Below are 224450 nucleotides of genomic sequence, written 5' to 3'. Positions count from 1 at the left end.
TGGTGGAGACGGACTACCGCGAGCGCAGGCTGTCCGCACGGAACGCCAACCTCGAGCTGAGCCGCGTCGTCCGCACGTTCGTGAACGAGTACAGCGGGCTCGAGGCCCCGGTCCTGGCGCTCGACGACCTCGTCGCGCGGGGCGTGCACCCCGCGCTCATCGATGCGATGGGCCGGCACTACTACCCGAGCATCTTCCGTCAGGGACCCGCGATCGATCCGGTCGCCGGTGCCGAAGCGGCGCGGACGGTGGTGCGCACATGGCATTAGCGAACTTCTGGATGATCATCGTCGCGATCGCGGTCGTGCTGGTCGCCCTCGGCATCGGGCTCGCGCTCGGTCTGCGCCGCAGCGGTCGCGGCGGTGCGGGCGAACGGGCGCGGGTCGCGCGCGCGGAGCGCCTGCGCACGCTCCCGGCGTTCCGCCACGCGCTGACGCGCCGTGTGCTCGCGCTGACCGGCATCCTCGTGCTCGGCACCGTGACGACGGTCGCCGCCGGCGTGGTCGCCGCCCGGCCGATGTCGTCGCAGACCATCCAGCCGGTCAACACCAGCCGCGACATCATGCTGTGCCTCGACGTCTCGGGCTCGATGACCGAGGTCGACGTCGAGGTGATCAGCGTCTTCGAGGACCTGCTGGAGGACTTCGAGGGCGAGCGCATCGGCCTGACGATCTTCAACAGCTCGCCCGTGCAGATCTTCCCGCTGACCGACGACTACGACTTCATCCGCGAGCATCTGGCCAGCATCAAGGAGAGCTTCGACTACGTCGACGAGATCCCGGAGCACTGGGTCGGCACGCTCAACGGCGAGGGCGCCTCGCTGATCGGCGACGGGCTCGCGGCCTGCACGCTGGGCTTCGATCGCCCCGACGACGAGCGGTCGCGCTCCGTGATCTTCGCGACCGACAACGAGATCAACGGTGCCTCGATCGTCACGCTGGAGGAGGCCGCCGGCTTTGCGAAGGCGAAGGGCGTGCGCGTGTTCGCGCTGAACCCGGTGCAGGGCAAGGATGCCGCCGTCAGCGCCGAGCTCACCGCCGCGGCCGAGACGACCGGCGGCGCGGCGTACGGCCTGCGCGACACGACGACCGTGTCGGACATCGTCACCGAGGTGCAGGAGCAGGAGGCGACCGAGCTGCGCGGCGAGGCGCAGGTCGTCTGGACCGACACCCCGAACCTGTGGATCGTCGTGCTGGCCGTCGCGCTCCTCTCGTTCGCCGTCGTGCTGTGGAGGGTGAGACTGTGATCTTCCAGCCCGTCCTCCATCCGCTGCTGCTCGTGCTGCTGTTCGCGCCGGTCGTCGCTCTCGCCGTCTGGCTGATCGTGCGCGGTCCTTCGACGGGCCGAGAGACCCAGGGGGCGGGATCCGGCACCGCGCGCGCGAAGTCCGGCGCGCGCGTTCTGTGGGGGCTTCGGCTGCTGCTGATCCTGGCCTGCTTCGTGATGCTGCTGCGGCCCGGCATCCCCGGCGGCGCGACGCAGACTCTCGCGACCGACACCGACATCGTGCTCGTCGTCGACACCACCGCGAGCATCGTGGCCGAGGACTGGGACGACGGCCAGCCGCGACTCGACGGCGTCCGCGAAGACGTGCGGGCGATCGTCGAGGAATACCCGGGTGCGCGCTTCGCGCTCATCACCTCCGATGCGGCGGCGGAGCTGCGGATGCCGTTGACCACCGACACCACGGCCCTGATCGGGTCGCTGGACGTGCTGCGACCCGAGGTGACCAGCCAGTCGCGCGGCAGCTCGATCGGCATCGCCGCTCCTCTGCTGTCCGAGACCCTGGCGGCGGCCGCGGAGTCGTCGCCCGACCGGGCGCGGATGGTCTTCTACTTCGGCGACGGCGAACAGACCGTCGGCACGCCGCCCGAACCCTTCACGACGAGCGCCAAGTACACGGATGCCGGTGCCGTCTTCGGCTACGGGACGACCGAGGGCGGGCCCATGCGCATCACCGGCGGCGGCCTCGGCGCCGACGAGGGGTACATCGAGTACGAGGGCGGGAACGCGCTGTCGGTGATCGATGAGGCGAACCTCGAGACCGTCGCGGAACAGCTCGGTGTCGAGTACGAGCACCGGACGGCGGATGCCGCGCCCACGCTGCCGGCCGCTCCGTCGACCACCACGAGCTACGCGGAGTCCGGCGAGGTCGGCAACGTCACCGAGCTGTACTGGATCGCCGCCCTCGTGATCGTCGCGCTCCTCGGCGTCGAGCTGCTGCGCGCGACGATGCTGATTGCCCGGCTGCGCCAGCTCAAGGCACCGCGTTCATCGGTCGTCGAGCGAGGTGCGAAGCGACGAGACGAAACGCGCTCGACGACCGAAGGAGGTGCCTCGTGACTCCGCAGGACGAAGCCGCTGCGGCCCGACTTCGGTCGAATCGTCGTCGGCGCAGCATCCGTCGCTGGGTGGCGATCGGCACGCTCCCGCTCACGCTCGCCGCACTGCTCTTCGTGGGCAAGCTGCTGAGCATGTACGCCTTCGCCCACCAGGCGGTGACGGCCTACGTCGTCGACGACTACGCGGGTTCTGAGGCGGCGGCGCGCAACCAGGAGTTCCTGAACTGGTTCGAGCCGTACAAGGCGCCGTTCAACGTCGGCACGGCGCTCGGTGCGGCCGAGCAGCTTCCCGAGGCGAGGGCGAAGCTCGAGGAGGCGCTGGACCTCGCAACCGGCCTGGAGGTGTGCGGCGTGCGCATCAACCTCGCCCTGGTCGTCGAGCGGATGGGCGATGCGGCCCGCGCGGACGGTGACGGTGCGACGGCGGCGCAGCTGTACGGCGAGGCGCTCACGATCACGATCGAGACCCCCGAGGAATGCAACAGCGAAGAGGCGCAGGAGCAGTCCTCCGACCCCGAACGCGACATGTCCGACACACTCGAGGGCACGGAGGGGCGGCTCAAGCAGAAGCAGCAGGAACAGGAGCAGGAGCCGCAACCGCAGGAGCCGCAGACCGAGGAGGAGCCGCAGCCCTCCGACGAGAAGATCCGCGATCTGCAGGACAAGCTCGAGCAGGGAACCCAGGAGCGCGACCAGCAGCAGGGCGATGACCCCGGCGGCTCGGGAACGGACAAGCCATGGTGATGGACCACGAGAAGCAGCGCGCACGTTACCTCGCCGGCGCCGAAGGTGCGCCTCCCGTGCCACCGCCCGGCGGGTACCGCGGCGCGCGCCGCCAGCAGGGACCCATCGCGGGCCCCGTGCCCCCGGTGCCCGTCCCCGGCGCGACAGCGACGCTCGAGGCCGAGAAGAAGCCGGCAAACGCGCTCGGCTGGATCGCTCTCTCCGCCGCCATCCTGTTCGCGTTGATCCTGCTCGGCACCCTGCTCGCCGGCGGCACCGACATCCTCTACGGCGTGACCATGCTCGCGCTGCAGCTCATCGTCGTCGCGGTGATCATCGCGGCCCTGTTCTCCGCGCGGGGACGGATGCTGGGCGCGATCGCGCTCGTCGTGACGATCCTGTTCAACGTGGCGACCGTCGGCGGAATGAGCGCGCTGCAGACGTCGGCATCCGGCAACTACGAGGGCGTGAAGACCGACGAGCAGAAGCACGCGGAGGCGTACCCGGCGATCAAGGGCACCGACCCGCAGCAGACGCTGAGCCAGCAGTCCCTCGAAGAGGTGCGCGCTCAGTCCGATGAGCTGTTCGCCGACATCCGCGAGAGGCTGACCGCCGAGTTCGGGTTCACCTGGGTCCAGGTCGGCGAGGAGGACCTGCGCCCGGAGCGCAACGGCTACGGCGGCGAGTCGATGCTCGTCGAGTACACCTCGACCGGATGGGCGACGAACGAACCGATCCGGGACTACGCGCAGAAGCTCGACGTGATGGCCGCGATCGACGACGTCGTGATCGAACACGGGCTGTGGGATCTGTACGCGTTCAACGACCCGTCGATCTCGGGCATGGACCCGTCGGTGATCGCGAAGCTCTACGGCAGCGACGACCCGCGCACGCAGGACACGTGGGAGTACTACACCGAGAACTACCCCGACCCGCTGCGGTTCTACGCGAACATCTACGACCTCTCGCATGACGAGGACGGCGGATTCCTGACGGCTCGTGAGGCGCAGAGCGCGCGCACCGGCGAGCCGCTGGAAGGTCTGCAGCTCTTCGTGATCGCCAGCGGTGTGCTCAGCGAGGCCGACCGCGCGGAGTTCGAGAAGAAGCTCGAGGAGTACCCCGGCTTCGGCTAGGCATTCCACCCTTCCGAATCGCGCAAGTGGTCGCTTCGGAGGTCAGATCACGACCATTCACGCGATTCGAACGGTCGTCGCTCAGTCGGCGAGGCGGAGCAGCATCCGGGCGAGCACGAAGCGCGCATGACCTCTGGATGTGCGCGGGTCGTAGCCGAGCGTCTCGGTGAGGGCGGCGAGCCGATCCTGCACGCTCGAGTGGTGCCGGCCCAGGCGGACGGCCGCGGCGCGCACGCTCTGCTCGTCGATGACGGCGTCGAGCAGTTCGAGACTGCGGCCGTCCAGGCCGGCGAGCGCGGCGGCATCCGGATGCAGGGCGCCGGCGTCGGCCGTCTCGGCGACGAGCAGCAGCGCGCCGAGGTCGGCGGCGGCGAGCACGGGCTCGGCGGGGGTGGTCAGCCGCACGGCGATGAGGGCGGCTGACCAGGACTCGGGCAGCTGCCCTTCCGTCCCGGTCGTGCCGACGCCGCGGCGGAGTTCGGTCGCGTCGTCCCAGGCGTCCTGCACCGCGAAGTCCTGCGGCAGGATGGTCGCCCGCGTGAGTCCATGCCGCGTGGCCACGACGGCCGACGGATGCTGCGCCCGAGGTGCCGGATCGGGTAGCGAGGCGACGACGCGGAAGAGTCCGGGGGTCAGCCGCAGGCGCGACAGGGCACCTGCTCGCTCATCGACTCCCGCGTAGGAGCTGATGGCGAGCTCGACCGCGCTCTCGGGTCCCGCGGATCGGCGCGCCCGGATGATGCCGAGCGCGAGAGCGAGTCGCTCGAGGATCATCGCGTCGTTCGTGTGCGCCTCGCCCTCGCGCTCGATCCACGCGACGGCATCCGGTCCGCTGTGGCGCAGCATCCAGCCGTCTCGGGGATCCAGCGGATCGATGCGCACTCCGTCGGCACGTACGCGCATGATCTGCCGACCGTCGCGCTGTCCGACGGTCGCCCCGCTCAGTACGGCGGCGCCACGGAGCATGCTCTCGACGCCGACGGATCTCTCGACGAGGGCATCGAAGTAGGTGACGACTTTGAGCGTCTCGCTGGCATCCGGGTCGAGGGCGGTGAGACGCCCCAGCAGATCTTGCATGTCGGGCTCCATCGCGCGGGAGTTCCACCCTACGGGGTCGTGTGCGCGACCCCGTAGGGAGACGTCAGGCGAGCAGGCGATTCACCCAGCTGTCGCGGGCGGCGAGCATGGCCTGTGCGACGGCCGCGTGCGGCGCGAACATGTCGAACCCGTGGAATCCTCCGGCCCACACGTGCAGTTCGGCCTGGACTCCGGCCTCCCACAGGCGCGTGGCGTAGGCGACGTCCTCGTCGCGGAACACCTCGGCGCTGCCGCAGTCGATGAAGGCAGGAGGCAGCCCCGTGAGGTCTGTCGCGCGCGCGGGAGCCGCGTAGATCGAGACGTCGGCGCCGCCCTTGCGGTCGCCGAGCAGCGCGGTCCAGCCGGTGATGTTGGAGCCGCGGTCCCAGACGCCGATCCCGTCGATCTGGTGGGTCGAGACGGTCTCGTCACGGTCGTCGAGCATGGGGTAGATGAGCAGCTGGCCGATGAGCGCCGGTCCACGGCGGTCGCGGGCCAACAGTGCGGTGCCGGCAGCCAGCCCGCCGCCGGCGCTGGCTCCTCCGATGAGCAGCCGGGAGAGGTCGATGCCGAGCTCTCCCGCATTCTCCGCGGTCCACAGGAGCCCCGCGTAGCAGTCCTCGACCGGGAACGGATCGGGGAACTCCGGAGCGAGCCGGTACTCGACGGTCACGATCACGCCGTTGAAGCGCTCCGCCCAATCGAGGAAGCCGACGACGCCGAGCCAGCGGTTGCCGATGATCATGCCGCCGCCGTGGGTGTGGAAGAAGCCGGGCCCCGTTCCTGTGCGCCCCTCTTTCTCGATGACCGAGACGACGATCTCGTCGCCTTCGTGGCCGGCGATCGTCACATCGCGGCGGGTGAAGCCGCGCTCATCGAGGACGGCGAAGATCTCGTCCTCTCCGCTGACCGGTGACTGCCGCATCAGGGGGATCATCTCCGAGGTCAGCGTCGACGGCATCTGGTCGGCGACCAGGGCGAGGGCGGCTTCGAGCTCGGGGTCGAAGGGCGGGCGGGCGAGTGTGTCGGTCATCAGAACTCCCTTGTTCTCGCCGTCTGCGTGGCGGCGTCCCGCCAGCATCCTTCACGTCTTCCCCGAGGGTAACCCGCCACCCGCACCCGATCTGCGGGCGCGCGGCCGCCAGGTGGCGGGCGGAGGTCTCGATCATCGTTCCGGTCGCAGTTCGTGTCGCAGCGCCCCGCTCCGGTCGCAGTTCCTGCCGCCCCGGCGCGGATCGGACGGCATCGAGTGCGACCGGAACGCGGGGGGGATGCCGGCGCGCCGGGTCAGCCGGCGAACGACAGGGCCGCGGCGAGCGCGAAGCCGAGCACGGTGGCGAGGCCGGTCGACTCCTTGGCCTTCGACTGGGCCTCGGGGACCATCGAGTCGACGAGCATCACCAGCAGGGCTCCGGCGGCGAATCCGCTCGCGGCCGTGCGGAACACGTCGCCGGTGACGGTGGCCAGTGCGAAGCCCGCGACCGTGGCGAGCGCGCAGATGACGGCCACCCCCGCCCACAGCAGCAGCACGCGGCCCTTCGCCATTCCGCCCTGGAGCAGGTCGGCGGCCGAGCCGATCGACTCCGGCAGGTTCGAGACGAGGATGGCGACGACGAGGGCGATGCTGACGGGTTCGCCGGAGGCGAGACCGATACCGAGGACGAGCTGCTCGGGGATGCCGTCGAGGAGTGCACCGACGGCGAGCTGCCCTCCGCCGGCCTCACCCTTCTTCTTCGCCGCCCTGGCATCGAGGATGCGCGCGGCGATGTAGTACGCGAGGGCGCCGGCGGCGACTCCGGCCACGAGTGGCACGGCCCCACCGCGGTTCAGTCCCTCTTCCCAGAGCTCGAAGGCGATCGAGGCCATCAGCGCGCCGGCGCCGAAGCCGAGGACGATGCCGAGCCAACGCGGCGGCCACTTCCGCAGCATCGCGAGGACCGCGCCGATGAACAGGGGCGATGCCGCGACCACGCCCCACAGCACTGCTTCGCCCATGTCGACCTCCGTGGACACTCTCCCACGGTGAGCGCGGGTTGAGGAGGACGCCGCTCCTGCCCAGTGAGCGGTTTCGGACGATTTTCCCCAGCCGTCGGCTGGGTGAGTCGACGCTCGAACGACGCAGACCTCCGGACGAGTTACCTGGAGCCATGATCAGGAGGCGTCGTCAACAAAACATTGACGCTCGGCATGCGCGACCGTTACGCTGACCGCATCCGGATCGCGCCGAGCGCCCGGAAGCACGGAGTGGACGACGCCGACATGATCCACGCTGTCGATCATCCGATCCGCTACCGCGAGCAGGAGTATCAGGGAGAGGAGCGCATTCTGATCATCGGAGCCGATCGCGTCGGGCGGCTCCTCGAAATCGTCCTGGTGCCGGCTCAGAACCCGTCGCTCATCATTCACGCGGATCGACTCCGACCCAGTCGATACCACTATCTCTGAGGGAGGACCCGTGACCAGGACAGCCGTCCGAGACGATCGCGATCAGGACGTGGAGGCGTTCATCGACAGCATCCGTCCTGAGACGATGCGCGACGCATCCCGGCTGCGCGACATCGCCGCGGCCCGCGCAGCACGTGACGCCGCCGACCGACAGCTCACGGCTGCTGTCGCGGCATCGAGAGCAGCGGGGGACTCCTGGACGATGATCGGTCTCGCGCTGCGCACCTCGAAGCAGAACGCGTTCCGCAAGTACGGCGCAGCAAAATGACGACCGAATCGAGTGGAACCGCGCCGAGAGAAGCGTTAATCGGAACATCTGATGAGTGACAGACCGGGCGAGGTCCTGCGCCTTCCCGCGTTCGCGCTCTTCTGGTCGTCGTCCACCCTCGGGGCTTTCACCGGAGCCGTCAGCGCCGTCGCGTTCCAGGTGCTCATCGTCACGACGCTGGACGCCTCCGCCTTCGAGATCGGGCTGCTCAACGCGGCCAACGTGGTGCCGTACCTGCTCTTCGGCCTGATCGTCGGGGCGCTGATGGACCGGTGGCGCCGCAAGCCCGCCATGGTGCTCGCGAGCGTCGGCCGCGCGCTCGTCCTCGGGGCGATCCCGGTGCTGTGGGTCACCGGCACCCTGACCGTCTGGACGTTCGGGGCCCTGTTCCTGATCTTCGGCGCTCTGACGCTGATCGCCGACTCCGCCGCCCAGCCGATGCTCCCCCGGCTCGTGCCCCGGAACCGGCTCGTCGCCGCGAACGCCAGGCTCGGACAAGCGGGCACCGTGGCGCAGACGACGGGTCCGGCGCTCGGCGGTCTTCTCGTGGGCTGGCTCAGCGCTCCGATCTCTATCCTCATCGACGCGGTCGGCTACCTGGTGAGCGCCGTGCTGCTCAGCCGCATCAAGGTCGACGAGGCGAAGGCGGAGCGACGGACGGATGGGCGCCACCTCGGTCACGACATCGTCGAGGGTGTGCGGTGGACGTACTCGCATCGCACCCTCGCCCCGATGGCCGCCTCGATCAACTTCTGGTTCCTCGGCAACAGCATCGCGCTGACGGCCTTCGCCCCGTATGCGCTGCGAGAGCTCGACCTCGGCGCTCTGGTGTTCGGACTCGTGCTCGCGATGGGCGGCGTCGGCGGCTTCCTCGGAGCACTGCTCGCCTCGGCGGCCGGTCGACGCTTCGGAGTCGGCGGAGCGGTGCTCGCCGGGCGCACTCTGTCGGCGGTGGCGTGGCTCGCGGTGCTCGTCCTCCCGGCATCCGACAACATCGCGATCATCGCGATCCCGCTCGGCATCGGCCAGTTCCTGTTCGGACTCGGCATGGGCCTCGAAGACCCCAACGAGATGGGCTACCGGCAAGCGGTCGCCCCGGATCAGATGCAGGGGCGGTTGAACGCCTCGATCCGCACCGTCAATCGAGTGATGTTCCTGATCGGCGCGCTGGTGGCCGGCGGGCTCGCCACCGCCTTCGGGTTCCGCGTCACGATCGGCGTGAGCGTGGTCGTGTTCGTCGTGGCGGCGCTCATCGTCCTGCTCTCACCGCTGCGCACGGCGCGGCACGAAGACCTCTGATCAGTCCCCGTAGTCGACGTCGGGCGTGACGAATGTCGCCGTGTATTGCTCAGTGCAGGGTGTGAGGACGTAGACCTTTCCCCAGCCTTCGGCCATGAACAGCGGATCGTCCTGGACGAATCGCGTGCGCCGATCCTCGGCCTCGATCACCACCCATCCGTCACCGTTCGTCCACCAGCGGGCCTCGCCGACCACCGGCAGGACGTCTCCGGAGAGGCATCGTCGGTCCCCGTCGGCGTCCCGCTCCTCGGTACCGAGCCATACTCCGCGGACATCTGCGGTGCCGTCCGCGTTCAGAGTGAAGGCTGCGGCGATCTCCCCACCATCAAGGTCGTGGTAATCGGCGGGGAACTGGAGCTGCGAAGTCATCTCGTCGCGCGTCGCGCCCGCGACGTTGAACGCCTGCACGCTCACCATCATCATGACAGCGAGCCCGCACGCGCCGCCGTAGATCCACCAGGCCCGCGCACGGAGATGCGGCCGGTCACGGATCACCATCAGCACGGCGACCAGGCCGAACAGGATCGCGATCAGCAGCACGAGGATCCACGCGAACCACGAATCAGCCCCCGGAGGGCCGAGGAAGTCAGCGAGCCTCTGCACGCGGTCACGCTATTGGCCTCGACCGCGAACCCCCTGTGAGCCACTGTCGTCATGCGGCACAGGGCGACACGCCGCCCGCGGATAGACTGGAAAGCATGTCCAAGGTCCTCCAGTCCCTGCCCGTCGGCGAGCGCGTCGGCATCGCCTTCTCCGGAGGACTCGACACCTCCGTCGCCGTCGCATGGATGCGCGACAAGGGCGCCGTTCCCTTCACGTACACCGGCGACCTCGGCCAGTACGACGAAGACGACATCGCGTCGATCCCGGGACGCGCGCTCGAGTACGGCGCCGAGGCCTCGCGCCTGATCGACTGCAAGACTGCCCTGGTCGAAGAGGGCCTCGTCGCTCTCTCCTGCGGAGCATTCCACATCCGCTCCGGCGGCCGGACGTACTTCAACACAACGCCCCTCGGCCGTGCGGTCACCGGCACACTGCTGGTGCGCGCGATGAAGGAAGACGGCGTCGACATCTGGGGCGACGGCTCCACCTACAAGGGCAACGACATCGAGCGGTTCTACCGCTACGGCCTGCTCGCCAACCCGCGTCTGCGCATCTACAAGCCGTGGCTCGACGCCGACTTCGTGACCGAGCTCGGTGGACGCAAGGAGATGAGCGACTGGCTCGTCGCGCATGAGTTCCCGTACCGTGACTCCGCCGAGAAGGCGTACTCGACGGATGCGAACATCTGGGGCGCCACCCACGAGGCCAAGACGCTCGAGCACCTCGACGTGTCGCTCGAGACCGTCGATCCGATCATGGGCGTCAAGTTCTGGGATCCTTCCGTCGAGATCGAGACCGAAGACGTCACCGTCACCTTCGAGGCCGGCCGCCCCGTCGCCATCAACGGCGTCGAGTTCAGCGACCCGGTCGCCCTCGTCATGGAGGCCAACACGATCGGCGGACGCCACGGCCTCGGCATGAGCGACCAGATCGAGAACCGCATCATCGAGGCGAAGTCGCGCGGCATCTACGAGGCCCCGGCCATGGCGCTGCTCTTCATCGCCTACGAGCGTCTCGTCAACGGCATCCTGAACGAGGATACGCTCGCGACCTACCACGAGCAGGGCCGCCGCCTCGGCCGCCTGATGTACGAGGGACGCTGGCTCGAGCCGCAGTCGCTCATGCTGCGCGAGTCGATCCAGCGCTGGGTCGGCCTCACCATCTCGGGCTCGGTCACGATCCGCCTGCGTCGCGGCGACGACTGGACCATTCTCGACACCGTCTCCCCGAACCTGTCGTACGGTCCGGAGAAGCTCTCGATGGAGCGCGTCGGCGACGCTGCCTTCGGCCCGGTCGATCGCATCGGCCAGCTGACCATGCGCAACCTCGACATCGCGGACTCGCGCTCGCGTCTCGAGCAGTACGCGGGCCTCGGCCTCATCGGCGGCGCCACCGGCGAGCTCGTCGGACGCGTGACGGCGGGCGAATCGGGAGAGATCACCGGTGCGGTCGAAGACGTCGACGAGAACCTCGCGGATGCCGTGGACGTCGCTTCCGAGGGTGCGGCGTTCGACTCCGGAACCGACTGAACCGATTTCCAGAAGGGGGCGGATGCTGCGGCATCCGCCCCCTTCGTCGTGTCTGCCTGTCGGATGCTGTGAGTCCTCCGAATTATCTTGCACACTCTTGTGCACTATAAGTACCATGGAGGCATGACCACCCGTGCACCCCGCCGCGATGCCGTCGAGAACCGCGCCGGCATCCTCGACGCCGCCCGCATCACCCTGTCGAGCGACCCGCATGCCTCCGTCGACGTCATCGCGCGCAGCGCAGGGCTCTCCCGCCGCACCCTGTACGGCCACTTCGACGACCGCGACGCTCTCATCCGCGAGCTCATCTCCAGCGGGGCGCAGCGCTTCAACGCCATCGCCGCCTCGGTCGACGACCCCGACAGCCGCATCGCCCTCGCCCGTCTCGCCGCACGGCTCTGGCAGGAGGCCGCGCACGTGCAGGTCGCCGCCGCGCTCGCCCTCGACGAGGCGCACGTCGAGCACACGGCCGCGGCCCTCGCACCACTCCGCCGCACCGTCGCCGAGCTCGCCCGTCGCGGCCAGGACGACGGCAGCTTCCGCACCGACCTCGCCGCCCCCACGCTCGCCCGCCTCATCGAGGAGATGGCCCGCACGGTCGTCTCCAGGACGGATGCCGCGAGCACCGGCGCCGCGAACCTCGCGGTGCGCACCGTGTTGAGCATCGCCGGGCTGTCGTGGCGCGAAGCCGACGAGCTGCTCGCCGCGCACCCCGACATCGTCGCCGCAGACGCCGACCAGGAGGCGCACGCATGAGGATCACCCTGTACGACGTGAGCAAGGGCCGTGGCGGCGAGGCGCTGCCGCGGACGAGCCTCGAGTTCCACACCGGCGCCGTGCGCTTCGCCCTCGCCGAGACCGAGCAGCGACCGACCGTGCTCGGCCTCATCGCCAGCGGCAGGATGCGACCCGACACCGGTCGCGTCACCCTCGACGGCGCCGAGAACACCAAAGACCTCCGGCGTCGCGTGGCCCTGGTCGACGCTCCCTCGGTCAGCGACCCGCACGCCGACATCGCACTCGCGGGCGTCGTCGGGGAAGAGCTCATGTTCGCCGGAGTCGGCGCGACACCCATTCACGCACGCCGCTGGCTCGCGGGGCTGGGGTTCGCCGAACTGGCATCCGTCCCGATCGGGAGCGTCGATCCGGCCGCCCGCGTGAGGATCCTGTGCGAGCTCGCGGTGCTGCGCGACGGCGTCGAGGGCATCGTGCTCGTCGCACCCGACCGGCACGGCGGCAGCCCCGACGGCTGGTGGCGCATCGCCGGAGAGTTCGCCGATCGCGGCTACGCCATGCTCGTGGTCGTCGGAGGCTCCGCAGCCGTCGCCCTCGAGCGGATGCAGGAGTTCGACGCGATCAACGCCTCGGGCCCGGTCGAGCCGCTCGTGCTCGAGGAGCCCGCCGACGCCACTTCGGGGGCCGACACGCGCACCGCCACCGACACCGACACCGAGAACGGAGACGCGCGATGAAGGTCCCCTCGATGATCGCGGCCGAGCTGCGACGTCTGACCGCCAGCAAGATGGGCATCATCGCGCTCGTCGCGCTGATCTGCGTGCCGATCCTGTACGGCGGCCTCTACCTGTGGGCGAATCAGGATCCCTACGCGAAGTTCCCCGAGGTGCCGGTGGCGCTCGTGGTCGACGACGAGGGCGCCCCGGCGACCGCCCCTTCGACGGGCTCAGGGGCCGAGGGCTCAGACACCGTGAACTACGGCGAGGACGTCGCCGAGAACCTCATCGAGGGGAACGCCTTCGACTGGCGGCGGATGACGGCCGATGAGGCCGCCGACGCCCTCCGCGAAGGCACCGTCGACTTCACCGTGACGATTCCCGCCGACTTCTCCTCGGCCCTCACCTCGGCGGCGGGCGACGATCCCCACCAGGCGCGCATCGACCTCGAGACCAACGACGCGAACAACTATCTCGCCTCGTCGATGGGCACGCAGGCGGTGGAGAAGATCCGCAGCTCCGTGGCCGAGATGGTCGGCAGCGAGGCGGCGGAACGGCTCCTCACGGGCTTGAGCGATGTGCGCGACAGCCTGGTCACCGCCGCCGACGGCGCCTCGCAGCTGACCGACGGCGCGAACACCGCGGCATCCGGCAGCTCCACCCTCGCCGACGGCACGGCGCAGCTCGCCGACGGCACGGCACAGCTGGCCGCCGGCGCGCAGACCCTCGCCGACGGAGCGCAGCAGGTGAGCGCGGGCAACCGTCAGCTCGCCGATGTCGCCGACCGTGCGGGTGCCGCCGTGCAGCAGGCCGCCGACGCGTTGCCGCAGGTGCGCACCGACATCGCGACCAGACTCGCCGAACAGGGACTGACCCCCGACGAGATCGACCAGGTCCTCGCGGCCCTCGACCCTCTGGCGACCCGTCTGCAGGACGGCAACACCCGCGTGCAGACCGCCGTCGGTCAGGTCGATCAGCTCGCCGCGGGCGCGGCATCCCTCGCCACCGGCGCGTCCGACCTCGCGACCGGGGCGGGCACGGTCGCCTCCGGTGCAGCATCCGCGAACACGGGGGCCGCACAGCTCCGCGACGGACTGGGCACTCTCGCCGCCGGCGCTGCCGAACTGCGCGACGGCCTCTCCGACGGTGTCGGGCAGATCCCGGCATCCACCCCCGAGCTCCGGTCCCTGCAGGCCGACACGATCGCCGACCCGGTGAAGGTGTCGAGCGACAAGGTCGCCTCCGCTGAAGACTACGGCGCAGGACTGGCGCCCTTCTTCGCCGCCCTCTCGGCCTGGATCGGCATCTACGCACTGTTCCTGATCGTCAAGCCGATCTCGCGTCGTGCGGTGACGGCACTGCACTCTCCGGTGCGCATCACGCTCGCGGGCTGGCTCACACCCGCGATGCTCGGAGCCGTGCAGATGGTCGGCCTGATGGGGATCCTCGCGATCACGCTGGGCTTCACGTTCGACAATCCGCTCGGCACGCTGGGGATCATGGTGTTCGCCTCCGCGACGTTCGCGGCGATCATCCTCGCGCTCAACGTGTGGCTGGGGTCGGTCGGACAGTTCCTCGGCCTCGTGCTGATGGTGCTGCAGCTGGTCACCGCGGGCGGCACTTTCCCCTGGCAGACGCTGCCCGCTCCTCTCGCGGCGCTGCATCATGTGCTGCCGCTGGGATACGTCGTCGACGCGATGCGTCAGCTCATGTACGGGGGTGACCTCGCGCGCGCCGGATGGGATGTGGCGGTCCTCGCTCTCTGGCTGGTCGGCGCGCTGGCGTTCGCGATGATCGGCGTGACGCGGATGACGCATCGACGCACACTCCGCGACCTGCAGCCCAGTCTGATCGGGTGACCGGATCCTCCGCGGGGATATGATGCGAGGGCGCGGCCCTGAAACGCGCACCGGGGCTCGGTGGGACTGAGTCCCACCTGCTACCCGAAAGAGCGCTCAACGATGACGACTGATTCGCCGGAGATTGCCGTCCCCTCACGCCCCTCGCTGGGGGTGCGGATCGGGCGCATCGCGTTCCTCGTCGTCGCCGGGATCATCGTTATCGCGGTCGCCGCGGCCTTCTTCGTGACGTGGACGATCCAGCGCTCCTTCCCGCAGACCGAAGGCACGGTCGCGCTGAAGGGACTCACCTCCGAGGTCACGGTGCAGCGTGATGCGAGCGGCATCCCGACGATCACCGCCGACTCGACCGACGACCTGTTCTACGCCGAGGGCTTCGTGCACGCCCAGGACCGGTTCTTCGAGATGGACTTCCGCCGGCACGTCACCGCCGGTCGTGTTGCCGAGATGTTCGGCGAATCACAGGCGGGCACCGACGCGTTCCTCCGCACCCTCGGCTGGCGCAAGGTCGCCGAGGCCGAGGTCGCGGAGATGGATGAGAAGACGCTCGGCTACTACGAGGCGTACGCTGACGGCGTGAACGCCTACCTGGCGTCGCGCTCCGGCGCCGAGCTCTCGCTCGAGTATGCCGTTCTCGGCATACAGAATCCCGACTACGCCCCCGAACCCTGGGAGCCCGCCGACTCGGTCGCCTGGCTGAAGGCGATGGCCTGGGACCTGCGAGGCAACGTCGAGGACGAGACCGAGCGCGCCCTCCTCGCCGCCGAGCTGGATGCCGGAGCATCGGATGCCGGTGACGACACGAGCGCGATGCTCGAGAAGCTCTACCCCGACTATCCGTTCGACGAGAACCCGGTGATCGTCCCGAAGATCTCGACGGTGCCCGCGATCGAGACCGGCGTCGACCCGGCCGCGTACACGTCGCCCGAGACCGACGATGACGTTCAGCAGGCGGTCACGACCGTGGAATGGGAAGAGACCGCGAGCGTGATCGAGGCCGCGAGCGTGCTCGTGGGCGACGTCGGGGAGGGCATCGGCTCGAACTCGTGGGTCGTGTCGGGCGAACTCACCGAGAGCGGGATGCCGCTGCTCGCCAACGATCCGCACCTCGGAGCTTCTCTCCCCTCGGTCTGGTACCAGGTGCAGCTGAAGTGCTCGACCGTGAACGACGCCTGCCCGTTCGACGTGGGCGGCTTCTCGTTCTCCGGGCTTCCCGGGATCGTCATCGGGCACAACCAGAAGGTCGCCTGGGGGTTCACGAACCTCACCACCGATGTCACCGACCTCTACGTGGAGAAGATCGAGGGCGACGAGTACTGGCGCGACGGCGTGCTCGTGCCGCTCGAGGAGAGCACCGAGACCATCAAGGTCGCGGGCGGCGACGACATCGAGCTGACCATCCGCTCGACCGTGCACGGCCCGATCATCTCCGGGCTCACCGACGACTTCACGGCCCTCGCCGAGGACCCCCTTCCGGCTCTGGAGGCCGGCGGCGACGACGACCAGGTCGGAGCCTCCGGCGGCACGCTTCCCGAGCCGAAGGAAGACCCCGAGTACGCGGTCAGCCTGCGCTGGACCGCTCTCGACCCGGGCACCACGGCGACGGCGATCTTCGCCCTCTCCACCGCGCAGGACTTCGACGACTTCCGCTATGCCGCGTCGCTCTTCGACGTGCCGGCGCAGAACCTCATCTACGCGGACACCGACGGCAACATCGGGTACCAGACCCCCGGCCGCCTGCCCATCCGCGGCGCAGGAGACGGATGGATGCCGCAGCCGGGGTGGAACAGCAGCTACGACTGGACGGGCTTCATCCCGTTCGAGGAGCTGCCGGTGTCGTACAACCCGACGTCGGGCTACATCGTCACCGCGAACAACGCGATCGTCACCGACGACTACGACTACTTCCTCTCGCGCGACTGGGACTACGGCTACCGCGCCGCACGCATCGCGCACCTCATCGAGCGGCGGGCGGCCGCGGCGCCGCTGACGGCGGAGGACATGCGCGCCATCCAGATGGACAGCGAGATGTGGATCGGCAAGCAGCTCACGACCGCGATGGAAGACGTCGAGGTGTCGGGTGCCGGCCCGCGCGAGGCGGTGGAGCTGCTCCGCTCGTGGGACGCGCAGAACACGGCATCCTCCGCGGCGGACGCATACGCGAACGTGCTGTGGTCGAATCTCGTGCAGAACATCTTCGGCGAGCGCGAGCAGCCGCTGCCCATCGACGGTCAGAGCCGGCTCTTCACGGTCGTCGCGACCATGCTGGAGAACCCGTCCGATCCGCTGTGGCAGAATCCGCAGCTCGACGTCGACGGCATGGAGGAGATGCTCGCGCTCTCGGCGGAGGACGCCTACGACGAACTCGCGGCAATCCAGGGCACGACGATCAGCCGCTGGAACTGGGGCGACCTGCATGCCATCACCCTCACCAGCGACACCCTCGGCTCGTCCGGCATCGCCCCGATCGAAGCCCTCTTCAACCGCGGCCCGTTCCCGGTCAGCGGCGGCGCCTCGGTCGTGAACGCGACGGGGTGGGAGCTCGGCACCTCGTACGCGACCACCACGGTGCCGTCGATGCGCATGGTGATCGATCTGTCGGACCTCGACGCGTCGACGTGGATCCACCTCACCGGCGCATCGGGTCACGCCTTCGACGAGCACTACATCGACCAGACGGCCGACTGGGCCGCCGGCATCCAGCGCCCGTGGGCGTTCTCCGCGAAGGCGGTGGATGCTGCGGCGGTCGACGTCCTGGTGCTGACACCCGCCGGCTGAGCATCCGCCCAGCACCGTCGACTAACGTTGTCGGGTGCCGACCAGCTACCTCGCCCCCGCGGGCACCCCCGTCACCCTGCTCGAGTTCGAGCACGCCGGGGCGACCCTCATCGCCGAGAGCTTCGGAGAGGGCGACCACACCTTCCTGCTGCTGCACGGCATCGGCATGGGGCGCAGCGTCTACCTCGACGTGGTGCAGCGACTGAAGGGCCGGGTCATCGCGCTCGACCTGCCCGGGTTCGGCGAGGCTCCCGAGCCCACCCGCAACCTCACGATGGAACGGCACGCCGACCTCGTCGCCGCCTACCTGCGTCACGTGGACTCGGGACCCGTCGTGGTCATCGGTCACTCCATGGGGAGCCAGATCGCGGCAGAGCTGGCGGCACGGCATCCGTCGCTCGTCGAGGGGGCGATCCTCGCCGGCCCGACGGTCGACAAGGCCGCGCGCAACGTCGCCTCGCAGGCGCGCTACCTGCTCATCGACCTGCTCGGCGAGCGGCCGCTCGTGATCTGGCGCGGGGCGCGGGAGTACCTCCGCGGTGGACCGCACCTGATCCGCAAGATCCGCGCGACCATCGTGCACGAGCCGGAGGATGCCTTCGTGCGCATCCACTGCCCCGTGCTCGTGCTGCGTGGCGAGGACGACCCGCTCGCGACACCGGCCTGGTGCCAGACCATCATCGACGCCATCCCCGGCGCCGAGCTGAAGATCATCCCCGACCACGGTCACGGCACCCTGATCAGCGACTCGGAGCCCGCCGCGCGCCTGATCCAGGCCTTCGCCGACGGGCTCTGACACTCGTCCGCGCCACGAGCGCGACCGGCTACGCCGCCCCGCGCTCCGAGGGCACCCGGCGTCGCATGCGGCTGTCGCCGATCTCGACACCGCGGTAGACCATGTCCATGGCGCCGATGCTCTCCCCGGGCGGCACGATCGCGTCGATGCGGTCGAGCACCTCATCCGACAGGACCACGTCGGCACCCGCGAGAGTGTCTTCGAGTTGCTCCATGGTGCGCGGGCCCGCGATCGCCGAGGTCACACCCGGATGCGCGACGACGAAGGCCATCGCGAGGTGGGTGAGCGGGATGCCGATCTCGTCGGAGAGGGCCACGAGCTGCTCGACGGCGGCCAGCCGGCGCTCGTCGCGGAAGTGACGCATGCCCGTGCGCTCTGCACGGAAGTTGTCGTTCGCCTGCCCGGCACGGTACCGACCGGTGAGGGTGCCGCCTGCCAGCGGGCTGTAGACGAGGGTGCCCATGCCGTACCGCTGGGCCACGGGCAGGATCTCGCGCTCGATCTCTCGGTCGAGGATCGAGTAGTTCGGCTGCTCCGTGCGGAAGCGCTCGAAGCCGCGGCGCTCGGCCACCCACTGCGCCTCGACGATCTCGGAGCCGCGCATCGACGATGAGCCGATCGCTCTCACCTTCCCCTGCCGCACGAGGTCGGTGAGCGCCGAGAGGGTCTCTTCGATGTCGGTCTCCGGGTCGGGGCGATGCAGCTGATAGAGGTCGATGTGGTCGGTCTGCAACCGGCGCAGCGATCGCTCGACAGCCTGCACGATCCACCGGCGGGATGCGCCGCGGTGGTTGACGTCGTCATCCACGGGACCCCAGAACTTCGTGGCGAGCACGACGTCGTCGCGACGGCCTTTGAGCGCCTCCCCGACGACCTCCTCCGAGTCGCCGTAGCGATCGGCCGTGTCGATGAAGTTCACGCCTCCGTCGAGGGCGCGATGGATGATGCGGATGCCTTCCGATCGATCCGGGTTGCCGAGCGAGCCGAGCATCATCGCGCCGAGCGCGTACGGAGTCACCTTGATCCCCGTCCGACCGAGAGTGCGGTACTGCATGAGTCCTCCTTGCCGGCATCCACCGGGATATCGTGTGAAGATGTAAGCGGAACACCGTCCCGTTAAATCCGAATATACGGAACAGTGTCCCGTTTAGCAAGCGAGCAAGGAGATACCGGATGCCACGTGCCGATGCCCAGCGCAACATCGACGCTCTGCTGGCGGCGGCGAAGGACGAGTTCGCCGAGCACGGCGTCGATGTGGGCGTGCGCTCCATCGCTGCGCGTGCCGGCGTCGGAACCGCGACGCTCTACCGGCACTTCCCTCTGCGCTCCGACCTGATCGCGGGCGTCTTCCGGCGCGAGATCGACGACGTGACGGCTCAGGCCACCCGGCTGGCCGAGAGCCACGAGCCGTTCGAAGCGCTCGCGCTCTGGGCCCAGCGCTATACCGAATTCGTGGCGACGAAGCATGGGCTCGGGTCCGCCCTCCGCTCGGGCGAGCCCGCCTACAGCGGTTTGCGCGACTACTTCGAGAGCAACGCCGGACCCGCACTCGGCGAGCTGCTCGACGCCGCCGCGAAAGCCGGCGCCATCAGGGGCGGAATCGATCCGATCGAGCTCATCGGCGCGATCGCGAACCTCAGCGTGCCGCCCCCCGGCAGCGCCGACACGTCGCGCGCGAGCCGCATGGTGGGGCTGCTGCTCGACGGGCTGCGGTACGGAGCGACGCCGGCGGCGTAGAGCTCGCGCTACCCCGCTCCGGGAGGGGTCTGCTTCGACTCGGCCAGCTCGTCGACGATGAGGCTGCGCTCATCGGTCGTGCCGTTGCGATAGGCCTGTCGGCCGACCATGTGCGCCGACAGCGGCGCCGTCGCGAACTGCATCAGCACGATCGGGGCCACGAGCACGAGCCCGATCAGGATGCCGCCGATCGAGCGCTGCGACAGCGCGATGGCGACGCAGATCAACAGCAGCCCGAGCACCTGCGGCTTGGTCGCCGCGTGCAGGCGGGACGGCACATCGCGGAAGTGCAGAAGGCCGACCGCGGCAGACAGGCACAGCAGGGCGCCGAGCAGGATGAGGACGAGCACCGCCACATCGATGACGGCGTCGGGGATCAGGAGACCGAGCACGTTCATTGCGTCGTGTTGTCCCTTCTCGCGACGAAGCGGGCGACGGCGATCGAGCCGAACACCCCGATCGCGGCGATGATCAGCAGCACCGGGATGTTGCGGGTGTGCCCGTTGATCGCCATCTCTGCGCCGAGGACGCACATCACCTCGGTGAGCAGCACGTCGGAGGCGACGGCACGGTCGAGGATCGACGGTCCGCGGATGATCCGGATCACGGTGAGGATCGCCGCGACACCGAACACGATCATGATCGCCATCAGGAGGATGTTCATCGTGCACCGCCCTTCGCGCGTCCGCCGGTGCCGCCGACGAGCCCGGCTCTCTCGTCGGCCTTGAGTGCACGGTACTGCGCCGGGTCTCCCAGCGCACGCACGATCCGACGTTCCCAGAGGAGCACGCCGGCGCGCTGCATCTCGACGTCTGCCGCATCACGCACGCCGATCACGTGCAGGTACAGGATGCGACGATCACGGTCGGCCTCGACGATGAGCGAGCCGGGGATGAGCGACGACGTGACGGCGACGTGCGTCATCACGAGGTCGTCGGCGTAGCGCAGGGGCACCGCGATGATCGCGGCGCCGGGCTGGCGGCGGAAGTCGAACACCTGTCGCGTGACCGAGAGGGCACCGCGCAGCACCGCGAACAGGAACTGCACCACGAACAGGGCCGTGTACCAGAGGTTGATCCGCCCGGACAGCGCGACCGTCGGCAGGCGGAACACGCGCGTGACGAACACCGCGACGATGAGTCCGGTGAGGAACGACAGCACGGTGAACTGCGCCCACAGCAGCATCCACAGCACGACGAGCCACGCCAGGAACGGCAGCTGCACGCGGATGTCGCGCCAGAGGTGACGTCGGGTGTCACGCGCCATCAGCCCACCTCGTCTTCCAGCTGCACGAGGCTCACGGGCTGGAGCAGCCCCGCGCCGATGCGGTCGCAGAGCGCGTACAGAGGACCGGCGAAGATCGTCAGCGCGAGTGTGACCGCGACCATCCCTCCGGTGGCGACCGTCATGATCTTCGGGATGCGGCGCGTCTTCTGCTGCTCGTCGGCGGCGGGCGCGCTGCCGAGGTACGAGATGCGGCTCTCGGTCTCGGTGGAGTCCTCCTCCTCGCGCCAGAACGCCAGGTTCCAGGCGCGCATCAGCGCGTACAGCGTCAGCAGCGAGGTGACGATGCCGCCGATGATCAGCACGATCATGAGGGGGGTGCCGACGGATGCCGCTGCCTCGAACAGCGCGAATTTGCCGATGAACCCCGAGAAGGGTGGCAGTCCACCGAGGTTGATGGCCGGCACGAAGTAGAGCACGGCGATCACCGGCGCGACCTTGAGCAGGCCCTTCACCCGCAGGATGGACGTACTGCCGGCTCGACGCTCGACGAGTCCGACGGCGAGGAACAGGGTCGTCTGCACGACGATGTGGTGGACGATGTAGTACACCGTCGCGCCGATCGCGGCGGGTGTGGCGATCGCCAGACCGAAGATCATGTACCCGACGTGGCTCACGAGGGTGAACGACAGGATGCGTTTCAGCTCGGCTTGCGCGACGGCGCCGAGCACGCCGATGATCATGGTCGCGAGGGCGATGATCAGCAGCAGGGTGTCGATGCTGTTCGACGCGAAGAGCTGCGTCTCGGTGCGGATCAGCGCGTAGACGCCGACCTTGGTCAGCAATCCGGCGAACACCGCCGTGACCGGGGCCGGGGCGGTCGGGTACGAGTCCGGCAGCCAGAACGACACCGGGAAGATGGCCGCCTTGATGCCGAAGGCGATCACGAGCATGAGGTGCAGCACGAGCTGCGTCTCCTGCGGGAGCTCCGACATCCGCTCGGCGATCTGGGCCATGTTCACGGTGCCGAGTGCGCCGTAGATCATGGCGATCGAGGCGAGGAACAGGATCGACGACACCAGCGAGACGACGATGTAGACCGCGCCGGTGCGGATGCGGGACTCGGTGCTGCCCAGCGTGATCAGCACGTACGACGCCACGAGCAGGATCTCGAAGCCGACGTAGAGGTTGAACAGGTCGCCCGCGATGAACGCGTTGAAGATGCCCGCCGCGAGGATCAGGTACGAGGGGTTGAAGATCGAGATCGGCGTCTCGTCGGCGCCGTCGGCGACGCCCTGGCCGATCGAGAAGAGGAGGACGGCGAGCAACACGATGCTCGACACCAGCACGAGCAGCGCCGACAGCCGATCGACGTACAGCACGATGCCGAAAGGCACCGGCCAGCCGCCGACCGAGACGGCGAGCGGCGCACCGGCATCCACCACCACCAGCAGGATCGCGGCGATCACCGACACGATCGCGAGAGTGGCGACCGTGACGAACACCTGCAGGCGGGCGTTGCGGCCGAAGACGAGAGTGACGGCCGCACCGAGCAGCGGCAGGGCGACGAGGAGCGGGACGAGGGCGGTCATGGCCGGTCCTCCTCGTTCTCGGGGCGGTCGGCGGGGCGGTCGGCGGGGCGCACGTCTGCTGCGTCGAACGGCGCATCGTCGTGGATCGCCGGGTGGTCGCGCATGTGCAGCACCGTGATCGGAGCGGTCTGCACGCCCACGAAGTCGGTCGTCGCCTCCTCTTCGAGGTTCGCGTCGTCCTCCAGCACGTCCTCGTCGGCGTCGGTGCGCTCGCGGAGCGCGATGTCGGCCGCGTCGTCCTCGACGGTGTCGGCCTGGCCCAGCTGCCAGGAGCGGTAGATCAGGGCGAGGAGAAACGCCGAGACAGCGAACGTGATCACGATGGCCGTGAGGGTCAGCGCCTGCGGGAGCGGATCGCTGACCTCACCCTCGGCGCCGTAGAACGGCGCGTTGCCCGGCACGCCCATCACGATCAGCAGCAGCAGATTCGTCGCGTTGCCCAGCAGCAGGAAGCCGATCAGCACGCGGGTCAGGCTGCGCTCGAGCATCGCGTACACACCGCACGCGAAGAGCACCGCCATCACGACGATCAGGGTGAGCGAGACGTCCATCAGCTGCGCACCCCGCTCTGCGTCGGGCTCTCCTGGGGGCGGAGCGCGGACTGGCGGTCGACCTCGGCGCCGAGGCTGCGCAGCACGTCGAGGACGAGCCCGATCACGACGAGGTAGACGCCGATGTCGAAGATGGTCGAGGTGACGAACTCCATGTGTCCGATGCCGGGGATCTCCCACTCCCAGAACGAGCTCGTGAGAGGCGCGAGGCCGAAGAAGAGCGGGATGACGGCGGTGCCGACCGCGAGGATCAGGCCGGTGCCCAGCAGGCGACCGGCATCCGTCGGGGCGGCGGCGCCGAGCTCCCACCGTCCGCCGGCGATGTACCGCATGACCAGCGCCATGCCGGCGACCAGCCCGCCCGCGAACCCACCGCCGGGGAGGTTGTGCCCGGCGAACAGCAGGAAGATCGACACGACGATGATCGTGTGGAACAGGATGCGGACGATCACCTCGAGCAGGATCGACCGGTTCTCCGGTTTCATCTTCTGACCGCCGACGAGCCACGCCCGCGGGCTGTCCTGGTTCTCGGAGGTCTGGAAGCGGATGCCCTCGGTGGTCTCCACGAGGGGACGGCTGCGGGCGGCCTTGCGCGTCGCGCGGGGCAGCACCTTGGTCGCGGCGAGCAGATCGGCGCGATGCGTGACGAATACGAGGGACGCGACCCCGGTCGCCGCGAGCACCAGCACCGACAGCTCGCCCATCGTGTCCCACCCGCGGAGGTCGACGAGCGCGACGTTGACGACGTTCTTGCCGTGCCCGAGCTCGTATGCGAGCTTCGGGAAGGCGGCGGAGATCGGATCGGCGACGCGTGACTGGGTCGCGACGACGGCGACGAAGGCCATGGTCACACCGACGCCGATCGCGAGCAGCGCGCGCGGGATCCGGCCGACGGAGGCATTGTGCTCGCCCATCCGCGCGGGGAGTCGGCGCAGCACGAGGGCGAACGTCACCATGGTGACGGTCTCGACGAGGATCTGCGTGAGGGCCAGATCGGGGGCGCCGCTCGTCGCGAACAGCGCGACCATGCCGAGCCCGGTGACCGAGACCAGCACCACGCCCGTGTACCGCTTCTGCGCGCGGACGGCGAAGACGCCGGCGACGGCCATGATCGGCGCGACGGCGATCTGCGCGGGTGTGTGCCACGCCGAGAGGTTGTAGCGGTCCACGTCGCTCGCGATCAGCGCGGTCACCTCGGCGGCGACGAAGACCACGAAGATCGTCCCGACGTAGACCGGCAGCGAACCGCGCTGGGTGAGCGTCGTGCTGAGCACCGACAGACGGTCGATGCCGCGCATGACGAGGTAGTACGCGTCCGCGGCCGTGAACGGCAGCATCCGCGCCTTGGCGTCCCAGCCGGTGCGGCGCGAGAGCCAGAAGACGCCGAAACCGAGCAGGATCGACAGGATCGAGATGCCGAGGGCCGGTTCGAGCCCGTGCCAGAGCGCCAGGTGCCCCGGCCCCTCGACGGCCTCGCCCGCGGCGTCGAGTCCCGGCGTCGCGGTGACCGCATACCCCTGCAGGGCGTGATCGAGGGCGGGAGCGCCGATGCCGGCGGCGAGCGTGAGTCCGGCGAGGATGATCGGCGCCGACAGGAAGCCGACGGGAGGGTCGGGCCAGGCGGTGTCGGGCAGGCGCTGTCCCTGCTCGTCACGCTTGGTCCAGAACGCACCCCAGAGGAAGCGGATGCCATATGCCGCGGTGAGCATGGAACCGACGCTGACGCCGATGATCGCGACCAGACCCCACGGCGACCCGTACTGCGCGTCTTCGAGCAGAGCGGTGAGCGTGGACTCCTTGGCGACGAAGCCGAGAGTCGGGGCGATGCCGGCCATGGACGCCACCGAGATGAACGCCGCTGTCGCCATGACGGGTGCCTGTCGCCCGACACCCGAGAGCTCGGTGATGTCACGTGTGGAGAGCTGGCGGTCGATCACGCCCACGATCAGGAAGAGAGCCGACTTGAAGAGCGCATGACCGATGACCAGCGCGAGGCCGGCGAGAGCAGTGGCCTGCGTGCCGTATCCGACGACGATCGCGAAGAAGCCGAGCTGGCTCACGGTGCCGAAGGCGAGGATGCGTTTCAGGTCGGTCTCGCGCAGCGCCTGGATGCCACCCAAAAGCATGGTGATGATGCCGAGGGTGATCACGATCGGCCGCCATGGTCCGCTGAACGCGAAGATCGGGGCGAAGCGGGCGATGAGGTAGATACCCGCCTTCACCATCGCCGCGGCGTGCAGGTAGGCGCTCACCGGAGTCGGAGCAGCCATCGCGCCCGGCAGCCAGAAGTGGAACGGGAACAGCGCCGACTTGCTGATCGCGCCGATCAGCAGCATGACGATGGCCGCGTCGACCATCGGTCCCGTCGGAACGATCTCCAGGATCTCGCGGATGCTCGACGTGCCGGCGTCCACCACGAGCAGCACCACGCCGACGAACATCACGAGACCGCCGAGCGTCGTCACGAGCAGCGCCTGCAGGGCGGCACGTCGGCTGGCCGCGCGGCGCCGGTAGTGGCCGATGAGGAGGTACGAGAGGATGCTCGTCACCTCCCAGAACATCACGAGCATCACCAGGTCGTCGGTGAGGACGAGGCCGTACATGGCACCGGCGAAGCCGAGCAGCACGCCGGCGAACGAGCCGATCCCGTTCGTGTCGTCGAGGAAGTACCAGCGGCAGTAGAACAGCACGAGTGCCCCGACGCCGGTGACGATCAGCGTGAGCACCCACCCGAGCACGTCCATGTTCATGGACAGGTTCAGGCCGAGCTGAGGGATCCACGGGACCGAGACGAACGGGGGCGAACCGCTCAGGACCTCGGGAGTGCGCACCAGCGCGTGGATGAATGCCGCGGCCGGAATGAGCGCCGCGATGATGAACGCCTGCGAACCCAGCCAGCGCACCAGCACGGGCATGAGCAGAGACCCGAGGAGGAACACGGCGAGGAGCGTCAGCATATACGCGGCTCCCTCGGGGCTCGTCGGCCAAGTGGCTCAGGCGGGCGGGTGTCCGTCCAGTTTACCGGCGTTAGGGAACCGTGAGGACCGCGGCTTCTGCGAGCGTGCGAGAGTGGTCGCATGCGGCGGGTGTGGGTGCGGGAGTCGACCGGGTGGATCGGTGCGCTCGGTGTCAGCATCCTGATCGCGGGTCAGGTCGCGGCATCCGCTCGTTCGGAGCTGCTGTTCCGCGACGGGGATTCGCTGGTCGTGGCGATGTTCGCTCGCTCCGTGCTCGCCGGGGGGCTGCAGGACTGGGCGATGTCGAGCGTCCTGTTCCTCCCGGAGTCGACGGTCTTCGCCGGTCTCGACGCGGTGCTGCCGCTCGACGTGAACGCTCTCCTCGCCGTCAGCGCCGTGGTGAATCTGCTCGCGCTCTACGGCGCCCTGCGCCTCGTGGCCGGTCGGCGTCGCGACAGCGGGGCTCCGGTCGCGTGGTCGCTGATCGTGCTCGTGGTGTTCGGAATCCTCGCCGCGACCGAGACCTCGGCCTCCCGCGATGCTCTCGAGCTCGCTTCGCTGCAGCTGACGACGACGTACTACGCGGCGACCGTGGTCGGTGTGGTGATCTCGATCGGGCTGGTGCGGCGCGTGCTCGACCGCGGACGCGGAGGGATCGGACTGTTCGTCGCGCTCGGCGTGGTCGCGGCCATCTCGACGCTGACGAATCCGCTCTTCGCGGTCTGGGCGACCGTGCCGCTCATCGTGATCATCGTCATCGGAATGGTCGGATCGACGGCGAAGGCGAGGTCGGCGGCGCTGCTCGCAGTGCTCGTCGGCGGCACGGCGCTGGGCCTGCTCGCTCGCATGCCGTTCGCGGCATGGATCGCCAACACCGGCGCGGGTTACGCGCAGCCGGAGCAGTGGAACCAGTCCGTCGGCTACTACGGGGGTCTTCTCGCCGACCGCCTCTCGACCCCGCTCGGCGTCATCGGCGCCGTGCTGACCCTCGCGCTCCTGGCGTGGGCTGTCGTCCGGACAGCGCGAGCAGACGACGACGGCTCACGCCTCGTCGCGACGATCGCGTGGCTGGCGCCCGTCCTCGTCGTGATCGGCGCGATCGCTCTCGGCACCCACGCGGCTCGCTACCTGCAGCCGCTGGCCTTCGCGCCGGTGCTCGCCGTGGTGGCGTCGCCCCGAGCATTCCGGATGCCGTCGGCAGTGTCGCGCGTCGTGCTCTCGGTCGCGGCGGTGCTCGTGCTCATCAGCGGCGCCGTGAGCATCCCGCGCCTGGCCGCTGCCGCCGAAGCGCCCGATCCCGATCTCGTCTGCGTGACGGACTGGGTGAACGCATCCGACCGCACCGGCGCCGGACAGTTCTGGACGGTGCGGCTGCCGAAGCTGCATCTCGCCGATCCTTCGCAGCTCGTGCAGGTCGACCATCAGCTCAACGGCTACGCGTGGCTGGTCAACCGCCACGACTTCGACATCGGCGAGGTGTCGTTCCTCGTGGAGGACGCGCAGACCGTGCAGTGGCAGCTGCCGGTGCCCGCCGTGCCCGAGGATGTCGTCGAGTGCGGCCGATACCGCATCCTCGATTTCGGCGACACGACGCTGCCGCTCGGCCCGCAGCGAAGCTGAGTCCTCAGCGCGCGGGCGGGGCCGTCGTCGTCCCGGCGCGGAACCGACACGTCAGGTGCTGCGTGATGCCCGGTTCGCCGCGCAGCATCCGCGCCACCTGCTCTCCCGCAGCGCGCCCCTTGTCGACCGCCGGCTGCACGCTCGTGGTCAGAGTCAGGTGCGACAGCCCGTCGACGGCTATCCCGTCGAATCCGGCCACGGAGAGGTCTTCGGGCACGCGGAGACCCAGCTCCTCGGCGGCACGGATGACGCCGACGGCCAGCAGGTCGCTCTGGGCGATCACGGCGGTCGGTCGCGCCGCGGCGTCGGCGAGCAGCATCCGGCCGACGAGCACGCCCTCGTCGATCAGGCTCCCCGAGGCCGAGATCGCCGGGGCATCGGGGTAGACCTCGCGGAAGCCCGCGAGCCGATCGATCGTGACGTCGACCGTCGCCTTCGCGAGCCGTTCCCCCGTGACGACGCCGCGCTCACGGTCGCTGTCGAGCGGGAGCGTGACCAGGGCGACGTCGCGGTGTCCGAGGCCGTGCAGGTGCCGAGCGACATCGGCCGATGCCTCGGCGTTGTCGAGCATGATGCGCGGAATCCCCTCGCCCGCGTCGCCTTCGATCACGACGACGGGGAGGCCGCGGCTGCGGACCACCTCGAGGGACGCGCGGGTGCGTCCGGAGCATCCGATCAGCACGAAGGCGTCGACGGGCGCGCTGGCGAGGGCGGATCCGTCTTCGCCCGGCTCATCGCGCATGAGCAGGATGCCGGCGCTGAGCTCTGCGAGGCCATCGGTGAGTCCATCCATCATGGCCGTGGTCACCGGGTCGAGGAACGCCGCCCGCAGGTGGCCTTCGAGCACGACCGCGACGATGCCGCTGCGTCCTCGGCGCAGCGACGCGGCCCGCGGGTCCGGTCCCGCGTAGCCGAGCTCTGCGGCGGCGGCGAGCACGCGCTCCCGTGTCGCGGCGGCGACCTTGGCCTTGCCGCTGAAAACGACCGAGGCCGTGGACGTGGCCACGCCGGCCTCGCGCGCGACGTCGGCGATGGTCGCCCGGCGCGGCGTCTCGTTACTGCTCATACTCCGAGGATAACCCGGTTCCGTGCGCAGGAGTCGAATCGATTCGATAGGCTGTCCCGCATGGACACCGCTCTGACCCGTTCGCAGTTCGTGCGCTGGCGCGCCGCGATCTTCGCCATCTTCTTCGCCAGCGGCCTCTCGATCGCGACGTGGGCGTCGCGCGTGCCCGCGATCAAGGAGGCGCTCGGGCTCGACAACGCCCAGGTGGGATCGATCCTGCTCGGCATGGGCGTGGCATCCATCATCGGCATCTCGACAGGACCCGCGGTGATGGTGCGAACCGGAGCCCGGCGCGGCATGCTGCTCGCGATGCTCATGTTCGCGGCGGGCATCGCTCTCGTCGGACTCGGTGCCGACGTCTTCGGATCCGTCGGGGTCGTCCTGGCCGGCATGGCGCTCTTCGGCTTCGGCAACGGATGCCTCGACGTGATGATGAATGTCGAGGCGACGGCGATCGAGCAGCGAATGGGAAAGACGATCCTTCCCGTGTTCCACGCCCTGTTCAGCTTCGGCACGGTGATCGGGGCGGGCATCGGCGCACTGGCCGCCGGCCTCTCGGTCAACGTCGCGACGCATGCCGGTGTCGTCAGCGCCCTGATCGTCGTGATCGCCGTCGTCTGCTTCTTCCAGGTGCCGGTCAGGGCGGCCGCTCTCGACCCGGAAGGCAGCGAGAAGCCGCCGCTCCGCCAGCGCCTGCACACCGCCCTCGAGGCGTGGCGCGAACCGCGCACCTACCTGCTGGGCGTCGTCATGCTCGGGATGGCCTTCGCGGAGGGAGGCGCCAACGACTGGATCGCGCTGGGCACCGAGCAGGGGCACGGACTCTCCGACGGCACCGGCGCCGTCTCCCTCGCCGTCTTCTCGATCGGAATGACCCTCGTGCGGCTCTTCGGCGGCCCGATCGTCGACCGCGTCGGCCGTGTGATCGTGCTGCGCGTCCTCGCCGTGACGGCGGCGGGCGGCATCCTGCTGTTCATCCTCGCCCCGAACCTTCCCTTGGTCCTGGTGGGCGCTGCGCTCTGGGGAATCGGTGCTTCGCTCGGCTTCCCGTTGGGCATGTCCGCCGCAGCCGACGACCCGGCGAAGGCCGCGGCCCGGGTCAGCGCTGCGGCCACGATCGGCTACATCGCCTTCCTCGGCGGCCCGCCTGTGCTGGGCATCATCAGCGAGCACATCGGGCTGCTCAACACCCTGTTCATCCTGGTGGTCCTCGTGGGGCTGTCCGGACTGTTCTCGGGAGCGGCCAGGCCGCTGCGCGAAGACGAGAAGACCGCGGCGACGAAGTAGGCTCGACGGGTGCGCCTCGTCATCGCCCGCTGCTCGGTCGACTACACCGGTCGGCTCAACGCCCATCTTCCGCTTGCCACGCGTCTTCTCGTGCACAAGGGAGACGGGAGTCTGCTCGTGCACTCCGACGGCGGCAGCTACAAGCCGTTGAACTGGATGAGCCCGCCGTGCTCGCTGTCCAGCGAAGAGCCCGGCGAAGAGGAGGCGAGTGCCGGCGTCGTCGAGGTCTGGCGGGTCACGCACAAGAAGACTGGCGACGCTCTGCGGGTACAGATCTACGAGATCATCCACGACACCTCACACGAACTGGGCATCGACCCCGGCCTGCAGAAGGACGGCGTGGAGGCCGACCTGCAGCGTCTGCTCGCCGAGCAGGTCGAGCGCATCTCAGAGGGCGCGACTCTCGTGCGCCGCGAGTACCCGACGGCGATCGGCCCGGTCGACCTGCTGGTGCGGGATGCCGACGGCGCCGCCATCGCGGTCGAGATCAAGCGCCGCGGCGACATCGACGGCGTCGAGCAGCTCACCCGCTACCTCGAGCTGCTCGGGCGCGATCCGCACCTCTCCCCCGTGCAGGGCGTCTTCGCCGCGCAGGAGATCAAGCCGCAGGCCCGCGTGCTCGCCGAGGACCGCGGCATCCGCTGCCTGGTGCTCGACTACGACGACATGAAGGGCATCGAGTCCGGCATCCCCCGGCTGTTCTGAGCGCTCAGCGGGACGTGATGAGCCGCGGCTGCGGGCCTTCCAGTCGGGCGACGGCGATCTTCACTTCCGTCAGCTCGTGCTCGACGCCGGTCACTCGATCTTCGAGGCGATCGAACCGCGCGTCGACCTTGTCGAACCGCGCGTCGATCCTGCGGACGAACCAGCCGCACAAGCCGGCGACCGCGGCGATGACGGAAACTGCAGACGCGACCGTCGTGATGACCTCAGCTGACACGAACATGCCCCCATTCTCGCCCGCGGATCCCCCGCTGTCACGACTCTAGAGCCGCGATATTCTCGTCGGCACGAGCCGTGGAGAACTCCATCCGCTGCACACCTGTGCAGGAGGCGCTGACGTCCGCCCACCGCCCCATAGGCTGGAGGCATGCCCTCTTCTTCTCCCTACTCGTGCGTGCTCTGGGACGTCGACGGCACCATCGTCGACGCCTCCGTCGGCATCCTGCGCCGCCTGAACGTCGCCCTCACCCACTTCGGCCGCCCGGCGCCGACGCGCGAGGAGCTGATCCACTGGATCGGACCGCCGATGTTCGAGTCCTTCCAGGACCAGGCCGGCATGACTCCCGCCGAGTCCGCTGACGCGGTGACCTTCTACCGGACGCTCGGCAAAGCCGACGGCTACACGACCGACGCCGCCACCTATCCTGGCGTCGTCGAGCTGATCAACGACCTCCACGCCGCGGGCGTCCCGCAGGCGACGGCGAGCTCCAAGCCCGAGAACCAGGTCGACGCGCTGGTCGACCACTTCGGCCTGCGCCCGTCGTTCCTCACGACCGTGGGCGCCACGCCCGACGAGTCGACGCTCGCGTCCAAGACCGACATCGTCGCCGAGGCCCTGCGGCGTCTGACGGAACTCGGCGCCGACACGTCGCGGCCCGTGCTCATCGGCGACCGGCACCACGACGTCGAGGGCGGCAATGCCAACGGCGTGCCGGTGGTCTTCGTCGAGTGGGGCTTCAGCGACCACCACGAAGGCGACGAGGCGGCGTTCCGCGCAGCATCCGTCGACGAGCTCCGGTCGCTGCTCCTCGCCTGACCGCACCGGAAGAACCGCGCGACGGCGGCAGGAAACCCGCAAAAAGCACAGAACTCCCCGCCGGATGTCGCGCGAGGCGAATCCGGGCGGGGAGTTCTCTGAACCGTCCGCTCTTAGAGCGGACGGATGTTCTCTGCCTGCAGGCCCTTGGGACCCTGCGCGACGTCGAACTCGACTCGCTGGTTCTCATCGAGAGACCGGTAGCCGGATGATTCGATGGCGGAGTAGTGCGCGAAAACGTCGGCGCCGCCGTCGTCGGGGGAGATGAAGCCGAAGCCCTTCTCCGAGTTGAACCACTTGACCGTGCCCTGAGTGCTCATGTACTGCCTGTTCGTTCTACTGATGAAGAAGCCGACGCAGGTATGCCCCGACATCGCTAACGGTAGTGGAGGCGGCCCCGAGGGGAATAGCACGGGCAAGAAGGTAATCCAAATGTTGCACGAGCGGCATCCGCTCGTCACATCGCCGCGGGCATCGGGCACGATGAACGCGCCCGGAAAATGGTGTGGCCCTCACCGCGGGGGGAGCGATGAGGGCCGAAGACGACCGGAGGGTGCGTCAGAAACAGCCTAGCTCTTTTTCCAGGTCCTTGTCCCCCTTTTGGGGGACAAAACCGAAAATCGGTGGGCGGATGGCGATAGCGGCCCCCTCGAATAGTCCATTGGGGACTGAACTACTCGAGGGGGCCCAATCGCGTGCACGGATCGCCTTGCCTCTGGGGAAGGCTGCCCGTCATCTGGGGAGAGACGGAGACGATCGATCCCCTTGTGCACGCACCTTCACCATAGGGGAGGATGCGCGATCTCCGCCACGGACCCGAGCGGCTACGCTGAGCCGGTGACGATGCTGAACAAGGACATGACGCTGTGCATCTCGCTGTCGGCGCGGCCCAGCAACAACGGGACTCGTTTCCACAACTTCCTCTACGAGACGCTCGAGCTCAACTGGATCTACAAGGCCTTCGCCCCGACCGACCTCGCTCAGGCGATCGCCGGTGTGCGCGGGCTCGGCATCCGCGGCTGTGCGATCTCGATGCCCTATAAAGAGGACGTCATCGCCCTCGTCGATCGGATGGATCCGTCGGCGACCGCGATCGACTCGGTGAACACCATCGTGAACGACGACGGCGTGCTCACCGCGTACAACACCGACTACTCGGCCATCGCGCAGCTCATCGAGCGCAATGGTCTCGACACCGCCTCGTCCGTGCTCCTGCGCGGGTCGGGCGGCATGGCGAAGGCGACCGCGGCCGCGTTCCGCGACGCCGGGTTCACGACCGTCACGATCGTCGCCCGCAACGAGGCGAACGGGCGCGCACTCGCGGACCTCTACGGATTCGAATGGCTTGCGGATGCCGGTGACGCCACGGCCGACGTGCTCGTCAACATCACCCCGATCGGCATGGCGGGTGGAACAGAGGAGCATGCGCTTTCATTCTCGGCTGAGGCGATCGCCGCGGCATCCGTCGTCTTCGACGTCGTGGCGCTCCCGTCCGAGACGCCGTTCGTGGCCGCCGGTCGGGCGGCGGGGAAGACCGTGATCACCGGGGCCGAGGTCGCGACGCTGCAGGCGCTCGAGCAGTTCGTGCTCTACACCGGCATCCGTCCGTCCGCCGAGCAGGTGCGGGCCGCCGAGGAGTTCATGCGCGCTGCGCCGTGAACGAGCAGTGAGAACGCGGAAGTGCGTGATCGGGAGAGCGATACCTGGGTAGCCTAGGCGCATGAGCGCGCCTCGCATCGCCCCACGGTCCATCGCCCGGCGGACGACCGCTGCCATCGCCGCCACGGCGATCGCGGCCCTGGTCCTGGCTGCGTGCACCGGGGGCGGCGGCGAGGACGGCACGACGACCGACGGGAGCCAGGGCTTCCCCGACGACGGCTGCACGCACATCACCATAGCGACGTCGTCCGAGAAGGTGAACATGCTCGACGAGCTGGCCGCCGCGTTCAAGGACTCTCCGGAGCACGACGGGCTCGACACCTGCGCGACGGTCCGCCCGACGAACGTGTCGTCCGGCAACGCGGCGCGCTACCTGACGGCGGGCGACGACTGGCCGAGCGACGACCGCTCCCTCTGGCCGACGCTCTGGTCACCGGCATCCACGGTCTGGACCGACCGCGTCGCCGCGGCCGCATCGCCCAGCCTCGTCGGCGAACCGGCGTCGTTCACGCGTACCCCCGTCGTGTTCGGGATGCCGGAACCGATGGCCAAGGCGCTCGGCTACCCCGAGAAGCCGATCAGCATCACCGATCTCGAGGGCCTCTGCCAGGATCCCGCCGGGTGGGGCAGCGTCGGCAAGGACATCTGGGGCGCCTTCAAGATCTCGAAGACGAACCCGAACACGTCGACCACCGGCCTCTCGACGATCCTGATGCAGTCCTACGAGGCATCCGGCAAGGCGGATGCGCTCACCTCGGCCGACGTGGATGCCGCTGCCGACTTCTCGCGCGTGTTCGAGGAGTGCGTGATCCACTACGGCGACACCACCGGCAACGTGCTCGCGACCCTCTACGACGAGACGCAGAACGGCGCGAACGGCTCGGCGTACGTCTCGGCGGTCGCGCTCGAGGAGACGTCGCTGCTCAACTACAACCAGGGCAACCCCGACTCGCACACGGTGCAGCCGGGAGAGACTCTGACGCCCCCGAAGACCAAGCTCGTCGCGGTCTACCCGGCGGGCGGCTCGATGTGGTCGGACAACCCGGTCACCGTGCTCGGTGCGGACTGGGTGACGGCCGAGCAGCGCACCGCCGGCGAGGCGTTCGCCGAGTTCCTGCAGACCACGCCCGCGCAGAAGATCCTGCCGGAGTACGGCTTCCGTCCGCTCGACGAGTCGGTGCCGCTCGGCGACCTGTTCACCGCGAAGTTCGGCGTCGACCCCGCGCAGCCGGCCGTCACGCTGCCGAAGCCCGAGGTCGATGTCATCTCCACCGCGATCGACCAGTGGACCCAGGTGCGCAAGCCCTCGTCGGTGCTCGAGCTGATCGACATCTCCGGCTCCATGGACGACCCGATCGGCGACGGCCGCTCCCGACTCGACGGCGCGATCGAGGGTGCGCAGACGACCCTCGGCCACTTCCGCTCCTCCGACGAGGTCGGCGTCTGGGCGTTCACCACCGGCATCTCGTCCGATGAGGGCGAAGGAATCCAGGTGCTGCGCGACGTCACGGCGCTCGGAGCCGACGGCGAGAAGCTCGACTCCTCGCTGGATGACCTGCGATACGCGCAGCGCAACGGCACGCCTCTCTACGACGCGGTGCTCACGGCGTACGAGGCGATGAGCGAGCGGGCGGAACCCGGCCGCATCAACGCGATCGTCGTGCTGTCGGACGGAGAGGACACCGACTCCACCACCTCGCTCGACTCGCTGATCGCGAAGATCGGCAAGAGCTCGAAAGAGGGCGGCGACGACGCGCCGGTGCGCATCTTCACGATCGCATACGGCGAGGGCGCCGACCCGACGGCGCTGCAGCGCATCGCGGATGCCACCGGCGGCCAGATGTTCGACGCCTCGGATGCCGAGCGCATCGACCTCGTCTTCGCCTCCGTGATCAACAACTTCTGAGGTGGGAATGTACATCGCCGCGGCATCCGACAACCCGTGGGTCAACGATGCCGTGGCGGGGCTCGACTCGGGAAACATCTACATCGACCCGAGCGTGTCGGGAGCGTCCTCCCTGCAGGCGGAGCTCGCCGGCGCCGTCCCCGGCGACGGATCGATCGCGATCGTCGTGCTGCCGGCTCAGGCCGACGACAACAACGAGTACGCCAATCAGGTTCTCACCGAGATCGCACGATCGTCCGACCAGAAGACCATCGTGCTCGCGGTGGGCGATGACGTGCAGGCGACCTCGACCGTGATCGACGCCGACGAAGCACTGCGCATCGCCAACGAGAGCGAGACCGCGGCCGGCGGCAACACGCCGGACGCGCTCGTCGCGACCGTGCAGCAGATCGTCGAGGAGACCCCGACGTCTCCCGGTGGCGGCACGGGCGGCGGCGCGGATCTGCTGCTTCCCGTGGTGATCGGCGGCGTGGTGATCGTGGCGGGCATCGGCACCGCGATCGGCCTGATCACGCGGCGGCGGCGGAAGAAGCCTGCGGCGAGCGCGGACCCCGTGCCGGCCGGCATCCGTCTGCGCGTGAATCGGCTGCGCGAGCTGCGTGCGGACTACGCGGCGCTCCCGGGCAATCCGGTCGCGGCGGAGACGGCCGTCGGCATCGACGCGCTCGCCTCGCACGTCGAGCAGCTGTTCGTGCGCCTCGACGCGAAGGCCGGCGAGGATCAGAGCGTGCTGGCCGAGGCGGAGTACTCCGACAAGCTCGCTCGCCTGGTGGCGGCGCTCGACCGCGACTACCTTCTCGATCTGCTCACGCGCCCGGACCTCTGGGATGCGCCCGACGAGCGCGTCGGAGAGGTGCGCGAGGCGCTCTCGGCAGTCACGACGCAGATCGTCGACAACATCAAGCAGGTCAACGCCCGCAAGGGACTCCTCTTCCAGGTGTCGCTCGACTCGCTCATCGGGCGGTCGGAGCTGCGCGACTGGGAACGGCAGTTCAAGAAGAGCGCGGGAGAGTAGCCGGGTTCAGCCGGCGCGGGCTTCGGCCAGGTACGCGAGCCGGTGCAGCGTCTCCGCGTTGCGCCAGCGCAGCATCGGCGCCGTCAAGAAGCGTGGGACGAGGGTCGCCGGGCCCTCCACGGGCTCCTCGTCGATGCGCACCAGGCACCCCGAGCTGAGTCTCCGCGCGCGGATCGTGACCGTGGCCTCGCCGACCGGCCAGCCTCGTGCGCGCATCACGGCGCGGTGCGGCGGGTCCCACTCCTTCATCTGCGTCGTGTCGTCGAGCAGGGCGGGCCAGACGCCGAAGGAGTGGTGAAGCTCGGCGGCGGGGCTCGGCCAGGAGTCGTCTACGTCCCGCATGCGAGATGCTCCGACCACCCACGTGGGGTAGAGCCAGCCGTTCCCGAGCACGCGGAAGACGTCGTCGGGGGTGCAGTCCATCGTGCGAGTGTTGGTCGCCATCCTGTCTCCGTTCCGTGATCATCGTGCGCGGCTGGCACGCGGTGCGCGAGGCGGTTGACAATCCGGGATGTTGACCCTGGGAACCGATGTGTCAACCCGCTGTGCGATCACGCTGTCGGCGGGCAGTGTGGCGAAGGTACGACGATGCGGAGGACACGATGAAGGCACTGACCTGGCAGAAGAAGCGCACGGTGACGGTCGAGGAGGTCCCCGACCCCGTGATCGAGCAGCCCGAGGACGCGATCATCCGTGTGACATCTTCGGCGATCTGCGGCTCCGACCTGCATCTGTACGAGCTTCTCGGCCCCTTCCTCGATCGGGGCGACATCCTCGGTCACGAGCCGATGGGCGTCGTCGTCGAGGTCGGTTCGGCCGTGACGAAGCTCACGGTCGGCGACCGCGTGGTCATCCCCTTCAACATCTCCTGCGGCGAGTGCTTCATGTGCCGCCGAGGACTGCAGTCGCAGTGCGAGACCACACAGGTGCGCGAGTACGGCAGCGGAGCCTCGCTCTTCGGATACACCAAGCTCTACGGTCAGGTGCCGGGTGGTCAGGCGGAGTACCTGCGGGTGCCGCTGGCCGACTACAACCACATCCCGGTGGGAGCGGACCTGCCCGACGAGCGGTACCTCTTCCTCAGCGACATCCTGCCCACCGCCTGGCAGGGCGTGGAGTACGCGCAGGTTCCCGAGGGCGGCACGCTCGCGGTGATGGGTCTCGGACCGGTCGGTCAGTTCGTCTCACGGATCGGACGCCACCGCGGATACCGCGTGCTCGCGGTCGACCCGGTGCCGGAGCGGCGTGCGATGGCGGAACGACACGGCATCGAGACCTTCGACCTGACCGACACGATCGTCGACGAGCTGCGCGACCTCACCGAGGGTCGCGGGGCGGACTCGGTCGTGGATGCCGTCGGCCTCGAAGCGCACGGCAACGGCGGGGTCGCCTTCATGCAGCGGGCCGTCGGCCTGCTGCCGGACGCGGCTGCACGGCAGGTGATGGACAAGGCCGGCATCGACCGGCTCGCCGCGGTCTATGCCTCGATCGACGCCGTGCGCCGCGGTGGAACCGTCTCGCTCAGCGGCGTCTACGCCGGTGACGCCGACATCATGCCGATGAAGACCCTGTTCGACAAGCAGATCAGCATGCGCATGGGGCAGTGCAACGTGAAGAACTGGGTCGACGACCTGCTGCCTCTGGTGGAGGACGTCTCCGACCCGCTCGGCGTCATGGATCTGACGACGCATCACGCGCCGCTCGAGGATGCGCCAGGTCTCTACAGCACGTTCCAGAAGAAGGAGGACGGCTGCATCAAGGTCGTGCTCCACCCGTCGACCGTGTAGCAGTCGAGAGCCACAGACATGCGGGGGCGGAGAGCCGCGCCACGGAGGGTGTGACGGGCTCCTCTCCGCCCCCGCAGCAGTTCAGTCGCCGGAGTGGCGGGTGCCGATGCCGGGTTCGTCATTGTGCGCGGACCCGTATGACTCGGCTTCGTCCTTCGCCTCGTCCTGCGTGGACTCGTCGACGCCCACGGCGCCGACCGCGCCCGAGTCGGCGCCGCCCCCGCCCGCAGGAGTGTCGCCGACGTACAGCAGCTCACCGGAGCCCTCGCCCTCGCGGGCCTTGAGGTGCTCGGTGATGACCGCCTGCGCGTCGGACTCTGCAGGCGAGGCGACGTCGGCCGGTCGGGGCTCTTCGGCGCCGGTCATTCGGCTGTCCTCAGGTCGCTCGGAGCGTCGCCGCTGTGCCCGGTGCCTTCGCCCTCCGGGGCGAGATCGCCCTGACCGTCATCCCCGAGCTCGGCCTCGAGGAGTTCCTCTCCCTGGGTCTCGGGCTGCTCGACATCCGTGGGGAAGGTGCCGTCTGTCGGGTCCATGCTGTTGATGAGTCCTTCGGGATTCGACATGGTGCTCTCCTCTTGTTGGTGGCTCCAGCATCGATCGGATGCCGCGCGCACGCAGGTCCGTTGACACGGGGCGGCGGCGGGGGTAGCCCGCCGCTACCCGAGCCCGGGGCCGCTTTGCAGGTTGAGACCACACGTGCAGGTCAGATCGGGCCGTTTCGACCTGCAATCGTTGATCTCGCCTGCAGATGGTGGCGCGCGGCGATGTCCCGGGCGGCGGTCAGTCCCGCGGCGCCGCCGTTGACGCGCGCACGAGGAGCTGGGAGCCGAGCGTCACGACGTCGCCTACGTCATGCCGGCATATCGGGATGCTGCCGGGAAAGTGATTGCTGGCGCTTCTTCGTACTTCTACTCTGTGAGTGTTCCCATATGAGTACGTTAATGCCTCGTATGAATACATACCGATACTGAAATAGCGAGGGGGTGCAGACATGGCGTTCACCGTGAACCGAGTACCGACCGACATCAAGGTCAGTTGGGGAGTCATCTGATTTTCGACATAACCCGACGTCAGGTCACGGCAACCATACGTCGCTGCCGTGGCCTGGCCCGACCGGGAAGAGAGACATGAGACCACAGATCCGACGGTCGCTTCCCATTTACTGGGTGCACAATTCGATGGTGCGCATAGGCGCTCAACAAGGAATCACCAGGGAGCTCGAGGATCCTAAGGGCGAGCTGCGCGTGCTACTTCCGCTTCTCGACGGCACTCGATCGCTGGAGTCTGTGATCGCCCGAGCTGGCGAACTGATGCCGAGGCTTCGCGCGGAGCAGATTCGAGAGGGCTTAGCGCTCCTTGACGAGAGTGGCCTCATCGAAGACGCATCTCTTTATGATGAATTGCCCGAGCGACTCCACGCGAATCAGGCCTTCTTCACGGCCGCTGCAGCGACGAGCGATTCGAAGGGGAACCGAGCGCAGGGTGTGCTGCAAGAGTCGCACGTCCTGCTCCTCGGGCTCGGCGGCGGCGGGAGCGCGTGCCTCCCGCAACTTCTTGCCCTCGGTCTGGGACGGCTCACCATCGTCGACTACGACGTCGTCGAGACAAGCAACCTCAATCGCCAGACGCTTTTCCGGACGTCCGACCTGGGTCGAAAGAAGCTCGACGTGGCACGTGAGTACGCCAAGGCATTCGCCCCCTCGACCGAGGTTTCGGCCTACGACCTTCGAATCGAAGGAGTCGAGCAGGTGCAGCACCTCGCGGAGGGGACTGCGGGGATCCTCTGCACAATCGACGAACCACCCTTTGTAGCTCAAAGGCGCGTCAACGCTGCGGCGATCGCATTGAAACTGCCCGCGACCTTCCTCCTCTCCCAGCACACGCGAGGCAGAGTGTTTTCGGTCAAGACCGAAGAATCCGGTTGCATGGATTGCCTGCAGATTCATGACGAGTTGAACACTGTCGACTTCCTACCGCAGTACCGCGCACTCATGTCACCGGAACGTCCGGGCACGACCGCCGCGATCGCCCCGCATATACAACGTCTGGCGTCATACGGAGTGGACGAGATCCTGCGTTTGACGACTCGCTACGCCGCCCCGATCGCTCTCGGGAAACAGGTCGAGATCGACTACCTGACCGGCGAGCTAGGAACTCTGATGGCGTGGGACAGGCATGAAGGCTGCCCCACATGCGGGACAGCCGATCCCCGGTTCGAGTATGTCTTCGAAGTCGCGCCTCTCTGACTTCGTGAGACGCACATCATCGGTGGAGGGGTACGGATTCACGTGACGACAGACGGCAGCACGACAAACGACGGAGGAGCCGACAGCCCGCCTTCCTTGTGGCAAGTGCGCGACTACAAGGTGTGGTTCTCGGGCGACACATTCTCACAGCTCGGCCTGTTCGTGGGGGTGTTCGCCTTCACCCTCCTCGCCTTCCACGTGACGGGAGACCCAGCCGTCGCCGGTCTCATCGGCAGCGTCAGTGCACTCGCGCAGGCGTTGTCGATTCTGCCGGGCGGCCTGTTGCTCGATCGGGTGGACCGCCGCGCGTTGATGATCGGATCAGGAGCGGTCGCATTCATCGTTTACGGGGCCCTGGCCCTCGCTGCTTGGGGCGGCCTACTCGACGCGATCTCTCTCCTCGTGTTCGCCGTGGTGGGAGGCATTTTCGGCGGGCTGTTCGCGAACGTCACGGATGTGGTGCTTCCCCGCATCGTGGGCAAGCAGCTTCTGCCGGACGCCTCCGCGGCGAATCAGGCCCGCGACGCCGCGATCCAACTCGGCGCATCGCCGTTCTCGGGCCTCCTCTTCGGAGTCCATCCCTCACTGCCATTCATGGTGACCGCCATCGCACGACTGGGAGAGGCGGGCGCAGGCATCGCTCTCCGCACGGATCTGCGTCCGGGAGCGGACGGGACGGCTTCGTCAGATGAGGCCGATGTCACGGCCGGCTTACGGTGGCTCCGCCGATGGGCCCCGCCCCGCGTGCTCATCCTTATCGTGCTGGGTGTCAACTTCGCGCTGGCGAGCTGCGGCACCGCAATCGTCTTGAGCCAGCAGCAGCTGTCCACCGAACCGTGGAAGATCGGCGCCATCCAGACCTTCCAGGGTGTGGGGATACTTCTCGGCGCGATCGCACTCATGCGTGTCTCGCGATTCATGACCGGCGGAACGATCATTCGGGTATCGATCTGTGTGGTCGGCGCCGCATTCTTCGGGGCGATCTTCACCCAAGACGTCTGGCTCATAGCGCTCTTGGCGTTGGTCGCCTCTCTTCCGCTCATTCCTCTGAACGCCATGCAGGGTTCGTACCTCGCCCTCCTGATCCCCGATGCACTCCGCGGCAGGGTTCTGTCCATTCAGACGTTCCTCGGTTCCATCGCCGCCGCCATCGCGCCCGGTGTGGCCGGTCTGCTGTTGAAGTACGGCGGCTACGTCGCGGCGATAGCGGTCCCCGTCGGACTCCTCGGGATCATCATCATCGTCGCGCTCTTCTCACGTTCCGTCGCCGGCATTCCGCGCAAGAGCGACCTCGAGGGCGTCGATCCGCTGCGGCTGTGAGATTTCGTCAGGCGCGCGGTGCCGCCGTCGAGGCCCGCACGATGAGCTGGGAGCCGAGCGTCACGACGTCGCTCATCACCGCGCCGGAGATCGCCTGGAGCAGCAGATCGACCGCAAGGGCACCGCAGCGCTCGATCGGCATCTGCACGGTGGTGAGACCCGGCGTCACGGCACCGGCGAGATCGATGTCGTCGATGCCCACGATGCTGATGTCATCGGGGCAGCGGCGGCCGAGTTCCGACATGCCGGCCTCGAGGCCGAGTGCGACGAGGTCGTTGTAGGCGACGACCGCCGTGGCGGTGCTGGCCGCGGCGAGCGCGGCGGCGGCACGGCCTCCTTGAATCGACGCGGCATGGTGGCTGAGGCGGGTGAGACGGATGCCGTGGCGCTCGCAGGCGCGCGAGATGGTGTCGAACCGGCGGGCGTCGGCCCACGATCCACGCGGCCCGGAGGCATACGCGACGTGTTCATGGCCGAGGGCGACGAGGTGCTCGATGGCCTGGGTGGGACCGTGCTCGGTGTCCATCACGACACAGGGTGCCCCGTCGATCTGGCGGTTGACCACCACATACGGCGTGCCTCCGACCGATGCGAGCACCTCGTCGTCGGGGAGGCGGGGAGAGCACAGCAGCATCCCGTCGAGCTTGCGCGCCTGCTCGATCTGCTCGCGCTCGCGGCGCAGATCTTCGTCGGCGTCGAACAGCACGATGCGGTGACGGCCGTGCCAGGCCTGACCCTGGATGGCTTTGAGGAGCATCGCGTACACGGGGTTCGCGATGTCGGGCACGATGACGCCGAGGGTGCGCGTGGCCACGCTGTTCTGCGGGTTCGTGTAGCCGAGATCGACGGCGGCCTGCAGCACGCGCTCGAGCGTTCCGCCGGCCAGACGCTCCGGCTCGCCGAAGGCGCGCGACGCGGTCGCGATGGACACGCCTGCCCGTCGTGCCACGTCGGTCAATGTCGCTGCCACGTTCGCCTTCCGCTTCGTCGTCACTCTATGATCGTGCATCCCGAGTGTGAAACGGGTTGACAAGTTTGTACAACTGATACACACTTCTTACATGACGATCATCGCCGATCACCCCCGGCCCGAGCGCGCGGGCATCCTGCACCTCGGTCTGGGCAGCTTCCATCGGGCGCACCAGGCGGTCTACACCGCCTCCGCGTTCGCGGCATCCGGCGGCGACTGGGGCATCATCGGCGTCGCGTCCCGTTCCCGCACCATCGTCGACGCGATGCACGCGCAGGATCTCCTCTACTCCGTCGCGACGATCTCGCCCGACAGCACCTCGCTCACCGTTCCCGGCGTGCACACCGACGCCTTCGTCGGCGCCGAGCACCCCGAGCGTGTCGTGGCCCAGATCGCCGATTCCGGCATCCGCATCGTCACGCTCACGGTGACCGAGAACGGCTACAGCTACTCGGCCGCCACGCAGCACCTCGACCTCGACGACGCCACCGTGCGGGCCGACCTCGGCGGAGGCGCTCCGCGCTCCACGATCGGCCAGCTCGCCCGAGGCCTGCAGGCGCGTGCAGCGGCCGGCGCCGCGCCCCTCTCGGTGCTCAGCTGCGACAATCTCTCCGCCAACGGCGCACACACCGAGAAGCTCGTCCGCGAATTCCTGCAGGCGCTGCCGCACGCCGAAGGCGCCGACGCGCTCACCTTCCTCGACCAGGCCGTCACGTTCCCCTCGAGCATGGTCGACCGCATCGTGCCCGCGACGACGCCCGAGCTGCGCGACCGCGTGAGCACGCTCCTCGGCGCGCGCGACGAGATCCCCGTCCCCGCCGAGCCCTTCACCATGTGGGCCATCGAAGACCGGTTCGCCGGAGGTCGCCCGGCATGGGAGGCGGGCGGCGCGGTGTTCACGAGCGAGGTCGGCCGCTACGAGCAGATGAAAGTGCGCCTGCTGAACGGCACGCACTCGCTCATCGCCTACCTCGGCGCGCTCCGCGGCGTCGCGACCATCCCCGACGCCATCGATCTCGACGACGTCGCGAGCGCAGCACTCTCGGTGCTCCGCGGCGAGTACGAGCCGTCGATCGAGGTGCCCTCCGGCGTCGACATCCGCGAGTACGAGACCCAGCTGTTCGAGCGCTGGGGCAACAGCGCTCTCGGCCACCGCACCAGCCAGGTCGGCACCGACGGCTCGGTCAAGCTGCGCCAGCGCATCCCCGAGCCGGCCATGCTGGCGCTGAGCCGCGGCGAGATGCCGCACCTGATCGCCCTCACCGTCGCCGGATACCTCTCCTGCATCGCCCCGCTCGCCGGCTTCGACCCCGGGCCGCATGCGGCGGCGATGACGGATGCCGCCCGCGAGCGCCTCACCGCCCTCGCCGTGACCGCGCGCAACGGTCGCGAGCTCGCCCGGCGCGTGATCACCGAGCTGCAGCTCTTCGGCGACGGCCTCGCCGGGCACGATGCGTTCATCGCCCGGGTCGGCGATCTGATCGATACCATCCAGCGTCAGGGAGTCAGCTCGGCCATCGCCGATGCCGTCGCCGCATCGCAGACCACGAACTCATCACTCACCAGCGCGAAGGAGATGCAGCCATGAAGGCTCTCGCCATCCACGGCAAGGAAGACATCCGCTGGGAGGACCGCGAGGTTCCGGTCCCCGGCGACGGCGAGGTCCGCCTGCGCGTCAACTACGTCGGCATCTGCGGCTCCGACCTGCATTACTACTTCCACGGCGCCAACGGCGAGTACACGATCCGTCAGCCCCTGACCCCGGGTCATGAACTGTCGGGCGTCGTGGACCTCGACCCCTCGGGTCGCCTGGCACCCGGCACCCCCGTCACCGTGCACCCCGCGCGCTACGGCCCCGTCGTGCCCGGCCTCGAGGACCTGCCGCACCTGCGTCCCGGCGGCGACTACTTCGGCAGCGCCGCCGCGGACCCGCACCGTCAGGGCGGAGCATCCGAGTACCTGATCGTCGAAGAGCCCATGATCCGGGTGCTGCCCGCGTCGCTGCCCCTCGAACGCGCTGCCCTCGCCGAGCCGCTGGCCGTGGCGATCCACGCCGTGAGTCTTGCCGGCGACATCACGGGCAAGCGCGTCCTCGTGATCGGCGCCGGCCCCATCGGGCTGCTCGTCGCCGCCGCGGCCGTGCACGCCGGCGCGGCCGTCGTCGGCGCGAGCGATGTACGCACCGAACCCCTCGATCGCGCCCAGTCCCTCGGCGCGACCGAGGTCTTCCTCGTCGGCCGCGACACGATCGACGACGAGTCCTACGACGTCGTGTTCGAGTGCTCCGGCGTAGGCGTCTCGCTCACCCAGGCCGTGCGTGCCTCCCGCCGTGCCGGCACGATCGTGCAGGTCGGGATGCTGCCGAACTCCGAGATCGGCGTGAACCTCGCCCCGATGCTCGCGAAGGAGCTCACGATCCGCGGCGCCTTCCGGTTCTCCACCGAGATCGACGACGCGGTCCGCCTGCTGGCCGAGTCCGACGCCCTCGGATCCGTCATCTCCCATGTCATCCCGGCATCCGACGCCGTCCGGGCGTTCGAGGTCGCCCGCGACTCGTCCGCCTCCGCCAAGGTCCTTCTGGCTCTCTAGCGACACCCGCTGCCCCGCGCCCCTCGCGCACATCACTACAAAGGAGTATTCCGATGAGCAGTTCCTCTCTTCCCGGCGTGGACGCCCCGGCGCCCCCGCCCGTCGCCAAGCGCTCGATGGGCGACCTCGTCCGCGCCGCCGTCTCCGGCTGGCTCGGCACCGCCCTGGAATTCATGGACTTCCAGCTCTACTCGCTGGCCGCGGCCCTGGTCTTCAGCCAGCTGTTCTTCGCCGGCGAAGATCCCGGCATGGCGGTCGTGCTCGCGATGGCCACCTACGGAGTGGGCTACGTCGCCCGCCCCGTCGGCGCCTTCGTCTTCGCCCGTATCGGCGACAAGGTCGGCCGCCGCAAGGTGCTGTTCTACACGATCCTGCTCATGGGCGCTGCGACCACGCTGATCGGCTTCCTGCCGACGTACGCGCAGGTCGGCATCCTGGCTCCGATCCTCCTCGTGATCCTGCGTCTCGCCCAGGGCTTCGGCGCGGGCGCCGAGATCTCGGGAGCCGGTGTGATGCTCTCCGAGTACGCTCCCTCGAACCGTCGTGGTGTCATCGCCTCGCTGGTCGCGCTCGGCACCAACTGCGGCACGCTCTTCGCATCGGCGATCTGGGCGATCCTGCTCGCGGTCATGCTCGAGAGCGATGTCATCGAGTGGGGATGGCGCATCCCGTTCATCGGCAGCGCCGTGATCATGTTCTTCGCCCTGTGGGTGCGGCTCAACCTCAAGGAGAGCCCGGTCTTCGAGGAACGCACCGACGTCGTCGACGGCAAGGCGCTCTCCCGCGACGAGGTCGTGAGGCTCGCCACCGAGACCAACGACATCCGCACGTTGGAGTCGTTCGAGCGCAAGCCCATCAAAGCCGTCATCGTGTCGTTCTTCCTGCGCTTCGGCCAGGCGGGCAACTCGGGCATGGTGCAGACGTACCTCATCTCGTTCATCACCATCACTCTCGCGATGTCGAAGGAGGTCGGCCCCGAGGTCGTCATCGTCTCGTCGCTGATCGGGTTCCTCACGATCCCGCTGATGGGCCTCCTCGGTGACAGGTTCGGCCGCCGCCGCATGTACATCATCATGACCTCGCTGTCGCTCCTGCTGATCGTGCCGACGCTGCTGATGATCAACACGGCGGAACTCGTCTGGGTCTTCGTCGGCTACGCCCTCATCCACAACATCTCGGTCCTCGGCCTCGCGTCGATGGAGAACATCTCCATCCCCGAGATCTTCGGCGCTCGCAACCGCTACACGCTCACCGCCATGGTGCGCGAGATCGCGGCCATCATCGCCACCGGCATCGGTCCGATCATCGTCGCGGCCTGGGTCTCGGCGACGACCGGAAGCATCGTGCCCGTCATGGTCCTGATGGGCGTGTTCACGGCATCCGCCCTCGTCGCCGCCATCTGGGCTCCCGAGTGGACGGGGCGCGATCTCACCGATCCGCGCGCCGCGATGTGACCACCCGTACCTTTTCTGACCCGGGGGTGCGGCCGCCCGAACGGCCGCACCCCCCTTTCTCATTGAGGAACCGCCATGACCATCGAGCTCGTCGACGTCAACATCACCAGCCCCGGCCGCAACTTCGTGACGCTGAAGATCACGACCTCCGACGGCATCGTAGGTCTCGGTGACGCCACCCTGAACGGCCGCGAGCTCGCGGTCGCCGCCTACCTCTCCGAGCACGTCTCGTCGATGCTGATCGGCCGCGACGAAGATCGCATCGAAGACACCTGGCAGTACCTGTACCGCGGACCCTACTGGCGTCGCGGGCCGGTCACGATGGCCGCGATCGCCGCCGTCGACATGGCGCTGTGGGACATCAAGGCCAAGAAGGCCGGGATGCCGCTGTACCAGCTGCTCGGCGGCGCCAGCCGTGAGGGCGTGCGGGTCTACGCCCACGCCTCCGGCACCGACTACGCCGCACTGAAGAACGCGATCACCGGCTACGAGGAGCTCGGCTACACGGCCGTGCGCGTGCAGACCGGTGTGCCCGGGCTCGGGCAGATCTACGGCGTCTCGTCGACCGGCCCCGGTGTGCGCTACGACTACGAGCCGGCCAAGCGCTCCGGCGCCCGCCCCAGCGAAGAGACGTGGGACACCCGCAACTACCTCAACCACATGCCCGGGATCTTCGCGCAGATCCGTGAGGACTTCGGCACCGACCTGCGCATCCTCCACGACGGACACCACCGCATGTCGCCGATCGAGGCCGCCCGCTTCGCGAATGAGATCGAGCCCTACGATCTGTTCTGGCTCGAGGACTGCACCCCGGGCGAAGACCAGACCGCTCTGCGTCTGGTGCGCCAGCACTCCACGACCCCGCTCGCGATCGGCGAGGTGTTCAACTCGGTGTTCGACTACCAGACCCTGATCACCGAGCGCCTGATCGACTATGTGCGCTCGGCCGTCACGCACACCGGCGGCATCACAGCGATGAAGAAGCTGCTCGACTTCGCCGCGATCTACGGCATCAAGTCCGGCATCCACGGCCCGACCGACATCTCGCCGGTCGGCATGGCCGCGGCCCTGCACCTGGATCTCGCGATCCACAACTTCGGCATCCAGGAGTACATGCCGCACAACGAGCAGACGCTCGAGGTCTTCCAGACGTCGTTCACGTTCGACAAGGGCTTCCTGCACCCGGGCGAGAACCCCGGCCTGGGGGTCGATCTCGACGAGGATGCCGCGGCTGGACACGAATACACCAAGGCGTACCTGCCGGTGAACCGTCTGCTCGACGGGACCGTCCATGACTGGTGAGATCGGCCGGGTCGCCCTGCCGCAGCGCACGGTCGACTCGCGACTCATCGTGGTGGCCCGCGCGCAGCGCGCCGAGGACTACGACGCCGTGCTCGACGTGCTGATCGATGCCGGCATCCGCAGCCTCGAGCTCACCCTGACGACGCCGGGGACGTTCGACCGGATGCCGCACCTGCTCGCACAGTACGGCGATGTCGTCGACCTCGGAGTGGGCACGGTCACGAATGCAGCAGATCTCGCTCGCGCCGTCGAAGCCGGCGCGAGCTACCTGGTCACGCCGATCACCTCGGCGGCCTTCGTGCGGCAGGCGACAGATGCCGGCGCGGCGATCGTCCCGGGCGGATTGACGCCCACCGAGCTGTTCGCCTCCTGGTCGGCCGGGGCATCCGCCGTGAAGATCTTCCCGGCGGGGCAGGTCGGTCCCGCGTACCTGAAGGACCTGCGCGGCCCGTTCCCGGACCTGGTCGCGGTGCCCTCGGGCGGGGTCGACCTCGATGGCGCGTCGGCATGGCTCACCGCCGACGCGGTCGCCGTGAGCGTCGGCGGGCCGTTGCTCGGCGATGCGTTCGCGGGTGGCGACCTGGTGGCGCTGCGCGACCGGGCCCAGGCGTTCGTCGAGGTGTGCGCGCGGTGAGCGAGGGCTCGGTCGTCACGTTCGGCGAGACCATGGCACTGGTGCGCACGACCGACATCGGCTCGCTGCGGCACGCCCACGGGATGGCCCTCGGCATCGGCGGCGCGGAGACGAATGTCGCGATCGGCCTCGCGCGTCTCGGGGTCGCCGTGTCATGGCTCGGCCGCGTCGGGGACGATTCGCTCGGCGAGCGGGTGGCGCGGGAGATCCGCGCGGAGGGAGTGGGCGTGCGGGCCGTGGTCGATGCGGATGCCGCGACCGGGCTCATGATCAAGGAGCGGCCGTCGGTGGCTTCTACCGCCGTGCACTACTACCGCGCGGGGTCCGCCGGGTCGCGGGTCTCGGCGTCCGATCTTCCCGTCGGTTGGATCGAAGAGGCGTCGCTGCTGCACGTCACGGGCATCACGCCGTTGCTCTCGGCATCGGCTCGCGCTGCCGTGCTCGCCGCGGTCGATCGCGCGCGGGCCGCCGGGGTGCGGGTCAGCTTCGACATCAACTACCGGTCGGCGCTGGCTTCGGCGACCGTGGCGGGTCCGGTGCTGCGTGAGATCGCGGAGCAGGCCGACATCGTGTTCGGCGGCGCCGACGAGTTCGCGATCCTGTATCCGGATGCCGGTCCGGCGGAAGCGGCGGCCGCGCTGCAGGATGCCGGCGTCGAGACCGTCGTCCTGAAACAAGGCCCTGACGGAGCATCCGTCTTCGTCGCTGATGCGGTGATCGAGTCCTCCGGCTTCGTGATCGATGCGATCGACACAGTCGGCGCGGGCGACGCGTTCGTTGCGGGGTATCTCAGCGCACTGCTGGAGGGTCTCGACATCGACGCGAGCCTGCACCGCGCCCATGCCTGCGGGGCGATGGCGTGTCTCGTCCCAGGGGACTGGGAGGCGGCGCCGACGCGACGCGAGCTCGCTCGGTTCCTCGCCGGTGATGCGGATCCGGTCCGGCGCTGACGGCTGACGGCTGACGGCGATCCACCGGCGGGGAGCGAGAGGGCACCGATATGCTGGGCCTGCGCCGAACCGTCCGGTGCGGATCCCTGCGGGTGGTCCTCTGCAGAAGGATCACGATGACCGACGACGCCGCTGCCCGTACGCGTGTCTCCCGCCGCACGCTCCTCGGCGCCGCCGCCTGGTCTGTTCCCGTCGTGGCGGTGGCCGTCGCGACGCCGCTGCACGCCGCCAGTCAGCTCGCGATCGATGCGTCCGGGGTCGTCCTGGAATTCACCGACACCGACATCGCCAACGGGGCAGGAGGCAGCTCGACCTTCCGACTGAGCGGTCAGGTCGCACTTCCTGCCGCGCCGGCATCCGCGGTCCCGATGTCGGCGACGATCACCTGGCAGGGCACCGGCGCGAACGCCGGCAGCACGGGGCTCTATCTGTACTCGAACGCCACGCCGACAACCGCCGGACGCATCGACGGTTGGACGCTCGTGCAAGGCGCGGCCGATGACTCGCTCCACGACACCTACATCTTCCAGACGACTCTGGCTGGAGGAGTCGCGCAGGCCACGACCGTCTCGCGGTACGACGACGACCCCTCCCAGGGGTTCATGTACGGGGCCGAGACGGCGGTCGGCGGGCTCTTCTACGATGGCATCATCACCATCCGCTTCTCTGCGCCGGGGTACACCGACGCCGTCCTCACCGTGCCGTTCGACCAGCCGCAGCCCGGCTGATCGCGGACCACTGCGTCATCATCGCCATGGCTTCGCACTCAGGACAGACGCCGGAGCCACGGGTCTCTGCTCCACGGCTCCTCGCGCACGCCGCGCTCAACGCGCGACCGATCGCCCTGGTCTACCGGCTTCTTGCGCTCGCGGCCATCGTGACCGGGATCGTCCGATATTCCGACATTCTGACCGGGCAGCCGGACGGGACGACCCTGCTGTTCTACACGATGCTGAGCAACCTCATCTGTCTGACGTGGATGCTGCTCCTCATCATCCGCACGGTTCGAGATCTTCGGCGGCGAGGCCCCTCGGGAACGTCGACGCCCAATGCTCGATGGAGCGGGGCCGTGATGATGGCGATCACGGTGACCATGCTCATCTATCTGGTCGTGCTGGTTCCCACGAGGATCCAGGATGGCGACAGCGACATCTTCTCCCTCACCGACACGCTCATCCACGTCGTCACGCCGTGCCTGCTGATCGTCGACTGGCTCTTCTTCGTCCCCAAGGGAGCGTTCCGTCGATTCGATCCGCTGCTCTGGACGCTCCTGCCCTACACGTACCTGCTGTTCGCCTTCATCTTCGGCGCTGCGGGCGGTGAGTTCACGCCGGGGCAGAGGTATCCGTACCCGTTCATGGACGTCGAGACCCTGGGGCTGCAGGGCGTCGCGCTGTGGATCGTCGCCTTGACGATCGCGCTCATCGCCGTCGGCTACGTCTATCTGCTCGTCGACCGCGTGCTCGCGTCGATCGCCGGCCGTTCCGTCGGCGATCCGTCGGCGCGAACACCCCGTCGCTGACCACGTCCACCGGCGAACTGCCAGCGGCTCGCGCGTAGGCTCGACCGATGCCCGAGAACCCGAACGATGCGACCGATGCGTTCGTCCGCGTCCGCGGCGCCCACGAGAACAACCTTCGAAGCGTCGACGTGGACGTGCCGCGCGATCGGATCGTCGCTTTCACCGGGGTGTCCGGATCGGGCAAGTCCTCGCTCGCGTTCGGCACGATCTTCACCGAAGCCCAGCGCCGGTACCTCGAATCGGTCGCCCCGTACGCACGGCGCCTCATCCAGCAGGGTCATGACCCGCACGTCGACTCGATCACCGGACTGCCCCCGGCCGTCGCCCTGCAGCAGCGGCGCGGTGCTCCGAGCTCCCGCTCCAGCGTCGGCACGGTCACCACGCTGTCGAATTCGCTGCGGATGCTGTTCTCGCGCGCCGGCACCTTCCCCGAGGGCTTCACGACACGACTCGACTCCGACGCGTTCTCGCCCAACACCGTGGCCGGCGCCTGCCCGGAATGCCACGGCATCGGCATCTCGCACACCGTCACCGAGGACTCGCTCGTACCCGACCCATCGCTCAGCATCCGCGAAGGAGCGATCGCCGCATGGCCGGGTGCGTGGCAGGCCAAGAACCTGCGCGACATCACCATCGTGCTCGGCTACGACGTCGACCGCCCGTGGCGCGAGCTCGATCAGGCCGACCGCGACTGGATCCTCTTCACCGACGAGCAGCCGGTCGTGCAGATCACCCCGCAGCGCGATCGCGTCGCGAAGCCCTACAACGGCATGTTCTGGAGCGCCAAGAAGTACGTGTTCCACACGCTCGCCGACTCGAAGAGCCAGATGATGCGCGAGAAGGTGCTGCAGTTCGTCCGCTCAGGGCCGTGCCCGCTCTGCCACGGCACCGGCCTTCGACGCGAAGCCCTCGCCGTCACCTTCGCCGGTCGCACGATCGCCGAGCTGAACGCCCTGCCGCTGACAGAGCTCGCCGACGTCATCCGTCCGACGACCCTGCTCACCGACGCCGCACCTGCGGTGCCGACGACGCTCTCCGGCGAGCGCACCGACGTGGCCGTCGCGCTCACCACCGATCTGCTGGCGCGCATCACCGTGCTCACCGACCTCGGCCTCGGCTACCTCGGGCTCGGCCGCGTGACCACCACCCTCTCCCCCGGCGAAATGCAGCGCCTTCGGCTCGCGACGCAGTTGCGGTCGGGGCTCTTCGGCGTGGTCTACGTCTTGGACGAGCCCTCGGCCGGCCTGCATCCCGCCGACGCCGAGCCGCTGCTCGACGTGCTCGAACAGCTCAAGCGCTCCGGCAACTCGGTGTTCGTGGTCGAGCACAACATGGACGTCGTGCGGCACGCCGACTGGATCGTCGACGTCGGCCCGGGTGCGGGCGAAGGCGGGGGCGAAGTCCTCTACAGCGGAGCGGTCGACGGACTCGCCTCGGTCGCGGCATCCGTCACCCGCCCGTTCCTGTTCCCCGATGAGGGCGCTGCCACGGAGAGACCGGAACGCCGAGACAGCTCGACCTGGCTCGAGGTCGAGGGCATCTCGCTGCACAACCTCGCCGATGTCGATGCGGCGATCCCGCTCGGAACCTTCGTCGCCGTCACCGGCGTCTCGGGGTCGGGCAAGTCGACGCTGGTCAGCCGGGTGCTGCGCGACGTCGTGCGCTCGCATCTGCAGTCGGGCGCCGCCGTGGCCGACGACACCGACGATGACGGGGACGCGACCGGCGAGGCCGGCCTTGCCGAGGCGACCCTTCCGGATGCCGGCGTCGACACGCTCACCGTGCGACGGACGAAAGGCCTGGAGCACATCGACCGTCTCGTGCGCGTCGACCAGAAGCCGATCGGTCGTACGCCCCGGTCGAACCTGGCCACCTACACCGGCCTGTTCGACGCCGTGCGCGCGACGTTCGCGAAGACCGATCTCGCTCGCGAGCGCGGGTACTCCGCCGGGCGCTTCTCGTTCAACGTCGCGGGTGGTCGCTGCGAGACCTGCCTCGGCGAGGGATTCGTGTCGGTGGAGCTGCTGTTCCTGCCCGGCAGCTACGGCCGATGCCCCACCTGCGACGGCGCGCGGTACAACGTCGAGACGCTCGACGTCACCTATGAGGGCAAGACGATCGCCGAGGTGCTCGCGCTGACGGTCGAGCAGGCATCCGACTTCCTCGCCGGCATCCCCGCGGCGGCACGCAGCCTGCAGGCGCTGCTCGACGTGGGGCTGGGCTATCTCCGGCTCGGACAGCCCGCGACCGAGCTGTCGGGTGGCGAGGCGCAGCGCATCAAGCTGGCGACCGAGCTGCAGCGGGCGCGCCGTGGTCACACGCTCTACCTCCTCGACGAGCCGACGACGGGGCTGCATCCGGCCGACGTTCGCCGGCTGCTCGCGCAGCTGCACGCGCTCGTCGAGGCAGGCGACACCGTCGTCGTCGTGGAGCACGAGATGGATGTCGTCGCGTCCGCCGACTGGGTGATCGACCTCGGGCCCTCGGGCGGAGATGCCGGCGGAAGAGTCATCGCCGCGGGAACGCCGGAGCACGTCGCCGGTGACCCGGCCAGCCGCACGGCGCCGTACCTGGCCGCACGGCTCTCGCTCTGAGAATCCTCAGGTCGTCGGGCTCAGTGCCGTCGGACCCGCAGCAGCGCGACATCTCCCTCGTTCGCGACGAGCTCGGACACGGCCGCGGGCCCGACCACCGTTCCGGGCGGCAACGCCTCCGATCCGGCCCGCACCTCGCCGCCGAGCACGACGACGGCATCGGCATCCACCTTCACGGTTCCGGCGAAGCGACGGATCTGCCAGCGCATGCCCCCGCTCGATCGGCGGGCCATGAAGTTCACGACCGAGATCCGTCCGCCCTGGGTGTCGGCGAGGACTCGACTCTCGCCGCGGAAGGCGATGCCGGCATACTGCGACACCGGACGGCCGACCCCGTCGATCTCGAGGGTCACACCCTCGGGGCTGAGCGGGATGAGCACCCGATCCGCGCCGAGGAACGGCGAGAACGGCATCCGTCCCTCGATCTCGGCGAGGCTGATGCGCCAGGCGGGTCTCGCCGCCAGCACCCGCGTGACCCCGAGGCCGTTCGCCCATGGTTCGGGTTCGACATCGGCCGGTCGGACGATCTCGAGGTCAGCGCGGGTGCGGTGCAGCATGTTCTTCTCAGCGGATCGCGGTGGGACCGGTCTCGCCGGTGCGGACGCGGATGACCTGGAGCACGTCGGTGACCCAGATCTTGCCGTCGCCGATCGCGCCGGTGCGCGCGGCTTCCTGGATGGCGTCGAGCGCCGTCTCGAGCTCCTCGTCGTTGACCACGGTCTCGATGTAGATCTTCGGAAGGAAGTCGACCTTGATCCGCTGCGAGCGGTAGACCTCGACCTTGCCGGTCTGGGCGCCGTGTCCCTTCGCGTCGAGGATCGTCATGCCCGCGATGCCGACTTCGGCGAGCGCGATCTTTACGGGTTCGAGGGCACTGGGCTGCACGACGGCGGTGATGAGCTTCATGATGCTGTCCTTTCTCGGTGCGCGGCGCTCAGGAGCGCACGTCGTCCAGGTCGTAGGCGGTCTCGGCGTGGAGGGTGGTGTCGAGGCCGGTGACCTCGGTGCCGTCGGCGACGCGCAGGCCGACCGTGACCTTCAGCAGCCACGAGATGAGCGCGGTCACGACGAAGGTGTAGAAGAACACCGCGACGATCGCGAGAGCCTGGGTGCCGAGCAGCCCCCAGTCCCCGCCGAAGAAGATGCCCGTGGCGCCCGCGGGCGAGGCGGGATCGGCGAGGAACCCGATCGCGAGGGTGCCGAAGATGCCGGGGAACATGTGGATCGCGACGGCGTCGAGCGCGTCGTCGTAACCCAGCTTCTCTTTGAGGCTCAGTGCCGCGAAAGCGACGACGCCGGCGAGGAGGCCGATGATGATCGCGCCGACCGGTGACACCGAGTTGGCCGCGGGCGTGATGCCGACGAGCCCGCCGAGCACACCCGAGATCGCGCCCAGCGAGGTCGCCGCCTTGCGGACGATCCGCTCGACGATCAGCCAGCCGAGCAGTCCGGCGCACGCGGCGATGAGGGTGTTCGTGACGGCCACGCCGGCGCTGTCGTTGATGCCTCCGGAGGATCCGCCGTTGAAGCCGTACCAGCCGACGAGCAGGAGCCCGCCGCCGACGATCGCGATCGGCAGGTTGCCGGGGCGGCCGACGTGGGGGAAGTCCCGGCGCTTGCCGAGGAAGAAGGCGAGCACGAGCGCCGCGACGCCCGCGTTCATGTGCACGGCGGTTCCACCGGCGAAGTCGATCGCGTGCAGCTGGTTGGCGATCCAGCCGCCGACGGTCGAGCCGTCGGCCGAGTCGAACGCGAACACCCAGTGCGCGACCGGGAAGTAGACGAGCGTGGCCCAGAGGCCGCTGAAGATCAGCCAGGTCGAGAACTTCATGCGGCCCTCGACCGCTCCGCCGATGATGCCGACCGTGAGCCCGGCGAAGATCAGCTGGAACACGGCGATGAGGATCGCGGGCACGGTGCCCTCCGGCGTCTCCGCGCCGAGGAGCGACTGGATGCCGAACAGGCCGGTCGGGTCGCCGATGATGCCGGCACCGCCGACGGAGTTCCCGAGGGTCAGACCGTAGCCGTAGAGCACCCAGAGCACGGCTGTGACGGCGAAGCCGCCGAACACGATCATCATCGTGTTGAGGATGTTCTTCGTGCGCGACAGTCCGCCGTAGTACAGGGCGAGTCCGGGCAGCATGAGGGTGACGGCGACCGTGGCGGTCAGCATCCATCCCGTGTTCACCTGCGAGGTGATATCCATGTCGATCTCCTTTCGGGTAGGGGGTCTAGCGGGTGAGAAGGTGGGTCAGCACGTCGGCGAGCGCGTCGACGCCGGCCGTGATGTCTTCGGGTCCTGCCGTCTCGGCAGGGGTGTGCGATGCTCCGGTCGGGTTGCGGACGAAGAGCATCCCGGTGGGGATGACGGCCGCCAGCACACCGGCGTCGTGCCCGGCCCCGGTGTCGAGCACCGGCGCGTGGGGAAGGACCGACTGCATGCGGTCGCGCAGCGCGGGATCGAACGACACGGTCGGCGAGAACGACTGCTCGGTGACGGTGACGACGCAGCCCTCGGCATCCGCTGCGCGCTCGGTGCCGGCGGTGACCTCGCTGACGATGCGCCGCACCGCCTCCTCCGAGTGGTGCCGCACGTCCATCCAGAGATCGACGGACGAGGCGATCACGTTGGTGCCGCCCGGCGTCACCTTCACCCGACCGACGGTCCCGCGCGCGTCGTCCACGACGAGGGTGTGCACGCGCAGGCTGCGGATCGTCTCGGCCGCCACGACCACCGGGTCCTGTCGGTCTGCCATCCTCGTGGCCCCGGCGTGATCGCCACGACCCTCGATCCGCACATGCCAGCGGCCGTGAGCGATGATCGCTCCCGCCAGGGCGACGGGCTGATCCAGGTCGATGAGCCCTCTGCCCTGCTCGACGTGCAGCTCGACGAACGCCGCGATGCCGGCGAGACGATCGGCGTCGGCACCGATGATCGACGGGTCGAACCCCGCGTCGGATGCCGCATCGGCGAAGGACCGCCCGCTCTCATCGGTCAGCGCGCGCACCCGGTCGGGATCGACGGCGCCGGCGAGAAGGCGGGAACCCAGGCAGGCGATGCCGAACCGCGACCCCTCCTCCTCGGGGAACACGGCGACGGCCAGCGGCCGCACCGGCTCGATGCCGCGGTCGCGCAGCACATCGACCGCGGCAAGCGCACTCGCGACTCCGAGCGGGCCGTCGAAGTTGCCGCCGCCGGGGACCGAGTCGAGGTGCGAACCGGTCACGATCGCGCCGCGCCGGTCACCGGCATCCGGCACGTCCCACCAGGCCCAGAGGATGCCGTTGCCGTCGGTCTCGACGTTCAGGCCGCGAGCCGTCGCGTGGGATTCGAACCATCTGCGCAGCTCGAGCTCGGCCGGTGAGAAGACCGGGCGCGAATAGCCCCCGCGATCGTGATCGACGCCGATGCCCTCGATCTCGGCCAGCAGTGCGTTCGCGTCGGCGTGTGTCGACATCTCACACCCCCGCGAAGCGCTGGCCGGCGGCGCGGAAGCGCTCGCCCGCGTGCTGGGATCCGGCGACGAGGTCGAGCACGAGCTCGCCGAGCAGCGGGGCGAACTTGGCGCCCTGACCGGAGCACGGCGACAGGATCGTGATCCCGTCGACGCGGTCGATGATCATGTCGTCGCGCGGGACGTTGGTGAACAGGCAGGTGGTCTCGGCGTACGGGGTCGCGAAGAGTCCCGGCGAGAAGTGCTCGACAAAGCCGATGACGCGCTTGCGGTTGGCCGGATCGATCCGCCCGTCCTGATCGCGTGCGGACGGGATCACGCGTCCGCCGTTGTACTCGGCGACCTTCTGCCCGCGGAACTGCGCATCGCGGCCGCCCGGAAGACTGTAGGTCTGGATGTCGCGCCCCTTGTAGATGAAGGTCGGCCACGAGGTCTCCTCGCCGACCGGCGTCTCGCCGCAGTCGCGCACGTCGCGGTAGAGGAAGTGGAACGCGTTCTCCTGGCGCACCTCGAACTGGGGCAGCGCATCGACGAAATCCGTGGGCAGATCGAGCTCTCCGAGCAGTGCGGGCAGCCAGCCGCCCGCGGCGACGATCACCTGCTCGGCGTGCACCGTGTCACCCGTCGAGGAGGTGACGACATACCCCGAAGACGCGCGCCGCACCGACGCGGCCTCCCAGCGCGTGCGCACCCGGGCGCCGGCGACGCGAGCGAGATCGATCATCGCCTCGACCGACGCCTCGGCGTCGATCACGCCGGCTCCCGGGTGCCAGAGCACCTCGCTGTCGAAGTTCAGCTGCGACCAGCGCGCCTTCGCATCTCCCGCTGTCAGGAGTTCATGCTCGACGCCCTGGCTCTCGAGCACCCCGGCGAGTCGGCGTGGATCGCGCACGACGCCGCAGTCGAGCGAGCCGCTGGGGACCACGAGCCGCTCTCCGGTCGCCGCCTCCAGCTCATCCCAGCCGCGCTTGGCCTGCACGACGAGGTCGACGAAGAACGGGTCGAGGTAGGCGTAGCGGAAGATGCGCGCCGACCCGTGGGAGCTGCCCAGAGCGGATGCCGGTTCGTCGCGTTCGAGCACGATCACGTCTTCACCCGATTGCGCCAGTCGCCACGCGGCCGCCGCACCGCTCAGCCCGGCGCCGATCACCGCGAACGTCGCGGACTCGTGCACGGCCTGTCCGTCCGTCATGCTCATGGCTCAGGCCAGGTCCGGGGTGTTCCAGAGGTTCAGCTTCGTGCCGATGCCCAGCTCGACCGCGTTCTCGTAGACGGTCTTCGCCCAGGCGACGTCTTCCACGCCCATGCCGCCGACGCTGAACAGCACCGGCTGCTCGTCGAACTCGCGGCCGGGCACGGTTCCCTCGAAGACGTCGCCGATGTTCACGACCCGCGACTCGTCGAGCTCGCCCGCCTCGATCAGGTCCTGCCAGTAGAGGCCGATCATGCCGAACGCCGTCTCGTGCGACGGTGCCGGGTACTCCTCGGCCCACGCCTCGTAGATCTTCTTCGCGTCGGCGATCAGTCGCGCCTTGCCCGAGAGCGTGTACTCCTTGTCCATGCGCAGGTTCGCCGGCAGGCTCAGGAAAGCGCCGGGCTTGATCCAGTCGCCGTCGATGTAGGGGTAGTTCTCCGACCCGACGAGGCCGGTCACGGCCTCCGAGACGATGTCGGAGTCGCGCACGGCGGCTTCGACCGTCTCGGCGATCTCGATCGTCGTGAACTGGGGGTAGTGCTCGCGCACGTAGTCGGCGAAGGCCTCCGACGTCGAGCGACGACGGCCGTTGATGCGGATCGTGTCGAGCGAGGGGCGGGCAGCGGTCATGGCGTGCAGGGCGCTCTTGTTCATCGCGCCGGGGCCGATGATGCCCAGGGACTTCGCGTTCACCGGGGCGAGCTTCTTCGCCGCCGCACCCGGGACGGCGGCCGTTCGATACGCGCTCTCGAGGTTGCCCGACATGATCGCGAACGGGGCGCCGGTCTCCTTGTCGTTCAGCACGATGAGGTGGATGGAGCGGGGCAGACCCTGCTCGCGGTTGTCGATGTTCGACCCGTACCACTTGACCCCTGCGGTGTCGAAGCGCCCGCCGAGGTAACCGGGCATCGCCATGAAGCGGCGGTCGGCGGCATCCAGCGGCATAGTCGGGAACGGCGAGGATGCCGGGAAGCCGACTTGTGCGCCGTGCGAGTTCGCGGAGTTGCCGGCCATCCGGTAGTCGCCCTTGGCGACGAGGATCAGCACCTCCTCCATGACCTCCATGCAGCGCTCCATGTCTTTCACGCCGGCGGCGATGACCTCGGGCTCGCTCAGGTAGAGCATGTCGATCCGGGTGCTGGTGGCGGTGTCTGAAGTCATGGTCGGGTCCTCCGTGTCGAGTGCGTCCAGTCCAGTTGAACGGTGCAAGCAATCCCAGGTCAAATACGATTTCTGGCGCTGATTGATAGCGTTTCGCTCGCAATGCGCCCGTAACGGAGCGGTAATACGAAGGCCGTATCGTGACCGCATGGAACTCCGTCAGCTGCGCTATTTCCTGGCGGTGGCGGACGAGCTGCACTTCGGTCGTGCGGCCCAGAAGCTCCACATGTCGCAGCCGCCGCTGAGCGTGCAGGTCGGTCGGCTCGAGCGCGAAGTCGGCACGCCGCTGTTCGAACGCAGCACGCGCCGGGTCGCTCTCACACCCGCCGGCCGCCACCTGCAGGAGCGCGCGCGGAGGATCGTCGACGAAGTGGATGCCGTGCGCGCCGAGATGCGCGACTACGTCGACGGGCTCGCCGGACACCTGACGGCCGGCTTCGTCAGCTCCGCGAACTACACGGTGCTGCCGGAGGTCGTGCAGCTGTTCCGTGCGCGGCGGCCGAACGTGAATCTCACGCTCGTGCCGCTCACGTCGGGCGAACAGTTCGATCGCCTGCGCGACGGCACGATCGACATCGGGCTCGTGCGCGACGAGATCCCGCGGGCCGGCCGATCATCGCCGGTGCTGACCACCGAGGTCGTCTTCGAGGAGCGGCTGGTCGCGTGCCTGCCGGTCGCGCACCCGCTCGCCGGACGCGACGAGGTGACGGCCGCGGAGATCATCCAGGTGCCGATGATCGCCTACCCCCGCTCGCTCATGCCGGGTTACGTCGACCGGGTGACCGAAGTGCTCGGCGGCGCCGGCGTGCCTCGCGTCATCGAAGAGGTCGTGCACCAGGAGACGGCCCTGGGCTTCGTCGCCGCGGGCCTCGGCACGAGCATCCTTCCGGAGTCCGTACGGCAGCTGGTGCCGCCGTCGATCGCGGTCGTGCCCCTCGCGGGGTCGCCGGTCACGCGACTCCTGGCGGCCTATCCGGTGAAGGAAGACGAGAGCGCGGTCGTGGCGGCGTTCATCGCGTGCCTGCAGGATGCCGCGGGAGCCCTCGCGTCGCCCGAGCGTGCTGCTCCGCTGAGCGCGTGACGGGTCACCCGCCTCCGTTCACCCGCAGGAAAGACACCTGGTAGACGCCGGGGTCGAGAGACTGCATGGTCGACCTCTGGTGCGCCGAGGACTTGTCACTCAGCCATCCGGAAAGCCCGAAGGCGTGCCCCGGGGTGCCACCGTCCGGGACGGCGGTCTCCGCCCACGCGGCGATGTCCTCCACGGGAACGGGCAGGAGCGCTCGCGGGCCACCGGCAACCGCTCTTCGTCGCGAACCTATCCGAGCGCGATCAGCGTCCGCAGCAGGGCGGGACTCAGCGGGCGGTCGCTGTAGACCCGACGCGGCATCCCGGATGTCAGGACGTCGTCGGCGGGTGCGTCGCCTTCCCACCGGAGAGACAGACCCGCGCGTTCGAGCGTGCGCCAGGACGCCACGTTGCGAGTGAGAGCGCGCGCCGAGACAGGCAGGTCCGGCTGCGCGACAAGGGCCGCGCTGATCGCCGCCTTGCTGAGTTCCCGCGCGAATCCTCGTCCCCAGGCAGCCGGTGTCAGTCGGAATCCGAGGTTCCACGCCGGCACCTCGGGATCGCGCACCGCCACCCCGCCCAGTCCGACGGTCGCACCGGCGGGGAGTTCGTCGATGGGAGACCGCAGCCGCACAGCCCACCAGCCGAGCCCGAGCCGCCGCCACGACGCGGCGTAGCCCTCCAGGAGACGGCGCGTCTCGTCGATGTCGGCATCGACTCCGGCCGGCAGGTGCTCCCACGTCGCCGGATCCGACTGGATCCGGAACAGCGCCTTGACGAGCGCGGGCGTGGGGTCGTCGAGCGGCGTGAGGATCAGACGCTCGGTCAGCGTCTCGTCGTGCATGGCGATCAGAAGCCTTCCGGTTCCCGCGGCGTGTAGGCGCTTTCCAGCTGTGCGAGCTCGGTCGATTCCAGGCGGATGCCGGCTGAGGCGACGGCATCCTCGATGTGCTCCGCCTTCGTGGCGCCGACGATCGGGGCGGTGACGGCGGACTGCTGGGCGACCCAGGCGAGGGCGATCTGGGCACGGGACACGCCCCGCTCCGCGGCCACTCGGGCGACGGCCTCGACGATCGCGCGGTTCGACTCCTCTTCGCGGTGGTACAGCGTCGCGCCGAACTCGTCTGTCGCGGTGCGGGCCGTCGTCTCGTCCCAATCGCGGGTGAGGCGGCCGCGCGCGAGCGGCGACCACGGGAGCACGCCGACGCCCGAGTCGAGGCAGTACGGATGCATCTCGCGCTCCTCCTCGCGCTGGAGCAGGTTGTACTGGTCCTGCATCGACACGAACGGCGTCCATCCGTTCTGCACGGCGACGTGCTGCGCCTTCGCGAACTGCCAGGCCCACATCGACGAGGCCCCGATGTACCGGGCCTTGCCCGAGCGCACGATGTCGTGGAGGGCTTCCATCGTCTCCTCGATCGGAGTCTCCGGGTCCCACCGGTGGATCTGGTAGAGGTCGACGAAGTCGGTGCCGAGGCGGCGCAGGCTGGCATCGATGCCGGAGAGGATGTGCCCACGGCTGAGCCCGCCCTGGTTCGCGCCCGGCCCCATGCGGCCGTGCACCTTCGTGGCGATCACGACCTGGTCGCGCTGGGCGAAGTCCGCGAGCGCGCGGCCGACGAACTCCTCGCTCGTGCCGTCGGAGTAGACGTCGGCCGTGTCGAATGTGGTGATGCCGGCCTCGAGCGCCTGGCGGATGAGAGGACGACTCGTCTCCTCATCGAGGGACCAGCGGTGAGTGCCACGGTCGGGGGCGCCGAAGCTCATGCAACCGAGTACCACCGGCGAGATCTTGAGGCCGCTGTTCCCCAGTCGTACGTTGTCGGTCGTCTCCAGCATCCGTCTTCTCCCTCGATCGTCGGCGCGCGCTGCGCATCTCGACCCAGCCTTGCACGTTCTCAGAGGATGGTCGTCAGGACCCCGCCGTCGGCGCGGAGGGCGGCACCGTTGGTCGCCGACGAGAGCGGGCTGGCGAGGAAAGCGACGAGGTGGGCGATCTCCTCCGGCCGGATGAAGCGCTGCAGGAGCGAGGTGCCCCGTACCAGCGACCCCTTGAGCTGGTCCACGTCGAGGTCTTGCAGCGCGGCGATGTTCTCGACCGCGGCTGCGACGCCGTCGGAGTACGTCGGGCCGCCGAGCACGGTGTTCACGGTGACCCCCGTTCCGCGCGTCAGCTTGGCGAGCCCGTTGGCGACGGCGAGGGCGGCCGCCTTCGTCGCGCCGTAGTGGATCATGTCGGCAGGCACGTCGACGGCCGATTCCGTGCCGAGGAAGATGATGCGCCCCTGGTTCCTCTCGAGCATCCCGGGCAGCAGTCGGCGCGAGAGACGCACGGCGGCCATGACGTTGAGGTCGAAGTACCGGGACCATTCGTCGTCGTCGACCTGCGCGAAGGGTGCGACATCGAAGACGCCCGCGTTGTTCACCAGGACGTCGACCTCGCCGAGGGACTCGAGGAGATCATCGACCTGCGCCGGATCCGAGAGATCTGCCGCGATGCCGGAGACGTCGGTGTCGGGCGCGTCCGCGAGGATGCGATCGACCGCGACGGTGACGCGGTCATCGGTGCGTCCGTTGATGACGACGGATGCTCCTTCTGCCGCGCATGCGGCCGCGACGGCATGACCGATCCCCTGCGTCGAGCCGCTGATGAAGACCTTCTTGCCTGCGAGATCGAGATTCATGGTGTCGTCCGTTCTCATCTGTAAATTACTTGTTCAGGAAAGTAAAGACTAGGTCGCTTCACTTTCCTGAGCAAGTCATGGCCTAAGGTGGGGATCATGACCGGCACAGGATCACCGGACGCACTGAAGCCCGAAGAGCTCGAGACGTGGTCGGCCGTGGCGACCCTTCTCGAATGGCTGCCGGCCGCCCTCGACGGGCAGCTGCAGCGCGATTCGGGTATCAGTCACTTCGAATACGGCATCCTCTTCGCTCTGTCCGAAGCCGATGACCGCACGCTGCGGATGAGCGAGCTCGCGGGCTACGCGAACAGCACCCTCTCCCGCCTGTCCCGTGCCGTCGCACGACTCGAGACCAAGGCGTGGGTGCGGCGCGCTCCAGACCCGACCGACGGACGGATCACGCTCGCGACACTCACCGATGAGGGATCGGATGCCGCGCGCGCGGCAGCGCCCGGGCACGTCGCACTCGTGCGGCGACTCGTCTTCGACACGCTCACGCCGACGCAGACCACGCAGTTGCGCACCGCGAGCCGACGCATCACCGGTGCGATCCGCGAGCAGAGCGGGTGGATGCCGGGCGCCTGACGCGCGGCTCCGCCGACTACTCGATCTGGCCGATCGGCTCGCGCTTCTCCGCCTGGAACTGATCCTCGGCACGGCCCCGCGCCCAGTAGGCCGAGATCGACAGGGACTCGCGGGGCACCTCGCGCTGCTTCAGCACGGCCCGCACGGACTTGATCGTGCCCCGCTCACCGTGCGCGAAGACCTGCGGGTGCCCGTCGGCCCAGGGCAGGTCGCCGAGTGCCGCGAGGAGCTCGTCGTCGGACTGCGTCCACGTCACCGTCAGCCCCGACGGCGGCTCCGGCAGCACCCGATCGGCGGCGTCGGCCACCGAGAGCAGCACGTGACCCTGCGTCGCGGCATCCATGCTCTCGATCGCCGACGAGATGGCGGGAAGCGCGGTGTGGTCGCCGATCAACAGGTGCCACAGCGCGGCAGGATCCGGGCGGTAGCCGCCGCCGGCCCCGCTGACGACGAGCGTGTCCCCCGGCTGCGCCGCACGGGCCCAGGGGCCCGCCACACCCTCGTCGCCGTGCACGACGAAGTCGATGACGAGGCGTCGTGCCACCGGATCGGATGAGCGGATCGTGTACGTGCGCCGGGTCGGCAGCTTCTCCGGGCTCTCCTCGCGCAGCAGCGCCAGGTCGTACGGCGGTGTCAGCCCGTGACGCGGATCGGCGAACAGGATCTTCACGTACTTGTCGGTCGAGTCGTTGTCGCGGAACGCGTCGTACCCGTCACCACCGGCCGTGATGCGGATCAGGTCGGGACTCACCTGCTCGACCTGCTGCACCGTGAGGACGGCCTGTTCGGGTGCTCTGCGCGGCTGCTCTTGTGTCATCAGGTCTCAAGTCTCCGGATTCGGGGCGGGCGGTCCGGTTCCAGTCTGCCCGGGCCTGAGGGGTGCGGGGCCGGTCGCGCTAGACCGCGCCGTGCTCCTCGGGCTCGATCAGGAGCTCGTAGAGGTCGCCGCGGTAGATGGATCGCGTGATCTCGGCCACGCGTCCGTCGGCGAGGCTGCCTCGCGCGACGACTCGCAGACAGGGCTGATCCACGGTGATCCCGAGGAGTTCGGCCTCACGGGGAGTGGGCAGCACCGCGGCCACCCGCGACGACGCACGGGTCAGGTGCACGTCGTAGCGGCGACGGAGGATCTCGTAGAGGGAACCGGTCAGGTCGTTGCCGAGCAGATTGGGGAAGAGCTCGGCGGGCAGCTGCGAACTGTCGATGCTGAGCGGGGTGTCGTCTCCGAAGCGCAGACGCTCGACGGTGTAGACGGATGCCGAACCGGCCATGCCGAAGTCCGTCGCGACCTCGGGTGCCGCGGGCGCGATGCCGGCCGAGAGCACCTCGGCGCGGGCGGTGCGACCGGCCGCGCGCATCGAGTCGGTGAACGAGGCGAGGGTCATCCGCTTGGTCAGCGACGGCTCGGCGACGAACGTGCCCTTGCCGCGGATGCCGACGATGCGCTTGGCGTTGATGAGCGCTTCGAGCGCGCGGCGGACGGTCATCGACGACACGTTGAAGCGCGCTGCGAGCTGCTGCTCGGTGGGCAGCTGATCGCCCGCGCGCATCTCGGCGATCTCCGCCGACAACTCCTTCAGCACCACCTCGTACTTCGCGGCCACGTTCCCCTCCTTCCGCGCGAATCGTCAAGTTCATGACTATCACGCATCCGCCCTCAGGCCGCCCGAAACGATGATTGCGGTTCTTCGACGGACGGTGTAACTTCCTTGTAACCCTAGGGTGCTACACATACCCTATGGTAATCAAGACCCATCCCGAATGCACCTGTTCCAACGGAGGATTCTCATGAGCGCTGCAACACCCGCCCGCTCGCGTGCACCACGGCTCGCCGTCCGCGTCGGCGCCGGACTCACCGGACTCACCATCGCCGCTGCGGGCATGACCGCGTGCGCCCCGTCCGGCTCGACCGGCGACGCAGGCAGCGGCACGACCATCAACGTCCTCGCCGAGGACATCTCCTACACCGACAACTGGAAAGAGCTCCTTCCCGAGTTCGAGAAGCAGACCGGCATCAAGGTCAACATCGAGACCGTGCCGTACAGCGACCAGGCGGCGAAGATCCTGCTCAACTTCAGCCAGAAGTCGAGCGACTACGACGTCGTCTTCACCGACAACACCTACGGCACCGGATACTTCGAGTCCGGCTACGTCGACGATCTCGCGAAGTTCGAGAAGGACGGATCCGACTTCGTCGCGTTCGACGACTTCTACCAGCCGTACATCGCGCCCATGCAGAAGGACGGCGCGACGTTCGGTCTCCCGGTCTACGGCGAGAGCACGTGGCTGATGTACCGCACCGACCTGTTCGAGCAATACGGCATCGACGGCCCGCCCACCACGATGGACGAGCTCGAAGCGGCAGCGAAGACCATCAGCGAGGGCTCAGGCGGCGAGGTCGCCGGCATCACGCTGCGTGGAGCCCCCGGCATCCAGAGCGTCTACCCCTGGGCCGGCTTCCTCCGCGCCTTCGGCGGCGACTTCTACGACGGCGACGAACTGGCCGTCGACTCCGACGAGGCGGTCGAGGCCACGCAGTTCTGGTCCGACCTGCTCACCGAGTACGGCCCCTCGGGCGTCGGCAACTTCGACTGGGAGCAGAACCGCATCGCGTTCACCCAGGGCACCGCGGCCATGACGATCGATGCCACCGCCAACGGCCCCTTCAACGAGGACACCGCTGCCAGCGTCATCGCCGGCAAGGTCGGCTACGCCCCGATCCCGTACGCGATCTCCGACCCGCCCGAGAGCGGCAACACCGACAACTCGCTCAACGTGCACGCGCTGTACCTCAGCTCCTTCTCGAAGAAGAAGGAGGCCGCCTACAAATTCATGGCCTGGGCGACCGGCCAGGACGTGCAGAGCAACGCGGTCGAGAACACCGAAGCGGTCGGCGTGACGCTCGACGCGGTCCTCGAGAGCCCGGAGTACAACGAGAAGTACGGTCCCTTCAAGGAGGCGCTGCTCGCGCAGCTCGCCACCGGCAACGTCGACTACCTGCCCGCAGGCACCGACGCGAATGCGATCATCACCGAAGTCGGACAGGCGCTGTCCCGCACGCTCGCCGGCGAGGCCAGTGCGAAGGACGCGCTGACCGCAGCCCAGGAAGCACTCAAGACGCAACTCGGCTGACCCACCGAACGCCGGAACGGAAGAACAAGACGATGACCCAGCTCACGACGCCACCACGTCCCGATGCCGAAGGCGCCGTCAAGGACCCTCCGTTCCGGCGTTCCCCCCGCCGCCGCCCGCTGCGACCCGGCCTCGCGAGAGCGAGCCTGGCCCTCCCCGCCGTGATCGTGATCGTGCCCCTGCTCGTGATCATCATCCTGCAGGGCGCGAACCTCGTCACCCATGCCGAGAACCTGCTCCGCCCCGGCAGCGAGGACATGTTCGTCGGCTGGGACAACTTCACCCGCGCGCTCGCCGACCCGACGCTCCTCGGCTCCATCCGCGTGACCCTCGTCTACGTCGTCGCGGGCGTCGGCATCGAGCTCGTGCTGGGCGTCTCCATCGCCCTCGCACTGCAGGGCCGCATCCCCGGCAAAGGCGTGCTGCGTGCGCTGATCCTCATCCCGATGGTTCTGACCCCGGTGGTCGCCGGCCTCATGTGGCGGCTGCTGATGGATCCGACATCCGGATTCATCAACTGGTTCCTCGACACGGTGGGGATCGGCGGACACGCGTTCCTCGCCGACCCGGCGACGGCCCTGGGCGCCGTCATCCTCGTGGAGGTCTGGCAGAACACCCCGTTCGTGGTGATCATCGTGCTCGCCGGGCTCGAATCGCTCGACCCCTCCCCCTTCGAGGCCGCCCAGCTCGACGGCGCCGGCGGATTCCGGATGCTGCGGAACGTCACGCTCCCGATGCTCGCGCCCGTGCTGTCGATCGTGGTGCTGCTGCGGGTGATCGACGCGGTGAAGACCTTCGCGATCGTCAACACCATGACGAAGGGCGGGCCGGGAACGTCGACGCTCGCCATCAGCAACTACGTCTACCGGCTCGGCTTCGAGACCTTCGACATCGGATACGCGACCACGGTCGGCGCGCTCGTCTCGCTCGTGGTGCTCATCATCCTGTTCCCCACCGCCACGCGGCTCATGGGCCTGCGCATCTGGAAGGCCCGCCGATGAGATCTCGACGCAGCATCCTGCACTCCCTCCGCGTCATCGCGGTCTACGTCTTCGTCCTGTGGTGCATCCTGCCGGTCGCCTGGCTGGTGAGCACCTCACTCAAGAGCGACGTCGATGCGTTCAGCCGCGAGCCGGTGTGGTTCTTCGTGCCCCAGTTCGGCAGCTACGTCAGCGCCTGGGTCGACGGCGGCATGGGGCAGGCGATGCTCGTGAGCGCGGCCGTCGCGATCATCAGCAGCGTGATCGGCATCGTCGTCGGGCTCCCCCTCGCCTACCTCACCACCCAGGTCTGGCCGCCGGAGTCGGCGTGGTCCGCCCGCGTGACGCTCGCCATCCTGTTGCTCACGACCGTCCCGCCCGTGCTCACCCTGACGCCGTTCTACCGCGCGTTCTTCGGAGTCGGGCTGACCGGCAACCCTGTCGGGCTCACGGTCGTGCACACCTTCTATGCGATCCTGCTCGCGGTGCTCATCTTCCGCTCGTTCCTCGTCGCCTTCCCGCGTGAGATCCGCGAGGCGGCCATGATCGACGGCCTCGGTGAATGGCGCACGCTCTTCCAGTGCGTGCTTCCCAACGTCTGGGGTGCGGCCTTCGCGACGTTCGTGCTCGCGCTCATCCAGTCGTGGAACGAGTTCCTCTACGCGCTGGTGCTCACCAGCGGCGACAGCCAGACGGTCCCCGTGACCATCGCCGGCTTCCTCAGCTTCTTCGGCACGAACTGGGCGCGTCTCACCGCCGCCGGCGTGATCGGCGCGCTGCCCATCGTGATCTTCGCGATCCTCGTCCGCAAGCACATGGCGCGCGGCCTGTCCTTCGGAGGTGTCAAGTGACCGGCACGCTCGCCGTCGACGTCGGCCAGTCCGGATGCCGCCTGCGCCTCGACGACGGAGACGTCATCGAGGCTCCGCTGGGCGTCGTCGCGCTCACCGGCGACGAGCACGTGACCGCACTCGCGCAGACCGTGATCGACCTGGTGCCGCCCGGCACCCGGCCGGAGCTCGTCGGCGTCGGACTCTCCGGATTCGTGGAGGACTCCCCCGCGCCGGCACGACTGGCCGAGAGACTGCGCGTGCACCTCGGCGCCCGCACGACCGTGGTCGCAGCGGATGCCGTCACGGCCTTCCTCGGCACGGTCGGGGCGCGGGCCGGGACCGTGGTGATCTGCGGCACCGGGGTCGCGGCGCTCGGCGTGAGCGACGCGGGAGGGCTTCGACGCATCGACGCCCGCGGATACCTGCTGGGCGACTTCGGCGGCGGCGCCTGGATCGGCCAGCGCGGACTCCAGGCCGCGCTCGACGCTCTCGAGGGTCGAGGTCCTGCGACCACGCTCGCCGACGCATCCCTGCGGCTCGGCTCGCCGGCCGACATCTACCACGGCGCGATGGGCTCGACCCCGGCGCCGCAGTACATCGCCGCGTTCGCGCCCGACGTGATCGGCGCCGCCGATGAAGGGGATGCCGCGGCCCTCGGCATCCTCGCCGATGCGGCGGATCAACTCGCGCGGACGATCGGCGCCGCGCGTCTCGGACCCGGTCCCATCGGGCTCACCGGCGGTCTGACCCGGTCGTCGTCGTTCGTGTCGGCGGTCCGCACCGCCCTCGATCGGCGGGACGTCGAGGTGGACGAGTTCGTGGTCCAGCCCGACGCCGGCCTCGACGGCGCCCGCATCGTCGCGGAAGACACCCGCATCCGCTCGGCATTCGCCGGTCTCATCGCAGTGAAGGAGTAAGAATGCTCGACCTCGAGACGCTTCGGGGACGCCTGATCGTGTCCTGTCAGGCGCCGGACGGATCGCCGCTGCGTGATCCCGGCATCATCGCGGCCATCGCCGAAGCCGCCGTGCTCGCGGGCGCCGCGGCCGTGCGCATCAACAGCGCCGAGCACGTGGCGGCCGTGCGCAGACGAGTGGACGTGCCGATCATCGGGCTGGAGAAGGTCGTCACCGACGGGCAGCAGTGGATCACGCCCACCGCCGACCTCGCCAAGGCGCTCGTCGACGCCGGTGCCGACATCGTCGCCCTCGACGCCACTCTGCGGACGCGGTCGGGCACCCCCGACGTCGACGCGCTGCTCCCGGCCGTGCGCGACCTCGGTGTTCCCGTCATGGCCGACATCGACGGCTTCGACGCCGGCCGGCACGCCGGGGAGCTCGGCGCCGAGCTCGTGGGCACGACGCTGTCGGGCTACACGAGCGCGCCGCAGAACCGCAGCGGCGATCCCGACATCGCGCTGGTGGGCCGGCTCGCCGCGCTGCCGACGCCGGTGATCGCGGAGGGGCGCATCAAGTCGCCCGATGAGCTGCGCGCGGCGTTCGAGGCGGGCGCGTTCGCGGTCGTCGTGGGAACATCCATCACCGAGCCGATGGCGCTGACCAGGCGCTATCTCGCAGCAGTACCGACGCTCACGAAGGGAGCATCAGCATGAGTGGCACGTCCACGCGCATCGCCGTCGTCGGCGCAGGTCGAATGGGACAGGTGCACTGTCGCATCGTCGCCGAGAACCCGCGGGCCGAGCTCGCCGCCGTCGTCGACCCGTTCGAGGAGAGCGGTCGCCGCGTCGCCGCGCAGTTCGGCGCACCCTGGTATCCGACACTCGCTGCGGCTCGCGACGCCGTCGACCTCGACGGCGTGATCATCGCGGTTCCCGACCGGCTGCATGTCGGCGTGACCGTCGAGGCACTGGAAGCGGGCCTGCACGTGCTCGTCGAGAAGCCGCTCGCCGACACGCTCGAGGGTGCACGGACCATTGCGGATGCCGCGGCGAGCGCGACCGGTTCGAAGGTGCTCGTCGGGCACGTGCTGCGGCACGATCCGCGCTTCCGCTCGGCGGCGAAGATCGTCGCCGCCGGGCAGGTCGGCGACCCGGTGCACTTCCGCGCGTCGAGGATCGTGCCTCGGAGCGTCGGCTTCGCGAACAACGGCGCCTCGCCGATCTACATGTATCAGGGCATCCACGACATCGACCTGGTGCAGTGGATCTCGGGCAGCCCGATCGTGCGCGTCTCCGCCACCACGGCCGCCAAAGTGCTCCCCGCCGCCGGCAAGGAGGGCGTCGACGTGGCGCTGATCCTCGCCGAGCTGGAGAACGGATCGGTCGGCACGATCGAGATCTCCTGGGTCCTCCCCGGATCCACCCCGAGCGGTCTCGCGTCGCAGTTCGAGCTCTACGGCACCGAGGGCAACGTCAAGGTCGATGTCACAGCCGAGGGCATCTCGCTCGACACGCTCGACGAGTTCCGCCTGCCGAACACGATGCTCGACCCAGAGCTCGACGGCCGGCTCGAGGGCGTCGTGCCTCAGCAGTTCGACTGGTTCCTGCAGATGATCGAGTTCGACCAGCCGAGCCGCATCGGCATCGACGAGGCCGTGTCGGCCGCGCGGGTGCTCGACGCGATCGACGAGTCGCTCCGCACGCGCACCTGGGCCGAAGTGCAGCGCTGACGCTCTCTTCGAACGGAGGAAGGCCGGGCCCCTCGCGTCCGGCCTTCCTCGTCTCAGCTCCCGCGCAGATCTCGGATCGCCTGCACGACGAGATCGTGATCGTCTTCGGACGCGAGACCGGAGACGGTCGCCACGGCCACGACGCCGACGCCCGCCACGCGCACCGGCACCGCTCCCCCGGCGACGGCGTACTCCGCAGGATCCAGCCATCCCGGCTCGAACATGTCGCGCCCACCGGCGGCGACACGGGCCTCGAGCAGGGCGGTGCTCGTCTCGAAGCGGAACACGGTCGCGGCCTTCCGCCGCGCCCAGTCGTCGTTGTCGGCCGTCGCGCCCGGCAGGGAGGCGTGGAACAGGATGCCGGATGCCGTGCGCACGTCGATCGCGACCGGGAAGGCTTCGGCGAGCGCCCGTTCCGCGATGGAGCTGCCGAGACGCCAGGCGTCAGCGCGATCGAAGCGCGTCAGTTCCAGGTCGCGGTGCTCGGCTTCGAGCCGGTCCAGCCATGCGTCGTTGCTCATCGGTCTGTGTCCTGTCGTCGTGTTCTTCGGATGCAGCAGGTCTACAAGACGTCCGCGACTGCGGCGAACGTCCGGTCGGGGTCTTCGATCTGCATGTCGTGATGGATGCCGTCGATACGGCGGATGTCCCATCCCTCGCGCTCGAGCGCCGCGGCCGTCGCGTCGGACAGCACGGCGGGCGACTCATCGGAGAGGACGATGGTCGACGGCACGTCGGGCGGGGTGATCGCGATCGGGTGGAACGCCACCTCGCGGAAGATGCCGACGGCCATCTTCGCGTCGAACTGCTGCTGGGCGTGCTTCATGAGTTCGCGGATGCTCGGGTCCAGGGCCGCACGCTGGGGCGCGCTGCGTCGTGCCTGCAGCAGGCCCATGACGCCGAGCGAGAGCGGCGCGACGGCCCAGAAGGCTCGACCTGCGAAGCCCGACGTCGGGAGCGAGAGCTCGAAGCCCGGGTCGAGGTAGATCGCCCGATCTGGCTGCAGGCGTCCGACGGCGCGGACCAGCACCGCTCCCCCGAGCGAGTGGCCGACGACGCTGTGGAGTCCGGTCGGGAGCGCCTCGACGACATCATCCGCGAGTTCGCCGAGCGTGTACGAGGGTGCGCGGTCGCTCTCGCCGTGACCGCGGAGGTCGAGAGTGGTCACCGTATAGCGGCCCGTCGCCAGCATCCGGTCGATGAGCGGCTGCCATGTCGAGCCCGCACCGCCGAGCCCGTGGATCAGCCCGACGTGGAGCTCACCCGAGCCGGAGGTGGTGGAGTGGAGGCGCATGTCGCCATTCTCCACGGTCCGAGCCTTCCGTCGTGGTGCAGCATCACAACCAGCCGTGATCGCGCGCAGCCCGTGCGGCGTCGTGCCGGGTCTCGGTGCCGGTCTTCTGCATGGCACTGGAGAGGTAGTTGCGCACCGTTCCCGGCGCGAGGTGCAGGCGCCGGGCGATCTCCTTGACGGCGTAGCCCTCTCGGGTCTCCCGCAGTGCATCGGCCTCGCGCTCGGTCAGCGGGGAGTCGTCGAGCACCGACGCCTCGAGCACGTCATGGGCGATCCAGCGCCCCCCGGAGTGCAGTCGGCCGATGACCTCGGCGATGTCTTCGGGGTCGGCGCCTTTGCTCATGAAACCCCGCACCCCGAGCCGGAGCGCGCGTCGCAGTACGCCCGCGCGGGCGTGCCGCGTCAGCATCAGCACACGTTGCGCCGGGCGCTCCGACATGATCGCCGCGACCGCTTCGAGGCCGTCCATCTCGGGCATCTCCAGGTCGATGACCAGCACGTCCGGCCGGTGCTCCAGCGTCACGGCCACGGCCTCGCGACCATTCTCGGCCTGCGCCACGACGTCGATGTTCCCGTCGAGCGGGAGCAGTGCCGCGAGCGCTGCGCGCAGCAGCTGCTCATCGTCCGCCAGGACGATTGTGATCGGATCGCCGATCGTCATCTCTCGACCCTCCTCACGCTGTCGGGCTGCGCTGTCTCCGAGCGATCGGCGGGGATCCGCGCTGCGACGACGAAGCTGTCGGATCTGCGCTCGATCCGCATCGTGCCGCCCTCGCCCTCGACGCGCTCTCGCAGGCGTGCCAGACCGCGCAGCGGCGAGTCGCCATCCGCGGCCAGCCCGTCGTTGACCACTTCCACGGCATCCGAGGAAGCGGTGATCACGACCGTCGTCGGATGTGCATGGCGGAGCAGGTTGGTCATGGCCTCGCGCAGCACCTGAGCCAGGAGAGGGTTCGCGGTGCCGCCGGTCCCCTGATCGAGCTGCACGTGCACGGCGATGCCCGCGGCCTCGCCGAGCCGTTTCGCATTCTCGAGCTCCGCCGCGAGGCTCATCTCATGGCGCGCGTACGCCAGCTCCCGCGACTCGGTGATGGTCGCGTCAGCGAGGCGGCGGATCTCGCGCAGCTCGCCCTCGGCGCGCTCGGGGTCGGTGTGCACGATTCGTCCGGCCAGTGCGGCCTTGAGCTTGATCACATGCAGCGTGTGGCCTTGGATGTCGTGCAGGTCGCTGGCGAAGCGCCCCCGCTCACGCGCGACGGCGAGGTCGGCTTCGGCCTCCTTCGCTCTCTCGAGCCGCCGCGCGACCTGCCATGCCTGTTCGCTGACCAGGATGACCCCGGTGATGAAGAGCGTGCCGACGGCCGGGATCACCAGATATCCCGCGACAAGGTCCCAGGCGAGGGGATGGAAGACGAAGGCGGTCGCGCCGATCGCCGCGACGCCCGTCGCGAAGGCCGCGATCCAGAGCTTCCAGCGAGGCAGCCGGACGATGAGCAGTGCGCCGATGAGCGAAAGCGGGACGAAGCTGATCGGGCTGGACGCGGTGATGCCGCCGATGACCCATGCCGCCGTCGTGAACATGAGCGCGAAGATCGCCCGGCGAGGATACCCGTCGAGACTCCACTCGCGCAGCACGCCGAGCGTGAGCAGGTAGCCGACGGCCATGGTGACGCCCTCCCACCACGACCGGGCGGTGAGCGCGACGCCGAGCACGCTCAGTGGCGCGATCGCTGCGACAGCAGTGATCATCGCCACTCGGCGCATGCGGGTGTCGGTCGGTTCGGCTTCCTGCGTCGTGTCGGTGATGGTCAGACCTTCGTCTCCGCTTCGGTCCGTTTGATCGCGCGACCCACCAGGGGTTTCGCGATCAGCGCTGCGACGAGGAGACCGAGCGCCACATACTGTAAAGCCCCGTTGCGGAGGAAGATTCCCGAGATGCTCTCGGGAAGGGTGATGAAGAGCCCGAAGTCGAAGTAGTACAGGCCGATGTAGGCGAGGAAGACCGTCGCAGACAGGACGATGATCGCATTGAGCGCCAGGTCGAAGATTTTCATGATCTTCCTACGTTCGTCGCGATCGTCCGATCCGGGTAGTGACGTGGTGTCACTGCTTTCCGTGACACCCCGCCACTGACCGGGGATCGCCGGATCGGATGCACTGGAGGCATGTCATCTCCGCACCCTGCCATCGACCTCACCGCGCGCGTTCCGCTCTGGCGGCGCCCCTTCCAGGTCATCCGCGCGAACAGGCCCGCCTACCTCATCATCAACGCGGCCGCGTACGGTCTCGCCATCATCGGATTCGTGATCGGGATCCTCTTCCCCGACCTCAATGCGGCCCGCGTCACCGCCCTCGAAGATGACGGAACCGGCGAACTGGTGCGCTGGCTGGTCACGATCCCGCCGCTGTTCGCACTCATGATCCTCGGGGTCAACCTCTTCCGACTCAGCCTGCTGACGATCGTGCTGCCCTCGCTTGTCGTGCCCTTCGCCGGACTCGCCTTCTTCGGCTACTGGGCCGTCGAGACCGGCATCACTCTCGCCCCGGCCACCCCGGAGCGATGGGTGGGTCTGATCCCCCACTCGCTGACCTTCATCATCGAGCTCCAGGCCTACGTGCTCCTGCTGCTCGGCGCCTTCATCCTGGGCAGGAACTGGCTCTTCCCCCGACGTGTCGGCGCGAAGAATCGGCGTCAGGGATATGTGCGCGGCCTGAAGCAACTCGGCCTGCTGGCCCTGCCCGCTCTCGTACTGCTCATCGTCGGAGCGCTCTGGGAGGCGTACTCGCTGCGCTACTTCATCCATCCGCTCTCGCAGTGGCTGCTGTGACGCTCCGGTGGGGCCCTGATTATCGGCCCGATCCGCGGAGGGGACTCGAGTCCCTCCGGCGCACTCCACCCGCCGCCACGTTCCCGAGATCAGCGAACGCAGGAGCATCGGGCGGCGCGCGGAGCCTCCGCGCCGGTGGGGCCCTGATTATCGAGGGGCCCACCTCGCACACGCGAATGAATGACAGAAGGCCGAACCCTCCGGGCCCGGCCTTCTGTCATTCGTACTGTGCGCGAGGGGGGACTCGAACCCCCACATCCTTGCGAATACTGGCACCTGAAGCCAGCGCGTCTACCATTCCGCCACTCGCGCGAGTGTCTCGTTCCGAAGAACTCAACTTCCCGAGGATATCACGCGATTTTCGCCGCGCGGCACACGCAAAACCACCGCTCGGCGGCGTTCCCCCAGGTCACCTGGCTACGATGTCCCTACCGGTCGGCATGCCAGAGGAGCCCAGTGGGACTACTTGACAGCTTTGAGAAGGGTCTCGAGCGCGCAGTCAACAGCGCGTTCGCGAAGACCTTCCGCAGCGGCATCCAGCCCGTGGAGATCGCTTCGGCGGTCCGTCGTGAAGCCGATACGAAAGCGGCGGTCGTCAGCCGCGACCGCATCATCGCGCCCAACAGCTTCGTCGTGCGTCTCAGCACCGACGACGCGGATCGGATGCGGAGCCTCGGCAACGCTCTCACCGACGAACTGCACTCCCTGCTGACCAAGCACGCGAAGTCGCAGGGCTACAGCTTCTCCGGCCCCCTCTCCATCACCCTCGAGGCCGACGAGAAGATCGCCACCGGAACCGTGCGCGTCGACTCCGGCACCGTCGAGGGTCGCGTCAGCTGGCAGGCCGTCGTCGACGTCGACGGACGCCGTCACACTCTCTCCCGCGCCCGCTCCGTGATCGGCCGCGGCTCTGACGCCGACATCACGATCGCGGATGCCGGATCCAGCCGCAAGCACGTCGAGATCCTGTGGGACGGCGAGCGCGCCATGATGCGCGACCTCGGCTCCACCAACGGCACGAAGGTCAACGGGCAGAAGCTCCGCGAAGCCGCTCTCCCCTCCGACACCACGATCACCATCGGCCGCACCGACCTGGTCTTCCGCATCGTGCCGGTGTCGGCCCCGCCGGCGCGCCCGGCGCGCCCGACCGACGACTCCACCCGCGCGTTCGGGGGCTTCGGATGAGCGAACTGATCCTCCTCCTGCTGCGCATCGGGTTCCTCCTGGTGATGTGGTTCTTCGTGTTCGGCGTCGTCTATTCGCTCCGCGCCGACCTGTTCGGCGTGAAGGTGCGCAAGCTCCCGGCTGAGGCCACGGCCGGCGCAGCCGCCGCGCCGGCCGCTCCCGCGAAGCCCGCCGCCGCGTCGCGTCCGGCATCCGCCAAGCCGTCGACCGGGCCCGCGACGATCGCGACGGCGAAGCGCCTCGTGATCACCTCCGGGCCGAAGACAGGCCTCGAACTGCCCCTCGGCGCCGACTCGATGACGATCGGCCGCTCCAGCGAGTCGGCGCTCGTGATCCGCGACGACTACACGTCGAGCCACCACGCCCGCCTCATGCTGCGCGGCGACGCCTGGGCGATCCAGGACCTCGACTCCACGAACGGCACCTTCGTCGCTGGCCAGCGCGTCACCGGCGGCCCCGTCAACCTCTCGCTCGGCACCCCCATCAAGGTGGGCGCCACGACCTTCGAGCTGCGAGCCTGACCCCGGCATGGTCTTCGAAGGCTCGAGCGTCGCGATCTCCCACACCGGGAAGGTCCGCTCCAACAACCAGGACTCCGGGTACTCCGGAGCCAACCTGTTCGTCGTCGCCGACGGCATGGGCGGCCACGCCGGCGGCGACGTCGCCTCGAGCATCGCGATCCATCGCCTCGAACCCCTCGACCAGGCCTACGCCTCGACCGAAGACGCGCAGGCATCGCTGCAGGCGGCCGTCACGACGGCGGCGGGCGACCTCATCCGCGCCGCGAAGGACCGCCCGGAACTCGCCGGCCTCGGCACCACCGTCAGCGCGATCATCATGGTCGACGAATACGCGGTCATCGGCCACATCGGCGACTCGCGCATCTACCTGTACCGCGACGACGCGCTGACCCAGATCACCGCCGACCACACGTTCGTGCAGCGGCTGGTGGACTCCGGCCGCATCACTCCCGAAGAGGCGCGTTACCACCCGCGCCGCTCCGTGCTCATGCGGGTGCTCAGCGACATGGACTCCGATCCCGAGCTCGACATGTTCGTCATGCACACGCAGCCCGGCGACCGCTGGCTGCTCTGCTCCGACGGCCTGTCCGGCGTGGTCGACGAGCCGCAGATCCTCAAGGCCATGCAGCTCGGCATCGCCCCCGGCCGCACCGCCGACAACCTGCTCAAGCGCGCCCTGGACGGCGGAGCACCCGACAACGTCACGATCGTGCTGGTCGACGTGGGTGGACAGCATCCGATCCACTCCGGCACCGCCACGGTCGTCGGCTCGGCCGCCAACCCGTCCGGCGTCTACGTGCCGCCTGCACGCGCGACGCGCGGCAACTGGCTGCACCCGGTGCGCCAGGCGGCCAACGAGCCCAGTCACTTCGAACCAGCCCCCGAGTACCTCGAGGAGCTCATCGAAGAGGATCGCCGCCGCGCCAAGCGGCGCCGCCTCGGCTGGATCGCCGGTGTGCTCGTCGTCCTCGTCATGCTGGGTGTCGCCGCGTTCGCCGCCTACAGCTGGACACAGACCCGCTACTTCATCGGCGCCGATGACGACAGCGTCGTGATCTTCCAGGGCGTGCAGCAGAACATCGGCCCGATCACGCTGTCGACGCCCCTCGAAGACACCGACATCCTGCTCGCGAACCTGCCGCCGTACCAGCGGGCGTCGGTCGAGCGCACGATCACCGCGCGCTCCCTCGCCGACGCGATGGCCATCGTCGACCGCCTGCGCGCGGGCGCCGACGCGAACGCCATCGAGCAGACGCCTCTTCCCACGCCGATGCCCACGCCGACCGAGACCCCGGCCGGAGGTGAGGGATGAGCACCGACGTCGCCGCCGACACCAGCGTCATCAAGGCGCTGAAGCGCATCCGGATGCCGCAGACGCAGCGCAACCGCGAGTTCTGGCTGCTGCTCTTCGCGCTGGCGATCAGCGGCGCGTCTCTCACGCTCGTGCAGCTCGGCGCGCTCGGCGTCATCGACCCGGTCGTGCTCGCGATCGGCGGCGGGCTCGCCGTGCTGGCCTTCGCCCTGCACTTCGTGCTGCGGGTCGTGGCGGCCGACGCCGACCCGTTCGTCGTGCCGATCGCGACGCTGCTCACGGGCCTCGGCATCGCGATGATCTACCGCATCGACATCGCCAAGGCGAACACCGGCTGGGACGCGTACTCCACCAAGCAACTCGCCTGGACCGCCATCTCGTTGGCCGGCGCCATCACCATCGTCATCCTGCTGCGCAACTACCGGATCCTGTTCCGGTACACCTACATCTTCGGACTCGCCGGCATCCTGCTCCTGCTGCTGCCGTTCGTGCCCGGCCTCCGCATCGACGACGCGAACGCGGCCGTCTGGGTCTCGCTCGGCGGTGCCTTCGCATTCCAGCCCGGCGAGATCGCCAAGATCTGCCTCGCGATCTTCTTCGCCGGCTACCTCGTGCGCACCCGCGAGAGCCTCACCTCCGTCGGAAAACGGGTGCTCGGGATCACCTGGCCGCGCATGCGCGAGCTCGGACCCGTGATCGTCGTCTGGGTCATCTCGCTCGGCATCATCATCTTCCAGCGCGACCTCGGCACCGGAACCCTCATCTTCGGCATGTTCGTCGCGATGCTCTACGTGGCGACAGGCAAGACCAGCTGGGTGCTCATCGGCCTGACCCTCGTGGTGGCAGGCGTCGCCCTGGCCACACAGATCCTCAGCTACGTGCAGGGTCGTTTCACCAACTGGCTCTTCCTCTTCGACTCTTCGAAGGTCGACCCCGACGTCGCCGGCTATCAGCCCATGCAGGGCCTGTTCGGCCTCGCCCGCGGCGGCCTCATCGGCACCGGCTGGGGTCAGGGCCGCCCCGAGATCACGCCCCTCGCGCACAGCGACTACATCATCACGAGCCTCGGCGAAGAACTCGGCCTGATCGGCCTGTTCGCGATCCTCTGCCTCTACATGGTGTTCGTCAGCCGCGGCATGCGCATCGGCCTCGCCGGCCAGGACGACTTCGGCAAGCTCCTCGCGACCGGGTTGTCGTTCACGATCGCCCTGCAGGTGTTCATCATGGTCGGCGGCGTCACGCGCATCATCCCGCTCACCGGCCTGACGACGCCGTTCCTCGCGGCCGGCGGCTCATCGCTCGTCGCCAACTGGCTCATCGTCGCGCTCCTGCTGCGCATCTCCGACGGCGTGCGCCGCCAGCCGAGGGTGGTGATCGGCTGACATGACCAAAGAACTCCGCCGCCTCAGCATCGTGATGCTGTTCATGTTCATCGCCCTGTTCGCCGCGAGCAGCTGGATCCAGGTCGTCGAGGCCGACAGCCTCGCCCAGAACAGTCACAACAAGCGCACGCGCCTGGACAGCTACCAGATCCAGCGCGGGTCGATCATCGTCGACGGCGCGGCGATCGCGACCTCGATCCCGAGCGACGACCAGTACCAGTTCCAGCGCGTCTACGCGGATGCCCCGATGTGGGAGCCGGTGACCGGCTACTTCAACCCGGCACTCGGTTCGGCCACCGGCATCGAGAAGGCGATGAACACCGACCTGTCCGGTACCGGGTCCAACGCCTTCCTCGCCGAGATCGAGCGAATCCTCTCCGGCCAGCCGCAGCGCGGTTTCAGCGTGGAGCTGTCGCTGAACACCGCCGCCCAGACCGCGGCGTACGAGGCCCTCCAGGGTCTCAAGGGCGCCGTCGTCGCGATCGACCCGAAGACCGGACGCATCCTGGCGATGGTCTCGACCCCCGGCTTCGACACGAACCTGCTCGCCTCGCACGATGCGGATGCCGCGAACGCGACCTACGACCAGCTCGTGGACGACCCGACCAAGCCTCTCTCCAACCGCGCCATCGCGGGCGATCTGAACCCCCCGGGCTCGACGTTCAAGCTGGTCGTCGCCGCGGCCGCCTTCGCGAGCGGCGACTGGACGCCGGACTCGACTCTCCCGAACCCGGCCCGGTACACGCTCCCCGGCTCGTCCAATCAGGTCTCCAACGCCTGGGGCGGCACCTGCGGCGGCGGCGACACCGTGACCGTCGCCGAAGCGATCCGTCTGAGCTGCAACATTCCGATGGCCGAGCTGGCCGTCGAGGTCGGCGACGACGCGATCCGTCAGATGGCGGAGAAGTTCGGATTCAACAGCAGCTTCTCGACTCCCCTCGAGTCGACGGCCTCGAGCTACCCGCGAGCACTCGACGACGCGCAGACGGCCCTCACCGGATTCGGTCAGGGACAGGTCACCGCGACACCGCTGCAGATCGCCATGGTGGCCGCCGGCATCGCCAACGACGGGGTCGTCATGAACCCGCAGATGGTCGACGCGGTGATCGGGAACGACCTCTCGGTCATCCGATCCTTCGAGGAGAGCGAGTTCGGCCGTGCGATGGAAGCGGAGACGGCCGATCAGATCACCGCAGCCATGGTCGCGAGCGTCTCAACGGGGGCAGCGCAGGGTGCAAGAATAGACGGGATCGACGTGGCGGGTAAGACCGGGACGGCAGAGAACGGAAACAGGCCGCATACGTTGTGGTTCACCGGTTTCGCACCGGCGGACGACCCCGCGGTCGCAGTAGCGGTCGTCGTCGAAGACGGCGGCGGACAGGGACAGTCAGGCAGCGGCGACACCATCGCCGCTCCGATTGCGAAGAAGGTCATTGAGGCGGTGCTAGGCAGATGAGGCCGACGCAGGGTGTGTCGTTCGGTGGTCGCTACGAGCTGCTGTCGCGTATCGCGATCGGCGGCATGGGCGAGGTGTGGGAAGCGACGGATCACGTCATCGGACGTACCGTCGCGATCAAGATCCTCAAGGACGAGTACATGGGGGACCCCGGGTTCCTCGAGCGATTCCGCGCAGAGGCGCGGCACGCGGCGCTCGTCAACCATGAAGGCATCGCCAGTGTCTTCGACTACGGCGAGGAGAACGGCAGCGCCTATCTCGTCATGGAGCTCGTGCCCGGTGAGGCCCTGTCGACCGTGCTCGAGCGCGACGGCGCGCTGAGCGCCGACAAGACGCTCGACATCGTCGCCCAGACGGCATCCGCTCTGCAGGCGGCCCACGCGGCCGGACTCGTGCACCGTGACATCAAGCCGGGCAACCTGCTGATCACGCCCGACGGTCGCGTCAAGATCACCGACTTCGGCATCGCGCGCATCGCCGACCAGGTACCGCTGACGGCGACCGGTCAGGTCATGGGAACCGTCCAGTACCTGTCGCCCGAGCAGGCCTCCGGTCACCCGGCGTCCCCCGCGACCGACACGTACTCGCTCGGCATCGTCGCGTACGAGTGCCTGGCGGGCAAGCGCCCGTTCACGGGCGAGTCGCAGGTCGCCATCGCGATGGCCCAGATCAACGAGCAGCCTCCGCCGCTGCCGCCGACCGTGCCGATCCCGGTGCAGAACCTCGTCATGGCGATGATCGCCAAGAAGCCGTCGGATCGGCCGTCGTCCTCGGCGACCGTCGCCCGTGCGGCTCAGGCCCTGCGCCGTGGCGACCTGAACTCGGCTGCCATCGCCGTGCCCGCGATCGCCACCGGCGGCATCGCCGGGAACGACGACGCGACCCGGATGCTGTCGGCAGCCGGAGACGAAGGCGCCACCCGCATCCTCCCCACCACCGCGCAGCTCCCCACCGAGGAAGCGGCGGAGGAGAAGGAGAAGAAGAAGCGCAGCCCGTGGACGTGGCCGCTCATCGCCCTGATCGCGCTGCTCGTGATCGTGCTCGGCGGCACCATCTGGGCGCTGTCGCAGCAGGGCGGCGGCGACGACGACCCCTCGGCCTCGCCGAGCACGTCCTCCACGCCGACCAAGACACCCACGCCCACGCCCACGCCGACAGAGACGCGCGTCGATGTGACGGCGCTGAAACTCAACGGCATGGACTGCGCCACGGCGACCTCGACCCTCACGAATGCCGGCTTCGCGAGTGACATCACCTGCGCCGACGGCGACCCGGCCCCGACCGACGCCGAGGTCGGCAAGGTGTACAGCGTCGCCCCCTCCGGCAACGTGCTCACCACGACGCCGATCGCGCTCACGGTCTACGCCGCACGCACCGCTCTGCCCACGCCGACCGACGCCCCCACCATCACGGGTGACCCGGTCGCCGGCGGCACCGTGACGATCGCCTGGGGCACCGGCTTCACGTGCCCGAGCGGTTCCACGCTCTCGGGTTACGTCGTGTCGCTGCAGAACGGCACGTTCGTGTCGGGCGGACCCAACTTCCAGCCGACGCAGCGCAACGCGCAGGTGAAGGTGGCGGATGCCGCGGGCCAGCAGCTCATCGTGACCTACCAGGGCATGTGCTCGGGTGGCGACCAGCGCACCTCCAACCCCTCACCCCCGCTCTCGGTGACGATCACGGCCCCTGGTGGCGACGACGGCGAGGGTGACGGCGAAGGCGGAACCGCCGGGTAGCCTAGATCCAGCTCAGTCAACGTCGTTCCAAGGGGGGTCATCCGTGTCTACAGAGCCGCGCGTTCTCGCGGGTCGATACCGCGTCGACGAGCTCATCGGGCACGGCGGCATGGCGAAGGTGTACCGCGGATTCGATCTGACGCTCGGACGCGCGGTCGCGATCAAGATCCTCGACCCCGACCTCGCTCGAGACACGGCCTTCCGCACGCGATTCCGGCTCGAGGCGCAGGCGGCGTCGCGCATGGCGCACCCGTCGATCGTGCGCGTCTTCGACGCCGGTGACCCCTCGTCGAACGACCCGTCGTCAGACGACCCGCCCTACATCGTGATGGAGCTCATCAGCGGCACCCTGCTGAAGGACATCATCGCGAAGGGCCCGGTGCCCGTCGAAGACGCGGTCCGCTACGTCGACGGCATCCTCGAAGCCCTGGACTACTCGCACCGCGCGGGTGTGGTGCACCGCGACATCAAGCCGGGCAACGTGATGGTCACCGACAAGGGCCAGGTCAAGGTGATGGACTTCGGCATCGCCCGAGCCGTCTCCGACTCGTCGTCCACGGTCGCCGAGACGACGCAGATCATCGGCACTGCCGCGTACTTCTCCCCGGAGCAGGCCAAGGGCGAGCCGGTCGATGCCCGCGCCGACCTCTATTCCACGGGCGTCGTGCTGTACGAGCTGCTCACGGGGCGCCAGCCGTTCCGGGGCGAGTCCCCCGTGGCCGTCGCGTACCAGCACGTCAGCGAGACCCCCGTTCCCCCGACCGAGGTCAACGAAGACGCCCCGGGCGCCCTCGACCCGATCGTGCTGCGGGCCCTCGCCAAGGATCCGTACCAGCGGTATCCGGATGCCGCGCACTTCCGTGCCGCCCTCGACTCCGCCCTCACCGGCGCCGCTCCCACCCGCAAGCAGGTCGGAGCACTGACGAGCGAGCTCTACGGTCCGAGCCCGCGCCAGGCACAGGAGACCGCGCGCTCGTTGCGCCAGCTCAGCACCGACACGACGATGGCCCGCACCCAGTCCGGTCCTCCGGTCGCGTGGATCTGGGCCGGAGTCGCGCTGCTGGCCGTGCTGCTGGCATCCGTCCTCTTCTGGGTCGTCACGATCAGCATGCGTCCGCCCGAGGTGCCGAGCTCCTCGCGCGTCGTCCCCGACCTCGTGAACGTCTCGTCCGAGCGCGCGCAAGACGATCTCGCGAAACTCGACCTCACATCGACCATCGTGATCGAGGCGAGCTCCGACATCGCCGAGGGGAACGTCATCCGCACGGATCCGGCGGCGGGCGTCGCCATCGAGGAAGGTGCGGCTGTCACGCTCTACGTCTCCTCCGGTGAGGATGTCGTGGTCGTCCCGCCGTTGGAGGGCATGGCCCTCGCCGATGCGAAGAAAGCCCTGCTCGACGTGGGGCTCGAACTCGGCACGGTGATCCAGCGGAACGACAAGGCGATCAAGGCCGACACGGTGATGACCGCGAGCGAGAAGGCCGACGCCGAGGTTCCGCCCGGCACGGTGATCGATCTGGTCGTCGCCAGCGGCAAGGTGACGCTCACCGACCTCACCGGCTGGACGGTGGATGCGGCCACAGCCAACCTCACCGAGCTCGGCCTCGTCGCCTCACCCGTCGAGGCGGCGGACTGCCCGGCCACGGAGCCGGCAACCGTGCACTCGATGTCGGTTGCGCCGGGCGACGTGCCGATCGGCTCCACGGTCGAGCTCCGGTTCTGCACCGGGTCGTAACGCGTCGGCTTCGGCTGGCTTCAGCGGGACAGCGGGTGCAGGCGCTCGGAGAGTGCCACGGCATCCGCATCTCCGCAGAGTTCGAGCCAGTTCGCGAGCAGCCGGTAGCCGCCTTCGGTGAGCACGCTCTCGGGGTGGAACTGCACCCCGAGGATGGGCAGTTCCCGGTGCGCGAGCCCCATCACGGTGCCTGTCTCCGTCCACGCCGTCACGATCACGTCGGCCGGAAGAGCGGATGCCGCGAGCGCCAGCGAATGGTACCGACCCGCCTCGAACGGCGAGGCGATGCCGGCAAAGAGTGCGGAGCCGTCGTGCGTCACGGACGACACCATCCCGTGCATGAGTTCGCGCGCCTCGGTCACGGGCGTTCCGAAAGCCTCTCCGATCGCCTGGTGGCCGAGGCACACGCCGAGGAGCGGCATCCGCATCCGCGTGGCGATACGCACGGCGTCGAGCGACGCACCGGCGTCGGACGGGGCACCGGGTCCGGGGGAGAGCAGCACGGCGTCGAAGTCGGGGAAGAGCTGTTCGAGGGCCGCGGCATCCGTCGCATCCGACTCGATCATCGTGGTCTCGGCGCCCAGCTCGTGGAGGTAGCCGACCAGGGTGTGCACGAAGCTGTCGTGGTTGTCGACGACGAGCACGCGCGTCATTCGACGTCGACCTCGCCCGGCGTGATGATGGGGCTGACCCAGGGGAACACGTACCAGAACAGCCCGTAGAGCACGGCCGCGATCACGGCGACCAGGATGATCACGCGCACCCACCACGGACCGGGCAGCAGACGCCAGAGTGCGGAGTACATCAGTCTTCTCCCTCGGAGACGGCCATGGTCAGATCGACGGCGCGGCCGGGGGCGGCGGCGGATCGGTGAGGGCGGTCGGAGGGCCCTCGGCCCGGGGCTGGAAGCTCTCGAACACGCCGTAGGCGACGATGCGCTCGGCGAGAGAGTATAGCGGCGAGCAGGCGGTGAGGGTGACGTACTGCTCACCGGTCTGCTGGTCGGGCATCTGCGGAACATCGGCGAGGACGTCGGTCTGCGTCGGCGTCACGTACTCGAGCGTTCGGAAGCGGTAGGTGTACCACCCGTCCACCGTCTCGACGACGATCGCGTCGCCGATCTGGAGCTTGTCGAGCTGATTGAACGGCTTGCCCCAGGTCGTGCGGTGCCCGGCCATGGAGAAGTTGCCGACCTCGCCGGGCATCTTGGAATCCTTGTAGACGCCGATGCCCTTCTGGTCGAGGGTGCGGGACCGGCTCGTGCCGCCGTAGATCCCGAAGTTGTACTCGCTGCCGAACCGGGGGATGTGCATCTGGGCGAACCACTCCCCGTCGGCGGGCGCCGCCGGAATCGGCGCCTCGTAGACGGTGGTGCCTTCGTCGGTCTCGACCAGCGGCGGCAGCTCGGGCGCCTCGCCCTGCGCGAGCTGCTCCGACCTGGCCGCACCTTCGTCGTTCTTCTGCGCGCTGATGATGATGTCGCCGATCCACATCTGCCAGGCGACGAACAGGAGCACGATGACGCCGGCGGTGAGGAGCAGCTCGCCGAGGACGCTCGCGAAGGTCGCACGGGAGCGCGGACGCTCGCGTCGCGGGCGTCGCCCCCCAGGCACGACGGATGCACTCATGGCGTGATCTTATCGCTCGGTCCTGTACGACGGACGAAGGTCTGGGTGCGGGATAGGCGTCATGGGTAGAATGTCCGCATGGCACGTGAGCGTAAGACCGAAGAACCCGCCGTCGAGCGCGCCGAAGGCGACTCCGCTCCCAACGCCGTGTGGTTCAAGCCGGTGATGATCGGCTTCATGCTGCTCGGTCTCGCGTGGATCCTCGTGTTCTACATCTCCGGCATGCAGTTCCCGATCCCGGGTCTGAGCAACTGGAACCTGGCCATCGGCCTCGGCATCGCCCTCATCGGCTTCCTCATGACCACCCGCTGGCGCTGATCCGCCTCTCACGCTTCACGAAGGGCCCCTCGCACCGCGAGGGGCCCTTCGTCTTTCCTACCCTCTTGCCCGACTCGGCTTGACTCAGGTTGGTGCATCACGAAGTCGGATGCAGAGGTCGCGGGCGGACTCCCGGAGTGAGCATCGGGAGGGGCCCGCGCAGCGGGAGGGACCCCGCTCTGCGAACGAAGGGAGTCCGCCCGCGAGCGGACCCCCATAAACCCCTACCAAGAGTTATCCACAGCCTTGTGCACAGCCTGGGGAGAATTACACCGGTGTTATTCACAGGGGTTAACAACCCTGTTAACAACTCAGCTGAGGATGATGAGCGGCGGCACGAAGGCGACGACCACGCCGAGCAGCACCACCAGCACGGCGAGCAGCACGATCTGCCAGACGCGTTGCTCTCGGCGCTTCGTGCGGGTGAGGATCAGTGCCACGAGGGCTCCGACGATCGCTCCGCCGAGGTGCGCCTGCCACGCGATGTTGCCGATGAAGAAGCCGAGGGCGAAGTTGATACCGAGGATGACCAGCAGCCCGGTGACGTTGGCACCGATGTGTCGTCCGATGATCAACAGGGCCGCCATGAGCCCGAAGATGGCTCCCGACGCGCCGACGGTCGCACTTCCCGGAGCGAGAACGGCGACCATCACCGATCCGCCGAATCCGCTGATCAGGTAGAGCGCGAGGAACCGCGCGCGGCCGAGCATGGGTTCAAGGCTCTGCCCCAGCATCCACAGGGCGAGCATGTTGAGGGCGAGATGGAAGAACCCACCGTGCACGAAGAGCACGCTGAGCAGCCGCCACGGCTCGAACGGGAATGGGAACAGGTTCGGATAGAGGTAGGGAGCGCGGAAGAACAGCGCCTGCGTGATGACATCCCCGACACCCGGGATGAGCTGCACCAGGCCGATGAACGAGGTCACCGCCAACAGGACGTACGTGACGATGGGCCTGCCGCTGCGGACGGCCGTCATCGTTCCGCCGGCGCTGCGTCCGCCCCAGCGGCGCTGCGCGCGCTTCTGCGCGGGAGTGCGATTCTTCTGCTGCTCCTTCATGCACTCCGGGCAGATCACGCCGACCGGTGCCTGCGTCTGGCACTCGGGGCAGATCGTGCGGAGGCAGCGCTGGCAGAGCACGAAGCTCTGCCGATCCGGATGCCGGTAGCAGAAGTTGTCGCGGTTGTCCGCGAACTCAGGCGTCGTCATCCGGATCGGCCGAAGGTTTCGTCAGGCCGCGACGATGTCGATCGACTGCAGCACGACCGGCTCGATGGGGCGGTCGCCGGCAGCGGTCGGAACGGCGGCGATGGCGTCGACGACGGCCTTCGAGGCGTCGTCAGCGACCTCGCCGAAGATCGTGTGCTTGCCCTGCAGCCACGGCGTCGGGTCGGTGGTGATGAAGAACTGCGAGCCGTTGGTGCCCTCGGGCTTGCCGGTGATGGCGTTGCGGCGGAGGCCGGCGTTCGCCATCGCGAGGATGTAGGGCTCGTTGAAGTTGAGCTCCATGTTGATCTCGTCGTCGAAGTTGTATCCGGGGCCGCCGACGCCCTGACCGAGCGGGTCGCCGCCCTGGATCATGAAGTTCGGGATGATGCGGTGGAAGACGACGTCCTTGTAGAGGGCGCCTTCGCCCGGCTTGCCGGTGGCGGGGTGTGTCCACTCCTGGGTGCCGTCGGCCAGGCCGACGAAGTTCTTGACCGTCTTCGGAGCGTGATCGCCGAAGAGGTTGATGACGATGTCACCGTGGTTGGTGTGCAGGGTTGCGACGTGGGAAGCGTGAGCCATGAGTCCATTGTCTCAGAGCTTCCGGTGAGTTCGCCCGTCGTGGCATCCGTCGTGAAGCGGTACGTACGGTACCGCGCGGCTTCCGAGTTTGCAAGGGTGCGCAATTTCCCGACTCCCACCCAGCCTCGTCTGGCAAGATGGGGAACCCGCACTGCAATGGACAGGAGAACATCGTGAGCCTCAGCCGCAAGCGGAAGAAGCAACTGCGTCGTCTGCAGAAGGACGCCACCCAGCTCTGGGAGTCCCAGCAGGATGTCGTCGGTCATGCCGCCGACATCGCCCGTGAGGCGAGCCGTCAGCTCGGCGGTCTCGGACGCGAGCAGGTGCTGCCTGTCGTGCAGGACACCTACAACCGTCGTGTCGCCCCGGTCGTCGACCAGGGCGTGAAGATCGGCAGGCATGTCGTCGACGACAAGGTCGTTCCCATCGTCGGCGGCGTGGTCGGAAGCGCCCTCACCGCCTGGGACTACGCGAACGCCAAGCGTCACGGCGTCGCGCCGCCCGCACCCCGCGGTGCGTTCGGCAAGAAGAAGAAGACCGTCGGCCTCGGATCGGTCGTCGCGATCATCCTCGGTGCCGCCGCCGCAGTGGGTGTGCTCTACGCCGCATGGCAGGCTCTGCGTGCGGACGACGAGCTCTGGGTCGCGGATGACCCGCTCTCCGCTCCCGACGCGTGACCTCGTCTGATCTCCCCTCCGACCCTTCGGGTGTCGGAGGGGATCAGCATGCCCGGGTGCGGAATGCGGCCGCCGCGCGCGGCCTGAGCATCGACATCCGGGAGCGCCCCGCGGCGAACAGCCTGTTCGAGGCGGCCGCGCTGCTCGGCATCGATCCGTCGGGCATCGTCAAGACCCTCGTCGTGAAGCGATCCGACGACACGTACCTCTTCGCGCTGGTGCCCGGCGGCCGCTCGATCTCGTGGCCGAAGCTCCGCGCGCTCGTCGGCGTCAACAAGCTGCGCCTGCCCGAGCCCGAACTGGCGCTCGCGGCAACCGGGTACGAACGGGGCACGATCGTGCCGATCGGCAGCACCACCGACTGGCCGATCTATGCCGACGAGACGATCGTCGGTCAGCGCATCGCCATGGGCGCCGGCGCGCACGGCTTCAGTCTCTTCGTCGAGGCCGACGACCTGATCGCGGCCTACGGCGCGACCGTCGCCGACATCTCGGTGCCCGAGCAGCCGCGCGACTGATCCGTCAGAGGATGCCGGCCATCCGCAGCGCGATGTCGACGAGCTTGACCCGCTGCAGTTCGGCGACGGCCTTGAGCGTGAACCATTCGGCCATGTCGGTCGAACCGTCGGTCTCGAACCGGAGCTTCCCGCCGGTGACCTCGGCCCGATAGACGATGCGGAGGGTGTGCAACGGCTCGGCCGCTTTGTGCACGCGGCGGCTCGCCGGGATCACCCTTGAGTGGATGCCGAGGAGCTCGCCGACCTTGACCGAATAGCCGGTCTCCTCGCGCAGCTCGCGGCGCACGGCATCCTCGGGCGCCTCGCCGGGCTCGAGCCCACCACCGGGCATCGTCCATGCGACACGGCGGCCCTCGGTCCAGCGCGCGAGCAGCAGCCGGTCGTCGTCATCGGTGACGACCGCGTATGCCGCGACACGCAGGTCCATGTTCCTCACCCTATCCGGCTGGTCGGACACGCCCCGACCGTGAGTCGGCTCACCGAGACTCGGTCGGTCGACGACGGCTCTGGACGCGTCCCTCCCGCGTGAGGATCATGGACTCATGACTCTGGATGTGAGCGACGGCCCCCGCGTCGAGCATCGCGAGGCCGTGCCGACACTCGGCATCCGCCTCGTCACACCCTTCCGCGGCATGCTCGGTACCCGGGATCGCCTGCTCGACGAGCTGTTCACCTGGCTGGAGGGTCATGACCTGCAGGCCGAGGGACCCTTCTTCCTGCGGCTGCACGTCGTCGACATGGCCGCCGACATGGACATCGAGGTCGGCGTGATGGGGGTGACGGCCGACGGAGACGAACGGGTGCGACCCGGCACGGTGCCGGCCGGAGACTACGCGCTCCTCGCGTACCGCGGCAGCTCCCTCCAGGCGAATCGGATGCTGCAGGCCTGGGTCGGAGAGACGGAGCGCCGTTTCGACACGGATCCGCCCTCGGGCGCGTGGGTGGGACGCTTCGAGATCCTGCGCACGGACCCTCGACTCGAGCGTCGGAAGACGGTGTGGACGGTCGAGCTGGCCTTCCTGCTCGAGGGGTGAGGATCGGTCAGGAATCGAGAAGGCCGCGACGCCCGGCATCCGTACGCTGAAGACACGACCCAACCCCACGAAAAGGAGCCGATCATGGCTGATGACGACACGACCTTCAGTGCCGAAGAGCGCGAGGCGATGAAGGCGGCTGCAGCCGACAAGCGCAAGGCGAAGTCCCGCGCGAAGAAGACCCCCGAAGAGGTGCGCGCCGAAGGCGAAGCCGACCTCAAGGAGGCCATCGCGAAGCTGTCGGACGCCTCCGACAAGAAGCTCGCGGCGGGCCTGCACGAGCTGGTCTCCGAGGTCGCGCCCGACCTCGTACCGCGCACGTATTACGGCATGCCGGCCTGGGGCAAGGACGGCAAGGTGCTGTGCTTCTTCCAGCCGGCGAGCAAGTTCAAGGTGCGTTACGGCACGTTCGGCTTCGAGCCGATCTCGAACCTCGACGACGGCACGATGTGGCCGACGGCGTACGCGCTTCTCGAGTTGACATCCGCGAACAAGAAGGCGCTCACGGCGCGGATTCGTCTCGCGATCAGCTGACGCGGACGCGGGTGCGCGACGGCGTGGCCGCGCACCCGCCGCTCAGCCGTTGATGACCTGCGGCACAGCGACCGACTTCAGGCCTTCGACGCCGAACTCGAGGCCGTAGCCCGAGGACTTGTGCCCCCCGAAAGGGATCATCGGGTGCACACCGCCATGCGAATTGATCCACACGGTCCCGGCCTGGATGCGAGCCGCCACCGCGCGGGCCTGTTCGCGATCGCCCCAGACGGACGCGCCGAGACCCACGTCGAGACCGTTGGCGCTGGCAACGGCATCCTCCACGTCGGCGTAGCGGATGATCGGCAGCGCCGGCCCGAACTGCTCCTCGTCGACGAGGGCGACACCGTCAGCGACATCGGCGACCAGCGTCACGGGATAGAAGAGCTCCCCGAGCTCGGTCGCAGGCGTGCCCCCGGTGACGATGCGCCCGCCGTGGCGCGCAGCATCCTCGACCAGATCGCGGACGATCTCGAACTGGGCATGATTCTGCAGCGGACCGAGCACGTTCTGCTCGTCGAGGCCATTGCCCATCGGGGTCTGGCGCACGACGTCGGCCAGCGCCTCGACGACGTCGTCGTAGACCGAGTCGTGCACGTAGAGCCGCTTGAGCGCCGCACACGTCTGCCCGGTGTTGATGAACGCCCCCCAGAAGAGGTCCTGCGCGATGGCCGTGGCGTCGGCGCCGGGCAGCACGATCCCGGCATCGTTCCCGCCGAGCTCGAGCGTGAGACGGGCGAGGTTCTTCGCGGAGCTCTCGACGATGCTGCGGCCGGTCGCGGTGGATCCCGTGAACATCACCTTGCCGATGTCGGGGTGCGAGGCGATCCGCGCACCGACTTCGCGGTCGCCGGCGACTCCGATCAAGACGTCGCGGGGCAGCACCTGGTTCATGACCTCGATCATCGCGAGCACGCTGAGAGTCGTGTACCCGCTCGGCTTCACGACCACCGTGTTCCCCATGCGCAGCGCGGGGGCGATCTGCCAGATGCCGATCATGAGCGGCCAGTTCCACGGCCCGATCGCACCGACCACGCCGATCGCACGGTAGTGCAGTTCGGCGTGGATCTCGCCGTCGTCCACCACGGTCTCCGTCTCGAGCGGCGTCGCGGCGGCGGTGCGCAGCCACGCCGAGCAGGCCCCCACCTCGAAGCGGGCGTTCGGTCCGTTGAGCGGCTTGCCCTGCTCGCGGGAGAGCAGACGAGCGAGCGGCTCGGCGTTCGCGTCGATCGCATCGGCGACCCGGTTCAGCAGCGTGCTGCGCTCCGCGTGCCCGAGCGCATCCCACGCGGGCTGAGCAGCCTTGGCGCGGGCCACCGCGGCATCGAGCTCCTCGACCGTGTGCACGGGTGCGCGACCGATGGGCTCGCGGGTTGCCGCGTCGAGCACTTCGCGGCCCTGTCCCGCGGGCGCGCCGACGCGCTCCAGCAGAGCGGCCTCATCCAGAACCGGGGCGGTATTCGACATCACTGTCTCCTCACGATGGGTGCACGACTCGATTCGTCGCGCAGTTCGAGTCTGCGGTCGGGGTGGCCGGGGGATTTGACTGCCCGTGCGGCGAGCTTGCCGGTCCGTGATCGAACCGCGTCGCCGGCGCGAGGGGTCAGTGCCCTCCGCCGCGGTACGGGCCGCGGGCCGCCAGGCGGTCGAGATGCGCACTCACGGCGAAGTGCGGGTCGACGGGGGACTCGCTCGGTCGTGTGGCGAGCGCGGCGGCCCATTCCCCGAGGAGGGGAGCGAACTTGAAGCCGTGGCCGGAGAGGCCCGTGACGGTGACGATCCGTTCGCTCTCGCTCACGTCGACGATCGGCGAGCGGTCGGGCGTGTAGGCGCAGTGATGCACGCTGGACCGCACCGGCTCGGGGTTCAGCGCGGGGAAGAACTCCTTGGCCTGCTGCCCGATCTTCACGAGCTCGTGCCGCGTGTAGGCGTGCGGCACCTCGTCGACGTCGCGCAGGACCGGCCATGTCGGGTTGCTGCTCGCCTTGATCGAATAGCCATCGAGGCTCGGCACCCCGAAGAAGTGCACCGGCCCGACGTCGCGCAGGAACGCGGGGAAGCGCTCCGGCAGGAAGTCCGCGATGTCGGTCGGCATGAACCAGGTCAGCCCCAGCACCTGCAGCCGCAGCAGATCGCGCAGCCGGTCATCGAGACGGGTGGACCACGAGCCCGCGGCCAGGATCACCGTGTCGGCCCTGATCGCCTCGGTCGGGGTGCGCACCACGACGCCGCCCGGATCCTCCTCGATCGCGAGCACTCGGGTGTTGAAGCGCAGCCGGGCACCGGTGGCCTCGGCGAGATCGAGCGCCGCCATCAGCGAGACCTCGGGACGGATGCCGCCACCGTGGTGGTCGAGCACCCCGACATCGCCGTCATGCACGTTGTGCTGCGGGTGCGCGCGCCGCAGTTCCTCTGTGTCGAAGAAGGTGTGCGGCAGGTCGAACTCCCGCACCGTGTCGAGTGTCGTGCGCATCTCCACGCGGTCGGGCTGGGCGATCGACAGCGCACCCACCTCGAGGTAGAGCTCGCGACCGGACTGCCGCTCGAGCTCGCGCCAGAGCTGCCGCGACTCCTGGAGCATCGGCACGTACCGCCCGCCCTCGTGATATGCCGTGCGGAAGACGCGGGATTCGCCGGCGTACGAACCGCGGTCGTGGACCTTGCCATACTGCTCCACGCCGATGACCTCGACGTCGTCGCGCTGCGACAGCCGCCACGCCGCGAGCGCGCCGACCGACCCCAGACCGATGATGACGATGCGCTTTCTGACCGGTGCGCTCATGACGACTCCTGACGAGAGGACGATGGTGGAACGGCGGCGATCACGCGAGCGCCGGAGTGTCCCAGAGGAGAAGTTCCGTGCCGATGCCCTCGGCCACCGCCCGACGATAGACCACCGTGCCCCAGGCGACGTCCTCGACCGGCATCCCTCCGACGGAGTAGAGGAAGATCTCGTCGTCGCTCCTGCGCCCCTCGGCCTCGCCGCTCATGATCGCGGGGAGGTTCTCCAGCACCTCGGCACCCACGTCACCCGAGCGGATGCGGTCGAGCAGGTACATGCCGTGAAGACCGATGTGCTCGTGCGCGGGGTGGGGGACCTCTTCGCTCCAGGCCTCGTACAGGCCGCGGAAGTCGGCGACGTGCCGCGCTCCGTGCAGCAGGTCCTCATCGATCATGATGTCGGCGGGCAGGCTGACGACGGCTCCGGGCTTGACCCAGCGCTTCTCGATCCGCACGTAGTTCGCCGAACCGGCGGGTGTCGTCGGTGCGATCGTGACCAGGTCGCTGTCGCGGACCGCCTCCTCGACGCTGTCGACGACCGTGACCGACGTGAACTGCGGGTGGTCGCGACGAACCCACTCGACGAAGGAGTCGATGCTCGATCGGCTGCGCCCCGCCACCTTCAGGGTGTCGAGTTCCGGGCGCACGGCGACGAAGGCCTCGAGCGTGGTCCTGTTCATGACGCCCGGCGCGACGATGCCGACACTGCGGGCGTGGGGGTCCGCGAGATGGCGGGCGCCGACTCCGGGCACTGCGCCGGTGCGATAGGCACTCAGCAGGTTGGCCGACATGTGGGCGAGGGGCGCGCCGGTGTCCTTGTCGCTCAGGGTGAGCATCAGGATCGAGCGGGGCAGGCCGTGCTCGCGGTTCGCCATGTTCGACCCGTACCACTTGCATCCGGCCGTCTGGAAGCTGCCGCCGAGGTAGGCCGGCATGGCCATCATCCGGCGGTGCGGCCCGTCCACAGGCATGCCGTCGTGATCCGATCGCGCAGGGAATGTGACCATCGAGCCGTGGGAGTTCCCCTCCGGGCCACCCATCCGGTAGTCGCCGGCGTGGACGAGACCCAGGGTCTCCTCCATCACGTCGACGCACCGGCCCATGTCGGTGACTCCGGCCGCGATCGTGTCGGGCTCGGACAGATAGCGGAAGGACAGTCCGGTGTCGGGGGCGCTCACGGGGATTCCTCTCCCCGCTCGCCGAGGAGCGGATTGTCCGGCAGCTCGGTGCCGTGGCCGATCTGACGATAGACCTCAGGGCGGACTCGTCGCAGCCACAGCGCCCAGAAGACGGCGAGAGCCGAGGGCACCAGGATCACGGCCGGAAGGATGAAGGTCGTCGGCGTGGATTCGGCCTGACCGAGCAGCACGTCCCAGTTCAGGAGGATCAGCACCCACACGATCGCCAGCGACACGAGAGCGATGATCGGGGCGATCAGCCTGCTGCCCGCACCCACCTCTCGCTGATCGCGTCGGAAGAACCCGATCACGGCGATGGAGACGAGCACCAGGAGGAGGACGAGTCCGAAAGCACCCAGATTGGTGAGCCAGGTGAAGAGCGTGATCACGGGATACGGGCCGTTCTCGGGGTTCCAGCCCTGCTCGCCGATCGCGAAGCCGACGATGACGACGACCGCGATGGCGGACTGCAGCAGCGATCCCGCCCAGGGGGCGCCGCTCTTGATCCGCACCGTGCCGAGCACCCGGGGCAGCACGCCCTCGCGTCCGAGCGAGAACGCATACCGGGCGACCGCGTTGTGGAAGCTGACGAGGGCGGCGAAGAGGCTCGTGATGAACAGGATCGACATCACATCCACCCAGATGACGCCGAGGTGCTCCGCGACGAAGTTGAAGAACAGCGGGGGACCGGCCTCCTCCGGCGCGATGCCGGCGGGGTCGGTGATCTTGCTCGGACCGACGGCGAGCGCCAATGCCCACGACGAGATGGCGTAGAAGATGCCGGACACGCATACCGCGAGGAACGTCGCCCGCGGGATGGTGCGCTTCGGATCCTTCGACTCCTCGCCGTAGATCGCCGCCGACTCGAAGCCCATGAAAGCCGCGATGCCGAAGGCGAGGACAGCGCCGACGCCGGGCACGAAAAGCGCCGACGGGGTGATGGGCGCTGCCGTGAACCCCTCGGCAGGACTGCCGAAGGCGACCAGGTCGAAGACGATCACCGCGACGAACTCGAGAGCGACGAGCACTCCCAGCACCTTCGCCGAGAGGTCGACCCGATGCACCCCGAGCACGCCGACGAGCACGATCGTGAGGAGCACCCACACCCACCACGGGCTCGCCCAGCCGGTCTTGGACTCGATGAACGAGCTGATCTGGAACCCGAGCATCCCGTAGATGCCGATCTGCATGGCGTTGTACGAGAGGAATGCCAGCACGGACGCGCCGACGCCGGTCGGACGGCCGATGCCCTGCGCGACGTAGGCGTAGAACGCGCCGGCGTTGGTGACGAAGCGACTCATGGCCGCGTAGCCGATCGCGAACACGGCGAGCGCGAGCGCCAGCACGATGTAGCCGAAGGGGATGCCGTCGACATGGGTGACGGCGTAGGCGCTCGTCACTCCGCCGGCGAGGACGGTGAGGGGCGCCGAGGCCGCGATGATCATGAACGCGACCGCGAAGACGCCGAGGCGCCGGTGCTCGGCGGTTCGCGTCGTCGACGTTGTGGGGGTGGACGTCACCATGGCGCATCTCCTTCGGTGCTCGGGTATGTCCTCATACTCGCCAGCCGCACGCCGCGTCGATTGACGGCGAGGGCAGAACACTTGTCTACGCGGGCACAGGGGGCTGATGCTAAAATGCAGCATCGTATATGATCGGCCACAGTGGGGTGAGCCTTGATGCAGAGTCTGTCGTTCCTCGATTACCGCCATGCGGTGTCCCGTGCCGTCGTCGCGCTCGACGTGACCGCGCCCGAGCAGGATCGCTTCCGTGGCGCGATCGATGCGACCGCGGCCGGCGACATCCACGTCTTCGCGATCGACGCCGACGGACACGGCGTGCACCGCACCCCCTCACTCATCTCCCGAGCCCCGCAGCAGTACTTCAAGTTCTCTCGGATCGAGCGCGGAAGCGGCCTCATCGTGCAGGACGGCCGCGAGACCGCGCTCGGCAGCGGCGACATGGCGCTGTACGACACCGACCGTCCGTACTCTCTGCTCTTCGACGACGCGGTGCAGATGTCGGTCGTGATGTTCCCGAAGGTGCTGCTCGACATCCCGTCGGAGGACACGAGCCGGATCACCGCCACCCGTCTGAACGCCGGCGGGGCGCTGGGCGCGATGGTGGGGCCCTACCTGGGCTCGCTCGCCGAGGGCGCGCACCACCTCGACAGTCGCATCGCCCGACGGATGCTGCGGACCGCGGTCGACATGCTCAGCACCGTGCTGGAGGCGAACCTCGCCGCGACGGACGGGCCGGTGAGCGCGCACTCGGCGACGCTGACGCACATCCTCACGTACATCGACGTGCACCTGTCCGACAGCGAACTCTCGCCCTCTCAGATCGCCGCGGCGCACTACATCTCGGTGCGGCATCTTCATGCGATGTTCAGTGAACAGGGCTCGACCGTCTCGACCGTGATCCGCCGGCGTCGACTGCAGCGCTGCTATGACGCGCTCATCGACCCGTATCAGGCGCACCGCTCGATCGCCGAGATCGCGATCGCCGCCGGCTTCGTCGATGCCGCGCATTTCAGCAGGGTCTTCCGTGCACAGTACGGGGTGCCTCCACGCGCCGTGCGCGCGAGTTGATCGCGCTCCAGCCGTTGACATCCGCGAACAGGAAGGCGCTCACGGAGCGGATTCGTCTCGCGATCAGCTGATCGGGGACGGTCGCACTGGAAGGCCGGAGACAGCGACGACCGCCCGCAGTAGCGTGGACGCCGTGAGCACCCTGCCCTTCTCCTCGTCCGTGTACGAAGCCCGCCTCGAGCGGGCAGCCGCCCTTGCCGCTGATGCCGGCCTCGACGCGATAATCGTCGGTCCCGGCGCAGATCTGCAGTATCTGGTCGGGGTCGAGGGCGACACGATCGAGCGCCTCACCGCGCTGATGATCGGTCCGGGCTTCGCCCCCACGGTCGTGGTTCCGCGCATGGAGCTCGCGAAGGTGCGGTCGACCGCAGTGGGCGAACTCGGTCTCGCCGTGGCCGACTGGGTCGACGGAGAGAACCCGTACGACCTCGTCGCCGCGGCCGTCGGTTCGGTCGGCCGCGTCGGCGTCTCCGATGCGCTGCCGGCGCTGCACGTCATCCCGATCGCCGCTCGTCTCGGCGTGACCCTCGAGCTCGCCACCCCCGTGCTGCGCGAAGGACGCATGATCAAGGACGTCGCCGAGATCGCCGAACTCAGACGGGCGGGCGACGCGATCGACCGCGTACATCGCCGCGTGCCGGAGTGGCTGCGGGCCGGACGCACCGAGCGCGAGGTCGCCGCCGACATCGCCGACGCCATCGTCGCCGAGGGTCACCGAACCGTCGAGTTCGTGATCGTCGGTTCGGGCCCGAACGGCGCGGACCCGCACCATGAGGTCTCGGACCGCGTGATCGAAGACGGTGACATCGTCGTCGTCGACATCGGGGGCGCGGTGCCGAGCGGGTACAACTCGGACAGCACCCGCACCTATGCCGTCGGCGACCCCGACCCGCGCGCGGCCGAGCGGATCGCCGTGCTCGTGCGGGCGCAGCAGGCCGCCGTCGATGCGGTGCGCCCCGGCGCGACGGCATCCGACGTGGATGCCGCTGCCCGCGAGGTGCTGACCGCGGCCGACATGGGCGACGCGTTCCTGCATCGCACGGGTCACGGCATCGGCGTCTCGGTGCACGAGGAGCCGTACATCGCACCGGGGAACGACCTGGTGCTGCGCGAGGGCATGGCCTTCAGCATCGAACCCGGCATCTACTTCGCCGGCAGCTGGGGTGCGCGCATCGAGGACATCGTGGTCGTCACCGCCGACGGCGGCGAACGGCTGAACGTGGCCCCGCACGAGCTGACGGCCGTCCGCACCGACTGACGGCTCCCCACGCGGAAGAAACCGCCCTCCCGGAATGACCGGGAGGGCGGTTTCGTGGGGCCTGCGGGGGTCAGGCCTCCTGGCGCCGGCGGCGGATCACCAGGATGCTGCCGGCTGCGAGCAGCACGAGCACCAGGGCGAGGAGCGAGAGGGGGATCGCCCCGCCCGTTCCTGCGAGACCGTCGCCGTTCCCGGCTGCCGCGGTCACCTGCAGCGCACCCTGTGCGCTGAGACCGGAGTCCGCGCCCACGGCGATCAGGGTGTGCGCGCCGACCGGAGCGGAAGCGGGCACGGTCACGACGATCCGGAATGCTCCGGTCCCGTCAGCGGTGACCTGTCCGAGGCGGATCGGGTCGGAGTGCAGCGTCACGGTGACCGTCTCGCCTGCCGCGAAGCCGCGGCCGGTGATCTCCAGGCTGCCGCCCTGCACCACGCTCTTCTGTCCGAGCACGACCTCCGCGTCCAGCACCGGGGTGCCGCGCACGTCGAGCGTGAGCGGCTCGGAGTCGGAGCCGTTGTAGGCCTCCGGGTCCGACGGCACGAAGCGGGCGATGAAGGTGTGCTCGCCCGACGTGGCGATCAGCACGTCTGCGCTGGCCGTCCCGCCGGTGACCGTGGCCGAACCGACCACCGTGTCACCCTCGAGGAAGTCGACCTTGCCGGCCGCGCCCGCGGGCTTCACGGTCGCGATCAGGGCCACGGATTCGCCGGCCACCGGGTCGTCCGACCCCGCGACCAGCGCGACCGTGGTGTCCTTCGGCGTGGTGGTGTCGGCCGACACGCGGATGGATGCGCGTGCCTCGGTGTTCGAGACATCGCCGAGAGCGACGACCGGGTGGTCGCCGTCCAGCGCATCTTCGGGCACTCCGAGCTCGCCGCTGATCGCGCCGGCATCCGTGGCCTGCACGACGACCGGCTCCTCGTCGTCGATGCGGATCGAGACGTTCTCACCCGGAGCGAAGCCGGTTCCCGTGAACGCGACCGTGTCACCCGGCTGCGCCTCGGCCGGGACCACGATCTCGGGCTCGTACGCGGGCACGGGCTCCTCGACCGCGATCTGCACCGCGGCTTCGGCGGACTTCACGCCGTCGTCCGCCGTGATCGTCACCGTGAAGGTGCCGGCCGTGGCGTACGTGTGGCTCGAGGCCACGGCGCCGTCGGTGACGTCGACCTCGACGACGGGTGACCCGTCGCCCCAGTTGACGACCGCGGTGGTGTCATCCGTGCCGCCGGTGACCGTCGCGAGCGTCGCATCGAACGACTCTCCGGCGATCTGGCCGGGCACGGTGCCGGCTTCGACGACGAGCGGCGCGGTGGCCGCCCGGTCGCCGTCCGAGGCGAACGCGAACAGGTGCACGCGTCCGTCGTTCAGTTCGCCCGGCTCCGTCGGCATCGTCAGCGACTCGACCACCTTCGGGGCGCCGTCGGCGTCCACGTCGAGCGCGATCGGTGCGGTGGCGTAGATGGCCGTGTTCTTGGCACCACCCGACTCCGCGCCGGTGCCGGAGAGGCGACCCTCCGAGACGGTGAGCACGGTGTTGCTCTTGTAGGGGCTGCCCGATGCGCCGACCCAGTCGCCGAGGCTGATCGTCACCGTCTGCGTGCTGCCGTCGGTGAAGTGCAGCACGGCATCCGAGTCGCGGTTGCTCTCGGTCGCGGTTCCGATGAACGCGAGCTGCGTCGCGCCGGCGCCGAGCGAGAGCTTGACCGTCTGGCCCTCACCGGTGATGTTGTCGGGAGCACCCGCCGCCACCGCCGGAAGGTCGTACGTCAGCTCCGTGCCGGGGATCGTCAGGGTCTGACCCTGCACGAATCCGTCGGCCGCCAGCTTGTCGCGGTAGTAGCCGTGGCCCTGCGAGTCGCAGTTGGCCGCGGTCAGACCGAGGTCGCCGATGCAGACGTTGTTGAAGGCTCCGAGGAAGGTCTCGTCGCGGTAGACCACGACCGACGCGGTGGCCTGGGCCACGGCTCCGGCGGAGTCGCGCACCGTGACGACGGCCGAGTAAGTACCCGGAGCGGTGAAGGTGTGCGGGGCGCTCACCTTCCAGCCGCCGAGGTCGTCGCGCACGAGTGCCGCGTCCGCCACCTCGGTGCCGTCGCCGTAGTCGACCGTGACGGTGTAGCCGGCGGCATCCGTCTCGGTCCCGACGATCGTCGCCAGCTGGCCGGTGAACTCGGTGTCGACCGCGACGCGCTGGGCGGGGCCTGCGGCGATCGAGAGCCCGTCAGCCGCCGAGGCGGAGGCGAACAGCTCGACCTCGGACAGGGCGAGGGTCGCACTCGCACCCTGCAGCGTGAGCTTGACGCTGGTGTAGCCGTCGGCGCTCTTCGCGGTGAAGGGGCGGGTCTGCGTGTCCCAGGTGAACGACTCGGCCTCGCGGCTGTCGATCTCGTTCCACGTCGTGCCGTCCATGGAGCCTTCGAGCTTCCAGCTCGACGGGGCATCGGCCTTGGCCGCGCTCGTCAGCGTGTACTGCCCGATCGAGACCGGTCCGGACTGCGAGGTCCACACGAGCTCGGCGGAGTCGCCGGCGAACGTGACCTTCGAGTTCATGTTGTCGTCGACGAGGGATCCGACCGGCGTGCCGTCGGTCGCCGTGAGGGTGCCGCGGCCGGGCTTCGTGGCATCCACCAGCGTGGTGGGCACCTCGAGCTGCTCGCCGAGGTCCTTCGCGCCCCAGGCCGACGGGGTCTCGCTCATCGTGAAGTCGAGCGTGCCTCCCTCGCGCACCAGGTCGCCGTCGAACGTCGTCTCGGTGATCGCCTCGCCGTTGACGCTGACGCCGGCCACGTAGTCCGCGCCCTCGGATGCACCGGGAGCGTTGATCACGAGATCCTTGTCGCCGATCGAGAGCGTCGCGCTGTCGAAGAGCGGCGTGCCGATCGTGTAGTCGCCGGAGCCGACCTCGAGCGGGTAGAACCCGAGTGCCGAGAAGACGTACCAGGCCGAGAACTCGCCGTTGTCCTCATCGCCCGGGTAGCCCTGGCCGATGTCGGACCCCACGAAGAGACGGTCCTGGATGTCGCGGATCAGCTCCTGCGCCCCGGACGGGTCACCGGCCTCGGCGAGCACGTACGGGATGTGGTGCGCGATCTGGTTCGACATGCCGAGCATGCCGAGTCGCACGTCGCGGGCCTCGCGCGCCTCGTGGATGCCGGAGTAGTCGGCCTTCTCGCGGACGGTGAGGAACTCGTGCATCTCGTCGACGAGTCCCTGGCGGCCGCCGTACAGCGCCGCCAGCCCGTCGACGTCGTGCGGGGCGTGGAACCCGAAGGTCCAGGCGCTCGCCTCGGTGAAGGCGCCGCCCCAGGCCTTGCGATCGAAGTCCGCACCCGAGGTCCACGAGCCGTCGGCGTTGCGCGACGTGAACGTGCCCGCCTCGGGGTTGTACATCTCGACGTAGTGCTCGGCACGCGCCTCGAAGTAGGTCGCCTCCTCCTTCAGCTGCTCGACGCGCTCGGCCGGAGTGTTCGGGTCCTCGGAGAGGGCCTTCGCCATCTCGGCGATGCCGAAGTCGTTGATGTAGCCCTCCAGGCCCCATGATGCGCTCTCGTGCGTCGTCGCCTCGGTGTACCCGAGGAAGATCGACTGCCCGAGACCCTTGCGGCCGACGGCGTTGGATGCCGGGAGCACGGTGGCGTTCTTGACCGCCGCGTCGTAGGCCTCGAGTGCGGTGTCGGTGCTGAGCGAGCCGGCGAGGTAGGCCTCGGCGAACGCCACGTCGGAGCTCGTGCCCGTCATCAGGTCGGCGTAGCCGGGGGAGGACCAGCGGGCGATCCATCCACCGTCGCGGTACTGCTGCACGAATCCGTCGACGAGCTCTTCGGTCACGTCGGGGTACAGCAGCGAGTAGAGCGGCCAGGCCGTGCGGTACGTGTCCCAGAAGCCGTTGTTGACGTAGACCTTGCCGTCGACGATCGCCGCGTTGGTCTGCGTGTCGGTCGGTTGTCCCGTGGTCGGCGAGACCGGGCTCGCGTACTGGTAGACCGGGTCGGATGCCGTGCCCGTGTTCTCGAACTGCGAGTTCGGGTACAGGTTCAGCCGGTAGAGGCTCGAGTACAGGGTGACGAGCTGCGTGTCGCTCGCTCCCTTGACGTCGTGCACGACGCCGAGGCGCTCGTTCCACGCATCGCGGACGGCGGCGTGCGCCTGGTCGAACGAGACGCCGTCGAGCTCGAGGCCGTGGTTCGCCTTCGCCTGGTCCTGCGAGATGAACGACGACGACAGACGCAGCTCGACCGTGCGGTCGGTGGTCGTGTCGAAGGCGGCGAAGCGGGCGGTGCCGTTGCGGTCGCCGCGGGTGGTCGCGCCGGCGTTCGCGGGCTGGCGATCGAACGTGCCGTACACGTACATGCGGGTGCGTCCGGGATAGCCGGAGCCCCCGTCGACCCAGCCGGAGACGGTGTCGCCGGAGATCGTCAGCTTCGAAGAGTTCACCAGCTGGTCGATCAGCACCGAGCTCGCGTCGCCGGTGAACTCGAAGCGGTAGATCGCTCCGTGATCGGTGGCGGTGACCTCGGTGTTGATGCCGTTGTCGAACTCGACGCCGTAGATGTCGGGCCGCGCGGTCTCGTTCTCGTGGCGGAACGTGAGCTTGCGGTCGTTGAGCGACGACGTCGGGTCGGCGTTCGCGGCGGGGATCACGGCGATCTGGTTGCGGTCGCCCATCCAGATGCTCGGCTGGTGCGAGAACCCGATGCCGTTGAGGGCGGGGAGGTTCTGCGCGTTGTTCGCGCGCTGGTACTGGTAGAGCGTGCCGACGTTGTCGGCGTTCGTCATCGGCGTGATGAAGTTGAAGCCGTTCGGCCAGGCGGTCGCGGGCAGGTTGTTGCCGCGCGAGAACCCACCTGTCGAGTTCGTGCCGCGTCGGGTGTCGACATAGGAGACGAGACCGTCGGAGGTGTCGCGCTCTTCCGCCGTGCCGATCGCGACGTCGTCGAGCCAGCCGCTGAACGCGGTGGCGCCGGTCGGCACCTCGACGCCCTTGACGTCGGTGCCGGGGTGGTCGTAGCGGAACAGGATGTCGTCGACCGTGCGGCCCGCGAACTGGCCGAGGTCGACCGTCACCTTGTTCCACTGATTGGGCCACAGCACGTTCGCCTGTCCCTGCTGCCGCGCGTTCGCGCCGTAGCCGTAGGAGTCGACCGCGCCGCTGGTGGAAAGCGTCGTTCCGTCGTCGAACGTCAGGTCGACCGCGACGAAGGTGGCGGCGTAGGTCTGCTCGCCGTCGAGCACGGGGAAGACGAGGTACGAGAGCTCGCTGTCGTCCTCGACCGCGAGTTCGACGTCGTCGTAGAGCACGCTCGTCGACGACGCGGGGCCCGCGTCGAGATGGCGGCCGGTGTACTGCAGCGCCTTGGTGCCGGAGAAGCCGACGCCCGTCTTCGCGGTGTCGGAGCTGGTCGGGCCGTTCCCGATCTGCAGCATGAGGTCGGCAGGCTCGGCCGTGGCGCCGTCGACGGCGATCGGCTCCCAGCCGGCGAGCTGCACGATGTTCTTGCTCGGCGTCTTCGTGGCCAGCACGTCGAGCCGGTAGTAGAGGAACGACGCGCTGGGCGTCGCGAGCGTGAACGAGCGGGTCTCGCCGCGGCCGGTGAAGAACTCGCCCGAGCGCTCGTCGACGGTGATCCAGTCGGTGCCGTTGTTCGACCCCTGGACGCGGAAGTCCTTCGGGTCGCGGTCGGGCTCGTCATTGCCCGAGGTGAGCGTGTAGCTCGCCATCGGCTGCGCGGCCGCCAGCTGGTACTGCACCCAGGCCTTGTTGGTGAACGCGAGCCATTTCGACGCGGCGTTGCCATCCGCGACGAAGGCGGCGCCTTCGCCCGGGGCGTTCTGAGCGGATGCCGTCACCGCGGTGACTCCACCGAGCACGCTGCCGGGCACGAAGCGACTACCGGTGACGTTGACCGCTTCACCGGTGCCGGTCAGCACGGGCGCGGCATCCGCGGATTCGAACGACGATGCGAACGTCGCCGGCGCTGCGGCGGACGCCTGCATCGGCGTCAGCATCGCGGCGGTCACGGCGAGCGCGATACCGGCGGCGACCGCTGATCGGCGGGCGGGTCGTGCGGGCGTGGGGCTGGGGACCCTCATGGTTGCTCCTCGAAACTTCACTGCTCTGTGTCGTCCGTCCGCCGCTCATCGCCCTCGCGAGGCGGCTTAACGTTTATGACACCGCTGTCATATGATGAGGACGCTATCACAGCGCCGGTGATGTCCGGAAGATGCATCTCACATCCATGGCCCGCCATAATGAGCTATCCGCCGCCCCGGCGGCAGGGGGACGCATGACCACACCAGACGATCAGGCCGTCGTGCCTCGTCCGACACTCGCGCAGGTCGCGGCCCGCGCCGGCGTCAGCCTGAAGACGGCCTCGCGCGCGCTCGGCGGAGAGTCCTACGTCAGCGAGAAGACCCTCGCCAGCGTGCTCGCCGCCGCCGCCGAGCTCGACTACCAGCGCAACGCCGCCGCCAGCCTGCTCGCGAGCGGACGCCTCGCCGACTCCATCGGACTGATCACCGGGGACTTCACGAACCCGTTCTACTCCGCGCTGGCGCACGCGATCGAAGACGAGATCCGTCCGCACGGGATGCACCTCTCCGTCGCGAACTCCCGCGAATCGGCCGAGCAGGAGCAGCGGGTCGCGCACGACCTCGCCGATCGGCAGACCAAGGCCGTCATCACCGTCTCGGCGACACCCGACCACGCCGGCTATGCGCAGCTGCAGTCGCGCGGCATCCCCGTCGTCTTCGTCGACCGCCCCGCCGAGAACGTCGAAGCCGACTCGGTCGTGTTCGATAACCGCGAGGGCGGGCGCCTGGCCGCGCGGCACCTGATCGAGGCCGGACATCGTCGCATCGCCTTCATCGGAGACTACGCATGGCTGCCGACGTACCGTGAGCGTCTGGCCGGCATGGGCGACGTGCTCGACAGCACGGATGCCGACTGGCGCGACCTGCTGCGCACCGACGCGCACGACGTCACCTCGTCACGTGCGTGCATGCGCGACCTGCTCGCCCTCTCGGATCCGCCGACGGCCGTCGTCGCGGGGAACAACCGCATCCTCCTGGGCGTCATGGAGGAGATCGCGGAGGGCCCCGGGCCCGCACCGGCGGTGATCGGCTTCGACGAGCCCGAATGGGCGCAGGTGCTGGGCATCAGCGTCGTCACCGGCGACGTCGAGGCGCTCGGACGGCAGGCGGCGCGGCTCGCGGTTTCTCGGCTGAGCGACCGCACCCGCGGTTTCGAGAACGTGGTGCTGCCCATGCGGCTCATCGCCCGGCGATCCACGGCGGGCCGCGGCTAGAGTCGGACCATGGTCGAAGTGGTCGGTGAATCAGGTCCTGCGGTTCTCCTGCTCCCCGGCGGCGCGGAGGCGGTCGACGGCTTCTTCCCCGGTCTGGTCGAAGGCCTGCTCGCCGATCCCGGCTGCCGCGTGCTGCTCTACGACCGCCCGGGCAACGGTCCGTCCGACGAGCCCGACGGATTGCGCGTCGCCGCAGACTCCCTGCACGACGCGATTCTCGAGGCCGGGATCGGACCGGTCATCGCGGTGGGGCAGAGCCTGGGTGGTGCGGCCGCGCTGCTGCTGGCCGCGCAGCACCCTGACGACGTCGCCGGCCTCGTGCTGCTCGACCCGACGCCGATCAACGACCCGGACCTCGCTGCGAAGGTCGCGCGCAACGCGAGGCTCAGCGTGAAGCTGTTCGACGCGCCGGTGATCGGGAGCCTCCTCCGTGGCATGCTGCGCCGCAGCGCGAGGAAGTCGGCCGCCCGTCACGGAATGGATGCCGAGACCCGCGAGGCCATGCTCACCATCACCGACCTCGACGCGGCGAAGCTCGGCAGGGCCGTGGTGGGCATCGAAGACATCTCGCGCGATCTCGATCTGACCGGCATCCGGCACGTTCCCGCTGTCGTGGTCACCGCCGATCGCAAGCCCGGCGACAGCATCCGGCGCGCCCACGAGAACCTCGCGACCGCCCTCGGTGCGACGCTCGTGAGCTGGCCGCGGGCCGAGCACGCGGTGCACCTCACGCATCCCGTCGAGGTGCTCGAGGAATGCCGGAAACTCGCGCGGACCGTAGCCTCCGACTGAACGGCCCCGTTTCTCGCCGCCCCTTCCGGAGGACTTGTGCACTTCGGAAGGACGGATGCCGCGCAGACATCCTTCTGAAGCGCACATGCCCTTCCGGACCGCGCACCGCGTCACACGAGAGCGGCGGCCTGCCGCACCTCCTGCTCGCGCAGCGCGCGCTCGACCGCATCGACATCGCGCACCGCACCACGGTCCGCCGAGGTTGCCATCGCCGCATACGCCCGCAGCGCCGGCGTGACGGGCCGCACCCGATCCTTCGCCCGGTAGCCGCCTTCTTCGAGCAGCACCGCACGGCGCCGTTCGAGCTCGGACTCGTCGACGCGGAGAACCATCGAGCGCGACGGGATGTCGATGTCGATGATGTCGCCGTCCTGCACGAGCGCGATCACCCCGCCCGCGGCCGCCTCGGGTGAGACGTGGCCGATGGACAGACCGGACGTGCCACCGGAGAAGCGCCCGTCGGTGATCAGCGCGCACACCTTGCCCAGGCCGCGTCCCTTGAGGAACGAGGTCGGGTGCAGCATCTCCTGCATTCCGGGTCCGCCCTTCGGACCCTCGTACCGGATCACGACCACGTCGCCCGGCTGCACCTTCTTGCCGAGGATCTTCGCGACCGCTTCCTCCTGTGACTCGCAGACGACGGCGGGGCCGGAGAACACCAGGATCGAGGGGTCGACGCCGGCCGTCTTGACGACCGCTCCGTCGACCGCGAGGTTGCCGCGCAGCACCGCGAGACCGCCGTCGACCGAGTAGGCATGCTCGACGTCGCGGATGCAGCCGGTCGCGGCATCCTCATCGAGAGCGGCCCAGCGCTCCGACTGCGAGAACGCGCTCGACGACCGCACGCCGCCGGGCGCCGCGTACCAGAGCTCGCGCGCGGCATCCGTCGCCTTCCCGCCGCGGATGTCCCAGTCGTCGAGCCAGCTCGCGAACGACGTCGAGTGGATGGTCGAGACGTTCTCGTCGAGCAGTCCGCCGCGGCGCAGCTCGCCGAGCACGGCGGGGATGCCGCCAGCGCGGTGCACGTCCTCCATGTAGTACATGCGGCCGTAGGCCGGGTTCGGCGCGATCTTCGCCAGGCACGGCACCCGACGCGAGACGGCGTCGATCTCGTCGAGACCGAAATCGATGCCGGCTTCGTGCGCGGCGGCGAGCAGGTGCAGGATCGTGTTGGTCGAACCGCCCATCGCGATGTCGAGGGCCATGGCGTTCTCGAAGGCGGCGAAGCTCGCGACCTCGCGGGGGAGCACCGAGGAGTCGTCCTCGTCGTAGAAGCGATGGGTGATCTCGACCGCCACCTCGCCGGCGCGCTCGTACAGTGCGCGGCGGGCGGTGTGCGTCGCGAGGACCGAGCCGTTGCCGGGGAGCGCGAGGCCGAGCGCCTCGACGAGGCAGTTCATCGAGTTCGCGGTGAACATGCCGGAGCACGAGCCGCAGGTCGGGCAGGCGTTCTCCTCGATGCGCTTCATGTCGGCATCCGACACCGTGTCGTTCGCCGCTTCGGAGATCGCATCGACCAGGTCGAGCGTGCGCACGGAGCCGTCGACCAGCGTCGCCCGCCCCGCCTCCATCGGACCGCCCGAGACGAACACGGTCGGGATGTTCAGGCGCAGCGCCGCCATCAGCATGCCCGGCGTGATCTTGTCGCAGTTCGAGATGCAGACGAGGGCGTCCGCCTGATGCGCGTTGACCATGTACTCGACCGAGTCGGCGATCAGGTCCCGCGACGGCAGCGAGTACAGCATCCCGCCGTGGCCCATCGCGATGCCGTCGTCGACCGCGATCGTGTTGAACTCGCGGGGGATGCCGCCGGCGGCGGAGATCGCATCGGAGACGATGCGTCCGACGGGCTGCAGGTGCGTGTGGCCGGGGACGAACTCGGTGAAGCTGTTCGCGACGGCGATCATCGGCTTGCCGAAGTCGGCGGCGTCGACACCGGCGGCGCGGAAGAGGGCACGGGCGCCGGCGGCGTTGCGGCCATGCGTGACGGTGCGGGAGCGAAGAGGGGTGGGCATGATTCCACTCTCGCCGGGGCGGACGGATGCCGGAAGACGGCGCTGACACTAGTAGTGGGAGCACTAGGTTTGTTCCATGGCGAGCGACGAGGAGCAGCGCAAGGAGCTCGGTGCCTTCCTGCGCGCCCGGCGCGAGCAGCTCGACCGCGGTGCGTACGGTCTCCCTCCCGCAGGCCGCGGTCGCACCGTCGGCCTTCGGCGCGAGGAGATCTCGTACCTCTCCGGCGTCAGCGTCACCTGGTACACCTGGCTCGAGCAAGGGCGAGACATCAACCCGTCGCGACAGGTGCTCGATGCCGTCGCGACGGCACTCCATCTCAGCGTGGCCGAGCACGACTATGCGCTGCGCCTGGCCGGATTCTCGCCCACCCGCCCCGGTTCGGGCGAGGCGGTCGAGACGGCTCCCGCGCACGTGCAGCGCTTCCTCGACGCGCTCGAGGAGCACCCGGCCTACGCGCTCGCACCCGACTGGGGCGTGGCTGGATGGAACAGCGCGTACGAGGCGCTCTACCCGAACGTCGCCACCACCCCGCCCGAGCAGCGCAACCTCCTGTGGCTGATCTTCACCGACCCGGCGGTGCGCGAGCTGCTCGACGATTGGGACGACACCAGCCGCCGCTTCCTCGCCGAGTTCCGTGCTGAGGCCGGGCCACGACTCGGCGACCCCCGCTACCGCGACCTGGTCGGGCGTCTCATGGAGGCGAGCCCGGAGTTCCGGGAGCGCTGGGAGAGCCACGACGTGCGCGGGTTCGAATCCCGGGAGCGCGTGTTCCAGCATCCGACGCTCGGGCGGCTCGTGTTCGAGCACCACCAGCTGCGCCCGTCGGATCAGACCGAGATCCAGCTCGTCGTGTACACCCCGTCGGATGCCGCGGCCCGTGCGAGGTTCTTCCGCCGCCGCGACTGACGACGCGTCATCCGTCAAGCCTCTGTGCAGGTGAGATATCGGCGGGCAGACTGCTGGGCATGACGGAGCACACACCGGACGGCCACCACATCGTCGTCGACGGCCGGCGCTGGCGCGCGACCGATCCGTCGATCCCCGAGGCCTTCCGGCAGGAGCTCGTGGACGAGCTGATGGCTGCGCGACGGGCGGTGAAGTCGGATGAGGACGACGCCCGGCGACGGGTGCATGACGCGAAGACCGCCCTCGGCGAGCGCGGAGAACCGTGGTGGGAGGAACCGACGGATGCCGCGTTCGAGGAGCGCGCGGCAGCCGCCATCCGAGCCCTCGTACGCAAACGCAGCGAGTCGTCGATCTGTCCGAGCGACGTGGCGCGAGCGATCGGCGGCGGCTCCTGGCGATCGCGCATGGACGATGTCCGACGTGTGGCCGCCGAGCTCGCCGGCCGCGACGAGATCGTCGTGACCCAGAAGGGCCAGACCGTGCGGATCGAAGAAGCGCGAGGACCGGTGCGGATCAGCCGCGGTCCATCACTCTGAAAAGAATGTGGAGCCTAGGAGATTCGAACTCCTGACATCCTGCTTGCAAAGCAGGCGCTCTACCAACTGAGCTAAGGCCCCGTGAGGGTGTTTCTTGAATTGAAAGTGTGGGGCTACCAGGACTTGAACCTGGGACCTCTTCATTATCAGTGAAGCGCTCTAACCACCTGAGCTATAGCCCCGTCAACCTCCAAGACTTTACCGGAGAAAGGCGGAAAATCCGAATCGAGCGCGAGGCCCTCGCCGGGGCCTCGCGCTCGAGTGGGGTCAGTTGCCGGGGCGGATGGTCACGCTTCCCGCCGACAGCGTCACGTCGATCGTGCGGCGGTCACCACCGGACTGGTCGACCTTCGCGTCGAGCGAGCCGGCGCTGATGTCCTGCGTGATGGCATAGGACTCGTCGGGCACCGTGAGATCGACCGATCCGGCGCTCACGTCGATCATCGTCTGGCTCGGCGCGGTGCCGGTCAGCTCGACATCGAGGTTGCCCGCCGAGACGCCGAGCACCGCGGTGCTCACGTTGTCGAGCAGCACGTCGGCGCGACCGGCGCTCATGTCGATGTCGAGGCTCTCGGCCGATCCCTCGACATCGAGTGCACCGGCGGCCACGTCAATGCTGAGTTCACCGAAGTCTCCGACGACGTCGAGGTTTCCGGCATCCAGGGTCAGGTCGCCGTCGATCTCGCCGCGGAGGCTCTCCGGAAGGGTGAGCACCGCGATCTCCTCGTCACCGAACCAGTTGCCGAACCACCAGCCCCAGCGGGACTCGGGGCTGCGCACGATCAGCTCGTCGCCGTCGCGCTCGAACGTCCAGGAGGGTCGCCCGTTCGTGAGCGAGAACTCCGCCTCTTCCACCTCGCCGAATTCGATGCGCATGCTGCTGCCGTCGACGTCGAGGTCGACGCCGTCGATCCCGTCCACCCCCACGGTCTGCACCGAGTCGGGAAGGCTCGAGCTCAGCAGGTCACCGGTGGCCGCGGCAGCGGCGGTGCCGCCGGTGCCGAGCAGCGCGATGCCGCCGACCACGGCGGTGACGACCATGATCGCGGTGGTGCCGGAGGAGCGCGTGGGTGCGGCGTCGGGGCGGGGCGCCTCGACGGGTTCCGTGACCCATTCGTCGGATGCCGGGGGCGTCGGTCCCTGCGGAGCCGATGCCTGCGGAGCCGATGCCTGCGGAGCCGAGGCGGGCGGGGGAGTGAGCGGGGTGTGCCCGCCCGTGGGTTCGTTCTGTTCGTTCGTCATCGTGCCACTCCTGTCGGGCCGGCCGGAGGCACGGGGCCACCGGTGTTCTCGATGTGGGCGAGGGCGGCGAGCACGCGACGGTTTCCCGATTCGCCCTGCTCGAAGCCCAGCTTCTGGAAGATGGAGGTGATGTGCTTCTCGACACTCGCCTCCGAGAGGAAGAGGAGCCCGGCGATCGCCTGGTTCGACTTGCCTTCGGCGATCAGCGCCAGCACGGTGCGCTCGCGCTCGGTGAGACGCAGCATCCGGTCATCGCGGTTCCGTCGGGTGAGCAGCTGCGCCACGACCTCGGGGTCGAGCACGGTCGCCCCCTCGGAGATGCGCTGCACCGAGGCGAGGAACTCGGCCACATCGGCGACCCGGTCCTTGAGCAGGTAGCCGAGCGGGCCGCCCTGCGCGGCGATCAGATCAGACGCGTACCGCTCCTCCACGTACTGCGAGAGCACGAGGATCGCGAGCGACGGATGCGTGGACCGCAGTCCCAGCGCCGCGCGGATCCCCTCGTCGGTGAAGGTCGGGGGGAGCCGCACGTCGAGGATGCAGAGCTCCGGATCGGTGGTCTCCACCGCTTCGCCGAGGCCGCTCGTGTCAGGAAGCGCCGCGACGACCTCGTGACCGGCGTCTTCGAGAAGACGGACGAGACCTTCGCGCAGCAGGACCGAGTCCTCGCAGATCAGGATGCGCATGGCACGTTCACCTCCAGCGAGGTCGGTCCGCCGACCGGGCTGTCGAGGCGGAAGGTTCCGCCGGCCGCGAGGATGCGGTTCGCGATGCCGTCGAGTCCGCCGCCGGGCTGCACCTGCGCGCCACCCATGCCGTTGTCCTCGACGCGGGCCCAGAGGGTGCCGCCGTCTCGCAGCCTCACGATCACGCGCGCCTCACTCGCTCGGGAGTGCTTCGCGGCGTTGGTGAGGGATTCGGCGATCGCGAAGTACACCGCGGCCTCGGCCTCTCGGCTGCACCGTCCGTCCATGCGCACGTCGAGGTGCACGGGGATGTGCGATCGTCCGGCGAGCGCGGAGAGCGCCGCATCCAGACCGCGGTCGTCGAGCACGGAGGCGTGTATGCCGCGGGCGAGCTGCCGGAGCTCGGTGATGGCTGCCTTCGTCGAGGTGTGCGCCTCCGCGATCAGCTCCTTCGCGGCATCCGGATCGTTGTCGATCTTCTGCTGGGCAAGCCCGAGGGTCATGCCGACCGAGACCAGCCGCGGCTGGACGCCGTCGTGCAGATCCCGCTCGATGCGGGTGCGCTCGACATCCGCCGCCCGCACCGCGCCTTCACGCTGTGCCGTCGTGGTGCGGACGCGCTCGGTGAGCTCCGCCTCGCGGCTGCGGATCACGATCGCCAGGGCGAGCGTGCGGTGCAGCAGTGCGAGACCGAAGATGCCGACGATGGATGCCGCGATGCCGAGGATGCCGACGAGCGGCGCCCATTCCACGGGGATGCCGCCACCGCCGAAGGGTCCCATGACCGACTCGGCCTCGGTGAGAGGTGCGAAGGCGATGAAGATCGACCAGATGAGGCTCCAGAAGAGCCGGAGGACGATGAAACCGAGGATCGCCGCAATCGCGAAGTTCGCGACAGCGCGCCACATGCGGCCGTCGATCGCCTGCCGGCCGAGCGAGCGCAGCCATCCGCCGAAACCGGGACGGTCCCGCTGGCGCAGTCGGAGCGGCGCGATCGGCGTGCGGTACAGCGCGCTGACCCGGGCGACCTCGAACCAGCCGACGCCGAAGAGCGCGTAGACCAGGCCGACGAGCAGGATGACACCGACGCCCGCGGCGAAGAGAAGGCCGAGCCCGGTGCCGAGGAGGCCGCCGAGCGTGGTGAAGATGATGCCGCCGAGGACACCGACTCCTGCCAGATGCAGGACGGTGAGGAAGATGCGCAGCGGCGGCTTCACGGCCGCAGCCTGCGGCGGGGGCGCAGTGTGTGTCGTCATGGTTCCAAGGTACGGACGGTTCGTCCCGCGGAACACCGAGTCACCCGGACTCCTGGCTTCGGGTTTTCCGTAGTTCCCGCAGACGCAGAAGGGGCGGATGCCGCAGCATCCGCCCCTTCGAAACGCGAAGTCAGTTCGACATGAAGCCGACGAGCAGGCCGCCGGTCACCTTCACGGCGAGGTTGTAGATACCGGCGATCACGGCACCGAGCACCGTGAAGACGATGAGGTTCAGGATCGCGACGACGGCAGCGAAGGCCATCACCTGCGGCAGGCCCACGAGCTCGGAGAGCGGGATCGCCCCGTCGGTGAAGCTGCGCACGAACTCATCGGCCGTCGCCATGATGCCCGTCGCCTGCAGCACCAGGAAGATCAGGAAGAACGACACCATCGTCACGACCGCGAGCGCGACCGCTCCGAGGAACGACAGCTTCACGGCCGACCAGAAGTCGACGTAGACCAGACGCAGGCGGACCTGCTTGCCGCCCGTCTTGCGTGTGGACTTCTTCGCCAGCTTGTCGGCTACTGTGCTCATTCGTCCGTGCTTTCCTCAGGTGTCGGTGTCGTCTCGGGGGCCGCGGTCTCGGAGTCCGCCTCCGCCTCGTCATCTGCGAGGCCTCGCTCGCCGTTGCGGGCGATGGCGAGGATCCGGTCGGCATCCGTCGTCCGTGCGAACACCACTCCCATGGTGTCTCGGCCCTTGGCGGGCACCTCGGCCACGGCAGAGCGTACCACCTTGCCGCTGGACAGAACCACCAAGACCTCGTCGTCCTCCGAGACGATCAGACCGCCCGCGAGGGTGCCCCGATCGTCGTTCAGTTTGGCGACCTTGATGCCCGTTCCGCCGCGTCCCTGCACGCGATACTCCTCGACGGCGGTGCGCTTGGCGTACCCGCCGTCGGTGACCACGAAGACGAACTTCCCGGGTGCGGCGAAGGATGCCGAGAGCAGGCTGTCGTCATCGAGCTTGAACTTCATGCCCCGCACACCCGCGGTCGCGCGACCCATCGGACGCAGCGCCTCATCGGTCGCCTCGAACCGCACCGACATGCCGCGGCGGCTGATCAGGAGGATGTCGTCCGACGCGTCGACGAGCAGCGCGCTGACCAGCTCGTCCTCATCGTTCAGGCGGATCGCGATGACGCCGCCCTGACGGTTGGTGTCGTAGGCCTCGAGACGGGTCTTCTTCACCAGCCCCTCGCGCGTCGCGAGAACCAGGTACTCGGCGACGTTGTAGTCGCGGATGTCGAGCACCTGAGCGATGCTCTCGTCGGGCTGCAGGGCGAGCAGGTTCGCGACGTGCGTGCCCTTCGCGTCGCGGCCGGCTTCCGGCACCTCGTAGGTCTTCGCGCGGTAGACGCGGCCCTTGTCGGTGAAGAAGAGCAGCCAGTGGTGCGTCGTCGTGACGAAGAAGTGCTCGACGATGTCGTCGGCCCGCAGCTGTGCACCCTTGATGCCCTTGCCGCCGCGGTGCTGCGAACGGTAGTTGTCGCTGCGCGTGCGCTTGATGTAGCCCTCGCGCGTGACGGTGACGACCATCTCCTCTTCGGCGATGAGGTCTTCCATCGACACGTCGCCGTCGAAGCCGTGCAGGATGTGCGTGCGGCGCTCGTCGCCGAAGCGGTCGACGATGCCCGTGAGCTCTTCGCGGATGATGGTGCGCTGCCGACCCTCGTCGGCGAGGATCGCCTTGTAGTCCGTGATCAGCGCCTCGAGCTCCTCGGCCTGCTCGATGATCTTCTGACGCTCGAGTGCGGCGAGACGACGGAGCTGCATCTGCAGGATCGCGTCGGCCTGGATGTCGTCGATGTCGAGGAGCTTCTGCAGTCCCTCGTTCGCCTCTTGTGTCGTCTGCGACCGGCGGATCAGCGCGATGACCTCGTCGAGCGCGTCGAGCGCCTTCAGGTAAGCGCGCAGGATGTGCATCCGCTTCTCGGCCTCGTTGAGGCGGTACTGCGTGCGGCGCACGATCACTTCGATCTGGTGGGCGATCCAGTGGGTGACGAAACCGTCGATCGCCAGCGTGCGCGGCACGCCGTCGACGATCGCGAGCATGTTCGCGCCGAAGTTCTCCTGCAGCTGCGTGTGCTTGTACAGGTTGTTGAGCACGACCTTCGCGACGGCGTCGCGCTTGAGCACGACGACGAGACGCTGACCGGTGCGGTCGGATGACTCGTCGCGGATGTCGGCGATGCCGGTGATCTTGCCGTCGCGGGCGAGATCACCGATCTTGACCGCGACGTTGTCGGGGTTGACCTGGTACGGCAGCTCGGTGATCACGAGGCAGGTGCGGCCCTGGATCTCTTCGACGTTGACGACCGCGCGCATCGTGATCGAGCCGCGACCCGTGCGGTACGCCTCGTGGATGCCCTTGGTGCCGAGGATCTGCGCGCCGGTCGGGAAGTCCGGGCCCGGGACGCGCTGGATCAGACCGTCGAGCAGCTCTTCGCGGCTGATCCCGGGGTTGTCGAGCGCCCAGAGCGCGGCATCCGACACCTCGCGCAGGTTGTGCGGCGGGATGTTGGTGGCCATGCCGACCGCGATGCCGACGGAGCCGTTGACGAGCAGGTTCGGGAACCGGGCCGGGAGAACCGTCGGCTCCTGGGTCTGACCGTCGTAGTTGTCCTGGAAGTCGACCGTGTCTTCCTCGATGTCGCGCACCATCTCGAGCGCGAGCGGAGCCATCTTGGTCTCGGTGTACCGGGGAGCCGCGGCACCCATGTTGCCGGGGGAGCCGAAGTTGCCCTGGCCGAGAGCCAGCGGATACCGCAGTGCCCACGGCTGCACCAGACGGACGAGGGCGTCGTAGATCGCCGTGTCACCGTGCGGGTGGTACTGACCCATGACCTCGCCGACCACGCGGGCGCACTTCGAGAACGACTTGTCGGGGCGGAACCCGCCGTCGTACATGCCGTAGATGACACGGCGGTGCACGGGCTTGAGACCGTCGCGGACATCGGGGAGGGCGCGGCCGACGATGACGGCCATGGCGTAGTCGAGATAGCTGCGCTGCATCTCGGACTGCAGGTCGACCTGGTCGATCTTGCCGTGATCGTGCTCGGGGACGGGGCGTTCTTCGTCAGTCATGTGTGTGTCTTCTCTTCAGGCTGCGGGCTTGTGGGTCGGACTCCGGGATGCCGCTTCGCTCGCAGAGCGGGTTCCCTCCCGCTTCGCGGGCCCCTCCCGATGCTCGCTCCGCGGCATCCCTGCGTCCTTGCGTCATGCGTACGGTGCAGCTCCGATTTCGCGTGTAGGTAAGTAAGTGGTCAGATGTCGAGGAAGCGGACGTCCTTGGCGTTGCGCTGGATGAAGCTGCGTCGCGACTCGACGTCTTCACCCATCAGCACGCTGAAGATCTCGTCGGCGGCCGCGGCATCCTCGATCGTCACCTGCCGGAGCGTTCGGGTGGTGTGATCCATCGTGGTCTCCCACAGCTCCTTGGCGTTCATCTCGCCGAGACCCTTGTACCGCTGGATGCCGGCATCCTTCGGGATGCGCTTGCCGTTGTCGAGGCCGTGCTTGAGCAGGGCGTCGCGCTCGGCGTCGCTGAACACGTATTCGTGCGCGGAGTTCGACCACTTGAGCCGGTACAGCGGCGGCATCGCCAGGTAGACGAAGCCCGCCTCGATGAGTCCGCGCATGTAGCGGAACAGCAGCGTGAGCAGCAGCGTCGTGATGTGCTGGCCGTCGACGTCGGCATCCGCCATCAGCACGATCTTGTGATAGCGCGCCTTCTCGATGTCGAAGTCCTCGCCGATGCCCGTGCCGAAGGCCTGGATCATCGCCTGGACCTCGCGGTTGCCGAGCGCCTTGTCGAGGCGCGCGCGCTCGACGTTGAGGATCTTGCCGCGCAGCGCCAGGATCGCCTGGGTGTGCGGATCGCGACCCTGCACCGCGGAACCGCCGGCCGAGTCACCCTCCACGAGGAAGATCTCGCTGATCGACGGGTCCTTGCTCGTGCAGTCCTTGAGCTTGTCGGGCATCGCCGCCGACTCGAACACGCTCTTGCGTCGAGCGGTCTCGCGGGCCTTGCGGGCGGCCAGACGAGCGGTCGCCGCGTCGAGCGCCTTGCGGATGATGTTCCGCGCCTGCGTCGGGTTGCGATCGAACCAGTCGCCGAGCTGATCGCCGACGACCTTCTGCACGAAGGCCTTGGCCTCGGTGTTGCCCAGCTTGGTCTTCGTCTGACCCTCGAACTGGGGCTCACCGAGCTTGATCGAGATGACCGCGGTCAGACCCTCGCGCACATCGTCACCGGAGAGGTTGTCGTCCTTCTCCTTGAGGATGTTGTTGGCGCGGGCGTACTTGTTGACCAGGGTGGTCAGCGCGGCGCGGAATCCCTCTTCGTGCGTACCGCCCTCGTGCGTGTTGATCGTGTTCGCGTAGGTGAAGACGTTCTCGGTGTAGGAGGTGGTCCACTGCATCGCGACCTCGAGCGAGATCTTGCGGACGGTGTCCTCGGACTCGAACGCGATGACCTCGTCGTTGACGACCTCGGCGTGACGCACCTTGTTGAGGTACTCGACGTAGTCGACGAGACCGCGCTCGTAGAGGAAGACGTCGCCGGGCTGCTTGGTGGTCGTGACGCCTTCTTCCTCCACCTCGTAGGCGGAGGACTCGCGCTCGTCGCGCAGCTCGATGCGCAGACCCTTGTTGAGGAAGGCCATCTGCTGGAAGCGCGTGCGCAGGGTGTCGTAGTCGAAGTCGGTCGTCTCGGTGAAGATCCCGGCGTCGGGCCAGAACGTGATGCTGGTTCCGGTGTCGTCGGTCGCCTCGCCCTTCTCGAGCTTCTGCTGCGGGATGCCGCCGTCGGCGAAGGAATGACGCCAGACGAAGCCCTTCTGCTTGACCTCGACGTCGAACTTCGTCGACAGCGCGTTCACGACGGAGGAGCCGACGCCGTGCAGGCCACCGGACACCGCGTAGGCGCCGCCGCCGAACTTGCCACCGGCGTGCAGGATCGTGAGCACGACCTCGACCGTCGACTTGTTGGGGTCGGAGGAGTGCGGATCGACCGGGATGCCACGACCGTTGTCGACGACGCGCACGCCGCCGTCGGCGAGCATGGTCACGAGGATCGTGTCGGCGTGGCCGGCCAGCGCCTCATCGACGGAGTTGTCGACGATCTCGTAGACCAGGTGGTGGAGTCCGCGCGGACCCGTGGATCCGATGTACATGCCGGGCCGCTTGCGGACGGCCTCGAGGCCTTCGAGGATCTGGATCGAGTCGGCACCGTACTCGCCGGGCTGCTTCACCTTCGGGGAGATGGACGTGCTCGTCTTCTCGGACGCGTCGGCGGGGTCGGAGGGTCCCCCGTTGGTCGATTCCGTCTCATCTGCGGGGGATTCAGGCGTCATCAGAGGGCATTCTCCACATCGATATCACGAACTCCCATTCTAGCGGGATTTCGTCACGATATGCGTCTCAGAGGCCGCGTGTGGCCCTCTGAGCGTTTCTACCCCCTCGCATGGTGCCCTACCCGTAGGTATCGCGCGGACCCCGTCCTGGAACGGCTCTGGGACCCCATTTCCAAGAGGGAACGTCCGGTCCGATGAAGCGGAGGTTCTCGACAGCGGCATCCGGATACCGACGCCCGATCTCCGTCAGGATGGTCGCCCGCATGAACTGGAGGTTCTTCGCCCAGGCCGTCGAATCGCACTTGACCGTGAGCAGACCGCGCTCGAGAGAGACCGGTTCGGAGTGCTTCGCGGTGTCGGCGCCGGCGAGATCGGCCCACTGCCGCACGAGGTCTTCGCGCGCCAGGGTGATCTGCCAGCCGGAGTCCTTGCTGAGTCGATCCAGCACCGCACCGAGCGCGCCGGGATCCCGACCGGGGGTGAACGGCGCGTTGTCATCGTCGACGATGCGGCGCTTGCGCTTCCAGGAACTGGAGCTCGGCTTGAGACCGCGCAGCCGGAGGTAGGTGGCGACGGTCTCGGGGACCTCGGCGGCCGCGGGTGCCGGGTTGACGTCAGTCATCTTCTTCCCCTCCGCTGATGTCCTGAGCCTGTCGAAGGGCCCGCTCGTCACTGATCGTGCCGGCGTCGATCCGCACCACATGTGCGTGCAGCACCTCGGGGATATCCTCCTCCACCGCCGCGGTGACCACCACCTGCTCGTAGCCCGAGGTCAGCGACGCCAGGCGCTGCCGGCGGTCGGCATCGAGCTCGGCGAAGACGTCGTCGAGGATGAGCACCGGATCGCCGGCGGGCGACTCGCTGCGCAGCAGCTCGGCCGAGGCGAGGCGGAGCGCCAGAGCGACCGACCAGGATTCCCCGTGCGAGGCATAGCCCTTCACCGGGAGATCGCGCACTCGCAGCACGAGGTCGTCGCGATGCGGACCGGTCAACGTCAGGCCCCGGTCGAGCTCGTTCGAGCGCTTCGCCGCGAGCGACGCCCGGAACAGATCGGCGATGATGCGCGTCTCACTGACCTTGTCGTAGGGGGCGCCGGCATCGGCATCCGTCGGCTCCGCACCGTCGTCCTCCGGATCGGCGCCGCTCACCGACAGAGCCCAGTCGAGCTGCGGACGGTGATCCTCGCCCGCGATCGCCGCGTACGCATCGGCCACCGGCTGCTGCAGATCGGCGGCCAGGCGCTGCCGGGCGGTGATGATCTCGGAACCCAGCGCGACGAGCTTGTCATCCCACACGTCGAGAGTGCTGAGACCCTCGCCCCGGATGCCGCGCGCCCGCGCCGACTTCAACAGGGCGTTCCGCTGCTTGAGCACACGGTCGTAGTCCGCGAGCACCGCCGCCATGCGCGGGGTGCGCTGGATGAGCAGCTGATCCGCGAAACGTCGACGGGACGACGGATCACCGCGCACGATCTGCAGATCCTCCGGGGCGAACAGCACCACATGCGCATATCGCGGGAGCTCGTTCGCCTTCGACGGCGACCCGTTGATGCGCGCCTTGTTCGACCCCTGCCGATTCAGCTGCACCTCGACGAGCACCTTGCGCTCACCATGCGAGAGGCGGGCCCGGATGATCGCGAACTCCTGGCCATCGCGCACCATGGGCGCATCCGACGACACCCGATGCGACCCGAGCGTCGCCAGGAAGACCACCGCCTCCGCGAGATTCGTCTTTCCCTGCCCGTTCCGGCCGACGAGGACGTTGGGGCCGCTGTGCAGAGCGAGTTCGGCGGTCGCGTAATTGCGGAAATCGACCAGACTCAGGTGCTCCACAATCACGGGATCAGCCTATCTTCGGGGTCGGACAGTCTTGTTGTCTTGGTGTTGTTGGATGTCCGTGGGTCGGCGGTCGGGTCGTTCCCTTCGTCCGCAGAGCGGGTTCCCTCCCGCTGCGCGGGCCCCTCCCGATGCTCACTCCCGGGAACGACCCGACCGCCTGAGGTTTCGCGCATCGCGAGGTTTCGCGCGGGGGATACGAGGGGTAAGGGGGAGTCAGCGGCTCGCTTCGCTCGCCGACTGCGTGCGATGGCCGCGGGGACCCGGTCGTTCAGCGAGTGAAGCGAGACGAAACGCTGAGCGAGACGAGACGTCGCTGCGACGGCGGCCTGATCTCGTCAGGGTGCCGGATAGGTCAGCGGAGGAGGAGGTTGGGCTGCAGCAGGTACTTGAACGAGTCGAGACCGGCCTGGTCCACCGAGGTCTGGCTCGTGATCAGCACGGGGCTCAGCTTGTTGGCGTTGTCGCTCGACGTGAAGGTGACTCGGACGAACTCGCTCTTGACCGCGCCCAGGGCCTCGATCAGGTACTGCGGGTTGAGACCCAGCGTGACCTCGTCACCACCGGAGAGGATCGCATCGACCGACTCCGACGCGCGAGCGTGCTCGCTGCCCGAGGCATCCATGGTGACGCTGTCGCTCGAGAACGTGAAACGCAGCGGGGCGGCGCGATCGAGCACGAGCGACACACGGCGGACGGCCTCGACGAGGTCGGCGGTGTTGACCACCGCGTAGTGGTCGGTCTGCTCGGGGAAGAGCCGGCGGACCGGCGGGAAGTTGCCCTTGATGAGCAGCGAGGTCACGGTCTTGTTGCCGGCGGTGAAGGCGATGATCTCGCGCTCGCCCTCTCCGGAGAAGGCGATCTGGATCGTGCCGGCGTGACCGAACGTCTTGCCGACCTCGACCAGGGTGCGCGCCGGGACGAGTGCCGTGGCCTCGACCTCTGCGCCGTCCCAGGGCACGTCGCGGATCGAGACCCGGTAGCGGTCGGTGGCGACGAGGCTGAGGTTCTGGCCGGAGACGGCGAGCTGCACACCGGTGAGCACAGGAGTGACGTCGTCGCGGGATGCCGCGAATCCGACCTGTGCGATCGCGGTGCCGAAGTCGTCGGCCGGGACGACGCCGGAGGATCCGGAGACCTCGGGGATCGACGGGTATTCCTCGACGGGCATGGCGGCGAGCGTGAAGCGAGCGGAGCCGCAGGTGACCGTGATCCCGCCGTCTTCCTCGACGGCGATCTCGATCGGAGCGTTCGGCAGGCGGCTGGCGATGTCGGACAACAGGCGGCCGTGGACCAGGATCGTGCCCGGTGTCTCGACGGTGGCCTCGATGGTCGTGCGAGCGGATGCCTCGTAGTCGAAAGCCGAGAGGGTCAGACCGGAACCGTCCGCCTCGATCAGGACTCCGGCGAGGATCGGCTGCGGGTTCCGCTGCGGGAGCAGCTTGACGACGAAGGACACAGCCTCGCTGAAGACATCGCGGTTGACCTGAAACCTCACGGGTTCTCCCTCGTCATCGATCTGTGACATGTCGTCGTCAGTCCTGCCAGTGCAGGGCTTCCCATGCTAGCCCCACAGTCCGGCGTATCCCTACGACCAGAGGTTTTGTCGTTCGACCCGGCTTCTCCCCATCGTCTGGTGATCGGATCGCCCTCTTGAAGTGTTAACTCCTTAACAGTGTTAACAGCTGTGGATTCTGTGGATAACTCGGTGGAAAGCAGACGCGAGTAGGGAACTACACGGCTGTCACTTGTGGAATCCCTGAGGAATCCGCGGGTGTACGGCATCCGACCCCCCTCGACGACTCCGATAGTTATCCACAGGTTTCGCGACTCAGCCCACATTCGTCCCGGTGGATCCGACAACCATCCACAAGTTATCCACATGTGCATAGAAGCATTTATCGGATGCGGTCTGGGCGTGTCAAGAACGAGAAAAGGGGACGCGGCACCCGAAACGGATGCGGCGTCCCCTCTCTCAGAAGGCGTGCGCTCAGCGGCGGCCGAGCTGCGTGGTGATCTCGGTCACCTGGTTGTAGATCGAACGACGCTCCTTCATGAGCTCGCTGATCTTCTTATAGGCGTACATGACGGTGGTGTGGTCGCGGTTGCCGAACAGCTGTCCGATCTTCGGCAGTGAGAGGCTCGTCCGCTCGCGGCACAGGTACATGGCGATCTGCCGGGCAGTCGCGATCTGCTGCGAACGGCTCGACCCGTAGAGGTCGTCGACGGTGAGCTTGAAGTATCCAGCCGTCGCCGTGATGATGTCGGTCGGCGAGATGATGTTGTCCTCGGCCGTGTCGATGATGTCGCGGAGCACGGTCTGTGCGAGGGAGATGTCGAGCGACGAGCGGTTCAGGCTCGCGAACGCCGAGACGCGGATGAGGGCGCCCTCGAGCTCACGGATGTTCGACGACACCACGGTCGCGATGTACTCGAGCACCTCGTCGGGGATGTGGAGGGCCTCGCTCTGCGCCTTCTTGCGGAGGATCGCGATGCGGGTCTCCAGGTCGGGCGCCTGTACGTCGGTGATGAGACCCCACTCGAAGCGGCTGCGCATCCGATCCTCGAAGCCGGTCAGGTGCTTCGGAGCCACGTCGCTCGTGATCACGACCTGCTTGTTGTGATCGTGCAGCGTGTTGAAGGTGTGGAAGAAGGCTTCCTGCGTCTCGGCGCGACCCTGCAGGAACTGGATGTCGTCGATGAGAAGGATGTCGACATCGCGGTAGCGCGCCTGGAATGCCGCTCCGCGGTTGTTCGCGATCGAGTTGATGAAGTCGTTCGTGAACTCCTCGCTCGAGACGTATCGGACCTTGACGCCGGCATAGAGCGACTGGGCGTAGTCGCCGATCGCGTGGAGGAGGTGCGTCTTGCCGAGCCCCGAGTCGCCGTAGATGAAGAGCGGGTTGTAGGCCTTGGCCGGAGCCTCGGCGACCGCGACCGCCGCTGCGTGGGCGAAGCGGTTGGACTGGCCGATGACGAAGTTGTCGAAGGTGTACTTCGGGTTGAGGCGCGATTCGTGTCGCAGCTGCGTGGGCTGCTCCATGGGGGATTCGACCCGCACAGGCTCGTGCCGACCGAAATCGGCGACCGCGATCGGTGCCGTCGGCTGCTCGGCGAGTTCGTGGTTCACGACGACGCGGTAGGAGGTGACCTCCTCGCCGATGTGCGAGAGGGCCTCCATGATCGGCAGGCGCAGACGCTTGTTGATCTGCGCGGCCGTGAGGTCGTTCGGTACTTCGAGGTAGAGCGTCGCCGCCATCACTCCGGCCGGGACGGCGAGACTGAGGAAGCCCTGCAGCTGCGGCGTGACCCGGTCGTCGTCCACCAGGAGCTCCTGCACCGTGGTCCAGATCGGAACGTCGGGCTGGGCTGGTGAGGACATGACGCTCCGGACGGGGATTCGATGAGGGCTCCGACGTGCCGTGCCCCTGTGGATAACTTCGGTTGCCACGGTAGTCACCACGGCTGGGAACGGCAACCTGCCCCGGGAAATCCGCGCGCGTGTCGTGCACCCCGGGCGCGCCCTGGTTGTGGATAATGGCTGTGCGGTTCGTGCCGGGTGTCCGTGGCCTGAGCGCGCAGATTTGCTCTGCGCGCCGCCAAGACGTACCCTTACTTGGTTGACTTATGCCATTTTTTGGCAGTTCCCCATGTCTCCGGTCGCAGTGAACCCGGTGGCAGTATTCCCGGAGTGATTCCATGACGAAGCGTACTTTCCAGCCCAACAACCGTCGTCGCGCCAAGAAGCACGGCTTCCGCGCTCGCATGCGCACGCGCGCCGGCCGCGGCATCCTCGCTGCCCGCCGCGCGAAGGGCCGCACCGAGCTCTCCGCGTAGTCCGCTGTGCTCGCCCGCCCGTATCGGCTGACCCGCGGGAGCGACTATCGAATGGTCGTTCGCCGCGGATCACGTTGTGGCGGGTCGCGCGTCATCACCTCGATGATGCCGACGGGCGAGAGCAGAGCCGCACGGTTCGGATTCATCATCAGCAAGCAGGTGGGCACCGCCGTGGTGCGCAACACCGTGCGCCGGCGTCTGAAAGCCGTGTGCGCGGAGGCGCTCCCGCGCGTCCCCGAGGGCACGGATGTCGTCATCCGTGCCCTTCCTGCATCCGCGACGGCGTCGTTCGCCGAACTCAGCGCGGATGTGAACCGCTGTCTCGGCCGGCTCGCGTCGGTGCCGACGGCGAGTGCGTCATGACGGCGCTGCCGGCGTCGTCGGTCGGGTCGGCTCGGATGGAGTCGCGTGACCTGCTGCGCAGCATCCCGCTGATCCCGCGCAATCTGGTGCTCGGATTCCTGACGGCGTACCGCAAGACGATCTCCCCTCTCTATGGAGATGTCTGTGCGTATTACCCCAGCTGTTCCGCTTACGCTGTAGGTGCGGTGCAGCAGCACGGTGCCGTGCGGGGGACGCTGTCCTCCGTGTGGCGCATCCTCCGCTGCAATCCCTGGACTCGCGGTGGCGTCGATGACGTCCATCCGCATGAACACTTCCGCTACGACCTGACTGCTCACGGTTTCGTCGTCCCTTCCCGAAAGGACTGAACGGTGGGTCTAGACCTTCTGCTCGCCAGCACGACACCCAGCCCCGCGGCTTCCGGGGGTGGCTTCGACCTGATCGGCACCATTCTCTGGCCGCTCAAGTGGGTCGTCGAGATGATCCTCGTGGCCTGGCACTGGCTGTTCACCGCGGTGGGTCTGCCCGCGGCATCCGGCCTCACCTGGGTCCTGTCCATCATCGGCCTCGTCATCGTCGTGCGTGCTGCTCTGATCCCGCTGTTCGTCAAGCAGATCAAGAGCCAGCGAAAGATGATGGAAATCGCTCCTGAGCTGCGGAAAGTCCAGGAGAAGTACAAGGGCAAGAAAGACCAGCTCTCTCGCGAGGCGATGAGCCGCGAGACCATGGGTCTCTACAAGAAGCACGGCACGACGCCGATGTCGAGCTGTCTTCCGCTGCTGGTGCAGATGCCGATCTTCTTCTCTCTGTTCAGCGTGCTGAGCGATGTGAAGAAGCACGCTGAGGCCGGCATCGGCGGTGTGGGCTTCATGAGCGCAGACCTCACCAAGGAGTTCTACGACGCCAAGCTCTTCGGCGTCGCCTCGCTGCACGAGACCCTGGGCAACGCGGTCGACGCGCAGAACACCACCGCGATCGTCATCCTGGTCACGCTCGTCGTCCTCATGATCGGCTCGCAGTTCTTCACTCAGCTGCAGATCATCTCGAAGAACCTGTCGCCCGAGGCCAAGACCGGCCAGGCGTACCAGATGCAGAAGATCATGCTCTACGTGCTGCCGCTGGGCTTCATCTTCTCGGGTGTCTTCTTCCCGCTCGGCGTCGTCGTGTACTGGTTCATCTCGAACCTGTGGACCATGGGACAGCAGTTCCTCGTCATCCGCGAGATGCCCACACCGGGATCCGAGGCCGCGAAGGCGCGGGAAGAACGACTGGCCAAGAAGGGCAAGGCGATCGACTCGTCCGGCAAGGTCGTTCCGATGGCTGCCTATGAGGCCGAGCAGCAGCGCATGCTCGAAGAGGTCGAGAAGGCAAAGGCTCAGACGCCGAAGCGGCAGCAGCCTGTCGGCAAGAAGCGTGCGAAGAAGAAGGGGAGCGGTTCATGAGTGAGGTCGTGACCGAGGCCACCGAACCGACGGTGGCGCAGCTGGAGAACGAAGGCGACATCGCTGCCGATTACCTTGAGGAGCTGCTCGACATCGCCGACATCGATGGGGACCTGAACCTCGATGTTCGTCAGGGTCGGGCCTACGTCTCGGTCGAGGCGGAGGGTGATGGCCTCGCTGTGCTCTCTGCTCCCGACACCGTGCAGGCCCTTCAGGAGCTGACGCGCCTGGCTGTCCAGAACCAGACCGGTTCTTTCTCGCGCCTGATCCTCGACATCGGCGGATCGCGCGACACGCGCCGCCGTCAGCTCGAGACTCTGGTGGATGCTGCGGCGGCGAAGCTCGACGAGGGATCGTCGCAGGCGTCGCTTCCCTCGATGTCGAGCTACGAGCGCAAGCTGGTGCACGACATCGCGGCCGATCGCGGGCTGGTCTCCGAGTCGTACGGTGAGGGTGCGGACCGGCACACGGTTCTTCGTCGCCGTTGATGTTTCACGTGAAACATCTCGTCCTCGGGATCGTGGCCGCATGACCATGGACGGCAGCGAATCAGAGCTCGAGATCGAGCCGGAGGTCGCTGCGGAGCTGTTCGGCGATCGGATCGAGGTCGCTCGCGCGTTCACGGCTGCGCTCGCCCGCGAGGGGGAGGAGCGGGGGCTCATCGGTCCGCTGGAGCTCCCCCGTCTCTGGACCCGGCACATCCTGAACAGCGTCATCGCGGCGCCGCTCTTCCATGGATCGGTTGCGGACATCGGCTCCGGCGCAGGACTTCCCGGCCTGGTGCTGGCGATCGCCCGTCCGGACGTGCAGTGGACGCTGATCGAGCCGATGGAGCGACGGGTGACCTGGCTCAACGAGCAGGTCGCGGCTCTGTCGCTCACCAACGTCGATGTCCTCCGGGCACGGGCGGAGGACGTGCGTCCCGCGGAAGGCTTCGATGTCGTGACCGCGCGAGCAGTCAGTGCGCTGCGGACCCTCATCCCGTTGACCGCCCCGCTGGTGCGGAACGGTGGAGAGCTCACACTGCTCAAAGGAATGAACGCCGGCAACGAGATCGATGCTGCGCAGAAGCAGATCAAGAAGTTCCGGCTGTCGGACGTGCGCGTCGAGGTCCTGGGTGAGGGAGTCCTGCCGGAGACGACCCGGGCCGTGCGGGCGGTTGTGCGGTAAGCAGCCGGGGGGTCTGCCTTTCCGATGTTTCACGTGAAACATGCTGGTGCGTCGAGGTCGTGAGGTTTCCCGTTGGCTGGGTGGGATTGCTTCCCTTCATTCGCAGAGCGGGCGCCCTCCCCGCAAGCGGGGGCCCCTCCCGATGCTCATTCAGGGAACAATCCCATCCCGCGGCTTGTGGCGCGACGCTGCGCGCGCGAGGCGAGGAGACATGGAGGTCCGTGTCAGCAGGAGTGTCCACGATAGATCGGGTTCTTGCGGTAGAGCACGAGGGGATCTGTGCCCGATGGTTTGCGCGTGGGCATGGCTCTCTCGCTGAGGGGGACCGTGAGTGCGAGTTTACGTGCGCGCTTGGGGTGTAATGGGGGGATGCGGGTGGAGAGAGTCGTTCCCAATCTGACGGTCGAGGATGTCCGGAGCGCGGTGCAGACGCATCGGGATGTACTGGGATGGTCGGTGGTCATGGACCACGGGTGGATCGTGACGCTGGCCGACGACGAAGGACGACAGCTGAGCATCATGGATCGGGATGCGTCTGCCGCGGTGAACCCCGACGTCTCGATCTTCGTCGACGACGTGCACGAAGCGCTGCGTCGCGCCATAGACGCGGGTGCCGAGATCGTGCACCCTCTCACCGAGGAACACTGGGGCGTCACACGCTTCTTCTATCGGGATGCCGGCGGCAGCGTGATCAACGTCGGCACGCATGCCTGACCCGGATCGCTGCTCGACGCACCTCCAGGCGATCGGCTCGGATACCCCAGGTAGTGGAACCATGTGAGGGCGTCCGCATTGACGTGCGATCGCGGTCTGCGTCGGGCGAGACACGCCCATGAGTGGCTTCGGACGCATGGCGAGGCGTCGACGGTCTCGTAGAGGGGGAGTCGTGGGCATCGACGTTGTGTCATAAGCCCCGGGGCGGGGGGAGGGTCCCCTGCGCCAAGGTCCTTCGGCGGGTAGACCTACCCCAGATGTTTCACGTGAAACATCTGTCTCATCAGCTGCCGGCTACGACCTCCGGTCCCGTCCCTCCCGCCAGCTCATGGACGCTCGTCCGGGTGATGGGTCAGACATGTCGGACCGACGGGGTGCCGAATCACTCGCGTGGTGCGATGGCACGGAGACGCCGGCTCACCTGGGCAGGATCTGCTTCACCGAGCTCTGAGGCGCCCGGATCGGGTGTTTCACGTGAAACATCCGCGTGTCCATCGCCGGGGATCCTGGCATCGCAGTCGACGGGTCAGTTCGTTGGCTCGACCACAGCGCGGCTTCGACGACGAGTGTGGGGCCGACAAGCTCGACCTGATACCGGGCACCTGGAGAATCAGCCGACGACATCCTCCGCTTCTGACGCTGGAACCAGGCGACCGCGACAGCGCGGGAGCCCTCTGCCGGTCTCTCGCTGCTCGACCTGTCGGGTCGGTGTTCGACGAGCGATGGCTGAGTCGAGCAATGGAGGTAATGCCGACTCAGAGAGCGAGCTCGACTTCCGGGGCAGCAGTAGTCGCACCGCCGGGGGGGGGGGCAGCGGCGCGGTCTCTGGAAACTGACCGTGTCGCACCGAAGTCGGTTCCGAGCTTGTCTGCCGCTCTTCTGTTTCACCTGAAACATCCGAGGCGCCTCCCCACCACCTCACCGCGAGCCCCCGCGTCACCGAACCGCCTCCCGCGAGACGAACGTTTCACGTGAAACACACACCCGATCAGATGCCAGCAGGAAGCCCGCACGCGACCGAGCCGAACCGGCAGAACCAACGCGGCGGACCTCACGCACTTCGCCGGACGCTGCGGGACGGACGAGACCCGGAACGAGTGACACACGTCACGGCTACGAGGGGACGCGATCACCCGTGGAGCCCCAGCCAACGATCGTGCGCGAAGACCGGGCGATATCCGTCCGAACCGCTCCACCAGCGGAGTGAAACACGCGCCCAACCCCCGCCAGAGCGTCGTAGTCACGGCCGCCTTTCGCACCAGGCCCAATGGACGGCGTCGCGCTTGGCATCCACCGCGCCCGACATCGCTGCGCCACGCGCGCACCACGACGTTTCACGTGAAACACCCGCGCTCCCCCAGTCCCACAATTCAGGCGCAGTCGTCGAGCGAAGCGAGACGCTGCCCTTCGTCGTGTCGAAACAGGACCATGGACGGCGACATCGGAGCCGAACACCGTGGGGAGGGGATTGTTCCCTGAATGAGCATCGGGAGGGGCCCCCGCTTGCGGGGAGGGCGCCCGCTCTGCGAATGAAGGGAAGCAATCCCCTCCCCACCCCCACACGACCCCTATCAAGACCCGCGCAACCACACCCGTAACCCCAACCCGGAACTCAACGTCCGCCTCAGCGATTAGAGTGGAACGCGGCCCCGAAAGGAGTGGATGTTTCACGTGAAACAATCCGAAAAGGCATCATCGAACGAATCGTTCGGGATGGATACACCGCTCGCGCGGGAGCTCGCCGACCTCTCCGCTCGACGTCGTGCGCTGGAAGCCACGAAGGTCGAGTTCACGGGGGAGACCCGCGTCCTGACGGTGTCGAACCAGAAGGGTGGCGTGGGGAAGACCACGACCGCCGTGAATGTCGCTTCCGCTCTCGCTGGTCTCGGCGCCAAGGTGCTTGTCATAGACCTCGATCCTCAGGGCAACGCCTCCACCGCCCTCGGTGTTCCGCACAGCGCGGAGGTCCCGAGCGTCTACGACGTGCTCATCGAGGAGTTCCCGCTCGCCGATATCGTGCAGCAGAGCCCCGAGGACCCGAATCTCTTCTGCGCGCCGAGCACGATCCACCTCGCCGGTGCCGAGATCGAGCTCGTCGCGCAGGTCGCACGCGAGCATCGACTGCGTCGCGCCCTCGAGGAGTACCTCGTCGACAGCCCGATGGACTTCGTCATCATCGACTGCCCGCCGTCGCTCGGTCTGCTGACGATCAACGCCTTCACCGCGGCATCCGAGGTCTTCATCCCGATCCAGTGCGAGTACTACGCGCTCGAGGGTCTGAGCCAGCTGCTCGGCAGCATCCAGATGATCCAGAAGCACCTGAACCCCTCGCTGCACCTCTCGACGATCCTGCTGACGATGTTCGACGGCCGCACCCGTCTCGCGCAGCAGGTGGCCGATGAGGTGCGCACGCACTTCCCGGATCAGGTGCTGGAGACGGTGATCCCGCGTTCGGTCCGTGTGTCCGAGGCCCCGAGCTTCGGCCAGACCGTGATCGCCTACGATGGGCAGTCCGCCGGCGCGATCGCGTATCGCGAGGCCGCTGTCGAGATCGCGTCGCGTACCGTGACGCAGAGCAAGGAGAAATGATGGCGAAGCGCACTGGACTGGGTCGGGGCATCGGCGCCCTGATCCCCACGGCGGATCAGTCGGAGCGTCCTGTCGACGTGTTCTTCCCGGGAGCGAATCTCCGGCCGAGCGACGATCAGGCCAGCACGGTCGCGCGTGAGCAGGAGGAGCTGGCGGCCGTTCCCGGCATCCATCTGGTGCAGGTCGACCCGAACAGCATCGTGCCGAACCCGCGTCAGCCGCGCACGCACTTCAACCCCGAGGATCTCGCCGAGCTGGTGCACAGCGTCCGCGAGTTCGGTGTGCTGCAGCCGGTGGTCGTCCGCAAGAACAGCGAGGGTGAGTACGAGCTGATCATGGGGGAGCGACGTACGCGCGCCGCCCGTGAGGCCGGGCTCGAGACGATCCCCGTGATCGTGCGCGAGACCGCCGACGAGGATCTCCTCCGCGACGCGCTTCTCGAGAACCTGCACCGCTCGGAGCTCAACCCTCTCGAGGAAGCATCCGCCTACCAGCAGCTGCTCGAGGACTTCGGCATCACTCAGGAAGAGCTCGCGACGAGAATCGGGCGGTCGCGTCCGCAGATCAGCAATACGATCCGCCTGCTGAAGCTCCCCGTGCCCGTGCAGCAGAGGGTCGCGGCGGGGGTGCTCACGGCCGGTCATGCCCGGGCCATCCTGAGCCTCGAGACGCCGGAGGCGATGCAGCGACTGGCCGACAAGGTCGTGAATGAGGATCTCTCGGTGCGTGCCACGGAAGAGGTCGCGAAGTCGCAGCCGACCGCTGCCGGGAAGTCCGCGAAGCCGACTCCCGGGGCGCGCCGCGCCTACCTCGACGAGGTCGCCGGCAAGCTCGGCGACCGATTGAACACGCGAGTGAAGATCGCTCTGGGTGCACGGAAAGGCCAGGTCACGATCGATTTCGCGTCGATCCAGGATCTGAACCGCATCCTCGAAGAAATCGGCGAAGAAGGATACGGAAAGCGCTGATCCGCGCGTCAGCACACCGACGGGCCTAGACTCACGTCACCAGATGTCGAGGAGGGGCACAATGTCGCGCACACAACCCGGATCAGCCATTCGAGGCCGCGTCATCGCGGTCAGCATCGCCGCCGCTCTCGGCGGCTTCCTGTTCGGCTTCGATACGGCCGTGATCAACGGCGCGGTCGATGCTCTGGCCGGCAGCCAATCGGGCTTCGACCTCGGGGTCGGACTCAAGGGCTTCGCCGTGTCGTCGGCACTGATCGGCTGCGCGGTGGGTGCGTGGTTCGCCGGGCCGCTGGCGAATCGCTTCGGCCGTATTCCGGTCATGGTCGTCGCGGCCGTGCTCTTCCTGCTGTCGTCGCTCGGCTCCGGCTTCTCGTTCGGCGTCGTCGATCTGATCATCTGGCGGGTCATCGGCGGCCTCGGTGTCGGTGCGGCATCCGTCATCGCCCCGGCGTACATCGCCGAGGTCTCGCCGGCCAACATCCGCGGGCGTCTGGGCTCGCTCCAGCAGCTGGCCATCGTCACCGGTATCTTCATCGCCCTGCTCTCCGATGCGATGCTCGCCAACGTCGCCGGGGGAGCGGCTGAGCCGCTCTGGGGGCTCGACGCCTGGCGCTGGATGTTCATCGCCGGTGCGGTCCCTTCGATCGTCTACGGCGCCATCTCGCTGAGACTGCCGGAATCTCCGCGATACCTGGTGGCGAAGGGCGAGATCGAGAAGGCATCCGAGGTGCTGACGACGGTCACGGGTGCGGTCGATGTGAAGGCGAAGATCGAAGAGATCACCGGCACGCTCAACACGGAGCGCACCGAATCGCTGCGTGATCTGCGCGGCAACCGGCTCGGACTGAAGCCGATCGTGTGGGTCGGCATCCTGCTCTCGGTGTTCCAGCAGTTCGTCGGCATCAACGTGATCTTCTACTACTCCACGACGCTGTGGCAGTCCGTCGGATTCGGGGAGTCGGAAGCCCTGCTGATCACGGTGATCACCTCGGTGACGAACATCGTCGTCACGATCATCGCGATCCTGCTCGTCGACCGCGTCGGTCGACGGATCATGCTCCTGGTGGGATCTGTCGGCATGACCCTGACGCTCGGACTGATGGCGCTCGCGTTCTCGTTCGGCACGTTGGACGCCCAGGGAGCCGTCACGCTGCCCGATCCGTGGTCCACAGTCGCGCTGATCTGCGCCAACGGCTTCGTGGTGTTCTTCGGAGCGACCTGGGGGCCGCTGGTCTGGGTTCTTCTGGGGGAGATGTTCCCGAACTCCATCCGCGCCGGCGCCCTCGCGGTGGCCGCCGCAGCGCAGTGGGTGGCGAACTTCTTCATCTCGACGACGTTCCCCGCGTTCTCGGCGATCGGCCTGCCCTTCGCCTACGGGTTCTATGCGTTCTTCGCCCTGCTGTCGTTCTTCTTCGTGTACTTCAAGGTCGCGGAGACCAAGGGCAAAGAGCTCGAGGAGATGCGCGAAGACACGAAGGTCGAGCGCCGGCGGCGTCCCAGTCGGACGTAGGCTGGAAGCATGTCCGAGTCCGTTCAGCGCCGCGCCAGCCTCGAAGTGCTGCGTGCCGAGGCGGCCGACGAACTCGCCGTGCTGATCCAGGAGCGTCTCCTCGGCGGGGAAGACCCGTGGGAATTCATGGAGGAGCTGCCGAGCGTCGACGAGCTCGTCGTGTACCTGCTGCGGGCCGACAACATCAACGCCAACGACGGGGTGCGCCCGAATGCCGCGCGTCACTACCGGGTGCTGCGGCAGATCGCGCTGGAGTATCCCGAGCTGACCCCGGCGGTCTGGGGGCTGCTCGACGAGAAGCAGCGCCATCGCCGCTGGGACCCGACGGTCGCCGACGCTCCTTCCTGACATGCCACGGATGCTGGTGTCGTACGACCCGCGCTGGCCGCAGCAGTTCGAGGAGATCGCGGCGGAGATCCGCACACACGGCAGCCCGGAGTGGCTGATCGAGCACATCGGATCGACGGCGGTTCCCGGCATGCGTGCCAAGCCGATCATCGACGTGGCCGTCCGCGTCGAGGGCATCGACGACTTCGATGCCCACCGATCGGGCCTGGAAGCGCTCGGCTGGCGCCGCGGCAGCAGCGTGCAGAGCCACCCGGTGATGGTGTTCGAGCAGGACGGCATCCGCACGCGCATCGCGCACTTCTTCCCCGCATCGGACTGGGAGACCGTGAACCAGCGCATCCTGCGTGACTGGCTGCGTGCCCACCCCGAGGATGCCGACCGCTACACCCACGCGAAGTGCGATGCCGTGGCCGTCGCCGCCCGCGGCACCTCGACCTACAACGCCGCCAAGACGCCCGTCATCCAGGACCTCGTCGACCGCGCCCGCGCCGCCCGAGGCCTTCCGCCCGTCCCCGTCTCCGACAAGGCCTGAGGCGCCCCCGCCGTAACACCCGCTGTGTCCCGCACCCCGTATCACTGCTCCCGTCCGCGAAGCGCAGGGCGCAGGGATGTTCCCCGAACGAGCATCGGGAGGGGCCCGCGCAGCGGGAGGGAGCCCGCTCTGCGAGAGAGGGGAACATCCCGGAGCCCGGACCCCACGCGTTTCGTCTCGTTCTGCTCGCTCAACGACCGTTGCTGGACACAGAAAAGGCCGCCACTTCCGAAGAAGTGACGGCCCCTGCTGGGTCTCAGAGGATCAGCCGATGAATGCGGCGAGGTCCTTCTCGAGCGCGAACTTGGGCTTGGCGCCGATGATGGTCGTCTTGACCTCACCGCCGTCGAACACCTTCATCGCCGGGATCGACGTGATCTGGTACTTCATCGCGAGTTCGGGGTTCTCGTCGACGTTGAGCTTGAGGATGGTGATCTTGTCGGGGTTGTCGGCCTGGATCTCGTCCAGAACCGGCGCGACCATACGACAGGGACCGCACCACTCGGCCCAGAAGTCCACCAGCACGGGACCGTCGGCCTGCAGAACGTCCTGTTCCCAGGTCGCCTGGCTCGTAGCCTTTGCACTCATCAGAGTTCTCCTTGATTCGAGGTTCGTCCGTTACAACAGCGGACGAGGTGAAACTGTTCCCGCGTGCCTACGCGGTGAGGATCTCGGCGGCCTCCGCAGCGGGGACCTCCACGGAGGCGTCCTCAAAATCCGCGAGGAAGTGCTCCGCGTCGAGGGCGGCGACCGTGCCTGTGCCGGCAGCCGTGATGGCCTGACGGTAGGTCGGGTCGATGACGTCGCCGGCGGCGAAGACACCGGGGACCGACGTGACCGAGGAACGGCCGTCGACCCAGATCGTGCCCTCGGCGGTCAGCTTCAGCTTGTCGTGCACGAGGTGCGTGCGCGGGTCGTTGCCGATCGCGATGAACAGGCCGTCCAGCGGCAGGTCGCTCAGCGTGCCGTCGACGGTGTTGCGCAGCTGCACGCCGCTGACGGAGTCGCCACCGAGCACCTCGGCGACCTCGCTGTTCCACACGAACTCGATCTTCTCGTTCGCGAAGGCGCGCTCCTGCATGATCTTCGACGCGCGGAGGGTGTCCTTGCGGTGGATGACGTAGACCTTGTCGGCGAAGCGGGTGAGGAACGTGGCCTCTTCCATGGCGGAGTCGCCGCCGCCGACGACCGCGATCGTCTTCTGGCGGAAGAAGAACCCGTCGCAGGTGGCGCACCAGGAGACGCCGTAGCCCGAGAGGCGCTCTTCGCCGTCGATGTGGAGCTTGCGGTAGGCGGAGCCGGTCGCGTAGATCAGCGTCTGCGTCTCGTGCACCGCGCCGCTGCCGAGCGTGACCGTCTTGACCGGACCGTCGAGCTGCAGGTCGGTGACGTCGTCGTAGAGCACCTCGGTGCCGAACTTCTCTGCCTGCTCCTGGAACTTCGCCATGAGCTCGGGTCCCTGGATGCCCTCGGGGAAGCCCGGGTAGTTCTCGACCTCGGTGGTGTTCATCAGCTCGCCGCCGACCTCGACCGAGCTCGCGATGAGCAGCGGCTTGAGGTTCGCGCGGGCAGCGTAGATGGCGGCCGTGAAGCCGGCAGGGCCGGAACCGATGATGATGACCTGACGCATGTGCTCTCCGTCTGAGAAATGGGATCCGTCGAAAGACGGCCCGAGTACTTCAACCCATGGTAACCGCGCGGCATTCCCTGCGCTGAGTGCCTGGCGGGAGTCAGCGACCTGGCAGGAATCGGCGCACCAGGGTGCCGGCGACCTTCAGCTCCGGCGCTCGCAGGAGAGCGAGGATCCCGAGGTACACGACGACCACGACGAGCCCGATGATCGCGGTGCCGATGGCGCCTTGGATCTTGTCCGAGGCGGTCCAGCCTGCGCTCCCCCCGAAGGCGAGGAATATGCCCCAGCCGGCGAGGCCCGCAGGGATCGCGGCGACCGCAAAGCGGAGGATCGTCACGACCCAGGATCGGATGCCGAGACCGCCGATCTTGCGGTGCAGAAGCCAGGTGGCGACGATCGCCTGGATGGTGCTCGCCAGCGACTGGCCGAGAGCGACTGCGGCCGCCAGGGCGGTGATCGGGATCACGTCGGCTTCGAGCAGACCCCACGCGATCAGGGCGGTGGCGACGATGAGACCGCACTGGAAGATCGTGAACCAGAAGGGTGTGCGGGTGTCGTCGTAGGCGTAGAACGTGCGCTGCACGATGAAGAGGATCGTGAGGGGGATGAGGCTCACCAGGTAGCAGAGAAGCACCAGCGCGGCCGCTTCGGCGTCGTCCGGCGAGCTCGTGAAAACGCGGGAGGCCGGTATCGCGGCGGCCGCGACGGCCGCGACGGCGGCGACGATGAAGAAGAGCAGGGTGCGGATGCTGCGAGAGATGTCCGCGCGGACCTCGGCGTCGCGACCGGCCGCGGCGTGCTCGCTGATCTGGGTGAAGTAGGGGGTGCCGATCGACAGGACGATCACCGAGTACGGCAGCATGAAGATCAGCCAGGCATTGGCCGTCACCGTCGCGGAGGCCCCGGATCCTGAGGCCTCGCTCACGATGTTGCCCTGGAGCACGCCGGCGGCGAGGCTCGCGAACGCCATCAGGAAGGTCCAGCCGGCGAGCTTGCCCACGGCTCCGAGCCCGACGCCCCGCCAGTGGAAGTCCGGCTTGAGGGCGAGGCCGGTGCGCCGCCAGAAGACGAGCAGCACGACGGCCTGCAGGGCGATGCCGAGCGTCGCCGTGGCGCCGAGCGTCGTGATCATCAACGGCGTCCACTCGGCGGCCTTGGTGGGGACCGGGGCGAAAAGCGCGCCGATGAGGACGAAGCCGACGATCGACACGATGTTGTTGATGACCGGTGCCCAGGTGAACGGACCGAAGATGCGACGGGCGTTCAGGGCCTCGCCGAGCAGCGCGTAGAGGCCGTAGAAGAGGATCTGGGGCAGGCACCAGTAGGCGAGAGCCGTCGCGAGCGCCTGGGCGTCGAGCGGAGCCCGACCCGCCACGAGCACCACCAGCCACGGAGCGGCGATGGTCGCGACGAGCGTGGTGGCGACCAGCACGACGGTGCCGAGTGTGAACAGCTTCGAGATGAAGGCGTTGCCGCCATCGGCATCCGCTGTCGCTTTCACGATCTGCGGAACGATCACGGCGGTGAGTACGCCGACGGAGATCAGGGAGAAGACGCTGTTCGGCAGCGTGTTCGCGAACGTGAAGGCGTCCGCCGCCTCCGAACCCACGGCGCCGAGCACCCCCACGAGCACGATGCTGCGCAGGAGCCCGGTGACGCGCGAGACGAGGGTGCCGGCACCGATGACGGCGCTGGCGCGCCCGAGACTACTCACCCCGGCCGTCCTTCGGCTCGGCGGCTTCGAGTGCGGCGGCATCGGCTGCGGCCTCCTCGGCGGCTTCGCGGCGCTTGCGCAGCACGGTGCGGACCACGCCGAGGCCGATCAGCAGCACGGTGAGTCCGCCGAAGATGCCGAGGCCGATCGTCTCCCACTCCGCGCGCACGGCGACCCGGATGATCTGGTCGCTCTGGATCTGCACGCCCGTGGGGCTCAGGAGACCGAGCCGCAGGTCGACCTCGCCGCTGCCGACGCGGGCTGAGACGGGCACCTTCACACGGGTGGTGCTGTTCGCCTGCACGACCGTCTCGATCAGAGGCTTCACTTCGAGCCGGGGATCCGTCGGCGACGCCGTGAGCTGCACGGTCACCGGCCAGGGCAGGTCGTTGCGCACGCCGATCGGCAGGTCGGCGTTGGCCGAGAGCAACTGGATGGTGCTCGACTGCGGGATGCTGACGGCACCGAGCGTCGCCGTGGTGACCGCGCGGTGAGCGGTGACGCTTGCCGAGAAGGCGTCCGCCGGGGTGCTGACGGCGAGCGTGCGCAGGATCCGGATGCGCTCCGGGCCGAGCAGCACCTGCGGGTCGGCGAGGATCGTCGAGAAGGCCCCCAGGGACTGCTCGTCCAGGAGGAGGTTCGTGACGTCGGCGGCACCGGTTCCCGTCTCGACGGAGATCGTGGCGGCGACCGGTGCGGTGTCGCGCAGGGTGCCGAAGTCGAAGCCGATCGAATCGGCGGCGGAGATCGCCTCACGCAGCGCATCGGGGGTGCGGGTCTCGTCGCGGTCGAGCCCGATCAGCAGCGGTGCACCGGGGGCGCGACCCTCGGCGAGGAAGAGCCGGGCGGCCGCCTCGGCGAGCAGCCGCTGACGGGCGGCGGGGTCGGCTTCCGCCGCAGCGTCCGAGAGTGAGGCCGACGTCGCGGCATCCGTCACGAGAATGTCGTGTCCCTCGGCCGTCGCGTGCGCTGCGCTCTGCCCGCCGACCGTGGCGGAGGAGACGATCGTCGTCGTGCTGTCTCCGAGGTACCCCGCGAAGGCGGTGAGATCGTCGAGCGTGACATCCGGGCGCGGCCACAGGATGCGCGGCAGGGCACCGTCGACGTCGGTGAGCTCCGCGTCGTCGGGAAGAGCGGGGGTCTCGGTCGGCGTCGGCGTCGGCTCGGCCGTCCCGTCGGCGGCATCCGTCGGGGACGGGGTGACACGCTCCACCGGGAAGTTCGCCGGGTTGAGGAAAGGCGCGAATGTGACCGGCTGCAGCAGTTCCGGGAGCTTCGCCTGTGCTTGCACCCCGGCATCGGCATCGCCGAACTGCAGCGCGAACCGGGCGTTGGGGAGCTGGTCCAGCCGGCTGATCCAGTCCATCGCCTGTTCCGGCGCGGCGGAGCCGAGAGCTCGGATCGCGGCGAGGATCGACGGGTCGATCGCGAGGACGGCGGTGGTTCCTGCGACGCCGTCGAGTTGCGCGGTCAGGGCGCCCTCCGGTGCGGTGAGCGCCGCGATCTCGTCCGACGTGAGCAATGCGCCGTCCGCAGGCGTGGCGGTGATCGGAACGATCACGCCGACGAGTGACGAAGAGGCCGCCGACACGATGAGGACGCTCGTCGCCGTCGTGTCCTGTTCGACCGCGTCATCCGCGGCCGGTCCGCCGGTGGTCGCGCCGGTCAGCTCTGCCCGCAGCGGGTAGATCCCCGGCGCGAGCTCGCCGAGCGTGTCCTCCGGCACGAAGATCGTCGTGGTCGCCGATTCGCCGGCCGCGATGGCCTCGGTGCTCTCGCTCCCGATCGTCGTGAAGTCTCCTGCGGCGTCTTCGTCGTCGAGCCAGGACGTGAGGCCGGCGTCGTCGGCCAACGGCGTGCGGCCGATCTCGACGTGGACGCGACCGTCGGTCAGTTCCGAGTCGGTGCGGTTGCGCACCGTGAGGACGGCCGAGGTCGAAGACCCGGGCGCGACCGTGCCGCGTAGACCGGCGGAGACGTGCAGCTCGACGCTCTGCTCGTCGTCTGCGGGCGGCGTCTCGGCAGCTGTGGCGGCGCCGGGTGCGACGAATCCCCCGATGGTCAGCGCGATCGCGAAGACGGCGGTCCTGCGCGCGAGCCGCTGCAGGCGCGCACGGAAGCCGGTTTCGGGGGTGGTCACGGTCATGAAGGTCTTCCTCGAACGCCCCGGGACAGAGGCTGCTCGTGAGTACTGACCTTGTGATTCTAGGAGGCTCGAGGAAGGAGAACCCTGAAGACGCGTAGAGTGACGGCCGTGTCCGACACCCCCGTACCCGTCCCCGACCCGCTCGGCAGCGCCGCCCTCGCCGCCGACCTCGATGAGGCGGACCTCCGTTCCGAGCCTCTGCGGCGCCTGTGGGGCGAGGAGGCCGACGACGCTCTCGCCCGCGGAATGCGCGAGCCGATCCTGCGCGCGATCGCGGGCGACTCCGGTGTGCTCGCGACCCTGGGCCGCCTCCTCGTGCTCGGGATGTCGCAGCCGCGGGTGGCCGTCGCTGACGCGCTGCCGCGCCTGGGCGTGGACGGACTCGTCGCGCTCGGCCTGGCGCGCGCGGATGCGGAGACCGTGACGCCGACCGCCCTGCTGCGTCCGCAGTCGTTCGTCGATGCCGACGGGGTCGGGGAGTGGTGGATCGCCAGCGACCTCGACGAGGTCGCTCTGGACGGCGCCCTGCCGGCCGACCATGTTCTCGGAGTCGGTGGCGCATCCCGCACGCTCGCCGAGACGATCGTGCCGCTCGAGGTGGATCGTGCGCTGGACCTGGGCACCGGATGCGGCATCCAGGCGCTCCTCGTCGCACGGCGGGCCGGCACCGTGATCGCGACCGACATCTCCGCCAGAGCCCTCGCCTTCGCCGAGCTCAACGCCCGCCTGAACGGTGTGAGCAACATCGAGTTCCGTCACGGCAGCATGTTCGAACCGGTCGAGGGCGAGGCGTTCGACCTGATCGTCTCCAACCCGCCGTTCGTGATCACGCCTCGCGTCGGCGACGTGCCCGCCTACGAGTACCGTGACGGCGGCCTGGTCGGCGACGCGCTGGTGGAGCAGTTCGTGCGGACCGCCCCGGCCTTCCTCACGGTCGGCGGCATCGCGCAGCTGCTGGGCAACTGGGAGTCGCGCGACGGTGTCACGGGGCTCGCACGCCTGGACGCCTGGGTGCCCGGAGACCTCGACCTCTGGGTCATCGAGCGCGAGCAGCTGACGCCCCTCGGCTACGCAGAGCTGTGGATCCGCGACGGCGGCACGACACCGCGCGATCCCGAGTTCACGCCGCTGCTCACGGCCTGGCTCGATGACTTCGCCGCGCGTCGCGTCACCTCCATCGGCTTCGGCTACGTGTTGATCCGGCGCCCTTCGACGATCCCGGAGGCGGTGCACGCCCCGATCCGGCGCCGAGAGGCCGTGCGGCAGCCGGTCGCGAACGTCGGCGCTGCGCTCGCCACGGGCCTGGCCGCACATGATCTGCTGGCCGGCGGCGTGCCCGCGACCCTCGTGACGGCATCAGATGTCACCGAGGCGCGGCACCTGCTGCCGGGTGACGACGACCCGAGCGTGATCGAGCTGCGCCAGGGCGGCGGTCTCGCCCGCACGGTGAACGTCGATCCCGCGCTCGCCGCGTTCGTCGGGGCCTGCGACGGAGAGCTGACCGTCGGACAGATCGTGGCCGCATTGGCCGACCTCTTCGACGTGCCTCTCGCCGATCTCTGGGCCGACCTCGAGCCGCGCATCCGCGCGCTCGTGTTCGACGGCCTCCTGGCGCCGGGGGAATAGGCGCAGCATCCATGCGTTGGAATAGATCATGAAGGCTTTCGGATTCCTCTCCTTCGGGCACTACGCAGATGTGCCCGGCTCGGCGACCCGCACGGCGGGCGACATGCTGAAGCAGACGATCGAGATCGCCGAGGGCGCAGACGAGATCGGCGTCAACGGCGCCTCCGTCCGCGTGCACCACTGGGCACGGCAGGCCGCGTCGCCGATGCCGCTGCTCTCGGCCATGGCGGCACGCACGAAGCGCATCGAGGTCGGCACCGGCGTGATCGACATGCGCTACGAGAACCCGCTGCAGTTCGCCGAGGAGGCGGCCGCGCTCGACCTCATCGCCGACGGGCGGATCGCGCTCGGCGTGAGCCGAGGCTCACCCGAGACGGCACTGCGCGGTTACGAGACCTTCGGCTACGTCGATGAGGAGGACCCCGAGCGCGGCAGCGTGCTGGCTCGGGAGAAGTTCGACATCTTCCTGCGCGCGATCGACGGCGAGAGGATCGCCGCCGGTGATCCTCGGATGGTCGGTGAGGGACGCTACCTCGCGATCGAGCCGCAGTCGCCGACGCTCCGCGACCACATCTGGTGGGGTTCGGGCTCGCGGTCGACGGCCGAGGAGACCGGCCGCAAGGGTTTGAACATGATGAGCTCGACTCTCGTCACCGAGGCGACCGGCCAGCCGTTCCATGAGTTGCAGCGCGAGCAGATCGACCTGTTCCGCGCCGCGTACAAGGAGGCCGGCCACACCGGTGCCCCGCGCATCTCGGTCAGCCGGAGCGTCTTCCCGCTCATCTCCGACATGGATCGGGCCTACTTCGGCCTGCGCAGCGAGGAGAACGGCGACCAGATCGGCGTCATCGACGGATTCCGGTCCACGTTCGGCAAGACCTACGCCGCAGAGCCCGACGTGCTCATCGAGCAGCTGAAGCGCGACGAGGCCGTGATGTCGGCTGACACCCTGCTGCTGACCATCCCGAACCAGCTCGGGCCGGCGTACAACCTCCACGTGCTCGAGTCGTTCGCGACCCACGTCGCACCCGCGCTCGGCTGGAAGCCCAACACCGAGGGACCCGTCCAGGGCGATCCGGTCTAGGTCGTTGCGAGAGCGGATGCCGCGGCATCCGCTCTCTCCCGCCCCTTCACGGCATTCCGGTATACCGGTACTCTGGCGGCATGCGTGCGCATCGGAGTGGAATCCTCGCGGGGGCGATCGTTCTCGTGGCAGTGCTCGTCGGCGCCATCCCGGCGGCCGCGGCGACGACCAGTTCGTGGGCGACCTGGCAGCCGCTCGCCGGCGGGGCCGGGGCATACACGACGACGGTGCAGATCGCCGCGCAGCCGGCGATCACCGCGACCATGACCAGCGACTCCCGCGGCGGCGGTCCCGCCGTGATCTCGGGCGCATCGACCTGGCTCTCGGAAGGCACCCCGATCGGTGCCAAGTACGGGTCCAGCCGCGACCAGCCGTACCTGAACCTGCGTCCGAAGGCAGACAACGCGGCCAGTCCCTCGACGACGACCTACTCGTTCGACGCCCCCACGCCCTCATCGGGGTGGGCCTTCGCGCTCGGCGACATCGACGCCGACTCCGTGCGCATCCAGGCCATCGGCCCCGACGGACAGGCGCTCGACGCGACCGAGCTCGGCTTCCAGAGCGGCTTCAACTACTGCGCTCCGGGCGTCGTCGGCAAGCCCTCGTGCACCGGGATGGCGACCGATGTGCCGGTCTGGGACCCCGCCACGCTCACTCTCACCGGAAACGCCGCAGCCGCCGACACGAGCGGCGCCACCGCCTGGTTCGAGCCCGCAGCGCCGATCAGCTCGCTCACCTTCTTCTTCACCCGCCGGGCGGGCTTCCCCGTCTACCAGACATGGTTCGCGTCTCAGGCCCGTGACATCACCGGCTCGGTCGTCGACATCGTGGACGGGCCTCTGACCGGGGTGGCGCTCACCCTCACCGACGCGAACGGCACGGTCGTCGGCACCACGACGACCGCCGCGGACGGCACCTACTCGTTCCCGGGCTTCGTCGCGACCGACGGCTACACCGTGCGAGTCGCACCTCCGGCCGGCAAGATCTCGACCGGCGCCACGACCCTGGCCGTCGATCTGACCACGACGGATGCCGTCGCCGACTTCACCGTGCGCGACATCGTGCCGGTCGCCGTCTCCGGACAGGTGACGGATGCCGACGGCGACCCGGTGCCCGGCGTGACCGTGACGATCGACGGGCAGAGCACGACGACCGATGCCGCCGGCGAGTACCTGTTCGACTCCGTCCCGGTCGGCCCGCATACGGCGACGATCACCACCCCGGACGGCTACACCCTCGTGAGCAGCCCGCCCCCCTTCACGATCCCGCCACTCAGCGAAGACCCGATCGAGAACGTCGACTTCCAGCTCGCGGAGAATCCGTCGCTGAGCGGAGCGGTCACCTCGAACGGCTCGGGCATCGCCGGCGTCACCGTCACGGCCGTCGGCCCGGGCGGCACGGTCACCGCTGTGACGAACGGGAGCGGCGCCTACTCCTTCCCGCGTCTTCCGGCCGGCGACTACGACATCACCATGACGACTCCCGGCGGCTACGTCGCGTTGACTCCGGTCACGCGGACCGAGCAGATCGCCGGCGTCGACGTCGCGAACGTGGACTTCGATCTCGCGCGCCTCGGCGCCCTCGACGGCACGGTGCGCACCGACGGCGGCGCCCCCGTCCCCGGAGTGGTCATCCAGGTCACCGGTCCGGGCGTGCCTGCGCAGCTCACCACGGATGCCGACGGCTCGTTCGGCCTCGGCGGGCTGCCCCCGGCGACCTACACGCTCACGGTCGTGCCGCCCACCGGCAGCACGGTCGTGGGAGCCGCGACCAGGACCGTCGTGATCACCGCAGCCGGCGAGGCCGTGGTCGAGCAGGACTTCACGCTCGCTGCGATCGTCGTCCCGCCGGATCCTGATCCCGATCCCGACCCGCCGGTGACCGGTGGCAACAACAACGGCACACTGCCGGGCACGGGTCTCGGCCCGGAGACCTTCGCGTGGGCCGCGGGCGGTGCAGCCGTGCTGATCGTCGGGGCCGTGCTGTTCATCGTGTCGCGCCGCAGGTCGACGCGGGACTGATCCGGAGGGAAGAGGCGGATGCCGCGGCATCCGCCTGTCCTCAGCTGCCCTTCGGCGGTCCGAACAGCTCCTCGCCGTGCTCATGGAGGAGCCGGTAGGCGTCGGCGAACGTCTCCGGCTCGGGCTCGCCCGGCTTGCCGTAGCGCGCGATGAGCAGACCGAGCAGGCCGCGAGCCGGCGGGGTCAGCGGCTTGGTGTGATCCGCCTCATTCGGCTGCGGAGCGGTCTCCTCCGGGTTGGGCGGCGTGTAGGCCGGCGTCGTGACGGGCCAGTCGGCCGGATGCCGGGGCTTGTCGAGGTTCACGACGTTCAGCAGCGTGTTGGCCGACTGATCGCGGTCGTTCAGCGGCTTGAGCCCGTGCAGCCGTGAGAGCGTGGCCGTCACCGAGCCGTGATGCATCTCGTCGTGGATGATCGAGCCGCGCTTCGTGTAGGCCGACACGGCGATCGCCGGCACCCGGCATCCGAGCCGATCGAACGTGAAGCCCATCTCCCCGGCCTTCGTGTCGGGTGTCGGCTTCGTCGCCGTGGGCGGCGGAACGTGGTCGTAGCATCCGCCGTGCTCGTCGAACGTGATCAGCAGCAGCGTGTTCACGGCGTTGGAGCCCTGCGGGGACGCGCTGGTGCGCACCGCCTCGTAGATGTCGTGGATCAGCCGATCGCCGGCACGCACGTCGGACACCGCGCTGTCGAAGATCTCCTCGCCGTCGTCGGTGCTCTCGCGCACCGCGCCGAACGGCGGATGGAAGTCGTTGTGGTCGTAGACCATCCGCGGCTCGATGAACGCGTAGGCGGGCAGCTTCCCCGCCTTCGCCTCGGCGTAGAAGTCCTCCATGGTGCCGAAGTGCTCGGTGCGCCAGTACTTCTCGAGCACGGCGGCGTGCAGCATGCCCGTGAACGACACGAGTTGGAGCTTGTCGAGATAGATCTTCCAGGTCAGCTTCTTGTCTTCGAGGCGGTTGAAGACGGTCGGCGCCGCCGGGGCGTCGAGCCACTTCTTGTAGCCATCCCCACCCTGGTTCGTCACGAAGCCGTGCGAGGTCGAGGCGTGGAAGAACGAGCGGTTGCAGAACGTCTGCGACGGCACGCCCGCGTACCAGTGGTCGAACACCGCGAACTCGGCGGCGAGGGTCGACAGCACGGGCAGCATCTCGGGCGAGAACGAGCCCATGATGTGCGCGGCCTCTTCGGGCTTCGGCTCGGCCCCGCGGCGGAGGCGCCGGACGTTGATGATGTAATCCTCGAGGAACCCCGACATCGTCGCTTTCTCGCCCTTGGTGGGAGCGTTGAACGGCGCGGTCATCTCGTCGACGAAGAGGTCGGCGTTCGTCTTCGGATCGATGGTGCCGAAGATCTGCGTGTTGACGTGCGGGTACTCCTCGCCCGGATCCGGGTCGGGGAGGCTCATGATCCGGTCGGTGTCGCCCTGGTGGATGTGGGCCTCGACGACGGTTCCGTCCGAAGCCGTGTTGCTGTGCGAGCCGAAGGCCAGACCCTCGAACGTCTCGCCCGTGGGAAGAGTGTCCTTCGAGTAGAGGTAGCCGAGCAGATTGTCGAAGGAGCGGTTCTCGCCCATCACCACGACGAGGTGATCGAATCCGGGCTCGCTGCGGGGCGTGAGCGCCGCGAACGGATCGGGGTCGGATGCGAAGCCGTCGCGGTGGCCGGCAGCGACCGTCGCGCCGATGGCGGCTCCGCCCGCTCCGCCGACGACGGCACCCGCCAGTGCGGCCCCGCCCATCTTGAGGAAACCTCGGCGGGAGGGATCGGGCACGGGGCGAGCGGCGTCTTCGGTCACGAGGCCGATCTTACGACCGAGTCGGGCCGGCGGGACAGAACGCGACGAGGTCGTCGCAAGGCAGGAACTTCGCAGAACGACGCGATCCTCACAGGATTACGCGGCGGATGCTGCGAAGTTCGTGCTGTACTGCGAAGTTTCGCGAGGGCCCCGAGAGGTTCGGGAGTAAGGTCCCATCTCATGGCGAACAAGCGGACCACTTCGGCCGACAGCGCGTGGGCGCAGGCGGGCATCGATCTGCACCTCGATCTCCGCGGCTCCGGGTTGCGGGCCGGGCTCGGCGAGGCGCTGCGCGAGGCCGTGCGCAGCGGACGCCTGGCGCCGGGAACGCGGCTGCCCTCGTCGCGCACCCTCGCCGAGGACCTCGGCATCGCACGGAGCACGGTGACAGAGTGCTACTCCGCCCTCGTCGAGGAGGGGTGGCTGGTCGCCCGGCATGGCTCCGGCACGCACGTCGCACACCGCGCCGAGGCCGCGCGCGCGCCGGAGCGATCCGCCGCTCCACCCCGGCGGAGCCCGCACGAGCTCGAGCCCGGTGCCGCCGACTACGCCGAGTTCCCGCGCGCGGTCTGGCTCTCCGCCGCTCGGCGCGCACTCACGGCCGCCCCGCACAGCGCCTTCGGCTACGGCGATCCTCTCGGGCGGATGGAGCTGCGCACCGCGCTCGCCGACTATCTGTCGCGGGTGCGCGGCGTCTACGCCGATCCGGCGCGGATCGTCATCACCTCGGGGTTCCACCACGGCCTCGGCATCCTCGCCCGTGCACTGCGCGGTCAGGGGGTCGGCACCATCGCGGTCGAAGCCTACGGGCTCGACATCTACCGCGACGTGCTGAGCGACGACGGGATGAGCATCCCCGCGCTGGAGATCGACGAGGGCGGAGCGCAGGTCGACGCCCTGTCCGCCCTCGAGCCCGGTAGTGCGGCCCTGCTCACTCCTGCGCACCAGTTCCCGCTCGGGTTCGCCCTGTCGGCGGAGCGACGGCACGCGCTGCTGGACTGGGCGCGGCGCACCGGCGGCGTCGTGCTCGAAGACGACTACGACGGCGAGTTCCGCTACGACCGCAGACCCGTCGGCGCCCTGCAGGGGCTCGATCCGGACCACGTCGTCTACTTCGGCACCGCCAGCAAGTCGGTCGCTCCGGCGCTCCGGCTCGCGTGGGTCGTGGTGCCCGAGCACCTGCTGCCCGCCGTCGAGCGAGCCAAGGGACGGGTCGACACGGTGAGTGTGCTCGACCAGCTGATCTTCACCGACTTCGTGACTTCGGGGGCGTTCGACCGGCACGTGCGCGGCCGCCGTCACAGCTATCGGGCCAGGCGTGAACAGCTCGTGTCCGCGCTCGACGCGCAGGCGCCCGAAGTCCGTGTCGTGGGGATGCCCGCCGGTCTCCAGGCCGTGCTGCAGCTGCCCGAGGGCACCGAGGCATCGATCCTGGAGGCGGCGGCACGGCGCGGGCTGGTGGTCAGCGGCCTCTCCGAGTTCCGGCATCCGGATGCGGCGGGTTCGCCGTGGGGGAGCGGGCTGGTGGCCAACTTCTCCTCGGTCTCCGACAGCGCCTGGCCCGCCGCGCTGCAGTCCCTGGTGGCGGCCGTGTCCTGACGAAGTGGTCCGAGATCGTAGGGTCAGAGTGGTACTCGATACGAGTCCTCTTCCTTCGTAGTGTCGATTGCAGCGGCGCCACCCCGGCCCGCGATCCCTGACATCGCTGAAGGAGCCCGAAGTGTCCTCACCACGCTCGACCGCTCGCGGAACGGGCCGTCGCGCGCTTCCGCTCGGGCTCTCCCTGGCGGGAACAGCCGTCGCCTTCATGAGCCTGTACCTGGGCGCCGGCGCACTGACCCCGCTGTTGGTCGACTACAAGGACCGGTTCACCTTCGCGCCGGAGATGCTCAACGTCGCCTTCGCCGTCTATGCCGCCGGGTTCCTCGTCGCGGTGCTGGTGTTCGGCTCGCTGTCGGACTTCATCGGCCGACGCCCCGTCCTCATCGGCGGCCTGATCGTGCAGCTGGGCTCGAACCTGCTGTTCCTCACGGCCGGAGACGTCGGCGCGGTGATCGCCGGGCGCATCGTGCAGGGCATCGCGAGCGGCGCGGCCACCGCGGCGTTCACGGCGGCGATGGTGGAGCTGGCGCCGGGCGGCGACAAGCGCCTGGGCGCGATCCTCGGCAGCATCAGCCTCACCGGGGGACTGGCGCTGGGATCGGTGCTCGCCGGACTGGCGATCGAGCTCACCCCGGGTGCGAACACCGTCATCTTCGTGATCCTGATCGTGCTGACGCTGCTGGGCATCGTCGTCGCGATCCTGTCGCCCGAGACCGGACGGCGCCGGCCGGGAGCGCTGCGGTCGCTGATCCCTCGCGTCGCCGTGCCCGCGGCCGCCCGGGCCGAGTTCCTCGCCGCCGCCCCCGTCGTCGCGGCCGTGTGGATGCTCGCCGGTCTCTCGGGAGGGCTCGCGCCCAACATGGTGCGCAGCGTCTTCGGGATCGACAGTCCCTTCCTCGGCGGATTCGCGGGGTTCGTCGCTCCGGCGGTGTCCACCGTCATCGGAATCGTGTTCGCGAAGATCGCGTCCCGTCACGCGATGGTCATCGGCATCTACGCGTCGATCCTCGGTGCGGCCGCCATCATCGGAGGCGTCTTCGCGGGCAGCCTCGTGCTGATGATTCTCGGTCAGGCGATCGCGGGCGTCGGCTTCGGGTCGTCCTTCACCGCGGCGCTTCAGCTGCTCATCCCGCTCGTCGACCCCCAGCAGCGGGCCGGGATCGTCGCAGCCGTGTACATCGTCTCGTACACCGCGTTCGGGCTGCCGATCGTCATCGAGGGGCAGATCGCCGGACCGCTCGGCGAGATCCCTGCGGTCGTCTGCTACACCGCCCTCACGATCCTCTTCGCCCTCATCAGCCTCGTCGCCCAGGCGCGCATCGCGCGTCGAGGGTGAGCCGGGTCACCCTCACCTCCAACGAAAGGCACCATCATGTCCAAGATCTTCCTCGCCGGAGCATCCGGAGTCATCGGCCAGCGGCTGATCCCCCTCCTCGTCGACGCGGGCCACACGGTCGCCGGGATGACGCGTTCCGCCGCCAAGGCCGACCGGCTCGCCGAACTCGGCGCCGTGCCCGTGGTCGTGGACGTCTTCGACCGCGACGCGCTGATCACGGCGGTCGTCGCATTCGGCCCGGACATCATCCTCAACGAGCTCACCGACCTGCCCGACGACGTCAGCAGGATCGCGGAGTTCGGCGACCTCAACGCCCGCATCCGCACCGAGGGCAACCAGAACATCATCGACGCCGCCCGTGCCGCCGGGAACCCGAAGATCCTCGCCCAGACGGTCGCGTGGGAGCTCCCCGACGGGCCCGACGCCCTCGCCGTGAAGCAGCTGGAGACCTCGGTGCTGGCCGAAGGCGGAGTCGTGCTGAGCTACGGCCAGTTCTACGGACCCGGAACCTACAACCCGGATGCCGTTCCGGCCGAGCCGCGGGTGCAGATCGACCGGGCCGCGCAGCGCACCGTCGAGCTGCTGGGGTCGTCATCGGGAATCGTGACGATCACCGACTGACCACCCGGGGCGGGGCCGATGTCGTCGGCCCCGCCTATCCTTTTCCCACGACCCAGGATCGGGAGTTCCATGTTCGACGCCGACGTCATTCCGCCCGCACCAGCGAGCGCCGCGGGTGTGCCCGCGCGCCGCAGGGGAGCGGAGGAGTGGCTCGTCGCGATCGACCTCGACGGCACGACCATCGATGAGACCGGCCGAGCGAGCGTCGCGGTCAAGAGGCAGTTGCGCCGCGTCGAGAGCGCGGGGCATCATCTGCTCGTCGCGACCGGACGGTCGGCGGCCACCACTCTCTCGGTCCTCGATCACATCGAAGCCTGGCCGGAGTACGTCGTGTGCTCGAACGGCGCAATGGTGCTGCAGCGGGATGCCGGTGCGGCGAGCGGCTATCGCCGGCTGCGCATCGCGGGCTTCGACGCCGCGCCCGTGCTGCACGCCCTTCGGCAGCACCTCCCCGAGGCGCTCATCGCGGTGGAAGACGAGAGGGGCGCGTATCGGTTCACGCATCCGTTCCCCTCGGCGACGACCGTGCCCGAGATCGAGCAGCAGATCGTGCCGTTCGACGCGCTCACCGCGGGCAGGGCGGTGCGGGTGGTGGCGATCGCTCCGGATGCCGATATCGACGAGTTCCGACGGATCGCCGCTGGGATGGAGCTGCGCGGAGTCACGTACTCGCTCGGCTGGACGGCCTGGCTCGACCTCGCCGCGGAGGGTGTCACGAAGGCATCCGCGGCGGAAGAGCTGCGTGGCCTGCTCGGCTTCGGCCGCGACCGGGTCATGGCCGTCGGCGACGGCTTCAACGACATCGAGCTGCTCGACTGGGCCGGTGCGCACGGGCGAGGGATCGCGATGGGGCATGCACCCGACGAACTCCGCGCCGTGGCATCCGAGATCACCGGATCGCTGGCAGAAGACGGACTCGCACAGGCGCTCGCGACCATCTGAGAGAGAAGGCGCCGCCGGAGCCGAGGCCCCCGACGACGCCTTCCTCGCAGACGCGGCGAACCTACTCGGCGTGCTGCCGGCGACGTCGCAGTGCGACGAGACCGAGACCCAGCGCGAGCAGCACCACCGCGGCGATCACGTACGGGGTGCTGTCGGCTCCGGTGTTCGCGAGGTCACCCGTCGCCGCGCCGCCGATACCGGGCGTCACCGCCCCACCGCCCGCCGCTGCCGCCGTGACGGTGAGCGAGGCGGTGACCTCGGTGCCGTCCGGGAGGATCACGGCGAGAGTGTGCACTCCAGCCGGGGTGGCCGCGGGAATCGTGACGGAGCGCGAGAACGCACCGCCCGCACCGACCGTGATGGTTCCGAGATCGACCGGGTCGGAGCGCAGTTCGAGGCGCAGCTCGGCATCCGCCGCGAAGCCCGTGCCCGACACCGTGACGGTGCCGCCGGCCTTGACGGATGCCGCGCCCAGCTCGATCTCGCCCGGAACCTGGGGCTCCGTGACCGGAGGCGTGACCCCGGCCTCGGTCACCCACTTCTCGCCGGCATCCGACTTCGTGATCGTGAACGTGTCGTAGACCGCGCCGACCGGAAGGTCGGTCGTCGCATCCGGCTGCTTCTCGGCCAGGTAGGAGCGGTAGACGAGCTGGCCGTTCGAGACATCGATCACCTGGTAGGTGGTGACGCCCTGACCGCGCAGCACCTGGGTGGCGCCGTTGTTCGTCCAGACGTTCTTCTCGGCGGTCTCGAGCTCGTAGTGCTTCGCACCGGAGTTCGAGACCACGTACACCGGACCGGTCGTGAGACCGGGCGTCTCGGTCGCGTCGGTGTTCACGTAGCCGCGGGCATAGGTGTGGTCGTGGCCCATGAGCACCAGGTCGATGTCGTTTCGCTGGAAGATCGGAACCCAGTCGGCGCGCAGCTTCGGCTCGTCACGACCCTCGGATGCAGAGAACACCGGCTGGTGGAACGTGACGACGTTCCACTTCGACGGACTGTTCTGCAGCAGCAGGTCGAGCCAGGCGCCCTGGAAGCGGATCCACAGCTCCTCGCCCTTGTTGATGGGGCAGTCGGCACCCGTGCAGGACGGGAGAGCCGGCGGTGTGAGGAAGGTCGCATCGCGCGTCGCGTTGAGCGTGATGAATCGCACGTCCTGGTAGTCCGTGTAGTACGCGGTCTCGGCGGCGAACGCGCTCCAGTGGTCGAACAGCGAGCGGTACTGGGCTGCGACCTCCGTGTCGCCCTTCGCGAGATCGGCGAGCTCGCCGATCGAGTCCATCGACGGGTTGTTGTGCGGGTACTCGAACGCGGCCTTCCACGCCGTGAGCAGCTTGTCGCCGGAGTACTCGTGGTTGCCCGGGGCGGCCATCACGTTGGTGTGCGTGGCGGAGTCCTCCATGCCCTTGAACCAGTTGAGCCACTCGTTCTCGTTGCTGGAGGTGTTGATCAGGTCGCCCGCGTGCACGGAGCCGATCGAGCGGGGTGCATTCGCCTCCGCCTGCTTCACGACGCTCGGCCACGTCGTGTCGAGGCCGATCTGCGCGTCGCCGTAGTAGACGAACTGGAAGTCCGTCGCATTCGGGTCGGCGGTCGTGAACTCGAACCAGTCGCTCCAGCTGCCCGGGAGACCCACGCGGTAGCGGTAGCCGGTGGCAGCGGTGAGGCCCGTCACCGTGGCGGAGAAGTGGTGGTTCGGGTTGCCGTTCACCACACCCGCGTCATAGGCGTCGATCGTGCGGGTCTCGCCACCGGCGGCCGGCGCGATCTCGACCTGACCGATCGTGTGCGAGGCGTCGCCCGCGAGCCACGAGAACGACTGCGAGATCTCGGGCTGCTCGGTCGGCGTCATGATGACGCGCGTCGGCGGTGCGACGACGGGGGCGCCGGGGTCGGATGCCTCGACCAGAGTCAGCGACGACATGTCGAAGTAGATGTCGGAGCTCGTCTCGCGGTCCTGGAACAGTGCCACGGCGATGGTGTTGGTGCCGTCCTGGAGCACGTCGCCCTCGGCGGTGATGGTGCTGGTCAGCGGGTCGCCGTTCGAGTCGCCGGCATACTCGACATTCGTGGTGTCGGTGATGCGGCCGTCGACGAAGCGGGCGACCTCTTCGCCGTTGATCCACACGACGATCGCGTCGTCGTAGGTGATCGAGCTCGACAGCGACGCGACCTGCTCGGCGACGCCCGCCTCCAGCTCGAACGTGCTGCGGAAGAAGTAAGTCGGGACCGTCGGGGCCTTCGACCCGTCGAGGTAGTGGTTCAGGAGCGTCTTCGGCGTGACGGGACCGACGGCGCCGAGCTTGCCGTTCTTGGCGCCGAAGGATCCGGTCGCCGTCTTCCACGCGCTGTCGTCGTACGCGGGCAGCGTCCAGTCGCGGAGCGCTGCGGGCTGGGGAGAGGGGTCGGAACCGTCATCGAGGTAGTGCCAGGTGGTGTCGCCGGTGATCAGCGATCCCGTCGGCACCTCGGGTGCGGCATCCGGTGCGGCATTCGTCGCAGCGAACGCCGAAGGGGCGACGACGGCGCCGCCGAGCAGGGCGAGGAGCGCGACGGACGTCAGTCCGCGACGCCGCCACCGCACCGCAGGGGTGGGGGAGGTCATGTCTGTCCTTTGTGGGGTGGGGTTTCGTGCTCAGCCGCACGAGGCCCCTTCAGACCATCGAAGCCGGATGACGTCGGGCTGACGCGGGAGCGACGAGAAGATGAACAGAGCGGATGCGTGGACATCGAGCGGTAGGACGCCGAAGCGGACGCGACCTCGCTACCGTGGGCTCATGACCTCCGCTCACGACTCTTCAATCGATGCCCGCGTCCGTGCCGTCGTCCTCGATTACGGCCGCCGTCAGACCCGGCTGTTCGTCAGGTTCGCGCTGATCGAGGGAGCGGTCCTCGCCGTGCTCGTCGCGGTGATCTACGGTTTCGAACTGATCGATCCCGAAGTGGGCATCTGGTACCTCGTCGCTGTCGCCGTCGTCGGCGGATTCCTGCTCAGCACGCTCCTGTTACGGCTGATCCAGGCGCGCACGAGGGCCATCGCTCAGGCGAAGGGCGAGAACCCGCTGTTCTGAACCGGAGCCTGGGATCCTGCGGTCACTTCCCGGGGCGATCTCTGAACATCAGGCTGAGTTGTCGGAACGCGCGAACCGCGGCGGCAGGGTCTTCGTCGAGCACGTCGATGTCGTTGAAAGCCGTGCGAAATCCGATCGGCATGAGGGCGTCCGCTTCCTCGCTCACGAAACCCATGGTCCACTGCGGGAAATATCGAGACTCGTGCTCGTCATCGACGAGCACGCGGAAGCCGCCATGCCGGGGGTCTGCTCCGATGCGATCGACGAGCTCCCGTACCGTCGCCTCGTCGCCTTCGAGGTACTGCACGAAACGACCCTGCCGGTAGAGGAGCACTCCGGTGACGTCCCGGGCCTCATTGGCGGATCGGCTCTGGGTGAGAAGGCGCGTGAGGTCGTCGCCGTCGAACGGCGCGGTCGCCGCGCTGGTGTACACGGTCGAATAGACGACGCGATGCCCCGCAGCAGGCGCAGTGTCAGACATATGTAGAGACTATGACCGCGGCGCGCTCAGTCCTGGTCGAGCGCGGCGAGCTCGTCGTCGGTCAGGGCCAGGTCGGCGGCCGCGGCGGAGTCGCGGATCGACTGCGGTCGCTTGGCCCCCGGGATGGGGATGACGACCGGCGACTGAGCCAGCTCCCAGGCCAGCGCCACCTGTTGCGCGCTCACGCCGCGAGACTCGGCCACCTGCTGGAAAGCCGGATGCTGTTCGGCCAGCTCCTTGGCATCCGACAGCCCACCCAGCGGACTCCACGGGAGGAACGCCAGACCCAGCTCGGTGCAGGCGTCGATCTCGGGCCGGCTGCTGCGGAACTTCGGGCTGAACTGGTTCTGTACGCTCACGAGACTGTCGCCCAGCGCCTCGTGCGCCGCCCGGATCTGTCCGGGGTCGACGTTCGACAGCCCGATCATCCGCACCTTGCCGCTCGCGGCGATCTCGGTCAGCGCGCCGATGGTCTCGGCATAGTCGACCTTCGGGTCGGGTCGGTGGTGCTGCCACAGCGAGATCTGGTCGACGCCGAGTCGGGAAAGGCTCGCGTCGACCGCGCGGTGAAGATGCTCCGGGCTCCCGTCCATGGCCCAACCGCCGCCGTCGGTGCGGAACGCACCGCCCTTGGTCGCGAGGTACACACGGTCGCGCACGCCGAGCTCGTCGAGGATCGAGGCGATGAGCTTCTCGTTCTCGCCCTGCGCGTCGGCACCGAGTTCTTCACCCGGCCCGTAGGCGTCGGCAGTGTCGAACAGGGTGACGCCGGCATCGAGCGCAGCGCGCACCGTGTCGCGCAGCTGCTCCCGGGGCTGGCGGCCGGTCTGGTCGAAGGTCATGAGGCCGAGACCGATCGCCCCGACGTCGACGCGGCCCGTGGTGTCGTTGCCGATTGTGCGTGTGTGCATGAGGCGATCGTAGGGGCGGCACATCGCTGAGCCGATGGGGTGGACACGACGGCGGGTGCGCGCGAAGATGGGCGATCGCCCCGGCAGTGGTCATCGGTGCCCGTATCTCACTAGGGTGAGCACCGACAGGCACACCGACACGATCCGGGGGATCATCTTGACCAGCCGCAACGCATACAGCTCCAAGGGTCGAGTTCTGCTCTGGGCCATCATCACCGGCATCGCCGCCGCCCTCGGCTACCTCGTGGCCGAACTGTTCTCTCAGCACGATCTCTCGTTCGCCCCGTGGGGAATGATCGGCATCTTCGCCGTTCTCACCCTGTTCACGTACCTCATCAACGTCCGGAACGTCCCGAAGGACTGACAGGGGTCAGCTGAGCGGCGTGACCGCGCTCCTCAGGGCGCCGACTTCCGTCAGAATCGCGCGCGCGGCCCGTTCGCCCGACGCAAGGGCACCCTGGATCGAGGCGGTATCCCGGTGGTCACCGGCGACGTACAGACGATCGGCGTGGCGCGGCGATCGTGCCGCGCCCAGCGGTGCCGGCTGAGCGGGGAGTGCGTCGCGGATGTCGTCGCGCCGGATCAGCTCCCATGCGTCGATGTCGGCACCCCAGATCTCGCTCAGGTGGCGGCGGACTTCCGGCTCGGCGGCGGTATCGCCATCGCGCGGCAGCAGGCAGGTCGCGCCGATGAGGTGGTGTCCGGCCGGGGCGTAGGAGGGCACCGTGTGGGTCATGACGACGGTGTTCACGACGGGGCCTCGGCCTCGGCCGCGCCCGTCGACGGTGAGGAGCGCGGACGTGGTGGGTGGTTCGGCGGCGGCGAACCACCATGTCTGCAGACCGTTCGTCGCCGGGGCGGGCAGCTCGGTGAGATCGGCGACGGCATCCGGTCCGACCGCGACGACCACCCGCGCTGCGCGGACGGAATCGCCGCCGGCCACGTCCACCTGCATGCCGTCACCGCTCGCCGACACGCGCCCCACACGGGCGCCGAGACGGATGTCGGCGCCGGCACTGCGGGCGTGTGCGGCGAGCTGCGCGGGGACCGCGGCGATCCCCTGCGCGGGCAGGCCGGGGCGCCCGAACGCGAAGAATCCGACGAGCAGCTGCGCGAACGCGTTCGACGTCTCGCCCCCTCGCTCTGCCAGGACCCCGGCGAGGAACGGCTCGAGCACGGCCGTGCGGAGCGGGCCGCGCAGCCCCGCGGCATCCCATCCCTCTCGCAGGGAGACATCGTTCTGCGCGAGACGTGAGAGCGGACGCAGCAACGCCGGCGCGGCCCAGCGCGCCAGGGCGACGGCATCCCGCCCGTTCACGAGGCCGCTGCGCAGCGTCGTGACGATCGACAGCGGATGCCGCAGCGGATGCCGAAGCTCGGCCACTCCGTCCGCCGTGCGGACCCGCACACCCACCGGGAAGCTCCCCAGCGCGAGGGCTCCGAGATCGACGCTGCGGCGGAGCGCCGGGTAGGCCGGATTGAGCACCTGGAAGCCACGATCCAGTCGGAACCCGTCGACGATGTCGGTGCGCTGGCGTCCCCCGACGGCGTCGGCGGCTTCGAGGACGATGACGTCGAGCCCGTGTGCGGCGAGCAGCCCGGCGCAGCGGAGCCCCGCGAGCCCGGCGCCGATCACGATCACGTCATGCATGCGTCACGCCCTCCTGCTCAGACCGATCGTTCGAGCGGGTGGTTCGCCAGCTTTCCGACCACACCGCCGTCGACGAGTCGCCGCGCCGAGGTGTGCGGCTTGCGCGCGGCCTGATCGGTGACGCCGTCGCCGAACTCGCGCGCGAGCTGCAGGCGCGGGTACTCGGCGAGCACCTCATCGAGGAAGGATGCCGGGAGAGCGTCGGCGCGCGCGCCGGAGATGTCGAGCGCCGTGGCGGTCTCGAGCAGGTAGCCCTCGACATCCATCGCCGGATCGACGGACGGCCAGTTGTGGCGGATGACGACCTCCAGTGCACGCGTGCTGCGATCCGCCTCCCATCCGGCGCCCGTGGTCAGGGCGACCGCGACGTGTCCGCCTGCCTCTTCGTACGACAGGTTCACGTTGTCGTACTCGGGCACGATGCCGATGTCGTGCAGCAGAGCCGACACGTACAACAGCTCGTGATCGATGTCGCCGCGATCCTCGACGGCGGCGAAGGCCTCGGCCCACAGCCACGACCGGATCACATGGTTCTGCATCGACTGGGAGTGGTAGCGCTCTGCCAGAGCCCGGGCCGCGCGGGCGGCGGGCGTGGCGGGCGGTGTGAAATCGCTCAGGTGCATGATGCTCGTCAGAATACGCCCGCACCCGCCCCGGTACGCTGGAACCCATGCTCAACATGGCCGACGGCCTCCTCCGTCTCGGTGCGCTCGCCGAGAATCCGGTCGTCCGCACCCTCGCGACGTCGTTCGCCGAGGCGGGGTTCGACCTCGCCGTGGTCGGCGGTCCGGTGCGCGATGCCCTGCTCGGGCGCGAGACGCACGACCTCGACTTCACGACGAACGCGTCGCCCGACGACATCCTCCGCATCGTGAAGCCGATCTCGACCGCGCAGTGGGATATCGGTCGCGCGTTCGGCACGATCGGTGCCCGCGTGCAGGGCGAGCAGGTCGAGATCACGACGTACCGCGCCGACAGCTACGACGGCGTGACGCGCAAGCCGACCGTCGAGTTCGGCGACTCGATCGAGGGCGACCTCGTGCGCCGCGACTTCACCGTCAACGCGATGGCGCTGCAGGTGCCGTCGGTCAAACTCGTCGATCCGACCGGCGGAGTGGAAGACCTCGTCGCCGGCGTCCTGCGCACGCCCGCCGACCCGAAGATCTCGTTCGGCGACGACCCGCTCCGGATGCTGCGCGCCGCGCGCTTCAGCGCCCAGCTCGGGTTCCGCGTCGACGACGACACGTTCGACGCGATCGAGCAGCTGCGCGCGACGATCGAGATCGTCAGCCCGGAGCGCATCCAGTCCGAGCTCGTGCGCCTGATGCAGTCCGACGACCCGGTGCGCGGCATCCGCGTACTGGTCGAGACGAACCTCATCGAGGAGTTCCTTCCCGAGGTCAGCGCCCTGCGCCTCGAGGTCGACGAGCACCATCACCACAAGGACGTCTACGAGCACTCGCTCACCGTGCTGACCCAGGCGATCGCGCTCGAGCATTCTCGGCATCCGGGCGCCGCTCCCGACGTGCCTCTGCGCATCGCCGCGCTGCTGCATGACATCGGCAAGCCCCGCACCCGCAAGCTCGAAGACGGCGGGGTGGTCACGTTCCACCACCACGACATCGTCGGCTCGCGCATGGCGCGCAAGCGGCTGCAGGCGCTGCGCTTCGACACCGACACGACGGAGGCCGTCGCCACCCTCATCGAACTCCACCTGCGTTTCTTCGGCTACGCCGAGGGGGCGTGGACGGATGCCGCGGTGCGCCGTTATGTGCGCGACGCGGGCGACCTGCTCGAGCGGCTGCACATCCTCACCCGCGCCGACGTCACGACGCGCAACAAGCGCAAGGCGCAGCGGCTCGCGGGCGCGTACGACGACATCGAGTCGCGCATCGCGGCATTGCGCGAGCAGGAGGAGCTCGACTCGATTCGCCCCGAGGTCGACGGCAACCGCATCCAGGAGGTGCTGGGCATCAAGCCCGGCCGCGAAGTGGGCGAGGCCTACCGCTTCCTGCTCGATCTGCGGCTCGATGAGGGAGTGCTCGGGGCCGAGGTCGCCGAGCAGCGGCTGCGCGAATGGTGGGCGGCGCGGGGCTGACGCGCAGCGCGGTCAGCGCAGCTCGGGCACCACGATCTCGACGAGGTCGCCGACGAGCTCGAAGTCCTTCGTGTTGAATGTGACGAGTTTCGCGCCCAGGGCATTCGCGTGGCCGGCCAGCATGATGTCGGTGCTCCGAGCGTGGGATGCGCGCCGCGTCGCCGCACGGGCGGCAAGGCGAGCGTATGACTCGGCAGCGGTCTGATCGAAGGGCAACCACGGCGTCGGGAACATCGCGTTCACCCGCGCAAGATCTGCCAGCCTCCGACGTCGCGCTCGGGGGTCGATTGCTCCTTCGACGCCGAAGCGCAACTCCGCGTAGGTGAGTGCACTCAGGACGACGTCTTCCGACGGCAGCCGCACGTCCTTGATCTGGATGAGCACGTTCGTGTCAAGCAGGAGCATTGCGCTTCCAGGGGTCCTGGATCCGGTAGTCGAAGATCGGGTTCTCGCGCTCCGCGCGCAGCTCTTCCACCCACTCCGCCGCCGCCTGCTTCTCTTCCTCGGACGCCGGATTGGCGTCGACCCACGCCATGATCTCTTCCGCCGGAACGGACCAGCGCCTCGGCGGCGGCAGCCGTCGTGCGAGGTTCTGCTCGATACCGCTCTCGTCGTTCTCCTCGACCAGCTTGATCAGCGCTTCGCGCGCCTCGGCCTCCATGGAGCGGGAGTTGCGTCGCGCGCGCTCCTTGAGCGCGGCCACCACCTCGTCGCTCAGGTTACGGATCGTCACCGTAGCCATGCCGCACCTCCTCGACAGCATAATGCTAGCAATCCGCGACAGTCGGAAGAAGGGTCTCAGTCGACCCGGCGGAATCGTATTCCGGTACGTTCGAACGCCGTCGCCGATCGACGCGAGGGCCCGACGAGGACGACATCTCGCGCGAGCTCGGCAAGGGGCAGATCGCTCGCCGAGTCGGTGTAGAAGCGTCCGATGCGTCCCGTCGGATGCGCGGCCCGAAAGGCGAAGGCCTTCCGCCGCCCGACGTTGTGCGTCCGGAACCTCGGCCCGGCGGGCGAGAAGACGAACTCGGACGCATGCACCTCCGCGCCGTGCACGCCGATCGCCGCCAGGAACCGCTGCGCGAGGAACCTCTCGGTCGCCGTCGTCACCAGGCATGCCCCGGCGTCGCTCGCCGCACGGGCTGCGTCCACGATCTCGGGGGTGGTGTTGTCGCGTCGTGCCGCAAGTCGCCGGGCGGTCCGTTCAGCCAGCCGCCGGTAGCCTTCCTCCGACATCCCGGCCAGCGCGAGGTGCACGACCGCGCGATTGCACCGCGGCCGCAGTTCCCCTTCGGGGGTCGCGAGTGCCGCGACCGCGGAGAGAACCCCGATCGGGAACACCAGCCAGGGTCGTGCGCGCAACCGCGTGAAGACCAGCGTCGCCATCGTGTCGGCGCGGCTGAGCACCCCGTCGAGGTCGAAGACCGTGATCACTCGTCGTCCACGGTCCGCTCGATGAGCAGCGAGACCCGATCGGAGCGGTACACGTCGACCGCGTACTCGAGGCATTCGCCGGAGTCGATGAACGTGCGGCGGGTGAGCTGCAGCCCTCCGGCCGCCTGGCGGGCTCCGAGGTGCGCGCTCATCTCGCTGTCGAGCACGACGACCTCGAGCTCGGCCGAGGTGCGCGCGAGTCGCAGCTCGAACCGGCGACGGATCTCCTCCCACAGCGAGCCGGTGAGGTCGCCGTCCAGCAGGCCGGGGACGAGGTCGGCGCGGTAGTACGTCGTCTCGACGGCGAGAGGCTCGTCGTCGGAGCGCCGCAGGCGCTGCAGCGCGTAGACCGGGTGCCCGGGGGAGACGCCGAGACCGGCGGCGACCTCGACGTCGGCGGGGCGCTCCTCGGCCCAGAACAGCTCGGCTCCCGGGTTGCGCCCCGCGCGGACGACCTCCTGGGAGAACGATCCCAGGCGCAGCTGCACGCGCGGGGCGGAGACGAAAGTGCCGCGGGTCGCATCGCGGTGCACGCGACCGTCGTGCTCGAGCACGCCGAGGGCACGGCGCAGAGTCATGCGGCTGACACCGAGTTCCACGCAGAGATCGCGCTCGGGTGGCAGGGGAGCGCCCGGCGCGAACTCGCCCGACTCGATGCGGGAGCGCAGGGCGGTCGCGATGCGCAGATACGCGGGCTCGCCGGCCCTCGCCGAGGGGGAGGGGTCCGCGTCCGTGCTCACGCCTGACACGCTACCCGCTGGCCGTCACCCTTCGCGTCGGCGGACCAGCTCCGACACGACGACGCCGGTGCGGAAGGCGGTCGTCTCCACGGGTTCGAACCGCTCCGGCTGGTACGGCCGGTCGCCGAACAGCGGGATGCCGTCGCCGAACAGCAGCGGCTGCCGCTTGAGGACGAGCCGGTCGATCTCCTCGGCGAGCGTCGCGGCGAGTGCCCCGCCGCCGCAGAGCCAGATCGCTCCGCCGTCCTCCTGCTTGAGCCGCCGCACGACGGATCGCGGATCCTCGGCCGTCACCTCGAGGTTCTCGCCCTCGGCCGTATGCGTGCGGCTGAACACGATCTGCCGGAGGTGGCGATAGGGGCTGGGGGCGCCGCCGATCGCGTAGGTGTTCCAGCCCATCAGCACGGTGTCGAACTCCGTGCGCTCCTGCCGGATGCCGAGTGCTGTGGCGGCATCCGTCGGGATGGTGTCGGCGAAGCGGTCGTTGATCGCGTCCATGTGGTCGCCCTCGATGAGGAACGCGTCGAATTCGCCCTGCGGGCCGGCGATGTAGCCGTCGAGACTGACGGCGACGTAGTACACGAGTTCACGCATGATCTCTCCATTCACAACAGATGTCGTACTTCAAACTACAACGTATGTAGTGATTTGGCAATCGGGAGGCGGAGGTTGACAGCATCCGATGAGAGCACTAGCTTCTTGGTATAGACCAAGATGGTCTATACCAATCCGTCCAACGAAGGTCGACTCATGGAACCCACCGCACCCCCCGCACCTGCCTCGGGTCAGAGCACGCCCCGCATGAAGCGTGAACTGGGCCTCTACGCCTCCTTCGCCGTCGCTTTCGGCTTCGTCTCGATCGCGACCGGCATCTTCACGACCTACGGTGCCGTTCTGAACAGCAGCGGACCGCGGGGAATCTGGGCCTGGCCGATCGCGGTCGTCGGCCAGACGATGGTCGCCCTCATCTTCGGGGCCCTCGCCGCACGCATCCCGATCAGCGGCTACGCCTACCAGTGGGTCTCGCGCCTCGCGAATCCGATCCTCGGCTGGCTCACCGGCTGGGTGTCGTTCGCCTTCCTCGTGATCGTCGTCGTGGCGGTCGACTACACGATCGCGGCCACGATCCTCCCCGAGCTCTTCGGCTACAGTCCGACACCCGCCAACTGCTGGGTCATCACCGCGGTCGTCATGCTGCTGCAGGCGATCCTCGTGGCCCTCAGCACCAAGGTGACCAATCGGGTCAACGAGGTCGCGGTCACCGTGCAGATCATCGGCATGATCGGCATCACCGTGCTCCTGTTCGCGGTGGGCGCCGCCCTCGGACGCCTGGACTTCAGCCAGCTCTTCGCGACGGCGCCGGTCGCCGAGGCGGCCTACTGGGACTTCGGCGGCCTCACGGATGCCGGTCCCTTCCCGCTCGCCTTCCTGCTCGGGGCGTTCACGATCGTCGGCTTCGAGTCGGCCGCCAACCTCGCCGAGGAGACCAAGAACCCCGAACGCGTCATCCCGCGCGCGATGGTGCAGGCCGTCATCGCGCTCGGAGTGCTCGGGATGCTGTTCCTCATCGCCGTCACGGCGCTCGCCGGAGACACCGCCGAACTCGCGAAGTCCGCGACCCCCGTCGCGACCGTGATCACCGCGGTGCTCGGCCCCGTCGTCGGCAAGGCGCTGCTCGTGCTGGTCGTGGTCTCGATCTTCTCGTGCGGGCTCGTCATCACCCTCAGCGGCACCCGGCTGATCTGGGCGATGTCGCGCGACGAGCGCTTCCCCGCCTGGCAGCTGCTGAGCCGCGTGCACCGCAGCCGGCACACGCCGATCGCGGCGACCGTCGGCTACCTCGTGATCACGCAGGCGATCCTCGCGATCTTCAGCGGAACCGACGACGCCCTCTTCATCCTGTTCTCGGCGGCGACACTGCTGCCGGCGATCATCTACGCAGGAACCGTGCTGCTGTACATCGTCAAGCGGAAGTCGCTCCCCGCGAGCCGCGGCTTCCGTCTCGGCCGCTGGGAGATCCCGGTCCTGATCCTGGCGAGCATCTGGCTGGTCTACGAACTGCTGATCTTCCGCGACGCGTCGTTCGAGCAGCCGCGGCTGTACATCGGCATCATGCTCGTCGTCGGCATCGCCTATCTCGTCTACCTGCTCGCGACCCGCGGGCGGAAGGGCCTGACGATGCCGGACATGGCCGATGTCGACCGCACCTTCGACGAAGACAGCGTTCCTGAAGACAGCGCCACCCCGACCGCGTAAGACTGCTCTTGAACACCGAAGGAAGACCCACCATGTCGTCGCACTCTCCGTCCCGCCCTGTCGCCATCATCGGCGGAGGCATCGTGGGATCGGCCCTGCTCTACACGCTCGCTCATCGGGGGGTGGATGCCGTGCTCCTCGAGTCCGAGCCGGCCTTGGCGCTCGCGGCGAGCGGTACCAACTCCGGCATCCTGCACACCGGCTTCGACTCGACGCCGGGAGAGCTCGAGACGGAGCTGATCCTGCGCGCCGCCCGCATCCGACCGGCGATCCTCGACGCGCTCGGCGTGCCGGTCATCCCCACCGGCGCCGAGCTCGTGCCGCGCACCGCCGAAGACCACGAGACCGTGCGCGCACTCGCCGCGAACGCGGCAGCGAACGGGGTGCAGGTCGAGGTGCGCGAATCCGACGGCGCCCTGCTCGTTCAGGGGGAGTCGGTCAGCGACCCGGTCGCGTTCGCGCTCGCGCTCGCCGCATCGGCCGTCGCGGCGGGAGCGCGGATCGAGCTCGATGCCCGGGTCACCGCCATCTCCGCGATCGACGATGGCCTGGCACTCGCGACCGCGGACGGCCGGCGCTTCGAGGTCGCGGCCGCCATCAACGCCGCGGGCCTGTACGCCGACGAGGTCGCCCGCCTCGTGGGTGACGAGTCCTTCGAGATCTACCCGCGCAAAGGCGAGTTCTTCGTGTTCGAGCTGCCCGAGGGTCAGACGCTCGACCGCATCATCCTGCCCGTGCCGACGAAGCGCACGAAGGGGGTGCTCGTCTTCCCGACCCTCGACGGCAAGGTCGTCGCCGGGCCCACGGCTGTCGACCTCGACGACAAGGAGGACTGGTCGGTGCGCCCCGAAGCGCACGACGAGATCCTCGCCAAGGCCGTGCAGCAGTTCCCGGCCCTCGAGGGTCTCGAGCCGATCGCGAGCTACGCGGGCCTGCGTCCGGCCGGCCGCGGCAGCAACTACGTGATCGGCCGGTCGGCGAAGAGCGACCGGCTGATCAACGTCGCCGCGATCCGCTCGACCGGCCTCACGGCCTCGCTCGGCATCGCCGACCATGTCGCCGACATCCTGCCCGAACTCGGCATCGAGGTGGGTGAGCTTCATCCGCCGACGGTCGCCGGGCCACCGGCATCCGAAGGTCCCTGGTGGCTGCGCACCGCGCGCCACCGTCACCCCACCACCCCCTGAACCCGTGGGGCGGAGGGATCGAGCCTCCGCCCCGCGCCCCACCGAAGGAATCCCATGACCACCGTTCTGGCGATCGATCAGGGCACGTCCGGCACCAAGGCCGTCGTCGTCGATGAGGCCGGCGAGGTGCTGGCCCTCAGCGAGGTGTCGGTGCGCCCGACCTATCTGCCCGGCGGCGGCGTCGAGCACGATCCGCAGGCGGTGCTCGACTCCGTGCTGCGCGCCGGACGGATCGCCGCCAACCAGGCGAGGACCGACATCGACATCGTGACTCTGGCGAACCAGGGCGAGACCGTGCTCGCGTGGGATCCCGACACCGGCCTGCCGCTGTCGAACATGATCGTGTGGCAGGACCGGCGGTCGGAGTCCGTGTGCGCGGAGCTGCGGGACCACGCCGACGACATCGCCGCGCGCACCGGCCTCGTGCTCGATCCGTACTTCAGCGCTCCGAAGCAGGCCTGGCTGCGCAGGAACGTCACCCGCGAAGGCGTCGTGACCACCTCCGACACCTGGCTGCTGCATCAGCTGACCGGCGAGTTCGTGACGGATGCCTCGACCGCCAGCCGATCGCTCGTGCTCGACCTCGACACCGCGACGTGGGATGCCGGCCTGCTCGACCTCTTCGGACTCGGCGACGAGCGGATGCCGACGATCCTCGCGTGCGACGACATCGCAGGGTCCACCACCGCGTTCGGCGGTACGGCATCCGTCGGCGGCCTGATCGTGGATCAGCAGGCCGCGCTCGTCGCGCAGAACTGCCTGCAGCCGGGTGAGGCGAAGTGCACCTTCGGCACCGGCGCGTTCCTGCTCGCGAACACCGGGCACACGGCGGTGCGGTCGTCGGCGAGCCTGTCGTCGTCGGTCGCCTGGCAGCAGGGCGGCCAGAACACCTACTGCCTCGACGGGCAGGTGTACACCGCGGCGTCCGCCGTGCAGTGGCTCGAGAGGCTGACGTTCATCGACACCGCCGCCGATCTCGACCGGGTCGCTGCCGACGACTCCCACGGGGTGCTCTGCGTGCCCGCGCTCGCCGGGCTCGCGGCTCCCTGGTGGCGACCGGATGCCACCGCCACCTTCACCGGCATGACGCTGTCGACCGGCAGCGAGCATCTCGTGCGCGCGGTGCTGGAGGGCATCGCGGCCCAGGTCGCCGAGCTCGCCCGCGCCATGGCATCCGACCTCGGTCAGCCGCTGCAGCGACTGCGCGTCGACGGCGGCCTCACCCAGAGCCGGGTGCTCATGCAGGCCGTGGCCGACCTGATGCGCATCCCGGTCGACGTGTATCCGTCACAGCACGCGACCCCGCTCGGCGCTGCCGCGCTCGCCCGCTGCGCCATGAACCCGGAGCTCGCCCTCGAGGACGCGATCGTCGCCTGGTCGCCCTCGCAGACGTTCGAGCCGCAGTGGTCGGATGCCCGTGCGGCGGAGTTCTCCGACCGCTGGCGCTCGGTCGCCGATTCCCTCGCCTGACCCTCTTCCCGCCTCGACCTTCCCGTCTCGACCCCCGCAACCAGGAGTGAAACCGTGGCCCTCGATCCCGTCGCCTACCAGCCGTACACCGACCCCGACGACTTCATCCGCGAGGTGACCGACCTCATCTGGGTCGACCGTTCGATCAGCTTCATCCGCGAGAACTACGAGCCCGACTCGATCGTGCACGGCGGCTTCGGCACCGCGACGACCCGCGACGAGGTGCTCGAGGGCACCCTGATGCGCATCGCCGAGGCGCCCGACCGGGTCAGCCAGACCGAGGACATCGTGTGGGAGGCGCGGGGCGACGACGCGTTCCTCAGCTCGCACCTCGTGGTCGTCGGCGACCTGCTGTCACCGCGGGTGAGCCGCACGATCGCCAACTGCCTGTACCGCTGCGGTCGCATGGTCGAGGAGTGGGTCGTACGCGACACCCTCGCCGAGGCGCTGCAGGACGGACTCGACCCTGACGAGGTCGCGCGTGAGTGCCTGTTCCGCGGGTACGTGGCGAGCTGGGCGGATGCCGCGCCCGCCGATCCGATCTCCGCCGGCGACTCGGGTGTCCGCCCCGACGAGCACCGCGCCGAGGTAGAGACGGTGCTCGAGATGATCCGGACCGTGTGGAACGACCGCGACCTGCACGCGGTCGAGACGTTCTTCCACCGGGACCTCACCCTGCTCACCGTGGGGAACCGGCACGTCATCCGTCCCGAGGGGTACCGCCGCGCCCTGCTCTCGCTGCTGGAGTCGTTCCCGGCCGGGCAGTTCGAGGTGCGCGACGTGCAGGCGCACCACGACGTGCGCTACGCCGGCACGCGCGTCGCCGTCACGTGGAAGTTCGTCGGCGACTACACGGGCGTGCCAAACTACGGCCCGCTCACCGGCACGCCGATCGACCTGCTCGGCATCTCGCAGTTCACGCTGCACGAGGGGCGCATCGTGAAGGAGGTGCGGCTCTGGGACGACATCGCGCTGCGCACCCAAATCGCGAGCACGAGGGGCGACGAGCCGGTGGGGCCGTCCAACATCTACTGACCCGAACGGGTCGGCCTCCGCTCGAGGCCGATGGTCAACCCCCTCCCTCGGCGGGAGCCAAGAGCATACGTTCGCCGGATGACAAGCGATCCGAAGAACCAGAATGAGGGCGCAGATGCGGTCGAAGCCGCCGACGCACCAGCCGGCGGCACTCCCGACGACGTCCAGAAGCTTCTCGACGAGGAGACGACGGACGAGAACGGGAAGCCCCTCGAGAACCCGTCGGGAGGCTGACGACCATGAACGCGAATGACTCTGCACGGCAGCCCGACGAGGCCGCCTCGGATGAATCCGCCTCGAGCGGAGGGGCCGAGTCCCCGGAAGAGGGCGCCGCAGCCGAGGAGGCGGCGGAGGACGCCGTCGTCGACGGCGAGACGCAGGACTGAGCCGATCGACACGACGCCGTACGACGGCCGCCCGAGATCAAGGGTCGGCCATGGTACGGCGTCGTGCATGATCCGTCGAGGGGTGAACGGATATCCGTGCAGGCGCGCACGCTGAGCCGACATCCCCACAGCCGACGGAGGCTCCCCATGTACTTCCACGTTCAAGAATTCATCAACGAGATCGCGCAGGACGAGCCGGATCCCGCCGCAGCGAATGCCCTGCAGGAAGGTCTCGGCGGACAGTTCGGCGAGATGCGCACGATGATGCAGTACCTGTTCCAGAGCATCAACTTCCGCGGCCCGGACGGCAAGCCGTACAAGGATCTCATCCAGGGCATCGGCACCGAGGAGATCAGCCACGTCGAGCTGATCGGCACGACCATCTCGCGACTGCTCGACGGATCGCCGCAGTATCAGGGCAAGCCGACCGATCCCGTGGACAAGCCCGGAGCGGGCGGCGCGACCCCTCTGAGCATCGCCGTCGACACGAGCAACATCCACCACTACCTCGTGGGCGCGCAGGGTGCTCTGCCGGTCGACGCGGTCGGAAACCCCTGGTCGGGCAGCTACGTCTACAACTCGGGCAACCTCGTGCTCGACCTGCTCTACAACCTCATGCTCGAGTCGACCGGGCGCCTGCAGAAATGCCGGCTCTACGAGATGACCGACAACAAGATGGCCCGCAGCACGATCTCGTACCTCATCGTGCGGGACCAGGCGCATGAGAACGCCTATGCCAAGGCGCTCGAGACCCTCGGTGTGAACTGGCGCACATCGCTGCCGATCCCGAAGACGAACGCCGAGAGCTTCCCCGAAGTGAAGAAGCTCCTCGATCTGGGTCTGCAGAGCAAGCAGTACTCGTTCGATCTCACCGCGCAGTCCGAGGCGGGCAAGATCTTCCAGGGTGCATCGCCCTCGAACGACGGCACGGAGCTCGACGCCAGCGAGCAGGCGCCGGTCGGCGCTCCGATGACGATCTCGCCCGAGCGTCTGGAGGAGTTCTCTCCCGGCGCGGATGACGAGCTCCGCGCACTCATCGAGGCGACGGCGGCCATGGAGATGGCCGACATCGACGCCACCTTCGGCCGCCTCTGAGCATCGGGGGCGTGCGCGATGCGCGCGCACGCCTCCTGAGCCCTCTCTCCGCTTCAGACGCGCAACGCGGGGAGCAGCACGAAGTCGACCAGTTCCTCGACCGCCGCGGCCTCGAGCGATCGCTGACGCAGCACGACGCTGCCGAAGGCCGCCGTCGGCACGATGCCCGCGATGAGAGCGACCGGCACGTCGGCCGGCACGGTGCCGCGCTCGATCCAGCGCTCGATCACCGCGACCAGTGCGGCCACCGGAGGCTCGCCGATCGTGCGGTAGGCGACGTCCTGCAGCTCCTGATCGCGCCCGATCTCGCTCAGCAGGCTCGCGAGCACTCGTCCCGAACGCTCGTCCGCGCGGGCGAAGTGCATCGCGGCGGCGACCAGATCCCCCCGCAGCGATCCGGTGTCCGCAGTCTCGGTCGTGATGTGCAGGGCTCGCACCGCGGCGACGACGAGATCGACCTTCGAGCTCCACCGCCGGTAGATCGCCGACTTGCCGCACTGCGCCCGGCTCGCGACACCGGCGATCGTGGTTCCCGCGTACCCGCTCTCGACCAGCAGGTCCTGCGTGGCGGCGAGGATGCCGCGCTCCACCTCCGGATCGCGGGGGCGACCCGATGCCCTCGACTCTTCGCCACTGTCCATGAGCACCCATTGTACATTCCGGGAACGCCTGGTACCGTATCCGAATAACGGGACTGACGGGAACCGTAATCTCCGTCGGACCGCACCATCCGACCAAGGAGCACGCCATGACCGCCTCACCCACCGCCGAGCAGGTCGCCTCGCGACCGCGGCTCCGCACCGCTGTCATCCTCATCGCCGCCGTGATCGTCGCCGTCGCCGTGAACGCGGCTGTCGCGGCCGTCGCGATCGCCGCGGGCGCGCCGTCGACCTACGGTCCGCTCACCTTCCCGGCCTACGCGCTCTTCACGACCCTGGGCGTGGCCGCCGGCTGGGCCGGGTGGGTGCTCGTGCACCGGCGCGCCCGTGACCCGCGTCGCACGCTCTCGGTTCTCGTGCCGGTGCTCACAGTGCTCTCGTTCGTGCCCGACGTGCTGCTCCTCGTCTTCGGATTCATCCCGGGCACGACCACGCCCGCCGTGATCGCCCTGATGCTGATGCACCTCGTCGTCGTCGCCGTGGCCGTGCCGGCCTACGCGCTCGCGATGCGGACGACGCGTCAGACGGCGGCACGCGTCGTCTGAGCCGCGCGCACATCCCCGGGAGGTACGTTGGAGGCGCTGTGCACGGCCGTGCGCAGACTCAGACGAAGGGGAACCCGGACATGCGCACATTGGTGATCGGCGCGACAGGCAGCATCGGCGGCGTGGTCGCGACCACTCTCGAGAGCCGTGGTCACGAGGTCATCCGAGCCTCGCGGAACTCCGAACCCTCCGTCGACGTCACCGATCCGGCATCCGTCCGCGAGCTCTTCGCCGGACTCGACGACGTCGACGCCGTGGTGGTCGCGGTCGGCTCCGTCGGCTTCAAGGCGCTCACCGAACTCACCCGCGACGACTATCTCGCCGCGTTCATGAAGAAGACGCTCGCGCAGATCGACGTCCTCTCCCAGGCGCTCCCGCATGTGCGCGACGGCGGTTCGATCACGCTGACGAGCGGGGTGCTGGCGCGCGAGCCGATCGCGACCGGCGCGGCCGCCGCGATGGCGAACGGCGCCCTCGAGTCGTTCGTGCTCACCGCCGCCGCCGAGGCGCCGCGCGGCATCCGCATCAACGCGGTCTCGCCCGACGTCCTCGCGAACTCGCCCGGCTACCACGCCGCCTTCCCGGGGCACCGCCCGGTGACCGATGACGAGGTGGGCACCGCCTACGTCCGCGCCGTCGAAGGCATGATCAACGGCCGCGTCCTCGCCGTCTGAGCAGGGCATGCCGGGGCTAGGCTCTCGGCATGCGTGACCCCCGGCATTTCGAAGGGCTGGCCGACGAGTACGCGGCAGCTCGGCCGCCCTACCCGCCCGCACTGTGGGATGCCATCCGCGAGCTCGGCGTTCTGCAGCCGGGGCGCCGCGCCGTCGACCTGGGCGCCGGCACGGGGCAGGCGACGGGTCCGCTCCTGGCGGCGGGGCTGTCGGTGACCGCGGTCGAACCGGGTCCTCGGCTCGCCGCACAGCTCCGGATGCGGCATCCCGAGGCCACCGTGCTCATCAGCCGCGCCGAGGACGTGGAGCTCCCGCCGGAGTCGTTCGACCTCGCCGTCGTCGCCACCGCCATCCACTGGATGGACCTCGGGATCCTCCTCCCGAAGCTGCACCGGGCTCTCGCCGCCGACGGGCACCTGCTCGTCTGGCGGAACATCTTCGGTGATACCGCCGCTCCGGTGACGCCGTTCCGCGAGCAGGTGGTCAGGATCGTGCGCGACCGTCAGGCGCCCGACGACGCGGGCACCGACACCGAGGATGCCGCGGCGACCGCGGCATCGCTGACGGCATCCGGTCTCTTCACGGTCGCCGACATCTCCCGGTTCCGGTGGGACATCGAGCTCGACGCCGACCAGGTGCGCCGGCTGTTCGCCACCTTCAGCAACTGGTCCGCCGAAGAGGTCGACCGGGCGGCTTCTGCCGCCCGCGACCTGGGCGGGCGCGTGGTCGAGCACTACTCCTCGTGGCTCATCGTGCTCCGGCCGACGGATGCCGCCACGCCTTCGCCCCGCAGCTGAGGGCGCACGTCATGGAGGGATGCCGCGCCGACGCAGGGGACGGCGACGAGGTCGCCTTCCCGCAGGTCTGACGGCAGCAGGGCGACGGGGTGCGGCCACGACGCGTCACCGACATCACCGGGGATGAGCTCGATGCGCGTGCTCCGGCTGCACGAGGCGCGTCCGATGAGCCGGCACTCGCCCCACAGTGCGGTGACGCCGTCGAACGTGCAGTCGGTCAGCGCGATCCGCTTGTCCTCCTGGGTGTCCACGCGCAGCGTGATCCGGAACACCAGCACCGTGACGTCCGTCCCGCCGGTGAGTCCGCGTTCGCGCGGCCGCCCCGGGCGGGGAAGATCCCCCGAGAGCACGGCCGGGGTGCCGCTGTTCTCGGCGAGCCGGATCAGAGAGACGCCGGCGACGATCACGTCGGAGACGGTCGGGTGCGTGTGGACGGGCCACGCGTCGACGGCGATGGGGGAGGGGATGCTCAAACGCATCGTGGGCAGGATGTCCGTGAGGGTCATGTCTCTGTCCTATGCCCGCCTCGGAGAGAGCGGAACGCCTCCACACGGAACCCATGCAGCCGTGCTCCGAGCGTCCGGACGGTCCACCGCGGGTAGGCTCGGCTTCGTGATCACTTCGCCGCAGACCCCGTCGGGGAGCTGACCGTGGAGATCATCGATGCCGTCGGCGTGGTGGGCGAGATCATCGCCTGGGTCGGGCTCATCGTCGGCCTCCCGCTGCTCGGGATCGGCCTGCTGACCCGGAGCGTGCAAGGTCCGCACACCCGCATTCCGATCGCCGTGCTCGACGACCTCGAGGACCGGCCGATGGCGCTGTGGTCGGCGGGCGGACGCACCTGCTCGCGATCGCTCACGTCGTCGGAGGCCCGCCACCTCGCCGAACTCCCCGAGCCGATCGGCTACGTCTCGGACCGTGACCCGGAGCGGATGCGCGTCGAGGCGCGATCGCCCGTCGAGCGTGCCTGCCTGACGATCTCGTTCGTCATGCTCGGCGCCGCCGTGCTCGGCTTCGTCGCGTCGTTCCTGCCCGTCTTCTGGGGCTAGACCCGGCCGGAGATCGCTGCCGAGTCCGGTGGCAGCACCAGCGTTCCGGCATCCGCCGTCACCGGTGCGGTCGACAGCAGCACTGCGGCATCCGCCCCGACCGCGAACTCCGCCGGCGTCGCCGACAGGTTGACGAGCACCGACAGCTCACCGCGGTCGATCCGGTAGACGCGGTGCTCCGGCGATCCGTCGGTCTCCTGCACGCTCACGCGTGTGCGCAGCGAGTCGGGATCGGTCAGCTCCGGTCGGGCCCGCCGCAGCGCCGCGAGATCGCGGTAGAGCGAGAGGAGTCGCGCGTGCGTCGCATCCTCGAGTTCGGTCCAGTCGAGGTGCGAGCGCTCGAACGTCGCCGGGTCCTGCGGATCGGGCACGGTGTCGGTGTCCCAGTCCATCCGCGCGAACTCGGCCTTGCGTCCCTCGGAGACGGCGCGTCCGAGCTCGGCCTCCGGGTGCGCGGTGAAGAACTGCCACGGGGTCGATGCACCCCACTCCTCGCCCATGAACAGCATGGGAGTGCCGGGTGCGGTCAGAGTGAGCACGGCGGCGACGGCGAGGCGGTCGGGCGAGAGGGAGGCCGACAGCCGGTCGCCCGCGGCCCGGTTGCCGATCTGGTCGTGATCCTGCGCGAACGTCACCAGGCGCCAGGTCGGCACCTCGGGCGGGATCGGCGAGCCGTGCGGGCGATCGCGGAACGACGAGAACGTGCCGTCGTGGAAGAAGCCGCCCTCCGAGACCTTGGCGACGGCATCCTCCGCGGCGAAGTCGGCGTAGTACCCGACCGTCTCTCCGGTGAGGGCGACGTGCACGGCGTGGTGCCAGTCGTCGGACCACTGCGCGGTGAGTCCGTAGCCCCCGGCCTCGCGCGGGAGGATCAGCGTCGGATCGTTCAGATCCGACTCGGCGATGAGGCTGAGCGGGAGACCGCGCTGCGCCGAGAGCGCATCCGTCCGCTCCGAGAGCTCGCGCAGGATGTGCACGGGCTGCTCGTCGTGCAGGGCGTGCACGGCATCGAGCCGGAGCCCGTCGACATGGAAGTCCCGCATCCACATCAGCGCGTTCTCGATGATGAACGCGCGCACGGCGGGCTCGTCGAGATCGATCGAGTCGCCCCAGGTGTTGCGGCTGCCCTCGCGCAGGTACGGACCGAACTCCGGCAGGTAGTTGCCGCTCGGGCCGAGGTGGTTGTAGACGACGTCCTGCACCACCGCGAACCCGTGCGCATGCGCCGCGTCGACGAACCGCTGATAGGCGTGCGGGCCGCCGTAGCCCTCGTGCACGGCGTACCAGAGCACGCCGTCGTAGCCCCAGTTCCACGCGCCGTTGAAGGCGTTGACCGGCAGCAGCTCGACGTGCGCGACGCCGAGCTCGACGAGGTGGTCGAGGCGTTTGATCGCCGCGTCGAGAGTGCCCTCGGGGGTGAACGTGCCGAGGTGCAGCTCGTAGATCAGTCCACCCGCGAGCTGCCGACCGGTCCACGATCCGTCGCTCCACGTGAAGGCCTCCGCATCGAACGCCGCAGACGGCCCGTGCACCCCGTCGGGCTGCCGTCGGGAACGCGGGTCGGGGCGCAGCTGCTCGGAGTCGTCGATCAGGAAGCCGTAGCGGTCGCCGTCGGCGAGGTCGATGTCGGTGTGCCAGCGCCCTGCGGTGCCGGCATCCAACTCCCGCTCCTCGAGGGTCGCGCCCTGCTCGTCGAGCCGCCGCACCCGCATCCGCCGCGCGCGCGGCGCCCAGACCTCGATCACCGTGCGACTCCGATCATCGTGCGACTCCGCTCATCGGGCGTCCTCGATCAACGCCACCGGATACGTCTCCAGGAGTTCCGCGAGACGTACCGGGCCGGGCTCGATCCGCCGGCCCGTGAGCACGTCGGTTCCCGGCACGTCGGGGCGCATCACGACCGTGTCGCCCCACCCGCCCCGTCGCGCCAGCCCGACGGGCAGGCGTGTCGTCACGACCGTCACGCCTCCGCGGTGGGCGGCGACCGCGTGCTCCGCGGCCTCGCCCTCGACGACCGCCGCGCGGTGTACGCGGAACAGCTCGGGATTGTCGCGGCGAAGACGCAGGGCGCGCGACGTCACGAGCAGCTTCGCCCGCGCCGAGTCGTCGACGGGAGGAAGGATGCCGCGGGCGACATCGGCATCGAGCTCTGTCAGCAGGCGCGCTCGCGCGGCGAAGTCGACCGGGCGTCGGTTGTCGGGGTCGACGAGCGACAGGTCCCACAGCTCCGTGCCCTGGTAGACGTCGGGCACGCCGGGTCCGGTCAGCTGCAGCAGCTTCGCCGACAGCGAGTTGGACCGTCCGGGCTCCACGATCTCGGCGACGAAGCGGTCGAGGATCGGGCGCGCATCGCCGTCGATCGACCGCGCGATGGCCGCGAGACCTTCCTCGAAGTCGGCATCCGGATGCTGCCACGCAGTCGCCTCCGACGCTTCCCGGGCGGCCTTCGTGGCGTAGGCCAGCAACCGCTCCGACGACAGCGGCCAGGCTCCGACCGCGGCCTGCCACAGCATCGCGTCGAGGGGGCCGTGCCCCGTGGTGGCGACGGCGCGGAGCTCGTCGAGCACCTCGCTCCAGCGATCGGGGATCTCGGAGAGCACGGTCAGTCGTGCGCGCACGTCTTCCGAGCGCTTCGTGTCGTGCGTCGACAGCGTCGTCATGGAATGCGGCCAGGTGGCGAGCCGCACCTCCTGGGCCTCGTGGAACCCGTCCACGGACAGCGCTGCGATCGACGGATCCGCACCGACCTCGGTGAGTGTGCCGAGGCGGGTGTATCGGTAGAACGCGGTGTCCTCCACGCCCTTCGCCATGACCGCGCCGCTGGTCTGCTGGAAGCGCTGCGCGACCTCGAGCGCCGGATCCGCGAGCAGCGGCTCCAGCTCGTCGAACGCCGTCGCGAGATCGGGGCGCCGACGCCGGGCGTCGGCGAACGCGTGCTGCAGGTGGGCGATGCCCTCCGGCAGGTACGAGCGGTAGACGGGGAAGCAGGTCAGCAGCTCGGCGAGGGCATCGTCGGCGTGCACGACTCCGTGCGGCAGCGTGCGGACGAGTCGCCGCACCTCCGACGCGAGCAGCTCGTCGGCGATCATCCGCTTCGTGGAGTGGATGAGGTCGGGCCAGGATGCCGCCTCGGGCAGCCCGGTCTCCGCGCGGAGACGCGCGTCGAGGCGGTCGAGCGCCTCGACGCCGTCGGGGTCGACGAGCACCCGGTCGATCTCGGCGAGGGCGTCGTAGCCCGTGGTGCCGTCGGTGCGCCACCACGACGGCAGCGGCTCGCCCGGTTCGAGGATCTTCTCGACGAGCGTGTACGCCCCGCCCGTGGCATCCGCCAACTGCTCCAGATACCCGGCAGGGTCGGCCAGGCCGTCGGGGTGATCCACGCGGATGCCGTCGGCGAGGCCGTCGCGCACCCAGCGGACGATCTCGCGGTGCGACTCCGCGAACACGTCGGGCAGTTCGACCCGGATGCCGGCCAGCTCGACGACCGCGAAGAACCGTCGGTAGTTGAGTTCGGTGTTCTGGTCCTCCCAGAACCGCAGCTCGTAGTGCTGCGCGGCCAGCAGTGCCGGCAGATCGTCGGCGAGCTCGCCCGACCCGGGAGCCAGCGGGAGCACGTGGTCGAAGTACGAGAGCGTGCCGTCGGGCGCGTCGTCGGCGGGCTCGGTGTCGATCACGATCTCGTCCCGGGAGATCACCTCGTCGGGCGCCGAACCCAGGATCGGGATGAGCAGCCTCCCGCCTCCGGCCGGCCAGTCGATGTCGAACGCGACCGCATGCCGCGATTCGCGTCCGAGACGCAGCACGTCCCACCACCACGGGTTCAGCCGCGGCTTCGCGACGCCGACGTGATTGGGCACGATGTCGACGAGGATGCCGAGACCCGCGTCTCGTGCGGATGCGGCGAAGCGCTCGAGCCCCGCCTCCCCGCCACGGGTCGGGTCGACCCGCGAGTGATCGATCACGTCGTAGCCGTGGTTCGAGCCCGGCGTGGCCGCGAGGAGCGGAGAGAGGTACGCCCAGTCCGCGCCGAGGTCGGCGAGGTATCCGGTGAGCCCCGCCGCCTCGTCGAGGGGGAGGCTCTCGCTGATCTGGAGTCGGTAGGTCGAGATGGGCCGCCGCGTCATGTGGTCGCCTGTTCTGCTCTCGGCGCCGGAGCCACCCCGTCGGCCTGGTCGTTCTGCATCCGGAGCGACGCATCGACCGAATCGTCGGTCGAGGGCTCCGGTCCGTCGACCTCCTGCAGCACGAGCAGAGCCTTCGCCTCGATGGTCAGCCGCGAGCCCGCCGCATGGTCGGAGCCGTCGGCCAGCTCGCCCGCCGTGTCGACCGCGACGTGCCAGTGCTCGCCGTGCCGCGCATCCGGCAGCACCACGTCGACATGGTCGTCACCGCTGTTGAAGTACACGATGAAGTTCACATCGGTGACCGCTCGCCCGCGGATGTCCTTCTCGCGGATGCCCTGACCGTTGAGGAACATGCCCACCAGTCGTCCGAAACCGGAGTCCCAGTCGGCCGGCTTCATCGGGCTGCCGTCGGGGCGGAGCCACACGACGTCGGCGATGCGCTCATCGTCGACATCGACCGGACGGCCGTCGAAGAACCGGCTCCTGCGGAAGGTCGGATGCCGACGGCGCAGGCGCGCGACGGCCGACGTGAACTCGATCAGCGGCTGGTCGGCCGCGTCCCAGTCGATCCAGGTGAGCTCGTTGTCCTGCGCATAGCCGTTGTTGTTGCCGGCCTGGGTGCGCCCCAGCTCATCGCCGTGCGAGATCATCGGCACACCCTGCGAGAGCAGCAGGGTGGCGAGGAAGTTGCGCTGCTGACGCGCGCGACGTCGGTTCACGGCCTCGTCGTCGGTCGGCCCCTCCACACCCATGTTGTCGGAGCGGTTGTGCGATTCGCCGTCGTTGTTGTCCTCGCCGTTCGCCTCGTTGTGCTTCTCGTTGTAGGAGACGAGGTCGCGCAGGGTGAATCCGTCATGCGCGGTGACGAAGTTGATCGAGGCGACCGGGCGACGCCCTGAGTGCTCGTACAGGTCGGCCGATCCGGTGAGGCGGGCGGCGAACTCGCCGAGCGCCTGCGGCTCGCCGCGCCAGAAGTCACGGACCGTGTCGCGGTACTTGCCGTTCCACTCCGTCCACTGCGGCGGGAAGTTGCCGACCTGGTAGCCGCCGGGCCCGACGTCCCACGGCTCGGCGATGAGCTTCACCTGCGACACGATCGGGTCCTGCTGCACGAGCTCGAAGAAGGTCGACAGCCGGTCCACGTCGTAGAACTCGCGGGCGAGGGTCGAGGCGAGGTCGAAGCGGAAGCCGTCGACGTGCATCTCGGTCACCCAGTAGCGCAGCGAGTCCATCAGCAGCTGCAGCGCGTGCGGGCTTCCCGCGTTCAGGCTGTTGCCCGTGCCGGTGTAGTCCGTGTAGTAGCGCTTGTCCTCTTCGAGGCGGTAGTACGCCTCGTTGTCGATGCCGCGCATGGAGATCGTGGGCCCCATGTGGTTGCCCTCGGCCGTGTGGTTGTAGACCACGTCGAGGATGACCTCGATGCCGGCCGCGTGCAGCGCCCGGACCATGGCCCGGAACTCCTGCACCTGCTGCCCGTGCTCACCGCTCGAGGAGTAGTCGTTGTGCGGAGCGAAGAAGCCGAGCGTGTTGTAGCCCCAGTAGTTCGAGAGATCCTTCTCCTCGAGCACGGAGTCATCGACGAACTGGTGCACGGGCATCAGCTCGAGCGCCGTCACGCCGAGGCGGCCGAGGTGCTCGATGATCGCGGGGTGCGCGATGCCGGCGTAGGTGCCGCGCAGCTCTTCCGGGATCTCGGGGTGCCGCTCGGTCAAGCCCTTCACGTGCGCCTCGTAGATCACGGTCTGCGCGTACGGCGTCTTCGGCAGCCGGTCGCCGGCCCACTCGAAGAACGGGTTGATGACGACGCCCTTGACCATGGATGCCGCGGAGTCGTCGTCGTTGCGGGAATCGGGGTCGCCGAAGTCGTAGCCGAACGGCGCCTGTCCCCATTCGATGCGACCGGAGACCGCCTTGGCGTAGGGGTCGAGCAGCAGCTTGTTCGGGTTGAAGCGCTTGCCTTCGGCGGGGTCGAACGGACCGTGCACGCGATACCCGTACAGCTGCCCCGGCTGTACGACGGGGAGGTACCCGTGCCAGACGAAGGCATCCACCTCGGTGAGCGCGACCCGCTGCTCGCCGCCCTCGTCGTCGAACAGGCAGAGCTCCACCTTTTCGGCGCCCTCGCTGAAGAGGGCGAAGTTGGTTCCCTGTCCGTCGAAGGTCGCTCCGAGCGGGTATGCCGATCCTGGCCAGATCTCAAGACTCATGGAGCGAGCTTAGGCCGCGGCGAGGGGGTGGCCCGTTCGGCGACGATCTGCACGGCGCGCTCGAACTCGAGGACCTGGGCGATCTCCTCGGCCTGCGCGTAGGGGTGACCCAGGTAGCAGACGAAGACCGGGGCGACGACCTCGACGTAGCCGATGGGTCCGTTGCGGCTGATGACATAGCGATCGAAGTCGATCAGATGGTGGGTCAGCTCGGGGGCGGCGGACGGTGCATCGACCTCGTGGGCGACGTGTGTCTCGGAGCCAGTGGGGACGGGGGTGCGTACAGACATGAGACCTCCTGACTCTGGTGATGGTGCTCACGCTAGGAGCCGGCGGAGATTCTGGGAACAGCATTGCCAGGACGAGATTTTCACGCTATATCTTTGACCGATATACCGGTGTCGTCCGCGGCATCCGGCTCCTACACTGGGGAGAACGCACCATCTTCGAAGATCGGAGACATGTGTCTGCACCGTGGCAGGTTTCACGCGATTCGCTTCCGAAGACATCGCGACTGCTCATCGAGCGCGCGCATGAGGAGATGCTGGCCGGGAACCTCGACGACCGGCGGCTGCAGGAAGTGCGTCCGCTGGTCCGCGAGTCATGGGAGCGGTCGTGGCGCGGGAGGGTCGGGCCCGAGGGCGTCCCGCCGCTCGACCTGCTCAGCGACGAGCTCGACGAGTATCGGCGCGCGCACCCGCTGGCGTCGGCGATGGACATGATCCGCGCCCTGCTGCTGCCCGACACCGACGAGGACTCCGGCGTCATCATCGCGGTCGGCGACAAGGCCGGCCGCCTGCTGTGGATCGAGGGCGACCGGCAGCTGCGGTCGCTCACCGACGACATGGGCTTCGTGGCGGGGGCGAACTGGTCGGAGGATGCCGTCGGCACGAGCGCCCCGGGAACCGCGCTCACCCTCGGGCATTCCGTGCAGATCCGCGGCGCCGAGCACTACAACCGCCTCGTGCACCCGTGGTCGTGCACGGCCGCCCCCGTGCACGATCCGGAGACGCGGCGCGTGCTCGGGGTCATCGACATCACCGGCGGGCCGGAGGTGGTGACGACCCAGGCGCGACTGCTCGTCGATGCGACCGCACGGGCCGTCGAATCGGAGCTGATGGTGTCGCGGCTGCGGGAGCGCAGCGAGGCACCGCGCCCCCGGCCGACACCGACGAAGGCCCGACCTCTGAAGACCGCACGGGCGACCCTGCATGTGCTGGGCAGAGACCGCGCGCGACTGGAGACCGAATCCGCGCACGACGAGTCGATGATCGAGCTCAGCGCGCGGCACGCCGCCATCCTGCTCATGCTCGCCGTGCATCGCCAGGGCCTCTCCGCCGAACGGCTCTGCGAACTGGTCTACGGGCCGGGCGTGTCTCCCGACACCCTGCGGCCCGAGATGGTGCGCCTGCGCAAGGTGTTGGAACGGACCGCCCCGGATCTCGTGCCGGAGTCCCGTCCGTACCGGCTGCCGGTGGCGCTCGAGACCGATGCGCACGACGTGCTCTCGCTGCTCGACCGCGGGGCGCACCGCGTGGCTCTGACGGCGTACCGCGGTCCGGTGCTGCCGGAATCGACCTCGCCCGGCGTCGAGGAGTTCCGCGAGTCGGTGCGCGGCGCGATCCGCGAGGTCATGCTCTCCGAGGCGAGCCTCGACGTGCTGCTCGCCTACGCCGAGATCCCCGAAGGACAGGGCGATGCCGAGGCGCTGCGACTCGCGCTCGAGATGCTCCCCGCGCGGTCGCCGAAGCGCGCCGCCCTGGTCGCGCGGATCGAGCGACTCGACCGCAGCTGACGTCGCAGATTCGAACGCGGCTCACTCCTCGTCGAGCACTTGGCGGAGCTTCGCGGCGAAGGCCTCGGGCTGGCCGACATAGCCGAACTCGCCGCCCATGAAGCCGCCGTGGTGACTGGGGAAGACCGTCGCCTCCTGGCCGAGCTGCTCCGCGAGGGCGATCGCGGTGCGACCGGTGTAGACCCGCAGCGACTCCTCGCCGACGGCGACGGCGACCCGGGTGGGAGAGGCCTTCAGCGCTTCGAGGTCCGGCTCGTAGAGGCAGACCGCCCACGACCGGTCGGACAGCAGCGGGTCGTCCCTCGTGCCGTCGTCGTCGGTCGGCATCCCGAACGCCGCGGGGTCGGGCGCCGGCTGGGCGAAGTACTCGTCCGTCACCTCCCCCTCCCACGCGGTCATGCCGATGAAGGCCGCCATCCCGGCGCCCCAGCCCTTGTCCTGGTAAACCTGCGTGTAGGCCGCGCGGGCGCGCTGCACGGCTTCGGCATCGGGCAGCACGCTGTCGATCGGCGGCTCGTGGGCGACCACGGTGACCACGTCGTGCGGATGCGCGGTGACCAGCGCGAGCGCCGTCACCGCTCCACCGCTGCTGCCGAACAGATCCACCGGCCCGGCGCCGAGCGCCTCGATGAGGGCGTGGAGGTCTTCCGCCTGCGTCTGCGGCTCGTTCGTCACTCCGCCGTCTTTGCGGATGCTGCGGCCCAGGCCCCGCGGGTCGTAGGTGATCACGGTCCGATCCTCGAACAGCCGCACCTGGTCGCGGAACCCGCTGGCATCCATCGGCTGGCCGATCATGAGCAGCGGAGGACGACCGTCCGCCGTCGGCAGCGGCCCGTGGACGTCGTAGACGAGGTCGACATCCGGCAGTTCGAGCGTGTGCTGGGGCATGGACGGCCTCCTCCATCGCGGGCGATATGCCTGGATGCTATGCCGGGCGGCAGCGATGCACCAGACCCCGATCGATCCTCTGCAACCCCTCGCAACGTTGCGCACCCGGGTGCAACGTCGCCCGACGTACGTTCAGGGAAAGCCGCAGAGCACCGACGCCGCGGCCCGTCGAAGGAGTCACGATGACCATCGTCGAAGAAGACGTGTCCACTGCCTACGCGGCCCCTGGCCAGCCCGGCGCCCTTGCGAACTACCGCGCCCGTTACGGCCACTACATCGGCGGCGAGTTCGTCGACCCGGTCAAGGGCCAGTACTTCGAGAACGTCAGCCCGGTCAACGGCAAGCCGTTCACCGAGGTCGGCCGCGGCACGAGTGAAGACATCGACCGCGCGGTCGACGTCGCCTGGAAGGCGTTCGCGAGCTGGGGCAAGACGAGTCCGGCGGAGCGCTCCGTCATCCTCAACAGGATCGCCGATCGCATCGAGCAGAACCTCGAGATCATCGCCGTCGCCGAGACGTGGGAGAACGGCAAGCCGGTGCGCGAGACCCTCGCCGCCGACATCCCGCTCGCGGTCGATCACTTCCGCTACTTCGCCGGAGTCCTCCGGGCACAGGAGGGCGGCATCAGCCAGCTCGACGAGAACACCGTCGCCTACCACTTCCACGAGCCCCTCGGTGTGGTCGGCCAGATCATCCCGTGGAACTTCCCGATCCTCATGGCGGTGTGGAAGCTCGCACCCGCGCTCGCCGCGGGCAACTGCGTCGTCATCAAGCCGGCCGAGCAGACCCCGGCATCGCTGCTGTTCCTGTTCGACATCATCGGCGACCTGCTGCCGGCCGGAGTCGTGAACATCGTCAACGGCTTCGGCATCGAGGCGGGCGCTCCGCTCGCGCAGCACAAGCGCATCCGCAAGGTCGCCTTCACGGGTGAGACCACCACCGGACGCCTGATCATGCAGTACGCGTCGCAGAACCTCATCCCGGTGACGCTCGAGCTCGGAGGCAAGAGCCCCAACGTGTTCTTCGAGGACGTCGCCCGCGACACCGCCGACCCGTTCTACGACAAGGCTCTCGAGGGCTTCACGATGTTCGCGCTGAACCAGGGCGAGGTCTGCACCTGCCCGTCGCGCGCGCTGATCCAGCGCTCCATCTACGACGGCTTCCTCGCCGACGGCCTGGAGCGCGTCAAGAAGGTCGTGCAGGGCAACCCGCTCGATCCCGCCACGATGATCGGCGCGCAGGCGTCGAACGACCAGCTGGAGAAGATCCTCAGCTACATCGACATCGGAAAGCAGGGCGGCGCGAAGCTGCTCGTCGGTGGCGAACGTGTTGATCTCGGCGGAGACCTCAGCGAGGGCTACTACGTCGAGCCGACCGTGTTCGAGGGCACGAACGACATGCGCATCTTCCAGGAGGAGATCTTCGGACCCGTGCTGTCGGTCACCTCGTTCGACGGCTTCGACGACGCGATCTCGATCGCGAACGACACCCTCTACGGCTTGGGCGCCGGGGTCTGGAGCCGCAGCGGCGACACCGCGTACCGCGCCGGTCGCGCGATCGAGGCGGGTCGCGTCTGGACGAACACGTACCACCAGTACCCGGCTCACGCCGCGTTCGGCGGATACAAGCAGTCGGGTGTCGGTCGCGAGAACCACAAGATGATGCTCGACCACTACCAGCAGACGAAGAACCTCCTCGTGTCGTACGCGGAAGGACCGATGGGCTTCTTCTGAGTTCGATCGGTCGTCGAGCGAGCGGGGCGTTTCTTCTCGCCTCGCTCGCTCGGCGGACAGCAGCGAAAGGCAGGACATGGTCACCATCGGCACCTACCAGCGGGTGGACGTGACGGATGCCGCGGCATCCCTCGTCCGTGATCTCACGGTGCAGCACGGCCCGCTCATGTTCCACCAATCCGGCGGATGCTGTGACGGTTCGTCACCCATGTGCTATCCGATCGGCATGTTCATCACGGGCCCGGGCGACGTGCTGCTCGGCAACCTCGATGTGGGGCTCGAGCAGCCGGTCGAGATCTACATGTCCGAGTCGCAGTTCGAGTACTGGAAGTACACGCACCTGACCGTCGACGTCGTCCCGGGCCGTGGTGCCGGTTTCAGCGTCGAGGGCCCGACCGGCATGCGGTTCCTCATCCGGTCGCGGATGCTGAACGACGCGGAGCTGGAGTACTTCGGGCTCAGCCGCGCGGAGTGAGCTCAGCGACGACAGCCGCCCGCAGCCACACGGCGTAGCGCTCGGGCGTCCAGCCGGACTGGGCGACGAGCTGCTGGTAGCTCTCGGGTGAGATCAGGAACGAGATCGCGTCGGCGGCGGCACCCGGGTCGGGCAGATCGCGCGCGATGCCGCGTCGGAGCGCTTCGTCGACGAGGCGGTGCAGATCGGCGCGGCGCCGCTCGAGGATCCCGCGGAGTGCCTCGGCCACGACGGGATCCGAGAGGGCGGCCCCGAGCAGCACCGTCCAGAGCGCATGTCCCCGGGCGTTCGCGGTGGTGATCTGCGTGAGCACGGCATCGAGGAACGCGGCATCCGGCAGGTCGAGCACCCCGGCCGCGACCTCGGTGTCGGTGAGGGTCTCCGCGGCCTCCGACCCGGAGAACGTGACCTCGAACGCCGCGATCAGGAGCTCGGCCTTCGATGCCGTCGTCTTCACGGTCTCCGCCGAGACGCCGGCCTCGCGGGCGATGGCCGCGATCGTGGTCGCCTGATAGCCCTGCGACGCGAACAGGTGGGCGGATGCCGTGATGATCCTGGCCCTGGTCTCCTGCGCCTGACGCGCCCTCAGTTCGGATCGGTAGGCGCGCGGGACGGATTCAGGCATTGACTTTCCTCAGAGGGTGATGAATACTTCAACGGTACATTCAATCTTTGGGGAAAGAAACCGCCATGTCCAGTTATCTCATCACCTGTACGCCGGCCCACGGTCACGTCATGCCGCTGCTGCAGATCGCCCGCCACCTCCTGTCCCGCGGCCACGAGGTGAGCTTTCTCACCAGCATCCGCTACGCCGACCGCGTCGTCGCCACCGGTGCGCGCTTCATCCCGCTGCCGGAGGAGGCCGACGTCGACCTCGACGACGCGGACGGGGCGTTCCCCGAGCGTGTCGGACTGACCGGTCCGGCGGCCCTGCGTTTCGACATGAGCAACCTGTTCGTTCGACCCGGCGCCGCTCAGCTCGCCGCCGTGCGCGCGGAGCTCGCGGAACGGCGGATCGACGCCGTGCTGACCGAGCCGCTGTTCGTGGGAGGCGCACTGCTGCAGCTGCTCCCGGAGCACGAGCGTCCGCCCGTCGTCGTGCTGGGCATCTTCCCGCTCGGCGCGCGGAGCAAGGATGCGGCGCCGTTCGGTCTCGGAGTGACGCCGATGCCCGGTCCGATCGGTCGACTGCGCAACGCGATGCTGCGCACTGTCGCGGAACGGGCCATCTTCGGTGGCATCCAGCGCGAGGCAGACGAGATGGCGCGTCGGGAGACGGGCCGCGACCTCGGCGGCTTCGTGCTCGACTGGGCCGGCCGTGCCGACGCCTACGTGCAGTTCACGGTCCCGGAGTTCGAGTACCCGCGGTCCGATCTTCCGGAGACCGTGCACTTCGCCGGGCCGCTCCCCGCGCCGGCCTCCACGGTCGCGCTGCCCGACTGGTGGGCCGACCTCGACGGCACGCGGCCCGTGATCCACGTGACCCAGGGCACCATCGCCAACTCCGACTTCGGTCAGCTCGTGGAGCCGACGATCACCGCGCTCGCCGCCTCCGGCAGCCTTGTCGTCGTGTCGACCGGCGGCCGGCCGGTCGACACCCTGCCCGCCGATCTGCCGCCGAACGTGCGGGTCGCCGAGTACCTGCCGTACGACCGGCTGCTGCCGCTCGTCGACGTGCTCGTGACCAACGGCGGATACGGCGGCGTGCAGCAGGCGCTGGCCCACGGCGTGCCGATCGTCGTCGCCGGGCAGACCGAGGACAAGGTCGAGGTCGCGGCCCGGATCGGATGGTCGGGTGTCGGCATCAACCTGCGCGCCACGACCGTCGCTCCGACGCAGGTGGGGCGGGCCGTCGAGCGCGTGCTGGCCGACTCCGCGTATCGCACCCACGCCGAGCGGATCGGCGCGGCGATGCGGGAGTCAGACGCCTGGAGCGCCCTCGACGGCGTGCTCGACGAGCTCGCGTCGCGCTGGGCGCTGTCCTGACTCGAAACCGCATCGATGAGGCGGCTCGGGAGGAAGCGCATTCCGGTGCATGGACGCAACCGCTTGCAACGTGCTCCGGTATACCATTCACGTATGCGCCGAGCAGCGTCAGTCCCCAGCTGACCGCGGGCGCGGACGGCGCAAGCCGTCCTGCGGAGGGAGAGTCGATCTTCTTTCGATCCCGAGGGGGGATGGGGTGGGAGTTCGGTCCCCAGCCGACACCCACCCCCACACTCTCTCCGCCTCTGCGCGCGGATCCGTGAGCGGCCTCGACGGCACGCAGGCTCAGTTCAGCCGGCTCCAGATCCAGAACACGACGAAGCCGATCACGACCAGGATCGGCAGCCATGTCGCCCTCCGCCGCAGGCGGCGTCCCTGCGGTGCCACACCCGGCGGGGGAGTGAGCAGCCCGACGGGTGGAGCGAACGGCAGCTGCGCGCTCATCGCCGGAGCGACGGATGCCGTGCCCACGGCATCCGCGTTCTCGGCGAGCAGGCGCTCGTCACGCCACCGCGCCCACTGATCGAACTTGGTCAGCAGCGCGCCCACCGCGCCGAAGAGCCATGCCCAGGTCGCAGGATCCAGCGTCGACACCTTGCGCTGCGTGTACAGGAACAGCCAGTCGTCGACGATCTCGACGTCGAGCTGGGCGGCGTTGTCGATGAACCGCGCCATGATGTCGGGGGTGAAGAGATACAGCGCGTCGCGCTCGTAGCCGGTCGGGCAGTACAGGGTGAAGTACTGGTCGAAGTCGCCCTCGAGGGAGAGGCGCTGCTCCTTCTCGAACGACGCCGGCAGGTTCGAGCCGAAGCCGTTGTTGCCTTTCGCGTCGAGCACGATGTTCGGCAGCGGCACGTCGAGCTTCACGGCCACGTAGCCCCAGCGATAGGTCGTCGAGCTCTTCCCGGACTGCACCGTGTACTGGTAGTTGCCGAACTCCACGAAACGCGGCCGGGTGCCGCGGATCAGATCGGTCGACTGGCGTGCGCGGCCCAGGCTGAAGATCATGCCGGGGAGCGGCGGATCGGCGACCTTCGCCTCGTAGGACATGCCGTTCGCCTGGGCGAAGAGGTTGAGCCGGTAGCGGACCGCCTGCGCGTTGCGCACCCCGAGCCAGATCATCATCACCACCGCGACCACGACCAGCCCGATCAGCACCAGCGGGATGACGGCGATGCCCGGAGAGCCGCTCGCCGACGCCAGACTGAGGATGATCGTCACGAAGAACGGGACCATGATGAGCCCGGCGACGATCACGACGACGATGCCGATGATCGTCGAGGCCGCGACGGTGGTCGCCTGCCGTGCGCGCAACTCGGCCGCGAATGCCCGCACCGCCGCCGCGTCGACGGGGTCGGTCAGCGGCCGGGCGTCGAAGGTGATCGGCGCGGGCCCGGGCGCCGTCATCGGTTCACCAGATCGGCGTCCCAGGTCAGGTCGGTGCCCTCCGGGATCTGCAGGGCCTCGAGACGGTCGTCGGCGCAGATGTCGCGGATGAGGGCTTCCGGTCCCGCCACGATCGTCGAGTCGAAGTCGATCTCCGACACCATCACCCAGGAGCGATCCTCCGGCCAGAGGATGCTGGGGCTCAGAGCCGCCGGCGGGAAGCCGTGCTCCTCCGCGGGCCGGTCCCGCCACGGCACGTGCAGCACCCATTCGGGGTCGGCGAAGACCCGTGGCGCCGCGGAGAACAGCACATGGTCGCGGTCGGGCAGCGAGAGACGCGGACCCTCGGAGATCTCCCGCGAGAGGATACCCTCCTGCCAGGTGGGCTTGCGGAAGACGTTGTTGAACGGATCGTGCGTGCTGCGGTCGAGCATCGCCTGATGGTTCGGATCGTCGGTGGCGGTGAGGAACGCCCGGGACGGCGTCTGGCCGAAGAAGCCGAGCAGGCCACCGTACCCCTCCCAGACAGCCGCGAATCCGGCCTCGGGGGTGCTCGTGTGGGCGACGAGATGCGCGGCGATCGCCGAGAGCAGCCGCGCGCCGAGCTCGCCCTCGATCGGCGCGGTGAACTCGCGACCATCGGGCGAGATGCGGGTGCGCCAGTCGCCGTCAGCAGGAGTGCGGACGATCCGGTTCCACTGCGCGAACGGATGCATCGTGGTGCCGAAGGCCGCGGCGGTCTCGGCCCAGGTCGTGGGGGCGTCGACGAACTGCGCGAGGAGGCGCTGCTGCTCCGCCTCCGGCATCCGCTCCCACTCGGCCGGCGTCGGCACGGGCCGGTCGGGCAGCGATCGGACGATGGCCGGATGGAAGATCCGGGCGTAGGCGGGGAAGCCGTGCGGAACGACCCCGTGCATCGTCGAGGGGGTGCCGTCGAGGCGCTCGCCGAGCCACGCGCCGGAACTCGTGTCTGCGATCCACTGCATGCGACCACGCTACCGGCGATACGGTATGAGGCGTGCGGAAGAGAGTCCAGGGTCTCGGGGGAGACGTCTCATGGTGAATCAGGTTCAGGTCGGTCCCGGCGAGCGCGTCTTCCGCCGGCATCCGCTGCGCGTCTTCGTCGGCGCTCTCGTCCTCGCCGCCGCCTTGTCGGCGGCGGCGCTGTTCATCCTGCCCCAGTTCCTGCCACGGACCATGAACATCTCGACCCGCGGGAGCGTCGTGCTCGTCGTGGCGATCGGGCTGACCATCGCGGTGTTCGTCGGGGCGTTCTGGTTCCGGAACATCCGGGTGGTGGTCCGTCCGGACGATGTGGAGATCGGACGAGCGGGTGCCAGGGAGACGTTCCCTCGCGCGACGACGGCGTTCCGGTCGAGGATCACCGAGCACCGCACCAACGGACTGCCCAGCGGCACCACTCGAGCGCTGGTCGTGTACAGCGGCGACCGCGAGGTCACGATCGAGCTGCCCGGGTTCACGCGGACGACGTTCAACGAGCTGATGGCGCAGCTGAACCCGATCGCACCGCCGCCGGTCGCCGACCCCGTGGAGGCTGCACGAGCACGGGCGCACCTGCCGTCGTCGTTCACCGTCGACGCCACCGGTGAGCGCCGGTTCGCCTCGCGCCTCACGATCGCCGCGGTCGTGCTCTTCGCGGTGACCCTGGCCTTCGGCCTCCTGGCGGCCGTGCCGGGGTTCCTCGACAGCGAGCTCTCCGCTCTCGTGCTGATCGTCCCCATGACCGCGATCGCCGGGATCGGCCTCCTGATCGGCGCCGTGCAGCGGTGGCGCCTCGTGCGCACGATCCCGGCGCAGGTGACGGTGAGCACGCACGGCATCCGTCTCGACGACGTCGACCAGCCGTACGCGCAGCTCACCCGCATCTGGATGACGCCGCCCGCCTACCCGGTCCGCCGGATCCGCTTCGAGCGCGCGGGCGGGAAGCGCACCACGCACCTCCTCGCGTCGACACGCGTCACGATCACCCCCGACTACACCGATCTCCTGCTCGCCGTGCGCGCGCAGACCGCGCACTTCCCCGGACTGCTCTCGCTCGATCTCGAGTGACCGCGGAACCGGCTGTCGCCGGCACGATCAGCCGCGGTCGACCGGGAGGCGGGCCTCGGGACCGACGCCGTTCGACTCGACGTGCATGGATGCGAGGAGTGCGAGCTTCTCCGCGGCATCCGTCCCGGCATCCGGATGGTAGATCACGAGCATCTGCCCCTCGGTCCCGCCGATCGCGAGCTTCTCGCGGTTGAGGCGCAGCTCGCCGACCTGCGGGTGATCGAACGTCATCTCGACGCCCTTGCGCTCGGCGATGTCGTGGCGGGCCCAGAGGCGTGCGAAATGCTCGCTGGCGAGCGAGAGCTCTCCGACGAGCTCCCGGACGCGGGGATCGTCGGTGTCGGCGCCGATCGACTGCCGGAAACCGGCGACGAGCCCCTGCGCCGCGAGCTCCCAGTGCGGGAAGAGATCGCGCTCGTCCGGGTCGAGGAACACGTCGCGCAGGCGATTGCCGCCGACGGCCCACCGCGGGGAGATCGCGGCGGCGAGGCCGTTCGCGGCGAGCACGTCGAAGTACCGGCCCTCGACGAATGCCGGGAACGGGACGGATGCCACGAGCTTGGAGACCCCGATCGGCACCGTCTCCCTGCGCGGGCGCGGCGCGCGGCGGGGTCGTTCGGTCGCCAGGCCGAGCAGGTGCGCTGTCGCCCGTTCGTCGAGTTGCAGCACGCGGGCGATCGACGTCAGCACCTGGGTCGACGGATGCCGGTCGCGACCCTGCTCGAGCCGGAGGTAGTAGTCGGCGCTGATCCCGGAGAGCATCGCGACCTCCTCGCGGCGCAGTCCTGCGACCCTGCGCACACCCAACACGGGGATGCCCACCTGGTCGGGGCTGACGAGCTCGCGCCGGGCGCGCAGGTACTCGCCCAGCAGGTTGGCGTCCGCGGTCATGCCCTCACGATACGCCGGGACCGATCGCGCTTCCTGGTCCTGTCGCCCCCAGGAACGCCGGGGCGCTGGCTGGCACGACGGCGGCCGCGCAGACTCGTTCACGACGGAGCGCACCCGCCCGTCGGAAGGAACGACACCCATGTCTCACAATCGCGTCCTCGTCACCGGAGGCTCCGGCTTCATCGCCGGTCACATCATCGTGCAGCTCCTCGCCGAGGGGCACCTGGTGCGCACCACCATCCGCTCGCTCGATCGCGAAGGGGCGGTGCGCGACGTGCTGCGCGATGCCGGCATGGTCGGCGGCGAGAACCTGGAGTTCGTCGCGGCGGATCTCACGAGCGATGCCGGATGGACGGATGCCGTCGCCGACGTCGACCACGTGCTCCATGTCGCGTCGCCCGTGCAGCCCGGACACGTCGACAACGAGGACGACCTGATCATCCCGGCCCGCGAGGGCGCTCTGCGGGTGCTGCGCGCGGCACGCGACGGCGGCGTGAAGCGGGTCGTGCTCACCTCGGCCTTCCACGCTGTGAGCTGGGGACACCCGCACGACGACCACGTGTTCACGGAGGAGGACTGGACGGTGCTCGACGGCCCGGGAGTCGATGCGTACGGCAAGAGCAAGACCCTCGCGGAGCGCGCCGCATGGGAGTTCGTCGCCGACGAGGGGCAGGGGCTCGAGCTCGTCACGATGCTGCCGGTCGCGGTCATGGGACCCGTCATGGGGAGCGCCGTCTCGGGGTCGAACCACATCGTCCAGTCGATGCTCGGCGGAGCGATGCCGGGACTGCCCCGCATCTTCATCCCGATCGTCGATGTGCGCGACGTCGCCGCCGCGCACATCCTCGCGATGACGGATCCGGATGCCGCCGGACAGCGCTTCCTGCTGTCGAGCGGGCCGGTGATCGAGCTCGGTGAGATCGCGCGGACCATCCGCACCGCCGTCGGGTCGGCGGCGAGCCGTGTGCCGACGCGCACGATTCCGGATGCCGAGGTGCGGGCCGCGGCGGAGTCGAACCCGGCGCTCCGCGCGACCGCGGCCGACCTCGGGTACCGCAAGCAGCTGTCGAGCGAGAAGGCCCGCCATGTGCTGGGGTGGTCGTCCCGCGACCCGCACGAGGCGATCGCGGCGGCGGCGCAGAGCATGGTCGCCAAGGGGCTCATCACGGAGTGACGGCGGCATCCCCCATAATCGAGGGGTGACTGCCACGACGACGATCCCCTCCCTCGACGGCCGCCGATTCCGGATGGTGTCGTCCACGACGTCGGCGGTGCACCCCGATTCACCGAGCGTGTTCGAGTACTTCGAGCGCGACGGCGCGATCTGGGGCGGATACGAGGGCGACACGGTCACGTTCGGCAAGTTCGTCGGCACCCGTACCGGCGACACGATCTGGGTGTCGTTCGTCCATGTCCTCGTGGCCGACGGAACCGTCGTGACCGGAGACGGCGAGAGCGAGCTGGAACTCACCGACGACGGCCGCATCCGCCTGGTCGAGCACTACGAGATGCACGGCCTCCCGCAGCTCAGCGTGTGCGAGGAGATCGCGGACTGAGGTCAGCGCGGCGGCAGCGTATCGCGACCCGGCGATGCCGGCGTCCAGCGCGTCATGCCGAGCGGAACCTCCAGGCTGCGCTCGGGCAGATCCGCGGGGAGCAGGTACGGCCGGCGGATCACCTCGTCGAGCACCACGACGCTGACGACCGTCCGCACCTCGGGCAGCTGGGCGATCACGCCGGTCGAGAACTCGTGCACGCCGCTCACGTCGACCGCGCGGATCAGCAGCATCGCGTCGTGCTCGCCGGTGGTGATCGCGCACCACTCGACGTCGGGCATCTCGAGCACGCGCTCGCGGAACGACGCCCAGGCCTGCGGCAGCACCGTCACGAAGACGAGTGCGCCGATCGAGAGACCGGCCTTGGCCTGATCGACCCTCGCGCTGAACCCCGTGATGACGCCGTCGTGCACGAGCGACTCGACACGCGTGTACGCATTCGCCCTCGAGATGCCCACCTTGTCGGCGAGAGCGGCGATCGAGACACGACCGTTATCGCGGAGCACATCGAGGATTCTGTACGCGATGTCGTCCAGAGGGGCAGCAGTTCGTCCAGTATGCCGCGACTGTTCCGCTTCCTTGCTGGACATATTGCTCCTGACATCCGAGGTTCTGGACAGAGCGTGCCGGTGTGACGCACTGTCGCTGGACACATCGTCGCATATGATGCGAATCTGATCACCGGTCGTCCACTTCGGATCCGGCCGTACCCGAATGTACTCCTCGCCTCTGGAGGCTCTCATGTCGTCACGTCGCAGCACGTCAGTCATCGCGATCGGAGCGGTCGCGCTCCTCGCGCTCGCCGGTTGCTCCGGAGGCAACTCCGCCAACAACGGCGACCAGTCCTCGGGCTCGGACTCGCTGGTCATCGACACCGCGTTCTCGATCGAGACGACCGACCCGGGTCACACCTACGACCCGACCGGAAACATGATCGCGAAGGCCCTGTACGAGACGCTCGTCGACTTCGAGGGCTCCGACGTCTCGACTCCGGTCCCGGGCCTCGCGTCCTGGGAGCAGAACGAGGCCGCGACCGAGTTCACCTTCACGCTTGAGGGCGACCGCGTCTTTTCCGACGGCACGCCGATCGAGGCGAAGGACGTCGTCTTCACCCTGCAGCGCATCCAGGGCATGACCGAGGCCAAGCCGAACTTCCTCCTCGGCGGCCTCACGATCACCGAGGTCGACGACAAGACGATCTCGTTCGTCTCCGAGACCCCGCTGCTGCAGCTGCCGGCGATCCTCGCGAACCCGGCGCTCGGCATCGTCAACTCCGACGTCGTGATCGAGAACGGCGGCACCACCGACGGCACCGACACCGCGCAGGGGTTCCTCGACGGCGAGTCCGCAGGCTCCGGCCCGTTCGTGCTCGACACCCTCGACCTCAGCTCGCAGGTCGTGTTGACGAAGAACGACGAGTACAACGGCGACGAGGAGTCGGCCTACTCGCGCGTCGTCGTGCGCAACGTCTCGGAGAGCGCCACGCAGCTCGCCAACCTCAAGGGCGGCGACTCCATGGTCTCGATGGACCTCAACGGCGACCAGGTCGCCGGTCTCGGCGACGACCTCAAGGTCGAGTCGGTCCCGTCCGGCCAGACGATCTTCCTGCTGCTCAACCAGTCGGATGCCGTCGCCGGCGAGCTCGCGAACGTGAAGATCGCCGAGGCGATCCGCTACTCCCTCGACTACGACGCGCTGCTCGAGCTCGCGGGAGCCGGCGCGGTCCAGGCGACCGGCGTCATCCCGCCCGGATTCGAGGGCGCCCTCGACACCGGTGTGGAGCAGGATCTCGAGAAGGCCAAGGCCGCTCTCGCCGAGGCCGGCTACACGGGTCAGACCCTGAAGCTGCAGTTCCCGAACGACTACCCGGTCGGCGGCGTGGAGTTCACCCCGCTCGCCGAGCGCATCCAGGCGCAGCTCGAGGAGGCCGGCATCACGGTCGAACTCGCCCCGGCGCCGTTCGCCACCGAGCTCGACGCCTACGTCAACGGCACCGAGGGCTTCGGCCTGTGGTTCTGGGGCCCGGACTACGCGGACTCCGCGAACTTCCTGCCCTTCGCCCCCGGTCTGAAGGTCGGCCTCCGCGCCGGCTGGGCCGCCGAGGCCAACCCGGAGATCGCCGGGATCGCCGCGGGTGCTGCCAGCGCGACCGACGAGGCCGTGCGCGCCGACGCCTTCACCTCGTTCGCCGAGGCGATGCAGGCCGAGGGTCCGTTCGTCCCGCTGATCGTGCCGGGTCGCAACATCGCGACCGCGGGTGACGTCGACGGCGCCGTGTACAACTCCGTGTGGGAGATGGACATCGCCGAGATCACGCCGGCCGGCTGAGCGGCCTCCCTATGACGACGGTGGCGGTGCAGAGGCAGGCGCAGCGGCGCAGATCGCCTCTGTTCGGGTACCTGCTGCGGCGGGCCGGCACCTCCCTGCTCCTGTTGGTGGGCGTGACGATCGTCACGTTCGCGCTCACCAACCTGGTGCCGGGTGACCCGGTCTCGGCGGCGCTCGGTGAGGGCGCCTCGCAGAACCCCGAGACCCGCGAGGCGTTCATCCGCGCGCAGGGTCTCGACCAGCCGCTGTTCGTCCAGTACTTCATCTACATGGGGAACCTGCTCCGCGGGAACCTCGGCACGTCGCTGGTGACCGGTCGCGCGGTCACCAGCGACCTCGCCACCGCCGTGCCTGCGACGATCGAGATCGCGATCGGCGCGATCATCCTGAGCCTCGTGGTCAGCATCGTGCTCGGCACGCTCGCCGCCTACCGTCGTGGACTCGTCACCGACCAGGCGATCCGCGTGGTGACGCTCGTCGGCCTGAGCGTGCCGACCTTCTGGCTGGCGCTCGTCAGCTTCTACGTCTTCTTCCTCGAGCTGCGCATCGCGCCCGGCTCCGGTCGCATCTCGCCCTCGATCACGCCGCCGCCGCGCATCACGGGTCTCTACACCGTCGACTACCTGCTCAACGGCGACGGCGTCGGCTTCTTCGACGCTCTCGCCCATCTCGCCCTGCCGGTCATGGTGCTGTCGCTCGTGACGATCGGCCTGCTGACGCGGTTCATCCGCACCTCGGTGCTCGAGGTGCTGGGCAGCGACTACGTGCGCGCCGCCCGCGCCAAGGGGCTGCCGGCGATGCGCGTCATCCTCGACTACGTGCTGCGCGGTGCGTCGCTGCCGATCCTCACGATCGTCGGCGTCGCCTTCGGCTCGCTGCTCTCCGGCACGGTGCTCGTGGAGTCCGTGTTCGCCTGGCCGGGCCTCGGCACGTACGCCTACAACTCGGCCGCCAACCTCGACCTGCCGGGCATCATGGGCGTCGGTCTCGTGGTCGGCGTCATCTACCTCCTCATCAACTTCGTCGTCGATCTGCTCTACGGCGTCCTCGACCCGAGAGTGAGGATCGCATGAGCCGCATCGCCGCCGCCACGCCGGCCGGCCGGTTCCGCTTCCGCTGGCCGCGCGCCTGGCGCACGCCGCTCGGCATCATCGGCACGGTCATCGCCGGCGCCTGGATCATCGTCGCCTTCACGGCGCAGTGGTGGGTGCCCTTCGGACCGAACGCGCAGGTGCTCCCGCGGCTCCAGCCGCCCGGGGTCGACACCCTGCTCGGCACCGACGGCAACGGCCGCGACATCTTCTCCCGCCTGATGACCGGCGCGACGGTGAGTCTTCCGCTCGCGCTCATGCTCGTGATCGCCGCCATGATCATCGGCACCGTGATCGGCGCGCTCGCCGGCTACTTCGGCGGATGGCTCGACGAGACGCTCATGCGCATCACCGACCTGTTCATGGCCTTCCCGACCGTGATCCTCGCGATGGTCGTCGCGGCATCGCTCGGCCCGTCGCTCTTCAACGCCGTGATCGCGGCGATCGTGGTGTCGTGGCCGCAGTACTCGCGTGTCACCCGCAGCATCGTTCTCAGCCTGCGCGGGCAGAACTACGTGATCGCCGGGCGGCTTCTCGGCCACTCGCCGCTGCGCACGCTGTTCGTCGACATCCTCCCGAACATCGCCGGACCCGTGCTCGTGCTGGCGACGCTCGACATCGGCGCGGCGATCCTGCTGCTCTCCGGACTCTCCTTCCTCGGTCTCGGCGCCCAGCCGCCGACGGCCGAGTGGGGCTCGATGATCTCGGGGGCGATGCAGAACTTCGACGCCTGGTGGCTCGGCGTCTTCCCGGGCCTCGCGATCCTGACCGTCGTGCTGGCGTTCAACTTCCTCGGTGACGCGATGCGCGACGTGCTCGACCCGACCGCAGAGGTCGTGCACGAGAAGAAGGCCGAGAACGACGCGTCGGCGACGGGGGTGCTCGCGTGAGCGCCCGTACCGTCGCGACGCGGGATGCGACGCTCAGCATCCGCGATCTGACGATCGACATCGGCCGCCCGCTCGTGCGGGGCGTCTCGCTCGAGCTGCTCCCCGGACGCATCCACGGCCTCGCGGGCGAGTCCGGATCGGGCAAGACGCTGACCTCGCTCGCCGTGCTCGGCCTCCTGCCCCGGCAGGCGCGCACCGGCGGATCGATCACGCTCGCGGGGGAGGAGCTCATCGGCCTCGGCCGTCGGGCGCTGAACCGTGTGCGCGGCAAGCGCATCGCGATGGTGTTCCAGGACCCGTCCGCGTCGCTGCATCCGCAGCTGCCGGTCGGCCGCCAGCTCACCGACCACATGCGCGTGCACCTCGGCCTCAGGGGTGCAGCCGCCCGTGCTCGCGCCGTCGAGCTTCTCGAGACGGTCCAGGTGCCGAATCCGGCGGAGGCCCTCACGCGCTACCCGCACCAGTTCTCCGGTGGACAGCGCCAGCGCATCGCGATCGCCTGCGCCCTGGCCTGCGACCCCGAGGTACTGCTGGCCGACGAGCCGACCACGGCCCTCGACGTCACCGTGCAGGCCGGCATCCTGCAATTGCTGCGTGACCTCGCGATCGAGCGGAACCTCGCCGTGCTGCTCGTCACGCACGACCTCGGCGTCATGAGCGCGATCGCCGATGAGGTCGCCATCATGAAGGACGGCCGCGTCGTCGAGCTCGCCGACCGCGAGACGCTGTTCCGCTCGCCGCAGCATGAATACACGAGGACGCTGCTCGCAGCGCTTCCCGGTTCGCGGATCGCCGAGATCGCCGAGATCGCCGACGAGGAGGATGCAGATGAGTGACGTCGCCGTCCTCGACGCGCAGGACGTGGTCGTGCGCTACCCGGGAAACCCTCCCGTGATCGCCGTGAACGGGGTGTCGCTCCAGGTCGCACCCGGAGAGACCGTGGCGCTCGTCGGCGAGTCCGGCAGCGGCAAGTCCAGTCTTGCCAGGGCCGTCGTCGGCATCGAGAAGACCGCGGCCGGCACGGTGCTCTTCCGCGACGCACCCGTGTCGCCCCTCGGCATCCGTCGTCGCGCGAAGGCGCTCACCGGCATCCAGATGGTCTTTCAGGATCCGTCGACGTCGCTGAACCCCCGGCGCCGGATCGGCGACCAGATCGCCGACGGCATCGCCACCGCTCGCGCCCGCGGCGCCGAGGGATCGACCGTCGCGGAGTGGCTCGAGCGGGTCGGGCTGCCCGCGCAGTCCGCCGCGCGCTTCCCGCACCAGTTCTCCGGAGGGCAGAAGCAGCGCATCGCGATCGCGCGCGCCCTCGCCGCCCGACCGTCGCTGCTGGTCGCCGACGAGCCGATCTCCGCGCTCGACGCGTCGACGCAGACCAGCGTCGCCGCCCTCATGCGCGACCTCGTCGCCGAGTCGGGAGCCGGGATGCTGTTCATCTCGCACGACCTCGCCGTGGTGCGGCGCATCGCCGACCGCACGTTCGTCATGTTCGCCGGCCGCGTGCTGGAGTCCGGCCCGACGGATCAGGTCTGGTCGGCGCCCCAGCATCCGTACACGCGCGCACTGCTCGCCGCGATCCCCGAGCCCGACGGCGCCGGGCGCATCCCGGTCGCACCGACGGTCGCGGACCGCGAGGTGTGGGCCGAGATCCCGGCTGTCCTGAACTAGCTCGGACGCGTAGGGACCGTGGACCCGCTCACGCCGAGCGGAACACCTCGACGCTGCCGGACTGCGGCCGCAACGCGAGGACGACGGCGAGGATGCCGAGGCCGAGGGTTCCGGCGAGGGAGGCGAGCGCACTCAGCATCACGAACAGGTCGGCGAACGCCTGGATGCTCTCAGGTCGAACGGTCGCGACGATGATCTGCGGGATGATCCAGGTCACGGCACAGAGGCCCAGAACCCACATCGGTGCCCACCGCCACGGTGCGGGAACGGTGCGCCCGCGAGCGATCTGCGACGCCGCGATGAGGGCCGATGCGGCGGGGACGAGCAGCGTCACGTAACGGTAGATCTCCCACGACCCGCTTCCCGATGAGGGATCGGTGTCGAGAACCGGCGTGAGGGCGAGCGCGAGGAGAAGCCAGAGCGCGAACACGGTCAGCGCTCCGGCTCCGAGCGGCTTGCGGTCGACGACGCTCGCGTCGCGCGAAAGCCCGAAGGAGAACAGCAGTATCGACGTGGCGAAGATCACGTCGGCGACCGTTCGCAAGACCACCGACCCGGCGGTCCCGATCAGACTGCTCTGCAGCATCCCCGCAACGCCGCAGCAGACGAGACCCGCCCCGGCGATGATCCACGCGTCGTCGCGTCGAACTGCTCATCCTGCCAGCCTAATCAGCGGCGAAGGACCGCCCGTTGGTCGGGCGTCGCAGCGCCTCCTTCCGGCGGTTGTGACGCTTGACGAGTACAAGCGCGACGACGGCCCCGAGGAGCAGGGGGCCGAGGAGCCAGAGAATCTGCAGGTGATCCTCCGCCGGCTCCAGGATCGCGCGAACGACGGCGCTGACGACGAAGACGGCGAGGATCGAGGTAGCCGAGGTGAGTCGGTTCTCCGCATTCCAGAAGCGATCGGGGTCGGGTTCCGCCGAGCGGGGGCGCTTCGGGCGGCGACGCCACTGCCGCCAGACCCGCACCCCGAACACGACGGCGACGGCGAGGCCGACCCCCGAGACGGCGATGCCGAGGACCGGTCCGGAGGAGAAGGTGGTCATCCATGCGCCGAGGAGCGCCAGTCCGATGCCCGCGGTCAGCAGAGCGGAGTTCGCCTCGTTCGTGTTCCCCTCGGTCATGACCACAACCTAGGGCAGATGCGATGCGATGCGACACGTTGCCTGAACTGTCGGGGCAGGCCCGAGACATATCAAAGACCTCGCGGGCGATGCGCATCCCAACGGCTAGAAAAGTCTGCCCGAATGTCTGTCCGCTGAAGAGGGGACAGACAGCGCTATTGGTTCGCACCTAGCCTCAATGCGGGGAGCTGACGCCTCGTTCTCCTCAAACGAAAGTCAGAACATGCTCTATGTAGTCGTAGGCGTAACTCTCCTCGTTGTGGGTGCAATCGTGGGGAGAATGGGCCGAAGGATCGGCACGGCTCTCGCTGCGATCCTTGTGCTTGCGTGGTGCGGCCTGCTTGCGTGGCTCGGTCTGACAGGGAGTCTTGACGGGCCTACGGTGCAGTCGCTGGCCGCCTGTCTCGTGATCGGCTTGCTCGCCTTTCTCTTCGGCGCAGGCATCGCCAGTCGATTCTCACCTCAGCGAAAAGCTCGCCAGGAGCAGTGACCCTTAGGAAACCGAGGCGAGGAAACACGACGGGCCGGGGCATCAGCCCCGGCCCGTCGTTCTCAGCTCTGGATCAGAGCGGTGCGATGATGTCCTGCTCGACGTCCCACTCGGTGATCTCCTGGACGCTCTCGATCTTCTGACCCTCGAGCTCGGTCGAGCCGGTGGCGGCGAGCACGACGTAGTCCGAGGTGAGCTCGAAGACCATGTCGACGGACGTGCCGCCCTCTTCGGTGACGCCGGTGAGCAGGAACACGTCCTGGCCGAGGCGCGTGCCCGTGCCGGTGACCGTGTACTCGCCGGAGAGCGTGCCGGCCACACCCATCGGGTCGGACGCGTCGACGGCCTTCGCGGCCGTGCTGAGCGCGACGACCGTCGGGTCGGTGGAGGCCGTGTCAGCGGCCTGCCACTCGCCGGTCGCGGACTTCACCCAGGCGTCCTCGCCGATGACGACGACGGATCCGAAGGTCGTGTCCGTCGCGACGGCAGCCTCTGCCGGGTTGTAGCGGCTGGTGGATTCCATGCCGAGCGTGGTCATCTTCGCCGCGAAGCCGGCCGAGTCGGCCATGGCTTCCGTGACGCACTCCGAGAGCGCGGCGCCGTCGATGGTCGCGCCGTCCTTCAGCTCGGGGCAGTCGGACTCAGGAGCAGCGTTCTCCTCCTGAGCGGCACCGCTGGGCTTCTCGTCGGCAGGCTTGTCGGATCCTCCGGCGCACCCGGTGAGTAGGACGGAGGCGGCGAGAATCACGCCGACCCCCCATTTGTTGACGCGCATGGCGTCCCCCCTTCAGTCGTATGCCCCGACGACGGTCATCGGGGCACGCCCTCCAGCATGCCAAATGTTCGGCGGGTCCTCCGACATCCGCGCGTGGGCACGGCTCCCCATCGTGATCCGCGGATGCGAGAACGGCCGCCCACTGGGTAAGCTGAGGCAACCCTTACTTCGACGAACAGGTTTCGCCATGCCCTTCACACGTTCGAAGGCGCTCACCGCCTTCCTCGCCCTCGCGGTCGCCGCCGCGGCCCTGTCCGCCTGCGCGCCGGCCGCCGAGAACCCCGACGGCGCTGCCCCTGCCGCCGACGACGGCGCCTTCCCCGTCACCGTCGAGCACGCCTACGGCGACACGGAGATCCCCGAGCAGCCGCAGCGCGTCGTCACCGTCGGCTACACCGAGCAGGACACCCTCTGGGCCCTGGGCATCAAGCCGGTGGGCGTGACCGAGTGGTACGGCGGATACGACTTCGCGTCGTGGCCGTGGGCCGACGAGGCACGCGGCGATTCCGAGCCCGAGGTGCTCGGCACGAGCGACGGCCTGGACTTCGAGGCCATCGCCCTGCTCGACCCCGACCTGATCATCGGCACCAACGCCGGCATGACGGAGGAGGACTACGACCGCCTCTCCGACATCGCGCCCACCATCGCGCACTCCGGCGACTACTCGATGTACTTCGAGCCGTGGGACGTGCAGACCCTGCAGATCGGCAAGGCCGTCGGCCGCACCGAAGACGCGCAGAAGCTCGTCGACGACATCGACGCCCAGTTCGCCGAGGCGGCCGAGGCGCACCCCGAGTTCGCCGACGCCTCGGTCGTCTTCCTGCAGAATGCGATCTACGACGGATCCGCGATCGCCTACCAGGACGGCCTCAGCACCGACTTCCTCACCGACCTCGGCTTCTCGATCCCCGCGGAGATCGACGCCTACGCCCCCGAGGACGAGTCCGGCGGCCAGGCCTACATCCCGGTCGAGAACCTCGACGTGCTGAATGCGGCCGACGTGCTCATCTGGGGCACGGAGTCGGATGACGACATCACCGCCCTCGAGGCGGAGCCGTTCGTGACCGCCATCGAGGCGATGAAGAACGGATCCGTGGTCTACACCGACGGCGTGACCGCCGGCGCGATCTACTTCACATCTCCGCTCAGCCTCCCGTATGTGATCGACGCCCTGGTCCCGGCCCTCGCCGACGCGATCGCAGGGAACGGCCCGGCCCGCACCGCGGAGTGACCTCGGTCGTATGAGCACTGTCGCACGCACGCGACGCGATCCGTCCCGGACATCTCCGGGGCGGATCGCGCTCGTCGTCGTGCTCGCCCTCGCTGCACTGGTCGTGGCGGCGGGCATCGGCCTCACGGTCGGCACCAAGCTCGTGGGTCTCGACACCGCGATCCGCGCGATCACGGATTTCGACGGAAGCGACCTGCAGCTGGTGGTGCGGGAGTCGCGCGTCCCGCGCACGGTGTTCGGCATCGTCGTGGGTCTGGCCCTCGGAGCCGCGGGTGCCGTGATGCAGGGACTCACCCGCAACGCGCTCGCCGATCCCGGCATCCTCGGGGTGAACGCCGGCGCCTCGGTCGCCGTGGCCATCGCGGTCGCGACCCTCGGCATCCGGGATTTCCCGCATCTGATGATCTTCGCGCTCGTCGGGGCGCTGGTCACGACCATCGGCGTCGTGCTCCTCGGGGCGGCGGGCGGTGGCAGCCCGGTCACCCTCGTGCTCGCCGGCGTCGCGCTCGCCGCGGTGCTCGGCGGACTCACGACCGCGCTCGTGCTGCTCAACCCGCACGCCTTCCTGCAGATGCGCAGCTGGGAGTCGGGGGCGCTCGCGGGTCGAGATCTGTCGATCCTCACGGTCGCCGGCCCCACGATCGCCGTCGGCCTCGTGCTGGCCTTCGCGATCACGCGCAGCCTCGACGTGCTCGCCCTGGGCGACGACACGGCCGCATCGCTCGGCGTGCGCATCGGACCGCTCCGCACCGGAGCCGTCGCCTCCGTCACCCTCCTCGCCGGCACCGCGACCGCCGTCGCCGGTCCCGTCGCGTTCCTCGGACTCGCCGCTCCGCACATCGCGCGCGGGATCGTCGGGTCGTCGCAGAAGGCGATCGTGCCGCTCGCGGCCGTGATCGGGGCGATCGTCGTGGTGCTCGGCGACGTGGTCGGACGCGTCATCATCGCGCCGCAGGAGGTGCCGGTGGGCATCGTCATGGCCTTCGTCGCCGCTCCGTTCCTCATCTGGATCGGCCGCCGCAGGAATCCGGTGCAGCTGTGAGCGCCGCACCCCGGGCCGAGATCCGGCACCGTCCGCTCAGCCGTCGGGCGCGCGGGGCGATGGCGATCCTCGTCGCGGTGCTGGTGGCGTCGTTCCTCGCGAGCCTCTCGATCGGCGACACCGTGCTGTCGCCGATCCGCGTCATCCAGGCGCTGTTCGAGACGCAGGGCGGCATCCGCATGGTCGTGGTGGACTGGCGGCTGCCCCGGGCGCTGGCCGCGGTCTTCTTCGGGGCGGCCCTCGCCCTCGCCGGCACCGTGTTCCAGACGATCACCCGCAACCCGCTCGGCAGCCCCGACGTGATCGGCCTGACCACCGGCGCGTACACGGGCGCTCTCATCGTGATGACCACCGGCGGCTCGTCGGGCGTCGCGGTTGCGATCGCCGCGGTGCTCGGCGGCTTCGCGACCGCGGCCCTCGTCGCCGCCCTCGTCGCCGGTCGCGGCGCGCTCGGCTACCGCATCGTCATCGTCGGCATCGGCGTGAGCGCGATCCTCGCGGCGCTGAACGCGTGGATGCTGCTGCGCGCACGGCTCGAGGTGGCGATCTCGGCCGCGATCTGGGGGGCCGGATCGCTGAACGGCGTCGGGTGGGCGCAGGCCGCAGTGCCGATCATCGTCGTGACGGCGCTGATGGTGCTCCTGGGCTTCGCGCGCCGAGGACTGTGGCTCATCGAGCTGGGCGACGACATCGGCACGAGCCTCGGCGGCCGGATGAACCTCACCAAGGTCGGGCTCATCGCGATCGCCGTGGGGCTCTGCGGCGTCGTCACCGCGGCGATCGGACCCATCGCCTTCGTCGCCCTCGCGGCGCCGCATCTCGCGAAGCTGATCGTGAAGAACGGGCCGCTCCACCTCGTCGCCACCGCCCTCACCGGAGCCGTGCTGCTGTCGCTGGCCGACATCATCGGGCAGAACGGCATCCCCGGGCGGGCGCTCCCGGTCGGCGTCGTCACGCTCGTGCTCGGCGGCGTCTACCTGATCTTCCTCGTGGTGCGGACGGCGCGGCGGCGCTTCTGAGGCGTCGCGCGGACCGGGGTCGATCCGCACCGGACGTCTGGCTATCATGTCTCGGTGTCGGACCAGGATGATCTGAGAACTGTTCCACCGCCTCCGCTCGAGGGTGTGCGGGTGCTCGACGTGTCCACGCTGTTCGCGGGGCCGCTCGCGGCGACGTTCCTCGGCGACTTCGGCGCCGACGTGATCAAGATCGAGCATCCGACGCGTCCGGACGCCTCGCGCGGACACGGCCCGCAGAAGGACGGCGTCAACCTGTGGTGGAAGACGCTCGGCCGCAACAAGCGCACGGCGACCGTCGACCTGAGCTCCGCCGCCGGCGCCGAGGTGCTGCTGCGGCTGGTGGCGGATGCCGACGTCATGATCGAGAACTTCCGCCCCGGCACCCTCGAGCGCTGGGGTCTGTCGCCGGAGCGCCTCCACGAGGCGAACCCGCGCCTCGTGCTCGCCCGGGTCACGGCCTTCGGGCAGTTCGGACCCTATTCGTCGCGCCCGGGTTTCGGCAGCCTGGCCGAGGCGATGAGCGGATTCGCGGCGCTGACCGGCGACCCCGACGGTCCGCCCACGCTCCCGCCGTTCGGACTGGCCGACGGCATCGCCGCCCTCGCCACCTCGTACGCCGTGATGGCGGCGCTGCGCAGTGCCGAGCGCGATGGCCGGGGGCAGGTCGTCGACATGGCGATCATCGAGCCGATCCTCATGCTGCTCGGCGGGCAGATCACGGCCTGGGATCAGCTCGGCACCGTGCAGCCGCGCACCGGCAACCGCTCGGTCAACAACGCGCCGCGCAACGTCTACCGCTCGCGTGACGACGTGTGGCTGGCGGTCTCGACGAGTTCGCAGTCGATCGCCGAGCGCGTGATGGCGGTGGTCGGTCGTGCCGAGCTGATCGACGAACCCTGGTTCCGCTCGGGTCATGAGCGCGCGCTGCACGCCGACGAGCTCGATGACGCGGTGCAGTCGTGGATCGGAGCCCACGACGCCGACGAGGTGGTTGCCGCGTTCGAGGCGGCGTCGGCCGCGATCGCCCCCGTCTACGACGTGCGCGGCGTGGTCGAGGATCCGCAGTACCGCGCGCTGGGCACCGTGGTGCGCGTCGTAGACGACGAGCTCGGCGACGTGGCGATGCAGAACGTGCTGTTCCGCCTGTCGCGCACGCCGGGATCGATCCGCTGGGCCGGACGCCGGCACGGTGCCGACACCGACGACGTGCTGCGCGACGCCGGATTCACGGATGCCGAGATCGCTGAGCTGCATGCATCGGGAGCAGTCTGATGTCGGGCCACCGCACCGGCCTCTACGTGCCCGGCGACCGCGCCGATCGGTTCGTCTCGGCGGAGGGCAGCGGCGCCGACCTGGTGGTCTTCGACCTCGAGGATGCCGTCGCGCCCGACCGCAAGCGGGCCGCGCGCGACGCGGTGGTGGAGTGGCTGAACGGCCCGGGCCGAGGCACCGCGGCCGCGCAGGTGCGCGTCAACGCGGGCGACGACGAGGATCTGCGTGCGGTCGCCGGTCTCCCCGTCGACGTCGGCATCCGTCTTCCGAAGGTCGAGACCGCGGCCGATGTCGACCACGCCGCCGCACTCGCGCCCGGACGCCCCGTGATCGCCCTGCTCGAGTCGGCGCGCGGCGTGCTGAACGCCCTGCCGATCGCGGATCATCCCGCCGTCACCGCGCTGGCGCTCGGCGAGAGCGACCTACGGAGCGAGATCGGGGGAGGAGAGCGGATGCTCGACCACGCCCGGCTCACCGTGCTGTTCGCGGCGCGGGCCGCTGGTCTTCCCGCGCCGATGGGGTCGGTGTATCCCGCGATCCGCGATGAGGAGGGTCTGCGCGCCGACACCCGCCGGATGGCCGAGCTCGGCCTGTTCGGGCGGATGGCGGTGCACCCCGCGCAGCTTCCGATCATCGCCGCGGTGTTCGCCCCGTCCGCCGCCGAGCGGGCGTGGGCGGAGGAGGTGCTCGCGGCGCTCGAGGCAGGTGGTGTGTCGACCCTGGCCTCGGGCGAGATGGTCGATCCTGCGATGCGCGGTCGCGCCGTGAGGATCCTGCGCGCGGCCGACGCAGGGTCTTGACACCCGCGGGGGAGTCCGCCTAGATTCCCTGGAGCCCGACCAGCGCCGATTTGGAAACGTTTCCACATCCGGATGCTGGAAACGTTTCCACTCGACGAGGAGAACCATGGGGACGAAGCCGACACTTCACCAGGTCGCGGCTGCCGCCGGCGTCTCGCTGGCCTCCGCATCGCGTGCTCTCACCGGTCGTTCCGCGAGCCCGGAGATGGTGCGCAAGGTCCGCACGGCCGCCAAGCGCATCGGCTACCTCCCCGACGCGACCGCGCGGTCGCTGCGCCTCGGTGGACACCCGCAGGTGGTCTTCGCCGTCGATGACATCGGCAACCCGAACTACGTGCAGATGCTGCGCGCGATCGAGGAGGAGCTGGGCGAGACGACCCGCATCAGCGTCTCGGCGACCGGACGGCGTCCCGATCAGACCGTCGAACTCGTCCGCATGCTCAGCATGGGCGCCGGCGACGGGCTGATCATCTCGCCGCTGCGCGTCACCCCCGCGCTGCGTCAGGCTCTCGCCGACACCGTCGTGCCGGTGGTCGTCATCGGCACCCTGCACTCCGAGCTCAGCATCGACAGCGTCTTCGTCGACTCGGCCGTCGCCGTCGGGATGGTCGTGGATCACCTCGTCGACATCGGCCGCACCCACATCGGCGTGATCAACGGACCCGGGAACACGAACCCCGGTGCCGCCCGACGCGCCGGGTTCACGGCCGCGGTCGAGCGCCACGGACTCGCGCGCAGCGAGGCCCTCCAGGTCACCGCCGCGGACTTCACCGTCGGCTCGGGAGTAGAAGCCGCCGAGCGCCTGCTCGCCGCGACCCGCGAGAGCGGCGTGCAGATCGACGCGATCGTGTGCGCCAACGACCTCATCGCGATCGGCGCCATCAACGCCGCGCGCCGTCAGGGCCTGCGCGTGCCGGAGGACATCGCCGTGACCGGCATCGACGACACCGACCTCGCGGCGCTGTACAGCCCGCCGCTGACCTCGGTCTCCCTCCAGTCCGAGCGCCGCGGCCGAATCGCCGCCCGCATGCTGAGCGAGCGCTTCGCCGATCCGTCCCGGCCGACCCGGCGCGAGACGGTGGAGGCCACCCTCGTGGTGCGCGCCTCGACGATCGGAGAGTCCGCATGAGCATCACCGCGTCGAAGAACACGACCCCGAAGACCGCCGCGAAGAGCGCACCACGGAAGGGCGGCCTCGCCCGCTCCCGGCGCAACGAGGCGATCGGCCTCGTCGTCCCGACGCTGATCCCGATCCTCGTGCTCAGCGTCGTGCCGCTCTTCATCGGCGTGGCGACCGCCTTCACCGACTCCCGCCTCGCCCGTCACCACGAGACGCAGTTCATCGGCTTCGAGAACTTCATCAAGCTGGGCTCCGACACGCAGTTCTGGCAGTCGTTCGGCATCGGCATGATCTGGGCCGTCGTCGTGACGGCTCTGCAGCTGATCGGCGGACTCTGCCTCGCCCTGCTGCTGAACACCGACCTGCGCTTCCGCGGCATCACCCGCGTGCTCGCGCTCATCCCGTGGGCCATGCCGCCGGTGGTCGTCGCCGTCATGTGGCAGATGATCTACTCGCCGACCAACGGTCCGCTGAACTGGCTGATCGAATCGCTCGGCGGACCCCAGAACATCAACTGGCTCGGCGACTTCGGTCTCGCCCTCCCCGCGGTCATCCTCGTGGGGGTCTGGGTCGGCATGCCGCAGAACACGGTCGTGCTGCTGGCCGGGCTGCAGCAGGTGCCGGGCGAGCTGCTCGAAGCGGCGGCCGTCGACGGGGCGAGCACCTGGCGCCGATTCATCAGCGTCACCCTGCCGGCGCTGCGACCGGTGATCTTCTCGATCGCGAGCCTGAGCTTCATCTGGAACTTCAACTCCTTCGGCATCGTCTACGTCATGACCGAGGGCGGCCCGGGCGGACGCACGATGCTGCCGATGCTCTTCACCTACATCGAGGCCTTCAAGACCCGCAACACCGGAGGCGCCGCGGCGATGGGCGACGTGATCGTCATCTTCCTCGTCGTGATCCTGGTGATCGCCCTGTGGCGTCAGCTGCGACCGGAGAGGACCGCACGATGAGCGAGAGCACCGCGACCCGGGCCATGGTCACGCAGGGCACGAAGAAGAAGCAGCGCGCACGGAGCGGCGTGCGCACCACGCCGCTGGTGCGCACACTGCAGTACCTGGCGCTCGCGGGGTTCCTCGTCTTCCTCGGCTTCCCGCTGCTATGGCTCATCTCCACCGCGTTCAAGTCGTCCGCCGAGATCAACTCGCTCGCCGTCAACCTGATCCCGCTGCAGCCCACGATCGACAACTTCGTGGCCGCCATCGAGCGCCAGGGACTCATCCGCGCGGCCGGCAACAGCCTCATCGTCGCCGTCGCGACCACGATCATCGTCACCCTGCTGTCGATCCCCGGCGCGTACGTGATGGCGCGCTACCAGGGCAAGCTCCGCTCCATCGGCGTCGGCTACATCCTGGTCAGCCAGATCTTCCCGGTCATCCTCGTCGTCATCCCGCTGTTCTTCATCCTGCGGTCCGCCGGCCTCGTCGACTCGCTGCTCGGGCTCATCGCGGTGTACTCGGTCTACACGCTGCCTTTCTCGCTGTGGATGCTGCAGGGCTACGTCGCCGCGATCCCCTTCGACATCGAGGAGGCCGCGTCGATCGACGGCGCGAACAAGGCACGAACGCTGCAGCGCGTCGTGTTCCCGCTGCTGATGCCCGGACTCGTCGCGACGGCGATGTTCAGCTTCGTGTCGGCCTACAACGAGTTCTTCTTCGCCCTGGTGCTGCTGCAGTCGCCCGAGAACTACACCCTCCCGATCGCCCTCAGCACGTTCGTCGGCGGCGAGGGCAAGGTCGCGGTCGGCCCGCTCGCCGCCGGCGCCCTGCTCTCCAGCATCCCGAGCATCGTGTTCTTCACCCTCCTGCAGAAGCGGCTGGCCACCGGCCTGCTCTCGGGCGCGGTGAAGGGCTGAGCCCACAGATCCCGCAATCCCCCACCACTAAGAGAAAGAGGTATGAAGTGAAGAAGCTTCATCGCGCGTCCATCGCGCTCGCCGCAGCGGCGGTGACGGCGCTGACCCTCGCATCGTGCTCCTCGGGCGGCGACACCCCCGAGGACACCGGCGACGGCGAACCCGTATCGATCACCTTCCAGTCGTTCTCCGACCAGCCGGCGGCGATCCAGGCCACGAAGGAGATCGTCGACGCCTGGAACGACGACAACCCCGACATCCAGGTCGAGATCGTGCAGGCGCCGACCGACAGCCTCGACGACAAGCTGACGACGCAGTTCGCCGGCGAGGTCGCGCCCGACATCATCCACTACGAGGTGCTCGGCATCGTGCCCTTCGCCCGTGACGGCTACCTGGCCGACCTGAGCGATCTGCTGAGCAAAGAGACGATCGACGACATCGACCCCGGTGTGCTCGAGTCGGTCACCGTCGACGACCAGATCATCGGCGCTCCCACCGAGCTCCAGACCTACGTCGTGTTCGCGAACAAAACGCTGCTCGAGTCGGCAGGGGTCGAGATCCCGACCGGCGACTCGATGACGTGGGACGAGCTCGCCGACATCGCGAAGGCGACGACATCCGGCGACGTGCACGGCATCACCTGGGGCCTGAAGAGCCCGACCGCCGCGTTCATGAGCCTCGGGATGGGCTTCGGCTCGGAGTACTTCACCGGCAAGGGCGACGACATGAAGGTCGACGTCAAGGATGCCGACCTCGAGGTGCCGAACCGCGTGCGCGACATGATCGAAGAGGGCTCGGTCGATCCGATCGGCGTCACGCAGTCGGGTGCCGACGTGCTCGCCACGTTCTACGCCGGCAAGGCCGCCATGACCGTGCAGGGCTCGTACCAGGTGGCCAACATCGCCACCGACGCTCCGGCCGACATGGACTGGATCGTGCTGCCGCCGCTCGCCGGCTCCGAGGGAGCGGTCCAGGCCGCCAACCCGCAGACGCTGTCGATCAACGTCGACTCGGCCTACACGGAGCAGGCCGGCAAGTTCCTCGACTACTTCATGCAGACCGACAACCTCGTGAAGATGAACATCGCCGACGGACTCATCCCGACGACGGTGTCGGCCCGCGAGGCGCTCGCCGAGGAGACGGCCGACCAGAACGGCTGGCCCGAGATCGTGAAGTCGGCCGAGGGCCTCGAAGGCCCCGTGTTCCTGCAGGCGAACGGATTCGTCCGCTGGAAGGACACGGTCGCGACCCCGGCGTTCCAGAAGTTCCTGGGCGGCGAGATCGACGACAAGGGCCTGACCTCCGAGCTCGACGACGGCTGGGCACAGGTCAACGGTTGACGACGGTGGGGCGGATGCCGGTCATCCGCCCCACCTCTAGGAGAGGAATGGCATGAGCTGGATTCGGGAACGCACGGCGGCCGTGCTCGCAGGGTCGGCCATCGGCGACGCCCTGGGCGGGGCGGCCGAGGGGTTCAGTCCGGAGAAGATCAAGGAGCGGTACGGGGGTCCCATCACCGGGATCGTGCCGCCCTATCACCTGGACTGGCAGACCGCGCGGCCGGTCAGCCCGTACCACAAGGGCGACGGGCACATCACGGACGACACCCTGATGACGCAGGCCCTGATCCGGGTGTACGCCGAGCGGCGCGACCACATCGACGCCTTCACGGTCGCCGAGCTGCTCGTGCCGCTGCTGCAGACCGAGATCCGCTGGATCCCGGAGCTGGAGCGCGAGTCGATCCTGCTGCAGCGCATCTTCCTCGCCGAGAAGTGGCTGGTCGCCCGCCTGCAGTACGGCCACGCGGATCCGCGTGAGGCGGGCGTCGGCAACGTCGTCAACTGCGGCGCCGCGATGTACATGGCGCCGGTCGGCATCGTGAACGCCGGCAACCCGGAGGCGGCGTACGCCGAGGCGATCGACGTCGCCGGAGCCCACCAGTCCAGCTATGGACGCGAGGCCGCGGGGGTGTTCGCGGCCGGGGTCGCGGCATCCGTCGCCCTCGATGCCACCGTCGACTCGGTGATCGATGCGGTGCTGCGTGTGGCCCGCGACGGCACCGCCGCGGCGATCCGCGCCGTCGTCGACGCGGCACGCGCCCTTCCTGCGGATGCCGACGACGACGCGATCGGCCTCGCGCTGCGCGACGCGATTCGTCCGTTCGACACCGTCGGCGACGCGTACCGCGAGCCGGCCATGGACGCCAGGGTGCCCTCGCGCACCAAGTCCATCGAAGAGCTCCCGGTCGCCCTGGGCTTCCTCGTCGCACACGACGGCGCGTTCCTGCCGACAGTGCTCGGGGCCGTCAACTACGGCCGCGACTCCGACTCGATCGCGTCGATGGCGGGCAGCATCGCCGCAGGGCTCGGGGGGCGCGAGGTCATCCCGACCGAGATCTTCGACACGATCGCCGAGGCCAGCCGCGTCGACTTCGACGAGTACGCCGCGCTGCTGTCCGATGTCGCCGTGGAGATCATGGAGAAGGATGCCGAGCGCGCCGAGGCCGACGTCCGACGGGTCGCGGCCCTGCGGGTGGCGTGATGCGCCTGACCTGGGCGCAACCCGAGGACCTGCTGCCGCACGAGATCGTGCAGGCGCGCGCCGAGGGCAAGGACGTCGATGCGATCACGGAGCGCTGGCGGGCCGCCGGCGGCGACCTCGATCCGGTGCGGGGAGGGGCGACGCCGGATGCCGCGTCCGACGAGCTGCGGGCCCTCGCCCGCGCGCTGCTCGTCGAGCTCGACGACGTCGCGGCTCCTGTGCCCGATCCGACGACGTGGCGAGACGTGCGGGCCCTGCTCGACGGCATCCCGGCGCCGATCGCGCCGCCGGGAGACGCCGCGCTGCTCGACCGTCTGCACGGGGCGTGGGCGGGACGATCCGCCGGATGCCTGTGGGGCAAGCCCGTCGAGAAGATCCCGCGCGAAGGCATCGAGGAGATCCTGCGGGCCACCGGCCGCTGGCCGCTGACCGACTACTTCACCGCGCAGGGCCTGCCGGCCGACGTGGCCGCGAGGTGGCCGTGGAACCGCCGGTCATCGGTGAACTCCCTGGTCGAGAACATCGACGGGATGCCGGAGGACGATGACCTCAACTACCCGCTGCTGAACCTGCGCGTGCTCGAGACCGCGGGCCGCGGATTCACGACCGACGACATCGCGCAGGCCTGGCTGGCCGACCTCCCGGCCGGGCGCACGTTCACGGCCGAGCGCATCGCGTACCGGAACCTGCTCGACGGCTACCGCCCCGATGAGGCCGCGCGGGTGCGCAATCCGTTCCGCGAGTGGATCGGCGCCCTCATCCGCACCGATGTCTACGGCTGGATCAACCCGGGCGACATCGCCGAGGCCGCGCGCATGGCCTGGACGGATGCCCGCCTCAGCCACGCCCGCAACGGTCTCTGGGGTGCGATGTGGGCGGCGGCGCTGACCTCGGCCTCGCTGGTCGCGGCATCCGTCGACGAGGTGCTCGATCTCGCCGCGACCGCCGTCCCCGCGGGCAGCGAACTCGCGGCGGCGATCGCGCACGGCGCCGAGCTCGGCCGAGGAGACCTCGACGACGCGGCGGCGATCGACGAGCTGCATGCCGCCTACGGTCACCTGCACTGGGTGCACACCATCAACAACGCGGCACTCACCGCGTTCGCGCTCGCCCGCAGCGGCGGCGACTTCACCCGCGGGGTGCCGCTGGCCGTGATCGCCGGCTGGGACACCGACTCGGCCGGTGCGACCGTCGGCTCGGTGCTCGGCGGCCTCGCCGGTTTCGAGCTGCTGCCGGCGCACTTCACCGACCCGCTGCAGAACCGCATCACGACGAGCCTCCCCGGTCTCGACGGCGTCGCCATCGACGACCTCGCCCGTCGCACCGCAGCGCTCCTCCCGACGCACGGACTCACCCCCGAGAGACAAGGACGTTCATGACTTCTCCCACGCCGACCCTGCAGGACCGAGCCCGAGGGTCGCTCGCCGGCCTCGCGATCGGCGACGCGATCGGGCGGCCGGTCGAGGGCTTCTCCGCCGCAGAGATCCAGGCGGCCCACGGCCGGGTGACCGGCTACCTCGACCCGGAGCCCGCCGGCAGCGACGACACCGAGTACGCGCTGCTGACGGCGAAGACCGTGCAGCGGGTCGGCACCGGCGCCACCGCCGACGATTTCATGCAGACCTGGATCGAAGACGTGCTGCCGCAGGCCGACGACTTCAAAGGCGGCGGCTTCAGCGAGATGGCCGCGATCGACAACCTGCGCCACGGCATCCGTCCGCCGCTCACCGGAGACACCATGCACGGGTGGAGCGACGGGCTCGCGATGCGCGTCAGCCCGCTCGGGATCGTCGCCGACGGCGACGTCGACCTCGCCCGACGTCTGGCCGAGGCCGACGGCGCCGTGAGCCACACCACCGAGGGCATCTGGGCGGGCGTCGTCGTGGCGGTCGCCGTCACCACCGCGCTCACCGGAGCGGATGCCGCCGCCTGCTACGAGGCGGGACTCGCGGCGATCCCGGCCGACAGCTGGACCGCCCGCAACCTGCGCGACGCCCGCGACCTCGTGCACTCGGGGCTCGACGACGACGCACTCGCCCTGGCGCTGCACGACCGTCTCGCCGTCGCCGACTACTTCTGGGCCGACCTCGCGCCCGAAGCCGTCGGGCTGGCGATGGCCTCGGTGCTGCACGCCGAGGGGCGCGCGGCCGACAGCATCCTCTTCGCCGTTAACATGGGCCGCGACGCCGACACGACCGCGGCCATCGCCGGCTGCATCGGCGGCGCGATCTCCGGCATCGACGACCTGCCGGACGAGTGGGTCGCCGGACTCCGCCCCGTCGCCGGATCGTGCATCCGCTCGATGGCCGGCATCCACCCCCTGGACGCCGCCGACACCCTGACCCGCATCGTCGAGGAGGCGCGCGCATGACCACCCCCCTGATCGAGCTCTTCACCCGGGGCATCACCGCCGGCGAGGCCGGCTCGCCGATGAACGCCGACTTCCGCGTGTACGCCCTGCCGCCGAAGCGCGTCAACCGCGTGCGCATCCTCGCCAAGCTCGGCGACGACGACCGCACCACCACCGTGCCACGGCCGTTCACGCACGCGGCTCCGCCGAGCGTGCTGCACCCGGGACCGGGGGAGAACCTCGAGTGGTTCGCCTTCTCGGCGCGGCAGCATGCGCGCGACCTCGGCCTCACGGAGTGGCGCGAGCTCGCCGAACTCGAGGCCGATCCCGACAGCGGACTGCGCGTCCGCATCGGCACGAAGCTCGCCCTGCAGAACCTGCGGAAGGGAGCCGAGCCGCCCCAGTCCGGCCACGACAACGCGCACTACTTCGACGACATCGCGACCGTGCGCGCGCTCGCCGCGGTCGCCGTGCACGGGTCGGCCGGTGCCGTCGACGCGGCCGAGGCGGATGCCGCGATCACCCACTCGCTCGACGGCGTGTGGTGCGCACGGGCCTCGGCGGCGCTGTTCGGCGCGCTGATCGACGGTGCCTCCGCCGCGGATGCCGTGGGGCTGGCGGTCGCGCAGCTGCCGGACGACACCTGGAGCCGCCGGATGGCCGAGTCGTCGCTGCGCGTGGCGGCCGAGGCGAAGGGACCGATGGACCGCGCGCGACGCTTGAGCACGCAGGTCGGCGACTTCGTCTACAGCTACCCGATCGCGGCACCCGAGACGTTCGGCTTCCTGCTCGCGCACGTGGCGACCGCCGCCAGCGCCGACGACCTCCTGCTCGGGGCGCTCGCGCAGCCGCGGAATGCCGCGTCGCTGCCCGCGCTCGCCGGTGCGGCGGCGGCGGTGCTGTTCGGCGAGGACTGGATCCCGGAGGGGCTGGAGGCCGACGGCATCCGCCTCACCGGTCTCGGCATCCCCTCGCTGGCCGGACGCACGGTCGCCGAGGTCGTCGCGGGGTGATCCGGCCCCGTTCGCGGGGCGCAAGGAACTCCGCTAGACTGTCCAGGTTGTCCGTCTTCTGGCGGGCACGTTCACACACCCTCCTGTTTCCGCGAGATACGCGGAAACCGTTCTAGTCCGAAGGAGGTGGGTAAGTGACGCACCAGTACGAACTCATGGTCATTCTGACCCCCGAGATCGACGAGCGCCAGGTAGCCCCTACGCTCGACAAGTTCCTGAAGGTCATCACCAACGATGGTGGCTCGATCGACAAGGTCGACATCTGGGGTAAGCGCCGTCTGGCTTACGAGATCCAGAAGAAGAACGAGGGCATCTACGCCGTCGTCAACTTCACCGCCACCAGCGAGGCCACGCAGGAGCTCGACCGTCAGCTGAAGCTGAACGAGCAGATCATGCGCACCAAGGTCCTCCGCTCGGAAGAGGCTCAGGCGATGGTCGCATTCGAGGCCAAGCGCACCGAAGAGAAGGCTGCCCGCAAGGCCGCCAAGGCTGCGAAGGCGTAAGCGCCATGGCCGGCGAAACCGTCATCACCGTTGTGGGCAACCTCACGGCCGACCCCGAGCTGCGGTACACGCAGAACGGGCTGCCGGTGGCGAACTTCACCATCGCATCGACGCCTCGGAACTTCGATCGTGCCGCGAACGAGTGGAAGGACGGCGACGCGCTGTTCCTCCGTGCGTCCGTGTGGCGCGAGTTCGCCGAGCACGTGGCGGGTTCACTGACGAAGGGCATGCGCGTCATGGCGCAGGGCCGTCTGCGTCAGCGCTCCTACCAGGACCGCGAGGGTAACCAGCGCACCGCGATCGAGCTGGAGGTCGACGAGATCGGCCCCTCGCTCCGGTACGCGACCGCGCAGGTCACCCGTGCGGCATCGACCGGCGGTGCCGGTGGTGCTGGCGGTGCCGGTGGCGGCGGTCAGTCCCGTCCCGCGCAGCAGGTGTCGGAAGAGCCGTGGTCCACGCCCGGCTCGTCGACCAGCGCGGATGCCTGGAGCACTCCGGGCAGCTTCGGCGACGACACTCCCTTCTAGACAACTTCTGGATCCGGTGCCCTCGGGCACGGCATCCGCTCATCATTAAGGAAAACCAATGGCTGGAAAGTCGAGCGGCGACCGCCGCAAGCCGCGGAAGGGTGGCAAGCCCACCGCTCCCGCGAAGTCCATCCGGGTCGGTGTCATCGATTACAAGGATGTCGCCACCCTCCGCAAGTTCGTCTCGGAGCGCGGCAAGATCCGTGCCCGTCGTATCACCGGTGTCTCGGTGCAGGAGCAGCGTCTGATCGCCACGGCGATCAAGAACGCGCGCGAAATGGCGCTCCTGCCCTACGCTGGCGCCGGCCGGTAAGGGGTATCGAGATGGCAAAGCTGATTCTCACGAACGAGGTCGCCGGGCTGGGTAGCGCCGGAGACGTCGTCGAGGTCAAGAACGGGTACGCCCGCAACTTCCTCATCCCGCAGGGCTTCGCTACGGCGTGGACCCGCGGTGGCGAAAAGCAGGTCGCTTCGATCCAGGCCGCGCGTCAGGCACGCGCGATCCACGATCGTGACGACGCTGTCGCACTGAAGAACGCTCTCGAGGGCACCAAGGTCCGTCTCGCCGTCAAGGCGGGCACGTCCGGTCGCCTCTTCGGTTCGGTCAAGACCGAGCACGTCGCCGACGCTGTCGCGGCTGCCGGTCTCGGTGCGATCGACAAGCGCAAGGTGCACATCACCTCGCCGATCAAGGCGACGGGTGACCACGAGGCCACCGTTCGTCTGCACGACGACGTGACCGCAGTCATCACGCTGCAGGTCGTCGCCGCCAAGTAGTTCGGTAGCTCGAACGCCCTCTGCCCTTCGGGACAGGGGGCGTTCGGCGTCTCCGGCGTCGAAGAGCGGATGCCGCGACGTCGCAACTTTTGGATCCAGAATGCAGAGTTCGGGGCTGTGATCCGATAGCCTCGCTGCATGGTGCAATCAGGAAATGCGGCGGCGTCGGCGCAGGAACGGGCCGACGCGCTGCAGAAGCTCGCCCAGCGGCACGGAGCCGGTTACCGCTCGGTGGGCGCGATGGCGTACGACATCATCCGCGACGCGATCCTCGACGGCACTCTCCCTCCCGGGATGAAGCTGCGCCAGGAGACGCTCGCCGAGTCCATCGGGATCTCCCGCCTCCCGATCCGCTCCGCCCTGATTCAGCTCGAGGCCGACGGGCTCGTCGTCTTCCACGCCCGCCGCGGCGCCATGGTGCGTGCTCTGTCGGTCGAGGAGGCGAGCGAGGTCTACCACCTGCGCACCCTGCTCGAGAAGGAGGCCCTGCGCCTCGCGATGGCCGACATCACCCCGGAGCGCATCACGCGTCTCCGTGAGCTCGCGAAGACGGCCGACGGCATCTCCGAGGGCGGCGAGTTCGTCGAAGCCCGCACCGAGTACTACGCGACGCTGTACGACGCGCAGTCGCGTCCGGTCATGTGGGAGATGATCGAGCAGCTCCGGCTCAAGCTCGGCCGCTACGTGCTCGGCTGGCGCCTCGTCTCGCCCGGCTCCCACGACCACTCGCACGGCGAACTCATCGACGTCGTCGCGACCGGCGACGTGGACGAGGCGCTGCGCGTGCTCGAGTCGCACCTGCACCGCGTGCGCGACGGCGTGATCGCGCTCCTCACCGAGGCCGCCTCCGACTCCGGCGACAACGCCTGACCGCGCTCCGGCATCCGTTCTCAGGTGACGGTGCCGCGGCGCGCGAAGCGCGGTTCGCGCCACACCTCGCCGTCGAGGACGCTCTCGAGCGTGTCGACGGCATCCCACACGTCGGCGTACGAGGTGTACAGCGGAGTGAAGCCGAAGCGGATCAGGTCGGGCGCGCGGAAGTCCCCGATCACGCCCCGCTCGATGAGCGCCTGCATGATCTCGTAGCCCGACCCGACACGGAGCGAGACCTGGCTGCCGCGGCGCGCCGGCTCCCGCGGGGTCACGACCTCCACGCCCCACCGCGGGGTGAGGCGCGCGTCGACGAGCGAGATGAAGAGCTCGGTGAGGCACAGGCTCTTCTCGCGGATCTCGCCGAGGTCGACCTCGGCCCAGAGCCGCAGGCTCACCTCGAGCGCCGACATCGACAGCAGCTGAGGCGTGCCGACCCGGAAGCGCTCGACGCCGGATGCCGGGGCGTAGTCGACCGTGAAGTCGAAGGGCTTCGCGTGTCCGTGCCACCCCGTGAGGGCGGGACGCGCGTCGGCCTGATGCTGCTCGGCCACCCAGATGAACGACGGCGAGCCGGGCCCGCCGTTGAGGTACTTGTACGTGCAGCCGACCGCGAAGTCGGCATCCGCTCCGACGAGGTCGACGGGCACGGCGCCGACGCTGTGGCAGAGATCCCAGACGACGACGGCGCCGACCGCGTGGATCCTGCGCGTGACCTCGGCCATGTCGTGCATGCGTCCGGTGCGGTAGTCGACGTGGGTGAGGAGGACGACCGCGACGTCCTCGTCGAGCACGTCGTCGAGGGTCGGACCGTCGTCGGCGATGAGGCGCCGCTCCAGCGGACGGCCTCCACCGAGGAGCTCCTGCACGCTCTCCAGCACATACAGATCGGTCGGGAAGCTGCCGCGCTCGGCGACGATCACCCGGCGTCCGGGGCGGAGCCGGGCGGCAGCGACGGTCGCCTGGAAGATGCTCGACGACGTCGAGTCACCGAGCACCACCTGCCCCGGTCCGGCACCGATGAGAGGGGCGACCAGGTCGCCGACGGTCTGCGGCTTCGCGAACCAGCCGGCGTCGTTCCAGCTGCGGATCAGACCGGTGCCCCACTCCTCGGTGATCACACGCTGGACGTGCGCCGCCGTGTCGCGAGGGAGGGCGCCGAGTGAGTTGCCGTCGAGGTACACGACGCCGTCAGGGAGCGAGAACCGGGAGCGGATTCGGGAGAGCGGGTCGGCCGCATCGAGGGCGACGCAGGTCTCCCGATCGATCGTGGGCCGGCCGAGCGCGGGCGTGGTCATGCGGAGGGGCTCCGTTCGCTGGAGAGGGCGACGTCGCGCCCGAGGAAGCGCAGGGCGTTGTCTCGGCGTATCGCGCGCTTCTGGGCGTCGTCGAGGAAGTCGGCACGGTCGACGACGCTGCCGACGGGACGCTCGCCCAGCGGGTAGGGGTAGTCGCTGCCGACCATGACCTGACTCGCGCCGAGGGTGTCGACCAGTACGCGCAGGGCGGTCGGATCGAACACGACGCTGTCGACGCTGAAGCGATCGAGGTAGGCGGACGGCGGCCGTTCGCTGACGCCGATGAGGTCGGGCCGCTGCAGCCACGCGTTCTCGAAGCGTCCGAGCCAGAACGCGAAGGAGCCGCCGCCGTGCGCGAACGCGAGCCGGAGCGTCGCGGGGACGCGGTCGAAGACCCCGCCGAGGATCATCGCGATGATCGACAGGTGCGTCTCGGCGGGCATGCCGGTGAGCCAGCGGGCCATCCAACGATCGAGCCGGGGAGAGCCCGGCATGTCCCACGGATGCACGAAGACGGGGATGCCGGTATCGGCGCAGTGCTGCAGGAACATGACCATGCCCTCGTCGTCGAGGTCGCGGTCGCCGACGTGGTTGCCGATCTCGACGCCCGCGTGCCCGGAGGCGATCGCGCGGTCGGCCTCGGCGCAGGCGGCATCCGGATCCTGCAGCGGCACCTGCGCGAACGGGATCAGCCGGCCGGGCGCGGGTGCGCAGATATCGAGAGCGAGATCGTTGAAGATGCGCGCCACCTTCACGGCTTCGGGACCGGACTTGTCGTAGGAGAAGAAGAGCGGGGTCGGCGACACGACCTGCGCGTCGACACCGTCGGCATCCATGGCGGCGAGGCGCAGCGACGCGTCCCAGCAGTCCGCGCCCACGCGACGGAACTCGGCGTCGCCGAGCATGATCATCGCCTCGCGTTCGGAGTCGACCCGCAGCGTCGGCCAGACCCCCGGCCCGACCTGCGTGGACAGGTCGGGCCAGGAGCTCGGCACGAAGTGCGTGTGGACGTCGATCGTGCCCACAGAGATTCAGCCCTTGCCGGGGTGGACGGTGCCGCAGTTCGGGCAGGTCCGGCCCTCTTCGCTCTCGTAGAACTCGCGGAAGACGGGCGGGAGGTCCTCGACGATGTCGCGCACCTGCAGCTCGACCTCGTGCACCTTGGTGTCGCAGTTCGGGCAGAACCAGGCGAACTTCTCGAGCGTGCCCTCTTCGCGGATGCGCTCGATCACGATGCCGATCGACCCGGCCTCCGGGCGCTGCGGGGAGTGGAAGACGTTGCCGGGCAGCAGCCACATCTCGCCCTCGCGGATGTCGATGCGCTGCGGCCCGTCCTCGGTCATGAGGTTGACGTGCATGTTGCCGCGGTACTGGTAGAACCACTCCTCGTACGGGTCGAAGTGGAAGTCGGTGCGCTGGTTCGGGCCGCCGACGACCTGCACGATGAAGTCGCCCATCGGCGCCCAGGCCGCCTTGTTGTTGACCGGCGGCTGCAGGAGATGCTCGTTCTCCTTGATCCATGCGGGGAAATCGATGACGGGTGGGATGGTGCTCATTTCTCCTCCTCGAGAGTGGCGATGGTGTCGTTGGATTCGGGACGTCGCGCGATCGCCTGGATCTCGATGCGCAGATGCGGATGCGGGAGGGCGTGCACGGCGACGGTGGTGCGGGCGGGGCCCTGCTCGTCGAAGTACTCCGCCCAGACGGCGTTGTAGCCCGCGAAGTCGTTCATGTCGACGAGGAAGGTCGTCGCCTGCACGAGGTCGTCGAGGCCGCAGCCGGCGGCGTCGAGCACCCCGCGGATGTTCTCGATCACGGCGCGCGTCTGCACCGCGATGTCGAGTCGGGTCGCCCCGAACTCGTCGGCCTCGGCGCCGGCGATCGTGTTGTCGGGGCGTCGGCTCGACGTGCCGGAGACGAAGACCAGGTCTCCCGAGACCTTCGCGTGCGGGAAGCGTCCCCGAGGGGTCGCCTTGCCGTCGACGAGGATGCCGCGTGAATCGGTCATCGTGAACCCTTCTCATCGGGGTCGGGCGCTCCATCGAGAACACGGATGCTGACGCGTCCGAGCCCGGCGATCGTCGCCTCGACGACACCGGAGTCGGGGAGCGGTACGGCGGCGGTCGCCGCCCCGGCGAGCAGCACCGTGCCCGCCCGCAGAGTGAATCCATGGCGCACGGCGAGGCGCGCGGCGGCCGCGACGGCGCGGGCGGGGTCGCCCAGGATCGCCGCGGTCGATCCGGTCGTGCTGATCCGTCCGTCGACCTCGAGCCGCACGGCGCGGTTGGCGAGGTCGCCTGCCCTGTCGACCGGAGCCCACGGGCCGATCGCGTACGCGGCGGCGGAGGCGTTGTCGGCGACGACGTCGCCGAGGCTGAAGTGGAAGTCGCGGTAGCGCGAGTCGATGATCTCGAGCGCGGGGGCGACCGCGGCGACGGCATCCATCAGGTTCGTCATGCCCTCCGAGACATCGGCGCCGAGGAGGTACGCGACCTCCGGCTCGACACGGGGATGGATGGCCGAGCGCCGGTCGAACACGGCGCCGTCGTCGAGGCGCATCGCGTCGGTGAGCGTTCCGATGATGACATCGTCGACGCCCATCTGCTGCGCCTTCGCCCGGCTGGTGAATCCGAGTTTGAGACCCGTGCGCAGCTCGCCGCGGGCCAGCCGTCGCGCGATGACCGCGTGCTGTGTCGCGTAGGCGGTGTCGAGCCCGACCGTCGCGCTCGTGGAGAGCTGACTGATCGAGGTCACCGTGCGCTGGGCCGTGTCGAGGGCGGCGGCGAAGACGGCATCGGTGCTCATGCGCTCGCTCCGTCCGCACGGGCCGCCGCGAGGTCCAGGGCCACGTCGACGATCATGTCCTCCTGGCCTCCGACCATCCGCCGCCGTCCCAGTTCGACCAGGATGTCACGCGCGTCGATCCCGTGCCGTTCGGCCGCGCGCTCGGCGTGCAGCAGGAAGCTGGAGTACACGCCCGCGAAGCCGAGCGTGAGGGTCTCGCGGTCGACGCGCACCGGGCGGCGCTGCAGGGGGCGCACGAGTTCCTCCGCGGCATCCTGCAGGGCGAACAGGTCGCTGCCGTGCTCCCAGCCGAGCAGATCCGCCACCGCGATGAACGCCTCGATCGGGCAGTTCCCCGCCCCGGCACCCTGTCCTGCCAGCGAGGCGTCGACCCGGAACGCGCCGTGCTCGACGGCGGTGATGCTGTTCGCGACACTCAGTGAGAGGTTCTCGTGCGCGTGGATGCCGATCTGGGTGCCGGCGTCGAGCACGTCGCGGTAGGCGTCGACCCGGTCGGCCACGTCGCGCATCGTCAGGCGTCCGCCCGAGTCGGTCACGTAGACACAGTGCGCGCCGTACGACTCCATCAGCTTCGCCTGCGCGGCGAGACCGCGGGGGTCGTTGAGGTGGCTCATCATCAGGAAGCCCGACACGTCCATGCCCTGCTCCCGGGCCCAGCCGATGTGCTGCGCGGCGACGTCGGCCTCGGTGCAGTGGGTGGCGACGCGCACACTCGTGACGCCGAGGTCGCGGGCGCGGGCGAGGTCGTCGATCGTGCCGATGCCCGGCAGGATCAGCGTGGTGAGCACGGCGCGGTCGAGCACTTCGGCGGCGGCTTCGATCCACTGCCAGTCGGTGTGCGCACCCTGGCCGTAGGCGACGCTCGAGCCTCCGAGTCCGTCGCCGTGGGCGACCTCGATCGCGTCGACTCCCGCGGCCTCGAGCGCACGGGCGATGTCGCGGACCTGATCGGTGGTGTAGCTGTGGCCGACGGCGTGCATGCCGTCGCGGAGGGTGACGTCCTGCACGTAGACGCGCGGAGCGACGGCGGTCATGCGAGCACCCCCGCTCGGGCGGCGACGAGTCGCTCCGCGGTGCGCAGGGCGGCCGACGTCATGATGTCGAGATTGCCCGCGTACTCCGGAAGATAGTGGCCGGCGCCCGCCACCTCGAGCAGGACGGTCACCCGCGTTCCGCGGAACCCGCGATCGAGCGCCGGCACGTACGCCTCGTCGACCGCGTCGAACTGCACCTGCTGCTTCAGCCGATAGCCGCCGACGTACTCCTGCACCTCGGCGACGATCTCGTCGACCGAGGCGCGGATCGCGTCGCGGTCCAGCGCATCGGGTTCGCCCTCGACGAGGCAGAACACGGTGTCGCGCATGATGAGTGGCGGGTCGGCGGGGTTCAGCACGATGATGGCCTTGCCGTGCGCGGCGCCCCCGATCTGCTCGATCGCGCGGGCCGTGGTCTGCGTGAACTCGTCGATGTTGGCCCGTGTTCCGGGACCTGCGGACTTCGACGCGATCGAGGCGACGATCTCGGCGTAGGCGACGGGAGCGACGCGTGACACGGCGGCGACCATGGGCACCGTGGCCTGCCCGCCGCAGGTGACCATGTTCACGTTCGTGGCGCCGAGATGGGCGTCGATGTTCACCACCGGCACGACGTACGGACCGATCGCGGCGGGCGTGAGGTCGACCATCAGGCGACCGGCATTGCGCACGAGCGCGTCGTTGCGGGCATGAGCGCCGGCCGAGGTCGCATCGAACACGAGCTCGACGTCGGCGAACTCCGGCATCGCGAGCAGACCGTCCACGCCCTCGTGCGTCGTCGCGACGCCGAGTCGACGTGCGCGGGCGAGCCCGTCGGAGTTCTCGTCGATGCCGACCATCGCCACGACGCGGAGGGTGGTCGAGAGACGCTTGACCTTGATCAGGAGGTCGGTTCCGATGTTGCCCGAACCGATGATGGCGATGCCGACGGTCATGCCGCGGCTCCTTCCGCTGAGGCGAGGGACGCGGAGCCGGTGAAGTCGACCCGCACCTCGCCGAGTCCTTCGAGCCGCGCGCGGTACACACCGGCGGATGCCGCGACCATGGGGCCGAGGGCGCCGGAGAGGATCACCTCGCCCGCGCGCAGGGGCCGACCGTGTGCGGCGACCGCGCGAGCGAGCCAGGCGACCGCGGTCACCGGGCTGCCCAGGCACGCGGCACCGGAACCGGTGGAGACGGGCTCGCCGTCACGGTCGAGCGTCATGCCGAGCTCGGTGAGGTCGAGACCCTCGAGCCGTCGGGGCGTCGTGCCGAGCACGACCGCGCCGCTCGAGGCGTTGTCGGCGATCGTGTCGGTGATCCGGATGTCCCATCCGGCGACCCGGGAGTCGACGATCTCGATCGCCGGCAGCACGAACTCCGTCGCCCGCAGCACATCGGCGACGTGGGTGGTGGGGGAGTCGAGGTCGCGGCCGAGCACGAACGCGACCTCGGCCTCGACGCGCGGCTGCAGGAAGCGCCCGATGTCGAGGGGCTCGCGATCCGCGACGACCATGTCGTCGAGCAGCACTCCGTAGTCGGGGGAGTAGACGCCGAACTGGGCCTGGACCGCCGGCGAGGTCAGTCCGATCTTGCGTCCGACGATGCGCCGACCCTCGGCCACGCGTCGCGCGATGCCGAGCGACTGCACGGCGTACGCGGCATCCTGATCCGTCTCCCCGAGGAGATCGCGCACGGGTGCGCACGGCGCCCCGGCCTCGGCGGCCTGCCGCAGGCGCTCGTCGGCCGCGCGAACGGCGTCGGACTCGCGGATGCCGCTCACAGCTGCACGCACACGTTCGTCGGCTCGGTGTAGAAGTCGAGCGAGTGATGGCCGCCCTCGCGGCCGATGCCGGAGAGCCCGACACCGCCGAACGGGCTGCGCAGATCCCGCAGATACCAGGTGTTGACCCACGACATCCCGGTGCGCATCTGCTGCGCGACACGGTGTCCGCGAGTGAGGTC

The 224450-nt window shown here is 69.0% G+C and carries 218 protein-coding genes, 3 tRNA genes and 1 pseudogene (2 of these 222 cut by a window edge); 123 read left to right on the top strand and 99 right to left on the bottom strand.

The window, feature by feature from the left end; all coding sequences use genetic code 11:
- The 5 genes in view from LC452_RS07170 to LC452_RS07150 are tightly spaced (each overlapping or abutting the next) and all read left to right on the top strand, a layout consistent with a single transcriptional unit that may run on beyond the window.
- A protein-coding gene (locus LC452_RS07170) for a hypothetical protein (RefSeq protein ID WP_223623643.1) crosses the window boundary here: on the top strand, positions 1–269 show its 3' portion. The gene continues 223 nt to the left of window position 1, outside the view; the window shows 269 of its 492 coding nt (coding positions 224–492); the start codon falls outside the window, past its left edge; its stop codon occupies positions 267–269.
- Positions 260–1246 (top strand): VWA domain-containing protein, encoded by a 987-nt coding sequence (locus LC452_RS07165; RefSeq protein WP_223623641.1) that lies wholly within the window; start codon positions 260–262, stop codon positions 1244–1246. The genes LC452_RS07170 and LC452_RS07165 overlap by 10 nt, the downstream gene beginning before the upstream one ends.
- Positions 1243–2343: a VWA domain-containing protein gene (locus LC452_RS07160; protein WP_223623639.1), complete on the top strand. Its 1101-nt coding sequence runs from the start codon at positions 1243–1245 to the stop codon at positions 2341–2343. The genes LC452_RS07165 and LC452_RS07160 overlap by 4 nt, the downstream gene beginning before the upstream one ends.
- Positions 2340–3086 carry a hypothetical protein gene (locus tag LC452_RS07155; protein WP_223623637.1) on the top strand — a complete coding sequence of 249 codons (747 nt, stop codon included), beginning with the start codon at positions 2340–2342 and terminating at the stop codon, positions 3084–3086. Before LC452_RS07160 ends, LC452_RS07155 begins: the two co-directional genes overlap by 4 nt.
- On the top strand, positions 3080–4198 hold the full coding sequence (locus LC452_RS07150) for a DUF4064 domain-containing protein (RefSeq protein ID WP_223623635.1): 1119 nt from the start codon (positions 3080–3082) through the stop codon (positions 4196–4198). Before LC452_RS07155 ends, LC452_RS07150 begins: the two co-directional genes overlap by 7 nt.
- 81 nt (positions 4199–4279) lie before the next feature.
- Here LC452_RS07150 and LC452_RS07145 read toward each other — a convergent pair whose 3' ends face one another.
- The 4 genes from LC452_RS07145 to LC452_RS07130 form a co-directional block, all read right to left on the bottom strand.
- Complete coding sequence (locus LC452_RS07145) at positions 4280–5275, bottom strand: LysR family transcriptional regulator (protein ID WP_223623633.1); 996 nt, start codon at positions 5273–5275, stop codon at positions 4280–4282.
- 64 nt (positions 5276–5339) lie between these two features.
- Positions 5340–6308, bottom strand: a complete 969-nt coding sequence (locus LC452_RS07140; protein ID WP_223623631.1) for an alpha/beta hydrolase fold domain-containing protein — start codon at positions 6306–6308, stop codon at positions 5340–5342.
- Positions 6309–6562: 254 nt separating this feature from the next.
- The gene (locus LC452_RS07135) at positions 6563–7270 is read right to left on the bottom strand and encodes a ZIP family metal transporter (protein WP_223623629.1); all 708 of its coding nucleotides are present in this window, start codon (positions 7268–7270) and stop codon (positions 6563–6565) included.
- A gap of 156 nt (positions 7271–7426) precedes the next feature.
- Positions 7427–7681 carry a hypothetical protein gene (locus LC452_RS07130; protein WP_223623627.1) on the bottom strand — a complete coding sequence of 85 codons (255 nt, stop codon included), beginning with the start codon at positions 7679–7681 and terminating at the stop codon, positions 7427–7429.
- A gap of 49 nt (positions 7682–7730) precedes the next feature.
- On the opposite strand from LC452_RS07130, the gene LC452_RS07125 reads away from it, so the two are divergent.
- Together LC452_RS07125 and LC452_RS07120 are read left to right on the top strand one after the other, a co-directional pair.
- On the top strand, positions 7731–7988 hold the full coding sequence (locus tag LC452_RS07125) for a hypothetical protein (protein WP_223623625.1): 258 nt from the start codon (positions 7731–7733) through the stop codon (positions 7986–7988).
- Between the two features lie 51 nt (positions 7989–8039).
- Positions 8040–9287 (top strand): MFS transporter, encoded by a 1248-nt coding sequence (locus LC452_RS07120; RefSeq protein ID WP_223623623.1) that lies wholly within the window; start codon positions 8040–8042, stop codon positions 9285–9287.
- Here LC452_RS07120 and LC452_RS07115 read toward each other — a convergent pair whose 3' ends face one another.
- Positions 9288–9890, bottom strand: coding sequence for a hypothetical protein (locus LC452_RS07115; RefSeq protein WP_223623621.1), 603 nt, complete (start codon positions 9888–9890; stop codon positions 9288–9290).
- Positions 9891–9985: 95 nt separating this feature from the next.
- On the opposite strand from LC452_RS07115, the gene argG reads away from it, so the two are divergent.
- From argG to LC452_RS07085, 6 genes are all read left to right on the top strand, one after another.
- On the top strand, positions 9986–11419 hold the full coding sequence (argG, locus tag LC452_RS07110; protein WP_223623619.1) for an argininosuccinate synthase: 1434 nt from the start codon (positions 9986–9988) through the stop codon (positions 11417–11419).
- Positions 11420–11542: 123 nt separating this feature from the next.
- Positions 11543–12175 carry a TetR/AcrR family transcriptional regulator gene (locus LC452_RS07105; protein WP_223623617.1) on the top strand — a complete coding sequence of 211 codons (633 nt, stop codon included), beginning with the start codon at positions 11543–11545 and terminating at the stop codon, positions 12173–12175.
- On the top strand, positions 12172–12891 hold the full coding sequence (locus tag LC452_RS07100; protein WP_223623615.1) for a hypothetical protein: 720 nt from the start codon (positions 12172–12174) through the stop codon (positions 12889–12891). Before LC452_RS07105 ends, LC452_RS07100 begins: the two co-directional genes overlap by 4 nt.
- Positions 12888–14729: a YhgE/Pip domain-containing protein gene (locus LC452_RS07095; RefSeq protein ID WP_223623613.1), complete on the top strand. Its 1842-nt coding sequence runs from the start codon at positions 12888–12890 to the stop codon at positions 14727–14729. Before LC452_RS07100 ends, LC452_RS07095 begins: the two co-directional genes overlap by 4 nt.
- Positions 14730–14831: 102 nt before the next feature.
- On the top strand, positions 14832–17507 hold the full coding sequence (locus LC452_RS07090) for a penicillin acylase family protein (protein ID WP_223623611.1): 2676 nt from the start codon (positions 14832–14834) through the stop codon (positions 17505–17507).
- A 34-nt stretch (positions 17508–17541) separates the two neighbouring features.
- Positions 17542–18303, top strand: a complete 762-nt coding sequence (locus tag LC452_RS07085; RefSeq protein ID WP_223623609.1) for an alpha/beta fold hydrolase — start codon at positions 17542–17544, stop codon at positions 18301–18303.
- Between the two features lie 28 nt (positions 18304–18331).
- On the opposite strand, the gene LC452_RS07080 is transcribed toward LC452_RS07085, so the two are convergent.
- Positions 18332–19357: an aldo/keto reductase gene (locus tag LC452_RS07080; RefSeq protein ID WP_223623607.1), complete on the bottom strand. Its 1026-nt coding sequence runs from the start codon at positions 19355–19357 to the stop codon at positions 18332–18334.
- Positions 19358–19476: 119 nt separating this feature from the next.
- Here LC452_RS07080 and LC452_RS07075 point away from each other — a divergent pair, with 119 nt between their 5' ends.
- Positions 19477–20040, top strand: a complete 564-nt coding sequence (locus tag LC452_RS07075; RefSeq protein WP_223623605.1) for a TetR/AcrR family transcriptional regulator — start codon at positions 19477–19479, stop codon at positions 20038–20040.
- Between the two features lie 8 nt (positions 20041–20048).
- Here LC452_RS07075 and mnhG read toward each other — a convergent pair whose 3' ends face one another.
- The 6 genes from mnhG to LC452_RS07045 are packed head-to-tail and all read right to left on the bottom strand — an operon-like array spanning position 20049 to position 26364.
- Positions 20049–20438 (bottom strand): monovalent cation/H(+) antiporter subunit G, encoded by a 390-nt coding sequence (gene mnhG / locus LC452_RS07070; RefSeq protein ID WP_223623603.1) that lies wholly within the window; start codon positions 20436–20438, stop codon positions 20049–20051.
- A complete protein-coding gene (locus tag LC452_RS07065; protein WP_223623601.1) occupies positions 20435–20704 on the bottom strand; it encodes a monovalent cation/H+ antiporter complex subunit F in 270 nt (89 codons plus the stop codon). The genes mnhG and LC452_RS07065 overlap by 4 nt, the downstream gene beginning before the upstream one ends.
- Complete coding sequence (locus LC452_RS07060) at positions 20701–21306, bottom strand: Na+/H+ antiporter subunit E (protein WP_223623599.1); 606 nt, start codon at positions 21304–21306, stop codon at positions 20701–20703. The genes LC452_RS07065 and LC452_RS07060 overlap by 4 nt, the downstream gene beginning before the upstream one ends.
- A complete protein-coding gene (locus LC452_RS07055) occupies positions 21306–22856 on the bottom strand; it encodes a Na+/H+ antiporter subunit D (RefSeq protein ID WP_223623597.1) in 1551 nt (516 codons plus the stop codon). Before LC452_RS07055 ends, LC452_RS07060 begins: the two co-directional genes overlap by 1 nt.
- Entirely contained in the window at positions 22853–23407 is a 555-nt protein-coding gene (locus LC452_RS07050; RefSeq protein ID WP_223623595.1) for a Na(+)/H(+) antiporter subunit C, read from the bottom strand. Before LC452_RS07050 ends, LC452_RS07055 begins: the two co-directional genes overlap by 4 nt.
- Positions 23407–26364, bottom strand: a complete 2958-nt coding sequence (locus LC452_RS07045; protein WP_223623593.1) for a Na+/H+ antiporter subunit A — start codon at positions 26362–26364, stop codon at positions 23407–23409. Before LC452_RS07045 ends, LC452_RS07050 begins: the two co-directional genes overlap by 1 nt.
- A 120-nt stretch (positions 26365–26484) precedes the next feature.
- On the opposite strand from LC452_RS07045, the gene LC452_RS07040 reads away from it, so the two are divergent.
- A complete protein-coding gene (locus LC452_RS07040) occupies positions 26485–27984 on the top strand; it encodes a hypothetical protein (protein ID WP_223623591.1) in 1500 nt (499 codons plus the stop codon).
- Between the two features lie 4 nt (positions 27985–27988).
- Here LC452_RS07040 and LC452_RS07035 read toward each other — a convergent pair whose 3' ends face one another.
- Positions 27989–29050, bottom strand: coding sequence for a LacI family DNA-binding transcriptional regulator (locus LC452_RS07035; protein WP_223623589.1), 1062 nt, complete (start codon positions 29048–29050; stop codon positions 27989–27991).
- Positions 29051–29110: 60 nt separating this feature from the next.
- Here LC452_RS07035 and LC452_RS07030 point away from each other — a divergent pair, with 60 nt between their 5' ends.
- Both LC452_RS07030 and nucS read left to right on the top strand, forming a co-directional pair.
- On the top strand, positions 29111–30337 hold the full coding sequence (locus tag LC452_RS07030; RefSeq protein ID WP_223623587.1) for an MFS transporter: 1227 nt from the start codon (positions 29111–29113) through the stop codon (positions 30335–30337).
- Between the two features lie 9 nt (positions 30338–30346).
- Complete coding sequence (gene nucS / locus LC452_RS07025; protein ID WP_055871644.1) at positions 30347–31042, top strand: endonuclease NucS; 696 nt, start codon at positions 30347–30349, stop codon at positions 31040–31042.
- Between the two features lie 4 nt (positions 31043–31046).
- Here nucS and LC452_RS07020 read toward each other — a convergent pair whose 3' ends face one another.
- Positions 31047–31283 (bottom strand): hypothetical protein, encoded by a 237-nt coding sequence (locus LC452_RS07020; RefSeq protein ID WP_223623585.1) that lies wholly within the window; start codon positions 31281–31283, stop codon positions 31047–31049.
- Between the two features lie 144 nt (positions 31284–31427).
- Between LC452_RS07020 and LC452_RS07015 the strand changes: the two genes are divergently transcribed.
- A complete protein-coding gene (locus tag LC452_RS07015) occupies positions 31428–32096 on the top strand; it encodes an HAD hydrolase-like protein (RefSeq protein WP_223623583.1) in 669 nt (222 codons plus the stop codon).
- Positions 32097–32209: 113 nt separating this feature from the next.
- On the opposite strand, the gene LC452_RS07010 is transcribed toward LC452_RS07015, so the two are convergent.
- Positions 32210–32416 carry a cold-shock protein gene (locus tag LC452_RS07010; protein WP_046014597.1) on the bottom strand — a complete coding sequence of 69 codons (207 nt, stop codon included), beginning with the start codon at positions 32414–32416 and terminating at the stop codon, positions 32210–32212.
- A gap of 517 nt (positions 32417–32933) precedes the next feature.
- Between LC452_RS07010 and LC452_RS07005 the strand changes: the two genes are divergently transcribed.
- From LC452_RS07005 to LC452_RS06995, 3 genes are all read left to right on the top strand, one after another.
- Complete coding sequence (locus LC452_RS07005; protein WP_223623581.1) at positions 32934–33755, top strand: shikimate 5-dehydrogenase; 822 nt, start codon at positions 32934–32936, stop codon at positions 33753–33755.
- A gap of 61 nt (positions 33756–33816) precedes the next feature.
- On the top strand, positions 33817–35661 hold the full coding sequence (locus LC452_RS07000; RefSeq protein WP_223623579.1) for a substrate-binding and VWA domain-containing protein: 1845 nt from the start codon (positions 33817–33819) through the stop codon (positions 35659–35661).
- A gap of 1 nt (position 35662) precedes the next feature.
- On the top strand, positions 35663–36676 hold the full coding sequence (locus tag LC452_RS06995) for a hypothetical protein (protein ID WP_223623577.1): 1014 nt from the start codon (positions 35663–35665) through the stop codon (positions 36674–36676).
- 6 nt (positions 36677–36682) lie between these two features.
- Here LC452_RS06995 and LC452_RS06990 read toward each other — a convergent pair whose 3' ends face one another.
- Positions 36683–37120: an SRPBCC family protein gene (locus tag LC452_RS06990; RefSeq protein WP_223623576.1), complete on the bottom strand. Its 438-nt coding sequence runs from the start codon at positions 37118–37120 to the stop codon at positions 36683–36685.
- Between the two features lie 158 nt (positions 37121–37278).
- Here LC452_RS06990 and LC452_RS06985 point away from each other — a divergent pair, with 158 nt between their 5' ends.
- Entirely contained in the window at positions 37279–38463 is a 1185-nt protein-coding gene (locus tag LC452_RS06985; protein WP_223623574.1) for a zinc-dependent alcohol dehydrogenase, read from the top strand.
- Positions 38464–38544: 81 nt separating this feature from the next.
- Here LC452_RS06985 and LC452_RS06980 read toward each other — a convergent pair whose 3' ends face one another.
- Complete coding sequence (locus LC452_RS06980; protein WP_223623572.1) at positions 38545–38829, bottom strand: hypothetical protein; 285 nt, start codon at positions 38827–38829, stop codon at positions 38545–38547.
- On the bottom strand, positions 38826–39026 hold the full coding sequence (locus tag LC452_RS06975; RefSeq protein ID WP_223623570.1) for a hypothetical protein: 201 nt from the start codon (positions 39024–39026) through the stop codon (positions 38826–38828). The genes LC452_RS06980 and LC452_RS06975 overlap by 4 nt, the downstream gene beginning before the upstream one ends.
- Positions 39027–39629: 603 nt before the next feature.
- Between LC452_RS06975 and LC452_RS06970 the strand changes: the two genes are divergently transcribed.
- Together LC452_RS06970 and LC452_RS06965 are read left to right on the top strand one after the other, a co-directional pair.
- On the top strand, positions 39630–40709 hold the full coding sequence (locus LC452_RS06970) for a ThiF family adenylyltransferase (RefSeq protein ID WP_223623568.1): 1080 nt from the start codon (positions 39630–39632) through the stop codon (positions 40707–40709).
- Between the two features lie 42 nt (positions 40710–40751).
- Complete coding sequence (locus tag LC452_RS06965) at positions 40752–42029, top strand: MFS transporter (protein WP_223623566.1); 1278 nt, start codon at positions 40752–40754, stop codon at positions 42027–42029.
- 7 nt (positions 42030–42036) lie between these two features.
- Here the strand turns inward: LC452_RS06965 and LC452_RS06960 are convergent, their stop codons facing one another.
- Positions 42037–43023: a LacI family DNA-binding transcriptional regulator gene (locus LC452_RS06960; protein WP_223623564.1), complete on the bottom strand. Its 987-nt coding sequence runs from the start codon at positions 43021–43023 to the stop codon at positions 42037–42039.
- 67 nt (positions 43024–43090) lie between these two features.
- Between LC452_RS06960 and LC452_RS06955 the strand changes: the two genes are divergently transcribed.
- The 9 genes from LC452_RS06955 to LC452_RS06915 all read left to right on the top strand — a co-directional run bounded on the left by LC452_RS06955 (position 43091) and on the right by LC452_RS06915 (position 54044).
- Positions 43091–44587, top strand: coding sequence for a mannitol dehydrogenase family protein (locus LC452_RS06955; RefSeq protein ID WP_223623563.1), 1497 nt, complete (start codon positions 43091–43093; stop codon positions 44585–44587).
- Positions 44584–45588 (top strand): L-idonate 5-dehydrogenase, encoded by a 1005-nt coding sequence (locus LC452_RS06950; protein WP_223623561.1) that lies wholly within the window; start codon positions 44584–44586, stop codon positions 45586–45588. Before LC452_RS06955 ends, LC452_RS06950 begins: the two co-directional genes overlap by 4 nt.
- A gap of 53 nt (positions 45589–45641) precedes the next feature.
- Positions 45642–47042 carry an MFS transporter gene (locus LC452_RS06945; protein WP_223623559.1) on the top strand — a complete coding sequence of 467 codons (1401 nt, stop codon included), beginning with the start codon at positions 45642–45644 and terminating at the stop codon, positions 47040–47042.
- A 75-nt stretch (positions 47043–47117) separates the two neighbouring features.
- Positions 47118–48344, top strand: a complete 1227-nt coding sequence (manD, locus tag LC452_RS06940) for a D-mannonate dehydratase ManD (RefSeq protein ID WP_223623557.1) — start codon at positions 47118–47120, stop codon at positions 48342–48344.
- The gene (locus LC452_RS06935; protein ID WP_223623555.1) at positions 48334–48978 is read left to right on the top strand and encodes a bifunctional 4-hydroxy-2-oxoglutarate aldolase/2-dehydro-3-deoxy-phosphogluconate aldolase; all 645 of its coding nucleotides are present in this window, start codon (positions 48334–48336) and stop codon (positions 48976–48978) included. Before manD ends, LC452_RS06935 begins: the two co-directional genes overlap by 11 nt.
- Positions 48975–49928, top strand: coding sequence for a sugar kinase (locus LC452_RS06930; RefSeq protein ID WP_223623553.1), 954 nt, complete (start codon positions 48975–48977; stop codon positions 49926–49928). Before LC452_RS06935 ends, LC452_RS06930 begins: the two co-directional genes overlap by 4 nt.
- 116 nt (positions 49929–50044) lie before the next feature.
- Positions 50045–50656 (top strand): hypothetical protein, encoded by a 612-nt coding sequence (locus tag LC452_RS06925; RefSeq protein ID WP_223623551.1) that lies wholly within the window; start codon positions 50045–50047, stop codon positions 50654–50656.
- A 26-nt stretch (positions 50657–50682) separates the two neighbouring features.
- Entirely contained in the window at positions 50683–51450 is a 768-nt protein-coding gene (locus tag LC452_RS06920; RefSeq protein WP_223623549.1) for a Pr6Pr family membrane protein, read from the top strand.
- 47 nt (positions 51451–51497) lie between these two features.
- Complete coding sequence (locus LC452_RS06915) at positions 51498–54044, top strand: excinuclease ABC subunit UvrA (protein WP_223623547.1); 2547 nt, start codon at positions 51498–51500, stop codon at positions 54042–54044.
- Between the two features lie 20 nt (positions 54045–54064).
- Here LC452_RS06915 and LC452_RS06910 read toward each other — a convergent pair whose 3' ends face one another.
- From LC452_RS06910 to LC452_RS06885, 6 genes are read right to left on the bottom strand one after another with little or no spacing between them, the layout of a single operon-like run.
- On the bottom strand, positions 54065–54601 hold the full coding sequence (locus LC452_RS06910; protein WP_223623546.1) for a HutD family protein: 537 nt from the start codon (positions 54599–54601) through the stop codon (positions 54065–54067).
- A 7-nt stretch (positions 54602–54608) separates the two neighbouring features.
- Positions 54609–54950 (bottom strand): P-II family nitrogen regulator, encoded by a 342-nt coding sequence (locus LC452_RS06905; protein WP_223623544.1) that lies wholly within the window; start codon positions 54948–54950, stop codon positions 54609–54611.
- Between the two features lie 28 nt (positions 54951–54978).
- Positions 54979–56250, bottom strand: coding sequence for an ammonium transporter (locus LC452_RS06900; RefSeq protein ID WP_223623542.1), 1272 nt, complete (start codon positions 56248–56250; stop codon positions 54979–54981).
- Positions 56251–56275: 25 nt separating this feature from the next.
- On the bottom strand, positions 56276–57502 hold the full coding sequence (locus tag LC452_RS06895; RefSeq protein WP_223623541.1) for an allantoate amidohydrolase: 1227 nt from the start codon (positions 57500–57502) through the stop codon (positions 56276–56278).
- 1 nt (position 57503) lies between these two features.
- Entirely contained in the window at positions 57504–58691 is a 1188-nt protein-coding gene (locus LC452_RS06890; RefSeq protein WP_223623540.1) for an FAD-dependent oxidoreductase, read from the bottom strand.
- Between the two features lie 9 nt (positions 58692–58700).
- Entirely contained in the window at positions 58701–59855 is a 1155-nt protein-coding gene (locus tag LC452_RS06885) for a tyramine oxidase subunit B (RefSeq protein WP_223623538.1), read from the bottom strand.
- A 148-nt stretch (positions 59856–60003) separates the two neighbouring features.
- Between LC452_RS06885 and LC452_RS06880 the strand changes: the two genes are divergently transcribed.
- The gene (locus LC452_RS06880; protein ID WP_223623536.1) at positions 60004–60936 is read left to right on the top strand and encodes a LysR family transcriptional regulator; all 933 of its coding nucleotides are present in this window, start codon (positions 60004–60006) and stop codon (positions 60934–60936) included.
- Between the two features lie 237 nt (positions 60937–61173).
- Here LC452_RS06880 and LC452_RS06875 read toward each other — a convergent pair whose 3' ends face one another.
- Genes LC452_RS06875 through LC452_RS06865 form a run of 3 tightly spaced genes read right to left on the bottom strand, consistent with a single transcriptional unit; the run spans position 61174 to position 63607 of the window.
- Positions 61174–61767 carry a GNAT family N-acetyltransferase gene (locus tag LC452_RS06875; protein ID WP_223623534.1) on the bottom strand — a complete coding sequence of 198 codons (594 nt, stop codon included), beginning with the start codon at positions 61765–61767 and terminating at the stop codon, positions 61174–61176.
- 5 nt (positions 61768–61772) lie between these two features.
- Entirely contained in the window at positions 61773–62762 is a 990-nt protein-coding gene (locus tag LC452_RS06870) for an aldo/keto reductase (protein ID WP_223623532.1), read from the bottom strand.
- A gap of 59 nt (positions 62763–62821) precedes the next feature.
- Entirely contained in the window at positions 62822–63607 is a 786-nt protein-coding gene (locus LC452_RS06865; protein ID WP_223623529.1) for an SDR family NAD(P)-dependent oxidoreductase, read from the bottom strand.
- A gap of 96 nt (positions 63608–63703) precedes the next feature.
- Here LC452_RS06865 and LC452_RS06860 point away from each other — a divergent pair, with 96 nt between their 5' ends.
- The gene (locus LC452_RS06860; RefSeq protein ID WP_223623527.1) at positions 63704–64192 is read left to right on the top strand and encodes a MarR family winged helix-turn-helix transcriptional regulator; all 489 of its coding nucleotides are present in this window, start codon (positions 63704–63706) and stop codon (positions 64190–64192) included.
- 16 nt (positions 64193–64208) lie between these two features.
- On the opposite strand, the gene LC452_RS06855 is transcribed toward LC452_RS06860, so the two are convergent.
- Positions 64209–65009: a siderophore-interacting protein gene (locus LC452_RS06855; RefSeq protein WP_223623525.1), complete on the bottom strand. Its 801-nt coding sequence runs from the start codon at positions 65007–65009 to the stop codon at positions 64209–64211.
- Positions 65010–65088: 79 nt separating this feature from the next.
- Positions 65089–65796 (bottom strand): GntR family transcriptional regulator, encoded by a 708-nt coding sequence (locus tag LC452_RS06850; RefSeq protein ID WP_223623523.1) that lies wholly within the window; start codon positions 65794–65796, stop codon positions 65089–65091.
- 184 nt (positions 65797–65980) lie between these two features.
- On the opposite strand from LC452_RS06850, the gene LC452_RS06845 reads away from it, so the two are divergent.
- Genes LC452_RS06845 through LC452_RS06820 form a run of 6 tightly spaced genes read left to right on the top strand, consistent with a single transcriptional unit; the run spans position 65981 to position 71765 of the window.
- Positions 65981–67324 (top strand): sugar ABC transporter substrate-binding protein, encoded by a 1344-nt coding sequence (locus LC452_RS06845; protein ID WP_223623521.1) that lies wholly within the window; start codon positions 65981–65983, stop codon positions 67322–67324.
- A gap of 32 nt (positions 67325–67356) precedes the next feature.
- Positions 67357–68325: a carbohydrate ABC transporter permease gene (locus LC452_RS06840; protein ID WP_223623520.1), complete on the top strand. Its 969-nt coding sequence runs from the start codon at positions 67357–67359 to the stop codon at positions 68323–68325.
- Positions 68322–69155, top strand: coding sequence for a carbohydrate ABC transporter permease (locus tag LC452_RS06835; RefSeq protein WP_223623517.1), 834 nt, complete (start codon positions 68322–68324; stop codon positions 69153–69155). The genes LC452_RS06840 and LC452_RS06835 overlap by 4 nt, the downstream gene beginning before the upstream one ends.
- Positions 69152–70054 (top strand): BadF/BadG/BcrA/BcrD ATPase family protein, encoded by a 903-nt coding sequence (locus LC452_RS06830; RefSeq protein WP_223623515.1) that lies wholly within the window; start codon positions 69152–69154, stop codon positions 70052–70054. Before LC452_RS06835 ends, LC452_RS06830 begins: the two co-directional genes overlap by 4 nt.
- A 2-nt stretch (positions 70055–70056) precedes the next feature.
- On the top strand, positions 70057–70749 hold the full coding sequence (locus tag LC452_RS06825) for an N-acetylmannosamine-6-phosphate 2-epimerase (protein ID WP_223623513.1): 693 nt from the start codon (positions 70057–70059) through the stop codon (positions 70747–70749).
- Positions 70746–71765: a Gfo/Idh/MocA family protein gene (locus tag LC452_RS06820; protein WP_223623511.1), complete on the top strand. Its 1020-nt coding sequence runs from the start codon at positions 70746–70748 to the stop codon at positions 71763–71765. The genes LC452_RS06825 and LC452_RS06820 overlap by 4 nt, the downstream gene beginning before the upstream one ends.
- Before the next feature lie 53 nt (positions 71766–71818).
- Here LC452_RS06820 and LC452_RS06815 read toward each other — a convergent pair whose 3' ends face one another.
- The 5 genes from LC452_RS06815 to LC452_RS06795 are packed head-to-tail and all read right to left on the bottom strand — an operon-like array spanning position 71819 to position 75113.
- Positions 71819–72286: a heme-degrading domain-containing protein gene (locus tag LC452_RS06815; RefSeq protein ID WP_223623509.1), complete on the bottom strand. Its 468-nt coding sequence runs from the start codon at positions 72284–72286 to the stop codon at positions 71819–71821.
- Between the two features lie 41 nt (positions 72287–72327).
- Positions 72328–73059, bottom strand: coding sequence for an alpha/beta fold hydrolase (locus tag LC452_RS06810; RefSeq protein WP_223623507.1), 732 nt, complete (start codon positions 73057–73059; stop codon positions 72328–72330).
- A 43-nt stretch (positions 73060–73102) separates the two neighbouring features.
- Positions 73103–73720, bottom strand: a complete 618-nt coding sequence (locus LC452_RS06805; protein WP_223623505.1) for a DNA-binding response regulator — start codon at positions 73718–73720, stop codon at positions 73103–73105.
- Positions 73717–74808, bottom strand: coding sequence for a sensor histidine kinase (locus tag LC452_RS06800; RefSeq protein WP_223623503.1), 1092 nt, complete (start codon positions 74806–74808; stop codon positions 73717–73719). The genes LC452_RS06805 and LC452_RS06800 overlap by 4 nt, the downstream gene beginning before the upstream one ends.
- 59 nt (positions 74809–74867) lie before the next feature.
- On the bottom strand, positions 74868–75113 hold the full coding sequence (locus LC452_RS06795) for a hypothetical protein (protein WP_223623501.1): 246 nt from the start codon (positions 75111–75113) through the stop codon (positions 74868–74870).
- Between the two features lie 111 nt (positions 75114–75224).
- On the opposite strand from LC452_RS06795, the gene LC452_RS06790 reads away from it, so the two are divergent.
- Positions 75225–75887, top strand: a complete 663-nt coding sequence (locus LC452_RS06790) for a stage II sporulation protein M (RefSeq protein WP_223623499.1) — start codon at positions 75225–75227, stop codon at positions 75885–75887.
- A gap of 229 nt (positions 75888–76116) precedes the next feature.
- Here the strand turns inward: LC452_RS06790 and LC452_RS06785 are convergent.
- Positions 76117–76199, bottom strand: a tRNA-Leu gene (locus LC452_RS06785).
- A gap of 144 nt (positions 76200–76343) precedes the next feature.
- On the opposite strand from LC452_RS06785, the gene LC452_RS06780 reads away from it, so the two are divergent.
- From LC452_RS06780 to pknB, 7 genes are read left to right on the top strand one after another with little or no spacing between them, the layout of a single operon-like run.
- Positions 76344–77072, top strand: coding sequence for a DUF3662 and FHA domain-containing protein (locus LC452_RS06780; protein WP_223623497.1), 729 nt, complete (start codon positions 76344–76346; stop codon positions 77070–77072).
- A complete protein-coding gene (locus tag LC452_RS06775) occupies positions 77069–77593 on the top strand; it encodes an FHA domain-containing protein (protein ID WP_223623495.1) in 525 nt (174 codons plus the stop codon). The genes LC452_RS06780 and LC452_RS06775 overlap by 4 nt, the downstream gene beginning before the upstream one ends.
- 7 nt (positions 77594–77600) lie before the next feature.
- Positions 77601–78905 carry a PP2C family serine/threonine-protein phosphatase gene (locus LC452_RS06770; RefSeq protein WP_223623493.1) on the top strand — a complete coding sequence of 435 codons (1305 nt, stop codon included), beginning with the start codon at positions 77601–77603 and terminating at the stop codon, positions 78903–78905.
- Complete coding sequence (locus tag LC452_RS06765) at positions 78902–80287, top strand: FtsW/RodA/SpoVE family cell cycle protein (protein WP_223623491.1); 1386 nt, start codon at positions 78902–78904, stop codon at positions 80285–80287. Before LC452_RS06770 ends, LC452_RS06765 begins: the two co-directional genes overlap by 4 nt.
- Position 80288: 1 nt before the next feature.
- Positions 80289–81743 carry a penicillin-binding protein 2 gene (locus LC452_RS06760; protein ID WP_223623489.1) on the top strand — a complete coding sequence of 485 codons (1455 nt, stop codon included), beginning with the start codon at positions 80289–80291 and terminating at the stop codon, positions 81741–81743.
- On the top strand, positions 81740–83479 hold the full coding sequence (locus tag LC452_RS06755) for a protein kinase (RefSeq protein ID WP_223623487.1): 1740 nt from the start codon (positions 81740–81742) through the stop codon (positions 83477–83479). Before LC452_RS06760 ends, LC452_RS06755 begins: the two co-directional genes overlap by 4 nt.
- A gap of 43 nt (positions 83480–83522) precedes the next feature.
- Positions 83523–85214, top strand: coding sequence for a Stk1 family PASTA domain-containing Ser/Thr kinase (pknB, locus tag LC452_RS06750; RefSeq protein ID WP_223623485.1), 1692 nt, complete (start codon positions 83523–83525; stop codon positions 85212–85214).
- A gap of 20 nt (positions 85215–85234) precedes the next feature.
- On the opposite strand, the gene LC452_RS06745 is transcribed toward pknB, so the two are convergent.
- From LC452_RS06745 to LC452_RS06735, 3 genes are read right to left on the bottom strand one after another with little or no spacing between them, the layout of a single operon-like run.
- Positions 85235–85867 (bottom strand): aminodeoxychorismate/anthranilate synthase component II, encoded by a 633-nt coding sequence (locus tag LC452_RS06745; RefSeq protein ID WP_223623483.1) that lies wholly within the window; start codon positions 85865–85867, stop codon positions 85235–85237.
- Positions 85864–86019 carry a hypothetical protein gene (locus LC452_RS06740; protein WP_223623481.1) on the bottom strand — a complete coding sequence of 52 codons (156 nt, stop codon included), beginning with the start codon at positions 86017–86019 and terminating at the stop codon, positions 85864–85866. Before LC452_RS06740 ends, LC452_RS06745 begins: the two co-directional genes overlap by 4 nt.
- A gap of 28 nt (positions 86020–86047) precedes the next feature.
- Positions 86048–86842 carry a class E sortase gene (locus LC452_RS06735; protein ID WP_223623479.1) on the bottom strand — a complete coding sequence of 265 codons (795 nt, stop codon included), beginning with the start codon at positions 86840–86842 and terminating at the stop codon, positions 86048–86050.
- Positions 86843–86920: 78 nt separating this feature from the next.
- On the opposite strand from LC452_RS06735, the gene LC452_RS06730 reads away from it, so the two are divergent.
- Positions 86921–87160, top strand: a complete 240-nt coding sequence (locus LC452_RS06730; RefSeq protein WP_223623477.1) for a cell division protein CrgA — start codon at positions 86921–86923, stop codon at positions 87158–87160.
- 311 nt (positions 87161–87471) lie between these two features.
- On the opposite strand, the gene LC452_RS06725 is transcribed toward LC452_RS06730, so the two are convergent.
- Both LC452_RS06725 and LC452_RS06720 read right to left on the bottom strand, forming a co-directional pair.
- Entirely contained in the window at positions 87472–88368 is an 897-nt protein-coding gene (locus tag LC452_RS06725; protein ID WP_223623475.1) for a rhomboid family intramembrane serine protease, read from the bottom strand.
- A gap of 21 nt (positions 88369–88389) precedes the next feature.
- A complete protein-coding gene (locus tag LC452_RS06720) occupies positions 88390–88947 on the bottom strand; it encodes a peptidylprolyl isomerase (protein ID WP_215171201.1) in 558 nt (185 codons plus the stop codon).
- A 173-nt stretch (positions 88948–89120) separates the two neighbouring features.
- On the opposite strand from LC452_RS06720, the gene LC452_RS06715 reads away from it, so the two are divergent.
- Together LC452_RS06715 and LC452_RS06710 are read left to right on the top strand one after the other, a co-directional pair.
- Positions 89121–89624: a DNA helicase gene (locus tag LC452_RS06715; protein WP_136053814.1), complete on the top strand. Its 504-nt coding sequence runs from the start codon at positions 89121–89123 to the stop codon at positions 89622–89624.
- A 56-nt stretch (positions 89625–89680) separates the two neighbouring features.
- Positions 89681–90142 carry an aminoacyl-tRNA deacylase gene (locus LC452_RS06710; RefSeq protein ID WP_223623473.1) on the top strand — a complete coding sequence of 154 codons (462 nt, stop codon included), beginning with the start codon at positions 89681–89683 and terminating at the stop codon, positions 90140–90142.
- A gap of 4 nt (positions 90143–90146) precedes the next feature.
- On the opposite strand, the gene LC452_RS06705 is transcribed toward LC452_RS06710, so the two are convergent.
- Positions 90147–90569 carry an NUDIX hydrolase gene (locus LC452_RS06705; protein ID WP_223623471.1) on the bottom strand — a complete coding sequence of 141 codons (423 nt, stop codon included), beginning with the start codon at positions 90567–90569 and terminating at the stop codon, positions 90147–90149.
- A gap of 115 nt (positions 90570–90684) precedes the next feature.
- Between LC452_RS06705 and LC452_RS06700 the strand changes: the two genes are divergently transcribed.
- Positions 90685–91176: a GyrI-like domain-containing protein gene (locus LC452_RS06700; RefSeq protein WP_223623469.1), complete on the top strand. Its 492-nt coding sequence runs from the start codon at positions 90685–90687 to the stop codon at positions 91174–91176.
- A gap of 84 nt (positions 91177–91260) precedes the next feature.
- Positions 91261–91710, top strand: coding sequence for a hypothetical protein (locus LC452_RS06695; RefSeq protein WP_223623467.1), 450 nt, complete (start codon positions 91261–91263; stop codon positions 91708–91710).
- A gap of 42 nt (positions 91711–91752) precedes the next feature.
- On the opposite strand, the gene LC452_RS06690 is transcribed toward LC452_RS06695, so the two are convergent.
- The 4 genes from LC452_RS06690 to LC452_RS06675 form a co-directional block, all read right to left on the bottom strand.
- Positions 91753–93177 carry an aldehyde dehydrogenase family protein gene (locus LC452_RS06690; RefSeq protein WP_223623466.1) on the bottom strand — a complete coding sequence of 475 codons (1425 nt, stop codon included), beginning with the start codon at positions 93175–93177 and terminating at the stop codon, positions 91753–91755.
- A gap of 136 nt (positions 93178–93313) precedes the next feature.
- On the bottom strand, positions 93314–94492 hold the full coding sequence (solA, locus tag LC452_RS06685; protein ID WP_223623464.1) for an N-methyl-L-tryptophan oxidase: 1179 nt from the start codon (positions 94490–94492) through the stop codon (positions 93314–93316).
- A gap of 40 nt (positions 94493–94532) precedes the next feature.
- On the bottom strand, positions 94533–95669 hold the full coding sequence (locus LC452_RS06680; protein WP_223623461.1) for a tyramine oxidase subunit B: 1137 nt from the start codon (positions 95667–95669) through the stop codon (positions 94533–94535).
- Positions 95666–97192, bottom strand: a complete 1527-nt coding sequence (locus LC452_RS06675) for an APC family permease (protein ID WP_223623459.1) — start codon at positions 97190–97192, stop codon at positions 95666–95668. The genes LC452_RS06680 and LC452_RS06675 overlap by 4 nt, the downstream gene beginning before the upstream one ends.
- Before the next feature lie 156 nt (positions 97193–97348).
- Here LC452_RS06675 and LC452_RS06670 point away from each other — a divergent pair, with 156 nt between their 5' ends.
- Together LC452_RS06670 and LC452_RS06665 are read left to right on the top strand one after the other, a co-directional pair.
- On the top strand, positions 97349–98260 hold the full coding sequence (locus tag LC452_RS06670; protein WP_223624706.1) for a helix-turn-helix domain-containing protein: 912 nt from the start codon (positions 97349–97351) through the stop codon (positions 98258–98260).
- 133 nt (positions 98261–98393) lie between these two features.
- Positions 98394–99518, top strand: a complete 1125-nt coding sequence (locus LC452_RS06665) for a Xaa-Pro peptidase family protein (protein ID WP_223623457.1) — start codon at positions 98394–98396, stop codon at positions 99516–99518.
- 70 nt (positions 99519–99588) lie between these two features.
- Here LC452_RS06665 and LC452_RS06660 read toward each other — a convergent pair whose 3' ends face one another.
- Positions 99589–105612, bottom strand: a complete 6024-nt coding sequence (locus LC452_RS06660) for a GH92 family glycosyl hydrolase (protein ID WP_223623455.1) — start codon at positions 105610–105612, stop codon at positions 99589–99591.
- 194 nt (positions 105613–105806) lie between these two features.
- Here LC452_RS06660 and LC452_RS06655 point away from each other — a divergent pair, with 194 nt between their 5' ends.
- Positions 105807–106826 carry a LacI family DNA-binding transcriptional regulator gene (locus LC452_RS06655; RefSeq protein WP_223623453.1) on the top strand — a complete coding sequence of 340 codons (1020 nt, stop codon included), beginning with the start codon at positions 105807–105809 and terminating at the stop codon, positions 106824–106826.
- A 9-nt stretch (positions 106827–106835) separates the two neighbouring features.
- Entirely contained in the window at positions 106836–107618 is a 783-nt protein-coding gene (locus LC452_RS06650) for an alpha/beta fold hydrolase (RefSeq protein ID WP_223623451.1), read from the top strand.
- Between the two features lie 110 nt (positions 107619–107728).
- Here the strand turns inward: LC452_RS06650 and ilvD are convergent, their stop codons facing one another.
- Complete coding sequence (ilvD, locus tag LC452_RS06645) at positions 107729–109633, bottom strand: dihydroxy-acid dehydratase (RefSeq protein ID WP_223623449.1); 1905 nt, start codon at positions 109631–109633, stop codon at positions 107729–107731.
- A gap of 76 nt (positions 109634–109709) precedes the next feature.
- Between ilvD and LC452_RS06640 the strand changes: the two genes are divergently transcribed.
- Entirely contained in the window at positions 109710–110540 is an 831-nt protein-coding gene (locus LC452_RS06640) for a helix-turn-helix transcriptional regulator (RefSeq protein ID WP_223623448.1), read from the top strand.
- A 59-nt stretch (positions 110541–110599) separates the two neighbouring features.
- Positions 110600–111076: a DUF3253 domain-containing protein gene (locus tag LC452_RS06635; protein ID WP_223623446.1), complete on the top strand. Its 477-nt coding sequence runs from the start codon at positions 110600–110602 to the stop codon at positions 111074–111076.
- Positions 111077–111084: 8 nt separating this feature from the next.
- Here LC452_RS06635 and LC452_RS06630 read toward each other — a convergent pair.
- The 12 genes from LC452_RS06630 to dnaA all read right to left on the bottom strand — a co-directional run bounded on the left by LC452_RS06630 (position 111085) and on the right by dnaA (position 124711).
- Positions 111085–111157: transfer RNA gene (locus LC452_RS06630), tRNA-Ala, on the bottom strand.
- A gap of 27 nt (positions 111158–111184) precedes the next feature.
- Positions 111185–111258 (bottom strand) — tRNA-Ile (locus LC452_RS06625).
- A gap of 85 nt (positions 111259–111343) precedes the next feature.
- Positions 111344–112318, bottom strand: coding sequence for a DUF4097 family beta strand repeat-containing protein (locus LC452_RS06620; RefSeq protein WP_223623444.1), 975 nt, complete (start codon positions 112316–112318; stop codon positions 111344–111346).
- The gene (locus LC452_RS06615; RefSeq protein WP_223623442.1) at positions 112315–113004 is read right to left on the bottom strand and encodes a response regulator transcription factor; all 690 of its coding nucleotides are present in this window, start codon (positions 113002–113004) and stop codon (positions 112315–112317) included. The genes LC452_RS06620 and LC452_RS06615 overlap by 4 nt, the downstream gene beginning before the upstream one ends.
- Positions 112992–114260 (bottom strand): sensor histidine kinase, encoded by a 1269-nt coding sequence (locus LC452_RS06610; protein WP_223623440.1) that lies wholly within the window; start codon positions 114258–114260, stop codon positions 112992–112994. The genes LC452_RS06615 and LC452_RS06610 overlap by 13 nt, the downstream gene beginning before the upstream one ends.
- 130 nt (positions 114261–114390) lie before the next feature.
- Complete coding sequence (locus LC452_RS06605; protein WP_223623438.1) at positions 114391–114795, bottom strand: DUF3566 domain-containing protein; 405 nt, start codon at positions 114793–114795, stop codon at positions 114391–114393.
- The gene (gene gyrA, locus LC452_RS06600; RefSeq protein ID WP_223623436.1) at positions 114792–117347 is read right to left on the bottom strand and encodes a DNA gyrase subunit A; all 2556 of its coding nucleotides are present in this window, start codon (positions 117345–117347) and stop codon (positions 114792–114794) included. The genes LC452_RS06605 and gyrA overlap by 4 nt, the downstream gene beginning before the upstream one ends.
- Positions 117348–117526: 179 nt before the next feature.
- The gene (gyrB, locus tag LC452_RS06595; RefSeq protein WP_223623434.1) at positions 117527–119617 is read right to left on the bottom strand and encodes a DNA topoisomerase (ATP-hydrolyzing) subunit B; all 2091 of its coding nucleotides are present in this window, start codon (positions 119615–119617) and stop codon (positions 117527–117529) included.
- 118 nt (positions 119618–119735) lie between these two features.
- Positions 119736–120239 carry a DUF721 domain-containing protein gene (locus LC452_RS06590; RefSeq protein WP_223623432.1) on the bottom strand — a complete coding sequence of 168 codons (504 nt, stop codon included), beginning with the start codon at positions 120237–120239 and terminating at the stop codon, positions 119736–119738.
- A complete protein-coding gene (recF, locus tag LC452_RS06585) occupies positions 120232–121455 on the bottom strand; it encodes a DNA replication/repair protein RecF (RefSeq protein ID WP_223623430.1) in 1224 nt (407 codons plus the stop codon). The genes LC452_RS06590 and recF overlap by 8 nt, the downstream gene beginning before the upstream one ends.
- A 352-nt stretch (positions 121456–121807) precedes the next feature.
- A complete protein-coding gene (dnaN, locus tag LC452_RS06580) occupies positions 121808–122950 on the bottom strand; it encodes a DNA polymerase III subunit beta (protein ID WP_223624704.1) in 1143 nt (380 codons plus the stop codon).
- A 492-nt stretch (positions 122951–123442) separates the two neighbouring features.
- Complete coding sequence (gene dnaA / locus LC452_RS06575; RefSeq protein ID WP_374197765.1) at positions 123443–124711, bottom strand: chromosomal replication initiator protein DnaA; 1269 nt, start codon at positions 124709–124711, stop codon at positions 123443–123445.
- A gap of 440 nt (positions 124712–125151) precedes the next feature.
- On the opposite strand from dnaA, the gene rpmH reads away from it, so the two are divergent.
- From rpmH to LC452_RS06515, 12 genes and pseudogenes are all read left to right on the top strand, one after another.
- Positions 125152–125289 (top strand): 50S ribosomal protein L34, encoded by a 138-nt coding sequence (gene rpmH, locus LC452_RS06570; protein WP_045278552.1) that lies wholly within the window; start codon positions 125152–125154, stop codon positions 125287–125289.
- Positions 125290–125295: 6 nt separating this feature from the next.
- Positions 125296–125652, top strand: a complete 357-nt coding sequence (rnpA, locus tag LC452_RS06565; RefSeq protein WP_223623426.1) for a ribonuclease P protein component — start codon at positions 125296–125298, stop codon at positions 125650–125652.
- Complete coding sequence (yidD, locus tag LC452_RS06560; RefSeq protein ID WP_223623424.1) at positions 125649–125999, top strand: membrane protein insertion efficiency factor YidD; 351 nt, start codon at positions 125649–125651, stop codon at positions 125997–125999. The genes rnpA and yidD overlap by 4 nt, the downstream gene beginning before the upstream one ends.
- A gap of 3 nt (positions 126000–126002) precedes the next feature.
- Positions 126003–127073, top strand: coding sequence for a membrane protein insertase YidC (yidC, locus tag LC452_RS06555; RefSeq protein ID WP_223623422.1), 1071 nt, complete (start codon positions 126003–126005; stop codon positions 127071–127073).
- The gene (locus LC452_RS06550; protein ID WP_223623420.1) at positions 127070–127561 is read left to right on the top strand and encodes a R3H domain-containing nucleic acid-binding protein; all 492 of its coding nucleotides are present in this window, start codon (positions 127070–127072) and stop codon (positions 127559–127561) included. Before yidC ends, LC452_RS06550 begins: the two co-directional genes overlap by 4 nt.
- A 40-nt stretch (positions 127562–127601) precedes the next feature.
- Positions 127602–128243, top strand: coding sequence for a 16S rRNA (guanine(527)-N(7))-methyltransferase RsmG (rsmG, locus tag LC452_RS06545; RefSeq protein WP_223623418.1), 642 nt, complete (start codon positions 127602–127604; stop codon positions 128241–128243).
- A gap of 303 nt (positions 128244–128546) precedes the next feature.
- Positions 128547–128957: a VOC family protein gene (locus tag LC452_RS06540; protein WP_308116473.1), complete on the top strand. Its 411-nt coding sequence runs from the start codon at positions 128547–128549 to the stop codon at positions 128955–128957.
- A 1713-nt stretch (positions 128958–130670) separates the two neighbouring features.
- A complete protein-coding gene (locus LC452_RS06535; RefSeq protein ID WP_223623414.1) occupies positions 130671–131546 on the top strand; it encodes a ParA family protein in 876 nt (291 codons plus the stop codon).
- Positions 131546–132514 carry a ParB/RepB/Spo0J family partition protein gene (locus tag LC452_RS06530; protein WP_223623412.1) on the top strand — a complete coding sequence of 323 codons (969 nt, stop codon included), beginning with the start codon at positions 131546–131548 and terminating at the stop codon, positions 132512–132514. Before LC452_RS06535 ends, LC452_RS06530 begins: the two co-directional genes overlap by 1 nt.
- Positions 132515–132542: 28 nt before the next feature.
- Positions 132543–134024: pseudogene (locus LC452_RS06525) on the top strand (sugar porter family MFS transporter); the annotation flags it as partial.
- Positions 134025–134033: 9 nt separating this feature from the next.
- Positions 134034–134372 carry a tryptophan synthase subunit alpha gene (locus tag LC452_RS06520; RefSeq protein WP_223623410.1) on the top strand — a complete coding sequence of 113 codons (339 nt, stop codon included), beginning with the start codon at positions 134034–134036 and terminating at the stop codon, positions 134370–134372.
- Position 134373: 1 nt separating this feature from the next.
- Positions 134374–134904, top strand: a complete 531-nt coding sequence (locus tag LC452_RS06515; RefSeq protein ID WP_223623408.1) for a GrpB family protein — start codon at positions 134374–134376, stop codon at positions 134902–134904.
- Between the two features lie 264 nt (positions 134905–135168).
- Here the strand turns inward: LC452_RS06515 and trxA are convergent, their stop codons facing one another.
- From trxA to LC452_RS06495, 4 genes are all read right to left on the bottom strand, one after another.
- A complete protein-coding gene (gene trxA / locus LC452_RS06510; RefSeq protein ID WP_046014687.1) occupies positions 135169–135492 on the bottom strand; it encodes a thioredoxin in 324 nt (107 codons plus the stop codon).
- 67 nt (positions 135493–135559) lie between these two features.
- Positions 135560–136534 (bottom strand): thioredoxin-disulfide reductase, encoded by a 975-nt coding sequence (gene trxB, locus LC452_RS06505; protein ID WP_223623406.1) that lies wholly within the window; start codon positions 136532–136534, stop codon positions 135560–135562.
- A gap of 100 nt (positions 136535–136634) precedes the next feature.
- On the bottom strand, positions 136635–138251 hold the full coding sequence (gene murJ / locus LC452_RS06500; protein WP_223623405.1) for a murein biosynthesis integral membrane protein MurJ: 1617 nt from the start codon (positions 138249–138251) through the stop codon (positions 136635–136637).
- Positions 138244–140397: a DUF6049 family protein gene (locus tag LC452_RS06495; RefSeq protein ID WP_223623403.1), complete on the bottom strand. Its 2154-nt coding sequence runs from the start codon at positions 140395–140397 to the stop codon at positions 138244–138246. The genes murJ and LC452_RS06495 overlap by 8 nt, the downstream gene beginning before the upstream one ends.
- Positions 140398–140496: 99 nt before the next feature.
- Between LC452_RS06495 and LC452_RS06490 the strand changes: the two genes are divergently transcribed.
- From LC452_RS06490 to LC452_RS06480, 3 genes are all read left to right on the top strand, one after another.
- Positions 140497–142023, top strand: coding sequence for a methyltransferase (locus tag LC452_RS06490; protein WP_223623400.1), 1527 nt, complete (start codon positions 140497–140499; stop codon positions 142021–142023).
- A 28-nt stretch (positions 142024–142051) separates the two neighbouring features.
- Positions 142052–143107 carry an LLM class flavin-dependent oxidoreductase gene (locus LC452_RS06485; protein ID WP_223623398.1) on the top strand — a complete coding sequence of 352 codons (1056 nt, stop codon included), beginning with the start codon at positions 142052–142054 and terminating at the stop codon, positions 143105–143107.
- An 80-nt stretch (positions 143108–143187) separates the two neighbouring features.
- Positions 143188–145128 carry a collagen binding domain-containing protein gene (locus LC452_RS06480; protein WP_223623396.1) on the top strand — a complete coding sequence of 647 codons (1941 nt, stop codon included), beginning with the start codon at positions 143188–143190 and terminating at the stop codon, positions 145126–145128.
- Positions 145129–145168: 40 nt separating this feature from the next.
- Here LC452_RS06480 and LC452_RS06475 read toward each other — a convergent pair whose 3' ends face one another.
- A complete protein-coding gene (locus LC452_RS06475) occupies positions 145169–146926 on the bottom strand; it encodes an alkaline phosphatase family protein (RefSeq protein ID WP_223623394.1) in 1758 nt (585 codons plus the stop codon).
- A gap of 180 nt (positions 146927–147106) precedes the next feature.
- On the opposite strand from LC452_RS06475, the gene LC452_RS06470 reads away from it, so the two are divergent.
- From LC452_RS06470 to LC452_RS06455, 4 genes are all read left to right on the top strand, one after another.
- A complete protein-coding gene (locus LC452_RS06470; RefSeq protein ID WP_223623393.1) occupies positions 147107–148525 on the top strand; it encodes a PLP-dependent aminotransferase family protein in 1419 nt (472 codons plus the stop codon).
- Between the two features lie 121 nt (positions 148526–148646).
- On the top strand, positions 148647–149864 hold the full coding sequence (locus LC452_RS06465) for an MFS transporter (RefSeq protein ID WP_223623392.1): 1218 nt from the start codon (positions 148647–148649) through the stop codon (positions 149862–149864).
- Positions 149865–149900: 36 nt separating this feature from the next.
- Positions 149901–150485: an NAD(P)-dependent oxidoreductase gene (locus LC452_RS06460; protein ID WP_223623391.1), complete on the top strand. Its 585-nt coding sequence runs from the start codon at positions 149901–149903 to the stop codon at positions 150483–150485.
- Positions 150486–150554: 69 nt separating this feature from the next.
- A complete protein-coding gene (locus LC452_RS06455) occupies positions 150555–151427 on the top strand; it encodes an HAD family hydrolase (RefSeq protein ID WP_223623390.1) in 873 nt (290 codons plus the stop codon).
- Between the two features lie 61 nt (positions 151428–151488).
- Here LC452_RS06455 and LC452_RS06450 read toward each other — a convergent pair whose 3' ends face one another.
- On the bottom strand, positions 151489–154032 hold the full coding sequence (locus LC452_RS06450) for a metallophosphoesterase family protein (RefSeq protein ID WP_223623389.1): 2544 nt from the start codon (positions 154030–154032) through the stop codon (positions 151489–151491).
- A 172-nt stretch (positions 154033–154204) separates the two neighbouring features.
- Here LC452_RS06450 and LC452_RS06445 point away from each other — a divergent pair, with 172 nt between their 5' ends.
- The gene (locus LC452_RS06445) at positions 154205–154498 is read left to right on the top strand and encodes a hypothetical protein (RefSeq protein ID WP_223623388.1); all 294 of its coding nucleotides are present in this window, start codon (positions 154205–154207) and stop codon (positions 154496–154498) included.
- Positions 154499–154520: 22 nt separating this feature from the next.
- On the opposite strand, the gene LC452_RS06440 is transcribed toward LC452_RS06445, so the two are convergent.
- Together LC452_RS06440 and LC452_RS06435 are read right to left on the bottom strand one after the other, a co-directional pair.
- Entirely contained in the window at positions 154521–154979 is a 459-nt protein-coding gene (locus LC452_RS06440; protein WP_223623387.1) for a BLUF domain-containing protein, read from the bottom strand.
- Positions 154980–155005: 26 nt separating this feature from the next.
- Positions 155006–155890, bottom strand: a complete 885-nt coding sequence (locus tag LC452_RS06435) for an aldo/keto reductase (RefSeq protein WP_223623386.1) — start codon at positions 155888–155890, stop codon at positions 155006–155008.
- 115 nt (positions 155891–156005) lie between these two features.
- On the opposite strand from LC452_RS06435, the gene LC452_RS06430 reads away from it, so the two are divergent.
- Complete coding sequence (locus tag LC452_RS06430; RefSeq protein ID WP_223623384.1) at positions 156006–156254, top strand: hypothetical protein; 249 nt, start codon at positions 156006–156008, stop codon at positions 156252–156254.
- A 6-nt stretch (positions 156255–156260) separates the two neighbouring features.
- On the opposite strand, the gene LC452_RS06425 is transcribed toward LC452_RS06430, so the two are convergent.
- Both LC452_RS06425 and LC452_RS06420 read right to left on the bottom strand, forming a co-directional pair.
- Positions 156261–157541, bottom strand: a complete 1281-nt coding sequence (locus LC452_RS06425; RefSeq protein ID WP_223623382.1) for an FAD-dependent oxidoreductase — start codon at positions 157539–157541, stop codon at positions 156261–156263.
- 17 nt (positions 157542–157558) lie between these two features.
- Complete coding sequence (locus tag LC452_RS06420) at positions 157559–158164, bottom strand: HD domain-containing protein (protein WP_223623380.1); 606 nt, start codon at positions 158162–158164, stop codon at positions 157559–157561.
- 47 nt (positions 158165–158211) lie between these two features.
- On the opposite strand from LC452_RS06420, the gene LC452_RS06415 reads away from it, so the two are divergent.
- Entirely contained in the window at positions 158212–159639 is a 1428-nt protein-coding gene (locus tag LC452_RS06415) for a CCA tRNA nucleotidyltransferase (protein ID WP_223623378.1), read from the top strand.
- 12 nt (positions 159640–159651) lie between these two features.
- Here LC452_RS06415 and LC452_RS06410 read toward each other — a convergent pair whose 3' ends face one another.
- Genes LC452_RS06410 through LC452_RS06390 form a run of 5 tightly spaced genes read right to left on the bottom strand, consistent with a single transcriptional unit; the run spans position 159652 to position 162410 of the window.
- Positions 159652–160044, bottom strand: coding sequence for a type II toxin-antitoxin system VapC family toxin (locus tag LC452_RS06410; protein ID WP_223623376.1), 393 nt, complete (start codon positions 160042–160044; stop codon positions 159652–159654).
- The gene (locus LC452_RS06405) at positions 160031–160381 is read right to left on the bottom strand and encodes a hypothetical protein (RefSeq protein ID WP_223623374.1); all 351 of its coding nucleotides are present in this window, start codon (positions 160379–160381) and stop codon (positions 160031–160033) included. Before LC452_RS06405 ends, LC452_RS06410 begins: the two co-directional genes overlap by 14 nt.
- A gap of 56 nt (positions 160382–160437) precedes the next feature.
- Positions 160438–161076, bottom strand: a complete 639-nt coding sequence (locus tag LC452_RS06400; protein ID WP_223623372.1) for an HAD family hydrolase — start codon at positions 161074–161076, stop codon at positions 160438–160440.
- Entirely contained in the window at positions 161073–161816 is a 744-nt protein-coding gene (locus LC452_RS06395; RefSeq protein ID WP_223623371.1) for a GntR family transcriptional regulator, read from the bottom strand. The genes LC452_RS06400 and LC452_RS06395 overlap by 4 nt, the downstream gene beginning before the upstream one ends.
- 24 nt (positions 161817–161840) lie before the next feature.
- Positions 161841–162410, bottom strand: a complete 570-nt coding sequence (locus LC452_RS06390) for a dihydrofolate reductase family protein (protein ID WP_223623369.1) — start codon at positions 162408–162410, stop codon at positions 161841–161843.
- A gap of 207 nt (positions 162411–162617) precedes the next feature.
- On the opposite strand from LC452_RS06390, the gene LC452_RS06385 reads away from it, so the two are divergent.
- The 7 genes from LC452_RS06385 to LC452_RS06355 all read left to right on the top strand — a co-directional run bounded on the left by LC452_RS06385 (position 162618) and on the right by LC452_RS06355 (position 169245).
- Positions 162618–164072: an APC family permease gene (locus LC452_RS06385; protein ID WP_223623367.1), complete on the top strand. Its 1455-nt coding sequence runs from the start codon at positions 162618–162620 to the stop codon at positions 164070–164072.
- A 32-nt stretch (positions 164073–164104) separates the two neighbouring features.
- Entirely contained in the window at positions 164105–165259 is a 1155-nt protein-coding gene (locus LC452_RS06380; RefSeq protein WP_223623365.1) for an NAD(P)/FAD-dependent oxidoreductase, read from the top strand.
- Between the two features lie 54 nt (positions 165260–165313).
- The gene (locus tag LC452_RS06375; protein ID WP_223623363.1) at positions 165314–166729 is read left to right on the top strand and encodes an FGGY family carbohydrate kinase; all 1416 of its coding nucleotides are present in this window, start codon (positions 165314–165316) and stop codon (positions 166727–166729) included.
- 54 nt (positions 166730–166783) lie between these two features.
- Positions 166784–167764 (top strand): ester cyclase, encoded by a 981-nt coding sequence (locus LC452_RS22045; protein WP_223623361.1) that lies wholly within the window; start codon positions 166784–166786, stop codon positions 167762–167764.
- A gap of 78 nt (positions 167765–167842) precedes the next feature.
- A complete protein-coding gene (locus tag LC452_RS06365) occupies positions 167843–167998 on the top strand; it encodes a hypothetical protein (RefSeq protein WP_223623359.1) in 156 nt (51 codons plus the stop codon).
- Between the two features lie 5 nt (positions 167999–168003).
- Positions 168004–168150, top strand: a complete 147-nt coding sequence (locus LC452_RS06360) for a hypothetical protein (RefSeq protein ID WP_223623357.1) — start codon at positions 168004–168006, stop codon at positions 168148–168150.
- A 147-nt stretch (positions 168151–168297) separates the two neighbouring features.
- The gene (locus tag LC452_RS06355; RefSeq protein WP_223623355.1) at positions 168298–169245 is read left to right on the top strand and encodes a manganese catalase family protein; all 948 of its coding nucleotides are present in this window, start codon (positions 168298–168300) and stop codon (positions 169243–169245) included.
- A 53-nt stretch (positions 169246–169298) separates the two neighbouring features.
- On the opposite strand, the gene LC452_RS06350 is transcribed toward LC452_RS06355, so the two are convergent.
- The gene (locus LC452_RS06350) at positions 169299–169886 is read right to left on the bottom strand and encodes a TetR/AcrR family transcriptional regulator (protein WP_223623353.1); all 588 of its coding nucleotides are present in this window, start codon (positions 169884–169886) and stop codon (positions 169299–169301) included.
- 107 nt (positions 169887–169993) lie between these two features.
- Between LC452_RS06350 and LC452_RS06345 the strand changes: the two genes are divergently transcribed.
- The 3 genes from LC452_RS06345 (at position 169994) to LC452_RS06335 (ending at position 171920) form a co-directional block, all read left to right on the top strand.
- A complete protein-coding gene (locus tag LC452_RS06345) occupies positions 169994–170449 on the top strand; it encodes a DUF6069 family protein (protein WP_223623351.1) in 456 nt (151 codons plus the stop codon).
- Between the two features lie 80 nt (positions 170450–170529).
- A complete protein-coding gene (locus tag LC452_RS06340) occupies positions 170530–171123 on the top strand; it encodes a short chain dehydrogenase (protein ID WP_223623349.1) in 594 nt (197 codons plus the stop codon).
- Positions 171124–171152: 29 nt separating this feature from the next.
- Entirely contained in the window at positions 171153–171920 is a 768-nt protein-coding gene (locus tag LC452_RS06335; RefSeq protein ID WP_223623347.1) for a trans-aconitate 2-methyltransferase, read from the top strand.
- On the opposite strand, the gene LC452_RS06330 is transcribed toward LC452_RS06335, so the two are convergent.
- A complete protein-coding gene (locus tag LC452_RS06330; RefSeq protein WP_223623345.1) occupies positions 171857–172426 on the bottom strand; it encodes a hypothetical protein in 570 nt (189 codons plus the stop codon). The genes LC452_RS06335 and LC452_RS06330 overlap by 64 nt on opposite strands.
- 144 nt (positions 172427–172570) lie before the next feature.
- Between LC452_RS06330 and LC452_RS06325 the strand changes: the two genes are divergently transcribed.
- On the top strand, positions 172571–172969 hold the full coding sequence (locus tag LC452_RS06325; RefSeq protein WP_223623343.1) for a hypothetical protein: 399 nt from the start codon (positions 172571–172573) through the stop codon (positions 172967–172969).
- On the opposite strand, the gene treZ is transcribed toward LC452_RS06325, so the two are convergent.
- Genes treZ through LC452_RS06305 form a run of 4 tightly spaced genes read right to left on the bottom strand, consistent with a single transcriptional unit; the run spans position 172966 to position 179590 of the window.
- Positions 172966–174714, bottom strand: coding sequence for a malto-oligosyltrehalose trehalohydrolase (gene treZ, locus LC452_RS06320; protein ID WP_223623341.1), 1749 nt, complete (start codon positions 174712–174714; stop codon positions 172966–172968). The two genes, LC452_RS06325 and treZ, sit on opposite strands and share 4 nt — an antisense overlap.
- Before the next feature lie 30 nt (positions 174715–174744).
- Positions 174745–177093, bottom strand: coding sequence for a malto-oligosyltrehalose synthase (gene treY / locus LC452_RS06315; RefSeq protein ID WP_223623339.1), 2349 nt, complete (start codon positions 177091–177093; stop codon positions 174745–174747).
- Positions 177090–179300 (bottom strand): glycogen debranching protein GlgX, encoded by a 2211-nt coding sequence (glgX, locus tag LC452_RS06310; RefSeq protein WP_223623337.1) that lies wholly within the window; start codon positions 179298–179300, stop codon positions 177090–177092. Before glgX ends, treY begins: the two co-directional genes overlap by 4 nt.
- Entirely contained in the window at positions 179297–179590 is a 294-nt protein-coding gene (locus LC452_RS06305; RefSeq protein ID WP_223623335.1) for a hypothetical protein, read from the bottom strand. The genes glgX and LC452_RS06305 overlap by 4 nt, the downstream gene beginning before the upstream one ends.
- A 173-nt stretch (positions 179591–179763) precedes the next feature.
- Here LC452_RS06305 and LC452_RS06300 point away from each other — a divergent pair, with 173 nt between their 5' ends.
- Positions 179764–181095: a GAF domain-containing protein gene (locus tag LC452_RS06300; RefSeq protein WP_374197760.1), complete on the top strand. Its 1332-nt coding sequence runs from the start codon at positions 179764–179766 to the stop codon at positions 181093–181095.
- 21 nt (positions 181096–181116) lie between these two features.
- Here LC452_RS06300 and LC452_RS06295 read toward each other — a convergent pair whose 3' ends face one another.
- Complete coding sequence (locus tag LC452_RS06295; RefSeq protein WP_223623331.1) at positions 181117–181983, bottom strand: alpha/beta fold hydrolase; 867 nt, start codon at positions 181981–181983, stop codon at positions 181117–181119.
- Between the two features lie 182 nt (positions 181984–182165).
- Here LC452_RS06295 and LC452_RS06290 point away from each other — a divergent pair, with 182 nt between their 5' ends.
- Positions 182166–183716 carry an aldehyde dehydrogenase family protein gene (locus tag LC452_RS06290; protein ID WP_223623329.1) on the top strand — a complete coding sequence of 517 codons (1551 nt, stop codon included), beginning with the start codon at positions 182166–182168 and terminating at the stop codon, positions 183714–183716.
- Between the two features lie 76 nt (positions 183717–183792).
- On the top strand, positions 183793–184191 hold the full coding sequence (locus LC452_RS06285) for a DUF779 domain-containing protein (RefSeq protein ID WP_223623328.1): 399 nt from the start codon (positions 183793–183795) through the stop codon (positions 184189–184191).
- On the opposite strand, the gene LC452_RS06280 is transcribed toward LC452_RS06285, so the two are convergent.
- Complete coding sequence (locus LC452_RS06280) at positions 184175–184816, bottom strand: TetR/AcrR family transcriptional regulator (protein WP_223623327.1); 642 nt, start codon at positions 184814–184816, stop codon at positions 184175–184177. The genes LC452_RS06285 and LC452_RS06280 overlap by 17 nt on opposite strands.
- 65 nt (positions 184817–184881) lie before the next feature.
- On the opposite strand from LC452_RS06280, the gene LC452_RS06275 reads away from it, so the two are divergent.
- Positions 184882–186177, top strand: coding sequence for a glycosyltransferase (locus LC452_RS06275; RefSeq protein WP_223623326.1), 1296 nt, complete (start codon positions 184882–184884; stop codon positions 186175–186177).
- 285 nt (positions 186178–186462) lie between these two features.
- Here LC452_RS06275 and LC452_RS06270 read toward each other — a convergent pair whose 3' ends face one another.
- Both LC452_RS06270 and LC452_RS06265 read right to left on the bottom strand, forming a co-directional pair.
- Positions 186463–187584, bottom strand: coding sequence for a DUF3137 domain-containing protein (locus tag LC452_RS06270; RefSeq protein ID WP_223623325.1), 1122 nt, complete (start codon positions 187582–187584; stop codon positions 186463–186465).
- Positions 187581–188549: a hypothetical protein gene (locus tag LC452_RS06265; protein WP_223623324.1), complete on the bottom strand. Its 969-nt coding sequence runs from the start codon at positions 188547–188549 to the stop codon at positions 187581–187583. The genes LC452_RS06270 and LC452_RS06265 overlap by 4 nt, the downstream gene beginning before the upstream one ends.
- A 70-nt stretch (positions 188550–188619) precedes the next feature.
- Between LC452_RS06265 and LC452_RS06260 the strand changes: the two genes are divergently transcribed.
- Positions 188620–189633 (top strand): hypothetical protein, encoded by a 1014-nt coding sequence (locus LC452_RS06260; RefSeq protein WP_223623323.1) that lies wholly within the window; start codon positions 188620–188622, stop codon positions 189631–189633.
- Between the two features lie 27 nt (positions 189634–189660).
- Here LC452_RS06260 and LC452_RS06255 read toward each other — a convergent pair whose 3' ends face one another.
- Positions 189661–190524 carry a helix-turn-helix domain-containing protein gene (locus tag LC452_RS06255; RefSeq protein WP_223623321.1) on the bottom strand — a complete coding sequence of 288 codons (864 nt, stop codon included), beginning with the start codon at positions 190522–190524 and terminating at the stop codon, positions 189661–189663.
- A 139-nt stretch (positions 190525–190663) separates the two neighbouring features.
- Here LC452_RS06255 and LC452_RS06250 point away from each other — a divergent pair, with 139 nt between their 5' ends.
- Positions 190664–191698, top strand: a complete 1035-nt coding sequence (locus tag LC452_RS06250) for an aldehyde reductase (protein ID WP_223623319.1) — start codon at positions 190664–190666, stop codon at positions 191696–191698.
- A 25-nt stretch (positions 191699–191723) separates the two neighbouring features.
- Positions 191724–192080, top strand: a complete 357-nt coding sequence (locus LC452_RS06245) for a hypothetical protein (protein WP_223623317.1) — start codon at positions 191724–191726, stop codon at positions 192078–192080.
- 2 nt (positions 192081–192082) lie between these two features.
- Here the strand turns inward: LC452_RS06245 and LC452_RS06240 are convergent, their stop codons facing one another.
- Positions 192083–192670: an Lrp/AsnC family transcriptional regulator gene (locus tag LC452_RS06240; protein WP_223623315.1), complete on the bottom strand. Its 588-nt coding sequence runs from the start codon at positions 192668–192670 to the stop codon at positions 192083–192085.
- A 151-nt stretch (positions 192671–192821) separates the two neighbouring features.
- Here LC452_RS06240 and LC452_RS06235 point away from each other — a divergent pair, with 151 nt between their 5' ends.
- The 5 genes from LC452_RS06235 to LC452_RS06215 are packed head-to-tail and all read left to right on the top strand — an operon-like array spanning position 192822 to position 198057.
- Complete coding sequence (locus tag LC452_RS06235; protein WP_223623313.1) at positions 192822–194408, top strand: ABC transporter substrate-binding protein; 1587 nt, start codon at positions 192822–192824, stop codon at positions 194406–194408.
- Positions 194409–194419: 11 nt separating this feature from the next.
- Positions 194420–195481: an ABC transporter permease gene (locus tag LC452_RS06230; RefSeq protein WP_223623311.1), complete on the top strand. Its 1062-nt coding sequence runs from the start codon at positions 194420–194422 to the stop codon at positions 195479–195481.
- On the top strand, positions 195478–196389 hold the full coding sequence (locus LC452_RS06225) for an ABC transporter permease (protein WP_223623309.1): 912 nt from the start codon (positions 195478–195480) through the stop codon (positions 196387–196389). Before LC452_RS06230 ends, LC452_RS06225 begins: the two co-directional genes overlap by 4 nt.
- Positions 196386–197225 carry an ABC transporter ATP-binding protein gene (locus tag LC452_RS06220; protein ID WP_223623307.1) on the top strand — a complete coding sequence of 280 codons (840 nt, stop codon included), beginning with the start codon at positions 196386–196388 and terminating at the stop codon, positions 197223–197225. The genes LC452_RS06225 and LC452_RS06220 overlap by 4 nt, the downstream gene beginning before the upstream one ends.
- On the top strand, positions 197218–198057 hold the full coding sequence (locus LC452_RS06215) for an ABC transporter ATP-binding protein (protein WP_223623305.1): 840 nt from the start codon (positions 197218–197220) through the stop codon (positions 198055–198057). Before LC452_RS06220 ends, LC452_RS06215 begins: the two co-directional genes overlap by 8 nt.
- Positions 198058–198085: 28 nt before the next feature.
- Here LC452_RS06215 and LC452_RS06210 read toward each other — a convergent pair whose 3' ends face one another.
- The 3 genes from LC452_RS06210 to LC452_RS06200 all read right to left on the bottom strand — a co-directional run bounded on the left by LC452_RS06210 (position 198086) and on the right by LC452_RS06200 (position 200446).
- The gene (locus LC452_RS06210) at positions 198086–198643 is read right to left on the bottom strand and encodes a hypothetical protein (RefSeq protein ID WP_223623303.1); all 558 of its coding nucleotides are present in this window, start codon (positions 198641–198643) and stop codon (positions 198086–198088) included.
- Positions 198644–198722: 79 nt separating this feature from the next.
- Positions 198723–199181 (bottom strand): hypothetical protein, encoded by a 459-nt coding sequence (locus LC452_RS06205; protein ID WP_223623301.1) that lies wholly within the window; start codon positions 199179–199181, stop codon positions 198723–198725.
- Between the two features lie 563 nt (positions 199182–199744).
- A complete protein-coding gene (locus LC452_RS06200) occupies positions 199745–200446 on the bottom strand; it encodes a hypothetical protein (RefSeq protein WP_223623299.1) in 702 nt (233 codons plus the stop codon).
- Positions 200447–200633: 187 nt separating this feature from the next.
- On the opposite strand from LC452_RS06200, the gene LC452_RS06195 reads away from it, so the two are divergent.
- From LC452_RS06195 to LC452_RS06110, 18 genes are all read left to right on the top strand, one after another.
- The gene (locus tag LC452_RS06195) at positions 200634–201677 is read left to right on the top strand and encodes an iron-siderophore ABC transporter substrate-binding protein (RefSeq protein WP_223623297.1); all 1044 of its coding nucleotides are present in this window, start codon (positions 200634–200636) and stop codon (positions 201675–201677) included.
- A 10-nt stretch (positions 201678–201687) separates the two neighbouring features.
- Positions 201688–202719: an iron ABC transporter permease gene (locus tag LC452_RS06190; RefSeq protein WP_223623295.1), complete on the top strand. Its 1032-nt coding sequence runs from the start codon at positions 201688–201690 to the stop codon at positions 202717–202719.
- Positions 202716–203738 (top strand): iron chelate uptake ABC transporter family permease subunit, encoded by a 1023-nt coding sequence (locus LC452_RS06185; RefSeq protein WP_223623293.1) that lies wholly within the window; start codon positions 202716–202718, stop codon positions 203736–203738. Before LC452_RS06190 ends, LC452_RS06185 begins: the two co-directional genes overlap by 4 nt.
- A gap of 54 nt (positions 203739–203792) precedes the next feature.
- Positions 203793–205010: a CaiB/BaiF CoA-transferase family protein gene (locus LC452_RS06180; protein ID WP_223623291.1), complete on the top strand. Its 1218-nt coding sequence runs from the start codon at positions 203793–203795 to the stop codon at positions 205008–205010.
- Complete coding sequence (locus LC452_RS06175) at positions 205010–205810, top strand: CoA ester lyase (RefSeq protein WP_223623289.1); 801 nt, start codon at positions 205010–205012, stop codon at positions 205808–205810. Before LC452_RS06180 ends, LC452_RS06175 begins: the two co-directional genes overlap by 1 nt.
- A 106-nt stretch (positions 205811–205916) precedes the next feature.
- Positions 205917–206939: a LacI family DNA-binding transcriptional regulator gene (locus LC452_RS06170; RefSeq protein WP_223623286.1), complete on the top strand. Its 1023-nt coding sequence runs from the start codon at positions 205917–205919 to the stop codon at positions 206937–206939.
- Positions 206936–207886 carry a carbohydrate ABC transporter permease gene (locus LC452_RS06165; protein WP_223623284.1) on the top strand — a complete coding sequence of 317 codons (951 nt, stop codon included), beginning with the start codon at positions 206936–206938 and terminating at the stop codon, positions 207884–207886. The genes LC452_RS06170 and LC452_RS06165 overlap by 4 nt, the downstream gene beginning before the upstream one ends.
- On the top strand, positions 207883–208788 hold the full coding sequence (locus tag LC452_RS06160; protein ID WP_223623282.1) for a carbohydrate ABC transporter permease: 906 nt from the start codon (positions 207883–207885) through the stop codon (positions 208786–208788). The genes LC452_RS06165 and LC452_RS06160 overlap by 4 nt, the downstream gene beginning before the upstream one ends.
- A 47-nt stretch (positions 208789–208835) precedes the next feature.
- Complete coding sequence (locus tag LC452_RS06155) at positions 208836–210128, top strand: ABC transporter substrate-binding protein (protein ID WP_223623280.1); 1293 nt, start codon at positions 208836–208838, stop codon at positions 210126–210128.
- 52 nt (positions 210129–210180) lie between these two features.
- On the top strand, positions 210181–211329 hold the full coding sequence (locus LC452_RS06150) for an ADP-ribosylglycohydrolase family protein (protein WP_223623279.1): 1149 nt from the start codon (positions 210181–210183) through the stop codon (positions 211327–211329).
- Complete coding sequence (locus tag LC452_RS06145; protein ID WP_223623277.1) at positions 211329–212708, top strand: ADP-ribosylglycohydrolase family protein; 1380 nt, start codon at positions 211329–211331, stop codon at positions 212706–212708. Before LC452_RS06150 ends, LC452_RS06145 begins: the two co-directional genes overlap by 1 nt.
- Positions 212705–213700: an ADP-ribosylglycohydrolase family protein gene (locus LC452_RS06140; protein WP_223623275.1), complete on the top strand. Its 996-nt coding sequence runs from the start codon at positions 212705–212707 to the stop codon at positions 213698–213700. Before LC452_RS06145 ends, LC452_RS06140 begins: the two co-directional genes overlap by 4 nt.
- Positions 213697–214692 carry an ADP-ribosylglycohydrolase family protein gene (locus LC452_RS06135; RefSeq protein ID WP_223623273.1) on the top strand — a complete coding sequence of 332 codons (996 nt, stop codon included), beginning with the start codon at positions 213697–213699 and terminating at the stop codon, positions 214690–214692. The genes LC452_RS06140 and LC452_RS06135 overlap by 4 nt, the downstream gene beginning before the upstream one ends.
- A 134-nt stretch (positions 214693–214826) precedes the next feature.
- On the top strand, positions 214827–215195 hold the full coding sequence (gene rpsF / locus LC452_RS06130) for a 30S ribosomal protein S6 (RefSeq protein WP_042541520.1): 369 nt from the start codon (positions 214827–214829) through the stop codon (positions 215193–215195).
- 5 nt (positions 215196–215200) lie between these two features.
- Positions 215201–215722 (top strand): single-stranded DNA-binding protein, encoded by a 522-nt coding sequence (locus LC452_RS06125; RefSeq protein ID WP_223623271.1) that lies wholly within the window; start codon positions 215201–215203, stop codon positions 215720–215722.
- A gap of 58 nt (positions 215723–215780) precedes the next feature.
- Positions 215781–216035, top strand: a complete 255-nt coding sequence (gene rpsR / locus LC452_RS06120) for a 30S ribosomal protein S18 (RefSeq protein ID WP_017829850.1) — start codon at positions 215781–215783, stop codon at positions 216033–216035.
- Between the two features lie 11 nt (positions 216036–216046).
- Entirely contained in the window at positions 216047–216499 is a 453-nt protein-coding gene (gene rplI, locus LC452_RS06115; protein ID WP_136053767.1) for a 50S ribosomal protein L9, read from the top strand.
- A gap of 138 nt (positions 216500–216637) precedes the next feature.
- The gene (locus tag LC452_RS06110; RefSeq protein ID WP_223623270.1) at positions 216638–217369 is read left to right on the top strand and encodes a GntR family transcriptional regulator; all 732 of its coding nucleotides are present in this window, start codon (positions 216638–216640) and stop codon (positions 217367–217369) included.
- 20 nt (positions 217370–217389) lie between these two features.
- On the opposite strand, the gene kynU is transcribed toward LC452_RS06110, so the two are convergent.
- The 9 genes in view from kynU to LC452_RS06065 are tightly spaced (at most 6 nt apart) and all read right to left on the bottom strand, a layout consistent with a single transcriptional unit that may run on beyond the window.
- Positions 217390–218667, bottom strand: coding sequence for a kynureninase (kynU, locus tag LC452_RS06105; protein WP_223623268.1), 1278 nt, complete (start codon positions 218665–218667; stop codon positions 217390–217392).
- Positions 218664–219692 (bottom strand): amidohydrolase family protein, encoded by a 1029-nt coding sequence (locus LC452_RS06100; protein ID WP_223623266.1) that lies wholly within the window; start codon positions 219690–219692, stop codon positions 218664–218666. The genes kynU and LC452_RS06100 overlap by 4 nt, the downstream gene beginning before the upstream one ends.
- A 6-nt stretch (positions 219693–219698) precedes the next feature.
- Complete coding sequence (locus LC452_RS06095; protein WP_223623264.1) at positions 219699–220223, bottom strand: 3-hydroxyanthranilate 3,4-dioxygenase; 525 nt, start codon at positions 220221–220223, stop codon at positions 219699–219701.
- Positions 220220–220675 (bottom strand): RidA family protein, encoded by a 456-nt coding sequence (locus LC452_RS06090; RefSeq protein ID WP_223623261.1) that lies wholly within the window; start codon positions 220673–220675, stop codon positions 220220–220222. The genes LC452_RS06095 and LC452_RS06090 overlap by 4 nt, the downstream gene beginning before the upstream one ends.
- Complete coding sequence (locus LC452_RS06085; protein ID WP_223623259.1) at positions 220672–221472, bottom strand: 2-keto-4-pentenoate hydratase; 801 nt, start codon at positions 221470–221472, stop codon at positions 220672–220674. The genes LC452_RS06090 and LC452_RS06085 overlap by 4 nt, the downstream gene beginning before the upstream one ends.
- Entirely contained in the window at positions 221469–222506 is a 1038-nt protein-coding gene (gene dmpG, locus LC452_RS06080) for a 4-hydroxy-2-oxovalerate aldolase (protein WP_223623249.1), read from the bottom strand. Before dmpG ends, LC452_RS06085 begins: the two co-directional genes overlap by 4 nt.
- Positions 222503–223441: an acetaldehyde dehydrogenase (acetylating) gene (locus tag LC452_RS06075; RefSeq protein ID WP_223623247.1), complete on the bottom strand. Its 939-nt coding sequence runs from the start codon at positions 223439–223441 to the stop codon at positions 222503–222505. Before LC452_RS06075 ends, dmpG begins: the two co-directional genes overlap by 4 nt.
- Positions 223438–224268, bottom strand: coding sequence for a 2-keto-4-pentenoate hydratase (locus tag LC452_RS06070; RefSeq protein WP_223623245.1), 831 nt, complete (start codon positions 224266–224268; stop codon positions 223438–223440). The genes LC452_RS06075 and LC452_RS06070 overlap by 4 nt, the downstream gene beginning before the upstream one ends.
- Positions 224265–224450, bottom strand: the final stretch of a protein-coding gene (locus tag LC452_RS06065; protein ID WP_223623238.1) for a 2-hydroxymuconic semialdehyde dehydrogenase. 1323 nt of this gene lie beyond the right edge of the window; only the last 186 of its 1509 coding nucleotides appear in the window; the start codon falls outside the window, past its right edge — the gene reads right to left on this strand; it ends in the stop codon at positions 224265–224267. Before LC452_RS06065 ends, LC452_RS06070 begins: the two co-directional genes overlap by 4 nt.

The organism is Microbacterium sp. EST19A, assembly GCF_019969685.1.
Taxonomy (GTDB): domain Bacteria; phylum Actinomycetota; class Actinomycetes; order Actinomycetales; family Microbacteriaceae; genus Microbacterium.
The sequence above is the reverse complement of the archived record's forward strand: the minus strand, read 5'-3'. Positions and strand labels throughout refer to the sequence as shown.

What these genes read in the sequence shown, in the direction of transcription:
- LC452_RS07165 (WP_223623641.1), top strand. Translation starts at nt 260, where the DNA reads ATGGCATTAGCGAACTTCTGGATGATCATCGTCGCGATCGCGGTCGTG.
- LC452_RS07150 (WP_223623635.1), top strand. Translation starts at nt 3,080, where the DNA reads ATGGTGATGGACCACGAGAAGCAGCGCGCACGTTACCTCGCCGGCGCC.
- LC452_RS07145 (WP_223623633.1), bottom strand. Translation starts at nt 5,275, where the DNA reads ATGCAAGATCTGCTGGGGCGTCTCACCGCCCTCGACCCGGATGCCAGC.
- LC452_RS07140 (WP_223623631.1), bottom strand. Translation starts at nt 6,308, where the DNA reads ATGACCGACACACTCGCCCGCCCGCCCTTCGACCCCGAGCTCGAAGCC.
- LC452_RS07135 (WP_223623629.1), bottom strand. Translation starts at nt 7,270, where the DNA reads ATGGGCGAAGCAGTGCTGTGGGGCGTGGTCGCGGCATCGCCCCTGTTC.
- LC452_RS07120 (WP_223623623.1), top strand. Translation starts at nt 8,040, where the DNA reads ATGAGTGACAGACCGGGCGAGGTCCTGCGCCTTCCCGCGTTCGCGCTC.
- argG (WP_223623619.1), top strand. Translation starts at nt 9,986, where the DNA reads ATGTCCAAGGTCCTCCAGTCCCTGCCCGTCGGCGAGCGCGTCGGCATC.
- LC452_RS07105 (WP_223623617.1), top strand. Translation starts at nt 11,543, where the DNA reads ATGACCACCCGTGCACCCCGCCGCGATGCCGTCGAGAACCGCGCCGGC.
- LC452_RS07100 (WP_223623615.1), top strand. Translation starts at nt 12,172, where the DNA reads ATGAGGATCACCCTGTACGACGTGAGCAAGGGCCGTGGCGGCGAGGCG.
- LC452_RS07095 (WP_223623613.1), top strand. Translation starts at nt 12,888, where the DNA reads ATGAAGGTCCCCTCGATGATCGCGGCCGAGCTGCGACGTCTGACCGCC.
- LC452_RS07090 (WP_223623611.1), top strand. Translation starts at nt 14,832, where the DNA reads ATGACGACTGATTCGCCGGAGATTGCCGTCCCCTCACGCCCCTCGCTG.
- LC452_RS07080 (WP_223623607.1), bottom strand. Translation starts at nt 19,357, where the DNA reads ATGCAGTACCGCACTCTCGGTCGGACGGGGATCAAGGTGACTCCGTAC.
- LC452_RS07075 (WP_223623605.1), top strand. Translation starts at nt 19,477, where the DNA reads ATGCCACGTGCCGATGCCCAGCGCAACATCGACGCTCTGCTGGCGGCG.
- mnhG (WP_223623603.1), bottom strand. Translation starts at nt 20,438, where the DNA reads ATGAACGTGCTCGGTCTCCTGATCCCCGACGCCGTCATCGATGTGGCG.
- LC452_RS07065 (WP_223623601.1), bottom strand. Translation starts at nt 20,704, where the DNA reads ATGAACATCCTCCTGATGGCGATCATGATCGTGTTCGGTGTCGCGGCG.
- LC452_RS07060 (WP_223623599.1), bottom strand. Translation starts at nt 21,306, where the DNA reads ATGGCGCGTGACACCCGACGTCACCTCTGGCGCGACATCCGCGTGCAG.
- LC452_RS07055 (WP_223623597.1), bottom strand. Translation starts at nt 22,856, where the DNA reads ATGACCGCCCTCGTCCCGCTCCTCGTCGCCCTGCCGCTGCTCGGTGCG.
- LC452_RS07050 (WP_223623595.1), bottom strand. Translation starts at nt 23,407, where the DNA reads ATGGACGTCTCGCTCACCCTGATCGTCGTGATGGCGGTGCTCTTCGCG.
- LC452_RS07045 (WP_223623593.1), bottom strand. Translation starts at nt 26,364, where the DNA reads ATGCTGACGCTCCTCGCCGTGTTCCTCCTCGGGTCTCTGCTCATGCCC.
- LC452_RS07040 (WP_223623591.1), top strand. Translation starts at nt 26,485, where the DNA reads ATGCGGCGGGTGTGGGTGCGGGAGTCGACCGGGTGGATCGGTGCGCTC.
- LC452_RS07035 (WP_223623589.1), bottom strand. Translation starts at nt 29,050, where the DNA reads ATGAGCAGTAACGAGACGCCGCGCCGGGCGACCATCGCCGACGTCGCG.
- LC452_RS07030 (WP_223623587.1), top strand. Translation starts at nt 29,111, where the DNA reads ATGGACACCGCTCTGACCCGTTCGCAGTTCGTGCGCTGGCGCGCCGCG.
- LC452_RS07020 (WP_223623585.1), bottom strand. Translation starts at nt 31,283, where the DNA reads ATGTTCGTGTCAGCTGAGGTCATCACGACGGTCGCGTCTGCAGTTTCC.
- LC452_RS07015 (WP_223623583.1), top strand. Translation starts at nt 31,428, where the DNA reads ATGCCCTCTTCTTCTCCCTACTCGTGCGTGCTCTGGGACGTCGACGGC.
- LC452_RS07010 (WP_046014597.1), bottom strand. Translation starts at nt 32,416, where the DNA reads ATGAGCACTCAGGGCACGGTCAAGTGGTTCAACTCGGAGAAGGGCTTC.
- LC452_RS07000 (WP_223623579.1), top strand. Translation starts at nt 33,817, where the DNA reads ATGAGCGCGCCTCGCATCGCCCCACGGTCCATCGCCCGGCGGACGACC.
- LC452_RS06990 (WP_223623576.1), bottom strand. Translation starts at nt 37,120, where the DNA reads ATGGCGACCAACACTCGCACGATGGACTGCACCCCCGACGACGTCTTC.
- LC452_RS06985 (WP_223623574.1), top strand. Translation starts at nt 37,279, where the DNA reads ATGAAGGCACTGACCTGGCAGAAGAAGCGCACGGTGACGGTCGAGGAG.
- LC452_RS06980 (WP_223623572.1), bottom strand. Translation starts at nt 38,829, where the DNA reads ATGACCGGCGCCGAAGAGCCCCGACCGGCCGACGTCGCCTCGCCTGCA.
- LC452_RS06975 (WP_223623570.1), bottom strand. Translation starts at nt 39,026, where the DNA reads ATGTCGAATCCCGAAGGACTCATCAACAGCATGGACCCGACAGACGGC.
- LC452_RS06955 (WP_223623563.1), top strand. Translation starts at nt 43,091, where the DNA reads ATGACGATCATCGCCGATCACCCCCGGCCCGAGCGCGCGGGCATCCTG.
- LC452_RS06950 (WP_223623561.1), top strand. Translation starts at nt 44,584, where the DNA reads ATGAAGGCTCTCGCCATCCACGGCAAGGAAGACATCCGCTGGGAGGAC.
- LC452_RS06945 (WP_223623559.1), top strand. Translation starts at nt 45,642, where the DNA reads ATGAGCAGTTCCTCTCTTCCCGGCGTGGACGCCCCGGCGCCCCCGCCC.
- manD (WP_223623557.1), top strand. Translation starts at nt 47,118, where the DNA reads ATGACCATCGAGCTCGTCGACGTCAACATCACCAGCCCCGGCCGCAAC.
- LC452_RS06935 (WP_223623555.1), top strand. Translation starts at nt 48,334, where the DNA reads ATGACTGGTGAGATCGGCCGGGTCGCCCTGCCGCAGCGCACGGTCGAC.
- LC452_RS06925 (WP_223623551.1), top strand. Translation starts at nt 50,045, where the DNA reads ATGACCGACGACGCCGCTGCCCGTACGCGTGTCTCCCGCCGCACGCTC.
- LC452_RS06920 (WP_223623549.1), top strand. Translation starts at nt 50,683, where the DNA reads ATGGCTTCGCACTCAGGACAGACGCCGGAGCCACGGGTCTCTGCTCCA.
- LC452_RS06915 (WP_223623547.1), top strand. Translation starts at nt 51,498, where the DNA reads ATGCCCGAGAACCCGAACGATGCGACCGATGCGTTCGTCCGCGTCCGC.
- LC452_RS06910 (WP_223623546.1), bottom strand. Translation starts at nt 54,601, where the DNA reads ATGCTGCACCGCACCCGCGCTGACCTCGAGATCGTCCGACCGGCCGAT.
- LC452_RS06905 (WP_223623544.1), bottom strand. Translation starts at nt 54,950, where the DNA reads ATGAAGCTCATCACCGCCGTCGTGCAGCCCAGTGCCCTCGAACCCGTA.
- LC452_RS06900 (WP_223623542.1), bottom strand. Translation starts at nt 56,250, where the DNA reads ATGGATATCACCTCGCAGGTGAACACGGGATGGATGCTGACCGCCACG.
- LC452_RS06895 (WP_223623541.1), bottom strand. Translation starts at nt 57,502, where the DNA reads ATGTCGACACACGCCGACGCGAACGCACTGCTGGCCGAGATCGAGGGC.
- LC452_RS06890 (WP_223623540.1), bottom strand. Translation starts at nt 58,691, where the DNA reads ATGACGGACGGACAGGCCGTGCACGAGTCCGCGACGTTCGCGGTGATC.
- LC452_RS06885 (WP_223623538.1), bottom strand. Translation starts at nt 59,855, where the DNA reads ATGACTTCAGACACCGCCACCAGCACCCGGATCGACATGCTCTACCTG.
- LC452_RS06880 (WP_223623536.1), top strand. Translation starts at nt 60,004, where the DNA reads ATGGAACTCCGTCAGCTGCGCTATTTCCTGGCGGTGGCGGACGAGCTG.
- LC452_RS06875 (WP_223623534.1), bottom strand. Translation starts at nt 61,767, where the DNA reads ATGCACGACGAGACGCTGACCGAGCGTCTGATCCTCACGCCGCTCGAC.
- LC452_RS06870 (WP_223623532.1), bottom strand. Translation starts at nt 62,762, where the DNA reads ATGCTGGAGACGACCGACAACGTACGACTGGGGAACAGCGGCCTCAAG.
- LC452_RS06865 (WP_223623529.1), bottom strand. Translation starts at nt 63,607, where the DNA reads ATGAATCTCGATCTCGCAGGCAAGAAGGTCTTCATCAGCGGCTCGACG.
- LC452_RS06860 (WP_223623527.1), top strand. Translation starts at nt 63,704, where the DNA reads ATGACCGGCACAGGATCACCGGACGCACTGAAGCCCGAAGAGCTCGAG.
- LC452_RS06855 (WP_223623525.1), bottom strand. Translation starts at nt 65,009, where the DNA reads ATGACACAAGAGCAGCCGCGCAGAGCACCCGAACAGGCCGTCCTCACG.
- LC452_RS06845 (WP_223623521.1), top strand. Translation starts at nt 65,981, where the DNA reads ATGAGCGCTGCAACACCCGCCCGCTCGCGTGCACCACGGCTCGCCGTC.
- LC452_RS06840 (WP_223623520.1), top strand. Translation starts at nt 67,357, where the DNA reads ATGACCCAGCTCACGACGCCACCACGTCCCGATGCCGAAGGCGCCGTC.
- LC452_RS06835 (WP_223623517.1), top strand. Translation starts at nt 68,322, where the DNA reads ATGAGATCTCGACGCAGCATCCTGCACTCCCTCCGCGTCATCGCGGTC.
- LC452_RS06825 (WP_223623513.1), top strand. Translation starts at nt 70,057, where the DNA reads ATGCTCGACCTCGAGACGCTTCGGGGACGCCTGATCGTGTCCTGTCAG.
- LC452_RS06820 (WP_223623511.1), top strand. Translation starts at nt 70,746, where the DNA reads ATGAGTGGCACGTCCACGCGCATCGCCGTCGTCGGCGCAGGTCGAATG.
- LC452_RS06815 (WP_223623509.1), bottom strand. Translation starts at nt 72,286, where the DNA reads ATGAGCAACGACGCATGGCTGGACCGGCTCGAAGCCGAGCACCGCGAC.
- LC452_RS06810 (WP_223623507.1), bottom strand. Translation starts at nt 73,059, where the DNA reads ATGCGCCTCCACTCCACCACCTCCGGCTCGGGTGAGCTCCACGTCGGG.
- LC452_RS06805 (WP_223623505.1), bottom strand. Translation starts at nt 73,720, where the DNA reads ATGACGATCGGCGATCCGATCACAATCGTCCTGGCGGACGATGAGCAG.
- LC452_RS06800 (WP_223623503.1), bottom strand. Translation starts at nt 74,808, where the DNA reads ATGATCACTGCTGTCGCAGCGATCGCGCCACTGAGCGTGCTCGGCGTC.
- LC452_RS06795 (WP_223623501.1), bottom strand. Translation starts at nt 75,113, where the DNA reads ATGAAAATCTTCGACCTGGCGCTCAATGCGATCATCGTCCTGTCTGCG.
- LC452_RS06790 (WP_223623499.1), top strand. Translation starts at nt 75,225, where the DNA reads ATGTCATCTCCGCACCCTGCCATCGACCTCACCGCGCGCGTTCCGCTC.
- LC452_RS06775 (WP_223623495.1), top strand. Translation starts at nt 77,069, where the DNA reads ATGAGCGAACTGATCCTCCTCCTGCTGCGCATCGGGTTCCTCCTGGTG.
- LC452_RS06770 (WP_223623493.1), top strand. Translation starts at nt 77,601, where the DNA reads ATGGTCTTCGAAGGCTCGAGCGTCGCGATCTCCCACACCGGGAAGGTC.
- LC452_RS06765 (WP_223623491.1), top strand. Translation starts at nt 78,902, where the DNA reads ATGAGCACCGACGTCGCCGCCGACACCAGCGTCATCAAGGCGCTGAAG.
- LC452_RS06760 (WP_223623489.1), top strand. Translation starts at nt 80,289, where the DNA reads ATGACCAAAGAACTCCGCCGCCTCAGCATCGTGATGCTGTTCATGTTC.
- LC452_RS06755 (WP_223623487.1), top strand. Translation starts at nt 81,740, where the DNA reads ATGAGGCCGACGCAGGGTGTGTCGTTCGGTGGTCGCTACGAGCTGCTG.
- LC452_RS06745 (WP_223623483.1), bottom strand. Translation starts at nt 85,867, where the DNA reads ATGACGCGCGTGCTCGTCGTCGACAACCACGACAGCTTCGTGCACACC.
- LC452_RS06740 (WP_223623481.1), bottom strand. Translation starts at nt 86,019, where the DNA reads ATGTACTCCGCACTCTGGCGTCTGCTGCCCGGTCCGTGGTGGGTGCGC.
- LC452_RS06735 (WP_223623479.1), bottom strand. Translation starts at nt 86,842, where the DNA reads ATGAGTGCATCCGTCGTGCCTGGGGGGCGACGCCCGCGACGCGAGCGT.
- LC452_RS06730 (WP_223623477.1), top strand. Translation starts at nt 86,921, where the DNA reads ATGGCACGTGAGCGTAAGACCGAAGAACCCGCCGTCGAGCGCGCCGAA.
- LC452_RS06725 (WP_223623475.1), bottom strand. Translation starts at nt 88,368, where the DNA reads ATGACGACGCCTGAGTTCGCGGACAACCGCGACAACTTCTGCTACCGG.
- LC452_RS06720 (WP_215171201.1), bottom strand. Translation starts at nt 88,947, where the DNA reads ATGGCTCACGCTTCCCACGTCGCAACCCTGCACACCAACCACGGTGAC.
- LC452_RS06705 (WP_223623471.1), bottom strand. Translation starts at nt 90,569, where the DNA reads ATGGACCTGCGTGTCGCGGCATACGCGGTCGTCACCGATGACGACGAC.
- LC452_RS06700 (WP_223623469.1), top strand. Translation starts at nt 90,685, where the DNA reads ATGACTCTGGATGTGAGCGACGGCCCCCGCGTCGAGCATCGCGAGGCC.
- LC452_RS06695 (WP_223623467.1), top strand. Translation starts at nt 91,261, where the DNA reads ATGGCTGATGACGACACGACCTTCAGTGCCGAAGAGCGCGAGGCGATG.
- LC452_RS06690 (WP_223623466.1), bottom strand. Translation starts at nt 93,177, where the DNA reads ATGTCGAATACCGCCCCGGTTCTGGATGAGGCCGCTCTGCTGGAGCGC.
- solA (WP_223623464.1), bottom strand. Translation starts at nt 94,492, where the DNA reads ATGAGCGCACCGGTCAGAAAGCGCATCGTCATCATCGGTCTGGGGTCG.
- LC452_RS06675 (WP_223623459.1), bottom strand. Translation starts at nt 97,192, where the DNA reads ATGGTGACGTCCACCCCCACAACGTCGACGACGCGAACCGCCGAGCAC.
- LC452_RS06670 (WP_223624706.1), top strand. Translation starts at nt 97,349, where the DNA reads ATGCAGAGTCTGTCGTTCCTCGATTACCGCCATGCGGTGTCCCGTGCC.
- LC452_RS06660 (WP_223623455.1), bottom strand. Translation starts at nt 105,612, where the DNA reads ATGAGGGTCCCCAGCCCCACGCCCGCACGACCCGCCCGCCGATCAGCG.
- LC452_RS06655 (WP_223623453.1), top strand. Translation starts at nt 105,807, where the DNA reads ATGACCACACCAGACGATCAGGCCGTCGTGCCTCGTCCGACACTCGCG.
- LC452_RS06650 (WP_223623451.1), top strand. Translation starts at nt 106,836, where the DNA reads ATGGTCGAAGTGGTCGGTGAATCAGGTCCTGCGGTTCTCCTGCTCCCC.
- ilvD (WP_223623449.1), bottom strand. Translation starts at nt 109,633, where the DNA reads ATGCCCACCCCTCTTCGCTCCCGCACCGTCACGCATGGCCGCAACGCC.
- LC452_RS06640 (WP_223623448.1), top strand. Translation starts at nt 109,710, where the DNA reads ATGGCGAGCGACGAGGAGCAGCGCAAGGAGCTCGGTGCCTTCCTGCGC.
- LC452_RS06635 (WP_223623446.1), top strand. Translation starts at nt 110,600, where the DNA reads ATGACGGAGCACACACCGGACGGCCACCACATCGTCGTCGACGGCCGG.
- LC452_RS06620 (WP_223623444.1), bottom strand. Translation starts at nt 112,318, where the DNA reads ATGACGAACGAACAGAACGAACCCACGGGCGGGCACACCCCGCTCACT.
- LC452_RS06615 (WP_223623442.1), bottom strand. Translation starts at nt 113,004, where the DNA reads ATGCGCATCCTGATCTGCGAGGACTCGGTCCTGCTGCGCGAAGGTCTC.
- LC452_RS06610 (WP_223623440.1), bottom strand. Translation starts at nt 114,260, where the DNA reads ATGACGACACACACTGCGCCCCCGCCGCAGGCTGCGGCCGTGAAGCCG.
- LC452_RS06605 (WP_223623438.1), bottom strand. Translation starts at nt 114,795, where the DNA reads ATGAGCACAGTAGCCGACAAGCTGGCGAAGAAGTCCACACGCAAGACG.
- gyrA (WP_223623436.1), bottom strand. Translation starts at nt 117,347, where the DNA reads ATGACTGACGAAGAACGCCCCGTCCCCGAGCACGATCACGGCAAGATC.
- gyrB (WP_223623434.1), bottom strand. Translation starts at nt 119,617, where the DNA reads ATGACGCCTGAATCCCCCGCAGATGAGACGGAATCGACCAACGGGGGA.
- LC452_RS06590 (WP_223623432.1), bottom strand. Translation starts at nt 120,239, where the DNA reads ATGACTGACGTCAACCCGGCACCCGCGGCCGCCGAGGTCCCCGAGACC.
- dnaA (WP_374197765.1), bottom strand. Translation starts at nt 124,711, where the DNA reads ATGGCGGCGACGCTCTACCTCGAAGTACCGAACGACCTCACGGCCGCG.
- rpmH (WP_045278552.1), top strand. Translation starts at nt 125,152, where the DNA reads ATGACGAAGCGTACTTTCCAGCCCAACAACCGTCGTCGCGCCAAGAAG.
- yidD (WP_223623424.1), top strand. Translation starts at nt 125,649, where the DNA reads ATGACGGCGCTGCCGGCGTCGTCGGTCGGGTCGGCTCGGATGGAGTCG.
- LC452_RS06550 (WP_223623420.1), top strand. Translation starts at nt 127,070, where the DNA reads ATGAGTGAGGTCGTGACCGAGGCCACCGAACCGACGGTGGCGCAGCTG.
- rsmG (WP_223623418.1), top strand. Translation starts at nt 127,602, where the DNA reads ATGACCATGGACGGCAGCGAATCAGAGCTCGAGATCGAGCCGGAGGTC.
- LC452_RS06540 (WP_308116473.1), top strand. Translation starts at nt 128,547, where the DNA reads ATGGCTCTCTCGCTGAGGGGGACCGTGAGTGCGAGTTTACGTGCGCGC.
- LC452_RS06535 (WP_223623414.1), top strand. Translation starts at nt 130,671, where the DNA reads ATGGATACACCGCTCGCGCGGGAGCTCGCCGACCTCTCCGCTCGACGT.
- LC452_RS06530 (WP_223623412.1), top strand. Translation starts at nt 131,546, where the DNA reads ATGGCGAAGCGCACTGGACTGGGTCGGGGCATCGGCGCCCTGATCCCC.
- LC452_RS06520 (WP_223623410.1), top strand. Translation starts at nt 134,034, where the DNA reads ATGTCCGAGTCCGTTCAGCGCCGCGCCAGCCTCGAAGTGCTGCGTGCC.
- LC452_RS06515 (WP_223623408.1), top strand. Translation starts at nt 134,374, where the DNA reads ATGCCACGGATGCTGGTGTCGTACGACCCGCGCTGGCCGCAGCAGTTC.
- trxA (WP_046014687.1), bottom strand. Translation starts at nt 135,492, where the DNA reads ATGAGTGCAAAGGCTACGAGCCAGGCGACCTGGGAACAGGACGTTCTG.
- trxB (WP_223623406.1), bottom strand. Translation starts at nt 136,534, where the DNA reads ATGCGTCAGGTCATCATCATCGGTTCCGGCCCTGCCGGCTTCACGGCC.
- LC452_RS06495 (WP_223623403.1), bottom strand. Translation starts at nt 140,397, where the DNA reads ATGACCGTGACCACCCCCGAAACCGGCTTCCGTGCGCGCCTGCAGCGG.
- LC452_RS06485 (WP_223623398.1), top strand. Translation starts at nt 142,052, where the DNA reads ATGAAGGCTTTCGGATTCCTCTCCTTCGGGCACTACGCAGATGTGCCC.
- LC452_RS06480 (WP_223623396.1), top strand. Translation starts at nt 143,188, where the DNA reads ATGCGTGCGCATCGGAGTGGAATCCTCGCGGGGGCGATCGTTCTCGTG.
- LC452_RS06470 (WP_223623393.1), top strand. Translation starts at nt 147,107, where the DNA reads ATGGCGAACAAGCGGACCACTTCGGCCGACAGCGCGTGGGCGCAGGCG.
- LC452_RS06460 (WP_223623391.1), top strand. Translation starts at nt 149,901, where the DNA reads ATGTCCAAGATCTTCCTCGCCGGAGCATCCGGAGTCATCGGCCAGCGG.
- LC452_RS06455 (WP_223623390.1), top strand. Translation starts at nt 150,555, where the DNA reads ATGTTCGACGCCGACGTCATTCCGCCCGCACCAGCGAGCGCCGCGGGT.
- LC452_RS06450 (WP_223623389.1), bottom strand. Translation starts at nt 154,032, where the DNA reads ATGACCTCCCCCACCCCTGCGGTGCGGTGGCGGCGTCGCGGACTGACG.
- LC452_RS06445 (WP_223623388.1), top strand. Translation starts at nt 154,205, where the DNA reads ATGACCTCCGCTCACGACTCTTCAATCGATGCCCGCGTCCGTGCCGTC.
- LC452_RS06440 (WP_223623387.1), bottom strand. Translation starts at nt 154,979, where the DNA reads ATGTCTGACACTGCGCCTGCTGCGGGGCATCGCGTCGTCTATTCGACC.
- LC452_RS06435 (WP_223623386.1), bottom strand. Translation starts at nt 155,890, where the DNA reads ATGCACACACGCACAATCGGCAACGACACCACGGGCCGCGTCGACGTC.
- LC452_RS06425 (WP_223623382.1), bottom strand. Translation starts at nt 157,541, where the DNA reads ATGCATGACGTGATCGTGATCGGCGCCGGGCTCGCGGGGCTCCGCTGC.
- LC452_RS06420 (WP_223623380.1), bottom strand. Translation starts at nt 158,164, where the DNA reads ATGCACCTGAGCGATTTCACACCGCCCGCCACGCCCGCCGCCCGCGCG.
- LC452_RS06415 (WP_223623378.1), top strand. Translation starts at nt 158,212, where the DNA reads ATGCTCAACATGGCCGACGGCCTCCTCCGTCTCGGTGCGCTCGCCGAG.
- LC452_RS06410 (WP_223623376.1), bottom strand. Translation starts at nt 160,044, where the DNA reads ATGCTCCTGCTTGACACGAACGTGCTCATCCAGATCAAGGACGTGCGG.
- LC452_RS06405 (WP_223623374.1), bottom strand. Translation starts at nt 160,381, where the DNA reads ATGGCTACGGTGACGATCCGTAACCTGAGCGACGAGGTGGTGGCCGCG.
- LC452_RS06390 (WP_223623369.1), bottom strand. Translation starts at nt 162,410, where the DNA reads ATGCGTGAACTCGTGTACTACGTCGCCGTCAGTCTCGACGGCTACATC.
- LC452_RS06385 (WP_223623367.1), top strand. Translation starts at nt 162,618, where the DNA reads ATGAAGCGTGAACTGGGCCTCTACGCCTCCTTCGCCGTCGCTTTCGGC.
- LC452_RS06380 (WP_223623365.1), top strand. Translation starts at nt 164,105, where the DNA reads ATGTCGTCGCACTCTCCGTCCCGCCCTGTCGCCATCATCGGCGGAGGC.
- LC452_RS06375 (WP_223623363.1), top strand. Translation starts at nt 165,314, where the DNA reads ATGACCACCGTTCTGGCGATCGATCAGGGCACGTCCGGCACCAAGGCC.
- LC452_RS06365 (WP_223623359.1), top strand. Translation starts at nt 167,843, where the DNA reads ATGACAAGCGATCCGAAGAACCAGAATGAGGGCGCAGATGCGGTCGAA.
- LC452_RS06360 (WP_223623357.1), top strand. Translation starts at nt 168,004, where the DNA reads ATGAACGCGAATGACTCTGCACGGCAGCCCGACGAGGCCGCCTCGGAT.
- LC452_RS06355 (WP_223623355.1), top strand. Translation starts at nt 168,298, where the DNA reads ATGTACTTCCACGTTCAAGAATTCATCAACGAGATCGCGCAGGACGAG.
- LC452_RS06350 (WP_223623353.1), bottom strand. Translation starts at nt 169,886, where the DNA reads ATGGACAGTGGCGAAGAGTCGAGGGCATCGGGTCGCCCCCGCGATCCG.
- LC452_RS06345 (WP_223623351.1), top strand. Translation starts at nt 169,994, where the DNA reads ATGACCGCCTCACCCACCGCCGAGCAGGTCGCCTCGCGACCGCGGCTC.
- LC452_RS06340 (WP_223623349.1), top strand. Translation starts at nt 170,530, where the DNA reads ATGCGCACATTGGTGATCGGCGCGACAGGCAGCATCGGCGGCGTGGTC.
- LC452_RS06335 (WP_223623347.1), top strand. Translation starts at nt 171,153, where the DNA reads ATGCGTGACCCCCGGCATTTCGAAGGGCTGGCCGACGAGTACGCGGCA.
- LC452_RS06330 (WP_223623345.1), bottom strand. Translation starts at nt 172,426, where the DNA reads ATGACCCTCACGGACATCCTGCCCACGATGCGTTTGAGCATCCCCTCC.
- treY (WP_223623339.1), bottom strand. Translation starts at nt 177,093, where the DNA reads ATGACGCGGCGGCCCATCTCGACCTACCGACTCCAGATCAGCGAGAGC.
- glgX (WP_223623337.1), bottom strand. Translation starts at nt 179,300, where the DNA reads ATGAGTCTTGAGATCTGGCCAGGATCGGCATACCCGCTCGGAGCGACC.
- LC452_RS06305 (WP_223623335.1), bottom strand. Translation starts at nt 179,590, where the DNA reads ATGTCTGTACGCACCCCCGTCCCCACTGGCTCCGAGACACACGTCGCC.
- LC452_RS06295 (WP_223623331.1), bottom strand. Translation starts at nt 181,983, where the DNA reads ATGCCCCAGCACACGCTCGAACTGCCGGATGTCGACCTCGTCTACGAC.
- LC452_RS06290 (WP_223623329.1), top strand. Translation starts at nt 182,166, where the DNA reads ATGACCATCGTCGAAGAAGACGTGTCCACTGCCTACGCGGCCCCTGGC.
- LC452_RS06285 (WP_223623328.1), top strand. Translation starts at nt 183,793, where the DNA reads ATGGTCACCATCGGCACCTACCAGCGGGTGGACGTGACGGATGCCGCG.
- LC452_RS06280 (WP_223623327.1), bottom strand. Translation starts at nt 184,816, where the DNA reads ATGCCTGAATCCGTCCCGCGCGCCTACCGATCCGAACTGAGGGCGCGT.
- LC452_RS06275 (WP_223623326.1), top strand. Translation starts at nt 184,882, where the DNA reads ATGTCCAGTTATCTCATCACCTGTACGCCGGCCCACGGTCACGTCATG.
- LC452_RS06270 (WP_223623325.1), bottom strand. Translation starts at nt 187,584, where the DNA reads ATGACGGCGCCCGGGCCCGCGCCGATCACCTTCGACGCCCGGCCGCTG.
- LC452_RS06265 (WP_223623324.1), bottom strand. Translation starts at nt 188,549, where the DNA reads ATGCAGTGGATCGCAGACACGAGTTCCGGCGCGTGGCTCGGCGAGCGC.
- LC452_RS06260 (WP_223623323.1), top strand. Translation starts at nt 188,620, where the DNA reads ATGGTGAATCAGGTTCAGGTCGGTCCCGGCGAGCGCGTCTTCCGCCGG.
- LC452_RS06255 (WP_223623321.1), bottom strand. Translation starts at nt 190,524, where the DNA reads ATGACCGCGGACGCCAACCTGCTGGGCGAGTACCTGCGCGCCCGGCGC.
- LC452_RS06250 (WP_223623319.1), top strand. Translation starts at nt 190,664, where the DNA reads ATGTCTCACAATCGCGTCCTCGTCACCGGAGGCTCCGGCTTCATCGCC.
- LC452_RS06240 (WP_223623315.1), bottom strand. Translation starts at nt 192,670, where the DNA reads ATGTCCAGCAAGGAAGCGGAACAGTCGCGGCATACTGGACGAACTGCT.
- LC452_RS06235 (WP_223623313.1), top strand. Translation starts at nt 192,822, where the DNA reads ATGTCGTCACGTCGCAGCACGTCAGTCATCGCGATCGGAGCGGTCGCG.
- LC452_RS06230 (WP_223623311.1), top strand. Translation starts at nt 194,420, where the DNA reads ATGACGACGGTGGCGGTGCAGAGGCAGGCGCAGCGGCGCAGATCGCCT.
- LC452_RS06225 (WP_223623309.1), top strand. Translation starts at nt 195,478, where the DNA reads ATGAGCCGCATCGCCGCCGCCACGCCGGCCGGCCGGTTCCGCTTCCGC.
- LC452_RS06215 (WP_223623305.1), top strand. Translation starts at nt 197,218, where the DNA reads ATGAGTGACGTCGCCGTCCTCGACGCGCAGGACGTGGTCGTGCGCTAC.
- LC452_RS06210 (WP_223623303.1), bottom strand. Translation starts at nt 198,643, where the DNA reads ATGCTGCAGAGCAGTCTGATCGGGACCGCCGGGTCGGTGGTCTTGCGA.
- LC452_RS06205 (WP_223623301.1), bottom strand. Translation starts at nt 199,181, where the DNA reads ATGACCGAGGGGAACACGAACGAGGCGAACTCCGCTCTGCTGACCGCG.
- LC452_RS06200 (WP_223623299.1), bottom strand. Translation starts at nt 200,446, where the DNA reads ATGCGCGTCAACAAATGGGGGGTCGGCGTGATTCTCGCCGCCTCCGTC.
- LC452_RS06195 (WP_223623297.1), top strand. Translation starts at nt 200,634, where the DNA reads ATGCCCTTCACACGTTCGAAGGCGCTCACCGCCTTCCTCGCCCTCGCG.
- LC452_RS06190 (WP_223623295.1), top strand. Translation starts at nt 201,688, where the DNA reads ATGAGCACTGTCGCACGCACGCGACGCGATCCGTCCCGGACATCTCCG.
- LC452_RS06175 (WP_223623289.1), top strand. Translation starts at nt 205,010, where the DNA reads ATGTCGGGCCACCGCACCGGCCTCTACGTGCCCGGCGACCGCGCCGAT.
- LC452_RS06170 (WP_223623286.1), top strand. Translation starts at nt 205,917, where the DNA reads ATGGGGACGAAGCCGACACTTCACCAGGTCGCGGCTGCCGCCGGCGTC.
- LC452_RS06165 (WP_223623284.1), top strand. Translation starts at nt 206,936, where the DNA reads ATGAGCATCACCGCGTCGAAGAACACGACCCCGAAGACCGCCGCGAAG.
- LC452_RS06160 (WP_223623282.1), top strand. Translation starts at nt 207,883, where the DNA reads ATGAGCGAGAGCACCGCGACCCGGGCCATGGTCACGCAGGGCACGAAG.
- LC452_RS06150 (WP_223623279.1), top strand. Translation starts at nt 210,181, where the DNA reads ATGAGCTGGATTCGGGAACGCACGGCGGCCGTGCTCGCAGGGTCGGCC.
- LC452_RS06145 (WP_223623277.1), top strand. Translation starts at nt 211,329, where the DNA reads ATGCGCCTGACCTGGGCGCAACCCGAGGACCTGCTGCCGCACGAGATC.
- LC452_RS06140 (WP_223623275.1), top strand. Translation starts at nt 212,705, where the DNA reads ATGACTTCTCCCACGCCGACCCTGCAGGACCGAGCCCGAGGGTCGCTC.
- LC452_RS06135 (WP_223623273.1), top strand. Translation starts at nt 213,697, where the DNA reads ATGACCACCCCCCTGATCGAGCTCTTCACCCGGGGCATCACCGCCGGC.
- LC452_RS06125 (WP_223623271.1), top strand. Translation starts at nt 215,201, where the DNA reads ATGGCCGGCGAAACCGTCATCACCGTTGTGGGCAACCTCACGGCCGAC.
- rpsR (WP_017829850.1), top strand. Translation starts at nt 215,781, where the DNA reads ATGGCTGGAAAGTCGAGCGGCGACCGCCGCAAGCCGCGGAAGGGTGGC.
- rplI (WP_136053767.1), top strand. Translation starts at nt 216,047, where the DNA reads ATGGCAAAGCTGATTCTCACGAACGAGGTCGCCGGGCTGGGTAGCGCC.
- LC452_RS06110 (WP_223623270.1), top strand. Translation starts at nt 216,638, where the DNA reads ATGGTGCAATCAGGAAATGCGGCGGCGTCGGCGCAGGAACGGGCCGAC.
- kynU (WP_223623268.1), bottom strand. Translation starts at nt 218,667, where the DNA reads ATGACCACGCCCGCGCTCGGCCGGCCCACGATCGATCGGGAGACCTGC.
- LC452_RS06095 (WP_223623264.1), bottom strand. Translation starts at nt 220,223, where the DNA reads ATGAGCACCATCCCACCCGTCATCGATTTCCCCGCATGGATCAAGGAG.
- LC452_RS06090 (WP_223623261.1), bottom strand. Translation starts at nt 220,675, where the DNA reads ATGACCGATTCACGCGGCATCCTCGTCGACGGCAAGGCGACCCCTCGG.
- LC452_RS06085 (WP_223623259.1), bottom strand. Translation starts at nt 221,472, where the DNA reads ATGAGCACCGATGCCGTCTTCGCCGCCGCCCTCGACACGGCCCAGCGC.
- dmpG (WP_223623249.1), bottom strand. Translation starts at nt 222,506, where the DNA reads ATGACCGCCGTCGCTCCGCGCGTCTACGTGCAGGACGTCACCCTCCGC.
- LC452_RS06075 (WP_223623247.1), bottom strand. Translation starts at nt 223,441, where the DNA reads ATGACCGTCGGCATCGCCATCATCGGTTCGGGCAACATCGGAACCGAC.